200 protein-coding genes, 5 tRNA genes, 2 other RNA genes and 4 pseudogenes (1 of these 211 only partly in view) are annotated in these 229,949 nt (G+C 58.0%); 104 read left to right on the top strand and 107 right to left on the bottom strand.

Features of this window, described 5'->3' with window-relative positions:
* A protein-coding gene (locus AACX78_RS13860) for a siderophore amonabactin TonB-dependent receptor (RefSeq protein WP_059168040.1) crosses the window boundary here: on the bottom strand, positions 1–1,917 show its 5' portion. It extends 57 nt beyond the left edge of the window; 1,917 of the gene's 1,974 nt are visible here — the first part of the coding sequence; the start codon lies at positions 1,915–1,917; its stop codon lies beyond the left edge, outside the window.
* 57 nt (positions 1,918–1,974) lie between these two features.
* The gene (locus AACX78_RS13855; protein ID WP_159166555.1) at positions 1,975–3,213 is read right to left on the bottom strand and encodes a siderophore amonabactin export MFS transporter; all 1,239 of its coding nucleotides are present in this window, start codon (positions 3,211–3,213) and stop codon (positions 1,975–1,977) included.
* A gap of 256 nt (positions 3,214–3,469) precedes the next feature.
* Here AACX78_RS13855 and AACX78_RS13850 point away from each other — a divergent pair, with 256 nt between their 5' ends.
* Positions 3,470–4,222, top strand: a complete 753-nt coding sequence (locus AACX78_RS13850; protein ID WP_159166554.1) for a hypothetical protein — start codon at positions 3,470–3,472, stop codon at positions 4,220–4,222.
* A 15-nt stretch (positions 4,223–4,237) separates the two neighbouring features.
* On the opposite strand, the gene AACX78_RS13845 is transcribed toward AACX78_RS13850, so the two are convergent.
* From AACX78_RS13845 to AACX78_RS13835, 3 genes are all read right to left on the bottom strand, one after another.
* Positions 4,238–4,699, bottom strand: coding sequence for a DUF2919 domain-containing protein (locus AACX78_RS13845; RefSeq protein WP_159166553.1), 462 nt, complete (start codon positions 4,697–4,699; stop codon positions 4,238–4,240).
* A 163-nt stretch (positions 4,700–4,862) separates the two neighbouring features.
* Positions 4,863–5,810: a magnesium/cobalt transporter CorA gene (gene corA / locus AACX78_RS13840; protein ID WP_005315297.1), complete on the bottom strand. Its 948-nt coding sequence runs from the start codon at positions 5,808–5,810 to the stop codon at positions 4,863–4,865.
* 350 nt (positions 5,811–6,160) lie between these two features.
* Entirely contained in the window at positions 6,161–7,810 is a 1,650-nt protein-coding gene (locus AACX78_RS13835; protein WP_159166552.1) for an electron transfer flavoprotein-ubiquinone oxidoreductase, read from the bottom strand.
* 125 nt (positions 7,811–7,935) lie between these two features.
* Between AACX78_RS13835 and AACX78_RS13830 the strand changes: the two genes are divergently transcribed.
* From AACX78_RS13830 to aroG, 5 genes are all read left to right on the top strand, one after another.
* Positions 7,936–8,688: an electron transfer flavoprotein subunit beta/FixA family protein gene (locus AACX78_RS13830; protein ID WP_201302858.1), complete on the top strand. Its 753-nt coding sequence runs from the start codon at positions 7,936–7,938 to the stop codon at positions 8,686–8,688.
* A gap of 94 nt (positions 8,689–8,782) precedes the next feature.
* A complete protein-coding gene (locus tag AACX78_RS13825; RefSeq protein WP_159166550.1) occupies positions 8,783–9,712 on the top strand; it encodes an electron transfer flavoprotein subunit alpha/FixB family protein in 930 nt (309 codons plus the stop codon).
* A 224-nt stretch (positions 9,713–9,936) separates the two neighbouring features.
* A complete protein-coding gene (serC, locus tag AACX78_RS13820) occupies positions 9,937–11,025 on the top strand; it encodes a 3-phosphoserine/phosphohydroxythreonine transaminase (RefSeq protein WP_159166549.1) in 1,089 nt (362 codons plus the stop codon).
* Between the two features lie 171 nt (positions 11,026–11,196).
* On the top strand, positions 11,197–12,480 hold the full coding sequence (gene aroA / locus AACX78_RS13815) for a 3-phosphoshikimate 1-carboxyvinyltransferase (protein WP_159166548.1): 1,284 nt from the start codon (positions 11,197–11,199) through the stop codon (positions 12,478–12,480).
* A gap of 238 nt (positions 12,481–12,718) precedes the next feature.
* A complete protein-coding gene (gene aroG / locus AACX78_RS13810; protein WP_159166547.1) occupies positions 12,719–13,774 on the top strand; it encodes a 3-deoxy-7-phosphoheptulonate synthase AroG in 1,056 nt (351 codons plus the stop codon).
* A gap of 93 nt (positions 13,775–13,867) precedes the next feature.
* On the opposite strand, the gene AACX78_RS13805 is transcribed toward aroG, so the two are convergent.
* Positions 13,868–15,463, bottom strand: a complete 1,596-nt coding sequence (locus tag AACX78_RS13805) for a methyl-accepting chemotaxis protein (RefSeq protein WP_201302857.1) — start codon at positions 15,461–15,463, stop codon at positions 13,868–13,870.
* Between the two features lie 262 nt (positions 15,464–15,725).
* On the opposite strand from AACX78_RS13805, the gene hutW reads away from it, so the two are divergent.
* Positions 15,726–17,093 (top strand): heme anaerobic degradation radical SAM methyltransferase ChuW/HutW, encoded by a 1,368-nt coding sequence (gene hutW / locus AACX78_RS13800; RefSeq protein ID WP_159166545.1) that lies wholly within the window; start codon positions 15,726–15,728, stop codon positions 17,091–17,093.
* A 64-nt stretch (positions 17,094–17,157) separates the two neighbouring features.
* Here hutW and xseA read toward each other — a convergent pair whose 3' ends face one another.
* Positions 17,158–18,528: an exodeoxyribonuclease VII large subunit gene (gene xseA / locus AACX78_RS13795; RefSeq protein WP_159166544.1), complete on the bottom strand. Its 1,371-nt coding sequence runs from the start codon at positions 18,526–18,528 to the stop codon at positions 17,158–17,160.
* Positions 18,529–18,843: 315 nt separating this feature from the next.
* Here xseA and AACX78_RS13790 point away from each other — a divergent pair, with 315 nt between their 5' ends.
* Complete coding sequence (locus AACX78_RS13790) at positions 18,844–19,395, top strand: cytochrome b (protein WP_111587740.1); 552 nt, start codon at positions 18,844–18,846, stop codon at positions 19,393–19,395.
* Positions 19,396–19,682: 287 nt separating this feature from the next.
* Here AACX78_RS13790 and AACX78_RS13785 read toward each other — a convergent pair whose 3' ends face one another.
* From AACX78_RS13785 to AACX78_RS13775, 3 genes are read right to left on the bottom strand one after another with little or no spacing between them, the layout of a single operon-like run.
* Positions 19,683–20,105: an ExbD/TolR family protein gene (locus AACX78_RS13785; protein WP_159166543.1), complete on the bottom strand. Its 423-nt coding sequence runs from the start codon at positions 20,103–20,105 to the stop codon at positions 19,683–19,685.
* Positions 20,105–20,857 carry a MotA/TolQ/ExbB proton channel family protein gene (locus AACX78_RS13780; RefSeq protein ID WP_159166542.1) on the bottom strand — a complete coding sequence of 251 codons (753 nt, stop codon included), beginning with the start codon at positions 20,855–20,857 and terminating at the stop codon, positions 20,105–20,107. The genes AACX78_RS13785 and AACX78_RS13780 overlap by 1 nt, the downstream gene beginning before the upstream one ends.
* Positions 20,858–20,859: 2 nt before the next feature.
* On the bottom strand, positions 20,860–21,618 hold the full coding sequence (locus tag AACX78_RS13775) for an energy transducer TonB (RefSeq protein ID WP_201302952.1): 759 nt from the start codon (positions 21,616–21,618) through the stop codon (positions 20,860–20,862).
* A 778-nt stretch (positions 21,619–22,396) separates the two neighbouring features.
* Here AACX78_RS13775 and guaB point away from each other — a divergent pair.
* From guaB to AACX78_RS13745, 6 genes are all read left to right on the top strand, one after another.
* Positions 22,397–23,860, top strand: coding sequence for an IMP dehydrogenase (guaB, locus tag AACX78_RS13770; protein WP_017412971.1), 1,464 nt, complete (start codon positions 22,397–22,399; stop codon positions 23,858–23,860).
* Positions 23,861–23,943: 83 nt separating this feature from the next.
* Positions 23,944–25,524 (top strand): glutamine-hydrolyzing GMP synthase, encoded by a 1,581-nt coding sequence (guaA, locus tag AACX78_RS13765; RefSeq protein ID WP_159166540.1) that lies wholly within the window; start codon positions 23,944–23,946, stop codon positions 25,522–25,524.
* A 383-nt stretch (positions 25,525–25,907) separates the two neighbouring features.
* Positions 25,908–26,180 carry a hypothetical protein gene (locus AACX78_RS13760; RefSeq protein ID WP_005315337.1) on the top strand — a complete coding sequence of 91 codons (273 nt, stop codon included), beginning with the start codon at positions 25,908–25,910 and terminating at the stop codon, positions 26,178–26,180.
* 314 nt (positions 26,181–26,494) lie between these two features.
* Positions 26,495–27,229 carry a hypothetical protein gene (locus tag AACX78_RS13755; RefSeq protein WP_236556334.1) on the top strand — a complete coding sequence of 245 codons (735 nt, stop codon included), beginning with the start codon at positions 26,495–26,497 and terminating at the stop codon, positions 27,227–27,229.
* A gap of 140 nt (positions 27,230–27,369) precedes the next feature.
* On the top strand, positions 27,370–27,822 hold the full coding sequence (locus AACX78_RS13750; RefSeq protein ID WP_159166538.1) for a hypothetical protein: 453 nt from the start codon (positions 27,370–27,372) through the stop codon (positions 27,820–27,822).
* 109 nt (positions 27,823–27,931) lie between these two features.
* On the top strand, positions 27,932–28,267 hold the full coding sequence (locus AACX78_RS13745; protein ID WP_234928222.1) for a hypothetical protein: 336 nt from the start codon (positions 27,932–27,934) through the stop codon (positions 28,265–28,267).
* A gap of 296 nt (positions 28,268–28,563) precedes the next feature.
* Here the strand turns inward: AACX78_RS13745 and AACX78_RS13740 are convergent, their stop codons facing one another.
* Together AACX78_RS13740 and AACX78_RS13735 are read right to left on the bottom strand one after the other, a co-directional pair.
* Positions 28,564–29,391, bottom strand: a complete 828-nt coding sequence (locus AACX78_RS13740) for a bifunctional transcriptional activator/DNA repair enzyme AdaA (RefSeq protein WP_159166537.1) — start codon at positions 29,389–29,391, stop codon at positions 28,564–28,566.
* Positions 29,392–29,442: 51 nt separating this feature from the next.
* Positions 29,443–30,207: an SDR family oxidoreductase gene (locus AACX78_RS13735; RefSeq protein WP_159166536.1), complete on the bottom strand. Its 765-nt coding sequence runs from the start codon at positions 30,205–30,207 to the stop codon at positions 29,443–29,445.
* Positions 30,208–30,528: 321 nt separating this feature from the next.
* Between AACX78_RS13735 and AACX78_RS13730 the strand changes: the two genes are divergently transcribed.
* Both AACX78_RS13730 and AACX78_RS13725 read left to right on the top strand, forming a co-directional pair.
* Entirely contained in the window at positions 30,529–31,902 is a 1,374-nt protein-coding gene (locus AACX78_RS13730; protein ID WP_159166535.1) for a leucine-rich repeat-containing protein kinase family protein, read from the top strand.
* 223 nt (positions 31,903–32,125) lie between these two features.
* Complete coding sequence (locus AACX78_RS13725; protein ID WP_159166534.1) at positions 32,126–32,773, top strand: thiopurine S-methyltransferase; 648 nt, start codon at positions 32,126–32,128, stop codon at positions 32,771–32,773.
* Between the two features lie 303 nt (positions 32,774–33,076).
* Here AACX78_RS13725 and AACX78_RS13720 read toward each other — a convergent pair whose 3' ends face one another.
* On the bottom strand, positions 33,077–35,851 hold the full coding sequence (locus tag AACX78_RS13720; RefSeq protein WP_159166533.1) for an insulinase family protein: 2,775 nt from the start codon (positions 35,849–35,851) through the stop codon (positions 33,077–33,079).
* A 162-nt stretch (positions 35,852–36,013) separates the two neighbouring features.
* Here AACX78_RS13720 and sixA point away from each other — a divergent pair, with 162 nt between their 5' ends.
* From sixA to AACX78_RS13700, 4 genes and pseudogenes are all read left to right on the top strand, one after another.
* Positions 36,014–36,481, top strand: a complete 468-nt coding sequence (gene sixA / locus AACX78_RS13715; protein WP_021140381.1) for a phosphohistidine phosphatase SixA — start codon at positions 36,014–36,016, stop codon at positions 36,479–36,481.
* Between the two features lie 133 nt (positions 36,482–36,614).
* Entirely contained in the window at positions 36,615–36,821 is a 207-nt protein-coding gene (locus AACX78_RS13710) for a DUF1107 domain-containing protein (protein WP_159166532.1), read from the top strand.
* A gap of 200 nt (positions 36,822–37,021) precedes the next feature.
* A complete protein-coding gene (locus tag AACX78_RS13705; RefSeq protein ID WP_159166531.1) occupies positions 37,022–37,942 on the top strand; it encodes a DMT family transporter in 921 nt (306 codons plus the stop codon).
* Between the two features lie 104 nt (positions 37,943–38,046).
* Positions 38,047–38,406: pseudogene (locus AACX78_RS13700) on the top strand (transposase domain-containing protein); the annotation flags it as partial.
* A gap of 123 nt (positions 38,407–38,529) precedes the next feature.
* On the opposite strand, the gene AACX78_RS13695 reads toward AACX78_RS13700, so the two are convergent.
* Positions 38,530–40,146 carry a peptide ABC transporter substrate-binding protein gene (locus AACX78_RS13695; protein ID WP_159166530.1) on the bottom strand — a complete coding sequence of 539 codons (1,617 nt, stop codon included), beginning with the start codon at positions 40,144–40,146 and terminating at the stop codon, positions 38,530–38,532.
* Between the two features lie 384 nt (positions 40,147–40,530).
* On the opposite strand from AACX78_RS13695, the gene fbp reads away from it, so the two are divergent.
* Positions 40,531–41,565: a class 1 fructose-bisphosphatase gene (gene fbp, locus AACX78_RS13690; protein ID WP_159166529.1), complete on the top strand. Its 1,035-nt coding sequence runs from the start codon at positions 40,531–40,533 to the stop codon at positions 41,563–41,565.
* A gap of 87 nt (positions 41,566–41,652) precedes the next feature.
* Here the strand turns inward: fbp and mfd are convergent, their stop codons facing one another.
* Both mfd and AACX78_RS13680 read right to left on the bottom strand, forming a co-directional pair.
* On the bottom strand, positions 41,653–45,129 hold the full coding sequence (gene mfd / locus AACX78_RS13685; RefSeq protein ID WP_159166528.1) for a transcription-repair coupling factor: 3,477 nt from the start codon (positions 45,127–45,129) through the stop codon (positions 41,653–41,655).
* A gap of 9 nt (positions 45,130–45,138) precedes the next feature.
* The gene (locus tag AACX78_RS13680; protein WP_059113286.1) at positions 45,139–45,714 is read right to left on the bottom strand and encodes a PilZ domain-containing protein; all 576 of its coding nucleotides are present in this window, start codon (positions 45,712–45,714) and stop codon (positions 45,139–45,141) included.
* A 76-nt stretch (positions 45,715–45,790) separates the two neighbouring features.
* Here AACX78_RS13680 and AACX78_RS13675 point away from each other — a divergent pair, with 76 nt between their 5' ends.
* From AACX78_RS13675 to lolE, 3 genes are all read left to right on the top strand, one after another.
* Positions 45,791–47,026 carry a lipoprotein-releasing ABC transporter permease subunit gene (locus AACX78_RS13675; RefSeq protein ID WP_159166527.1) on the top strand — a complete coding sequence of 412 codons (1,236 nt, stop codon included), beginning with the start codon at positions 45,791–45,793 and terminating at the stop codon, positions 47,024–47,026.
* A 67-nt stretch (positions 47,027–47,093) separates the two neighbouring features.
* Positions 47,094–47,792 (top strand): lipoprotein-releasing ABC transporter ATP-binding protein LolD, encoded by a 699-nt coding sequence (lolD, locus tag AACX78_RS13670; protein ID WP_017411862.1) that lies wholly within the window; start codon positions 47,094–47,096, stop codon positions 47,790–47,792.
* Positions 47,792–49,033 carry a lipoprotein-releasing ABC transporter permease subunit LolE gene (gene lolE / locus AACX78_RS13665; RefSeq protein WP_159166525.1) on the top strand — a complete coding sequence of 414 codons (1,242 nt, stop codon included), beginning with the start codon at positions 47,792–47,794 and terminating at the stop codon, positions 49,031–49,033. The genes lolD and lolE overlap by 1 nt, the downstream gene beginning before the upstream one ends.
* A gap of 86 nt (positions 49,034–49,119) precedes the next feature.
* Here the strand turns inward: lolE and yfbR are convergent, their stop codons facing one another.
* Positions 49,120–49,710 (bottom strand): 5'-deoxynucleotidase, encoded by a 591-nt coding sequence (yfbR, locus tag AACX78_RS13660; RefSeq protein ID WP_005315363.1) that lies wholly within the window; start codon positions 49,708–49,710, stop codon positions 49,120–49,122.
* 95 nt (positions 49,711–49,805) lie between these two features.
* The gene (locus AACX78_RS13655) at positions 49,806–50,240 is read right to left on the bottom strand and encodes a YccF domain-containing protein (RefSeq protein ID WP_159166524.1); all 435 of its coding nucleotides are present in this window, start codon (positions 50,238–50,240) and stop codon (positions 49,806–49,808) included.
* Between the two features lie 428 nt (positions 50,241–50,668).
* Here AACX78_RS13655 and tig point away from each other — a divergent pair, with 428 nt between their 5' ends.
* The 6 genes from tig (at position 50,669) to ppiD (ending at position 59,166) form a co-directional block, all read left to right on the top strand.
* Positions 50,669–51,979, top strand: a complete 1,311-nt coding sequence (gene tig, locus AACX78_RS13650) for a trigger factor (protein ID WP_159166523.1) — start codon at positions 50,669–50,671, stop codon at positions 51,977–51,979.
* Between the two features lie 86 nt (positions 51,980–52,065).
* Entirely contained in the window at positions 52,066–52,689 is a 624-nt protein-coding gene (clpP, locus tag AACX78_RS13645; RefSeq protein WP_005315368.1) for an ATP-dependent Clp endopeptidase proteolytic subunit ClpP, read from the top strand.
* Positions 52,690–52,817: 128 nt separating this feature from the next.
* A complete protein-coding gene (gene clpX / locus AACX78_RS13640; protein ID WP_159166522.1) occupies positions 52,818–54,092 on the top strand; it encodes an ATP-dependent protease ATP-binding subunit ClpX in 1,275 nt (424 codons plus the stop codon).
* 141 nt (positions 54,093–54,233) lie between these two features.
* Complete coding sequence (gene lon, locus AACX78_RS13635) at positions 54,234–56,588, top strand: endopeptidase La (RefSeq protein ID WP_021140372.1); 2,355 nt, start codon at positions 54,234–54,236, stop codon at positions 56,586–56,588.
* Between the two features lie 240 nt (positions 56,589–56,828).
* Positions 56,829–57,101, top strand: a complete 273-nt coding sequence (gene hupB / locus AACX78_RS13630) for a nucleoid-associated protein HU-beta (protein ID WP_005315375.1) — start codon at positions 56,829–56,831, stop codon at positions 57,099–57,101.
* Positions 57,102–57,252: 151 nt separating this feature from the next.
* A complete protein-coding gene (gene ppiD / locus AACX78_RS13625) occupies positions 57,253–59,166 on the top strand; it encodes a peptidylprolyl isomerase (RefSeq protein ID WP_201302856.1) in 1,914 nt (637 codons plus the stop codon).
* Between the two features lie 329 nt (positions 59,167–59,495).
* Here ppiD and AACX78_RS13620 read toward each other — a convergent pair.
* From AACX78_RS13620 to AACX78_RS13610, 3 genes and pseudogenes are all read right to left on the bottom strand, one after another.
* Positions 59,496–59,645 (bottom strand): annotated as a pseudogene (locus AACX78_RS13620) (IS110 family transposase); the annotation flags it as partial.
* A 131-nt stretch (positions 59,646–59,776) separates the two neighbouring features.
* Positions 59,777–61,369, bottom strand: coding sequence for an ABC-F family ATPase (locus AACX78_RS13615; protein ID WP_111587757.1), 1,593 nt, complete (start codon positions 61,367–61,369; stop codon positions 59,777–59,779).
* A gap of 62 nt (positions 61,370–61,431) precedes the next feature.
* On the bottom strand, positions 61,432–62,190 hold the full coding sequence (locus AACX78_RS13610) for a site-specific integrase (protein ID WP_236556333.1): 759 nt from the start codon (positions 62,188–62,190) through the stop codon (positions 61,432–61,434).
* Between the two features lie 116 nt (positions 62,191–62,306).
* On the opposite strand from AACX78_RS13610, the gene AACX78_RS13605 reads away from it, so the two are divergent.
* A complete protein-coding gene (locus AACX78_RS13605) occupies positions 62,307–62,999 on the top strand; it encodes a helix-turn-helix domain-containing protein (protein WP_159166520.1) in 693 nt (230 codons plus the stop codon).
* Between the two features lie 52 nt (positions 63,000–63,051).
* Positions 63,052–63,459, top strand: coding sequence for a hypothetical protein (locus AACX78_RS13600; protein ID WP_236556332.1), 408 nt, complete (start codon positions 63,052–63,054; stop codon positions 63,457–63,459).
* Between the two features lie 170 nt (positions 63,460–63,629).
* Here the strand turns inward: AACX78_RS13600 and AACX78_RS13595 are convergent, their stop codons facing one another.
* The 7 genes from AACX78_RS13595 to AACX78_RS13565 form a co-directional block, all read right to left on the bottom strand.
* Positions 63,630–65,174, bottom strand: a complete 1,545-nt coding sequence (locus AACX78_RS13595; protein WP_159166518.1) for a P-loop ATPase, Sll1717 family — start codon at positions 65,172–65,174, stop codon at positions 63,630–63,632.
* A gap of 494 nt (positions 65,175–65,668) precedes the next feature.
* Complete coding sequence (locus AACX78_RS13590; RefSeq protein ID WP_159166517.1) at positions 65,669–65,950, bottom strand: hypothetical protein; 282 nt, start codon at positions 65,948–65,950, stop codon at positions 65,669–65,671.
* Positions 65,951–66,411: 461 nt separating this feature from the next.
* A complete protein-coding gene (locus AACX78_RS13585; RefSeq protein WP_159166516.1) occupies positions 66,412–66,852 on the bottom strand; it encodes a hypothetical protein in 441 nt (146 codons plus the stop codon).
* A 269-nt stretch (positions 66,853–67,121) separates the two neighbouring features.
* Positions 67,122–67,616, bottom strand: a complete 495-nt coding sequence (locus AACX78_RS13580) for a hypothetical protein (RefSeq protein WP_159166514.1) — start codon at positions 67,614–67,616, stop codon at positions 67,122–67,124.
* Between the two features lie 155 nt (positions 67,617–67,771).
* On the bottom strand, positions 67,772–68,428 hold the full coding sequence (locus tag AACX78_RS13575) for a hypothetical protein (RefSeq protein WP_159166513.1): 657 nt from the start codon (positions 68,426–68,428) through the stop codon (positions 67,772–67,774).
* Positions 68,429–69,555: 1,127 nt separating this feature from the next.
* On the bottom strand, positions 69,556–70,617 hold the full coding sequence (locus AACX78_RS13570) for an alpha-xenorhabdolysin family binary toxin subunit B (RefSeq protein WP_159166512.1): 1,062 nt from the start codon (positions 70,615–70,617) through the stop codon (positions 69,556–69,558).
* Between the two features lie 82 nt (positions 70,618–70,699).
* Positions 70,700–71,848 (bottom strand): alpha-xenorhabdolysin family binary toxin subunit A, encoded by a 1,149-nt coding sequence (locus AACX78_RS13565; protein WP_159166511.1) that lies wholly within the window; start codon positions 71,846–71,848, stop codon positions 70,700–70,702.
* A gap of 617 nt (positions 71,849–72,465) precedes the next feature.
* Between AACX78_RS13565 and AACX78_RS13560 the strand changes: the two are divergent.
* From AACX78_RS13560 to AACX78_RS13535, 6 genes and pseudogenes are all read left to right on the top strand, one after another.
* Positions 72,466–73,664: pseudogene (locus tag AACX78_RS13560) on the top strand (IS3 family transposase).
* Positions 73,665–74,149: 485 nt separating this feature from the next.
* Positions 74,150–74,416, top strand: a complete 267-nt coding sequence (locus AACX78_RS13555; RefSeq protein WP_021140227.1) for a DUF4212 domain-containing protein — start codon at positions 74,150–74,152, stop codon at positions 74,414–74,416.
* 8 nt (positions 74,417–74,424) lie between these two features.
* A complete protein-coding gene (locus AACX78_RS13550) occupies positions 74,425–76,140 on the top strand; it encodes a sodium:solute symporter family protein (RefSeq protein WP_159166510.1) in 1,716 nt (571 codons plus the stop codon).
* A 44-nt stretch (positions 76,141–76,184) separates the two neighbouring features.
* A complete protein-coding gene (locus AACX78_RS13545) occupies positions 76,185–78,011 on the top strand; it encodes a DUF294 nucleotidyltransferase-like domain-containing protein (protein WP_159166509.1) in 1,827 nt (608 codons plus the stop codon).
* 2 nt (positions 78,012–78,013) lie between these two features.
* Entirely contained in the window at positions 78,014–78,655 is a 642-nt protein-coding gene (locus AACX78_RS13540) for a 3'-5' exonuclease (protein ID WP_159166508.1), read from the top strand.
* 103 nt (positions 78,656–78,758) lie between these two features.
* Positions 78,759–79,565, top strand: a complete 807-nt coding sequence (locus AACX78_RS13535) for a crotonase/enoyl-CoA hydratase family protein (protein WP_159166507.1) — start codon at positions 78,759–78,761, stop codon at positions 79,563–79,565.
* A gap of 79 nt (positions 79,566–79,644) precedes the next feature.
* Here the strand turns inward: AACX78_RS13535 and AACX78_RS13530 are convergent, their stop codons facing one another.
* Complete coding sequence (locus AACX78_RS13530; RefSeq protein ID WP_021140232.1) at positions 79,645–81,144, bottom strand: alanine/glycine:cation symporter family protein; 1,500 nt, start codon at positions 81,142–81,144, stop codon at positions 79,645–79,647.
* Between the two features lie 300 nt (positions 81,145–81,444).
* Between AACX78_RS13530 and AACX78_RS13525 the strand changes: the two genes are divergently transcribed.
* Together AACX78_RS13525 and AACX78_RS13520 are read left to right on the top strand one after the other, a co-directional pair.
* The gene (locus tag AACX78_RS13525; protein ID WP_159166506.1) at positions 81,445–81,882 is read left to right on the top strand and encodes a GNAT family N-acetyltransferase; all 438 of its coding nucleotides are present in this window, start codon (positions 81,445–81,447) and stop codon (positions 81,880–81,882) included.
* 18 nt (positions 81,883–81,900) lie between these two features.
* The gene (locus AACX78_RS13520; protein WP_159166505.1) at positions 81,901–82,716 is read left to right on the top strand and encodes a M90 family metallopeptidase; all 816 of its coding nucleotides are present in this window, start codon (positions 81,901–81,903) and stop codon (positions 82,714–82,716) included.
* A gap of 81 nt (positions 82,717–82,797) precedes the next feature.
* Here the strand turns inward: AACX78_RS13520 and AACX78_RS13515 are convergent, their stop codons facing one another.
* The 9 genes from AACX78_RS13515 to AACX78_RS13475 form a co-directional block, all read right to left on the bottom strand.
* Entirely contained in the window at positions 82,798–83,394 is a 597-nt protein-coding gene (locus AACX78_RS13515; RefSeq protein WP_159166504.1) for an acetate uptake transporter, read from the bottom strand.
* Positions 83,395–84,050: 656 nt separating this feature from the next.
* Positions 84,051–86,942: a DUF748 domain-containing protein gene (locus AACX78_RS13510; RefSeq protein WP_159166503.1), complete on the bottom strand. Its 2,892-nt coding sequence runs from the start codon at positions 86,940–86,942 to the stop codon at positions 84,051–84,053.
* A gap of 48 nt (positions 86,943–86,990) precedes the next feature.
* Complete coding sequence (locus tag AACX78_RS13505) at positions 86,991–87,752, bottom strand: substrate-binding periplasmic protein (RefSeq protein ID WP_159166502.1); 762 nt, start codon at positions 87,750–87,752, stop codon at positions 86,991–86,993.
* A gap of 37 nt (positions 87,753–87,789) precedes the next feature.
* The gene (locus AACX78_RS13500) at positions 87,790–88,200 is read right to left on the bottom strand and encodes a MerR family transcriptional regulator (RefSeq protein ID WP_159166501.1); all 411 of its coding nucleotides are present in this window, start codon (positions 88,198–88,200) and stop codon (positions 87,790–87,792) included.
* A gap of 20 nt (positions 88,201–88,220) precedes the next feature.
* A complete protein-coding gene (locus AACX78_RS13495) occupies positions 88,221–89,159 on the bottom strand; it encodes a hydroxymethylglutaryl-CoA lyase (protein WP_159167527.1) in 939 nt (312 codons plus the stop codon).
* A gap of 14 nt (positions 89,160–89,173) precedes the next feature.
* A complete protein-coding gene (locus AACX78_RS13490) occupies positions 89,174–91,159 on the bottom strand; it encodes an acetyl/propionyl/methylcrotonyl-CoA carboxylase subunit alpha (protein WP_159166500.1) in 1,986 nt (661 codons plus the stop codon).
* A 103-nt stretch (positions 91,160–91,262) separates the two neighbouring features.
* Positions 91,263–92,102, bottom strand: coding sequence for an enoyl-CoA hydratase-related protein (locus AACX78_RS13485; RefSeq protein WP_159166499.1), 840 nt, complete (start codon positions 92,100–92,102; stop codon positions 91,263–91,265).
* A gap of 10 nt (positions 92,103–92,112) precedes the next feature.
* Complete coding sequence (locus tag AACX78_RS13480) at positions 92,113–93,732, bottom strand: carboxyl transferase domain-containing protein (protein ID WP_159166498.1); 1,620 nt, start codon at positions 93,730–93,732, stop codon at positions 92,113–92,115.
* On the bottom strand, positions 93,729–94,877 hold the full coding sequence (locus AACX78_RS13475; RefSeq protein WP_159166497.1) for an isovaleryl-CoA dehydrogenase: 1,149 nt from the start codon (positions 94,875–94,877) through the stop codon (positions 93,729–93,731). Before AACX78_RS13475 ends, AACX78_RS13480 begins: the two co-directional genes overlap by 4 nt.
* A gap of 252 nt (positions 94,878–95,129) precedes the next feature.
* Here AACX78_RS13475 and AACX78_RS13470 point away from each other — a divergent pair, with 252 nt between their 5' ends.
* The 10 genes from AACX78_RS13470 (at position 95,130) to AACX78_RS13425 (ending at position 105,966) form a co-directional block, all read left to right on the top strand.
* A complete protein-coding gene (locus tag AACX78_RS13470; protein ID WP_021140241.1) occupies positions 95,130–96,641 on the top strand; it encodes a CoA-acylating methylmalonate-semialdehyde dehydrogenase in 1,512 nt (503 codons plus the stop codon).
* Positions 96,642–96,755: 114 nt separating this feature from the next.
* Positions 96,756–97,910: an acyl-CoA dehydrogenase family protein gene (locus AACX78_RS13465; protein WP_159166496.1), complete on the top strand. Its 1,155-nt coding sequence runs from the start codon at positions 96,756–96,758 to the stop codon at positions 97,908–97,910.
* Positions 97,911–98,114: 204 nt separating this feature from the next.
* Positions 98,115–98,912 (top strand): enoyl-CoA hydratase, encoded by a 798-nt coding sequence (locus AACX78_RS13460; protein ID WP_021140243.1) that lies wholly within the window; start codon positions 98,115–98,117, stop codon positions 98,910–98,912.
* Positions 98,905–100,017 carry an enoyl-CoA hydratase/isomerase family protein gene (locus AACX78_RS13455; protein WP_159166495.1) on the top strand — a complete coding sequence of 371 codons (1,113 nt, stop codon included), beginning with the start codon at positions 98,905–98,907 and terminating at the stop codon, positions 100,015–100,017. The genes AACX78_RS13460 and AACX78_RS13455 overlap by 8 nt, the downstream gene beginning before the upstream one ends.
* A gap of 77 nt (positions 100,018–100,094) precedes the next feature.
* Entirely contained in the window at positions 100,095–101,027 is a 933-nt protein-coding gene (gene mmsB / locus AACX78_RS13450) for a 3-hydroxyisobutyrate dehydrogenase (RefSeq protein ID WP_159166494.1), read from the top strand.
* A 69-nt stretch (positions 101,028–101,096) separates the two neighbouring features.
* Entirely contained in the window at positions 101,097–101,858 is a 762-nt protein-coding gene (locus AACX78_RS13445) for an SDR family oxidoreductase (protein ID WP_159166493.1), read from the top strand.
* A gap of 389 nt (positions 101,859–102,247) precedes the next feature.
* Entirely contained in the window at positions 102,248–103,684 is a 1,437-nt protein-coding gene (gene arcD / locus AACX78_RS13440) for an arginine-ornithine antiporter (protein WP_155603641.1), read from the top strand.
* Positions 103,685–103,776: 92 nt separating this feature from the next.
* On the top strand, positions 103,777–104,565 hold the full coding sequence (locus tag AACX78_RS13435; RefSeq protein WP_159166492.1) for a sulfite exporter TauE/SafE family protein: 789 nt from the start codon (positions 103,777–103,779) through the stop codon (positions 104,563–104,565).
* A gap of 101 nt (positions 104,566–104,666) precedes the next feature.
* Positions 104,667–104,763: signal recognition particle sRNA small type (gene ffs / locus AACX78_RS13430), an RNA gene on the top strand.
* A gap of 84 nt (positions 104,764–104,847) precedes the next feature.
* On the top strand, positions 104,848–105,966 hold the full coding sequence (locus AACX78_RS13425) for a site-specific integrase (RefSeq protein ID WP_159166491.1): 1,119 nt from the start codon (positions 104,848–104,850) through the stop codon (positions 105,964–105,966).
* Positions 105,967–106,187: 221 nt separating this feature from the next.
* On the opposite strand, the gene AACX78_RS13420 is transcribed toward AACX78_RS13425, so the two are convergent.
* The gene (locus AACX78_RS13420) at positions 106,188–108,812 is read right to left on the bottom strand and encodes a phage/plasmid primase, P4 family (RefSeq protein WP_159166490.1); all 2,625 of its coding nucleotides are present in this window, start codon (positions 108,810–108,812) and stop codon (positions 106,188–106,190) included.
* A 472-nt stretch (positions 108,813–109,284) separates the two neighbouring features.
* On the opposite strand from AACX78_RS13420, the gene AACX78_RS13415 reads away from it, so the two are divergent.
* The 9 genes from AACX78_RS13415 to AACX78_RS13375 all read left to right on the top strand — a co-directional run bounded on the left by AACX78_RS13415 (position 109,285) and on the right by AACX78_RS13375 (position 122,973).
* Positions 109,285–111,321 carry a type VI secretion system Vgr family protein gene (locus AACX78_RS13415; protein WP_159166489.1) on the top strand — a complete coding sequence of 679 codons (2,037 nt, stop codon included), beginning with the start codon at positions 109,285–109,287 and terminating at the stop codon, positions 111,319–111,321.
* Position 111,322: 1 nt separating this feature from the next.
* Positions 111,323–112,048, top strand: a complete 726-nt coding sequence (locus AACX78_RS13410) for a DUF4123 domain-containing protein (protein WP_159166488.1) — start codon at positions 111,323–111,325, stop codon at positions 112,046–112,048.
* Complete coding sequence (locus tag AACX78_RS13405; protein ID WP_159166487.1) at positions 112,045–112,563, top strand: hypothetical protein; 519 nt, start codon at positions 112,045–112,047, stop codon at positions 112,561–112,563. The genes AACX78_RS13410 and AACX78_RS13405 overlap by 4 nt, the downstream gene beginning before the upstream one ends.
* 2 nt (positions 112,564–112,565) lie before the next feature.
* Positions 112,566–114,269, top strand: coding sequence for a DUF2235 domain-containing protein (locus AACX78_RS13400; protein WP_159166486.1), 1,704 nt, complete (start codon positions 112,566–112,568; stop codon positions 114,267–114,269).
* The gene (locus AACX78_RS13395; RefSeq protein ID WP_201302855.1) at positions 114,266–114,442 is read left to right on the top strand and encodes a hypothetical protein; all 177 of its coding nucleotides are present in this window, start codon (positions 114,266–114,268) and stop codon (positions 114,440–114,442) included. The genes AACX78_RS13400 and AACX78_RS13395 overlap by 4 nt, the downstream gene beginning before the upstream one ends.
* 472 nt (positions 114,443–114,914) lie before the next feature.
* Positions 114,915–117,590, top strand: a complete 2,676-nt coding sequence (locus AACX78_RS13390) for a type I restriction-modification system subunit M (RefSeq protein WP_159166485.1) — start codon at positions 114,915–114,917, stop codon at positions 117,588–117,590.
* Positions 117,583–118,884 carry a restriction endonuclease subunit S gene (locus AACX78_RS13385; RefSeq protein WP_159166484.1) on the top strand — a complete coding sequence of 434 codons (1,302 nt, stop codon included), beginning with the start codon at positions 117,583–117,585 and terminating at the stop codon, positions 118,882–118,884. The genes AACX78_RS13390 and AACX78_RS13385 overlap by 8 nt, the downstream gene beginning before the upstream one ends.
* Positions 118,885–118,945: 61 nt before the next feature.
* A complete protein-coding gene (locus AACX78_RS13380) occupies positions 118,946–122,290 on the top strand; it encodes a type I restriction endonuclease subunit R (RefSeq protein WP_159166483.1) in 3,345 nt (1,114 codons plus the stop codon).
* Positions 122,290–122,973, top strand: a complete 684-nt coding sequence (locus tag AACX78_RS13375; RefSeq protein WP_159166482.1) for a M48 family metallopeptidase — start codon at positions 122,290–122,292, stop codon at positions 122,971–122,973. The genes AACX78_RS13380 and AACX78_RS13375 overlap by 1 nt, the downstream gene beginning before the upstream one ends.
* 248 nt (positions 122,974–123,221) lie before the next feature.
* Here AACX78_RS13375 and AACX78_RS13370 read toward each other — a convergent pair whose 3' ends face one another.
* On the bottom strand, positions 123,222–123,599 hold the full coding sequence (locus AACX78_RS13370; RefSeq protein ID WP_151909613.1) for a hypothetical protein: 378 nt from the start codon (positions 123,597–123,599) through the stop codon (positions 123,222–123,224).
* Positions 123,600–123,977: 378 nt separating this feature from the next.
* Here AACX78_RS13370 and radC point away from each other — a divergent pair, with 378 nt between their 5' ends.
* From radC to AACX78_RS13340, 6 genes are all read left to right on the top strand, one after another.
* Entirely contained in the window at positions 123,978–124,445 is a 468-nt protein-coding gene (gene radC, locus AACX78_RS13365) for a RadC family protein (protein ID WP_159166481.1), read from the top strand.
* Complete coding sequence (locus AACX78_RS13360; RefSeq protein WP_159166480.1) at positions 124,442–124,810, top strand: DUF2787 family protein; 369 nt, start codon at positions 124,442–124,444, stop codon at positions 124,808–124,810. The genes radC and AACX78_RS13360 overlap by 4 nt, the downstream gene beginning before the upstream one ends.
* Positions 124,811–124,827: 17 nt before the next feature.
* Positions 124,828–124,956 (top strand): hypothetical protein, encoded by a 129-nt coding sequence (locus AACX78_RS13355; RefSeq protein ID WP_265342328.1) that lies wholly within the window; start codon positions 124,828–124,830, stop codon positions 124,954–124,956.
* The gene (locus AACX78_RS13350) at positions 124,953–125,090 is read left to right on the top strand and encodes a hypothetical protein (protein WP_201302854.1); all 138 of its coding nucleotides are present in this window, start codon (positions 124,953–124,955) and stop codon (positions 125,088–125,090) included. Before AACX78_RS13355 ends, AACX78_RS13350 begins: the two co-directional genes overlap by 4 nt.
* Positions 125,091–125,331: 241 nt before the next feature.
* Positions 125,332–125,883 carry a recombinase family protein gene (locus AACX78_RS13345; RefSeq protein WP_159166479.1) on the top strand — a complete coding sequence of 184 codons (552 nt, stop codon included), beginning with the start codon at positions 125,332–125,334 and terminating at the stop codon, positions 125,881–125,883.
* A gap of 26 nt (positions 125,884–125,909) precedes the next feature.
* Positions 125,910–126,659, top strand: coding sequence for a hypothetical protein (locus AACX78_RS13340; protein WP_159166478.1), 750 nt, complete (start codon positions 125,910–125,912; stop codon positions 126,657–126,659).
* Positions 126,660–126,941: 282 nt separating this feature from the next.
* Here the strand turns inward: AACX78_RS13340 and AACX78_RS13335 are convergent, their stop codons facing one another.
* Entirely contained in the window at positions 126,942–127,124 is a 183-nt protein-coding gene (locus AACX78_RS13335; RefSeq protein ID WP_159166476.1) for a hypothetical protein, read from the bottom strand.
* 266 nt (positions 127,125–127,390) lie between these two features.
* On the opposite strand from AACX78_RS13335, the gene ffs (AACX78_RS13330) reads away from it, so the two are divergent.
* Both ffs (AACX78_RS13330) and AACX78_RS13325 read left to right on the top strand, forming a co-directional pair.
* An RNA gene (ffs, locus tag AACX78_RS13330) (signal recognition particle sRNA small type) lies at positions 127,391–127,475 on the top strand.
* A gap of 120 nt (positions 127,476–127,595) precedes the next feature.
* Positions 127,596–128,180: a hypothetical protein gene (locus AACX78_RS13325; RefSeq protein ID WP_201302853.1), complete on the top strand. Its 585-nt coding sequence runs from the start codon at positions 127,596–127,598 to the stop codon at positions 128,178–128,180.
* A 15-nt stretch (positions 128,181–128,195) separates the two neighbouring features.
* Here the strand turns inward: AACX78_RS13325 and AACX78_RS13320 are convergent.
* Both AACX78_RS13320 and AACX78_RS13315 read right to left on the bottom strand, forming a co-directional pair.
* Positions 128,196–129,350 (bottom strand): annotated as a pseudogene (locus AACX78_RS13320) (IS3 family transposase).
* 133 nt (positions 129,351–129,483) lie between these two features.
* Positions 129,484–130,362, bottom strand: a complete 879-nt coding sequence (locus AACX78_RS13315) for a LysR family transcriptional regulator (RefSeq protein ID WP_099993374.1) — start codon at positions 130,360–130,362, stop codon at positions 129,484–129,486.
* Positions 130,363–130,527: 165 nt separating this feature from the next.
* Here AACX78_RS13315 and AACX78_RS13310 point away from each other — a divergent pair, with 165 nt between their 5' ends.
* Entirely contained in the window at positions 130,528–131,964 is a 1,437-nt protein-coding gene (locus AACX78_RS13310; protein ID WP_159166475.1) for a glycoside hydrolase family 1 protein, read from the top strand.
* Positions 131,965–132,055: 91 nt separating this feature from the next.
* On the opposite strand, the gene AACX78_RS13305 is transcribed toward AACX78_RS13310, so the two are convergent.
* The gene (locus AACX78_RS13305; protein ID WP_159166474.1) at positions 132,056–132,814 is read right to left on the bottom strand and encodes an SDR family NAD(P)-dependent oxidoreductase; all 759 of its coding nucleotides are present in this window, start codon (positions 132,812–132,814) and stop codon (positions 132,056–132,058) included.
* A 130-nt stretch (positions 132,815–132,944) separates the two neighbouring features.
* On the opposite strand from AACX78_RS13305, the gene AACX78_RS13300 reads away from it, so the two are divergent.
* The 3 genes from AACX78_RS13300 to AACX78_RS13290 all read left to right on the top strand — a co-directional run bounded on the left by AACX78_RS13300 (position 132,945) and on the right by AACX78_RS13290 (position 135,893).
* The gene (locus AACX78_RS13300) at positions 132,945–133,877 is read left to right on the top strand and encodes a LysR family transcriptional regulator (protein ID WP_159166473.1); all 933 of its coding nucleotides are present in this window, start codon (positions 132,945–132,947) and stop codon (positions 133,875–133,877) included.
* A gap of 141 nt (positions 133,878–134,018) precedes the next feature.
* Positions 134,019–134,864: a deoxyribonuclease IV gene (gene nfo, locus AACX78_RS13295; RefSeq protein ID WP_159166472.1), complete on the top strand. Its 846-nt coding sequence runs from the start codon at positions 134,019–134,021 to the stop codon at positions 134,862–134,864.
* 27 nt (positions 134,865–134,891) lie between these two features.
* Positions 134,892–135,893 carry a Gfo/Idh/MocA family protein gene (locus AACX78_RS13290; protein ID WP_159166471.1) on the top strand — a complete coding sequence of 334 codons (1,002 nt, stop codon included), beginning with the start codon at positions 134,892–134,894 and terminating at the stop codon, positions 135,891–135,893.
* 87 nt (positions 135,894–135,980) lie between these two features.
* Here AACX78_RS13290 and AACX78_RS13285 read toward each other — a convergent pair whose 3' ends face one another.
* Positions 135,981–136,910 (bottom strand): LysR substrate-binding domain-containing protein, encoded by a 930-nt coding sequence (locus AACX78_RS13285; protein WP_159166470.1) that lies wholly within the window; start codon positions 136,908–136,910, stop codon positions 135,981–135,983.
* 99 nt (positions 136,911–137,009) lie between these two features.
* Between AACX78_RS13285 and AACX78_RS13280 the strand changes: the two genes are divergently transcribed.
* The 4 genes from AACX78_RS13280 (at position 137,010) to AACX78_RS13265 (ending at position 141,435) form a co-directional block, all read left to right on the top strand.
* Positions 137,010–138,002 carry a TDT family transporter gene (locus AACX78_RS13280; protein WP_017412087.1) on the top strand — a complete coding sequence of 331 codons (993 nt, stop codon included), beginning with the start codon at positions 137,010–137,012 and terminating at the stop codon, positions 138,000–138,002.
* A gap of 275 nt (positions 138,003–138,277) precedes the next feature.
* Complete coding sequence (gene lpxM / locus AACX78_RS13275; protein WP_159166469.1) at positions 138,278–139,267, top strand: lauroyl-Kdo(2)-lipid IV(A) myristoyltransferase; 990 nt, start codon at positions 138,278–138,280, stop codon at positions 139,265–139,267.
* 133 nt (positions 139,268–139,400) lie between these two features.
* Complete coding sequence (locus tag AACX78_RS13270; RefSeq protein WP_201302852.1) at positions 139,401–140,396, top strand: LpxL/LpxP family acyltransferase; 996 nt, start codon at positions 139,401–139,403, stop codon at positions 140,394–140,396.
* 178 nt (positions 140,397–140,574) lie between these two features.
* Complete coding sequence (locus tag AACX78_RS13265) at positions 140,575–141,435, top strand: PA4780 family RIO1-like protein kinase (RefSeq protein ID WP_021139282.1); 861 nt, start codon at positions 140,575–140,577, stop codon at positions 141,433–141,435.
* Between the two features lie 96 nt (positions 141,436–141,531).
* On the opposite strand, the gene AACX78_RS13260 is transcribed toward AACX78_RS13265, so the two are convergent.
* From AACX78_RS13260 to AACX78_RS13250, 3 genes are all read right to left on the bottom strand, one after another.
* Positions 141,532–142,047 carry a GNAT family N-acetyltransferase gene (locus AACX78_RS13260; RefSeq protein WP_159166467.1) on the bottom strand — a complete coding sequence of 172 codons (516 nt, stop codon included), beginning with the start codon at positions 142,045–142,047 and terminating at the stop codon, positions 141,532–141,534.
* Positions 142,044–143,282 (bottom strand): GGDEF domain-containing protein, encoded by a 1,239-nt coding sequence (locus AACX78_RS13255; protein WP_159166466.1) that lies wholly within the window; start codon positions 143,280–143,282, stop codon positions 142,044–142,046. The genes AACX78_RS13260 and AACX78_RS13255 overlap by 4 nt, the downstream gene beginning before the upstream one ends.
* Before the next feature lie 196 nt (positions 143,283–143,478).
* Positions 143,479–143,970: a prolyl-tRNA synthetase associated domain-containing protein gene (locus tag AACX78_RS13250; RefSeq protein ID WP_159166465.1), complete on the bottom strand. Its 492-nt coding sequence runs from the start codon at positions 143,968–143,970 to the stop codon at positions 143,479–143,481.
* Positions 143,971–144,155: 185 nt separating this feature from the next.
* Here AACX78_RS13250 and AACX78_RS13245 point away from each other — a divergent pair, with 185 nt between their 5' ends.
* Positions 144,156–146,576, top strand: a complete 2,421-nt coding sequence (locus AACX78_RS13245; RefSeq protein ID WP_201302851.1) for a DNA polymerase II — start codon at positions 144,156–144,158, stop codon at positions 146,574–146,576.
* Between the two features lie 188 nt (positions 146,577–146,764).
* On the opposite strand, the gene AACX78_RS13240 is transcribed toward AACX78_RS13245, so the two are convergent.
* The 8 genes from AACX78_RS13240 to AACX78_RS13205 all read right to left on the bottom strand — a co-directional run bounded on the left by AACX78_RS13240 (position 146,765) and on the right by AACX78_RS13205 (position 150,204).
* Positions 146,765–146,841: transfer RNA gene (locus tag AACX78_RS13240), tRNA-Val, on the bottom strand.
* A gap of 34 nt (positions 146,842–146,875) precedes the next feature.
* A tRNA-Val gene (locus tag AACX78_RS13235) sits at positions 146,876–146,952 on the bottom strand.
* Positions 146,953–147,055: 103 nt separating this feature from the next.
* Positions 147,056–147,132: transfer RNA gene (locus AACX78_RS13230), tRNA-Val, on the bottom strand.
* Between the two features lie 18 nt (positions 147,133–147,150).
* A tRNA-Val gene (locus AACX78_RS13225) sits at positions 147,151–147,227 on the bottom strand.
* Between the two features lie 13 nt (positions 147,228–147,240).
* Positions 147,241–147,317: transfer RNA gene (locus AACX78_RS13220), tRNA-Val, on the bottom strand.
* A gap of 25 nt (positions 147,318–147,342) precedes the next feature.
* Positions 147,343–148,518, bottom strand: a complete 1,176-nt coding sequence (locus tag AACX78_RS13215) for a DUF3080 family protein (RefSeq protein ID WP_236556331.1) — start codon at positions 148,516–148,518, stop codon at positions 147,343–147,345.
* Positions 148,493–149,845, bottom strand: a complete 1,353-nt coding sequence (locus AACX78_RS13210) for an MATE family efflux transporter (protein ID WP_159166464.1) — start codon at positions 149,843–149,845, stop codon at positions 148,493–148,495. Before AACX78_RS13210 ends, AACX78_RS13215 begins: the two co-directional genes overlap by 26 nt.
* Before the next feature lie 152 nt (positions 149,846–149,997).
* Positions 149,998–150,204, bottom strand: a complete 207-nt coding sequence (locus tag AACX78_RS13205; protein ID WP_005311233.1) for a YaeP family protein — start codon at positions 150,202–150,204, stop codon at positions 149,998–150,000.
* A gap of 130 nt (positions 150,205–150,334) precedes the next feature.
* Between AACX78_RS13205 and AACX78_RS13200 the strand changes: the two genes are divergently transcribed.
* On the top strand, positions 150,335–150,952 hold the full coding sequence (locus tag AACX78_RS13200; RefSeq protein ID WP_005311235.1) for a riboflavin synthase: 618 nt from the start codon (positions 150,335–150,337) through the stop codon (positions 150,950–150,952).
* 83 nt (positions 150,953–151,035) lie between these two features.
* On the opposite strand, the gene AACX78_RS13195 is transcribed toward AACX78_RS13200, so the two are convergent.
* The 4 genes from AACX78_RS13195 to AACX78_RS13180 form a co-directional block, all read right to left on the bottom strand.
* Positions 151,036–151,239 carry a CPXCG motif-containing cysteine-rich protein gene (locus tag AACX78_RS13195; protein ID WP_017412080.1) on the bottom strand — a complete coding sequence of 68 codons (204 nt, stop codon included), beginning with the start codon at positions 151,237–151,239 and terminating at the stop codon, positions 151,036–151,038.
* Positions 151,240–151,387: 148 nt separating this feature from the next.
* Positions 151,388–152,047, bottom strand: coding sequence for a hexitol phosphatase HxpB (gene hxpB, locus AACX78_RS13190; RefSeq protein WP_159166463.1), 660 nt, complete (start codon positions 152,045–152,047; stop codon positions 151,388–151,390).
* A 106-nt stretch (positions 152,048–152,153) separates the two neighbouring features.
* Positions 152,154–153,332 carry a formate-dependent phosphoribosylglycinamide formyltransferase gene (gene purT, locus AACX78_RS13185; protein ID WP_159166462.1) on the bottom strand — a complete coding sequence of 393 codons (1,179 nt, stop codon included), beginning with the start codon at positions 153,330–153,332 and terminating at the stop codon, positions 152,154–152,156.
* An 87-nt stretch (positions 153,333–153,419) separates the two neighbouring features.
* A complete protein-coding gene (locus AACX78_RS13180) occupies positions 153,420–154,310 on the bottom strand; it encodes a DMT family transporter (RefSeq protein ID WP_042871757.1) in 891 nt (296 codons plus the stop codon).
* A 226-nt stretch (positions 154,311–154,536) separates the two neighbouring features.
* Between AACX78_RS13180 and AACX78_RS13175 the strand changes: the two genes are divergently transcribed.
* Positions 154,537–155,124, top strand: a complete 588-nt coding sequence (locus AACX78_RS13175; protein WP_201302850.1) for an FMN-dependent NADH-azoreductase — start codon at positions 154,537–154,539, stop codon at positions 155,122–155,124.
* Between the two features lie 99 nt (positions 155,125–155,223).
* Here the strand turns inward: AACX78_RS13175 and AACX78_RS13170 are convergent, their stop codons facing one another.
* From AACX78_RS13170 to AACX78_RS13155, 4 genes are all read right to left on the bottom strand, one after another.
* Positions 155,224–155,403, bottom strand: coding sequence for a hypothetical protein (locus AACX78_RS13170; protein WP_005311246.1), 180 nt, complete (start codon positions 155,401–155,403; stop codon positions 155,224–155,226).
* 163 nt (positions 155,404–155,566) lie between these two features.
* Positions 155,567–155,755: a DUF4250 domain-containing protein gene (locus AACX78_RS13165; protein ID WP_058393964.1), complete on the bottom strand. Its 189-nt coding sequence runs from the start codon at positions 155,753–155,755 to the stop codon at positions 155,567–155,569.
* On the bottom strand, positions 155,752–156,222 hold the full coding sequence (locus AACX78_RS13160; RefSeq protein ID WP_005311250.1) for a MarR family winged helix-turn-helix transcriptional regulator: 471 nt from the start codon (positions 156,220–156,222) through the stop codon (positions 155,752–155,754). The genes AACX78_RS13165 and AACX78_RS13160 overlap by 4 nt, the downstream gene beginning before the upstream one ends.
* Before the next feature lie 170 nt (positions 156,223–156,392).
* Entirely contained in the window at positions 156,393–157,607 is a 1,215-nt protein-coding gene (locus AACX78_RS13155) for a UPF0149 family protein (protein ID WP_159166460.1), read from the bottom strand.
* 212 nt (positions 157,608–157,819) lie between these two features.
* Here AACX78_RS13155 and AACX78_RS13150 point away from each other — a divergent pair, with 212 nt between their 5' ends.
* Complete coding sequence (locus AACX78_RS13150) at positions 157,820–158,698, top strand: CvfB family protein (protein WP_005311254.1); 879 nt, start codon at positions 157,820–157,822, stop codon at positions 158,696–158,698.
* Entirely contained in the window at positions 158,699–159,010 is a 312-nt protein-coding gene (locus AACX78_RS13145; RefSeq protein ID WP_159166458.1) for a DUF1289 domain-containing protein, read from the top strand.
* A gap of 44 nt (positions 159,011–159,054) precedes the next feature.
* Here the strand turns inward: AACX78_RS13145 and AACX78_RS13140 are convergent, their stop codons facing one another.
* Entirely contained in the window at positions 159,055–159,378 is a 324-nt protein-coding gene (locus tag AACX78_RS13140; RefSeq protein WP_005311259.1) for an HI1450 family dsDNA-mimic protein, read from the bottom strand.
* Positions 159,379–159,520: 142 nt separating this feature from the next.
* On the opposite strand from AACX78_RS13140, the gene AACX78_RS13135 reads away from it, so the two are divergent.
* Positions 159,521–159,661 carry a hypothetical protein gene (locus AACX78_RS13135; RefSeq protein ID WP_162829730.1) on the top strand — a complete coding sequence of 47 codons (141 nt, stop codon included), beginning with the start codon at positions 159,521–159,523 and terminating at the stop codon, positions 159,659–159,661.
* Positions 159,662–159,724: 63 nt separating this feature from the next.
* Here AACX78_RS13135 and mtgA read toward each other — a convergent pair whose 3' ends face one another.
* The 5 genes from mtgA to minC form a co-directional block, all read right to left on the bottom strand.
* Positions 159,725–160,495 (bottom strand): monofunctional biosynthetic peptidoglycan transglycosylase, encoded by a 771-nt coding sequence (gene mtgA, locus AACX78_RS13130; RefSeq protein WP_192896124.1) that lies wholly within the window; start codon positions 160,493–160,495, stop codon positions 159,725–159,727.
* Positions 160,480–160,806 (bottom strand): HI1450 family dsDNA-mimic protein, encoded by a 327-nt coding sequence (locus AACX78_RS13125; protein WP_005311263.1) that lies wholly within the window; start codon positions 160,804–160,806, stop codon positions 160,480–160,482. Before AACX78_RS13125 ends, mtgA begins: the two co-directional genes overlap by 16 nt.
* 194 nt (positions 160,807–161,000) lie before the next feature.
* Positions 161,001–161,267, bottom strand: a complete 267-nt coding sequence (minE, locus tag AACX78_RS13120; protein ID WP_005311265.1) for a cell division topological specificity factor MinE — start codon at positions 161,265–161,267, stop codon at positions 161,001–161,003.
* Positions 161,268–161,269: 2 nt separating this feature from the next.
* Positions 161,270–162,082 (bottom strand): septum site-determining protein MinD, encoded by an 813-nt coding sequence (gene minD / locus AACX78_RS13115; protein ID WP_005311266.1) that lies wholly within the window; start codon positions 162,080–162,082, stop codon positions 161,270–161,272.
* Between the two features lie 18 nt (positions 162,083–162,100).
* Positions 162,101–162,817 carry a septum site-determining protein MinC gene (minC, locus tag AACX78_RS13110; protein ID WP_159166456.1) on the bottom strand — a complete coding sequence of 239 codons (717 nt, stop codon included), beginning with the start codon at positions 162,815–162,817 and terminating at the stop codon, positions 162,101–162,103.
* A gap of 106 nt (positions 162,818–162,923) precedes the next feature.
* On the opposite strand from minC, the gene AACX78_RS13105 reads away from it, so the two are divergent.
* Together AACX78_RS13105 and AACX78_RS13100 are read left to right on the top strand one after the other, a co-directional pair.
* A complete protein-coding gene (locus tag AACX78_RS13105; RefSeq protein WP_059167725.1) occupies positions 162,924–163,202 on the top strand; it encodes a YcgL domain-containing protein in 279 nt (92 codons plus the stop codon).
* On the top strand, positions 163,202–164,161 hold the full coding sequence (locus tag AACX78_RS13100; RefSeq protein WP_159166455.1) for a lytic murein transglycosylase: 960 nt from the start codon (positions 163,202–163,204) through the stop codon (positions 164,159–164,161). Before AACX78_RS13105 ends, AACX78_RS13100 begins: the two co-directional genes overlap by 1 nt.
* Positions 164,162–164,330: 169 nt before the next feature.
* On the opposite strand, the gene AACX78_RS13095 is transcribed toward AACX78_RS13100, so the two are convergent.
* The 3 genes from AACX78_RS13095 to ppnP all read right to left on the bottom strand — a co-directional run bounded on the left by AACX78_RS13095 (position 164,331) and on the right by ppnP (position 167,867).
* The gene (locus AACX78_RS13095) at positions 164,331–165,701 is read right to left on the bottom strand and encodes an L-serine ammonia-lyase (protein ID WP_159166454.1); all 1,371 of its coding nucleotides are present in this window, start codon (positions 165,699–165,701) and stop codon (positions 164,331–164,333) included.
* Between the two features lie 286 nt (positions 165,702–165,987).
* A complete protein-coding gene (locus AACX78_RS13090) occupies positions 165,988–167,370 on the bottom strand; it encodes an L-serine ammonia-lyase (RefSeq protein ID WP_159166453.1) in 1,383 nt (460 codons plus the stop codon).
* A 212-nt stretch (positions 167,371–167,582) separates the two neighbouring features.
* Positions 167,583–167,867 (bottom strand): pyrimidine/purine nucleoside phosphorylase, encoded by a 285-nt coding sequence (gene ppnP, locus AACX78_RS13085; protein ID WP_201302849.1) that lies wholly within the window; start codon positions 167,865–167,867, stop codon positions 167,583–167,585.
* 269 nt (positions 167,868–168,136) lie between these two features.
* On the opposite strand from ppnP, the gene AACX78_RS13080 reads away from it, so the two are divergent.
* Positions 168,137–169,375, top strand: coding sequence for a dicarboxylate/amino acid:cation symporter (locus AACX78_RS13080; RefSeq protein WP_099993332.1), 1,239 nt, complete (start codon positions 168,137–168,139; stop codon positions 169,373–169,375).
* 48 nt (positions 169,376–169,423) lie between these two features.
* On the opposite strand, the gene AACX78_RS13075 is transcribed toward AACX78_RS13080, so the two are convergent.
* Entirely contained in the window at positions 169,424–169,840 is a 417-nt protein-coding gene (locus AACX78_RS13075; RefSeq protein WP_005311283.1) for a MerR family transcriptional regulator, read from the bottom strand.
* Positions 169,841–169,972: 132 nt separating this feature from the next.
* On the opposite strand from AACX78_RS13075, the gene AACX78_RS13070 reads away from it, so the two are divergent.
* A complete protein-coding gene (locus AACX78_RS13070; RefSeq protein ID WP_159166451.1) occupies positions 169,973–171,136 on the top strand; it encodes an acetyl-CoA C-acyltransferase in 1,164 nt (387 codons plus the stop codon).
* Here AACX78_RS13070 and AACX78_RS13065 read toward each other — a convergent pair.
* The 11 genes from AACX78_RS13065 to AACX78_RS13015 form a co-directional block, all read right to left on the bottom strand.
* A complete protein-coding gene (locus AACX78_RS13065) occupies positions 171,133–172,356 on the bottom strand; it encodes an EAL and HDOD domain-containing protein (protein WP_034524016.1) in 1,224 nt (407 codons plus the stop codon). The two genes, AACX78_RS13070 and AACX78_RS13065, sit on opposite strands and share 4 nt — an antisense overlap.
* 158 nt (positions 172,357–172,514) lie before the next feature.
* Complete coding sequence (locus AACX78_RS13060) at positions 172,515–173,771, bottom strand: outer membrane protein transport protein (protein ID WP_159166450.1); 1,257 nt, start codon at positions 173,769–173,771, stop codon at positions 172,515–172,517.
* A gap of 253 nt (positions 173,772–174,024) precedes the next feature.
* On the bottom strand, positions 174,025–175,311 hold the full coding sequence (locus tag AACX78_RS13055) for an outer membrane protein transport protein (protein WP_159166449.1): 1,287 nt from the start codon (positions 175,309–175,311) through the stop codon (positions 174,025–174,027).
* 408 nt (positions 175,312–175,719) lie between these two features.
* On the bottom strand, positions 175,720–176,463 hold the full coding sequence (locus AACX78_RS13050) for a DUF3379 domain-containing protein (RefSeq protein ID WP_159166448.1): 744 nt from the start codon (positions 176,461–176,463) through the stop codon (positions 175,720–175,722).
* On the bottom strand, positions 176,456–177,046 hold the full coding sequence (locus AACX78_RS13045; RefSeq protein WP_011898743.1) for a sigma-70 family RNA polymerase sigma factor: 591 nt from the start codon (positions 177,044–177,046) through the stop codon (positions 176,456–176,458). Before AACX78_RS13045 ends, AACX78_RS13050 begins: the two co-directional genes overlap by 8 nt.
* A 36-nt stretch (positions 177,047–177,082) precedes the next feature.
* Complete coding sequence (locus AACX78_RS13040) at positions 177,083–178,621, bottom strand: hypothetical protein (protein ID WP_407704470.1); 1,539 nt, start codon at positions 178,619–178,621, stop codon at positions 177,083–177,085.
* Complete coding sequence (locus AACX78_RS13035) at positions 178,615–180,120, bottom strand: tetratricopeptide repeat protein (RefSeq protein ID WP_159166446.1); 1,506 nt, start codon at positions 180,118–180,120, stop codon at positions 178,615–178,617. Before AACX78_RS13035 ends, AACX78_RS13040 begins: the two co-directional genes overlap by 7 nt.
* A gap of 24 nt (positions 180,121–180,144) precedes the next feature.
* Positions 180,145–181,140 carry a VWA domain-containing protein gene (locus AACX78_RS13030; protein WP_159166445.1) on the bottom strand — a complete coding sequence of 332 codons (996 nt, stop codon included), beginning with the start codon at positions 181,138–181,140 and terminating at the stop codon, positions 180,145–180,147.
* Positions 181,137–181,703 (bottom strand): DUF4381 domain-containing protein, encoded by a 567-nt coding sequence (locus AACX78_RS13025; RefSeq protein WP_236556330.1) that lies wholly within the window; start codon positions 181,701–181,703, stop codon positions 181,137–181,139. Before AACX78_RS13025 ends, AACX78_RS13030 begins: the two co-directional genes overlap by 4 nt.
* Entirely contained in the window at positions 181,688–182,587 is a 900-nt protein-coding gene (locus AACX78_RS13020; protein WP_159166444.1) for a DUF58 domain-containing protein, read from the bottom strand. The genes AACX78_RS13025 and AACX78_RS13020 overlap by 16 nt, the downstream gene beginning before the upstream one ends.
* Positions 182,588–182,594: 7 nt before the next feature.
* Positions 182,595–183,545, bottom strand: a complete 951-nt coding sequence (locus tag AACX78_RS13015; RefSeq protein ID WP_021140047.1) for an AAA family ATPase — start codon at positions 183,543–183,545, stop codon at positions 182,595–182,597.
* A 195-nt stretch (positions 183,546–183,740) separates the two neighbouring features.
* Here AACX78_RS13015 and fadI point away from each other — a divergent pair, with 195 nt between their 5' ends.
* Together fadI and fadJ are read left to right on the top strand one after the other, a co-directional pair.
* Complete coding sequence (gene fadI, locus AACX78_RS13010; RefSeq protein WP_159166443.1) at positions 183,741–185,051, top strand: acetyl-CoA C-acyltransferase FadI; 1,311 nt, start codon at positions 183,741–183,743, stop codon at positions 185,049–185,051.
* Positions 185,051–187,201: a fatty acid oxidation complex subunit alpha FadJ gene (fadJ, locus tag AACX78_RS13005; protein ID WP_159167524.1), complete on the top strand. Its 2,151-nt coding sequence runs from the start codon at positions 185,051–185,053 to the stop codon at positions 187,199–187,201. The genes fadI and fadJ overlap by 1 nt, the downstream gene beginning before the upstream one ends.
* 185 nt (positions 187,202–187,386) lie before the next feature.
* On the opposite strand, the gene AACX78_RS13000 is transcribed toward fadJ, so the two are convergent.
* Complete coding sequence (locus AACX78_RS13000; RefSeq protein WP_201302848.1) at positions 187,387–187,965, bottom strand: PhnA domain-containing protein; 579 nt, start codon at positions 187,963–187,965, stop codon at positions 187,387–187,389.
* Between the two features lie 254 nt (positions 187,966–188,219).
* Here AACX78_RS13000 and AACX78_RS12995 point away from each other — a divergent pair, with 254 nt between their 5' ends.
* Both AACX78_RS12995 and AACX78_RS12990 read left to right on the top strand, forming a co-directional pair.
* Positions 188,220–189,449, top strand: coding sequence for a methyltransferase (locus AACX78_RS12995; protein ID WP_159166441.1), 1,230 nt, complete (start codon positions 188,220–188,222; stop codon positions 189,447–189,449).
* 335 nt (positions 189,450–189,784) lie between these two features.
* Positions 189,785–191,236 (top strand): chitinase, encoded by a 1,452-nt coding sequence (locus AACX78_RS12990; RefSeq protein WP_159166440.1) that lies wholly within the window; start codon positions 189,785–189,787, stop codon positions 191,234–191,236.
* 143 nt (positions 191,237–191,379) lie between these two features.
* On the opposite strand, the gene AACX78_RS12985 is transcribed toward AACX78_RS12990, so the two are convergent.
* Positions 191,380–191,910: a hypothetical protein gene (locus tag AACX78_RS12985; RefSeq protein ID WP_159166439.1), complete on the bottom strand. Its 531-nt coding sequence runs from the start codon at positions 191,908–191,910 to the stop codon at positions 191,380–191,382.
* Positions 191,911–192,017: 107 nt separating this feature from the next.
* Between AACX78_RS12985 and AACX78_RS12980 the strand changes: the two genes are divergently transcribed.
* Positions 192,018–192,416 carry a GFA family protein gene (locus AACX78_RS12980; RefSeq protein WP_159166438.1) on the top strand — a complete coding sequence of 133 codons (399 nt, stop codon included), beginning with the start codon at positions 192,018–192,020 and terminating at the stop codon, positions 192,414–192,416.
* 365 nt (positions 192,417–192,781) lie between these two features.
* Here AACX78_RS12980 and AACX78_RS12975 read toward each other — a convergent pair whose 3' ends face one another.
* Positions 192,782–194,080, bottom strand: a complete 1,299-nt coding sequence (locus AACX78_RS12975; protein WP_159166437.1) for a sensor domain-containing diguanylate cyclase — start codon at positions 194,078–194,080, stop codon at positions 192,782–192,784.
* A gap of 153 nt (positions 194,081–194,233) precedes the next feature.
* A complete protein-coding gene (gene smrB, locus AACX78_RS12970) occupies positions 194,234–194,758 on the bottom strand; it encodes an endonuclease SmrB (RefSeq protein WP_159166436.1) in 525 nt (174 codons plus the stop codon).
* Positions 194,759–194,840: 82 nt separating this feature from the next.
* Here smrB and prmB point away from each other — a divergent pair, with 82 nt between their 5' ends.
* Complete coding sequence (gene prmB, locus AACX78_RS12965; RefSeq protein WP_021140550.1) at positions 194,841–195,776, top strand: 50S ribosomal protein L3 N(5)-glutamine methyltransferase; 936 nt, start codon at positions 194,841–194,843, stop codon at positions 195,774–195,776.
* A gap of 12 nt (positions 195,777–195,788) precedes the next feature.
* The gene (gene aroC / locus AACX78_RS12960; RefSeq protein WP_021140549.1) at positions 195,789–196,877 is read left to right on the top strand and encodes a chorismate synthase; all 1,089 of its coding nucleotides are present in this window, start codon (positions 195,789–195,791) and stop codon (positions 196,875–196,877) included.
* A 121-nt stretch (positions 196,878–196,998) separates the two neighbouring features.
* On the opposite strand, the gene AACX78_RS12955 is transcribed toward aroC, so the two are convergent.
* Positions 196,999–197,841 (bottom strand): substrate-binding periplasmic protein, encoded by an 843-nt coding sequence (locus tag AACX78_RS12955; RefSeq protein WP_099993300.1) that lies wholly within the window; start codon positions 197,839–197,841, stop codon positions 196,999–197,001.
* 323 nt (positions 197,842–198,164) lie between these two features.
* Between AACX78_RS12955 and AACX78_RS12950 the strand changes: the two genes are divergently transcribed.
* Positions 198,165–199,568, top strand: coding sequence for a DEAD/DEAH box helicase (locus AACX78_RS12950; protein ID WP_058393941.1), 1,404 nt, complete (start codon positions 198,165–198,167; stop codon positions 199,566–199,568).
* Between the two features lie 112 nt (positions 199,569–199,680).
* On the opposite strand, the gene AACX78_RS12945 is transcribed toward AACX78_RS12950, so the two are convergent.
* From AACX78_RS12945 to cra, 4 genes are all read right to left on the bottom strand, one after another.
* Complete coding sequence (locus AACX78_RS12945) at positions 199,681–200,370, bottom strand: RES family NAD+ phosphorylase (protein WP_159166435.1); 690 nt, start codon at positions 200,368–200,370, stop codon at positions 199,681–199,683.
* Positions 200,370–200,774 (bottom strand): MbcA/ParS/Xre antitoxin family protein, encoded by a 405-nt coding sequence (locus AACX78_RS12940; protein ID WP_125606624.1) that lies wholly within the window; start codon positions 200,772–200,774, stop codon positions 200,370–200,372. Before AACX78_RS12940 ends, AACX78_RS12945 begins: the two co-directional genes overlap by 1 nt.
* Before the next feature lie 266 nt (positions 200,775–201,040).
* Positions 201,041–202,234 (bottom strand): aromatic amino acid transport family protein, encoded by a 1,194-nt coding sequence (locus AACX78_RS12935; protein ID WP_099993298.1) that lies wholly within the window; start codon positions 202,232–202,234, stop codon positions 201,041–201,043.
* Positions 202,235–202,567: 333 nt separating this feature from the next.
* A complete protein-coding gene (cra, locus tag AACX78_RS12930; RefSeq protein ID WP_201302847.1) occupies positions 202,568–203,554 on the bottom strand; it encodes a catabolite repressor/activator in 987 nt (328 codons plus the stop codon).
* A gap of 307 nt (positions 203,555–203,861) precedes the next feature.
* Between cra and fruB the strand changes: the two genes are divergently transcribed.
* Genes fruB through fruA form a run of 3 tightly spaced genes read left to right on the top strand, consistent with a single transcriptional unit; the run spans position 203,862 to position 207,678 of the window.
* Positions 203,862–204,962 (top strand): fused PTS fructose transporter subunit IIA/HPr protein, encoded by a 1,101-nt coding sequence (gene fruB / locus AACX78_RS12925; protein ID WP_159166434.1) that lies wholly within the window; start codon positions 203,862–203,864, stop codon positions 204,960–204,962.
* Entirely contained in the window at positions 204,962–205,957 is a 996-nt protein-coding gene (gene pfkB, locus AACX78_RS12920) for a 1-phosphofructokinase (RefSeq protein WP_159166433.1), read from the top strand. Before fruB ends, pfkB begins: the two co-directional genes overlap by 1 nt.
* Positions 205,954–207,678: a PTS fructose transporter subunit IIBC gene (gene fruA / locus AACX78_RS12915; RefSeq protein WP_159166432.1), complete on the top strand. Its 1,725-nt coding sequence runs from the start codon at positions 205,954–205,956 to the stop codon at positions 207,676–207,678. Before pfkB ends, fruA begins: the two co-directional genes overlap by 4 nt.
* Before the next feature lie 99 nt (positions 207,679–207,777).
* Here fruA and AACX78_RS12910 read toward each other — a convergent pair whose 3' ends face one another.
* On the bottom strand, positions 207,778–208,029 hold the full coding sequence (locus AACX78_RS12910) for a DUF1289 domain-containing protein (RefSeq protein ID WP_005315494.1): 252 nt from the start codon (positions 208,027–208,029) through the stop codon (positions 207,778–207,780).
* 150 nt (positions 208,030–208,179) lie between these two features.
* Here AACX78_RS12910 and mltA point away from each other — a divergent pair, with 150 nt between their 5' ends.
* Positions 208,180–209,331 carry a murein transglycosylase A gene (gene mltA, locus AACX78_RS12905; RefSeq protein WP_159166431.1) on the top strand — a complete coding sequence of 384 codons (1,152 nt, stop codon included), beginning with the start codon at positions 208,180–208,182 and terminating at the stop codon, positions 209,329–209,331.
* Between the two features lie 186 nt (positions 209,332–209,517).
* Here mltA and yfaE read toward each other — a convergent pair whose 3' ends face one another.
* The 5 genes from yfaE to ubiG all read right to left on the bottom strand — a co-directional run bounded on the left by yfaE (position 209,518) and on the right by ubiG (position 215,354).
* Complete coding sequence (gene yfaE, locus AACX78_RS12900; protein ID WP_059112689.1) at positions 209,518–209,838, bottom strand: class I ribonucleotide reductase maintenance protein YfaE; 321 nt, start codon at positions 209,836–209,838, stop codon at positions 209,518–209,520.
* Between the two features lie 76 nt (positions 209,839–209,914).
* Positions 209,915–211,048, bottom strand: a complete 1,134-nt coding sequence (gene nrdB / locus AACX78_RS12895) for a class Ia ribonucleoside-diphosphate reductase subunit beta (protein ID WP_021140537.1) — start codon at positions 211,046–211,048, stop codon at positions 209,915–209,917.
* A gap of 80 nt (positions 211,049–211,128) precedes the next feature.
* Positions 211,129–213,396 carry a class 1a ribonucleoside-diphosphate reductase subunit alpha gene (nrdA, locus tag AACX78_RS12890; protein ID WP_017411669.1) on the bottom strand — a complete coding sequence of 756 codons (2,268 nt, stop codon included), beginning with the start codon at positions 213,394–213,396 and terminating at the stop codon, positions 211,129–211,131.
* A gap of 555 nt (positions 213,397–213,951) precedes the next feature.
* Complete coding sequence (locus AACX78_RS12885; protein ID WP_159166430.1) at positions 213,952–214,638, bottom strand: HAD family hydrolase; 687 nt, start codon at positions 214,636–214,638, stop codon at positions 213,952–213,954.
* Positions 214,638–215,354, bottom strand: coding sequence for a bifunctional 2-polyprenyl-6-hydroxyphenol methylase/3-demethylubiquinol 3-O-methyltransferase UbiG (ubiG, locus tag AACX78_RS12880; protein WP_159166429.1), 717 nt, complete (start codon positions 215,352–215,354; stop codon positions 214,638–214,640). The genes AACX78_RS12885 and ubiG overlap by 1 nt, the downstream gene beginning before the upstream one ends.
* Positions 215,355–215,555: 201 nt before the next feature.
* Between ubiG and gyrA the strand changes: the two genes are divergently transcribed.
* Both gyrA and AACX78_RS12870 read left to right on the top strand, forming a co-directional pair.
* Positions 215,556–218,357: a DNA topoisomerase (ATP-hydrolyzing) subunit A gene (gene gyrA, locus AACX78_RS12875; RefSeq protein WP_236556329.1), complete on the top strand. Its 2,802-nt coding sequence runs from the start codon at positions 215,556–215,558 to the stop codon at positions 218,355–218,357.
* A 261-nt stretch (positions 218,358–218,618) separates the two neighbouring features.
* Entirely contained in the window at positions 218,619–218,789 is a 171-nt protein-coding gene (locus AACX78_RS12870) for a hypothetical protein (RefSeq protein WP_201302846.1), read from the top strand.
* 83 nt (positions 218,790–218,872) lie between these two features.
* Here the strand turns inward: AACX78_RS12870 and AACX78_RS12865 are convergent, their stop codons facing one another.
* Positions 218,873–219,928, bottom strand: coding sequence for a PA0069 family radical SAM protein (locus AACX78_RS12865; RefSeq protein WP_159166428.1), 1,056 nt, complete (start codon positions 219,926–219,928; stop codon positions 218,873–218,875).
* Positions 219,929–220,104: 176 nt separating this feature from the next.
* Here AACX78_RS12865 and AACX78_RS12860 point away from each other — a divergent pair, with 176 nt between their 5' ends.
* From AACX78_RS12860 to rplT, 5 genes are all read left to right on the top strand, one after another.
* Entirely contained in the window at positions 220,105–220,692 is a 588-nt protein-coding gene (locus tag AACX78_RS12860; protein ID WP_201302845.1) for a tetratricopeptide repeat protein, read from the top strand.
* A 235-nt stretch (positions 220,693–220,927) separates the two neighbouring features.
* The gene (thrS, locus tag AACX78_RS12855; protein ID WP_021138702.1) at positions 220,928–222,856 is read left to right on the top strand and encodes a threonine--tRNA ligase; all 1,929 of its coding nucleotides are present in this window, start codon (positions 220,928–220,930) and stop codon (positions 222,854–222,856) included.
* Between the two features lie 3 nt (positions 222,857–222,859).
* Positions 222,860–223,408, top strand: coding sequence for a translation initiation factor IF-3 (gene infC, locus AACX78_RS12850; protein WP_011898682.1), 549 nt, complete (start codon positions 222,860–222,862; stop codon positions 223,406–223,408).
* Between the two features lie 86 nt (positions 223,409–223,494).
* Positions 223,495–223,692: a 50S ribosomal protein L35 gene (rpmI, locus tag AACX78_RS12845; RefSeq protein WP_005315535.1), complete on the top strand. Its 198-nt coding sequence runs from the start codon at positions 223,495–223,497 to the stop codon at positions 223,690–223,692.
* Between the two features lie 15 nt (positions 223,693–223,707).
* Positions 223,708–224,064: a 50S ribosomal protein L20 gene (rplT, locus tag AACX78_RS12840; protein ID WP_005300683.1), complete on the top strand. Its 357-nt coding sequence runs from the start codon at positions 223,708–223,710 to the stop codon at positions 224,062–224,064.
* A 193-nt stretch (positions 224,065–224,257) separates the two neighbouring features.
* On the opposite strand, the gene AACX78_RS12835 is transcribed toward rplT, so the two are convergent.
* The 6 genes from AACX78_RS12835 to AACX78_RS12810 all read right to left on the bottom strand — a co-directional run.
* The gene (locus tag AACX78_RS12835) at positions 224,258–224,569 is read right to left on the bottom strand and encodes a hypothetical protein (protein WP_159166427.1); all 312 of its coding nucleotides are present in this window, start codon (positions 224,567–224,569) and stop codon (positions 224,258–224,260) included.
* Positions 224,569–225,957, bottom strand: coding sequence for a hypothetical protein (locus tag AACX78_RS12830; RefSeq protein ID WP_159166426.1), 1,389 nt, complete (start codon positions 225,955–225,957; stop codon positions 224,569–224,571). Before AACX78_RS12830 ends, AACX78_RS12835 begins: the two co-directional genes overlap by 1 nt.
* 674 nt (positions 225,958–226,631) lie before the next feature.
* Entirely contained in the window at positions 226,632–228,245 is a 1,614-nt protein-coding gene (locus tag AACX78_RS12825; RefSeq protein ID WP_159166425.1) for a hypothetical protein, read from the bottom strand.
* The gene (locus AACX78_RS12820; protein WP_159166424.1) at positions 228,242–228,787 is read right to left on the bottom strand and encodes a baseplate complex protein; all 546 of its coding nucleotides are present in this window, start codon (positions 228,785–228,787) and stop codon (positions 228,242–228,244) included. The genes AACX78_RS12825 and AACX78_RS12820 overlap by 4 nt, the downstream gene beginning before the upstream one ends.
* Entirely contained in the window at positions 228,784–229,665 is an 882-nt protein-coding gene (locus tag AACX78_RS12815) for a hypothetical protein (protein WP_159166423.1), read from the bottom strand. Before AACX78_RS12815 ends, AACX78_RS12820 begins: the two co-directional genes overlap by 4 nt.
* The coding region (locus tag AACX78_RS12810) for a tail fiber assembly protein (RefSeq protein ID WP_159166422.1) at positions 229,662–229,949 on the bottom strand (288 nt) is incomplete at its 5' end. The genes AACX78_RS12810 and AACX78_RS12815, both read right to left, overlap by 4 nt.

The raw sequence follows: 229,949 nt of genomic DNA, 5'->3' as shown, positions 1-229,949 counted from the left end.
GTCGGTGGCGACCTGGTCACGCTGGGTGTTGGTCAGGTTGGTGATGCCGAGTTTGAAGTCGAGCGCCGGCGTGACTTTCCAGTTGGTGTTGAGGTCCAGGGTCTGATAGTGCTTGGACTTGAGCGCCTGGGAGTTGTGCATCGGCACCTTGATGAACTGGCTGCCCACGTATTGCCAGGCCAGGTTGGTACTGACGATCTCGGTGGCTTGCCAATCCAGGCTGAGGTTGCCGGTGTGATCCGGGGTCTTGGCCAGATCGTCGCCCGTGCTCTTGTCTTGGGAATCCAGCAGGCTCCAGTTACCGGTCAGCTTGACGTTGTCCAGTACATCGACCCAGCCGGTCAGCTCCAGCCCTTTCACCCGTGCCTTCTTGACGTTGAGGTAGGTCATGACGGTCGGACGGTAGCCCGGACCCCACTGATCGCTCTGGATCAGATCTTCGATGTCGTTGTGGAAGCCGGTCACACCTGCGCCGAAACGCTCACTCTCGTAGGCGGTGCCCAGCTCATAGCTGACGGCGGTTTCCGGTTTCAGGTTCGGGTTGCCGACTACCTTGCAGGCACCACGGCAGGCGGTGGTGGCGAAGCCTTCGCTGGACTGGGCCAGGGTAGGTGCCTTGAACGCCTTGCCGGCGCCACCCTTGATCACCCACTCGTCGCTCAGCTTGTAGAGCGCATAGGCGCGCGGGCTGAACTCGTTGCCATAGGTTTCGTGGTGGTCGAGGCGGCCGGAGAGGGTCAGCGCCAGATCCCCCAGGCTGAATTCGTCCTGCAGATAGAGGGCGCTCTGGCTCGCATCCACGCTGCCGTTGGTGATGCTGCGGCTGTGCTCCAGCTCGGTCTTGCGCATCTCGGCACCCGAGGTCAGCAGGTGATCCCCCAGATAGCCGCTCAGCTGGCCATCGACAGTGTGGTTGGTCTGGGTGACATCGGCGGCGCCGCCATTGAGCTGGGAGTCATCCATCAGATCCGTCTGCTCGAAGTAGTAGCGGGCGCGGCTGTCGAAGTGTTCCCAACGGCCGTTGTGGGTCAGCCCCAGGCTCAGGCGATCGAGTTTTTGCACGTTGTGCGGGGTGGCCGGTGCGGTCGGGGCACGGGGCACGTTGTTGAAGTAGCTGTCCATGTCGTTCTGGTTGTAGCCCAGATCGAAATCGATGTCCTGGTTGTCACTGACCAGCCATTTCAGGCTGGAGAGCACATTGACCACTTCCCGTTTTTCCAGCGCATCGGCATCCAGGTTGTTGGACTGATCGCTGTGCCAGCGGTCACGCTGGTAGCCTTCCACCACCACGCTGCCCAGCAGCTTGTTGTCGATGAGGGCACCGGAGACAAAGGCGCTGCCCTGGTTGGCATCGCCACCGTCGCCCTTGGTGGGCATGGAGTGGGTGTAGCCGAAGGCCGCTTCCGTCTTCTCCTTGGCCTGGCGCAGGATCACGTTGACCACGCCGCCCAAGGCATCGGCACCGTACAGGGAGGAGACGGGGCCACGGATCACTTCGATGCGCTCTATGGCCGCCATGGGGATGGAGCTCAAGTCGAAGTCATTGCCAAAGGAGCTGCCCAGGGTCTCGCGGGCGTTGACCCGTTTGCCGTTGATCAGCAGCAGTGTGTAGTCGCCGCCCATGCCGCGGATCTTAATCTCGCTGCGACCTGTGGGGTTGGTGCCTATGATGTTGACACCCGGGACATGCTTGAGGGCATCGCCTATGTTGTTGGCGTTCATCTTGTCCAGATCGGCGCGGGTCACAACAGAGACGCTGGCCGGGGCGGACAGTTCCGTGTGCTTGGTCTGGGTGGCGGTGACCACCATGGTCTCGTTGGCTTTGGGCAACTCGGCCTGGGCCAGGCCCGGCAGGGCAAACAGACCGAGGGAGAGCAAAATCGGGTTCAAGCGAAATACGCCAGGCTGCAACTGCATAGTCAAAACTCCATGAATAAAACAGAGGTTATGGGGTCCGGCTCTGGGGCCGGTGGCTCACTGACTTCCCTGTCTGGCCGTACCAGACGCGGGGTTATTGTTATTCCTTGTCTGCGCCAGTCCCTTGAGCAGGAGCCAGACGCCACCACAGGCCAGCAGGCTGCAGGCAATATTGATCCAGGCAAGCCCTGCAAAGCCGTGCAGGGCACCAGTGCTGTCCGAGAAGAGATACCTGGCCGAGATCAGGCTGCCGAGACCCGCCGCCACATTGGTCACTGTGCCCTGAAAAGACATGAAGGCGGCGCGCTGATGGGGGGCCGGAATGGCTGCCGTGATGGCGAGTGTGGTGCTGGATCGTGCCGAGCTCAGCGCCATGAAGAGGGTAAACAACAGATAGACGGGCACGCCAACGGGGGCGGCGAAGCCGAGCAGGGTGATCAGGGCCAACAACAGGCTGGTGATCAGGATGGCGGCCAGCGCCCGGCCCTGATCGATCCAGCCACCGCACAGCCGCATGGTCGCCATGCTGGCGAGGCCGCCACACAGGTAGAGGGCGGCGATCTGCTCGCGGGGGAAGGCGAGGTTGAACTGGAAGTAGTTGGCAAAATGCGGGATCAGCAGGAAATGACCGAACATCTGCAAAGAGAGAATGAGCAGGGCGCCCTGGCAGAGCGGCGATCCCAGCAGCTGGCGCAGCCCGCTACCCTGGGGAGAACGGGTGACCGGCAGGGAGGGCAGCAGCAGGGCGCACAGCAGGGCCAGCAGCAGGCCGCCAGCACCGAACAGCAGGAAGGGGCTCTGCCAGCCGAGCCACTGGGCCAGGATGAGGGCAATAGGCACTATCAGGATGGCGGCCAGCGAGAACGCCATCCCCACATAGGCGAGGCGGCGGCCCCGCTCGGCCGGGGGGACCAGGTCCAGCACGGCGGCCATCAGGATGGCAGAAAGAGGCCCGGCCACGCAGCCCGACAGTATGAACAGCATCAGCAGCTGCTGGCTGTTCTGGACCAGGGCGCAAGCCATCAGCAGCAAGAAGCGCAGGGTCAGCAGCACCAGCAGGGCGGGTTTGCGGTTGACGCTATCGAGCCAGGGAGCGGCGATGAGGCCCATCAGGGCCGCGCCCAGGGTGGCGCCACCGCTGAAATAACCGGTTTGCTCCGGTTGCATGCCGAGGCTGATGACCAGATCCGGCCCAAGGGGCATCACCATCATCATGCTGCCCATGGAGAGCATGTTGATCAGCATTGCCAGATGGATGGCAGCAGGGGTAGTGGTGACGGCATTTGCTGGCTTCATCAGAAGTGGGCTCGAAAAAATGAGTCCGAATTGTATCCGAGCGATTTTTACGTGACAACAAATGGTAATCATTTTTATTTGTGTTATTTGATCTATCTCCGTCCTTTTCGCTCGCAGGCCGTCAAGGGGGTCGCTCCGGCCCATGCCGCCATTGCTCCTGGGGTGCAAAGTCATTGAAAAGCGAGGCAGATGGATCATGATGGTGATAGCCAGACTGGCAGAGACGGTGAGCCGGGCTCCCGGACAGGAGAGAGAGATGAAAAGGTGGCGTTGGAGCGGGATCTTGTGGTTGTGCGGGCTCTGGTGCCTGCCGCTGCGGGCCGAGGTCAAGGTGATCCCGGTATTCGAGGCCGAGGCCATGGTGCAAACCCTCAAGGAGATCTACCCGGACCTCGGGGTGAGTGCCATGGGCAACCAGCTGGTGCTGAGCGGCAGTGCGGCCAAGTTGCAGGAGGCCGAAGCGACCCTGGCCAAACTCAACCAGCCGCCCCAGAGCCTGCTTGTCGAATGGCGGGTGGATGGTGCTTCAAGCGGTCAGCAGATAGAGGCGGGTATCGGTGGTGATGGGGCCAAACGGCAATGGCTGCTTGAGGGCAATGCCCGGCAATACCAACGCAGCCAGAACGACAGCTGGCAGGTGCGCGGCCTGTCGGGGCGGCCCGTGTTGCTGCAGATGGGCTCCTACCAGCCGGTCACTTTCTATCAGTGGCGCGGTGGTCAGGTGGTGGGCTTGATGCCGCTCATCAACGGTCTCTACGCCACCGCCACCCTGATAGGGGACAGGGTGCAGATAGCGCTCAGCAGCGAGCAGGCCAGGCTGGAGCAGGGCACCGTCACCACGGGGCAGAATGCCACCGAGGTGAGCGGCGCCCCGGGTCAGTGGCTGACTGTAGGGGAGTTATCCACCAATTCGGCCGGGCAAGGGAGCAGCCTGGGTACCCAGTTGCAGGGAGGCCGCAGTTCTCAGAGCGATCGCCAGACCCTGCAGATCCGGGTCACTCGTCAATGAGTGACCCCTGCATGCTCAGTGAGGTTGATCGGCGGCGTATTCGCGGATCTGGCGGCTGCGCAGCAGATACCAGAGTGCCCAGAGGCTGCCGATCAGCACCAGGGCGGTGGGCCAGCTGAACGACCATTTCTGCAGGTTGAGGCTGTGCAGCTGCATCAGCAGGCCGCTGACGGTGGAGCAGAGCAAGAGACCGCGGCTGTGGCGTCTGAGCCAGGCGCGCACGCTGTCAGTCTGCTGATAGGTGCCGCCAAAGGCGAGCAGCGCCAGCATGGCGGGCACATCGGTCAGCAGGCTGATGTAGAGGCTGATCTTGTCCGGATAGAAGAGGGTCAGGATCTCGCTGCCGCTCTCGCGGGTGACCCCGGCCATCAGAAACAGCCAGACCGAGCGGGTCAGCAAGAGGGCGATGGGCCAAAACCAGAGGGGAGGGCGCAACTGGCCGTGATTGTCATATCTGTGTTCGGGGTAGAGGGTCATGGTCGCCCGTTATCGCCTGGGTTGTGCAAATGATGAAGAGGATATGGGGCAGAGTGGCGCCCTTTGCAAGGCGTGCCGGGTGACACGAATTAATCGGGGGGCCAGTGCCCCCCAATCCATCGTCTCTTTTTATCGCACTTTCTTATCGCACTTTCTGGCGGCGTTACAGCCAGCCCTTGCGCTTGAAGAAGAGGCCGGTGCCGAGGGACGACATCACCATCAGCACCAGCGACATGGGATAGCCATACTCCCAGGCCAGCTCCGGCATGCGCCCGAAGTTCATGCCGTAGATGCTGGCGATCAGGGTGGGCGGCAGGAAGATCACGGCGGCCACCGAGAAGATCTTGATCACCTTGTTCTGCTCCAGATTGGTGACCCCCATGGAGGCCTCCAGCTGGAAGTTGATCTTGTCGAACAGGAACTGGGTGTGGGGCAAGAGGGACTCCACGTCGTGCAGCATCTCGTCGATCCATTTGTTCTGCTCGCCCGTCATGCGCTGGCGCAGGCTGCGTTTGAGAAACCGCAGGGCGCGGCGGGTATCGTGCAGGGAGAGACGGATCTGGCCGTTGGCCTCTTCCTGTGCCATCAGCTCCTTGAGCATGGGATTGATCTGGTCCGGCTCGAAGATTTGATCGGCGGTGTTTTCCAGGGTCTTGTAACCGTCTTCGATGAGATCCGAGAGGTACTCCACCTTGAGGTTCTGCACCTCCAGCAGTATGTCGAGGGCATCCTCCACCTCCAGCCTGTCCTGACGCATGTAGTGGCGCAGCAGGCGCACCAGGCCGATGTCATCCTCGCGGATGCTGATCAGCAGGTTGTTGCGCAGGGTAAAGGAGACGTGGACACCCTTGGTGTCACGGCCGATCCGCTGGGGAAACAGGGAGTGAATGTGCAGACCATCGGTATCCCAGTAAAAGCGGGCGGATGCTTCGATGTCGTCCAGCTCTTCCTTGTCGGGGACCTCTTCCAGAAACAGGCCGGTCAACCATTCTCGCTCCGCCGTGTCCGGCTTGTAGGCATCCAGCCAGACAGTGTTGTCAGGCAGTATGTCGTCAGGCCCGAGCGTGACTATGTCCAGTACCTTGTTATTGAGAATGTAGGCGGTGATCATCTGTCCCCCCTTAAAAAGTCGTGGGTCATCAGGGATGGTTGCACAGGTCATGCGGCCTTAGATCGCGTAGAAAGCGATCCCGTGGATAAGCGAAACGGGCCGATGGAAAACCTGAATGCGGCGAACTATACAGGGGCGGGGAGCGCTTGTCAGGGCCTATTCATCCTAGGTTCAGCCTGTTCGCTCAAAAAAACAGCGAGGTCGGATCAGCGGATCCGGCCGTAAAAGTGACTGCCTGTTGACTGCCGCATTGTGCCAGGTGCCCCTCAGGGGGGACAGGCCTCACCGATTGGGATAGTTGGGTCCTGACCCTCCTTGCGGTGGTGTCCAGACGGTCTGGTAGCTACCTGTCACATATTGGGATAGTTGGGCCCGGATCCTCCCTGCGGTGGTGTCCAGATGATGTTTTGGCTCGGATCCTTGATGTCGCAGGTCTTGCAGTGAATGCAGTTGGCCGCGTTGATCTGCAAGTAAGGCTGGCTCTCGCTCTCCGCTATCTCGAACACCCCGGCCGGGCAGTAGCGCTGGGCGGGCTCGGCCCAGGTGGGCAGGTTGACCGCCACAGGGATACTCGCGTCCTGCAACTTGAGGTGGCAGGGCTGATCCTCATCATGACTGGTGTTGGCGAGATAAACAGACGAGAGCTTGTCAAAGCTGAGTTTGCCGTCCGGTTTGGGATAGCTGATGGGCTGACAACGGCTGGCCATGCGCAGCTGACGGTAGTCAGGCTCCTTGTCCAACAGGGTGATAGAGCCCAGCAGAGGGAAGGCGGAAACCCGCTGCTCCAGCCAGTTGAAGGCGCCGCCGAGCCAGGGGCCCCAACGATGCAGGGCCGCCCCAAAGTTGCGGGCGGTTTTGAGCTCCTGCCCCAGCCAGCTCTGTTGCAGCGCATCCTGATACTCGGCCAGATCCCGGCCCCCCTCATCACCGCCGCGCAGCGTCATGGCGACGGTTTTCGCCGCCAGCATCCCTGATTTCATGGCGGTGTGGATGCCCTTGATGCGGGAAAAATCCAGGGTACCGGCGTCGCAGCCGATCAAGAGACCACCGGGGAAGTGCATGCGGGGCAGGGAGTGCCAGCCGCCCTTGGTGATGGCGCGTGCACCGTAGCTGATGCGCTCGCCCCCCAGCAGAGTCTGTGCGATGAGGGGATGGTGCTTGAGGCGCTGGAACTCGTCGAACGGGCTGAGCCAGGGGTTGCTGTAGTTGAGATCGACAATCAGCCCGACCGCCACCTGATTGCCATCCATATGATAGAGGTAGAAGCCGCCCTGGCTCTTGCCGGTGCGCAGCCCGGCCAGTGGCCAGCCGCTGCCGTGCAGCACCTGGCCCGGTTTGGCCTGGCCAGGGGGGACTTGCCACAGCTCCTTGAAACCGATGGCGTAATGCTGCGGCTGGGCGCTGTTTTCGAGATTGAACTCGGCGATCAACTGCTTGCCCAGATGGCCGCGGGCACCTTCGGCAAACAGGGTGTAGCGACCATGGAGAGCCATGCCGGGCACGTGATCCGATTTGGGATTGCCCGCTCTGTCCAGCCCGAGATCGCCGGTGATCACACCCCGCACCCGTCCCGCTTCCATGATGAGCTCGCTTGCGGTAAAACCCGGGTATATTTCGACTCCCAGCTGCTCGGCCTGTTTACCGAGCCAGCGACAGAGGTTGCCCAGGCTCAGAATATGGCTGCCATCGTTGTGCATGCGCGGCGGCACTGCCCAGTGGGGCAGTTGCAGGGCGCGACGATCATTTTGCAACAGATGAACCTGATCATCGTTGACGGGGATGCCAAGGGGCGCCTGCTGCCAGCTGTCCGGCAACAGCTCCTTGAGGGTGACGGGATCGAACAGGGCGCCAGAGAGCAGATGGGCGCCGATTTCCGCTCCTTTTTCCAGCACGCAGACCGAGAGATCGGCATTGTGCTGCTTCAGGGCGATGGCTGCACTGAGTCCTGCGGGGCCGCCACCGACGATGACGACATCAAATTCCATTGCTTCGCGTTCCATCTTGCCTCTGCGCTCGACTTGGCCTAGGGTAGTGCTGGTAGTTTACGTAAACGTAAAGCAATTGTAAGCAAAAAATGCGAGGGTTCGTCAATGGATTCACTCAAGAAAAGCGAGGGATGCGCGTCATGAAGCTGCTGGTCGCGATCAAACGGGTAGTCGACTACAACGTCAAGATCCGGGTGAAGGGAGACGGCTCCAACGTGGAGCTTGCCAATGTGAAGATGGGTATCAACCCGTTCTGTGAAATCGCGGTGGAAGAAGGTGTTCGGCTGCGGGAAGCCGGTATCGCAAGCGAGCTGGTGGTGGTGACCTTCGGACCTGAGGCGGCCGCCGAGCAGTTGCGCCATGCCCTGGCACTGGGGGCGGATCGGGCCCTTCACTATTTGACCGATGAGACGCTCACTCCGCTGACGGTTGCTCGCGCCCTGCAAAAGGTGTGTGAGCAGGAGCCGCCATCACTGGTGCTGCTCGGCAAGCAGTCCATCGATTCTGACAACAACCAGGTGGGCCAGATGCTCTCGGCCCTCACCGACTGGCCGCTGGCCACCTTCGCCTCCGCCATCAAGCTGGTGGAGGGGGAGTTGCATGTGACCCGCGAAATCGACGGCGGCCTGGAGACCCTCGGCTTGCCCTTGCCTGCCGTGGTGACGGTGGACCTGCGCCTGAACGAGCCCCGCTTTGCATCGCTTCCCAACATCATGAAAGCCAAGCGCAAGCCACTCGAGAGTGCCCCCTTCGCGACCCTTGGCGTCGAACCTGCCGGCTACACCCGGCTGCTCGGTGTGATGGCGCCAGCCGTGCGCAGTGCCGGCATCAAGGTCGGCTCTGTGGACGAGTTGCTGGATAAACTCAGGAACGAAGCCAAGGTGCTGCCATGAGCATTCTGGTCATGATGGAACATATTGGGTGTCGCCCCCTGGCTGGGATAAGGGCTGGCGCGGTGGAAAGAGTCGCTAACGATAAGGTGCAGCCATGAGCGTACTGGTTATTGCTGAACATCATCAGGGCAAGCTTGCCGACAACGTGGCCCAACTGGTCACGGCAGCGGGCCAGCTCGGCGGCGAGGTGCATCTGTTGCTGCTGGGCCAGGGACTGACCGAGGCGGGCGAACAGGCCGCCAGCCTGCAAGGAGTGGACAGGGTGCTGCTGGCCGAGCATCCCATGTTGGCGGAAGGGTTGAACGACGGCGTCGATCCCCTGCTGTCTGATATTGCACGGGACTATCAGCACTGCCTGATGGCGGCGAGCACCCAGGGCAAGGATATGTTGCCCAGGGTGGCTGCACGGCTCGGGATGGAGATGCTCTCCGAGGTGATCGGCATAGAGAGTGGCGATACCTTCCTGCGCCCCATCTATGCGGGCAACGCCATTGCCAGGGTAGCGAGCTCGGCGCCCATCAAGGTGCTTACCATCAGGCCGACCGCCTTTGCCAAAGCCAAGTTCGGGACTGGGCAGGCTGCGGTTGAGCGCCTGCCGGTGGCCGATGTGGCATGTCGTATCCGTCTGGTCGAGCGCCGCGCCGTGTTGTCCGTCAGGCCGGAACTCGCGGCAGCGCGGGTCGTGGTCTCCGGCGGACGGGCCCTTGGCTCCAAGGCGCAGTTTGCCCTCATTGAAGCGCTGGCCGACAAGCTGGGCGGGGCGGTGGGCGCCTCGCGCGCCGCCGTTGATGCCGGTTTTGTGGCCAACGATCTGCAGGTGGGTCAGACCGGCAAGGTGGTTGCTCCCGAGCTCTATATCGCAGTCGGCATCTCGGGGGCCATCCAGCATCTGGCGGGCATGAAGGAGTCGAAGGTGATAGTGGCCATCAACAAGGACAGCGAGGCCCCCATTTTCCAGGTGGCTGACTACGGTCTGGTGGGGGATCTGTTCACCCTGCTGCCCGAGCTCACCGCCAAACTCTGATCTTGTCTGCAATGGGGGCTTGCTGCTTTGGATGTGTGCAAAGCCCCATTTCCATGCACATTCCCCGCAAGCCCTGACCCGTTCAGGGCTTTTTCGATGGCAGCCCGACTTGGCCCGGGTGACAAAAGCTTGAGCCAGCTCCCAAAAAGCCTTTGATCCCGGGGCGGCTCTTGTGTAAAACCAGACAAGTCATCGATTACTCTCATCCACTCACGGAAAGCGTCATGAGCAAACAGATTTACAACTTCTGCGCCGGCCCAGCCATGTTGCCGGTTGAAGTCATGGAGCGCGCCCAGCGCGAATTTTGTAATTTTCAGGGGCTGGGAGCCTCGGTCATGGAGCTGTCCCATCGCGGCAAGCCTTATATGGCGGTCGCCGAGAAGGCCGAAGCCGATCTGCGCGACTTGCTGGCGGTGCCGGACAACTACAAGGTGCTCTTCATGCACGGTGGTGGTCGCGGCCAGTTTTCCGCCGTGCCCATGAATCTGCTGGGAGGCGCGAACAAGAAGGCTGACTTCCTGCTGACCGGTGTCTGGTCCCAGAGTGCCGTTGATGAAGCCCGCAAGTATGGTGATATCCAGACGGTGCAAGGGGCTGCCAAGAACGCCCAGGGGATCTCCCATTTGCTGCAGAGCCCGGCGTTTCGCGCCGATGCAGCCTATGTGCACTACTGCCCGAACGAAACCATTGATGGCATAGAGATGTTCGACATCCCGGCCACCGGCGATGTGCCCCTGGTCGCCGATCTCTCCTCCACCATCCTCTCCCGTCCCATGGATGTGAGCCGTTTTGGGGTCATCTACGCCGGAGCCCAGAAGAACATAGGCCCGTCAGGGCTGGCCATCGCCATCGTACGTGACGATCTGCTGAACCAGGCGAGAGCCGACGTGCCCTCGATTTTTGACTACCAGCTCACTGCCAAGAACGACTCCATGTTCAATACCCCGCCCACCTATGCCTGGTATCTGGCCGGTCTGGTGTTCGAGTGGTTGAAAGAACAAGGCGGGCTCGAGGCGATGGCCGCGCGCAACAAGGCGAAGGCCGATTTCCTCTACGGCTACCTCGACGACTCCAGCTTCTACGGCAACAAGGTGGATGTCAGCTGTCGTTCCCGCATGAACATACCTTTCCAGCTGAAAAATGACGCCCTGGACAAGCAGTTCCTGGCCGAGTCGGAAGCCGCCGGTCTGTTGGCCCTGAAAGGGCACCGCATCGTCGGTGGCATGCGCGCCAGCCTCTATAACGCCATGCCGCTGGAAGGGGTCAAGGCCCTGGTGAGCTTTATGGATGGCTTTGCCAAGCGCCACAGCTGAGGCGTTTTTCCCCAATTGCAGGCGCCGGGGACTCCCCGGCGTCTGTTTTTTCAGTGGATCCTGATCGGCCGCGAGTCTGGCCCGCTTTTGTGCCACGCGCGGTCTTGCCGAGCAAGGCGCGGGCTGCTAACGTCCGGTCAGGTGATTTAATTGAGATAGTACAGGAAGTCTATGAATTCGTTGCGTTTGGAACCCATTTCTCGTGTGGCCGGTGAGGTCAATCTGCCCGGCTCCAAGAGCGTATCCAATCGGGCTTTGTTGCTGGCGGCCCTTGCCCGTGGCACCACCCGGCTGACCAATCTGCTCGACAGCGATGATATTCGTCATATGCTGGCGGCGCTGACCCAGCTCGGGGTCAAGTACAAGCTTTCCGCCGACAAGACAGAGTGCACAGTGCACGGTCTGGGTCGCAGCTTTGCGGTATCGGCACCGGTCAATCTGTTCCTCGGCAATGCCGGTACTGCCATGCGTCCCCTCTGTGCGGCTCTGTGTCTGGGATCCGGTGAATACATGCTGGGCGGTGAACCCAGGATGGAGGAGCGTCCCATCGGCCATCTGGTGGATGCCTTGCGTGAAGCGGGCGCCCATATCCAGTACCTGAAAAAAGATGGCTACCCGCCGCTGGTGGTGGATGCCAAGGGTCTCTGGGGCGGTGACGTACACGTCGATGGGTCCGTCTCCAGCCAGTTCCTGACGGCGTTTTTGATGGCGGCGCCCATGGCGGCCGGCGATACCCGTATCCACATCAAGGGTGAGCTGGTCTCCAAGCCCTACATCGACATCACGTTGCACATCATGAAACAGTTCGGTGTGGTCATCGAGCACGACAACTACAAGCTGTTCTACATCAAGGGCAACCAGAGCTATGTCAGCCCGGGTGACTTCCTGGTGGAAGGGGACGCCTCCAGCGCCTCTTACTTCCTCGCGGCAGGTGCCATCAAGGGCAAGGTGCGGGTGACCGGCATCGGCAAGCACAGCATTCAGGGCGATATCCACTTCGCCGACGTGCTGGAGAAGATGGGCGCCCGCATCACCTGGGGTGACGACTTCATCGAGGCGGAGCAAGGCCCGCTGCACGGCGTCGACATGGACATGAACCATATTCCGGATGCGGCCATGACCATAGCGGTCGCGGCACTGTTTGCCGAGGGGCCCACCTCCATTCGCAACATCTACAACTGGCGGGTGAAGGAGACGGATCGTCTGCACGCCATGGCCACCGAGCTGCGCAAACTGGGTGTGGAGGTGGAGGAGGGGCACGACTTCATTACCGTGACGCCGCCGGCCAGCCTCAAGCACGCGGCCATCGACACCTACAACGATCACCGCATCGCCATGTGCTTCTCCCTGGTGGCGCTGTCCGATACCGCCGTCACCATCAATGATCCGGGTTGTACTTCCAAAACCTTCCCGGACTACTTCGACAAGCTTGCCGACATCAGTCAGGCTATTTGATCCCTTGAGGCCCGCCTTTGCGCGGGCTTTTTTTCAGGCCTGTTTTCAGGGATCTCTTCACACAAGGCATTTGGCCTTTTCGTCCGGCTTTGAGACAGTGCGCTAGCAGCATTATCCAAACTTGCAAGACACATTCAGAAAATTCCTTGATGGATGATGTAATTTTCTATTTACACCGTCTCTGCTGCGGGCTAGATTGAAGTTTCTTTATCGCAGTCATCTAGCAGGAAGCCTTGTCATGCAGCATCAAACCGACGACGTTCGTATCAGTGAAATCAAAGAGTTATTACCCCCGGTTGCGGTGCTCGAGAAGTTTCCGGCCACCGAGACAGCCTCGTCTACCGTATTCGAATCCCGCCAGGCCATTCATCAGATCCTGGCCGGTGAAGATCCGCGTCTGCTGGTGGTGATAGGTCCCTGCTCCATCCACGACCCCGTGGCCGCGCTGGAATATGGCAAGCGTCTCAAGACCTTGCGTGACGAGCTCAAGGGCCAGCTGGAAATCGTGATGCGAGTCTACTTCGAGAAGCCCCGCACCACAGTGGGCTGGAAGGGGCTAATCAACGACCCTTACCTCGACAACACCTGCCAGATCAATGACGGCCTGCGCATCGGTCGCAAGCTGCTGCTGGATCTCAACGACATGGGGCTGCCGACCGCCTCCGAGTTCCTCGACATGATCACCCCGCAATACGTGGCGGATCTGATGAGCTGGGGCGCCATCGGTGCCCGTACTACCGAATCCCAGGTGCACCGTGAGCTGGCCTCCGGTCTCTCCTGCCCGGTGGGTTTCAAGAATGGCACCGACGGCACCATCAAGGTCGCTATCGATGCCATCGGTGCCGCCAGCGCGCCGCACCACTTCCTGTCGGTCACCAAGTATGGCCACTCCGCCATCGTCGCCACCCGGGGCAACCCGGATTGCCACATCATTCTGCGCGGTGGCCGCGAGCCGAACTACAGCGCCGCCCATGTTGACGAGGTAGTGAAGGGGCTGGACAAGGCCGGTCTGCCGCAAAAGGTGATGATCGACTTCAGCCACGCCAACAGCAGCAAGCAGTTCAAGAACCAGATGCTGGTGGCCGAAGATGTGGCCGGTCAGCTGCGTGCCGGCAGCAAGGCTGTGTTTGGCGTCATGGTGGAGAGCCATCTGGTGGAAGGCCGCCAGGATCTGGTGGAAGGGTGCGAGCTCACCGTCGGCCAGAGCATCACGGATGCCTGCATCGGTTGGGCCGATACCGAAGTCCTGCTGCGCAATCTGGCGGATGCGGTGGCTACCCGCAACGCAGGCTGATCTGTGCCCGCCCGCGGCTGGCCCCGCAGGCAAACAGCAAGAAACTAAAAAGCGCGACCTCATGGTCGCGCTTTTGCTGAGTACAGCTGTGTCTTACCAGCGGTACGTCTTGAGCAACTGATCCAGCTTCTTGCACTGTTCTACCAGCTGGATACTGGCGAGATTGGCGGCGTGGGCCTGACTCAGGGTGTCGTTGGAGGTGTTGCGAATGTCGCTCACCGAGCTGTCCACTTCGCTGCAAACCCTGTCCTGCTCCTCGGCAGATTGCGCCATCTGGGCATTGAGGTCGTTGATGCTGGCGATGCGGCCAATGATGTTCTGCATGGCGGCCAGGGTGGCTTCCGTCTTGTGAATGCTTTCATCTGCCTTGGATTTTGCATCCCCGATCACCTCAACGGCGCTCTGTGCCTCTTTTTGCAGCGCGGCAATCATCTGGGAGATCTCTTCGCTGGCGGCGCGACTGCGGTTGGAGAGGGCCCGCACTTCGTCGGCGACCACCGCAAAACCGCGACCCTGTTCACCGGCGCGAGCAGCCTCGATGGCGGCATTCAGCGCCAGCAAGTTGGTCTGATCCGCTATGCCCTTGATCACCTCCAGCACACCGTCGACGGCCAGGCAGCGGCTGTCGAGCTGCTGGATCACCCGGTCGACCCGCTCAATTTCGGCCGACATCTCCCCCATGTCGGTGATGGAGTGCTGGGCGAGGCGGCTGGTGTTGGCAGCATCCTGGTTGGTGAGGGCGGAGAGCTCGGCACTGTGGCGGGCATGCTCGCGTACCTCGTGGGAGCTGGCGGCCAATTCGCTGACGGCGGCGGCGACCTGGGTCGTCATGCCCTCCTGCTGGCGGGCCGAGCCTTCGGTCTGGGTGGCGACCTGGCGGATCTGGTTTGACTCCTGATAGAGCTGCTGAGTTGCGTGCTCCACCTCCTGCAGGCTGTGGCGAAAACCTTGCACCATGTCACTGACGGCGCGGGTCATCTGGCCCAGCTCATCCTGGCTCGGATTGAGCAGGGGGAGGGAGAGATCCCGCTCCTTGGCCATGCGGGTCATGGTCAGTTGCAGGCGGCGCACAGGTCGCTTGATGTAGTGTTGCAGCACCCAGGCCAGCAGCCCGAAACCGAGCCCGAACACCACCACCAGGCTGCCGCTCAGGATCAGGTTGTTATGGCGGATCTCGCCAAAGGTGTGGCTGAGATCGTAACTGATCCGCACGGCCCCCATGACGGTGCCTTCCGGTACCTGATGGCAGGTGGTGCATTGGGTGCCGCGATACTCTTTGAAAGCCTTGAAGGGTTTGATCAGGGTGAGCTGGTTGCCCTGCTGCTCGAGGATGGTCTCTCCCTGGACTATGGCTCTTTCATCCAGGTTGTCCTGCACCTTCTGATCCGGGTGGCCGGGTCCGAACAGGTCGCTCACGGCGGGGGCGCGTATCAGACGAGCCTCGACTATTCCGGCCTCGCTCTTGAGCTTGGTCTGCACGATTTGTCGATTGGCCATGCCGCCAGTCATCATGAGAACGTTGAGTTGATCCATGTAGGTGTTGGCAGCACTGTCGACTTTTTCACCGGCCAGCCTGATGGCGAGATCTCGCTGCAACCAGGCGGAGAGTTCGAAACTGAGGGCGAAGGTACAGCCGATGACCAGGGTGAGAGGGAGAAAAATTTTCCAGTTCAGTGACAGGTTTTGCATAGTTAGCTGGTCCATGCGCAGGTGGGCGATCGTCAATGGTGGGCGACTCTCCCCATGCTCGCTCGTCAGGGAGGGGGAGATGGTTCTCTATCGGCACACCCTACCTCATCTTGAGTAAATTATCTGTTAACTGGATCCATGATAGAGGTTAATAGTGAGTAGCAAAGGTGAGTTGGATGAGATTGGTTTGATCCAGCACAAACTTGGCATTAATTGATAGTGGTTATCATTTGCATTATTTCCATGCGGTAACCAGCCAGCGATGACATTACACCTGACCCCGACCATGACCGGACTCTCTACGCCGGATCCTCTCAAGTTTGCCTTCAGCGCCAAAACCTCAGCCCACGCCAGCAGGGGTGGCATTCGCCCCTTTTCCCTCGACGATGCAGGCTGGCAAGCCTGGTGGCAGCAAGGGAGCCAGGCCGATGAGCGTGCGCTTTACATCCATGTTCCGTTTTGCCGAAAGCGCTGCAGCTTCTGCAATTTCTTCGAAAATGGCGCCAATCCGGCGCGCATGAGCCGCTATATGGCCGCCTTGTGCGACAGCCTGAACCGGGCGGCGGATACTCCCTTGGCCCAAAGCAAACCCTTTTCTGCTGTCTATGTGGGAGGCGGCACGCCGACCGACATGGCACTCGAGGATCTGGCGCAATTGGCTAGGGCGATTCAACGCTTTCCACTGACCCTGGATGCCGAGGTGACCCTGGAAGGGCGCCTCAACGGTTTTGATGATGCCAAGTGGCAGACAGCGCTGGCGGGGGGCTTCAACCGCTTCTCGTTCGGGGTACAGAGTTTTGACACCCGGGTGCGCCAGCAGGCGGCCCGCTTCGATGACAGACAGACCCTGCTGGCCCGTCTCGGCGAGCTGACCCAAGATGATGCGACCGTAATAGTGGCGGATCTCATCTTTGGCCTACCGGGTCAGGATGACGAGGTATGGCGCCAGGATATTGCGGATGTGATGGCAAGCGGGGTACACGGCGTGGATCTCTATCAGCTTATCCCCATGGCGGGTACCAACCTCGAGCGGGCCGAGGCGAGTGGCAAGCCGGGCTGGGCGGCCGATGGTCAGCAAAGGGCCGCCATGTATGCCTACGGCGCCCAGACGCTGGAGCAGGGCGGCTGGCAGCGGCTCTCCTGCAGCCACTGGCGGCGCGGCGATGCCGAGCAGAGCCGCTACAACCAGATGGCCAAGCGCGGCGCCGAAATCCTTCCCTTCGGGGCGGGGGCCGGAGGTAGCATGCATGGCCATGGCCTCATGTATGGCCGGGATCTTGCCCTCTGGCACGAGGCGCTGGCTGGCGGTGTGCGAGCGCCTGGCATGGTGATGGGGCAGAACCCCAATGCTCCCATGGACGGCCTGCTGCGCGGTGCCCTCGACAGCGGCAGGTTGACGCTGGATCGCCTGCCCGCGCCGCTGAGGGCCCATCTGCTGCCGCTCTTTCAGGCTTGGCAGTTGCACGGGCTGGTAGCGCTGACGGAGGACACGCTTGTGTTGACCCTGGCGGGGCGTTTCTGGAACGTCAATCTGCAGGCGGGCTTGTTCGAGTTCTTGCAGCTCAACCCGCTGGGCGGTGTGCAGAGCGCCGTTCATTCGACTGAAGCCGTGCGTCACGCGCTGGTGTAACAGGCTGGCGTCAAAAAGAGGGGGGAGATAAAACAGGGGCACTTTTCAGTGCCCCTGTTTTTAGTCATCGGTTGTGCACTTCTTCTACCCGTATCTGCAAGTGCCCTTCCGCCAGCGTGGTGACCAGAGTTTGCCCGGCGTTCACCTGAGCCGCGCGGTTGATCACGTCGCCGCTTTGGGTGCGGGTGATGGAGTAACCGCGCCCCAGGGTGGCGAGCGGGCTTACGCCGTCGAGGCGGGCAGTCAGCATGGCAAGGCGATGGCTGGCCTGATCCTGGCGCTTGGCGATAAGTGCATGCAGCCGCTCTTGCGCCAGTTGGTGGCGGCGCTTGCCAGCGGCCAGCAGCCGCTCCGGGCTTTTGGCCTGCAGACGAAGTTCGAGGTTGGCGAGGCGCCGCTCCCCCTGATGCAGCCGCTGGTTCAGCAGTTGCTGCAAGCGGGCGGAGAGCTCGTCGAGACGTTGGGATTGCTGCTCCAGTCGCCGTTTCGGATCCTGATGGTCGAGCCGCTTTTGCAGCAGCACAAAGCCGTGGCGGGCGGCGGTTTGGTGGCGATTCATCGCCTGCACCAGTCGCTGCCACAGATGGGCGAGACGCTGGGCGCGAGCGCTTTGATCCGGTGCTACCAGTTCGGCGGCAGCCGATGGTGTGGGGGCGCGAAGATCAGCGGCAAAGTCGCTGATGGTCACGTCCACCTCATGGCCCACAGCGCTGATCACCGGAATGGCAGATTTGGCGATGGCGCGCGCTACCCCCTCTTCGTTGAAGCACCAGAGATCTTCAAGGGAGCCGCCGCCGCGACCGACTATCAGCACATCCACCTCGGCGCGGCTGTTGGCAAGGGCAATGGCCGCGACTATCTGGCCGATGGCGGCGCTGCCCTGCACCTGGGTCGGGTAGATAAAGACGGGCAGATCCGGGGCGCGGCGTTTGAGTACTGTCAGCATGTCGTGCAGGGCGGCGCCAGTGGCGGAGGTAACCAGCCCCACGGCACGCGGTTCGCGGGGCAGCGGCCGTTTGCGTCCCTCGTCAAACAATCCTTCTGCCCCTAGCCGGCGCTTGAGCTCTTCAAAGCGCAGGGCCAGCACGCCATCGCCGGCGGGCTGCATCGATTCGATGATCAGCTGATAGTCGCCGCGGGGCTCATAGAGGGAGACTCTGGCCTGCACCAACACCTGCATGCCATCCTGCGGGCGAAATGCCACCCGGCGGTTGTTGCCCTTGAACATGGCGCAGCGCACCTGGGCGCCCAGATCTTTTAGCGAGAAGTACCAGTGGCCCGAGCTTGGCATCGCCAGATTGGAGAGCTCCCCTGTCAGCCACACCAGCCCCAGATCCTGCTCCAGGATCATGCGCACGGCGCTGTTGAGGCGGGTGACGGTAAAGACCTGCTGCTCGCGGCCGTTCGCCGCACTGGATGGGGTATATCGGTTCAATGGCGCACCTCTGGTCTGCTCCGGCTGCGCCGGGATAAAACGATGGCCGCTATCTTAACCCGAAACGGGGGGCGGGAGCGAAGGATGGCAATGGTGACATGCCTTTGCAAAGAGAGGGGTCATCTGCCAAGAGCAAGCGGCAGAAGAGCAAGATTGGAAACGCGCTTGGCCATGGGGGCGAGTAGCATGTTTTCCGGCAAGATTGCCAGAGACCGCAGCAGCTGTACATCTTGCGGTATCATCTCGATGCCACTGATATCTGCGACACCACCGGCTGTGGCTGCGTGTGATCAACAACCCTGTTTGGAGTAGCTCATGAATTGCTCGACCCCGTTAAGTTTGACGACCCGCTTGCTGCACTGGTCGGTCGCCTTGCTGATGATTGGCTTGACCCTGCTGGGTTATCTGATGGTGAAATTTGAAATATGGGATCTCTACGCCCTGCATAAATCTCTGGGGGTCATTGCACTGGTACTGATCCTGCCACGCGCCATTATCCGCCTTGGCAAAGGGTGGCCGACGCCAGTTCGCCAATATCCTGCTTACGAGGCATTGGCTGCCAAGGCGATCCATTGGGGATTGCTTGTCTCGACCCTGCTTATTCCGGTTTCAGGTCTCTGCTATTCCGGCGCGGCCGGGCGTGGCGTTGCCCTGTTTGGCTGGTTTATTATCCCGATGAATCCAGATATCAATGATCCTGCCAATGTTATTCCATACAGTGAATCCATTCGGGATATTGCCCATGCCGTCCATGTTTACTTGCCCTATATCATGCTGGCCCTGTTGCTGGTGCATATTGTCGGGGCGTTAAAACATCACCTGCTGGATAAAGACCTTACCTTGCTGCGAATGCTTGGCCGGAAATAACCGGTTCTATGGGGGTTGGCTCACGAAAAATATCAAGTGGTCGGTTGTACAGCGGCAAAGGGGGGCAAGGGCAGTTATTACTGGCTTGGTGTTGTTGAGATGGGGGATGGTAAAGACCCGCGGCTCACGGCCTGTCGCCGTACTGGATAGGGTATATGGGTTCAATGGCATATCTGTTGTCTGCCCTGGCTGCACCGGGATAAGACGATGGCCGCTGCCTTAACCCGGCGCGGAGCAGAAGCCGCTATCTGGCCCCTGCTTCTGACATATGACCCTCCTCTGTCCCCTTACTTGCCGTCAGGCTGACTGACAAAGGCAATCTTGTGCAATCCATGCTGGGACGCCTGCGCCATCACCCTGGCTATGATGCCGTACTCGACCCGCTTGTCGATGCGCAGCTGGATCTCGGGCAGCTCCCCCTCGGCCTTGCCGGCAGTCTCCATCTGGGCGAGCAGGGCGGCCTCATCGACCTCCTTGTCGTTCCAGTAGAGTTTGCCGGCCCCATCGATGGCGAGGGTGATGTCCTCCTTCTCCGGCTGATTGATCTGACTGCTGGCTTCGGGCAGCTCGAGCTTGACCGCATTGGTGAGCAGGGGGGCCGTGATCATGAAGACGATGAGCAGCACCAGCATGACGTCGATCATGGGGATCATGTTGATCTCGGAGAGGGGCTGATCGTCCCCGTCGTCCGACAATTTGCCAAATGCCATTATCTGCGCCCCTTTTTGGCTTCCCGCTCGGTCAGCTGGGTTACGTTGGTGGTGCTCTGCTCAAACCCCGTCACCAGCAGGGCAAACAGGTCGTAGGCAAAGGCCTCAAGCGCTGCCAATTTCAGGCGATTGCACCGCACAAAGAAGTTGTAGATCAGCACAGCCGGCAGGGCGACGGCGAGGCCAAAGCCGGTCATGATCAGCGCCTCGCCCACGGGGCCTGCCACTTTATCCAGGCTGCTCTGGCCTGCCGCACCTATGGCCAGCAGCGCATGATAGATGCCCCAGACGGTACCGAACAGCCCGATAAAGGGGGCCGCCGAGCCCACGGAGGCGAGGAAGGCAAGGCCCCGTTCCAGTCGTACCCGCTCATGGGTAATGGCCTGGCGCAGAGCCCGCAACAGATACTCGTCCGGTGAGCCCAGCTTGAGCGACACTGTCCGCTCCCCGGCCCGGTTCAGTTGCGCCACCGTCGCCAGCGCCGTGCTGGTCACACGCCCGTAGGCCTCCTGCGGCGGGAGATGGGCCAGCTGGCGCTCCATATCCTGCACGCTTTCGTGCTGCCAGAAGCGGGTCACGAATTGTGCGTTGAGGCGCCGCTCGCGCTGCCCAAGCACTATTTTCAGCAGGGTGTAATAACAGGTGCCGAGGGACATCAATACCAGCAAAATGAATGGCAGCAGTCCCACGCCGGTATTTTGACTGAGTAGATGGTAAACCCCCATACCGTTACTTGTTATTTCCGGATCCATAGTTAAGCCCTTAATTGAAAGAGAATGGTGACCTTTGTCCAGGCCTCGACGGCCGTATTGTTCTGTTTGGCGGGAATAAACGTCCAGCGGCTGACTGTCCGGCGTGCCGTCATATCCAGCCGACGATAACCGCTGCTTTTATCTACTTCTACCGAGGCGGCGGTGCCATCAGTTGCCACCAGTACATTCAGAATGACGCGTCCCTCCTCGCCACGTCTTCTGGATTCATAGGGATAGGGTGGCTCAGGGTTGTTCAGCCGCGGATCGCGGGCGATGGGGGCGCTGCTGCCAGCCCCGCTGCCGCTCTGCCGGGACTTGACCGGGGTGGCGGCACTGTCGCCCTGTCGGGTATCGGCCGCCATCGGCGTGACAGGGGCTACTCTCTCCGTGACCGGTTCTGCCTTGGCAATTGGGGTGGCCTTGGGGGTTGGCGGCCTGGGTACTCTGGGTGCTGGTTTGGGAATGAGCTTGCTGGCCGGCTTTTGAACTGCCCGCTTTTGGGCGGGCACCGGTTTTTTAACGACAGCTTGAGCTGGGATTGTCGCCGCTGCCGCTTTGGCCGGTGCGTCGTTGGCGCTGGCATCGCCGACCCAGCGGGCAGACAGGGTCAGCGGCAGGGGGGGCGTGATGGCTGCGGGGCGGTTTTCATATATCAGCCACAAAACAGCCAGGTGCAAGACGACAGTGATGGCAAGGCAACACAGGCGGACCGAACCAGGGTTGTCAGTGGTCAGCGCTGGCCTCGGATTACATGCCTCCATCACTTCTCTATCCTCCGGATATTGATACTCAAAAGTGTGCGTTAAGCCATGAAAGCAGGCCCCAATGGTGGCAGCATGCCCCATACTCAGCACCTCAAACAATAACTATTATCAATCGCGTTTTAATCATCTGGTGCACGTTTCAGCGTCGATCAGGGGGCCTGTTCAGAGCGAATGCTGGAATGAAAAGACGCGAGAGGGATCAGGTGAAATTATAAAATAAATTAAAACCCTCTATTTTTAGTTCGATTCTTCATGAGCAAGTCAAGGCGCTTAAATATTCTGGTGAGGATTTTTAGATTTGTTTATTTGATGGCTTTTTGAACATTAAAAATAGCGTTTATTTTATCTTATCAAAGGCAAGCAGTGAGGGGCCGGCAATATATAGCGACAGCTGATGGTCATTATTTTAAGTGGATATTGAGCAATATATTCACATCCGTATTCAGGTATGGACGATGAGGATCTTGTGTTGTCGGCTCATGCTCCGGTTTGCGAGGGGAGGGATGCCGTTGAGGGACTGGAGTGGGGAAGGGGGCGCAGCCGTTGGCAAGAAAAAGTCGTCGGGCGCTTTTTGCATAAAACAGCAGTCTGGCAACTCTTCTGCCCCCAAAGTGCCCTTTTAGGACTGATAATCTTGGTTTTTTGGCCCCTTGGCACGTCAAACACGGGCTACGCCATAAAAAATTCAAAAAACTTCTTTACCAGTGACCAATCGGTGAGTAAACTTCGTCGGCAATATTTTACACCCCCACTTCCTCAACGGTGAGATATTGCCATGCTCAGGATTGCCAAAGAAGCGTTAACCTTCGACGATGTACTGTTGGTTCCCGCCCACTCCGATGTTCTTCCCAATACTGCCGATCTGCGTACCCAGCTGACATCCTCTATCAGCTTGAATATCCCCATGATTTCCGCTGCCATGGACACAGTGACCGAAGCCCGTCTGGCTATCGCACTGGCCCAGGAAGGGGGCATTGGCTTTATCCACAAGAACATGTCCATCGAGCAGCAGGCTGCAGAAGTGCGCAAGGTCAAGAAGTACGAGAGTGGCGTGGTCACTGACCCCGTCACAGTACGCCCTGACATGACCATTGCCCAGGTCAAGGAGCTGAGCCACAAGAACGGCTTCGCCGGTTACCCGGTCGTGACCGAGGGCAACCTGCTGGTCGGTATTATCACCGGCCGCGACGTGCGCTTCGTGATCGATCTCTCCCAGACAGTCGAACAGATCATGACCCAGAAAGATCGTCTGGTGACAGTGCGTGAAGGGGCTCCTCGTGAAGAGGTGGTTGCCCTGATGCAAAAGCACCGTATCGAGAAGGTGCTGGTGGTCAACGCCGATTTCAAACTCAAGGGCATGATCACCGTCAAAGACTTCCAGAAAGCCGAACGCAAGCCGAACGCCTGTAAAGACGAGCGCGGTCGCCTGCGCGTCGGTGCTGCCGTCGGTGCCGGTGCCGGCAACGAAGAGCGCGTTGCCGCCCTGGTGGAAGCCGGTGTGGATGTGCTGCTGATTGACTCCTCCCATGGCCACTCCCAGGGTGTGCTGGATCGCATCAAGGCGACCCGCGATGCCTATCCTGAGCTGCAAATCATAGGTGGCAACGTGGCCACTGCCGCTGGTGCCCTGGCGCTGGTCGCCGCTGGCGTCAATGCCGTCAAGGTTGGTATCGGCCCTGGCTCCATCTGTACTACCCGCATCGTGACCGGTGTCGGTGTCCCCCAAATTACCGCCATCTCCGACGCCGTTGACGCGCTGGAAGGCACTGGCGTGCCCGTGATTGCCGATGGTGGCATCCGCTTCTCCGGCGACGTGGCCAAGGCCATCGCCGCTGGCGCCAGCTGCGTCATGGTGGGCTCCATGTTTGCCGGTACTGAAGAAGCGCCGGGCGAAATCGAGCTCTATCAGGGCCGCTCCTTCAAGTCCTACCGTGGCATGGGTTCTCTGGGCGCCATGTCCAAGGGCTCCAGCGACCGTTACTTCCAGACCGACAACGCCGCTGACAAACTGGTGCCGGAAGGGATCGAAGGGCGCGTGCCGTACAAGGGCCGCCTCAAAGAGATCATTCACCAGCAGATGGGCGGCCTGCGCTCCTCCATGGGCTTGACCGGCTGCGCCACCATCGATGACATGCGCACCAAGGCCGAGTTCGTGCGCATCTCCGGCGCCGGGATGAAAGAGTCCCACGTCCACGATGTGACCATTACCAAAGAAGCCCCCAACTATCGGATGGGCTGATAAAACGGGGCTGCGGCCCCGTTTCTCCACCAGTTTTTATCCCCGAGCCTTTTGTTACAACATCAGCCTGATGCAGGAATAAAATGACTAAAGACATTCACCAGCACCGTATCCTGATCCTGGATTTCGGTTCCCAGTACACCCAGCTTATCGCCCGCCGTGTCCGTGAAATCGGCGTCTACTGCGAACTGTGGGCCTGGGACGTGACCGAAGAGCAGATCCGCGAATTCAATCCGAGCGGCATCATCCTCTCCGGCGGCCCCGAGTCCGTGACCGAGGCTGGCAGCCCCCGTGCCCCCGAGTATGTGTTCAACGCCGGTGTGCCTGTGTTCGGCATCTGCTACGGCATGCAGACCATGGCCGAGCAGCTGGGTGGCAAGGTGCAATCCTCCACCGAACGTGAATTCGGTTATGCCCAGGTGGAAGTGCTGGGCCAGACCAATGCCCTGCTGCGCAGCATCGAAGATGCCATCGCCCCCAACGGCAATGCGCTGCTGGACGTCTGGATGAGCCACGGCGACAAGGTCACCGCCATCCCGGCCGACTTCACCACCATAGCCCAGACTGCCACCTGCCCCCATGCCGCCATGGCGTGCGAGGCCAAGCACTTCTACGGCGTGCAGTTCCACCCGGAAGTGACCCACACCCGTCAGGGTGCCCGCATGCTGGAGCACTTCGTCAAGGACATCTGCGGCTGCGAATGCCTGTGGACCCCGGCCACCATCATCGACGACGCCGTTGCCCGCATCCGCGAGCAGGTGGGTGATGATGAAGTGATCCTGGGTCTATCCGGCGGCGTGGACTCCTCCGTGGTTGCCATGCTGGTACACCGTGCCATCGGCGATCGCCTGACCTGCGTCTTCGTCGACAATGGTCTGCTGCGTCTGAACGAGGGTGAGCAGGTGATGGAGATGTTTGGCGATCATTTCGGTCTGAACATCATCAAGGTCGAAGCCGAAGAACGCTTCCTCTCGGCCCTGGCAGGTGAAGCTGAGCCGGAAGCCAAGCGCAAGATCATAGGCCGCGTCTTCGTCGAAGTGTTCGACGACGAAGCCAAGAAGCTGAAAAATGCCCGCTGGCTGGCACAAGGCACCATCTATCCGGATGTGATCGAATCGGCTGCCAGCACGACCGGCAAGGCCCACGTCATCAAGTCCCACCACAACGTCGGCGGCCTGCCGGCCGAGATGAAGATGGGTCTGGTGGAGCCGCTGCGCGAGCTGTTCAAGGACGAAGTGCGCCGTGTCGGTCTGGAGCTGGGTCTGCCCTACGACATGCTCTACCGTCACCCCTTCCCGGGCCCGGGTCTGGGCGTGCGCGTCCTTGGCGAAGTGAAGAAAGAGTACTGCGATATCTTGCGCCGCGCCGACGCCGTCTTTATCGAAGAGCTGCGCAAGGCCGACCTCTACAACCAGGTCAGCCAGGCGTTCGCCGTCTTCTTGCCGGTGCGCTCCGTTGGCGTCATGGGCGATGGCCGCAAGTACGACTGGGTGATTGCCCTGCGCGCCGTCGAAACCATCGACTTCATGACCGCCCACTGGGCCCACCTGCCGTACGACTTCTTAGGGAATGTGTCGAATCGCATCATCAACGAGATCAATGGCATCTCCCGCGTGGTGTACGACGTCTCCGGTAAGCCGCCCGCAACTATCGAATGGGAATAAGCGGCTCGCGCCCTTCTGCCCTTCGAGCATAAAAATGCAAAAAAGACGCCCTTGCGGCGTCTTTTCTTTTTCCAATCGTTTGCGCCGCAATTTTCTGCTCATTAGCCGCTTTTTGGCCTCTTCGCCCCTGTCAGATATGACAGAGGCGCTTTGCGGATCCGGTACTAGGCTCTGCCATGCCAATTGAGACCGTTGCTGTGAGGTGGCGGTCGTGGCAAGAGGGGAGGGCCAACAGGCACGTTAACCAGCGCAAGATGGCCCATCGTCATACCATTGAACTTTCTCGGTATGTCACCCCGGTGGAGACCAGCAACCACTTGAATCAACGGGGCGGAACCCGAACAGCCATACGAGTAGGGACAAGAGATCACGGAGGCTTTGTTATGTCAGAACAAGCAGTGTTGGTGGGTGGATGGACCGCATATCACAAGCTGACCGCCGAGGATCAGGCGGTATTTGACCAGGCGCTGAAAGGATTTGTCGGGGTGCAGTACGTACCCTTTGAAGTCTGCACCCAGGTGGTGGCCGGCACCAACTACCGCTTCAAGTGCAAGAGCACAGTGCCGCTTGCCAAACCGATCCATGGCGAAGCCGTGGTGCAGATCTTCCAATCCCTGGATGGCTCGGCCCATATCACCTCCATCACCCCGATCTGATTGGGTGGTGGGGCATGGCGGGGAGGGAGAATAACCTCCAAGCTTTTTGCTCCAAGTCCTGAAAATAAGAAAGACGCCTTAGGGCGTCTTTTCTTTATCTATGATCTGGCACCGCAGATATATGTCCAGCATTGATACTTCTTATTTAATTTCTTGATCTTGCTCAGGAAACTGCCATCTCACTCTTTTTCTTCTCTGACTTGCTCGTTAGTATATCCGTCTGGATATGGCCTCCTTGTAGTCACCAATGAATCAGACCAGAGATATCGCATTGATCAAAAGCACTAAACTGGTTGGTAATGTTATGAATTAACATGATTTATTATGGCGATCATGATGATGAGGCGGAGTTGTATGGATGGTTTTTATACCGACTTTCATCTAATCACTGTTATAACTATAGAGATAATTCAGTGGACCAATTTTTACAAGCAAATGTACTAAAAGCAGATTTAGTAACTATTGATGCTCAGTTTACGGAAAAGGGCATAGGTGATATGTCTACTATGATTTTGTTGAAACAAAGTCTGATATCAGTAGCGAATTTCGTCGATTTTGAAGTTACAGTTCGTCAAGTGTATAAAAAACACCCGGAGTTGAGTGAGTACTATAAATCATTCTCCAAAGAGTGTGACTTTGCGAAGTACTTAAGAAACAAATTTGTAGGTCACTTAAAGCAAGAATTAGTTAACAAGGCTCTTGAGTGGAACCCCGAGATTCGGATGCTTATTACTAACATGGATGACCCTATCTCTGCATATTTAGTAAACCTACTTATTTTGGAAACTGCGATTAACACATACGTTGATGGTGAGGAAAAGCATAAGATATTTGAGACTGAAACAAGTTTGAGTTACCCGCCTGATAACACGAGGTTTCAAAAGTTTTTGACTAAAATTATTCGATTTTCTATAGAATACCTCGGAAAATACTTAGAGATAAGACAGCAAGAGATGCAACTTAAAATTAATGAAGATAGCAGTTTCGATAGTATGCTGAAATTAGGCAGTGCAGCTGGAAAAACCAAATTTAGCTTTATAAAAAAATAATTATAAAAAGCATTTAAGAGTGGTTCCCAACGCTTGTCATTTTTCATTCCAGAGTTGTGTTTCGTATTTTTTAGGTGATTGAGGTTTGGTGGTAGTGTAGCTAAATATTTAACGTGGCGTTAGAGCTTACATGGGGTGTTATGAAAATAGCCATTAAAGAAATAATATTGGTAGCTTTGACAGGTTGCTTTCCTGCATTATTAATTCAATATAACGATGGTGTCGGCAAACTTAAGGATTTTGTGTCTGGCGCTATAGTGCCTAATTATATTTTTTATTATTTCTTATCGTTTTTTGTTCTGCATTTATTGTTGACAATCTTTTGTTGGTTATATGGATATAGGTTTAGTCCTGAAAAGCAGAAAGAGGCAAAGCAAAAAATTATTTATATAGGAGAGGTCGGTGATAGTACATTGGGTATCTATCGTCTTACTTCAGGGCTCTTATTTGCGATTCCAATTATATGGAAGTTCACTGAGCCGCATACAATAAAAAGCCTTGAGTTTGTAGGGTTGACCTCTTACGCATTACTGTTTTTAGTCGGTGTTACAGTAATATCAAACATAAATTTTTGGGCGAAAAGTAAGCTCTAGCAAAGCCATCATGAAAGGTACGAAAACTTGGTTGTGTGTATTCGATCTCCAATTTTAGTCGAGCTTTTTTCGCCCCATATAGCGGAGCTAGGCACCAGAGGAAAATATCGTGACTGTAAAAAGGATTCAAGCAGGACAATATTCTGTTTCAGATGGAAGAACTATCGTTAAAGATGGTTCTAGTTGGTATGTGTTAAACAACGACGGTAAGCATGATTTCGGTCCATTGCCAACACTGGCGGCAGCAAAGCAATATGTATCTGATGGAACAACGCCTACCGGTGAACATAATTACGCTACAAAATACGGAAAAAGGCAGAGTAAGAAAGAATTTAATGCTTACTTAGCGTCAGAGGCAAAAAATGGTAATCTTGGTCCATTAATTTTCTATCTTCTAGTTATGTTGGTTATTTGCATTTTCTTTTTCGTTGTGCGTGGCTATTAGTACCATAGGGAGCAATGAAATTGAACCGCTAATTTGGTTTCTGCGGTTTTGCTCAAAAGCCGGTTTGCAAACGGTGCAATGCGCTGCGCTTATTGCACCCTACGTCTCTTCGTCAATTCGCTGGGGGGGCTGAGCGCCATGTCTTGCCAAGGCAACCAAAGGGGCGATCTGCGCCCCGATTCTTCTGATCTCCTCGCTTTATATCGCCATACGCTGTCGGGTGCTGCCTGATAGTCTGCTGACTCACTACCAAGATTCCTGTTTTCCTCATCAGGCCGAGCAGAATAAGGCCACGCTCACTCATACCTCGCCGCTTCCCAGGCGTGTATCGCCTGTTTGCGGGTTTCGCCCCAGTGATAGCCGCCGAGTTTGCCGTTTTGCTGGATGACCCTGTGACAGGGGATCATCAAGGCGACGGGGTTGGCCCCCACCGCCAGCCCCACGGCGCGGGCGGCCTTGGGGTTGCCGACGGCGCTCGCCACCTGGGCGTAGCTCACCACCTTGGCTGGCGGGATCTGCAGCAGCGCCCGCCAGACGCTGATCTGAAAGTTGGTGCCGCTCACGTGCAGCGAGATGGGGCGATCCGCCTTCTTGCTGCCATCGAACATGGTGTTGATGACCCCCTGGGTGCGTGATGGCGATTCTCGCAGCTCCGCCTCGGGCCAGTGTTGGGTGAGGGCGGCCAGCGGTGCCTGTGGGGCCTTGTCATCGAGAAACGAGAAGTTGCATACCCCTCGCGGGGTCAGGGCGACGAACGCCTGGCCGAAGGGGGTGTCGTGCACCCCGTGATCGATGACCAGCCCGGACCCGCGCTGTTTGTACTCCCCCGGCGTCACGGCTTCGAGCTGCACGAAGTGATCGTAGAGCCGCGAGCCGCTGCTAAGGCCCAGGGTATCGGCCACCTCCAACAGCGGGCGCGACTCCTGCAGCAGCGCCTTGGCCCGATCCAGGGTCAGCACCTGCAAGTAGCGCTTGGGCGTCACTCCGGCCCAGCGGCTGAACAGCCGCTGGAAGTGAAAGGGACTTAAGTGAACGTGCGCCGCTATCTCGTCCAGGGTGGGTTGGCGCTCCACCTGGCTTGCGATAAAACGGATGGCATCGGCGATGCGGGCGTAATCAGACATAAGGCGCTCTCACGATGGGTGTGTAGCCACAGGATCTTGGGTGCGACAAGGTCATGTGCGACAAATAGATACCCCACCATCGGCCAGCAGGGCAATGCCGGTGGTAAAGCTCGATGCATCGGACGCCAGATAGAGTGCCGAGCGGGCGATCTCCTCCGGTTGGGCCAGCCGTTTGAGGGCATGCATATTCTGCACAAAGGCGAGACTCTCCGGTGTATTGGTAAAGGCCTGCCCCATGGGGGTGTCGGTGCCCCCCGGCAGCAGGGCGTTGACCCGCACCCCTTGCGCCCCATACTCGGCGGCCAGCACCTGGGTCAGGCCGATGAGGCCCGCCTTGCTCGCGGCATAGGCCGCCATGCCGGGCAGCCCCAGGGTATGGCCGACGAAGGTGGAGGTAAAGATAAGGGAGCCGCCCCCGCGCGCCAACATGGCGGGGATCTGGTACTTGGCCCCCACAAAGGCGCTGGTGAGGTTGGTATTCAGAGTCTCCTGCCACTGCGCCAGTTCAAGTTCCTGCACGCTGCCCGGCGTTCCCGTGCTACCGGCGTTGTTGAAGGCGATATCGAGCCCGCCGAAACGGGTTAGCGCGAGATCCACCAGATCGCGGGCGTAAGCCTCGCTTCTGACGTCCCCCGCCAGACTTACCGCCTGGCCACCCTCATGGCGGATCTCCTCCACCAGCAGATCCAGCGCTGGCTGGCGGCGAGCACCAACGACGACGCTGGCCCCTTCCCGGGCAAACAGGATGGCACTGGCGCGGCCGATGCCGGAGCTGGCTCCCGTGATGATGGCGACCTTGTTGGACAGTAATGACATGGCAGTTCCCTCGCTGAGTGTGTTGTGCGCCAAATGAGTGGTGCACAGGGTTGGCTGTGGGTTGGAACCTCAATAGGTTCGAACCCACTCGGGTTTGACCCCACTATGGCAACCAGCCCTCGCTGGGACGACCCGGATCTTGCTCTCTTTGTTCCCATGTCGCTTTGCTACACGTCGATGCAGGCCTTAGTGGCAACAAAAGGGGCGATCTGCGCCCCGAATTCTTTATAATGCCCCCCTTTAAAACCGCCGGACGCAGGTTCAGCGCGCGCTGATGGCTGGCTACGCCATCAGGCAGATGATCAGGATTGAGAAACGGTTATGCATACTCTGGAACAGCTGCGCGCGGGTGAACTATGCGGCGCCCGCCATTTGAAGCTTTGTGAAAATCTAACGGAGTTCCCACCCGAGATCCTGAGCCTTAAAGAGACGCTGGAGGTGCTGGATCTCACCGGCAACCAGTTAAGTGAGCTTCCTGACGAGCTGTCCGGTTTCAGCAAACTGCGCATCATTTTCTGCTCCGAGAACCGCTTTACCGAGCTGCCCGAGGTGCTGGGGCGCTGCCCGGCACTCACCATGGTGGGCTTCAAGGCCAACCGGATCGCCACGGTTCCTGCTGCGTCGCTGCCGGCGGGCTTGCGCTGGCTGATCCTGACCGATAACGCGATTGAGGTGCTGCCGGACGAATTGGGTCAGTGCGACGCCCTGCAAAAGTTGATGCTGGCGGGCAACCGCTTGACCGCCTTGCCAGAGACATTGGCCAATTGCCATCGACTCGAACTGCTGCGCATCGCCGCCAACCGGATCGAACGCTTCCCCGGCTGGTTGCTCACGCTGCCGCGCCTTGCCTGGCTTGCCTATTCCGGCAACCCCTTTAGTGAGGGGGAGGAGGCGCGGGCCATCGATGTGGATCATGTGGCTCATATCGCCACAGTGCCTTGGCGGGCGCTTGAGTTGGGTGAGTTGCTGGGGCAGGGGGCCTCTGGCGTGATCCATAGTGCCACCCGCATCACTTGCGACGGATTACAGGGGGATGGGCCGCAGGCGGTGGCGGTCAAGCTATTCAAGGGGGCTGTGACCAGCGATGGCTTGCCCCACTGCGAGATGGCGGCGTCGCTGGCGGCCGGCACTCATCCCAACCTGATCAGGGTGCTGGGGAAGGTGGCGGATCACCCCTCCGGCATGCCGGCGCTGGTGATGGAGCTGATAGATCCCAAGTTTGCCAATCTGGCGGGGCCGCCGAGTCTGGACTCCTGCCCCCGCGACGTCTATCCGGCAGGGTTGTTGTTCACTCCGACTGCCGTGCTCGCCATGGCGCAGGGCATAGCGGCTGCCGCAGGGCATCTGCATGAGCGAGGCATCATGCACGGCGATCTCTATGGCCATAACATACTGCACTCCTTACAAGGGAAGGGCCGGGTGCTGCTCGGCGATTTTGGCGCTGCCTCTTGCTACGACCGCACGGAATGCGTGCTGGCCGAGGGGCTGGAGCGGATAGAGGTAAGGGCCTTTGGGTGTCTGCTCGACGAGCTGTTGGCGCGCTGCCAGCCGCAGAGCGAGGCGCTGCAGGATCTCGCTCTGCTGGCCCGGGCATGCCTCTGCGAACAGGTGTCGCAGCGTCCCTCGTTTGCACAGATCTCGGCCAGGATAGCGGCAGTGGCTGCCATGATGGTCGCCGAGTCCGTCTGTGCCTGAGTCCGCGCGACCAGTTTGCATGTCAGCGCACGTTATGTTGGTGAGGCTGCCGATCACCCATCACATATCCATGACATAAAGATGTCAGAAAAGGGGCCTGGCGGTCCTTTTTGGTTTTGCAATCGTTTGCCTGGCAAAAATCACCCATCGGCCCGGCGCAAGGCTTGCGTGCGCCGGGTTAAGTTGTGATATTGAGGCATCTTTAGGTAACAGGGGTATTAGGATGGAAGCTGCGTTTTGGCATCAGCGTTGGGAAGAGAACCGGATTGGCTTTCATCAGGCAGACTTCAATCGCTGGCTGCAATCCTGGTGGTCTGCCCAGCAACAGGATGAACCCGTGCTGGTGCCCCTGTGCGGCAAGTCCCGCGACATGCTCTGGCTCAATGGCCTGGGGCACCCCATCGATGGTTTCGAGCTTTCTGCGCTCGCCATCGAACAGTTTTTCAGTGAAAACCAGCTCACCGAGACCCTCAGCGAGCTGGGCCCTTATCAGTGCCATCAGCACAGCTCCTTGCGCATCCATCAGGGGGATTTCTTTGCCGCCCCCGAACTGGGGCGGCGCTACCGGCTGGCCTATGACAGGGCGGCGCTGATCGCCTTGCCGACGGAGATGCGCCGCCAGTATGCGGAGCTGATGAGTCGCCTGATGGAAACCGGTGGCCAGATCCTGCTGGTGACTCTGGAGTATCAGCCGGAGCAGCAGAAACAGCCGCCCTTCTCGGTGGGGGAGATGGAAGTGCGCACCCTGTTCGAGCGCGATTTTCGGGTGGAGGTGCTTGGCCGTGCCGCAGAAGTGGATCACCCCAGGGTACTCTCCGGTCAGCTTTCCTATTTTGATGAAGTGGCCTATCGCCTGATCCGCCGGGGCTAAAAAGTGAAAGCGTGATCCAGGCCGACAAACCGGCAGGTCACCGACTCTTTGCTACCTCCTTTGACATAGATCAACGTGACAAGGGAGGGGAGTGCCTAAGATGAGCCTGTTTCTCAATCACTGTTGATATTGGCAGGTGCGCTCTGGTTTGAACCATCCGGCCGACCATCAACGCAGTGTCTGATTTTCACGCTCATGTTCACTTTTGGCGGCTTTGGTCGCAATTGTTATGGTTTTTCCAGCCGACCCCAAGGGGTCGGCTTTTTATTGGGCGGGATTGGCTGATGGGCGGGAATGCCTGCTTCAGGCCTCGAAGGTGTTGGCGGCGAGCCTGAACGCCTTGGGGTCGTCGATAAACTGGCCCGTGATGCGCTCGTCATGTTCGTGGCCCTGGCCATAACTGCAGAGGATCAGCCTGTCCGAGGTGCGTGAGCGCAGCTGTATGATGAAGCGCACCAGATCGGCACGGCTCAGCTTGCCCACCTCCTCGCAGACCCTTTCCCGCTGATCAAACCCCAGATCCTTGTTGCCTATGCTGACCCAGAGCCGCTGGCCGCGACTGCGCAGGTTGGCGTCCCGTTCGCTCAGCTGGGCTTGCAGGCCCACCTTGCTGTCTTGCCACTGTTGCTCGGTCAGCTCCAGCATGGCCAGCGGGAAGAGGTCGATGAACTCCTCCACTGCATCCAGCAAGTGCTGGGGCCCTGCCACTGGCGACTGGATATAGAAGATGAGGCCGGGGTGACGGTTGAGGGGCAGGTTGCCGGCACCGACCACGTACCCCAGCTGCTGGCGCGTGCGCAGCTCGTGGAAGAAGGTGGACGACATTATGTGGTTTGCCAGGGTGAAGCAGGCGAGATCCCGCGCCCGGGTGGTGCGGGACTGGTAGTAGAGCAGCAGCGCCGAGTCTTCGTGCTCACAGCCCTGCTCACGAATGAGGGTACCCCTGTTTTGAATGGAGATGAGCGGGCGGCGGGTCTCGGCACTGGGCTGGCTGTGGGTGCCGAGGTGGCGCTCCAGCAGGGCGGCCAGTTCGAGCGCCTCGGCGGCATTCCAGTCACCGTGAACCAGCGTTTCTATGTGTACCTCCCCGAACAGCTGGGCGACAAACGCCGGCATCTCGCCAAGTTCCACGGTGCGCAGATGGCGCAGCAACTGCTCGAACGGCGGGTTGTTTGGTTGCAGCAAACTGGTGAGCTGGTTGAACAGCTGGGAGATGGGCCGCGCCTTGGACTGGTTGTCCCAGTTGCGGATGAGCTGCTCTTTTATCTCGGCGAAGCGTCCCGGATCCGGATAGCCCAGGGTGCGGTTGCCGAGGATCATGTCGAGCAGTAGTGGCTGCTTGTCGGCAAAGCCGCTCAGGTTGATGGTAAAGCCGCCTTGGTGGGCATAGATCTGGTAGCCCAGCCCCGCCAGCTCCGCCGGGTAAGTGAGGGCGTTGAGGTGATCCGTGAGCAGCTCCACCGCGAGCCGTGCCATGGCGATGTGGCGCGGGCTTTTGACCGCGTGCTCGCTGTCGATCGAGATATAGAGGTTGCCCTTGGGCACGCTGAACTGATGCTCGTGCAGATGCCAGAGCCGAAACCCAGGCCTGTCTATGATGCAGGCGGGCATGTCGGCTTGCAGTGCTGGCTGGCGCGGATCGAGCCTGTTGCTGATAAAGGGGTTCGGCAAGGGCAGGGTGAGGGCCGGATCAGGTTCGCTCTGCTGCCAGTGGATCTTTTCCGCCTCCGTGATGATGTCGACGCCATAGGGGGTCTGATACCAGCGGGCCAGGCGATCCGTGGCCAGCTCAGGCGCCGTGATGGTCATGCGCAGGTTGTGTGGCGTGAGCTTGGCGAGCAGGCGGCGGATCAGCGCCTCGTCGTATTCGCGCATCATGTAATCGCCGTAGAGCAGATCCTCGGGCGTGTAGCTGAACAGGTTCAACACCAGGCCGGAAACGGTGTCGAGGGCCCGGCCCCTCTCCTGAAAGCGGAACGCCGACTCGAGCACGGTACGCTTCTCTTCGTAGCGCCAGCTTTCTACCCCGCCACGCTCGATGAGTTTCAGATAGCCGAACAGGGCGGCCACTATCTCGTTGACGTGTTCGAGCCCGAGCGGCGTGAGGCCAAAGCTCACCCCGAAATCCTTGAAGTTGGCACCGCTGATGCCGCCTCCGGCGGAGAGCTGGTTGACCCAGCCTTTTGCTTTCAGCAAGGAGAGCAGGCTGCCATCCCCTTCATAGCCAATGAGGTGGCTCAGGAAGGTGAGGGGTTTTTTGTCATAAAACTCATCCACATTGGGCAGCGGAAAGGTCAGCGCCAGCTTGCGGGTCTCCTTGACCGGATTGATCCGGATGCGGATGCCGAGGTCATCGATGCGATAGAGTGGAACAGTCAGGGCCGGTATTCCCAAATTGCGATTCAAAATGGGAGCGAAAAAGCGATCGCACCACTCAATCTGGGTCTCGATGGATTCAGGCGAGATCATCACCAGCGCCATGCGATCCGCGCTGTAGTGAGATTCGTAGAACCGGATGAGATCGGCGCGCAGATCCCGGCCGGGCAGATCCGCCAGGGTATCCAGGTTGCCGACCGAGAACTTGGAGAAGGGGTGGGCCGGGTTGACCGTCTCTTTATGTACCTGGTAGCTGCGGCGCACATCGTCCTGCAGCTTGAGGCGGTACTCGGAGTCGACCGCGTTGCGCTCTTTATCTACCCACTCGGGGGTGAAAGTGGGGCAGATGAAGAACTGGGAAAAACGGTCGAGACCGGCCTCGAAGAAGCCGGTGTCTATCTCGAAAAAGAAGTTGGTGAACTCGGTACCGGTCCAGGCATTGTTGCTGCCGCCATGACGGCTCATAAATTGCTGGTACTCACCAGGCTTGGGATAAGTACGGGTACCAAGGAACAGCATATGCTCAAGGAAATGAGCCATCCCCTGCCGATCAGCCGGATCGTCGAAATGACCGGTGTTGACGGCCAGGGAAGCGGCAGACTTGTCGGTGTCGGGATCGCAGATCAACAAGACCCTGAGCCGGTTTGCCAGCTCCAGATAGTGGTATTGCCGATGGTCATTAGGGCTGGCATATGGGCTCATTGGCGCGTGACTCGTGTTGGATTTATTTGAATTTAAACATGATTATCGACCCCGCTATCCAGTGAGGCAAACCCTTTTCTGAGAGGTAGCGCAATTGTTTCCCCCAGCATGGCGGGGTAAGATCCCCCCGCTATCAAAACAGGCCCGTTGGGCGAGGTTGTAATGAAAATCTACATCATGCGTCATGGCCAGGCTGGCATGAATGCGAAAACAGATGAACAGCGTCCACTGACCGAGCAGGGAATTGAAGAGTCCATTCACATGGCCAGTTGGCTGGCGCCCCAACTGGACGGGGTGCTGGATTTGGTTGTCCACAGCAATTATCTGCGCGCCAGACAAACTTGGCAGAGCATATGCAGTGAATTGCCCAAGGCCACCAGGGTCGAAGAGAGCAAGGAGATCACTCCCTATGGGGATCCTGCTTTTGTCGCAAGCTATCTCACTGCGTTGGCGGCAACACATGACCATATTTTGATGGTCAGCCACCTGCCACTGGTAGGTTATCTGGTGCAGAGCCTCTGCCCAGCGGCAGGTGCCCCCATGTTTGCCACGTCAGGCATGGCCTGTATCGAATGGCAAGATGGCAAGGGGGTATTGCTCTGGCTGGAAGGACCACATACAATACGTTAAAAGTTAATAAAAAGTTATAGATTGGTTTTTTGGGGAAGAGAGTTGCGATTTTTCCGGATTTTTATAAAGAGTTTACGGAATTATTTCGCAGAAGCTGCTGTCATACGGATACAACTGCAAGAGGTTGCAAACGATGAGAGTGTTCAAGAAGTACCTGCCACTGATGGTGGCAAAACATGTCAAAACCTTCTTCAAGGGGCGGATTTATATCCACGGCAGGGGGCGTTTTGATTTCCAGTCAGGCTTGCTGATGATGCCAACACCAGCTGACATACCCCACCGCCAGACCGTGGTCGAGGTCAATGAGATGATCTCCAGACTGCACATGGATACGGCATAAGTTCTGTGCCATCCCATCCAGCCGCTTCATGCCCGCCACTGTGCGGGCATGATTGTTTTCAGCCCTGACATGGCCGAATTGGCTCAGCTCGATCTCGGTTCAACGTCACCCGCATTCTCAAGGCCGGCCTGTGCTTGCGAATCTTGTTTGCCCCCTTATACTCCCGCCTGAAATACCGGATCGTTTCTGTGGACAGCGCTATGCCTCTTGCCTTTTTGTTTCCCTTCTCCTGCATGGCCATCTGGTCTGGCAATGCCATTGTCAGCAAGCTGGCGGTTGGATTGCTTTCACCCGCGGCACTGGCCTGGTCGCGCTGGATGGTGGCCGCCATCATCTTGACGCCTTTCCTCGCACACAGGGCCTGGCGGGATCGCGCCAAACTGCGGGCCGGCTTCTATCAGCTGGCGACGCTGGCCCTGCTCGGCATGGTGCTGAACCAGACCCTGGGGCACTACGCAGCGCAAACCCTGGGAGCCACTGAGATAGGTCTGATGATGGGGCTGACACCGCTGATGACGGTACTGCTCAGTATCTGGCTGCTGCGTGAGCGCCCCACCTGGGGAGCTCTACTCGGTGGGCTTATCTCCATTCTGGGGCTGACCATCTTGCTGGGACAGGGGGATCCGTCCCGTCTGTTTACCCAGGGCATTCATATCGGCTCTGTCTACATGCTGCTCTCGGCAGGCACCTATGCCCTCTATAGCGTCCTGCTCAAAAAGTGGGATCTGGGGCTGGACAACTGGTCCATGCTCTACGGCCAGGTGCTGTGCAGCCTGCTGTTTCTCACCCCGTTCTACCTGCTGGTGGACGGGCAGTGGCCAGATGGCCGCGCGCTCTGGCTCATCCTGTATGCGGGGATCCCCACTTCGGCACTGTCGCCTTGGCTCTGGATGCAGGGCATAGCCCTGCTGGGGGCAAGCCGCACCACCATCTTCATGAATCTGCTGCCAGTGATGACGGCGGCACTGGCCATCAGTTGGCTGGGGGAAACGCTGACCAGCTATCACCTGATAGGGGGTGGCATGACCCTGCTTGGGGTATTGCTGGCGCAACTGCTGGTGCAGCCTGTGGTGCTGCGTAGTCGGGCCAGGGTGGCACTGGCGAGCTGTCGGGAAGATTGAAAAAAGACCGCCTTCGAGGCTAATGCCGATCAGTTAAGGATCCATTGACCGATCCTGCTGATGTGTAAAAATCCGAAACCTGTTGATTTGGTTTCGGATTTTTTATGCGTATTGAACAGGCCCTCGACTTCCTTCACGCCAGCAATGCTGCCCAGTTTGAGTCACTCTCCGACCTCATTCCCAACGAGCTCATCACCACTCTGCTCGCCGAAGAGGGCGTCGCTACCCTGCGCCGTCGCCGCATGCCCATGGAGCGTTTGGTCTGGGCCATCATCGGCATGGCCATCTTCCGCCATGTCCCCATGACCCAGCTGGTCAATCAGCTCGATATCCTCTTGCCCGGTGACCGCCCCTTTGTCGCCCCCAGCGCCTTCCTGCAAGCTCGCCAAAAGCTTGGCCACAAGAGCATTGAGCGGCTATTTCGGCAGTTTGTGCTGCCGGCACGAAGGGAACGAAGCTACCCCCGCTGCGTGAAGCCAAGGCCACAGAAATACAGTGTAAAAAAAGCCAATAAAAACAATGCCAGTCAGGCTTAACTGACTGGCATTAGCCTTCGAGGCGGTCTTTCTGTTTAGGAGGTCAGGGCGTTACTGCGCGGTGAGATAGAGGTCTTTCGAATAAACTACGTCTTGCGGGTTCTGATAGGGATAGCCCTTGATATTGGGCTTGAGCAGCCGTGACTTGACATAGAAGTAGACGGGGGCGATGGGGGCCTCTTGGTCGATCAGCGCCTCGGCCTCTTGATAGAGGCGGTTGCGCTCGGCTGGATCCTTGGAGTCATGAGCCTTCGCCAGCAGGGCATCATACTGCTTGTTGAACCACTTGCCGCTGTTGGCGCTGCTGCTGGAGGTCATGATGTCGAGGAAGGTCGAGGCATCGTTGTAATCCCCGTTCCACGAGTAGCGACTGACGGTAAAATCCCCCTCATTGAGCGCGGACACCATGGTCTTCCACTCCATGTTGTTGAGCTTGGCGGTAACCCCCAAGTTGCGCTTCCACATGGAGGAGATGGCCAGGGCTATCTTCTTGTGGCTCTCGTTGGTGTTGTAGAGGATGTCCACATCCAGCGGCTTGCCCGGGCCGTATCCTGCCTCGCTCAGCAATGCTTTCGCCTGTTTGATCCTCTCCTCCTTGCTCAGCAACTGGCTGGCAGGGCGCTTGAGCTCGAAGCCGTCTACGCTCGGCGGGGTCAGGCTGAAGGCGGAGAGCTGACCTTGTCCCAGGATCTTCTCGGTGATGGTGTCTCTGTCGATGGCAAGCGAGAGCGCCTTGCGCACTTTGGGGTTGTCGAACGGTTTGCGCTGGGTGTTGAACACATAGTAATAGGTGGCGAGCATGGGGGCGTTGACAAGCTCCTCCGGGCTTTGGGTCTTGAGCTGCTTGTACTGCTCCAGCGGATAGGGCGTGTAGTGCAGTTCCCCTGCGCGATAGCGGTTGTAGGCGGCGGTGTCAGAGACTATCTCCAGATAGAGCACCTTGTTGAGCACTGTGTTCTCGTTATCCCAGTAGAGGGGATTGCGCTCTGCGATGAGGCGCTCGTTGGGGGTCCACTCCTTGAGCATAAAAGCGCCGTTGGAGACGATGTTGCCCGGCTTTACCCACTCATGACCGAACTTCTCTATGGTCGCCTTGGGCGCGGGGAAGGTGGTGTAGTGGGAGAGCGTCTTCAGAAAGAAGGGCACAGGGTTGTTCAGGGTGATCTGCAGGGTGTGCGTATCGAGGGCCTTGATGCCGAGGGCATCCGGGCTTTTTTTACCCTGTACCACGTCGCTGGCGTTGGTGACGCCGGTCAGCTCGATGAACCAGGCATAGTTGGAGGCGTTTCTGGGATCCGCCGCCCGTTGCCAGCCATAGACATAATCTGCCGCAGTCACCGGCTCGCCGTTGGACCATTTGGCCTCGGGTCTCAGCTTGAAGGTGTAGACGGTGCCTGTGGTGTCGAGTTCATAGCCAAGCGCCCCGGCGGCTTGCAGCTTGCCGTCGCCATCCAGGGTATAGAGCCCCTCGAACAGGTCGTTGACGATGTCGCTGCCCGAGCTCTCTTCCACCATCTGGGGATCGATGGAGGCGGGCTCTGAACCTATGTTGCGCACGAAGATTTGTTGATCGCCGGGTAGCAGCTGGGTGCCGACAGGTACGTTAGCCGCCAGAGTCGGTAACGCGAACAGGGCGGCAACCGTGCCGGCAATGAGTGTCCTTTTCATTGAATATCCTTATGTTTTTTTGCTTCCAAAGCCTGGTCAGTGTGCTGGATTGATCTGGAGATCTCAAGAGGTGGGCACCGGCCTTGCCATCAGCTACCCAGATAGGGGGGCCAAGTGGGCCGTTGCACCCATCATGGCTGCCTGTTCGTGATTTTTTGCTGCGAATTAACATGATGAAAGTCACCAATTGGCACTGGTTTTATGCCCTTTTGATGGGGTGGCGAGGTGTAAATCGCACGTTTATCCAGCGGCTTAATTCGCTGCAAAAACAAAAAACAGGCGTTACATTAGGTTACAAAACAAGGCTGCCGAGGATCGGCACTTTTTTTGTCGATGTGTGCAAACGTTTTCAAAGCCAACGGAAACGCTCTTAAAGGAACAATAATGCGAAACATGATCACCATGGGCGAGTTCATCGTCAAAAAGCAGGCGGATTATCCCACCGCGACCGGCGAGCTGACCTCACTGCTCAGTTCCATCCGTCTGGCCGCCAAGGTGGTGAACCGGGAGATCAACAAGGCGGGGCTGGCAGATATCATCGGCTCCATGGGTGCTGAAAACGTGCAGGGCGAGGTGCAGCAGAAGCTGGATGTGTATGCCAATGAGCGGTTTAAAGCCGCGCTGGAAGCCCGTGGTGAAGTGTGCGGTATTGCATCCGAAGAAGAAGAGGACTTCGTCTCCTTTGATTCCGAGCTCTCCCGTCACTCCAAATACGTGGTGCTGATCGATCCCCTCGACGGCTCTTCCAACATTGATGTCAACGTCTCGGTCGGGACCATCTTCTCCATTTACCGCCGTCTCAGCGCCCCGGGGACGGGCGTCACCCTGGAAGACTTCCTGCAACCTGGCAACCGTCAGGTCGCTGCCGGTTACGTGGTCTACGGCTCTTCCACCATGCTGGTATACACCACCGGCTTTGGCGTCAACGGCTTCACCTACGATCCTTCCATCGGTTGCTTCTGCCTCTCCCACGAGAACATCCGCATCCCGGAGGAGGGCAAGATCTACTCCATCAACGAGGGCAACTACATCAAGTTCCCGGACGGGGTGAAGAAGTACCTCAAATATTGCCAGGAGCGGGACGAGGCGACTCACAGACCCTACACCTCCCGCTATATCGGCTCCCTGGTCTCCGATTTCCATCGCAACCTGCTCAAGGGCGGCATCTATATCTATCCGTCAGGCACCAACTCTCCGAACGGCAAGCTGCGCCTGCTCTATGAGTGCAACCCCATGGCATTTCTGGTAGAGCAGGCCGGTGGCAAGGCGTCCGACGGCTTTGGCCGCATCATGGACATCCAGCCCACTGCCTTGCACCAGCGCTCCCCTTACTTCGTCGGTTCCACCAAGATGGTGGAGCGGGCCGAGGCCTTCATGCGGGAGTTCTCCGCCCACGAAGATCCGGCCAATCAGGGTTGATGCACTGATCCAGCGTCTGCGATGAGCGCATAAAAAACGGGAGCCGATATGGCTCCCGTTTTTTATGGGCGAGTTGCGTTGCTCGCATCAGTGGCTGGCGTGGTTGGCGAGATCCGCCAGCAGGCCGTCCACCAGTTTCAGACGCATGGCGCGGTCCGGGGTCGGTACCTGGAAGCGCAATCGGGTGGGCCCATCCATCTTGTAGATGCGTGGCTGCTCGGAGAGCAGCTTGACCAGATAGCCAGGGTTGACGCGAGTCTCCTGAGTGAAGTCCAGGTAACCGCCGCGCTCGCTCATCTCCACCCGGCGAATGCCAAGGGCGGTGGCACGCTGGCGGAAGGCGGCAATCTCCATGAGTGTCTTGGTTGCCTCCGGCAGCAGGCCGAAGCGGTCGATCAGCTCAACCTTCAATTCGCGCAGCTCCTGCTCGTCGGCCGCGCTGGCGATGCGCTTGTACATGGACAGACGCATGTTGACGTCCGGTATGTACTCCTCCGGTAACAGGGCGGGCAGGCGAAGCTCGACCTCGGTGTGCTGGCTCATCAGCTGCTCCAGTGATGGCTCCTTGCCATTTTTCAGCGCCTCGACCGCCTGCTCCAGCATCTCCATGTAGAGGGTGAAGCCGACCGATTCGATCTGGCCGCTCTGATCGTCGCCCAAGAGCTCGCCTGCACCCCGGATCTCCAGATCGTGGGTCGCCAGCGCAAAACCGGCGCCGAGATCTTCGAGCGATGCGATGGCCTCGAGCCGCTTGAGCGCATCCTTGCTCATCAACTTGGGATGAGGGGTGAGCAGGTAGGCATAGGCCTGGTGGTGGGAGCGGCCAACCCGGCCTCGCAGCTGGTGCAACTGGGCCAGCCCCAGATGATCGGCGCGGTCCATGATGATGGTGTTGGCGCTGGGGACGTCTATGCCGGTTTCTATGATGGTGGTGCAGACCAGCAGGTTGAAGCGCTGGTGGTAGAAGTCCGACATGACTCGCTCAAGATCGCGTTCGCGCATCTGGCCGTGGGCGATGCCGATACGGGCCTCCGGCACCAGCTCGGCGAGATCGCTGGCGCATTTTTCTATGCTCTCCACGTCATTGTGCAGGTAGTAGACCTGACCGCCCCGCTTGAGCTCTCGCAGTACCGCCTCGCGGGTGACCGCAGGATCCTGCTGGCGCACAAAGGTCTTGATGGCGAGCCGCTTGGCGGGTGGGGTGGCGATGATGGAGAGATCCCGCATGCCGGCCATCGCCATGTTGAGGGTGCGCGGGATAGGCGTCGCCGTGAGGGTAAGGATATCCACGTCGGCCCGCAGCGCCTTGATCTTCTCCTTCTGGCGCACCCCGAATCTGTGCTCCTCATCGACGATGAGCAGCCCCAAATCCTTGAAGGTCAGATCTGAGCCCAAGAGTTTGTGGGTACCTATGATGATGTCGACCTTGCCATCGGCCAGCTCCTTCATCACGCTGGTCTGCTCCCTGGCGGTACGAAAGCGGCTCAGCACCTCTACCCGCACCGGCCAGTTGGCGAAGCGATCGCGGAAGTTGTCGTAGTGCTGCTGTGCCAGCAAGGTGGTGGGCACCAGCACGGCGACCTGCTTGCCGTCATGGACGGCCACGAAGGCGGCCCGCATCGCGACCTCAGTCTTGCCAAAGCCCACGTCGCCGCACACCAGCCGGTCCATGCTCTTGGCCTGGCACATGTCCCCCAGTACCGCATTGATGGCGTTAAGCTGATCCTCCGTCTCCTCGAACGGGAAACCGGCGGCGAACTGGCGATAGGCCTCCCTGTCGTGCTGGAAGGCAAAACCGTGGCGCGCCGCGCGCAGGGCATAGACATCCAGCAGCTCGGCTGCCACGTCGCGCACCTTCTCTGCCGCCTTGCGCCGCGCCTTGACCCAGGCCTCGCCACCGAGTTTGTGGCTGGGCGGGTTGTCGGAGCCTGTGTAGCGGCTGATGAGGTGCAGGTTGGTGACCGGCACGAACAGCTTGTCGCCACCGGCATACTCGAGGGTCAGGAACTCGGTGGGCAGGCCACCGGCATCGATGGTTTCGAGCCCCAGATAACGGCCGACGCCGTGATCCAGGTGAACCACAGGCTGGCCCTGGGTCAACTCGCCGAGGTTTCGGATCACCGCATCCGAGCTTAAGTTCTTGCTCTTTTCCCGGGCTCGTTTGCTGCGGACTTTACCGCCCAGCAGCTCTGTCTCCGTGATAAGGGCGAGTTCATCATGCCCGGCCTCTTGCAGCAGCTCTCGTAGCAAAAAGCCCCGCTCCAGCGGTGCAACCAGCAGACCGTGGCGCGCCTTGCCCGCCATGAAGGCCTCGAGGGAGGGGAACTCCTTGGGTTGCAAGGATATGCGCGCCAGCAGATCGCCGAGCACTTCCCGCCGCCCTTCGGATTCCACCACGAACAAGGTGCGGCCCGTGAAGCTGTCCAGAAACTGGTTCAGCGCCAGCATGGGCTGCTCTTTGCTGTGATCCAGTTGCAGCTCCGGCAGTGCGGCTATGGGGAGATCATGCTGGCCGGCTCCGCCGTCGGTGGCGGCTTCCTGCAGCCGCACGGCGCCATAGTGACCGAGTGCGGCGAACAATTGCTCCACCGGCAGGTAGATCTGCTGGGGTGGCAACAAGGGGCGGGTGTTGTCCCAGCGTCTGCCCTCATAGCGCTGGCCTATGTCGTTCCAGAAGCGTTGGGCCGCGGGATAGATATCCCCCACTGTGAGCAGCAGGGTGTTATCCGGCAGGTAGTCGAACAGGCTGGCGGTCTGATGGAAGAAGAGCGGCAGATAGTATTCGATGCCGGCGGGCCAGCGCCCCTTGCTCACTTCCTGATAGACGGAGCCTTCCGCGCGCGACAGCTCGAACTGTTCGCGAAATTGCCCGCGAAACAGCTCGATGGCGGCCTCGTCGGTGGGAAACTCCCGGGCGGGCAACAGGCTGACCGTCTTGACCGGTTCGCTGGAACGCTGGGTCTCGGGATCGAACGGACGGATGGAGTCCACTTCGTCATCGAAAAAGTCGATGCGATAGGGGCTGTTGCTGCCCATGGGGAACAGGTCGAGCAGTGAGCCGCGGGCGGCAAACTCGCCGTGCTCCAGCACCTGATCCACCGCCACATAACCGGCTTCGGCTAGACGCCCTCGCAGTTGTTGCAGGTTGAGGCGCTGACCGGCCTTCACCATCAGGCTGTACTTGTCGAGGTAGACCTGGGGAGCGCAGCGCAGCATCAAGGTCGAGATGGGCACGATCAGCACGCCGGCGCTCATCTGCGGCAGTTTGTAGAGGGACTCCAGTCGTTGGGAGATGATGTCCTGATGGGGGGAAAAGGTGTCGTAGGGCAGAGTTTCCCAATCCGGGAACATCAGCACAGGGCAACCTTGACCGGCCAGCAGGAACTGCAATTCCTGCTCGAGGCGCAGGGCACTCGGGGTATCGGCGGTCACCAGCAGGACCGGGCGGTTCGCCTGGGTGGTAAGGCGGGCGGCAACCAGTGAAAGGCTGCTGCCGGTCAACTGGCCGAGCGTTAACTTTTGGCCCGCCTTGGCGGGCAAGGCGGGAAGCTTCATTGGCATCATTTGATTCTTTTAACGTTGACGGTCTTGAGCACGCAATTTGAGTTGCTTGGATTGGACATGCAGGCTGGCACGGACCAGCAGTTCGCGGTCATCCTCACGGATTCGGGCATAATCGAGTCCTACCTGAGTGCCATGCTCGCCCGGTTCCAGTCTCTTGACCTCGGCATAGCAGTAGATGGCGGAGGCCTCTTCCCGCAGGAAGATCTTGAGCCGCACTATCTGGTGCAGGAGCGGCGGCTCGCCATGACCCTGGCGCGGATGCAGATAGGTGAGCTGGCCTGCGCTGAAACGCAGGGTCTGGAAGCGATGCTCGGGCCTATCCTGCACCGACAGCACATAGCCCATGATCATGTCGATCTTGCGTGACTGCTGGTTGATGATCTCCACCAGATCGTGCATAGGCTCGTTCTGGTTGCGGATCAGACGACTGGTCACCAGATCGATGGAGGTGATGGCCGAGGCGATGCGAAAGGGTTCGGGCAGTTCGGCCTCCAGTGCCTCCAGCGTCGGCAGAGGAAAGTCATCGGGCATGGGGATCACATTGACCGGGGTGGCATGGGTGACGCTGAAGAACTGTTCCTGCATGGAGGCTATCCCTTGTTGTCATAGACGGTTTCCCTTTATTATCCGGTATCTTATTTTGTTGGCAACGTAGAACTCCTTGAAGACTGGACTTTTTCAGCCGCTGTCGCTGGCCATTGGCCTTCGCTACGCAGGCTCACGACGCAGTAATCGCTTCGTTTCATTCATCTCACTGTTCTCCACCTTTGGTATCGCCATCGGGGTCGCGGCCCTGATGGTGGTCATATCCGTGATGAACGGCTTCGAAGGGCAGCTCAAGGGGCGGATCCTGGGCGTGATCCCCCATGTGGTGGTGACCAACCAGACTGGCCGCATCGATGCCCATCCCGACGGTTTGCCCGACCTTGCCAAGCTGCCCCATGTGATTGCCAGCGCCCCCATGCTTGATAGCGAAGGGATGTTGCAGAGTCCGGGGCAGCTCATCGGGGTCAGCGTACAGGGGATAGACCCGGCCCAGTGGCCAAAGGACGACATACTGCACGCCCAGATGCAGATGGGTCGCCTCGACAGCCTGCAGCAGGGTGAATACCACATAGTGCTGGGGCAGGGGGTGGCAAGCCGTCTCAAGGTCTCCATGGGAGATCAGGTTCGTCTGCTTCTGACCGAGGGCACCCGTTTCACGCCCTTTGGTCGGGTCCCTGCCCAGCGCCTGTTTACCGTTTCCGGTATCTTCGGGGTCGGCGCCGACGTGGATAGCCAGGTTGCCCTGGTTGCGTTGGGGGATGCCCAGCGCCTGCTGCGCCTGCCGACAGAAACCGTCGGTGGCATAAGGCTCTGGCTGGACGATCCCTTCGCCGCCGATCAGGTGATAAAGACGGCATTGCCGGATGGGTTGGAATGGCAGGACTGGCGCCGCGAGCGCGGTGAGCTGTTCCAGGCGGTCGCCATGGAGAAACGCATGATGGGGCTGATGCTGGTGCTGATCATCGCGGTCGCCACCTTCAATATTCTCTCCGCCCTGGTGATGGTAGTCACCGACAAGGAGGGGGAGGTGGCCATACTGCGCACCATGGGCATGAACGAGGCAGGGATAGTCAAGATATTCATGGTGCTCGGCGCTTCCAGCGGTGTGATTGGTGCCCTGCTTGGCGGCCTGACCGGGCTCGCACTCTCGCTCGGACTCAATCCCATGCTCGATGCGGTGGGGCTCAACCTCTATATGACGGCGGGCGGCAGTGGCTTGCCCGTGATAGTGGAGCCAACCCAGGTCATTACCATCTTGCTGGGCGCCGTGCTGCTCAGCTTCAGTGCCACCCTCTACCCTGCGGCCCGTGCGGCCCGGGTGAAACCGGCCGAGGCATTACGTTATGAATAGCACTGTGAATAACTCATCTTCTGTTGTTACCTCCGGTGCGATTGCCGGCGTAAGTGGAGCTCCCTTTATGAATGAACCCTTGTCCAGTGAACCTCTGCTGCGTTGTCAGGCCCTGAATCATGTTTATCAAGAGGGTGAGCTGGAGACCCAGGTCCTCAAGGGGATTGATCTGAGTGTCGCCCCCGGCGAGATGCTGGCGGTGGTGGGCAGCTCGGGATCGGGCAAGACCACCTTGCTGCATCTGATGGGGGCGCTCGACAACCCGTCAAGCGGTGCCGTGCTGTTCAAGGGGCAGGATATCCACCACTGGGATAGCCGTACCCAGGCGAGATTCCGCAACCAGGAGCTGGGATTTGTCTATCAGTTTCACCACCTGCTCGCCGAGTTTACCGCGCTGGAGAACACCGCCATGCCGCTGCTTATTGCCGGTGAGTCGGTAGCCGTCGCCACCGACAAGGCGACTCGCATGCTGGGTCGGGTGGGGCTTTCCCATCGCCTCAACCACAGGCCATCCGAGCTGTCCGGTGGCGAACGCCAGCGGGTGGCCATTGCCCGCGCCCTGGTCAACGAGCCCAGCCTGGTACTGGCGGACGAGCCCACCGGCAACCTGGATCATGCCAGTGCAACCGCTGTTTACGAGCTGCTCTGTGAGCTCAATCGTGAGCTGGGCACTGCCTTCGTGGTGGTCACCCATGACCTGAGTCTGGCCGCCAAGCTCCATCGGCGGGTCACCCTGGTGAGCGGCATCATGGCGGAGGTCGCCTGATGTTCAAACCGCTGCCCCTTTTTCTGGGCCTGCGTTACAGCCGCTCCCGTCGTCGCAACGGCTTCATCGCGTTTATTTCCGCCTCGTCCCTCATCGGCATCGCCCTCGGTGTGATGGCCCTCATTCTGGGTCTCTCTGCCATGAACGGGTTCGAGCGGGAGCTCAAAGACAGGGTGCTCTCAGTGGTGCCTCACGGTGAGCTGATGGGGATGGAGGCGCCATTGTCTGACTGGCCCAAGTTGCGGGATTACCTGCTGGCCCAGCCAGGAGTGGAAGCTGCCGCGCCTGTGATCACTCTCAATGGGTTGCTTGAGCACGGCAATGCCCTCAAGGGCTTGCAGGTGCGTGCAGTGTTGCCGGAGCTCGAAGCGAATCTGTCGGATGCGGGCAAGTACATGACTGGCCGTGGTCTGCGTGAACTGCAGGCGGGCGAACATGGGCTTATTCTCGGCAAGACCATTGCCGACAAGCTGGGGGTCAAGATAGGTGACTCGGTTGCCCTCTTGCTGCCGCAAGGGGGGGATGCCGCCGGCATCAAGAACCCGAAGCGGGAATCCCTCAAGGTAGTGGGCCTGCTTGAGATTGGCGGTCAGCTCGATGGCATGCTCGGCTTCATGCACCTGGCCGATGCCCAGATCATGACCGGCATGGGCAATACGGTGGAAGGATTCAGCCTCAAGGTCAGCGATGTGCTCAAGGCGCAATCCATCACGGTCGCTGCTGCCCAGAAATTTCCGCATTACGTCTACATCAGCAGCTGGATGAGCCGGCAGGGCTACCTCTATCAGGACATACAGATGGTGCGTACCGTCATGTATGTGGTGATGCTGATGGTGGTGGCAGTGGCCTGCTTCAACATCGTCTCCACCTTGGTGATGGCGGTGAACGAGAAGCGCAGCGAGATTGCCATCTTGAAGACCATGGGGGCGAGCCCCGGTCAGATCCGTCTTACCTTCGTCATTCAGGGCATGGTTAACGGGGTGGCGGGGGCGCTGCTTGGTGCCCTGCTCGGCGGCCTGCTCTCCAGCAAGCTGACCCAGATCCTGGGCTTTATCGAAGGGGTGATAGGCCATCGCTTCCTCAACCCTGACATCTACTTTATCGACTTCCTGCCGACCGAATTGCACATGCAGGATCTGGCTATCGTGACTGGTGCAGCCATACTGATGAGCCTGTTGGCGACCCTCTATCCTGCCTGGCGGGCGAGCGGTCTGGTGCCATCGCGGGAGTTGGGGCACTGATGCACTGTATCTGACCTGCCGATAAGTAGCGAAGGGCCCGCCGGAGCAAACAGGCGGGCTCTTCTGTTTTCAGGTGGTTTGGGCTGCTAGTGGGCGTTCAGCTCATCGAGCGGCAGGGAGAAGCTGGCCACGAAGACATCGATGAAGTAATGCATCTGCGGGCTCATGCGCGCTTCCAGCATGGCTTCGAGGCGTTTCCTGGCCGGTTCGAACTCCCGGTTGCCGGCGTTTATCTCCTCCAGACACTTGGTGTAGGCGCAGAGGGTATCGGCGTCTTTCACCAGACGAACCAGCCCGGCGTCCTGGGCACCCGAGTCCAGCAGAGGGCGAAAATCCTCCACCAGTTCGGCGGGTAGCATCCCCAGCAGGCGCTGCTCGGCGGCCAGCTCTATCTTCTTGTACTCCCTCGCAATTTCGGGATTGAAATACTTGACCGGTGTGGGCAGATCGCCGGTCAGCACTTCGCTGCTGTCGTGGTAGAGCGCCATCACGGCGGCGCGATCCGCATCGACCTGGCCACCAAAAAGACGATTCTGGATAAGCCCCAGTGCGTGGGCCACCATGGCCACTTGCAGACTGTGCTCGGCGATGTTTTCAGGTTGTATGTTGCGCATCAGCGGCCAGCGGTAAATGAGTTTCATGCGGGCGAGATTGGCAAAAAAATGGCTGGGAAGCATGGAGGGCCTCGGGCAGTGGCAATGAAAAAGGGCAGACCCTAGTCTGCCCTTTTTTTGCTGCGCAGGCAGCTTGCCCGTGCAATTTTGCGTGGTGATCAGCGAATGTAGCGACCGGATTCGGCTTCGTGGTTGGTCACCACCATCTGCCCTATGGGGGCCAAGGCAATTAGCGCCAGCTTGAGGTGCTGGATGCCAAACGGAATGCCTATGATGGTCACGAAGCAGGCCAGCGCCGAGGCAATGTGACCGATTGCCAGCCAGATCCCGATCACCAGGAACCAGAGGATGTTGCCAATCAGCCCCAGAGTACCGGTGCCGATGTCGCTTTGCCCAGTCATGCTCTTGCGGCTCACCGCCTGCTTGCCAAACGGGAAGAAGGTAAAGGTGCCGATGACGAAGCAGGCGCGACCCCAGGGGATCCCGATCAGCGAGACAAAGCAGAGCAGCCCGGCCAGCCACCAGGCCAGCCCCATGAAGACGCCCCCCAGAACAAACCAGAGCAGGTTAAACAAGAAGTGGAAAAAGGCCATGTTGGTCACTCCAGACTCATAAATTTGGCTGTCACCATAGCGAGCAGCTGCCATAGACGCAATGGTTGATGTGACAGGGTGGACAATTTGGGTCGCAACCCCTGAACAGGCTGGCTTTTTGGCAGAAAATGAGGTGAAAAAGTAGGCCTTTGCGCGAAAAAAGGTGAGCAAGTGCAAATTCTTGCGTGTTGTGCGCTTGAAGTCTGCTCGGGAGTTCCCCATATAAGGGTCAGTTTTGCGCGAATTGTGCTATCGCCACCCCCGTTGGGGGATGTGTGGCTCGACTCGACCAAAGTGCGCCGCTATAATGTCGCGTCATATTTTCTCATCACAAAGACAGTCGTTGTCTTTATAAACAGGAAGACTCCGGGCTTTGCCCAGGGGCAATAAGGGTCAGCACACAGTGCTGAGTTGAACGAGGTAAAAGAATGCAAGTTTCTGTAGAGACAACCCAGGGTCTGGAACGCCGTCTTACCATCACTGTACCGGCTGCTACCGTTGACGCTGCCGTGCGTAAAGAATTGAACGGCCTGGCCAAAACCCGTCGTATCGACGGTTTCCGTCCTGGCAAGGCCCCGGTTGCCATCATCAAGAAGATGTTCGGCGCCATGGCTCACGCTCGTGTTGCTGATGAAATGATGCAGAACAACTTCATCAAGGCCATCATCGAAAACAAACTGAGCCCGGCCGGTGCCCCGACCATGGATCCGAAAGAGATCCAGGAAGGTCAGGATTTCGAATTCACCGCGACCTTTGAAGTTTATCCCGAGTTTGAAGTGGCTGGCCTGGAGACCATCAAGGTCGAGAAGCCGGTTGCGACCGTCAAGGATGAAGATCTGGCCAACATGATCGACACCCTGCGCAAGCAGCACGCCACCTGGGCTGATGTCGATGCCGCCGCTGCCGATGGCATGCGTGTGACCATGGACTTCATCGGTTCCATCGACGGTGAAGAGTTCGACGGCGGCAAAGCCGAAGGCTTCAACCTGGTACTGGGTGCCGGTCGTATGATCCCTGGCTTCGAAGACGCCATCATGGGCAAGAAAGCGGGCGAAGAGTTCACTATCGAAGTGACTTTCCCGGCTGACTACCACGCTGAAAACCTGAAAGGCAAAGCGGCCAAGTTCGCCTCCAAGTTGATCAAGGTTGAAGAGCAGATCCTGCCTGAGCTGACTGAAGAGTTCGTCAAGCGTTTCGGTATCGAGAGCGGCAACGTTGAAGAGCTGAAAGCTGAAGTGCGCAAGAACATGGAGCGCGAACTGGCTCAAGCCCTGAAAAACAGCGTGAAAGAGCAGGTTCTGAACGGTCTGGTTGAAGCCAACCAGATCGATCTGCCGAAGGCTGCCGTTGCTCAGGAGATCGATACCCTGCGTCAACAGGCTCTGCAGCGTTTTGGCGGTTTCCAGGGCGGCAACGCACCTGAGCTGCCAGCTGAGCTGTTCCAGGCTCAGGCAGAGCGTCGCGTCCGTGTAGGTCTGCTGCTGGGCGACGTGATCCGTACCAACGAGATCAAGGCTGACGATGCCCGCGTGACCAGCATCATCGAGTCCATGGCTACTGCCTACGAAGATCCGAAGGAAGTGATCGAGTACTACCAGAAGAATGAGCAAATGCTGAATGGCGTGCGCAATCTGGCGGTTGAAGATCAAGCCATCGACCTGATCCTGTCCAAAGCGCAAGTGACCGAGAAAGAAGTTGCCTTTGACGAAGTGATCAACAAGTCCGGTGCCGCTGCCTAAGAACATTTGACTTAAGGTCAAGACTGTTAAGTATAATGGCTCGTGTGATCTCCACTCGGGCCATTTTATTTTAGGGACAATGCCTTATGTACAAGAACTATAACGATGTGACTGAATCCCCACGCAATGCGCTCATCCCCATGGTGGTAGAGCAGACTGCAAAAGGGGAGCGTTCCTACGACATTTATTCTCGTCTGTTGAAGGAGCGGGTGATCTTCCTGACTGGTCAGGTTGAAGATCATATGGCGAATCTGGTTGTAGCCCAGCTGCTGTTTCTGGAGTCCGAAAATCCGGATCAGGACATCAGCATCTACATCAACTCCCCGGGTGGTGCCGTCACGGCCGGCATGTCCATTTATGACACCATGCAGTTCATCAAGCCGGATGTGAGTACCGTCTGTATGGGGCAGGCCTGCTCCATGGGTGCCTTCCTGCTGGCCGGTGGTGCCAAGGGCAAGCGTTTCTGCCTGCCCAGTGCCCGCGTGATGATCCATCAGCCGTTGGGCGGTTTCCAGGGACAGGCATCTGACATTCAGATCCATGCCCAGGAGATCCTGAAAATCAAGAATACCCTGAACGAGCGTCTGGCCTTCCATACCGGTCAGGAGATGGCCACCATAGAGCGTGATACCGACCGTGACAACTTCATGTCGGCCGATCAAGCCGTGGCTTATGGCCTGGTTGACGGTATCCTGAGCCAGCGCGGCTGAGCTCCGGTATCGTTCTGGACATGGCCTGAGTGACTGTGTCCTGAACTAGCATGCTTGAGCAGGGTGTCGCGGACTGTTGTAAACTCAACGGGACGACCCATCCTCTATTGATAAAACGAGGTTGCTGAATGACAGAAAAACGCAAGGGTGAGGGTGATAAGCTGCTCTACTGCTCTTTTTGCGGCAAAAGCCAGCATGAAGTGCGCAAGCTGATCGCTGGCCCTTCCGTCTACATATGTGATGAGTGTGTCGAGCTGTGCAACGACATCATCCGCGAAGAGATCCGCGAGATCTCTCCCAAGCGCGATGGTAGCGAGCTGCCGACCCCTCATGAAATCCGTGCTCACCTGGATGACTATGTGATCGGGCAGGAATATGCCAAGAAGGTGTTGGCCGTGGCCGTCTACAACCACTACAAGCGTCTGCGTAACAGCAGCGAAGCCGGTGGTGTGGAGCTGGGCAAGTCCAACATTCTGTTGATTGGCCCGACCGGTAGCGGCAAGACGCTGCTGGCCGAAACACTTGCTCGTCTGCTGGATGTGCCGTTCACCATGGCCGACGCCACCACACTGACCGAAGCCGGTTATGTGGGTGAAGACGTGGAGAACATCATCCAGAAGCTGTTGCAAAAGTGTGACTACGACGTAGAGAAGGCCCAGCGTGGCATCGTCTATATCGACGAGATCGACAAGATCTCCCGCAAGTCAGACAATCCCTCCATTACCCGCGACGTGTCCGGGGAAGGGGTGCAGCAGGCCCTGCTCAAGCTGATCGAAGGCACCATTGCTTCCGTGCCGCCGCAAGGTGGTCGCAAGCATCCGCAGCAGGAGTTCTTGCAGGTCGATACCTCCAAGATCCTCTTCATCTGTGGTGGCGCCTTTGCTGGTCTGGACAAGGTGATCGAGCAGCGTTCCGTCAAGGGCACAGGCATCGGTTTTGGCGCTGAGGTCAAATCCAAGAATGCCAGAGCGACCTTGAGCGAGAACTTTGCCAAGGTGGAGCCGGAAGATCTGATCAAATATGGTCTCATCCCCGAGTTCATCGGCCGTTTGCCTGTGGTCGCGACCTTGACCGAGCTGGACGAGGCTGCCCTCATCCAGATCCTGAAAGAGCCGAAAAATGCGCTGACCAAGCAATATGCCGCCTTGTTCGATCTCGAAGGGGTTGAGCTGGAGTTCCGTGACGACGCCTTGAACGCCATTGCACACAAGGCGATGGAGCGGAAAACCGGTGCCCGTGGTCTGAGATCCATCGTGGAAGCCGTGTTGCTCGATACCATGTATGACCTGCCATCCCTGGAGGGTGTCAGCAAGGTGGTGATCGATGAGACGGTGATCAAAGGGGACTCCGCGCCCTTGATGATCTACGAAAATCCCGAGACCCAGGCTGCTGTATCAGAGTAACAGTCTGATTTTTAATCAAATGAAAGGGGCTTTTTGCCCCTTTCATGCTTTTTACCGATTCGGCGATTGAATCTCATCTCTGCGCCCCCATATACTCAGCCAAGCGCTTTGCCAACGGTATAACAAGCCGAGAGGACATATATGAACCTAGAGCGTTCAGAACGCATCGAGATTCCCGTCCTGCCTCTTCGTGACGTGGTGGTTTACCCCCACATGGTCATTCCACTCTTTGTGGGGCGGGAAAAATCCATTCGCTGTCTGGAAGCGGCCATGGAGCAGGACAAAAAAGTTCTGCTGGTGGCCCAGAAGGATGCGTCAACCGATGAGCCGACGGTGGAGGAGATTTTCTCCGTCGGGACAGTGGCCAATATTCTACAGATGCTCAAGCTGCCGGATGGCACCGTCAAGGTGCTGGTGGAAGGGGGCCAGCGTGCCCGTCTTGAGCGGATAATCGATGACAAGGACTTCTTCGTCGGTGAGGCGCAGTACATCGCGTCTACCGCCATCGAGGAGAAGGACCAGGACGTGCTGGTGCGCTCCGCCATCGGTCAGTTTGAAGGCTATATCAAGCTCAACAAGAAGATCCCGCCCGAGGTATTGACCTCGATTTCGGCGATCGATGATGCTGCTCGCCTGGCCGATACCATGGCCGCGCACATGCCGCTCAAGCTCGAAGACAAGCAGAAGGTGCTGGAAATCGCCTCTGTGTCCGAGCGCATCGAGTTTCTGATGGCCATGATGGAGTCGGAGATTGACCTGCTGCAGGTCGAGAAACGCATCCGTACCCGGGTCAAGAAGCAGATGGAGAAGAGCCAGCGGGAGTACTATCTCAACGAGCAGATGAAGGCCATCCAGAAAGAGCTGGGTGAGCTGGAAGACAGCCCTGATGAATTTGAAGCCCTCAATCGCAAGATTGAAGAGGCAGGCATGCCGGAAGATGCCCGTGAAAAGGCCCATGCCGAGCTCGCCAAGCTGAAGATGATGTCTCCCATGTCTGCCGAAGCCACAGTCGTGCGCAGCTATGTGGACTGGATGGTGCAGGTGCCTTGGAAGGCGCGCTCCAAGGTCAAGAAAGACCTTGGCAAGGCGCAGGAGGTGCTGGATTCGGATCACTTTGGTCTGGAGAAGGTCAAGGAGCGCATCCTCGAGTATCTGGCGGTACAGGCGCGGGTGAACAAGCTTAAAGGTCCGATCCTCTGTCTGGTTGGTCCTCCCGGTGTCGGCAAGACCTCGCTGGGCCAGTCCATCGCCAAGGCAACAGGTCGCAAGTATGTGCGCATGGCCCTGGGTGGGGTGCGTGACGAAGCGGAAATCCGCGGTCACCGTCGAACCTATATCGGTTCCATGCCCGGCAAGCTCATCCAGAAGATGGCGAAGGTGGGGGTGAAGAACCCGCTGTTCCTGCTCGATGAAATCGACAAGATGAGCTCGGACATGCGTGGCGATCCCGCTTCTGCCTTGCTGGAAGTGCTGGATCCCGAGCAGAACAACAGCTTCAACGATCACTATCTGGAAGTGGATTATGACCTGTCGGACGTCATGTTCGTGGCCACCTCCAACTCCATGAACATCCCGGGTCCGCTGCTGGACCGGATGGAAGTGATCCGCCTCTCCGGTTATACCGAAGATGAGAAGCTCAATATTGCCAAACAGCATCTGGTCTCCAAGCAGATCCAGCGCAACGGCCTGAAAGAATCCGAGATCACCATCGAAGATTCTGCCCTGGTCGGTGTGATCCGCTACTACACCCGCGAGGCGGGGGTGCGGAATCTGGAGCGGGAGATCTCCAAGATTTGTCGCAAGGCGGTCAAACGCATCCTGCTGGACAAGAGCATCAAGCATGTTCAGGTCAATCAGGCCAACCTCAAGGAGTTTCTCGGGGTACAGCGTTTCGACTACGGCAAGGCCACCGACCAGAACCAGGTTGGTCAGGTCTGTGGTTTGGCGTGGACCGAAGTGGGCGGCGATCTGCTCACCATCGAAACCACCAACATGCCGGGCAAGGGCAAGCTCACCTACACCGGTTCACTCGGTGATGTGATGCAAGAGTCCATTCAGGCTGCCATGACGGTAGTACGGGCCCGAGCCGACAAGCTGCGCATCAATGCCGACTTCTACGAGAAGCGCGATATCCATGTGCACGTGCCGGAAGGGGCGACCCCGAAAGACGGTCCGAGTGCCGGTATCGCCATGTGTACCGCCCTGGTCTCCAGCTTGACCGGTAATCCGGTTCGTGCTGATGTGGCCATGACGGGGGAAATCACCTTGCGCGGCGAAGTGCTGCCCATCGGCGGTCTCAAAGAGAAGCTGCTGGCGGCTCATCGTGGTGGCATCAAGCGTGTGCTTATCCCGAAAGAGAACGAACGAGACCTCGAAGAGATCCCGGACAACGTCAAACAAGACCTTGAAATCTATCCGGTTCGCTGGATTGATGAAGTGCTGGAACTGGCGTTGCAGGACAATCCGCAAGGGTTTGAGCGCGTTTCTGTCGTGTAAATGTTGATGCGCCGCAAATTTGGCGCATTCGGGGGGTGGTTAAGGCTTGCATGCGCCGGGTAACGGAAGTAGCCTTGACCACCGATCGGGAACTCATGATGAGTCGCAAGGCGTGATGTGGCGCGGGTTTGCGCCAGATTGTCACTTGCAACTGATCAGGAGGCTTGCTATAAAACCTCCACTTGTTGTGGCCAGGGAAATCGGCGCCGCAGCGATGTTCGATAAAAGGGGAATATAAGAGTGAATAAATCTCAACTGATTGACAAGATTGCAGACGGTGCTGATATCTCCAAAGCCGCTGCTGGCCGTGCGCTGGATGCTTTCATTGACGCCGTCGGTGAAGCTCTGAAAGAGGGTGACCAGGTTGCTCTGGTGGGTTTCGGTACTTTCGCCGTGCGCGAGCGTGCTGCCCGTTCTGGTCGTAACCCGCAAACTGGCGCGACCATCGAAATCGCAGCTGGTAAAGTTCCTGCTTTCAAAGCCGGCAAGGCCCTGAAAGACGCTGTCAACTAAGCCGGGCGCTGATATTACATCGGCCACCGTCCTTGGTCACAGACCAGACAAGTGAGAGGGCTCTCCCTCATACTGATTGACCAAGGCGCATCGCAATCGGTGCGCCTTTTCATTATTTACGCCCATCGAGTTCGGGAGCATAAGTACAAACATGATGTTGGATAAACTACGCGAAGGGGCGCAGGGCAAGGTAGCCAAGGTTATCTTGGGCCTGATCATCCTCTCCTTTGCCTTGGCCGGTGTAGGCAGTTACCTCAATGGCCCGGCACGTACCGCCCCCGCTACCGTCAACGGCAATGACATCAGCTCCGCTGCGCTGGAAAATGCCTATCGCAACGAGCGGGCCCGCATGGAATCCCAAATGGGGGAATCTTTCAGCCAGTTAGCCGCCAACCCTGATTACATGAAGCAGTTCCGCCGCGGTGTGCTGGACAGGCTGATCGATCAGGCCCTGTTCGACAGCAAGGCCCGTGAACTGGGTCTGCGGGTCAGTGACGAGCAGATCAAACAGACCATCATCGCCATGCCGGAGTTTGCCGAAGATGGCAAATTCAACAATGACCGCTACCTGCAGCTCATTCGTCGTGCCGGTATGACACCGGAGATGTTCCGTGACTCACTGCGCCAGGACATGGTGCGTCAGCAGCTGATGGGCGCCCTGCTCGGTACCGAGTTCGCGCTCAAGGGTGAAGCGGAGCAACTCGACAAGCTCTACAACCAGACCCGGGATCTGCGTCTGGTGCGTCTTGCTGCCGCCGCTTATCTGGGCGATGTCCAGGTTTCCGATCAGGAAGTGGAGCAGTACTACAAGACCAACAGCGCGCGTTTCATGAACGACGAGAAGGTGAAGGTCGACTATCTGCTGCTGGATGCGGCCAACCTCGGCAAAGATATCAAGGTCACCGAGCAGGATGCCAAGGATTACTACGATCAGCACCAGGACCTGTTCCAGCGTGCCGAGCGTCGTCATGTAGCGCATATCCTGATCCCGTTTGGCAAGGATGAGAAGGCGGCCGAGAAGCTGGCTGGCGAACTCCTGACCAAGGCCAAGGGCGGCGATGATTTTGCTGCGCTGGCCAAGGCCAACTCCTCTGATACTTTCTCTGCCAAGAAGGGCGGCGAACTGGACTGGTTCGAGAAAGGGGTGATGGATCCGGCCTTCGAGCAGGCCGCCTTTGCCCTGAACAAGGTAGGGGATCTCTCCAACCTGGTGAAGAGCCCGTTCGGTTTCCACGTCATCAAGTTGCTGGGTGTTGAAGCGGCTCAGACTAAACCGTTTGTGGATGTCATGGGTGAAACCATCCGACGTCTGCAGGCTGACAAGGCCAAGGAGCTGTTCTTTGCCGAGCAGCAGAAAATGGCTGACAGCAGCTTCGAGAACCCGGACTCGCTGGATCTGACCGCCGATACCATGGGCCTCAAGGTGCAGTCCGTGGACTTCTTCAGTCAGGCGGATGCACCGGCACCCCTCAATGATCCCAAGGTACTCTCGGTGGCGTTCTCCGAACAGCTGCGCGATGACAACACCAACTCGGATGTGATCGAACTGGCTGATGGCAAGGCGCTGGTCCTGCACATCACAGGTTATCAACCGAAAGCGGCCAAACCGCTGGCGGAGATCAAGGAGCAGGTGATCGCGGCCATCAAGCATGACAAGGCCAGTGAAGTGGCTCGTGGCAAGGCGCAGGGCCTGCTGGACAAGCTGAAGGCCGGTGAGAACATCCAGGCCGATCTGACTGTGCTGGGCTTGAAGATGGAGACCCACAAAGGGGTTGCCCGTTTCGCTCAGGACATGGATCAGAACCTGGTTGCCCAGGTGTTCCGCATGCCTCATCCGAAGGATGGCAAGCCGAGTGTCGAGCTGGTCGCCGAAGCCAATGGTGATCGCGTGGTGGTCGCACTGGACAAGGTGGTAGTAGCCAAAGAGCCGTCCCAGATGGTCAGCCTGCTGCAAGGCCAGCTTGGCCAGGGCAAGGCCCAGGTGAGCTACAAGTCCCTGATTGACGAGCTGCGCAAAGCCGCCAAGATCGAGTACTTCACCGATGTGGAAGCCACAGTCGAATAAACCCGACCGGTTGCAACCCATTGAAAACGGCCCCGTAATGGGGCCGTTTTTTATCTGCGAAGTGGGGTTGAGGTCGCTATGCTGGCTGCGTGACCTGCGTGACCTGCGTGACCTGCGTGACCTGCGTGACCTGCGTGATACGTTATGCGCAGCGTAGAAATGCGGATATGTGTTGGTTGCCCGCAGGGGACGGACCAGAGCGCGGCGGCAATAAAAATCTATGGTCAGCCTGAACTTTGCAAGGCCAGATTGATGATGAGTACTGACAGGGCAGGCTTGCTCTAATCTATCCGGATTCTTGGTGGGCTATCATGCCCGATCCATGATGTGAGCCGCGNAGCGGGGTGCTGAGCGAGGTAATGAATGAGGCTAGAACGAGTGAACTGGCGTTTGAAGACGGGTTTGCCGTTGGCATCCTGTCCGACGAGATGAAAGGAGTGCTTGCCGATGTCGAGTCCAAAGAGTGCGATAGTTGCCATGATGCTCTCCTGAAGTAGAAAAGAAACAGCCCAGCAAGCGTAGCCTGCTGGGCTGTGGGTCAGGCTGACCATCACATTAAACCGGCCAAGTGGCCGGTTTTTTCTATTCAAGCGCCCTGGCAGGCGAGGGGTTACACCACGCCCTGAGTGCGCAGGTACTCCTCGTAGGTGCCACCGAAGTCACGGATGCCGTTCTCGCTCAGTTCCAGGATGCGGGTCGCCAATGAGGAGACGAACTCGCGGTCGTGGGAGACGAAGATCAGGGTGCCCTGATACATTTCCAGCGCCATGTTCAAGGATTCGATAGATTCCATGTCCAGGTGGTTGGTCGGTTCATCCATGATGAGGATGTTGGGGCGTTGCATCATCAGCTTGCCGAACAGCATGCGACCCTGTTCACCACCGGAGAGCACCTTGACTGGCTTCTTGATGTCATCCTGGGTGAACAACAGACGACCGAGAATGGAGCGTACCGCCTGCTCATCTTCATTCTCCTGTTTCCACTGTGCCATCCAGTCGAACACATTGAGGTCGGTGTCGAAATCTTCGGCATGATCCTGAGCGTAGTAACCGATCTGGGCATTCTCGGACCATTTGATGGTACCGGTGTCCGGGGTCAGATCGCCAACGAGGGTCTTGATCAGGGTGGATTTACCGATGCCGTTGGTACCCAGAATGGCGACCTTCTCGCCCACTTCCAGCATCATGCCCAGATCCTTGAACAGGGGCGCATCGCCATAGCCTTTGGCAACGTTTTCCATTTCCAGGATGTTGCGGTAGAGCTTCTTCTCCTGCTCGAAGCGGATGAAGGGGTTCTGACGGCTAGACACCTTCACTTCCTCAATCTTGATCTTGTCGATCTGCTTGAGTCGAGAGGTGGCCTGGCTGGATTTGGAGGCGTTGGCGCTGAAACGGGAGACGAAGGATTGCAGATCGGCGATCTGGGCCTTCTTCTTGGCGTTGTCGGAGAGCAGACGCTCGCGGGCCTGGGTGGCCGCCGTCATGTACTCGTCGTAGTTGCCCGGGTAGACGCGCAGCTCGCCGTAGTCCAGATCCGCCATGTGGGTGCAGACGGAGTTCAGGAAGTGACGATCGTGAGAGATGATGATCATGGTGCTTTCACGTTCGTTCAGCACCTGCTCCAGCCAGCGGATGGTATTGATATCCAGGTTGTTGGTCGGTTCGTCCAGCAACAGGATGTCGGGGTTGGAGAAGAGGGCCTGGGCCAGCAGCACCCGCAGTTTCCAGCCTGGAGCCACTTCGCTCATGGGACCATTGTGCTGTTCGATGGGGATACCTGCACCCAGCAGCAGTTCGCCTGCACGGGATTCAGCGGTATAGCCATCGTACTCGGCAACCATGCCTTCCAGCTCGGCGGCCTTCATGTAGTCGTCGTCGGTGGCGTCCAGGTTGGCGTAGATGGCATCGCGTTCGGCGATGGCGGCCCACAACTCGCCGTGACCCATCATGACCACGTCCAGCACGCGCATCTCTTCATAGGCGAACTGGTCCTGGCGCAGCTTACCGATCCGCTCGTTGACGTCCAGGCTCACATTACCGCCGCTCGGCTCAAGGTCGCCGCCGAGGATCTTCATAAAGGTGGACTTGCCACAGCCGTTGGCGCCAATGAGGCCATAGCGGTTGCCGCCGCCAAACTTGACGTTGATGTTCTCAAACAGCGGCTTGGCGCCGAATTGCATGGTGATGTTATTGCTGCTTAACATAGTTTTTTAAATAATTCCTTAATTATCAATGCGTTAGTGCATTGGTTAAAAATCAGGGGGCGCTATTGGGGCAAATGCCCATTCTTTTGCATAGCACCCCAGATCAAGTCGGCCTCACTGCGGCTGGCGGATTCGATCCATTTTCCATAGACCTCTTGCAACATCCTTGTGGAGTTGTGGCCCATCTGTTCAGCTATGAACGCAAGATTTCCGTGAGCAGTAATGTTCCAACTGGCAAAGGTATGCCTGAGTTGGTAGGCACGGCGATATCGAACCCCAGACTTTTTGATTGCTGCTTGCCATGGTGCAACCAGGAACACACCTGAGTAAAAAGGCGGTCTGTCCGGCACAACTTTGGTTGGTCGGAAGACTGGGCGCAATGTTTGGCGCACGATCATGCCACCTGGTAGGTGCATGTCAATCTTTGCGTCTGAAAGTGATCCAGTTATCTTAAATTGTTCCTGCAATGCGGCCAGCGCCGGTGGCATCAGATGCACAATCCGAGTGCGATTCGTCTTTGGCAGTTTGAACTGCATCTTCTGTTGTGTGATGCTGCGCCGAATGTGCAGTTCCCGTCTCTCCATATCGACATCCTCCCAACTGAGGGCACGTAACTCGCCAGGGCGGATCCCGGTGTAGGCCAATACCAACAATATGTTCTTGAATTGCTTGTTGGAGGTTACTTCCCGCAGCTTTTGAAACTCCCAGTGTTCAAAAGGGTCTGCGCTCTTTCCTGTACTTAACTTTGCTGCATTGACACGTACATCAAACTTTCTCTCGATAAGTTCATTCCTAGCAGCCCAGTGTAGTAAGTTCCCCACATGTGCTAGGTAAGTCTTTACGGATCTTGGTTTGCAGTCGCTGAGCTGCAATCTGGTATCGACGACAGCATATTTGAGTGCCCCGCTTGTGAGTACACCGAGCAGGAGATGGCAGCATGAGCATGCTACTGATGGCAAAGGCCATGAGCATCAAGGTGGGGAACCCATTGCGGAAGTTGGTGCTGATCAAGCTGGCGGACAACGCCAGCGATACCGGTGAGTGCTGGCCGTCATACCAACATATTGCAGATCAGTGCGAGATCTCCCGGCGCTCCGTGATCAATCATATCGACGCAATGTGTGAAGTGGGGCTTTTGACAAAGGAGTCCCGAGTCGGCCCCAAAGGAAAGCGATCCAATGTCTATGTACTCACGTTAGATGGTGCAGGAGATGCACATAGAATCAGTCACTCTTTAGAACCAGTCATTGATCCAAAGATCCCCCCTGTATCCCCCCTGGGGGAAAAACGCCCCGCAAGCGAAACTCCGCGACGAGGTACCCGTTTGCCGAACGACTGGGTGCTTCCTGGCGAGTGGGGGAGGTGGGCTATCCAGGAGACAGGGCTCCCCAGGGAGCGGATCTTGATGGAGGCAGCAACGTTCGCCGATTACTGGCAGGCTCTGCCCGGCGCCAAAGCCGTCAAGCTGGACTGGGAGAAGACCTGGCGCAACTGGATACGCCGGGCAGCCAGCTCGTTCCGAACCGCTGCACAGCGCAAGCCATTGGCCAACATCCAGGCGGCCCAGCAGGCCGCACAAGCTTTGAGAGAGTCGGGGAGGGGTGACTATGACGACAGCACTCCGCTCTAACCAGACAACCGCTCTGAGCGCGCCAGGGGACGCGCTGCAGGTCAGCGCCCGCATGTCGGTATTCTTGGCCGAGGAGCTGCTGCCACTGATGGCCGGGCTCTGGCCAGCCAGTTCAAACCAGCTGGACGGCAATGCCCGCGGCGTAGCGCTGGCCTGGGGAAGTTTACTCAAGGGGTTCAATGCGCAGCAGATCCGCGAGGCGGTGCTGCTGCTCGGAGAGGATGTAGATCGGCAGTATGCGCCGCGGCCGGCTGAGGTGAGGGGCGTCATTCTGCGGAATAATCCTTTCCCCCGTAGAGCGCCAGTTGGCCGCCAGGTGTCTCTACGGGTATGTGAGATGGAGGCGGAGGTGCGGGTCTATCTTCGCGACCCTAGCGTGCCGGCAGAGGTCGTTGCTGCCGAGTTGCAGAGGGTGCTGGCTGAGAAAGCCCGACAGGGTGTAAGTGTGATGGGAACGTAACTTGAGGGACCTGGTACGAAGCGGCACAGCCCTGAGTTCTACCAAGAGGTTGGGCAGCGGGGGGTTGCGAGCCTCAAGGTGCTGTTCAGAAGGGGAGGTAAGGGGACACCGGCCTGAGGCCGGTGTCAGGTGATAACTAGATCTGTACACTTAGATAGAGCCATATATGGTCAGTTGTATCGATAAAAAAGAGGATGAATCTGAAACTGTTTATTATAGTCCGTTATATCAAGTTTCGGCTTGTCAAATGACGAATAAATAGTAAGGGTATTGGATTTTTTAATACCAATAATCCCAATGACGAACCAAACGTTTAAAAGTAATTTGAAGTCTAATGCTATACTGTCATGTCTATCATCATCTGAACTATTAGATTTTGATATTATGTGATTTAGAGTTATCTCTCTCTCATCACCGAGTTCATCTATCTTGAAACAACAGCTCGTTAATAGTGCTATACTGTCAATATAGTCAGCTATATGTGGATATAAACTTACCCATTCTTTACATATTGCTTGTTTTCTTGAATGATAGAACTTTTCTTCTGCAGCGATAATTAAGTCTTCAGAAAGTGCTGTTGAACCATCGCTCTCAGCTAGACAATAATTGACAAAGTCAATGGCGTCACGGGGTCTTAACATAGTCCTATTGATGATGTATTCATCAACAGGCTGGCCATTTACACTGAAGTTAAATATGTCTGAGAATAAAACCTTTTCCTTACCTGAATATTGGTTTTGAATTAGGTAGTCAATCCTGTAATCTAAAATGCTTCGGATCTCATTCTGATTCCAGCTTATCGGAATGATAAGTGAGCGATCTTTTTCTTCTTGGCGAAGATTGTTTTGATAAATGCCCATTATAATATCAGTTCTAATGGAAATTAATATTTTAACTGACTTTATATCAATAAGCTCTTTGAATGCATCAAGTAGAGCATTGATAAAGTCATATCTTATTGCACTGGAACTAAGCCAAGATTTATCTAGGTCATCTATGCTAATGATTATTCGGATTTGCTTGTCACTAATTGATTCTTCCTTAATTAATTTGATTAGTTCTTTTTGCTTTCTAAGTAATTCATTGCTGACATATTTTGCTGTGGCACGTTGAATCTTTTCTGTTAATTCATTTGTTGTCGAGCCATTTACTTTTGCCGGACCTATTTTAATTTCCCCTGACAATACATCTTGCATTTTATCAGTGATCTCGGTAACTATATTTTCATTAAAAAAGCAATCGCCATAGCTATCTATATACTGCCTTGCTAATTCTAGATTATATCTTTTTTTATTCGAAACGGTAAAGTTTGCAATGCTGTCTAAAAATGAAGTGCTACTTGGATATAATAACTCGATAACCTTTACCAGCAGCACATGCTGCCACAGAGATTTATAGAAAACACGTAAATCAATTTTGTTATCCATAAGGTTGGAGATGAAAACATTGTTTTTTATATGTTCAAAAACAGTAGACTCTGCCTCTATTGTATCATGCTTTTTTATTTTTGAATCTTTGGACATTTGTTTTATTAAGGCAGTTTTACCTGAACCGGTTCTACCAATTATTATCCTCTTGGAAAAATCATTGTCATCATCAAACTTCATTAGGGTGTTATATATCTCAGATGTAAAGAAACACTCAGATAGTAATGAGTCCGTCTCAGCATCTAGATTTCCTATGTTTGCGTTCTTTCGAAATTTGTAAATGCTCATAGCATTCCTTTTATTTTATTATTCGCTCATCTATCTTGGATTAGCGCGCATTGATTTGTAGGGGCTCGGTCGGAGCTTTGAAAGAGTTCGAGCTCCCGGATTGCTGCTTTTGACCTGTGTTCTGATGACAGTTCCTTGTCATGGGTTGGCCTTGCATGGAGCTTGGGTACCGTGCGGGAATCGTACCTCAAATGGTTCTGTTTGTTGAGTATAATGAGCACTGAATCAGGAGGGGATCACAGATTTTGTGGGGGCGTAGCATTGGAGGAAGGAGAGCGGCATAACGCTACGAGGCCGGCGGAGGTGCAGTGCGTAATAATCCTGTCTCCCGTGCTGCGCCAGTTGGCCACCAAGTGTCTCTACGGGTATGTGAGATGGAAGCGGAGGTGCGGGTGTTTATGCGGGATCGATCTGTGCCTGTGAGCGCAGTGGCCAAGGAACTGCAGCAGGTAATTGCAGAGAGGTGTCATCAAAGTATAGAAGTGATGGGGACTTCAATCAGGTTTAGATGATAATGCCATTATGGGTTGTATAGCCCCAGGAGTTGTACTCTCAGGTTCATTACCCCAGCCAGAGGTAGTCACTTCTATAAGACTCTGTTCGAGCATTTTACTATTCAAGTCGAAGGTGCGTCTGACTTGATTAGCATACTCTATGAGGACTTTTTTTCTCTCGGCTGTGAGTGAATTAGAGTCCCCCTTATTGACGGCCTGTACAATATCTTGGTAGCCGCTAGCATTGAGTTTTTCAATTAAAACCTCTCGAGGTGACAACATATACTTCATCCTTGATGATTAAATATAATCATTGATGTTAAAATTATTTCAGCATGCACAGTATAACCCGTGCTTAAGGGATTACCGGCTCGGGAACGGGGCAAGCATTGTCCGGATCTCTACTAGGAGACGGGTAGCTGCTAGCCTCGATGCGTTGTTCCGGAGGAGTAGAGGAGAGGCACCGGCCTGAGGCCGGTGTCTGGGGGATAATTAAAAGGACACAGATTGAATGTCAAAATATGACTCTCTGATCTCGATTTAAATAGATGGCTCTTTTATTGAAAGATATCATCATAGAATGATGGGAGAATAAACCATTCCTTACCAAGGAAGGCGCCGATAAGCAATAATGGTTTTATTATCACCTAATCCGAATAGAAACGATAATTTATATTCATCGTCATTAATTTTCTTTATATGGGCAATTGTGCTTGTTGATATGACTGGTTCCTCGCCGAGACTCACGGAGTCTTTTTTAATAAAAAGATTGATTGTTTTCTGTTCATGCTCACATTCAATGCATAAATGATGTTTATCACGATTATGTATATGTGATATGAGTAAAGGGTGCCAGCCATTTTTTTGCCATGAATATTTTTTTGACTAGGTTTTTGACTAGGTGCAATTTGTTTAGGTATGCTTGTATTATTAGTGCAGCCATGTTTTGGCCAAGGTGGTCCTAGATTATCAAAAAAAACTCTCCCTCCTAATGGACTTTGATAGAAATAAACATTTTCTCCACAAACAGGGCATGATGCGTTTGGATTCACAAAACTTTCATACCTAGCTACGATTTTTGGTACTCCAGCATAAATTTGAAAGCTTGAAGAGAGAACTCCGCCAGAATAACCTCCTCCCCATCCACATTGGCAGCCAGGGCGGTGATTTGATGCATTACACATAACTATCCTTCAAAGTATATAAAGCTCGGTGGTTTTGGCTGATGCCGCGAAGCTCAACATATGAGTTACAGCACACGATACAAGTTGGGCTTCATAAATTCAGCCCAACCTACGGCCCTTCATTGAATGCTCCTTGCATATAACGCCCTGTTAAGGTGTGAGCAACGCAATACCGATGCCGCCGAATGCAGCCTTAAACACTAAACGCAACGCATAGTAAAAATGCCACGCGTTGCGAATCACTCTTAAACAGTTTGTTAGGTTTGTACTTAACTTTTTGCACTTCTCCGTTTAAGCATTGACTTCGCCAAAGTTGTAACAGCTACAACCCTAGCCAGCATTTGCTTACTTTGAGCCTCACTTCTTTTTTCGATCTGTACATATTTAATTAGCTCATTTGAATGCAACTTCAACGTACTAACAGCAGAGTAAAATGAGAAGTAATGATCTATTTCATTATCTTTCATTTTCGACAAGTCAGAAATATGCGTATCAAAAACATTGAGCATCATGGACTCAGAAGTTCGAGCAATTACCTTTGCCATATTAAATAAATGAATTTCCTCAGCTTCTTCTTGAGGCATTTTCTCTAATGTCATAGCCAACATTTCAAGGTTTCTGTTAACTTCATAGTCTAAAACCTTTTTGATTTTTCGCAGGTTCCCCCTACTTTTTACAGCCCCGATGACTTCATTCAATACGTAGCCTAATGCAAACGTTACTACAGGAAAAACCTCTTTATACTCTGTCCAGATACTACTCAATTAATTTATTTCCTCGAAAAACCTAACGCCCAGTTAAGGGGTGAGCAACGCAATACCGAAGCCGCCGCATACCAGCTTAAACACTAAACGCAACGCATAGTGGAAATGCCACGCGTTGCGAATCCATCTTGAACAGTTTTTTATGTCTTTAAGCGCTAATCATGCTTTGAGAAGAAATCCAATACATCTTTATCTTTTACTCGGCTAGAGAATGAACTCAAATCAACCCCATACTCAGAATATTCCTTATTTCTAATGATCACTTTACCTTCAGGATGCAAGCAAAATAGCTCAATTTCACTTGGGATGTTATTTCCATGAGTCAATAGAAAATCAAAAATAACACCATCGAGAACTACTGATTCCATTTTAATGCTATTACCATAAGAACCTTGTGAAAATGGCATCAGCAGTCCTGTTTGAAACTTCCCTGAAATATAACCTTTAGAAACCAAAATAGGAAAATCCTGAACGCTGAAGGATAAATCTTGATCTAACCAATCGCGAATTTTATCTGCATAAGATTCAATGTTGTAATCAGAAAAGAATGGTAACTTTGAAATACTCATACGCCATAAAATGGACATTAACGCTTTTTTTACTAGATCATAATTAACACCATTAACTAGAGCATTATCCCCAAAGTAAGTTAATGACATGACTTTACTTTCTTCGACAGACAAAAAGCGTATAAACAGGCTTAATTCTCGTTCCCACAATGAAAGCTTTGTTTCACACTTTTGGCATAACAAATTCTCTCGGAAACCTTTTTGGTGAATTTTACCACCAATTTCATTTGCTTCAATTGGCATGAACTTATGCTTACTTGTATATACGTTTTTATATAAAAACTCTGGAATAATATGAGAGCCTAATAGTTCAACGTTTGTGTCACCACATAGTTTACAATTTGAGATGCAAGTCAAAATTTCACCTTTAATTGAATTGAGACATAACAGTGATTAGATGGAAGGTGGTACTAACACGTTACTAGTGCCTTCCATCTAACTCCGCTCAGCCCTGATAACTGCCACGAAAAAAAGATCCTGTATATGTGGGCTACATAGATATCCGATTATGTTTAGGGTCGGCAAACGCATTAGCTACCGCCCCTAGGTTACAGCCCCCAGATGCTGCTTTTGACCTGTGGTCTCGTGGCTGAATGTGCCGCCATCGGTAGGCCCTGCGTGAGACATAGGAACCAGCTGGAGATGATACTCATCCAAGCAGGGATTGGTGAGGACTTTGTTAGTTAACTAACTAGAATCGTGTGGTTTTTTGAGGTTGGTCAGGTTTCTGGAGGGAGGGTCGGGGCTAGAACTCGATCAAGCGGGCAAGGAGACACTCTCTTGCCCAGGGGGAGGGTTGTACTGGCGGGGTGACGTAACTAGCTGAGCAGGCCCTTAGGAGGCTTCTGCCGCCAGCTCGGCAGCCTGTGGTCATCCAGGTTAACCCCTCGGTGAGCTTGGAGGGCGGCGGAATGATAGTGCCAAGGTTCATAACGATGAGCATCGTTGGCGCGAACCTAATGGTACTGATATTGGCGGTCACTTTGCAGATGAATAGCTAAAAAAAAGCCCCACGGGCGGGGCAAGAGGTCTACTCAGGTTGAAGCTGACGGAATGACTTGTTCCCGAGAGACAATACCACCCAGTGCAACATTACGTACCTGTCAGAAAACCCAGTGAGGTTTCAGACTTATCTGATTGATTTTATTGATATGGCGCCGATTCTTCAGAGATGGGGAGCCGGGTCATATTCGGAATGCTGTGTGGGTTAGGAGCACCCCTGAGGTGGGGCTGGGTAGTTCAAGCGGGGGTAGGGGGTAAGACACCGGCCTGATGCCGGTGTCGGGTGATAACTAGATCTGTACACATTGAAGAATGCACCTTACGGCGATCGCATTTATACAATGAGCGATCGTGTTCGGAACAACCATTTAAGAGAGGATTACTTTGTTACGAGCATCGCGAGCTTGTTTCAAATAAAACTCCATGTCGTTAATGATTTCCATTAAGGTATCCGCCGTGACGGCTTGATTGTGTAAATCCCGAAGCGTTGCCGCGAAACTAAAGAATTCTGTGGACAGCTTAGTAGTTTCCGTAGCAAGCGCTGTCATGGACGTTCCCGCCGTTCCAATAGTGTCTAGCAGTGCTAGTGTCGCGTTCTCCGCCCGCAGACTTTCTTGAAAGGCCTCTACCACACTGGCCTGCTTCGTTGCCGCCTTGGAGACTTCATCGCGCATTTGGGTGAGTTGCTCGAACTTAATGGTCTTGTCAACAACCGCCAGTATTTTCTTAATTTGCTTTACGGCTAGCTCGATTGCCTTCTTCGCGGCTCCAACCTCCGGAGCAGCGGCATCCTCCGGGCCAGCATCAAGAAGGCTCGACAGCTCCTTTTCATCTGGCAAGAGTCCAACAAGGTCTTCAGTAGGCCCACCCCGCGCTTCATCAACAGCGGCAGCTAAGGTATCGTAGCGCTCTTTGAGGGTTTTGAGACGAGCAGACTCACGATCAACGTCCTGCTTTAGGCGTTCATGGTTTGCTGTCTCGGTGGCTATGGCATCCTTAAGTCGCACCTCGGTTTCTTTTCCAAATGTTGAGAGGCGATCGGCAGACTCAGAAAGCTTTGTCGCAGCATTGTCAAAGTCTGTGAGGGTGGATGAGACTGCATTACTCAGCTTGCCTTGCAACTGTGCCCGTGCGGTGTTGGCCTGCTCAGTAGGAATTTTGCCCGTGCGTTGGGCTTCGTCAATCTCACCAATTTTATGTTGCAGTGGTTGGACTGCTTTCATGCTGTTCAACGAGGTTGGCAGCAAGGTAAGAGCGTTGCTGATCTCTTGATTAAGGTTGTCTGCCACAGTAGCAGCGAGCTTAAGACGATCTATAAAGTAGGAATATGCTCCATCGCTTGTCGCAGGAACGCTTCGCTTAATAGTTGTGACAGACTGTGCCACAGACTCAAAGTTCGGGATAATAGCTTTAGAATTGGAAAGCTGCATAGTACTGATGACCTTATCCTATGTTTGAAAAGTGCTTGGAAAGCGTGGCTTGTGCTCGTAAATTTATCGAGGCGAGCTTTCACTAGGAGCCGTAGGTTTTTCTGAACTCTTCATAAGCCTTGTCAAAGACGTTCACAAGCCCGGTACTCATGTCGCCCACTTCACTCCACGGTTTGACGATGCCTTCGAGGTCAGTAATAAAGGACAGCAACATATCGCTGTCCTTGACTTGCTTCCATTTATCAACCGATTGATCAATTCTTACGATGATGTCGGTCCACAAGAAGTCGAGGTGTTCTAGGGACTGCTGAGCATCCAATAGACGCATTCCAATATCTGTAAATTGGGTTGCAAACTGATTGAGTATTCCCTGTACCTGCTGTTTCCGCTTGAGATCTGTGGACTTGTTATCCTTTTCCTGGATTTTTGAGTTCCTCTCTTTCCGAGCCTTCTCAGCCTTGTCGCCAAAAATGCCGCCTGTAATGGCGAGACCAATAATTCCACCTGCGGCACCAGTGAATGCAAGCCCGACATACTTGTCGTAGTCTTTCTTCAGTTGATCGATATCCTTTTGAAGGGCATCAATACTGTCTTGGAGTTCTTTGATCTGACCATCCAAATTGGCTTTCTTTGCCCGCTCTTTCTTGTCTGCGATCGCTGGCTCAAGACCCGTCACTGTTTTGTTGTCTGACAGAGTGCCACCAGATATCTCGGTCTTGTAGTCACGCACTGCCCTAAGCACCTTGAGCGTCTTTTCCTGCTGTTTGATGCAGGTTTCCTTTAACCTTTCGATGACTTCTGGCAGCGCCTTTTGAATTTTAGTGTCCTTGTCACTAGAAATTGGGATTGTTACAGTCGAGTCTTTGATGGTTTTCAGCTGCTCCAAGATATCCATCTGGTTGATGGTCTTGATGACTTGGCCACCAATTCTAACGATGTCATCCGATGCGACTTTGAGGCTGGCGGCTTGCTCCTTCACCAGACTTTCGACTGGTGTCCAGCGGTTAGCATGGCCAGTGATCTTTTGATACAAATCAATGATTTCTTTAGGCTCAAGCCCAGGAATACCTGTGCTGTCGCTGCCAATTTCTTTCGTGAACTCAGCGAGGTTCTGCGGTAGCTTCCTGGCAGAACGGACATACAGCAAGATTTTGATTAGATCGTCGGCAGTAAAGATGCCAGCTGCGCGACCGCCCTCAGTTTCGCTGCCTGTAAGCAGCTTCAGCGTCACAGATGGAACCTGTCCAGCCTTAATAGGTTTAGACTCAATGGGTACGGAACTTTCAACAACCATTTTGAATATTTCTCCCAAATTATAAGGACTAGTACAAGTTCTGTGTGTGCAGCCAGAAAGCCGACGTAATTACTACGCCGAATCAACCTATGTAAATTGACTCAAAAAAACAAACTGACAAATGTGCCAATTGCGTGGTGGCGAATGTTCCGCTACACAATAAAATTGATGTGAAATCAATGTGCTATGCACTTACGCTTGATTCATCGAACAGGGGGGTAAGCCGGAACCGTCGAAATAGCCTGCTTGGGGCTGAAGATGCCGACATTACTTGGTAGGGCAATACCCCACTGCAGCAGAGCCTGCTCGATGCTGTGCTCGGCATACAGCAGGTCGCCAGCGTCATGAAGGTAATCCAGCCGCCGTCGAACAGCTTGTCGATGTGGGGGATAGCAGTAGGCCGTTGTTCCCATCTAGGCGTTCGGCGTTATCACACTCACACCAGGGTTTGATGTGGCTGGCAATCAGCAGGACCTTGTTGGTTACTGTAGTGGTCTAATCATCCCGGACACCATTTTAGGTGGTACAGTCGCCACCATGACCTGAGGTGTTCAATGACAAGATTACGTCGCTCATTTACTGCCGAATTCAAACTCGAAGCTGCATCCCTGGTGCTTGACCAGGGGTATTCTGTTCCCGAAGCAAGCCGTTCACTGGCTGTCGGTGAAACCGTGCTCCGTCGCTGAGTTCAGCAACTGCAATCCGAACGCAGTGGCACAACCCCAATCAGCAAAGCGCTGACTCCGGAGCAGCAGAAAATTCAGGAGCTGGAAGCCCGTATCAACCAGCTCGAACGTGAGAAAGACATTCTAAAAAAGGCTACTGCTCTCTTGATGGCGGACGAGTTCACACGTACGCGCTGATAGACCGATTAAGGGAGCAAGCCCCCATTACTCTGGTCTGCTGCGCTTTCGATGTTCCCACCTCCTGTTTTTACGATTATCTGGCTCGCAGGTGGACGATTAACCGTGAGCGGATACAGCAACGCAGCGAGTTGCGCCGGTTGTTCAAAGAGAGCAGGTGCTCGGCAGGCAGCCGCGCCTTGATGTCGATGATGCGGGAGTTGGGGTATCAGATTAGCCGATTCAAAGTCCGTGACCTGATGAAGGAAGCCGGGTTGGCATCCAAACAGCCGGGCACACATCGTTATAAGGTTGCACGGTCTGAACGACCGGATATTCCGAATCTGCTGGCCCGCGAATTTGATGTTCCGCAACCCAATCAAGTGTGGTGTGGCGATATCACCTACGTCTGGGCAGGTACTCGTTGGCATTACCTGGCTGTGGTTCTTGACCTCCATACTCGCCGAGTCGTGGGCTGGGCAATGTCTGACAAGCCTGATGCAGAGCTGGCAATCAAAGCACTGGAGATGGCCTATCAGCAGCGGGGTTGCCCATCTGGTGTGTTGTTTCACTCCGACCAGGGCAGCCAATATGGCAGCAGGGCATTTCGGCAACGACTGTGGCGCTATCGCATGACCCAGAGTATGAGTCGGCGTGGTAACCGCTGGGATAACGCCCCGATGGAGCGGTTGTTCAGAAGTCTTAAAACGGAGTGGGTTCCGGCAACGGAATACATGAGCCTGCGGGAAGCAACGCGGGATATCAGTTATTAACTGATGGATTACTACAACTGGCGGCGTCCACATCAACACAATGACGGGATGCCGCCAGCAAAAGCCGAGACTCGGCCTAACCAAGTGTCCGGATTTAGTTGGCCACTACAGGGAGACAGTAGATGGAATCGCCACTAGGTGAACTAGAAGAATTTATCGAGATATTGGATCTAACACCCCAGGAGGAGGAAAGATTCGAGCGTATTCTTGAAAGACTTCGCGATGGAGTCGCTGCGTTAAAACGCTGAAGGATCCGGATTGGCCCGCCACTGAGCGGGCTTTTCTATGCCTGTAAACTGGGGGGGGCTTGGGGCAATTTGGGCAAAACGAGAGGGAAAATACGGGAAAATGGGGGAATATAGACCCTAAGACACGTTGTGAAAAATCAGAGGAATCACAGGCTTGGCGGGCCTTACAGGCGGTTTCAGCTCATACGATGATGTTATTAAAGTAAGTGTCCCGGTTGGTCTGTCAAATGGCGCAGCTCGCTCTGGGCGTTCACGGCTTTCACTCGTTTCCGAATGGGCCTTTTTCGTCAGTTTAAGACTAAAGTCGTGATTTCGTGGAAGAAAAGTACTGCTAGATTGATTGCGAAACATTTCATTAACAAAGGGAGTTGGGAAATGGCATTCGAAAGCGACGAGAAGGCAAAAGCCTACTGGAGGGAGAATGTTTCCCTGATGCTGAAATTGCTGGTGGTCTGGTTCTCTGTCTCTTATGGCGCGGGGATCATTTTTGCCGACTGGCTCAACCAGTTCCAGTTTTTTGGTTTCAAGCTGGGGTTCTGGTTCGCCCAGCAAGGGGCCATCTATGTGTTTGTCCTGTTGATCTTTGTTTACGTTCACCAGATGAACAAACTGGATCGCAAATACGATGTGCATGAAGGGTGAGGTCTGATATGGATTTGCAAACACTGACGTATGTAGTCGTTGGCCTGACCTTTGCCCTTTACATCGGCATCGCGATCTGGGCCCGGGCAGGGTCAACCAAGGAGTTTTACGTGGCTGGGGGCGGGGTACACCCAGTCGCCAACGGCATGGCCACCGCGGCCGACTGGATGTCTGCCGCCTCTTTTATTTCCATGGCGGGTCTTATCTCCTTTATGGGATATGACGGCGCCGTCTATCTGTTGGGCTGGACGGGTGGCTATGTGCTGTTGGCACTGTGCCTGGCCCCCTACCTGCGCAAGTTTGGCAAATTTACCGTGCCCGACTTTATCGGGGATCGTTACTACTCCCAGATGGCGCGTACGGTTGCCGTCATCTGTGCCATCCTGGTTTCGTTCACCTATGTGGCGGGCCAGATGCGCGGGGTCGGGGTGGTCTTCTCCCGTTTTCTCGAGGTGGATATCACCACAGGGGTCGTTATCGGCATGGCGGTGGTGTTCTTCTATGCGGTGCTAGGCGGTATGAAAGGGATCACCTACACCCAGGTTGCCCAGTACTGCGTGCTGATCTTTGCCTACATGGTGCCCGCCTTTTTTGTCTCCATCATGATGACGGGTCATGTCCTGCCCCAGACCGGGTTTGGTGCCACCCTGCTTAGCGAGCCCAATGTCTATCTGCTGGACAAGCTGGATCAAATTTCGGTGGATCTGGGTTTTGCAGCCTACACAGAGGGGGTGAAATCCAAAATTGACGTGATTGCCATCACGTGCGCCCTGATGGTGGGGACTGCGGGTCTGCCCCATGTGATAGTGCGCTTCTTCACAGTGCCGAAAGTGCGTGATGCGCGCATCTCTGCCGGTTGGGCATTGCTGTTCATCTCCTTCCTCTATACCACGGCGCCTGCGGTTGCCAGCTTTGCGCGGGTCAACATGGTGGATACCATCAATGGCAGCGATGGCAAGGGCACCGAATACGCCCAGGCTCCCCAGTGGATAAAGAACTGGGAGAAGACAGGCCTTATCGCTCACGATGACAAGAACGGCGACGGTCGCATGTTCTACTCAAATGATGATCGCAATGAGATGAAAGTTGACCGGGACATCATAGTGCTGGCCAACCCCGAAATCGCCAACTTGCCCAACTGGGTGATCGCCCTGGTGGCCGCCGGTGGTATTGCTGCGGCGCTCTCTACGGCGGCGGGTCTGCTGCTGGTGATCTCGACGTCTATTTCCCACGACTTGCTCAAGCGCAACCTGATGCCCAACATCAGTGACAAGATGGAGCTGCGTTATGCTCGCGGTGCGGCGGCAGTGGCGATTCTGGTGGCAGGCTATCTTGGCATCAACCCACCCGGCTTCGTGGCGGAGGTGGTCGCCTTTGCCTTCGGATTGGCGGCGGCCAGCTTCTTCCCGGCCATCATAATGGGGATCTTCTACAAGAAGATGAACAAGGAGGGCGCCATTTCCGGCATGCTGGCGGGTATGGTGTTCACTGTGGGTTATATCATCTACTTCAAAGGGATCTTCATCACGCCGATGGCGGCCAACGTGCCGGAAAACTGGCTGTTTGGCATCTCGCCGGAAGGGATTGGCAGCGTGGGTATGGTGATCAACTTCGTGGTGGCCTTTGTGGTGAGCCGTTTTACGGCGACGGTTCCCCTGGAAGTACAGGAGATAGTAGAGAGCATCCGCTTCCCGAAAGGGGCGGGCGAGGCTCACGACCATTAATCCAGTGAAGAAGGGAGGGGCTTGCCCCTCCCGAGGAGCAACTGATGGATGTGGCTGATGTAACCCGATTTCTGGCACAGACCACCCCGTTTAGCCAACAGGGCACTGCCCTGCAAACCGAGCTGGCTCGCGCCATCTCGGTTTATTATTTTCGTGCCGGTGAACAGGTCAATGCAGGGGATGGACGCTTGCTCATCGTCCGCACAGGCCTGTTCACCCGCATGGGTGCCCAGCAGCAGTTGCTGGAAAAATTACAGGAGGGGGACTTTTATGGTTACCAGCCCTTGCCGTCTGGCGAGCGGTTGACCTGTGAAGAGGACGGCCTGGTCTACTGGCTGGCGGCAGAGCCTTTTGCCAGAGCGCGCCAGCATTACTCCGAGCTGGACCATTTCTTCAGACATCTTGCCGCCCGCACCTTGCACCAGCACTCCCTGCCCGATGAAGGATATTTCACCCTCAAGGTGGGTGATTTGGTGCGTCCTAACAAGATAGTCATCGCCCCCGATCAGACGGTGCAACAGGCAGCGCAGTTGATGAGCGAACGGCGGGTCTCCTCCCTGCTGGTGGAGCGAGACGGTATCCTGCTTGGCATCATTACCGACAGGGACTTGCGCAGCCGGATCCTGGCCCATGGCTTGCCTGCCTCCACGCTCATCGCGGAGGCGATGACCCAACAGCCGAAAACCATAGAGCGTGATGCCTATCTGTTCGAGGCGCTCCAGCAGATGGGGCAGTGGCGGGTCCACCATCTGCCGGTGCTGAGCCAGGGGCGGGTGGATGGCATGATCACTGTCACTGATCTGGTGCGAGCCCAGCAGGAACACCCTGTCTATCTGATGACCGATATCCACCGTCAGCCGGATCTGGCTCACCTCATCGAGGCCAGTGAACAGACGCTGAAACTGGCCCATATACTGGGACGTCAGGGCGTACCGGCCCACGAAGCCAGCCACATACTGGCCACAGTGGCCGATGGTTTGACCCAGCGCTTGATTGAGCTGGCGCTGGCCGAGCTTGGTCCTGCCCCTTGTTCGTTCAGCTGGCTGGTGTTTGGCTCCTTTGCCCGCCGGGATCAAGGGCTCAATGCAGATCAAGACAACGGTCTGCTGCTGGCAGCCCCTCCGGTGGGAGAGGTAGGGCGGTATTTTGCCGTCTTGGCTCGCTATGTCTGCGATGGTCTGGCCCGCTGTGGTTTGCCTTACTGCAGCGGCAATATCATGGCGACCAATCCGGATCTCTGTCTTGATCAGGCCGGTTGGCTGGCCCGTTTCCACGGCTGGATCCACACCCCGACGCCACAGGCGCTGCTCAATGCCACCGTCTTTTTTGACCTGAGGATGGTGGCGGGCAGCGGCGAGTTGTTCGAGGGGCTGCATCGACAGATGCTGGCCGAGGCCCGTGCGCAGCCGCTGTTTTTGCTGCACCTGGCCCAGAGCGCGCTGGAGAGAACTGCGCCCCTTGGGCTGTTTCGCCACTTTATCCTCGAGCGGGATGGCCAGCAGCAAAAGGGGCTGGATCTCAAAGTGCGCGGAATAAGCGTTATCACCGACCTGGTGCGTGTCTATGCCCTGGCCAGCGGGGTCGCTGAGGTCAATACGCGCCAGCGTTTGCAGCGACTGGTGCAGGAAGGGGGAATGGATAGTACCCAAAGCCGCAATTTGTGCGACGCCTTCGACTTGCTGGCCCAATTGCGCTGGGAGCATCACCTTGCCTGTCAGGATAAAATGGCAACAGAGGGGGAGGGGCAGGTTTCCAATCACCTGGACCCTGCCACCCTTTCGGGGCTTCAGCGTCATCAGCTCAAGGATTGCTTCATGGTGATCAACGAAGGGCAATCCTTGCTCAAATACCGTTTCTGCCGGGGGCTCTGAAAATGGGGGGCTGGTTTGATACCTCCCTTGCCCTGGCAAGGCGCTGGCTGAATCTTGAGCAGGGAAACAGAGGGTTAGCGCTGGCAGCCCAGCCTTGTCTTGCCATCGATTTGGAGTTGACCGGGCTCGATCCCCGTCGAGATCACATCGTCAGCATGGGGTGGGTGCCCATTGTGGGGCGCGAGATCCTTTTGGCTGACGCTCGCTATCTGTTGGTGCGTCCGCCGATCAGCATCGGCCAGAGTGCCATTTACCACGGGGTGCACGATAGGGATCTGGCCGAGGCCAGCACGCTGGAAGAGGCATTGCTGGCACTGCAGCAGGCTGCCGAAGGCGCCGTGCTGGTGGCCCATCACAGCGCGATCGAGCGCGCCTTTCTCGACCGTGCATGTCATCAGGTGCTGGGCAAGCGGGCGCCCTGGCGATTTATCGATACCTTGCGCCTGGAACTGCATCAAATAAGGCAAAGGGGTGGGGAGCCCAATGATGATGGCCTCACCCTGGCACGTTGTCTGGCTCGTCACCGCTTGCCCCCTTGCCCCCAGCATCATGCGCTGGAAGATGCGTATGGCTGTGCCTTGCTGCTGCTGGCTCAAACTCGCCCCGATACCCCTCTGGCTCATCTGCTCTCCCTTTCGCGCTAATGCGGCGCCTAACAGTTCTGTAACCTGCCTCTTGTCTCGGGATCGGGGGATGGTTATGCTCGGTGGTATGACCAGTAAAGGCGCCAGGAGAGGGTAAGGGGAAATGGAAAAACCAAGGGTCAAGTGCGAGATCCGGGACGGTATCGCCGAGGTGATGCTGGCGCGGGGGGACAAGCTCAATGCGTTGGATAGAAGCATGTTTGGCGCCATCGATCAGACGCTCGCCGAGTTGGAGCAACACAAGGGACTGCGGGCCGTGATCTTGTATGGGGAAGGGCGTGCCTTCTGCGCCGGGCTGGATGTGAAATCCATGCTCAAGCAGCCGGTGGCGGCCCTGGACATCCTCAAGCGCGAGGCGGATGAGGCGACCAATCTGGCTCAGCGGGTCGCCTATGGCTGGCACCAGCTACCGGTGCCTGTGATTGCCGTGACCCAGGGGGTTTGCTTTGGCGGTGGCTTGCAGATTGCCCTCGGCGCCGACTTTCGGTTCAGCACCCCGGATTGTCGCTTCTCCGTGATGGAGATCAAGTGGGGCATCATTCCCGACATGAGTGGCAGTGTTATCCTGCGTAACCTGATGGGGGTGGATACCGCCATGGAGCTCGCCATGAGCGGGCGCGAGTGCGATGCGCTGGAGGCCAAGTCCCTCGGGTTGGTGAGCCGGGTATGTGAGGATCCGCTGACAGAGGCGCGGGAGTTTGCCCGTACCCTCATCACCAAGTCGCCGGATGCGCTGGCGGGGATCAAGCAGCTCTACCAGCAGGCCTGGGCTCGCAGTGATGAGGTGATGCTCAAGGAAGAGACCCGTTTGCAAAAGCAGATCCTGGGCCGGCCCAATCAGTGGCGCGCCACCTTCAACAGCCTGTTTCGCTGGCGCTTGCCGTTCGGGCCGAGGCGCAACGCCCTCTGAAGTGGTAAAGGGAAGCGGTAAAAGATACAGCAGAAGAAAATGGCAGCCGAGGCTGCCATTTTTCGTTGTGTCGTTGCACTTATTTGATGACGGTATCCGGATCTGCCTCGAAGGCATGACCGGTTTTTTCGCGCATCAGGTTGACCTCGGCGCGGTTGTCGATCCAGTAGTCGGCGTTCTTGATACCGAGTTTTTCCGGGTGGAATACTGGGTCGACCCCTTGTGCCAGCTGTGCTTCATAGTCCTTCAGGCAGACGAAGGCGGTTTTTTGCAGCAGCAGGATGGCGACTATGTTGAGCCAGGCCATCAGACCGACCCCTATGTCCCCCAGACCCCAGGCGAGATCCGCCGTCTTGACGGTGCCGTAGACAGTCGCCGCCATCAGGGCAATCTTCAGCAAGAAGGTGAGCCAGGGGCGGTTGATCTTGCGGTTGATGAAGGCGATGTTGGTTTCGGCGATGTAGTAGTAGGCCACTATGGTGGTAAACGCGAAGAAGAACAGCGCGATAGCAACAAAGTAGTTACCAAAGCCGGGCATCATGCTCTCCATGGCGGTCTGCACATAGCCAGGACCTGCAGCAATGCCGGCGATACCTGTGTAAATGGCTGCGCCATCCGGTCCTTGCACGTTGTAAAGGCCGGTGATCAGCAGCATGAAGCCGGTGGCGGAGCAGACAAACAGGGTGTCGATGTAGACGGAGAACGCCTGCACCAGACCCTGTTTGGCCGGGTGGCTCACAGCGGCGGCAGAGGAGGCGTGGGGGCCGGTTCCCTGGGCTGCTTCGTTGGAGTAAACCCCGCGTTTCACGCCCCACATGATGGCCAGGCCCAGAATGGCACCAAAGCCTGCGTCCAGACCAAAGGCGCTCTTCCAGATCAGCAAGATGATGCCTGGCAACTGGCCAATATTGAGGGCGATGATGACGCAGGCCACTATGATGTAGCCGAGCGCCATGAAGGGCACTACGGTACTGGCAAAGCTGGCGATCCGCTTCACGCCACCGAAGATGATAAAGCCCAGCAGCAGAGCCAGCACGGCCGCGGTCACGTTGGGACTAAGACCGAAGGCGGTGTTGAGGCTGGAGCCGATGGAGTTGGCTTGTACCCCCGGCAGCAGCACGCCGCAGGCGAAGATGGTGGCGATGGCAAAGATCCAGGCGTACCAAGTCATGCCTAGTCCTTTCTCGATATAAAAGGCCGGGCCACCGCGGTACTCACCGTTGATCTTCTCCTTGTAGACCTGACCCAGGGTAGACTCCACGAAGGCAGAGCTGGCACCGAGGAAGGCCACCATCCACATCCAGAACAGGGCGCCCGGGCCACCGAAGGTGATGGCAGTGGCGACGCCGGCAATGTTACCGGTACCGACCCGGCCCGCCAATGTCATGGAAAGTGCCTGGAAGGAAGAGACCCCCGCTTCGTTGGCTTTGCCTTTGAACATCAGGCGTACCATGCCTTTCAGGTGACGCAGTTGTAAAAAACGGCTGCGCAGGGAGAAGTAGAGGCCTACCCCCAGGCACAGATAGATGAGCGCAGGGCTCCAAATCACACCATTGATAGCATTGACGATTTCATTCATGTACAACAACTCCTTTGTTGTGCTGTCTTGGCGAGGTCTTTGCCTCGCTCCCTTAAAATGGTGAGTGACCAAGGGGGTCACTCAATCTTGAGCGGGACTTTCAACTACCAAGTCCGTGGGTTTTAACATATCGGTTTGTTCAAGGGCTTCCCAGCGAAATATGTTGTCATGTTGTTAATTTGTGAGTTGGCGTTAACAAATGGTCCTTTTAGTCGGGATGTGCTGGCATCCCCGCCATGACCTCCTCTCTCGTCTACTTGGATTGGTGGTAACAGAGACACAGCAAATTTGAGGCCAAGGATGAAAATAGAAAACCATCTCAATGTGATCCGCCTCGCCGGGCAGGGGGATGCGGTCGCCATGGCCCGCCTGTTCGGGCAGCTTGGCTATCCCGCCAGCCCGGTCGAGGTGGCTGAACGCTGGTTGCAGCCAGCTCCTGATCGTGAGGTGCTGCTCGCCTGTCACGAGGTCGAGGCAGTGGGAGTACTGGTGTGGCATCGCCTACGGCCCTTGCATGTTGCACCAGACTGGGGCCTGATCTCGGCACTGGTCGTCGATGAAGGTGCAAGAGGCGCTGGTGTAGGAGCTGCCTTGCTGGCGACGGCAGAAGATCGCGCTCTGACGCAAGGCTGCAGCCAGCTGGAGTTGTCCAGCAGTCTCAAACGGCAAGATGCCCATCGTTTCTACCTGTCTCAGGGTTACCTCGAGCGTCCGAAGCGGTTCGTAAAAGTATTTTGATTGGCAAGAGGAGTCTGCGTGTTCTGGTCCCGGTTATGGAGTCTGTTTGGTGGTATGTCCCGACAGGAAGAGAGCGCCCCACGAGTGCTGGAGTGGCAGCAGGCCCTGGCTGTGGTGCCCATCTTGCAGGGATTTTCCAAAGACGAACAGCTGCGGCTGATTGCTCTGGCGCAGCAATTTCTGGCCCGCAAGACCCTGACCCAACTCGGGGTTGAGCTGACTTCCCGCCAGCAGGCGGTATTGGCCTTGCAGGCGGTGCTGCCCATTTTGCATCTTGGTCTCGACTGGTATCGTGGCTTTCACGAAATCATATTGATCCCGGAACCCGTTGTCCGTCGTCAGGAGGTGCAGGATGAATTCGGTCTGGTGAGCGAGTGGGAAGAAGAGAACGCTGGTGAGTCCTGGCCTCAGGGGCCGCTGGTGCTGGCCTGGAGCGAGTTGCAGCAGGACGGGGATTGGGATGGCTTCAACCTGGTGATCCACGAACTGGCTCATAAACTCGACATGCTGGGGGGGGATGCCGACGGTGCGCCGCCGCTGCCAAGTGGCATGGATACACGCCAGTGGACCCTGGCCCTGCAGGAGGCGTTCGATGCCATGAATGCCCAGCTGGCCCGCGACGAGGTCACCGCTATCGATCCCTATGCCGCCGAGCATCCGGCCGAGTTTTTTGCTGTGTGCTGCGAGAGCTTCTTTACCGATCCGTTGCGCTTGCGGCAGGTCTATCCCGCTGTATACCGGCAACTGAGCCAGTTCTTCAGCCAGGATCCTGCCCTGCGTTTTCCGGCGACCCGCTTGCTGGCGGGAGAGGCGCAAACGGGGTCACTTGTCTGATAACCGATCTGCAGATTGCTCATTCGAAATAGCAAAAAGGCACCCGGAGGTGCCTTTTTCACAATCTGAATTGTTTACCTATCAGGCAGCAGCTTTCAGCTGTACTGCAGCGGCTTTCTTGTGATCGCCAATCGGCAGCACAGTGCGGCCAAACTGTTCGTTGATCACGGTAGCCATGGCCAGGTAGATGGCGCTGGCGCCACAGATGATGCCTTCGAAACCGGCGATGGTGCCGATCAGGGGGCTGCCGGTGAAATCACGGGCGGCCAGCAGGAAGAACAGCACTGTCAGGGAGGCAAATACGAACTGCTTCACACGGGGGAAGTTGACGGTGCCGACCAGCATGAAGAGAGTGAACATGCCCCACATCAGCAGATACCAGCCCATGTAAGCGTGGGGAGTGGCTTCGGCCAGACCCATGGTTGGCATCACCAGCAGGAACACCAGGCTCCACCAGAAGGTGCCGTAGGAGATGAAGGCGGTGACACCGAAGGTGTTGCCACGCTTGAACTCCATGATACCGGCGATGATCTGGGCCAGACCGCCATAGCACAGGCCCATGGCCAGGATCATGGCGCTGATGGGGAAGAAACCTGCGTTATGGATGTTCAGCAGAATGGTGGTCATACCGAAACCCATCAGACCCAGAGGGGCAGGGTTGGCCAATTTTTCGCTCACGTGGTGTTCTCCAAAAATAGAGGTGGGGGTTGATAAAAGACGCGCGATTTTAGGCAGGCAACGGGTCCCTCGCAAGAGGGGAGTACAAAAAATGGTAAAAAAACTACACGAAATTTTATCCACGTCATTATTCGTGCCATTCAGGTAGATAACAGGTGAATGAATAGCGGTGGCAAGGTTGATTTTTTGTGTGAGCCACGCCGGATATGAAAGTGAATAACAGATAGCAGCAGTGCTTTCGTCCTCTGGTTTTCGAGCCTGTTTCGTGCCACTGGGCTCTTGTCTGTTGCAGCCAGATGCCTGGCATTTGTCAGAGGCAAAAATCACCATATATGCCATCAAACAAAAAGAGGGAGTCACCGTTTGAAGCGCAGGAGACACTTGCCCAAATTCAGAGGAAAACCGGTCGAGCAGGGGCGCTCACATTGGACGCATTATGTGGATAACGCGATAACGGGTCGCCAGAGGAGGGCAGAGCACAGTCTTAAAGGGCGCTGGGAATGAGGGGGGTATACCCTCTATGCTCTGCGCACTCAATGATGAGCCGTTAGCGGCTATGGCCTCAAGGAAGACGTGGACGCAAGGCGGCAGGCACGAACAATCAAGGAGAGCTGAGGTGAAAACGCCGGAGAGCCGTTTCTGCTCCCCGGCAGCGGTCAGTTATCCAGTGTCAGAACGACCTTGGCTTCCTTGTCCGCCTCCTTTACCTGGCTGTCGAGTACGAACAGCCGTTCCGGCGCTATCCCCTGGGTATCCACCAGATACTCCTTGGTGTTCTGGGCACGGCGCATGGCCAGATTGCGCAGGGACTTGGCGGTGATCAGCTGTTGATCCCGCAGCAGGATCACCGCCTGGCTTCGCAGGGCTGGGCTCTCTTCATCCAGTTTCAACCTGTCGGCCAAGTCCCCCAGCTCTTCGTTGAAGCGCGCCTCATAGGCTTCGGCCAGCGCGGCTTGAAGTATGGGATCCTGCTCCAGCAGATCGAGGTCAACCGGCATGCCCGTGATCTTGGTCAATGCTCGCTCCAGCTTCTGGCGCTGCAAAATGGGGCGCTCTTCGTTGAAGTTGACCTTGCCGCGAATGTTCATGCTGATCTTGGGTCTCTCCTTGAGCGCTTGCGCCAGCTTGGTCAGCCTGATCTGCAGGGTTGGAGTGAGGGCAGGCTCACCCAGCAGGAAGGGCAGCTCATCCAGATCCTCAGTGCCTCCGGTCAACGAGGCCAGCAGAGAGAAGGGGGACGTAATGGCCTTTCTGAGGGTATTGCCCAGTACATCCCAGAAGATATTGCCGAGGCTGAAATCTGGCTGATCCAGATTGCCTTTTACCTTCAGGTTCATCTGGATGACGCCGTTGGCATCGCTGAGCAGGGCGATAGCCAGCCCCAGCGGCATGTCCTTGGCCTGCTCGCTCTTGATCTTCTCTCCCAGTTGCAGCTTCTTGATGGTGATGTCGTTATCCCCCTCCAGTCGATTGCCCTGCAGCTTGTAGTTCAGCTTCATGGAGAGCTGTCCCTTGTCGATGGCATACCCGGCGTAGGTACCGGAGTAGGGGGTAAAAGTGGTGAGTTCCAGGTTGCTGAAGGTGACTGCCACATCGAGCACGGGCTGCTCGATCAGCAGATTGGTGTTGCCGCGAATGGTCACGGGGGCATAGCGGTCAACCTTGCCGTTGAAGGCGAGATCCGAACGTTGGCCGGGAATATTGCTGATATGGCGGCTCTGGCCGCTGAGGGAGGCAATGTCCACCACGAATTCCGGGCTCAGGCTGCGATCGGCAAAGCGCAGGTTGCCCTGTTCGGTGCGGACCTGATCGATGGTAATGCGGGGGACGGGCCCGTTGGCGGGCTCTGTGCTGGCGGCTTGTGGCAGCACCAGTTGCTGGAGGTTGGTGATCCCGTCTTCGTTGATCTCGATGCGGGCGAAGGGTTTGCGCAGCAGTATGTCGCCAATCTTCACCTGCTGGCTGATGCCGTCATAGTGCAACCCGCTCAGCTCCAGACGATCTATCTGCAGCAGGCGTTGATTGTCGGCCCGATCCAGCACGAACAACTGGTCTATGTCGAGCCCCCCTGTGACCTCGAGTGTGCTCAGCGCCCCCTCGGCGTTGGTGGTCAAGGCCAGTCTGGTACGGCTGGCAAGCTGTCCGTCGCGCACCGTGATGCGCAGCAGATCCTGCAGGTAGGGTTGGGCCCATTTGAGGGGCAGCCCCTGCTGCTTGAACTCGCCCTTGAGGGTGAAAGGGGCCAGGGTGAGGTCGCCGTCAAACCCCAGCGTACTCTGGGTGTTGAGGGTGGCATTGAGGTTGAGCGGGCTGGGCTGATCAGACTGACTGCCAAGGGGACCCAGCGAGAGGTTCAGTCCGGAGATCTCGCGCAGCAGCGGCTTGCCGCTGCTCGACTCGGTCAGCTTGAACTCCCCCTGGCTGATGCGCGTCTCTTTGAGCGACCAGCGCCAGGGGTTGCCCGGGGCCGGCTTTTTGCCCGAGGGTTTATCCGCAGGCTGGGGGACAAGCAGTGCTGTCAGGTCCAGCTGCTGTGCGGCGTCGAGGGTTGCCGTGACCGCCGGGGCCTTGAGTGCGATCTTGTCGATCCTGACCGACTGCTTGTTGCCATCCAGGGCTATGCCTGCCAATGCCAGCTGTTTGAAGCGGGCAAACTCGGCGCCCTTGTTCTGCTTGAGTTGCCAGTCGCTCAAAGTCAGCTTGCCCTTTGACAACTGCCAATCCAGCCCATGCTTGCCCTGACTGAGCTGGTAGTTCAGTTCGGCGCTGGCCTCGCCCTTGACCAGATGGACCTTAAGGTAGGGGGCCCAGAGCGGCGCGAAGGGCGAGAGCGCAAGCTTGCCGAGACTGAGCTGGCCCTTGCCAGCCCCCGTCATGATATCGAGCTGGCCGCTAGCCTTGAGCGAGCTCTGCTTGTTGATCCGGGCGGTCAACTGGAAGTGGTTGGTATTTTTCGCCGCAGTGGAGAAATCCGGCAGTTGCAGATCGAGCCCGCTCAGGGTGAGCGGGGGTATCCAACCCGCACTGTTTTTCTTGCGACTGTCCTGATAGCTGACGTGACCCTGTACGGCGGCCAGTTTGGCTATCTGTACCAGAAGGGGCTCGCTGCTGGTCGTGACGGGCGTCTGCGAGGGCGTCAGCACGCTGGCCAGGGCATCGGTCAGATTGAAACGTACCTCACCTTTGCTGTCGGCCCGACGGATGATATTCACCATCGGCTTGGTGAGGGTGGTGTTACTCAGAATAATGGCCTTCTGCCGCCAGCTCTGGCCAAGCTCGGGGACAAGCTGCAACTGCTCGAAGGCGATGATGGGTTGCTGTTTTTCATCGAGCAGCGCCGAGGGACCGATGGCAAGGGAGGGATGGCGCAGGTTGACATGGATCTCCCCCAGCGTCAGGTTCATACCATAGTGTTTGGCCAGCCAGGCGGGCAGGTGGCGCTGGGTGAGAGTCGGCGCTTGCCATAACAGGACCAACAGGGAGATGAGCAGTGCGGCGAAGAGATAAAGGGTATAGCGCAGCAGGCGGACACGCAGGGGTTTGGGCATGAAGGTCTCCAATTGATGCGCACAGGGTAGCAAGTTTTCAGGACATAATCATGGTGCCGCTTGATGCTGTACGCCGTACTTTGTCCACAGGCGTGTCAGGGCTCCGCTTTTCTTCAACTCGGCCAGCCAGGTTTCCAACTGGCGGGTCGAGATGTCTGCCGTCGGGCTGAGCAGTGCTCTCAGCTCATACTGCTGATCCCACTTGTCTGACCGCAGCAACTGGGCTGCTAGCTCGGGATACTGTTGGCTGAACTGGTTGAGGTAAGCGAGGTTGAGGATGGCCACCTCGCCGCGCCCCTTGAACAATCCCTGTATGGCGGTGGCATTGTCTTTCACCAGCGTGATGCGAAAGCGCTGCTTGAGCGCGTCCGCATTGGCATTGAAGTCGGCAAATCCATAGTGATAACCGGTGACGCCGATAAGCTTGCGCTGATCAATGTGTTCGAAGAAGGTTTGATCACGCCCTGGCACCTTGAGGGCAACATATATTTCGCCCCCCAGCAGTAAAGGTGGGGTCATGTGAACTTGTTCCGCATCCCAATTCCAGCGGATATCCTCGAACAGCATGAGGGAGAAGCGGCCGACAGCCAGCGCCTGATAGCGATAGGTGGCCGAGGTGGGGACAAAGACGAAACGCACTTCTTGCTGAACTTCGTTGAGCGCCGAGATGAGATCCAGCGTCAGTCCCCGATAGCGGTTGTCACTCTCCTTGACCACGAAGGGGGCATAGGGGTAACCCCCGACCCGGATCAGGGGGTGGCTCCAGGCGGTGGAGCAGAACAAGAGTAACAACCAGCACCAGCATTTCATCGGGAGCACCAAGATGGTGAGATGATCCCAGATTCGGTTAATCTGCGCTGGTTTTCAAGCTGTTAAGGGAATTTGCACAGCGCTGCTCGGCGGCTTCCAGCTCTGCCATCACCATCTGGATATCCTCCAGTTGCTGGTGCAGGGATTGGCGCTTGGCATTGATGAGCTGGATCATGGAGTGGAGCTGAGTCTTGCTCGAGCGATCCGTGTCATACATGTCGAACAGCTCGCGGATTTCCGCCAAGCTGAAGCCGAGCCGTTTGCCGCGGAGTGTCAGCTTGAGGCGGATCTTGTCCTTGTGGCTGTAGATGCGGGTCTGTCCCTCCCGGGTCGGGGTGATCAGTCCCTCATCCTCGTAGTAGCGGATGGTCCTTGGCGTGATATCAAATTCATGGGCCAGTTCCGAGATGCTGTAGGTGATCTCCTTGCCGGGCAGGGGCGGTGGCATGGTAGTGACTCCTGTTAGCGCTAGTGTGAGGATGACTGGCAAAGGCGCATCCGCAGCCGCTCTGCATTGGCGTGGAGGGCCTGGCCTACCCGGGAGCCGTTGGGACGGCCGAGCCGTTCGCTTACCCATTGGCCGGTGGCCGCCAGCTTGTCCAGATCCACCCCTGTGCTCATGCCAAGGCCGTGCAGCAGATAGATCACCTCCTCCGAGGCGATGTTGCCGGAGGCACCCGGTGCGTAGGGGCAACCGCCGAGTCCGGCTACCGAGCAGTCTATGGTGCGGATGCCGCGCTCCAGCGCCGGCAGCAAATTGGCCAAGCCCTGGCCGTAGGTGTCGTGAAAATGGACCGCGAGCCGTCCTGCCGGGATCTCGTGCAGCACAGCATCCAGCATGGGGGCGACCGTGCCAGGGGTACCGACTCCTATGGTGTCCCCCAGCGAGATCTCATGACAACCGAGATCAAGGAGTCGCTCGGCCATGGCCGCTACCCGTTTCGGGCGGGTCGGGCCATCGAAGGGGCAGGCGATGACGGTGGAGAGATAACCGCGCACCTTGATGCCGAGGCGGCGTGCCTCCTGCACCAGAGGGGCGAAGCGCACCAGCGACTCCTCCACACCGATGCCGATATTGGCGCGGGTAAAACCGTCAGAACAGGCGGTGAACAGACCAATCTCGTCAGCCCGGGCGGCAATGGCAGCCTGCAGGCCTTGCAAGTTGGGCACCAAGGCACCGTAGCGGGTAGGCCCCTTGCGCGGCAGGGCCTTGAACAGTTCGGCAGAGTCGGCCATCTGCGGCACTCGCCTGGGGGAGACGAAGGCCCCCACCTCGATGCGCTGTAAGCCGCTCTCGACGAGACGGGCTATCAGCTCAAGCCGCTGGATAAGGGGCAGGGCATTTGCTTCGTTTTGCAGGCCATCGCGCGGGCCCATCTCCACCAGGCTGACCTTGTCGTCCTGCATGCCAGATTCTCTTTTCATGTACTGCTCTCTTGCGTCTTCAGCGTGCTTTCATCGGCCAGGCCGGCATCGGTAAAACGTACCAGCACGGCGCCCTGACTTACCTGTTCCCCTGCTTTGCATTGCAGGGTATCGATCACACCGTCTTGTTCGGCTTTCAAGACGTGCTCCATCTTCATTGCCTCCAGTACCAGCAGGGGTTGCCCTTTGCTGACGCGTTGCCCGACCTCGACCAGCAGTGCCACTACGATGCCATGCATGGGGGCTATGGCGCCCTGCATGGTGGTACTGGTGTGATCATGATGGGTCTGGTGCGCGTGATCATGGGGGCAAAAGCGAATGCGTTGCCCATCCAGTTGCACCATGAAATCCCTCGCCCCAACAGCCTGTATGGGGTAGCGCTGCCAGCGCCCTGCATGTTGCAGGCGGATATGATCAGCGCCCAGCGCATAGGGAATTTGCTCTCCCTGCCACTCAAGCTTGCCTGCACATTCGGTGAGGCTCAGTACCCGTGCCTCCTCGCCGATCTGCACCGCCGCCGTCCAGCTTTTGCGTTGACCCAGACGAAAGCCGGATGCCTGTTGCCAAGGGGCGCTGCCTGCACTGCGGCTGGCGAGCCAGAGGGTGGCCAGCGGCCAGGCAAGCTCGGGCACTGTCAATGGTTCTGTGGGGATGGGCCATTGGGTGTGATGGCGCATGGCCAGCACGTCCGGCTCCTGACACAGGCGCAGCAACAAGGGGCCGTTGTGCACCAGGGGGCCGAGTTCCAGCGCACCCAGCGCATCGGCCAGTCTGGCAAAGGCTTCTGCTCGGCTCTGGCCGTGGGCAATCAGCTTGGCAATCATGGGATCGTAATAGGGGCTGACGTCATCTCCGGCAGTCACACCTGTGTCGATGCGCACCCCGTCCGGCCAGTGCAGCCACTCTATGGGGCCGCTGGCGGGCAGAAAACCGGCTGCCACATCCTCGGCATAAAGGCGCGCTTCTACCGCATGGCCGTGCAGGACTACCTCCTCCTGGGTCAGGGGCAGGGGCTTGCCTTCGGCGACTGCCAACTGCCAGGCCACCAGATCCTGGCCGGTGACAAACTCGGTGACAGGGTGTTCCACCTGCAGGCGAGTGTTCATCTCCATAAAGAAGAATTCGTCCCCGCACAGCAAAAATTCGATGGTACCAGCCCCTCGATAATCGATGGCTTTGGCAGCGGCGACGGCGGCTTGCCCCATGGCTTGGCGCAGTGACGGGGGGATGTCGGGGGCAGGGGCCTCTTCAATCACCTTCTGGTGGCGTCGCTGCAAGGAGCAATCCCTGTCCCCCAGATAGATGGCGTTGCCGAGGCTGTCGGCAAACACCTGCACCTCCACATGACGGGCCTTGGGCAAGTAGCGCTCCAGCAAGACGCTGTCATCGCCAAAGGCGCCCAGCGCTTCGCGTTTCACGGCCGCCAGCGCCTCGTCAAATTCGTCGATCTGTTCGACCAGACGCATCCCCTTGCCACCGCCCCCGCTGGCCGCCTTGATCAGCAGCGGCAAGCCTGTCAGCAATGCCTGCTCGCGCAGCAGCTCGAGGCGCTGATCCGTGCCGTGATAGCCGGGCAGGACGGGAACGCCTGCTGCCTGCATCAGCGACTTGGCGCCGGACTTGTCCCCCATGGCGAGGATAGCCGCGCCACTGGGGCCGATAAAACGCACACCACGCTGCTCGCAGGCGGTGGCAAAGTCGCTGTTTTCCGATAAAAAGCCGTAACCGGGATGGATGGCATCGGCGCTTGCCTGCTGGGCGATACGCAGTACCTTGGCCGCATCGAGATAGCTCTCCCGCGCGGGGGCAGGTCCCAGATGCCAGGCTTCGTCCGCTTCCCGCACATGCATGGCATTTTGGTCTGCATCCGAGTAGAGGGCTATGGTGTGGATGCCGAGCCGACGGGCTGTCTTGATGATGCGCACGGCGATTTCGCCGCGGTTGGCAATCAACAGTCGTCTAATCGGCGTCTGGTTGGTCATGACGGCTCCTCACATTGCGCTGAAAAGGCAGAATGGGATGATGCGCGGCGGGTTTCCTCGCCGTGGCTGGCGATCTGCAGTCGCTTGACGGTGTTGCTGTGAGTCATGCTTCATCCTTGAAACGGGGGCGCCAGCTGGGGGGGCGTTTATCAAAAAAGGCCTGCATCCCCTCCTGAGCCTCGAGCCCGACCCGCACCCGGGCTATGGTCTCGACGGTTTTCTCTTCATGGAGACGGGCGCCATGGCTCTCGATGGCGGCCAGTAGTCGCTTGGTCTCCTTCATCGCCTCCGGGCCGTTGCGACACAGGCGCATGGCCAGCGCGCGCCCTTCGGCCAGCAGCTGCTCCGGCTTGGCCAGCTGGTGCGCCACATTGAGCCGGCAGGCGGTGATGGCATCAAAGGGTTCGGCGCTCAGCATGTAACGACGTGCCTGGCGCATGCCCATGGTGCGCACCACATAGGGGCTGATCACCGCCGGTACCAGCCCCAGGCTCACCTCGGAGAGGCAGAAGCGTGCATCTTCGCTGGCCAGCACCAGATCGCAGGCACAGACAAGGCCCAATGCGCCGCCATAGGCGGCTCCCTGCACCAGCGCCAGGGTGGGGAAAGGGAGCTCATCCAGGGTTTGCATCAGCCTCGCCAGTACCCGGGCGTCTTCCCTGTTGTGTTCAAAGTCGGCGTGAGCGAGATTGCGCATCCAGTTGAGATCGGCGCCGGCACAAAAGTGCCTGCCCTCGGCGCGCAGCAGCAAGGCATGGGGGCGTTCGGCGAGCGATTGACCATGAAGATGGGCCAGTTCGTCGAGGCAATCGAGCAGCCCCAGCATGAGGTCGGCATCAAAAGCGTTGTGACGAGCGGGGCGTGACAGCACCAGTTCGGCCAGTGGCCCATGGCGCTCCAGGCGAAATCCCGCCGGAGGATCATTGAAAAGTGGATCGGACATGACGAACTCCTTACATCCGGAAGATGCCGTATTGCTCGGGTCCCGGCTCAGCACCCCGGCAGGCGGCCAGCGCCAGCGCCAGCACTGTGCGGCTTTGCGCCGGGTCTATGACGCCGTCATCCCATAACCGCGCGCTGGCGTAATAGGGGTGACCCTGCTGTTCATACTGCTCGATCACGGGCGCGCGGATGGCGGCGGCTTCCTGCTCGCTCAATACCTTGCCCTCAACGGCCAGCTTGTCCCGGCGCACCTGTACCAGCACACCGGCAGCCTGCTCGCCGCCCATGACAGAGATGCGACTGTTGGGCCAGCTGAACAGAAAGTCGGGCTCATAGGCGCGGCCACACATGCCGTAGTTGCCCGCGCCGAAGCTGCCGCCGACGATCAGGGTTATCTTGGGTACCCGGCTGCAGGCCACGGCAGTGACCAGTTTGGCCCCATGTTTGGCGATGCCTTCCCGCTCTGCGGTACTGCCCACCATAAAGCCGGTGATATTTTGCAGGAACAGCAGGGGAATGGAGCGCTTGTTGCAGAGCTGGATAAAGTGGGCGCCTTTCTGGGCGCTGTCGCTGTGCAACACGCCGTTGTTGGCAAGGATCCCCACCTGCATGCCACAGATGCGGGCAAACCCCGTCACCAGGGTAGTGCCGAACAGTGCCTTGAATTCGTCAAATTCGGAGCCATCCACCAGACGGGCGATGAGCTCTCGGGCATCGTAAGGGCGCTTGAGGCTGGTGCCCACCAGACCGTAGAGCTCCTCAATGGGGTACCGGGGTTCGTCATAGCCCGGGTCGCGCGAAGCGAAACCCGACGCCGGAATGGTATTTTCCCCCAGATTTCCAACCAAGGTGCGGGCTATGGCCAGGGCATGGGCATCGTCTCGCGCCATGTGATCCGCCACGCCTGAGTGAGCGCAGTGCACCTCGGCGCCGCCCAGGGCCTCGGCGCTGATCTCCTCGCCGGTGGCCGCTTTGACCAGTGGGGGCCCCGCCAGAAAGATGGTGGCTTGTTCCTTGACCATGATGGATTCATCCGCCATGGCGGGCACATAGGCGCCCCCGGCGGTACAGAGCCCCATCACCACCGCCAGCTGGGGAATGTTTTGGGCGGACATGCGGGCCTGGTTGTAGAAGATGCGACCGAAGTGCTCCCGGTCGGGGAACACCTCGTCCTGCATGGGCAAGAAGGCGCCGCCGGAATCCACCAGATAGAGGCAGGGCAGGCGCAGCCGCTCGGCGATGGCCTGGGCCCGCAGGTGCTTTTTCACCGTCAGCGGGTAGTAGGTGCCTCCCTTGACGGTGGCATCGTTCACCACCAGCAGGCAGAGCCTGCCCGCAATCTGGCCTAGCCCTGTTATGATGCCGGCGGCGGGCACAGGCTCGTCATAGACCTGCCAGGCAGCCAACGCTGAGAGTTCGAGAAAAGGCGAACCCGGGTCAAGCAGCTGGTTGATGCGCTCTCGGGGCAGCAGTTTGCCACGGGCCTGATGGCGGGCGTTGTTGGCTGCGCCCCCGCCCTGGGCTATCTCGGCGAGCCGAGCATTGAGATCCTCGACCAGCGCCTGCATCGCCGCTTTGTTGGCGGCAAATTCCGGGCTGGCCGTGTCGAGACGGGAGTGTATCTGACTCATGCGTTCTCTCCCATCAGCTCCCGACCGATGAGCCAGCGGCGGATCTCCGAGGTGCCGGCGCCTATCTCGTAGAGCTTGGCGTCCCGCAGCAGCCGACCGGTGGGATACTCATTGATGTAGCCATTGCCTCCCAACAGCTGAATGGCATCCAGCGCCATCTGGGTGGCATTCTCGGCGGCAAACAAAATGGCGGCGGCGCAATCCTTGCGACTGGTGCGGCCCTGATCGCAGGCGCTCGCCACCGAGTAGACCAGGGCCCGGCTGCTGGCCAGACGGGTATACATGTCCGCCAGCTTGCCCTGTACCAGCTGGAACTCACCTATGGCCTGGCCGAACTGCTTGCGCTCGCGCACATAGGGCAGCACAACGTCCATGCAGGCCTGCATGATGCCAAGGGGGCCGGCGGCCAGCACCACCCGTTCGTAATCGAGACCGCTCATCAGTACCCGGGCCCCGCCGTGCAAGGTGCCGAGCAGGTTCTCCCGGGGGATGCGGCAGTTGTCAAATACCAGCTCGCAGGTGCTGGAGCCACGCATGCCGAGCTTGTCGAGCTTCTGGGCCGTGGTGAAACCTTGTGTACCCGCCTCGACGATAAAGGCCGAAATCCCCTTGGGTCCGGCGCTGGTATCGGTTTTGGCATAGATGACAAAGGTGTCGGCATCCGGGCCATTGGTGATCCACATCTTGTTGCCGTTCAGCACGAAATGATCGCCATCGTGCTTGGCGGTAAGCCGCATGCTGACAACATCGGAGCCTGCTCCCGTCTCGCTCATGGCCAGTGCGCCCACGTGCTCGCCACTGACGAGGGAGGGCAGATAACGCGCCTTCTGATCAGGGGTGCCGTGGCGGTGGATCTGGTTGATGCAGAGGTTGGAGTGGGCGCCGTAGGAGAGGCCGACCGAGGCGCTGGCGCGGCTCACCTGCTCCATCACCAGCACGTGGGCCAGATAACCGAGGCTCACGCCGTCATACTCTTCCGCCACCGTGATGCCGTGCAGCCCGAGTTCACCCATTTGGGGCCAGAGATCCCGCGGAAAGACGTTGCTGTGATCGATCTCGCTGGCGCGCGGCGCTATCACTTTCTGGCAGAAGGCCTCGACCTGCTCGGTCAGGGCGCTGAGGGTCTCATCCATCACTGCGTGCATCCTTGCTCTCCTTTGAATGGTTGGTTCTCACCCATCTGACCGCCCCTATGGTCGTAAACAGGGTGTCAAACTGGTCAGTCCATTTGTGAGTTAAGTTTACGTTAGCGTAAACGTAAATTGATTGTTAGTCTAAGGTAAATTTGTCGGGCGGCGGCTGCAAGGTGGCTCGTCCCCCTCCATCAACCGACCTCAAGGAGTGAGCGGCATGACAAGCCAATATCCATTGCAGCCTGCCAGCAAGGAGAGCAGGGCATGAGCAACCATCAGACCCAGTACGGCGATGTGCCGCTTTATATCGGTGGCGAGGCCTGTGCTTCTACGAGCGAGGCGTGGATCGAGGTGACCAATCCGGCGGATCAGAGCCTGCTGGCACGCGTGCCCAAAGCGACCCCGGCCGAGGTGGAGCGTGCGGTGCGCAGCGCTCACGACGCCTATCTGCTGTGGCGGGATGTGCCCGCCCCCGAGCGGGCGCGGGTCATGTTCAACTACCAGCATCTGCTCAAAGCCCATCACGATGAGCTGGCCTCCCTGCTGGCCCAGGAGACCGGCAAGAATCTGGCGGACGCCAGGGGGGATGTGTGGCGCGGCATCGAGGTGGTGGAGCAGGCCTGTGGCATCGCCAGCCAGACCATGGGGGAGACAATGGGCAACGTGGCGCGCAGGGTCGATGGCCACTCCTGGGTGCAGCCGCTGGGGGTCTGTGTCGGCATCACGCCGTTCAACTTCCCTGCCATGATCCCCCTGTGGATGTTCCCGCTGGCGGTGGCTTGCGGAAACGGCTTCGTGCTCAAGCCTTCCGAGCAGGATCCGCTTACCCCCATGCGGCTGGCCGAGCTGTTCACCGAGGCGGGAGCCCCCAAAGGCATCCTCTCCGTTGTGCACGGCGGCGCCGAGCAGGTGGATGCGCTGCTGTGTCATCCCGATGTGAAGGCGGTCAGCTTCGTCGGCTCTGCCCGGGTCGGGGCTCACGTCTATCGCACCGCCACCGAACACCTCAAACGGGCCCAGTGCTTTGTCGGTGCCAAGAACCACATGGTGATCATGCCGGATGCCAACAAGGGACAGGTGCTGAGCAACCTGGTGGGGGCCGGCGTTGGCGCGGCCGGTCAACGCTGCATGGCCATCAGTGTGGCTGTGTTTGTCGGCAGTGCCCGCGACTGGATCCCCGAGCTTGCCGCCGAGTTTGCCAAGGTAAGGCCCGGGGTCTGGCACGATCCGGAGGCGGCCTATGGTCCCCTCATCAGCCCGGAGGCGAAAGTCAGGGTAGAGGGCCTCATCGAGGCGGGGATCAAGGAGGGGGCTGAGTGTCTGCTCGATGGCCGCTTCTGCGATGTGGCGGGCTATCCGGTGGGCAACTGGGTGGGGCCGACCCTGTTTCGCGGCGTGACGCCCGAGATGCGAATCTATAAAGAGGAGATCTTCGGCCCCGTACTCGCCTGCCTGGAAGTAGACAATCTGGACGAAGCGCTGACCCTCATCAACACCAACCCCTACGGTAACGGCACCGCCATCTTCACCGGCTGCGGCGCGGCGGCCCGCAAGTTTCGCCACGAGGTGGCCGTGGGTCAGGTGGGGATCAACGTGCCCATTCCGGTGCCGCTGCCATTTTTCTCCTTCACCGGCTGGCGTGGCTCTTTTTACGGAGATCTGCACGCCTACGGCAAGCAGGCGGTGCGCTTCTATACCGAGACCAAAACGGTGACTGAGCGCTGGTTCGACGAGGATATCCCCACAGGCCCCAATATGACCATTAGCCTGCGTTAAGGGGGGCGAAAAGACACAGGACTTGGCAATGCCGACCGGCGCGAACCTGACATCAGCCTGCGTTGAGCGCGGGCCACAGAGACAACAGACAAAGGATACAAGGAAGCGGACAAGATGGATTTTACCCTGACCGAGGATCAACAGGCTTATGTCGAGGCGGCCACCGCCTTTGCCAATGAGGCGTTCAAACCCCATGCCGCCCGCTGGGACAGAGATCACGAGTTTCCCATCCCCACCATCAAGCAGGCGGCGGCGCTCGGCTTTTGCGGCCTCTATACCCCGGAACAGTACGGCGGGCTCGGTCTGCCCCGGCTCGATGCCAGCCTGATTTTTGAGCGTCTCGCCATGGGCTGCACCTCCACCACGGCTTATCTGACCATCCACAACATGGTGAGCTGGATGCTGGGCAGCTGGCTGCCTGCCGCGGTTGCCGAGGAGTGGGTGCCCAGACTCGCCAGCGGCGAACTGCTGGGCTCTTATTGCCTGACCGAGCCCGGTGCTGGCTCAGATGCGGCGGCCCTCAAGACTTGTGCGGTGCGTGACGGCGAGGACTACCTCATCGACGGCAGCAAGGTGTTCATCTCGGGGGCGGGCAGCACGGATGTGCTGGTGGTGATGGCTCGCACCGGGGGCGACGGGGCCAAGGGGATCTCCGCCTTCATGGTGCCCGCCGATAGTGAGGGGATTGTCTACGGCAAGGCGGAGGAGAAGATGGGCTGGAACAGTCAGCCGACCCGGGAGGTGGCCTTCAACGGGGTGCGCATTCCCGCCAACTATCGGTTGGGGCAGGAGGGGGAAGGCTTCAAGTTCGCCATGCAGGCGCTGGATGGTGGGCGCATCAACATCGCTACCTGCTCTGTGGGTACCGCCCAGCAGGCGCTGGACGATGCACTGCGCTATGTGCAGCAGCGCCAGCAGTTTGGCCACCCCATCAGCGAATTCCAGAGCGTGCAGTTTCGCCTCGCCGACATGGCCACCGAGCTGGCGGCGGCTCGGTTGATGGTACGCCAGGCTGCCGACAAGCTGGACAGAGGCAGTCCGGACAAGAGCGCCTGGTGTGCCATGGCCAAGCGTTTTGCCACCGATGTGGGTTATCGCGTCTGTGACGAGGCTCTGCAACTCTTTGGCGGCTATGGTTATATCCGCGAGTATCCGCTTGAGCGCTACCTGCGCGATACCCGGGTACATCGCATTCTGGAAGGCACCAACGAGGTGATGAGGTTGATCATCGCCCGTCGCCTGCTGGCGGATCCTGGTCTGTCACTGTAGTAAGGGGGGCGCCGCTTTTCCTGGAGAGCGCCAAGGCAGGTGATGGGATTGTGCATCGTCTGCCGCTTGCTGGCGAAGCCCGGCCTGTGGCTGGCGTAACATATTATCTGCCTCCGAGACGTCATCAGGCTTTGTGAGCCAGCCGAAGGTTGGCTCCATTCAACCCTGTCATCATGGGGCAGTCTCATTCACAAGGACAATGCAATGACAAGGATCAGGCTCGAATACCACGGTCACGTGGCCTATATCACCCTCGACCATCCGCCCGCCAACACCTGGACCCTGGCCAGCTTGCAGGCCTTCTTGCAGATGATGGTGGAGCTCGACAGTCGCCCCGATGTGGTGGCCTTGGTGATCCGCGGGGCAGGGGACAAGTTCTTCTGCGCCGGCGCCGATCTCAAGATGTTTGCCGATGGCGATCTGGACCATGCTCGCGAGGTAGCCGAGGCCTTTGGTCATGCCTTCGAGGCGCTGGCCCGTTTTCATGGCGTCAGCATAGCCGCCATCAATGGTTACGCCATGGGCGGCGGGCTGGAAGTGGCGCTGGCCTGCGACATCCGCATCGCCGAGCTGCAAGCCAAGCTTGGGTTGCCGGAAGCGTCCGTGGGCTTGCTGCCCTGCGCCGGTGGCACCCAGCGGCTCACAGAGCTGGTGGGGCCTGGCTGGGCCAAGCGCATGATCTTGTGCGGCGAGAAAGTCAGTGCCACCCTGGCCTACGAGATGGGGCTGGTGGAGGAGGTGGTCAAAGAAGGTCACGCCTGGGACGCGGCGCACCAGATGGCCCAGCTGGTGGAGCGTCAGAGCCCGAGCGCCCTGCGCGCCTGCAAGACCCTTATCAATCAGGGGCGCAGCGGCCCTCGTGATGCCGCCTTGCCGCTGGAGCGCAGCCTGTTCCTCGAGCTGTTTGCAGACGCCAACCAGCGTGAAGGGGTGGCGGCCTTCCTGGAGAAGCGCCCGCCCCGCTGGCAGTATGAAAAATCCAATGGAGTGACGAATGAGTGAATCGGTACGCATAGAGACCCATCCCACGGCGGACGGCCATCATATCGGCGTCTTGACCCTGGACAGCCCTGCGTCTCTCAATGCCCTGAGCCTGCCGATGATCCAGGCTCTGCAGCGCGAGCTCACGCGTTGGGAGCAGGATCCCTGCGTGGTCTGCGTGATATTGCAAGGGGCCGGCGAGAAGGCATTTTGCGCCGGTGGTGACATCCGCTCCTTCTATTACCGCAGACAGGAGGAGAGCGAGCAGGCGCTGTTTGGCTATGCGCGGGATTTCTTTGAGCAGGAGTATCGGCTCGATCACCATATCCACCGCTACGGCAAGCCCCTCATCTGTGTGGCGGATGGCATCTGCATGGGGGGGGGCATAGGCCTGTTCGCCGGCGCCGATTTTCGGGTGGTGACCGAGAAGAGCCTGTTCGCCATGCCGGAGGTGACGATCGGTCTCTATCCGGATGTGGGGGCCAGCTGGTTTTTAAGCCGGATGCCGGGGCGACTCGGGCTCTGGCTCGGTCTGACCGGCGCCCGTTTCAACGGCGCGGATGCCATTGGCCTTGGGCTGGCGGATCACGCCATCGCCAGCAGTGAGCGTGCAGCCTTGTTGCCTCGCCTGGCCGGGTTGGACTGGTGCTGCAGCCAGGCGCCCCGCGAGCAGATCGATCAGCTGTTGAGGGGCTTGCAGGCAGAGGCAGACAAAGAGTTGCCGGCGCCTGTGCTTTTGCCCCACAGGACCACAATTGACGCCCTGCTGGTCGGGCGCACCCTGCAAGGGGTGCTGGACAGCGTGTTTGATGCCAGCTTCGATCCCGATCTGGGTGAAGGGAGCCTGGCGCAGGCCCGCGAAACATGTCGCGGTGGCAGTCCCATCAGCCGCGCCATTCTGTGGCGCCAGTATTGGCAGGCGCGTCGCCAGTCGCTGGCCGAGGTGTTTGCCGATGAGCTGGCGCTGTCGGTCAATTGCGTGTTGAAAGGGGATTTTGTGGAAGGGGCACGGGCACTGCTCATCGACAAGGACAAGTCCCCCCGCTGGCAGGCGCCGCAAGCCGGCACTGACTGGCTGGATGCCTTCTATCGCTGGCCCGAAGGGAATAATCCCCTGGCGCCTTGAGTCTTCGACGGGAAGGCGTAAGGGTGGATGAACGGACACAGGTTGCTGGAGAGCCAGCACGGCAAGGAGCAAACGAGATGACAAGGATTGGATTTATCGGGCTGGGCAACATGGGGGGGCCCATGGCCGCCAATTTGGCCAGGGCGGGGCACGGGGTCCGGGTATTTGACTTGATGCCGGAGAGTGTCGCCAAGGCGATTGCAGCTGGCTGTATCGCCGCCGGGGATGCCCGCGAGGCGGTGGCCGATTGCGAGGTGGTCATCAGCATGCTGCCCGCCGGTGAGCATGTACGCGCGCTCTGGCTCGGCGAGAGTGCTGGAGAGAGGGGCGGACAGGATCTGCTGGCGGCCTTGCCAACGGGAGCCCTGGTGATCGACTGCTCCACCATAGATGTGGCGTCGGCCCGCCAGGTGGGGGAAGCGGCGAAGGTGCGGGGCATTCGCTTTGTCGATGCCCCCGTCTCGGGTGGCGTGGCGGGGGCGAGCGCAGGGACCCTCACCTTTATCGTCGGGGGTGAACTGGCGGATTTCGAAGCGGCCAGCCCCATCCTGGCCCACATGGGGCAGAACCTGTTCCATGCCGGGGCGCTGGGGGCGGGACAGATCGCCAAGATGTGCAACAACATGCTGCTCGCCATCCACATGGCGGGCACGGCCGAGGCGCTGGCGCTCGGGGTGAAGGAGGGGCTGGATCCGAGTGTGCTCTCCACCATCATGGGCAAGAGCTCGGGCAACAACTGGAGCCTGGAGCGTTACAACCCCTGGCCTGGTGTGATGGAGAACGTGCCCGCCGCCCGCAACTATCAGGGGGGCTTTATGACCCGATTGATGGTCAAAGATTTGGGACTGGCCATGGCGCTGGCCGAACATGCCCACAGCGCCGTCCCCATGGGGGCGCTGGCTCGCAACCTGTTCAACCTGCACGCAAGTCAGGGCCAGGAGAGCAAGGATTTCTCCAGCATCGTCGAGCTCTATCTGGATAAAATGCGGGATCAGTCCAAAGCCGGTTGATCTCGGGTGCTCTGCTCTCAACTCATTCACTCAATCATGTATGGCCAGACAAACTGGCAAGGAGTACCCATGGATATCAAGCAGAAGATCATCGCCGTCACGGGCGCGGGGCGGGGGCTCGGCCGGGCCATTGCCCTCAGTCTGGCCAGTCAGGGCGCCGTACTGGCGTTGATCGATGTGAATCGTGCGGATTTGGAGGTGACCGAAGCCGAGGTGCGCAGTCGCGATGGTCAATGCACACTGTTCGTCTGCAACGTGGCGAGCGAAGCCGAGGTGGAGGCGACCTTTGCCGCGATTAAAGAGCAATGTGGCGCCCTGCATGGCCTCGTCAACTGCGCGGGGATCTTGCGGGACGGCATGCTGATCAAGGTGAAAGAGGGCGAACTGGTGGAGAAGATGAGTCTGGCCCAGTGGCAGGCCGTCATCGACGTCAACCTCACCGGCACCTTCCTCTGTGGTCGCGAAGGGGCGGCCCTGATGGCCAGGGGCGGGCAGGGGGGCGTCATCGTCAACATCTCCTCCATCGCCCGTGCGGGCAACATAGGCCAGAGCAACTATGCCGCCAGCAAGGCGGGGGTGGCCTCGCTGGTTGTGACCTGGGCGCGGGAGCTGGCTCGCCACGGCATTCGGGTCATGGGCATAGCCCCCGGCGTGTTTGCCACCGACATGACGGCGGCGATGAAACCGGAGGCGATGGCGCGCATGCAGCAGGCCATCCCGGTCGGCAGTCTGGGGCAGGTGCACCAGCTGGCCGAAACCGTGCATTTTATTCTCGCCAATGACTATCTGTCCGGGCGCATGATAGAGCTGGATGGCGGCTTGCGACTCTAAATTCCGGTTGCCTTTTGCAGATGCCCCTGGCCCCTGGTACAGGGGCATTTTTATTGAAACGTTTGTCAGCAGTCGATGCTGCCGACCCAGGCTGCAATCTGCATGCCCATGCAGGTCTGATCCGGAAAAACGGGGGCCAGGTCATGGAAAAATGTGAAATATCAACGGGTCTTTCTTAATTTGAACCAGCTCACAGGCACTCGGGGTCAGTACTGTAAAATTGCGCGCGGTCAAGACGGGGCATGATTGACGGTACGAGGGATTGCGGTCGGAATAGTCATGCAATATAGTTGCCGCCTTTTTCACGGGGTACGGATTTTTCGCCCCTCCCATATTGCGCGCAGTATGAATACGGACGCTCTGCCGCCGCCTAATCAAACAGGATTGAGATGGACAAGAAACTAGGGCTTGGCGCCCTCATCTCGCTGGTGATCGGCTCCATGGTCGGCGCCGGGGTCTTCAGTCTGCCACAAAATATTGCCGCTCATGCCAGTGCCGGGGCCGTTGCCCTGGGTTGGGCCATCACGGGTCTGGGCATGATCTGCCTCGCGCTGGTTTACCAGAATCTTTCCATGCGCCGCCCGGATCTCGATGGCGGTATCTTCAGTTACGCCAAGGCCGGTTTCGGCGATTTCATCGGTTTCAACGCCGCCTGGGGTTACTGGCTCTGTCAGCTGCTGGCCAACGTCTCCTATGCCATCGTCGTGTTCAGCGCCCTGAGCTACTTCTTTGACACGCCGGACAACGTCATCTTCGGTGACGGCAACACGCCGGTGGCCATCATACTGGCCTCCATCCTGATCTGGTCGGTGCATGCGCTGGTGCTGCGCGGGATCCAGGTCGCCGCTCTGGTGAACATCATCACCACCATCGCCAAGATGGTGCCGCTCATCGTGTTCTGCGTCGCCATACTGCTCGCCTTCAACATGCAGACTTTCACCTTGGATATCTGGGGCCACGACAACGTGGCGCTGGGATCCGTGATGGATCAGGTCAAGTCCACCATGAAGGTGACGCTCTGGGTCTTCATCGGTATCGAAGGGGCTGTGGTGGTCTCTGCCCGTGCCCGTCACCGCAAGGACGTGGGCCGAGCCACCGTGCTGGCGCTGCTCGGCGCCCTGACGCTCTATGTCATGGTGACCCTGTTCTCCCTGGGGGTCATGAGTCAGCCGGAACTGGCCCAGCTCAAGAATCCCTCCACCGCCATGATCCTTGAAAAAGTGCTGGGTCCCTGGGGCGCCTGGCTCATCAACATAGGTCTGGTGATCTCCGTGATGGGGGCCTTGCTTAGCTGGACAGTGCTGGCAGCGGAAGTACCTTACATAGCCGGCAAGACAGGTGTCTTCCCCAGCTGGTTTGCCAAGGAGAACAAGAACGGCTCGCCGCAGGTGTCGCTCTGGTGTTCCACCTGTCTGGTGCAGATCTTCCTGATCATCATCTACTTCCAGAGCAGCACCTATCTGGCGCTGGTCAACATCGCCACCTCGGCGGCGCTGGTGCCCTACGTCTTCTCCGGTGCCTATGGCCTCAAGCTGGCAATGAAGGGAGAGACCTACGAGGGTCAACCCCATCAGCGCAAGCGTGACCTGCTGCTGGCACTTGTGGCCACGACTTATGGCTGCTGGCTGGTCTATGCCGCCGGTGTGGAGTATCTGCTGCTGGTAGCGCTGCTCTACAGCCCGGGCATCTTCATCTACTGGAAGGCGCGTCAACACCACGGGCTGCGCGGCCTCAACCGACTGGAGCAGGGGATGACGGCGGCCCTGCTCGGGTGCGCTGTGCTGGCCTTCTACAAGGTGATGGACGGTACCATTCCCTTGAGTTAACCGGCACAATGAAGAGATGGCCCAAGGGCCATCTCTTTTTTTATGCGCGTGTTGGCCTTGGGGCCATGGCGCTGCCTCGGGAAGGAATGTTTATGCTGTTTATGGGTTATCTGTTGCTGGGCGCGTTTGCTGGCATGCTGGCGGGACTGTTCGGCATTGGCGGCGGTCTTGTCATAGTGCCCGTGCTGGTGGTGAGCTTCAGGGCCATGGGATTTGAGCCCGACATCATCACCCATCTGGCGCTTGGCACCTCGTTGCCCACCATGATTTTCACCGGTTTCAGCTCGCTGCGGGCTCACCAAGAGGCAGGTGCGGTTGACTGGGTGATGATACGGCGCCTCGGGGTCGGCATGCTGATTGGCGCCTGGCTCGGTGGCATGACCGCCAACCAGCTCAGTGCCAGCACCCTCAATGTCATCATCGGCTGTTTCGCCTGGGCTATGGCATTGCAGATGGGGCTCAACCTCAGGCCAAAGGCGGATCGCCATCTGCCCGGCCCAGTGGGAACCGGCATAGCGGGCACCCTCATCGGCTGGATGTCGGCACTGTTCGGCATAGGCGGTGGCTCGCTGACAGTGCCTTATCTCTGCTGGAACAGTGTACCGATGCGCAACGCGGTTGCGGCCTCTGCGGCCTGCAGCATGCCCATAGCGCTGGCGGGCAGCCTCAGCTATCTCTACGCCGGTTGGGGCCATGCGGACTTGCCCGAGTGGAGTGTCGGTTTCATCTATCTGCCCGCCCTGCTCGGCATAGTGCTCACCAGCACCCAGTTTGCTCGGGTGGGCGCCAGGCTGGCACATCGACTTTCTCCCAAGCGGCTCAAGCAGGCCTTCGCCCTGCTGATGTTGCTGGTCGGGGCGAAATTCATGCTGTTTAGCTGACTCATTCGGCAGATTGTTGAAAAATAAGGCAAACGGTACGCCTGCTGGCAGAAAGCCATTGCAATGAAATGGGACTTTGCTATTCTCCTCGCCGGTGGTCCCATTGGTCCTCTCGCATTGATAACCCGTCGACCTGGTCAGATCCGGAAGGAAGCAGCCAAGGTGGGGGACTCGAGTGCCGGGATGTGGCTGGTGGGGCCACCACCTGTTTCTGCAATTCAATAAGTTAGCCTCCAAGAGCCCTTGGTCATCCACTTTGTGTGGACGACAAGGAGCTTATCGATGAATCTCTGGCTCAGTCCCCACGGCATCTGGTACTACCGGAAAGTCACCACGCTCCCCTGTGGTCGTCGTAAAGAGATCAAACAATCCCTGCGTACCCGCGACAAACTATGTGCTCGCCACAAAGTTGCCCAGCTGCTTGCCTGTGTACGGTCCAGACCGACGTCTACCGTGCCGTCTGTTGGTGCCCCAGAGGCGCCAGTAAGCCAGTCGAGCACCAAGCCGGTGGCTCGGGCGGCTAAACCGCTTGCTCCACTCCTGTCAGTCTTGAGTGACCGCTACCAGAAGGAGAAGGCCCTATCCTGGGCACCCAAGGAGCGGAAGAATCAGAAGCACTATCTCGGCTCCTTCATCGAGGCACTAGGGGATCGCCCTGTGGCTGGCTACAGTAAGGCCGACGTGGTCAAGTTCAAGGATGGGCTACTGAACTCCGGCAAGAGCCCGACCACCATCAACAAGTACCTCCAGAAGCTCTCCCTGTTGTTTAGCTGGCTGGCTAATCATCAGGAGGGGGTTGTCAACCACTTCGCCGGGCTCAAGCTACAGCGGGTCAAGGAGGTGAACTCTCGAAGTGGATACACTGCTGAAGAACGACGCCAGTTTATCGGGTGGGCTGAGCAGCAGGAGCCCCACCGAAGGTGGATAGCCCTGCTGGGCCTGTTCACAGGGGCCAGAGCCAACGAGATCTGCCAGCTCTATGCTGACGATGTGCAGCAGGTTGACGGCCTATGGTGCCTGAATATTCGCAGCGGACGACCAGACCAGAAGCTCAAGACATGCAACAGTGCTCGTCTCATTCCCCTTCACCGACACCTGCTCCAGGCTGGTTTTATCGAGTTTGTGACGGGCAGGGCAGGTGGACGACTCTTCACCGAGTTACCTCATCGTCAGGACGGATACAGCCACCTATGGGGACAGTGGTTTAGCCGCCATCGTCCGGTCGCGAAGGACTTCCACAGTCTGAGGCATACCGTGGCGACAATCCTGAAAGACCACGGGGTGCCGCTGCAGTATGCCGCCGCCATCTTGGGGCATACCAACGGGGCGATCAGCTATGACCGTTATGGTGGCGGCATCTCGGTTGAAAAGCTCAAAGAGGTGATTGAAGCGGCTCTGTAGTTGTCTGCTTATGCCGGATAAAGGAAAGGATGGGATCTGCTGTTTCTGCCGATTTTTTGGCATATTAAGAAATTTTTCTAGGAAGAAATTCATATAGAAAAGTTCTTATTTATCCTTAAGTTTCAGCAGATTGGCTACTCGAAATGAGCCATTTCCTCTTGTTGGCGGGGCAAGCAGGGAAATCAAAAACAGCAGAGGGGCCCGCAGGCCCCCCCATTGGGTTACACGATGTAGTTAGCTTCCGGTTCTGATTGTGGTTCCTGGAGGGGTGAGACCGCCAGATTGTCCATCTCGTTGTCGGTCAGAACCAATCCTACAAGGGAGACCTTGTTGTTGTGACGAGTGGTGACAAAGCCCTTCTCCGTCAGCTTCTTCTTGAGGGCGAGCTGCTTCATGACCCACTCGCCATTCTGCTGGGCCCAGCGGCCGTAAGCCGCGTAGACCTCACTCATCGGCACTCGGGCTCCTTCTCTGGCATGAGTGCACTCTTCCAGGAAGCAACCCACCAGGTCAGACTCGGCACGGTAGCTTTCAACGTCAGCCTTGAGGCGAGCAGGCGTTGACGCCTTGAGTCTCTGCTCCTGCCACATCTGGCAGCCTTTGATGGCCCAATTCAGGATGCCAGGCATCTCGGCTCGCAGCTTCTCCATCAGCATCGGGTCCAATTGTGCCTTTGTGAAAGAGGCGTTGAAGGGCAACATCAGCATCCGACGCCACATGCCATTGCTGGTATCACGGATCTCTGGCTTGTGGTTACCCACCATCACCAGGGAGAAGCATGGACGGAACTCCATCTCCTTTTTGGCGTAGGGTGCACGAGCAACAATCACATCATCCCCCGTCATGGCTTTCACCAGGTTCTCATCCATACGAGACCCCTCTGGCAGCTCGTTGGCAACCACGAGGCGGGCATCCACCAGCTTGGTCAGAGACGGGTTCGGCCCATTGCTACCGTTGCGGTTGAACAGCAAGACGTTACTGCTGATCTGCCGACTGAACTCCCCCAGCAACTGCTGAATGACCGACATGAAGGTACTCTTACCGTTGCAGCCGCCTCCGTGGAGGAAGAACAGCAGCTGTTCGTCAGTTCGACCGGTGATCCAGTAGCCGACACAGCGTTGCAGGTAGGTGGCGTACTCGCTATCCCCGCAGGTGATTTCACTGATGAACTGCTCCCATCGCGGGCAGGTAGCCGCCGGATCATATGCTACCGGGCTATGGTGAGTCATCATGAATGCCCGCCTCGGTGCCAACAGGCGACCCGTCTTAAGGTCGATGACACCATTAGCCGTGCCCAATAGCATCGGATTGGCATTCAGCTCGTGCAGTCTTGCCGTCATCATCGGCTTGGCCAGCTCCAGCATGTTCTGAATGCCTGCCCGGTTAAGGCTGCTAGAACCGTGTCTGAGCACCGTATACGCCCAAGACAGCTCCTCTTTCTTGCACGCCTGCTTGATCAGCGCCTGCCCGATGTCCTGGATCTCTTTGCCCACGGTTTGAGCAAGGGTCATGGGCGTCAAGTCATTCTGGGTCCAGTGCGTACCATCAAAGTGGATAAAGCCACCTAACTCAGGGACGAACTTCAGGTTATGTCCGTGCATCTGTACAAACCGTTCGGCGTTGGCCGAATCGTTGAGCTCGTTTTCAAAGATGGCTGTACGAGGCATGACCTTGACGACTTCAGGCTGCTGATCGTCGTCCTGAACGGCTTCGGGCTCAGCCACAGGCTCAACCTGGGTGAATACCGCCACCAGTTCCGGCAGGGGCAACGGGTTATCGCCGTGCAGATACTCGTCAATGTCCTTCACGCTATCCGGCAGCTTGACCTGAGTCAGCTTGAGGCCGAGCCGAGCCACCTTGGAGCGGTACTTGTCGCCAGCTTCGTCGGTGTCGAAGAAGGTCACGACGTCTCGGTCAGCCAGCTCACGCTCCAGCCACTCCAACTGGGTTTGTGACAGCGTCCCGATGGTGGCCAGCACAGGGCCCAGCCACCCGGCATCCACCAGCGATAGGCGGTCATTCTCGCCCTCTACCAGGGCAACTGGGCCGGAAGCATTGAGGCTTTCCTCCCCATAGAACTGAACCCCGTTAAGCCAGCAGGCGCTCGGCAGTTGGTATTGGTGCTGCTTGCTCGGGTCTTTGAAGGTGAAGCGACTGACTTGTCCGTTGCGGTCGAAGTGCGGAAACACATAGACGCCACTCGGGAAGAAGTCGCGAAGCTGGTCAGGGGCATCCTTGCGGGGCTTGACCAGACCGGAGGCCAGCCGTTCCTCTTGGCTGAACCCGGCATCCCTCAGTGCCTTGTTCAGGCCACCTGAGAAGCCGATATCCAGCTCCACCAGTACCTCCTCAGAATGATCACGAAGTTCCATCAGTTCATCTACATCCAGACGAGACTGATAGTGGCGGGCTGCCAGATTGAAGAGCTCCTGCAGGCGAGCGGGTGGGGCCGTGTAGACGGGCAGCTCCAGCTTCACCACCTTGCGGATGGTTGGGGTGACTGACAGTTTGCCCAGCAGGAGTAAACGGGCGGCGTCAGACGCCTTGTCGGCTTGACCGTACTTGACGATCAGGTCGAACACATCTCCGTTCTCCTCACAACTGAAGCAGTGGAAGCTATCGTCGTCAGGATAGAGGGTGAAGCAGTCGTTATGGCCGCACAGTGGGCAACTGGCATCGTCCAGTCGATAGGTGTTGGAGCCGACTTTCTTGACATCTTGCCCGGTCAGGGCTGAGGCGACATTCACAATGGGGAACTGCTCTTTAATGGCAGCAAAGTCGATATTCAGGGAGTGGCCAGCATCGGCCAGGGCAAATTCAAGGTCAACTTGTTGGGTTTGAGACATGGTGTCTATCCTTCGATGACCGCTGTTGGAACTAAAATCAGGTGAGTGTGTTCCAAGCAGCGGTAATCAGGTCGGGTATTGGGGCCCCCGTAGGCTGTTGACGTTGAGCCAAGGTGCAGTGTGCGGGGGCTTCTGCCCGCCGACAACCCCGACTATACGGATCGGCAGAAGCAATACAACCCCTCTTTTTTCATCCCCAAGAGCCCATTTAGCGTTTTCGTTGTGAACAACGCAAAATCCATAAATATGAAATATATTCATAACTATGGCGCCATGAACCGTACAAAAAGAATATGCAGTTTAGCGTGCCAGATTATGCTGATTTCTTGACAGAAAATGTCGCATTTGGCCAAGAGAGATTGTTTTGGCCGCTTCCGCATAGGTACAATCGAGTCGTTTTTTGAGAGTATCCACTTTATGCTTTGCCATCCGGCTACTCGTGGCTTGATTGCAAAGCACAAAGGAGTTGCTGATGGCAAATCAAACCGGACTTCAATTTACCGCAACCGTGGGGGCTCTCCCTGACAACACGTTTGTGGTCGCGGCGTTTGAGCTCGACGAACAACTGAACGCCCCTTTCTCTCTCTCCCTTGAGCTGGCTAGCTACCAGCCAGACATCGATTTCGCTGATGTGCTGGACCAGCCGTGCGAGCTGCTGGTGTGGTACAACGGTGAGCTACAGCGTCGGATCTGTGGGGTTGTGAGCGAGTTTGCTCAAGGGGACAGCGGCTTTCGCCGTACTCGCTACAGTCTTGAGGTTAAACCGGCCCTATGGCGACTGGGCCTTCGTCAAAACTCCCGCATCTTCCAGGCACAGAAGCCAGATGAAATCCTCAGTATCTTGCTGCAAGAGCACGGCATCACCGACTATGCCTTTGCTCTCAAGAGCGAGCATGCCCAGCGGGAATACTGCGTCCAGTACCGCGAAACCGACCTCGACTTCATCAACCGGCTTGCCGCTGAAGAGGGGCTGTTCTACTTCCACGAGTTCGAGCAAGGTAAGCACAGGGTGGTGTTTGCGGACGACCCTGCCGCTCTGCTCAAGGGGCCTGAGCTGTTCTTCAATACGGCCAATCAGACCCTGTCTGAGGGGGCTTTTGTTCGCAGCTTCCGCTATCAGGAAGCGGTTCGCCCCAGTGATGTCATGCTCAAGGATTACAGCTTCAAAACCCCCGCATATGCCTTGGATCATCAGAAACAGGGCAATGACTTGACGCACCAGCGGGATACCTACCAACACTTCGATTATCCCGGTCGTTTCAAGCAGGATCCGGGTGGCAAGGCGTTTACCCAACATCGGTTGGATGCCCTTCGGGCTGATGCTGCCCGTGGGCAGGGTCGCTCCAATTCGGCGGCACTGATGCCCGGTCAGACATTTACCTTGAGCGAGCACCGAAATCCGGCGCTCAACACCGGTTGGCAGGTGGTGAAGATTACCCACACTGGCAAGCAGCCTCAGGCTCTTGAAGAAGAGGGGGGGAGTGAGCCGACGGTCTACTCCAACGATTTTCAGGTGGTCAAGGCTGACCGTCCCTGGCGAGCCCTGATGCCTCACAAACCCATGGTGGATGGTCCCCAAATTGCTCGCGTGGTAGGTCCCGACGGCGAGGAGATATACTGCGACGAACATGGCCGGGTGAAGCTGCAGTTCCCGTGGGACCGCTACAGTGATGGCAACGACCAAAGCTCCTGCTGGGTTCGGGTCAGTCAGGGGTGGGCCGGTGGTCAATACGGTATGATGGCTATCCCACGTATCGGCCATGAGGTGATTGTCGAGTTCCTGGAAGGAGACCCCGACCAGCCCATCGTCACGGGCCGTACTTATCACGCCACCAACCGGCCACCTTACGAGCTACCCGCCAACAAGACCCGTACCGTGCTGCGTACCGAGACCCATCAGGGCGAGGGCTTCAACGAGTTGCGTTTCGAAGACCAAGCGGGACAGGAAGAGATCTACATCCACGGTCAGAAAGACCTGAACGTACTCATCGAAAATGATGCCGCCTGGCACATCAAGCATGACGAGCATCGGGACATCGACAATGAGCGAGTCACCCGCATTAAGGCCAACGACCACCTGACAGTCGAGGGTGAGAAGCGGGACCACATCAAGGCGGACTATTCGCTGACCGTAGATGCTTCCCTGCATCAGAAACTGGGCCAATCCCTGCTGGTTGAGGCCGGGCAAGAGGTGCACCTGAAATCAGGTAACAAAATTGTGCTGGAGGCCGGTGCCGAGCTGACTCTCAAGGTTGGCAGCAGCTTTGTGAAGGTGGACCCCAGTGGGGTGACGCTGGTTGGTCCCAGCATCAAGATGAACTCTGGCGGCAGTCCGGGATCTGGCTCTGGTTGGGCGGGTCAAATGCCGAGCCTGCCCGGTGTGGTGGAGGTCGTAGCCCCACCCAAGCCACCGTTGTTTAAGGCCATGCCGCCCCTTGAAAAACCGGTCTGCATTCCTTGCATGCTCAGAGCCATGGCTCAGGGCGATGCCGTGGTGAAGGGAGAGTAAGATGCTACCTGGATCAATCTGGCGTGAAGGAAAGACGGTAGCACTTCTCGAAGCCGCCCACCTCAGTGCCGAGCAACGAGAGAGACTGAGTGTGGGGCGGTTTTTGCCGCTCTATCTGCACGATGACCTGTTTGAGCTGGTCAATCTTGGCCCTTGGCTCTGGCAGTGCTCACAACAGGATGAAGGCTTGCTTGCCGACCTCGCCGAGCAACGGCATGTGGTCGGGCTGATTGACAGCGATCGAACTGTGGAAGCCCTGCAAGAGCAGTTGGCGCTTGGGGCAAGAGTGATAGAACCAAGCGGCAAGTACAGTATGCTGCTGCGGTTCTATACCCCTGACGCCTTGCCGTTGTTGCTTGATCAGCAGGATGCCCCCTGGCTTGGTGGCCTATTTGGCGACATCAATCGCTGGTGGTTGCGAGAGTGCAATGGCGATTGGCGTGAGCTGGCCCTCTCTATCCCTCCGGCAGCGCCTGAGCTGGTACAACTGACCCCGGCACTCTATCAGGCGCTGGAGGGCTCACCGCAAGCCCATCGTCTGCTGGCCCTTTGGCTGTCAGGGGAGAACATCGCTCAGTTTCCTCCTTGTGAGCGGATGGCCATGGTGCGTAAAGCACTCGACAAGGCCAAGCAGGCAGGGGCAACCGACGCCCAGCTCGTGCACTGGGGATTGGCCTATCTGGAAGGTGGGCGTTCAGCCCTGGAAGAACAGAAGAGACAAGCATGACAGTAGAAAGAAGTCTGACACGATTCATCTCCACGATGGCCACAGCCGCGTGGGACTTGATGCCCCGCTGGGGACGCTGGCTGAGTGCCATTATGCTGGTGCTTTGGCTGGGATGGACGTTTCTGGTGCAGGAGCGACATGGCGGGGCCTCTATCGTGCTCATGTCGGTGATTGATCGCCCAATCAGTTACGTCTATGTCAATGGCAAGATGGGTAGCAACACATTTGCGTTTGATGGATTCGGTGCTGGCGGGGGTGGACGTGCAGGCCCCTATAAGATCGATGGTGATACTGTAAAAATTGACTGGTTGCTGAGCACCACGCGGGACCAATTGGACAAGGAAGGGCTGCGGCCAGAAAAACACTCGGTCACCCTGCCCATGCCCAAGCGGGAGAAGGGGCAAGATGATTTCTGTGTACTGATGCTGCCTGACAATACCCCGATGATTCGTTGGGCCCATAGCTGCCCGGTTGAGCTGGATAGCATTGTTGATACCTATCGGACGAGGAAATAGTGATGGTGGATAGGGATGACCAGAAGTGTCGTATTGATCGGGAAGAGAGCCTGCATCAGGCGGGGATCGGCACCTGCTCGCTGGCGTTGCAGATTGGTTTCTTCTTCGATGGAACCAAGCGGAATATCTACACAGATGAAGAGATCCGGCGGCTGACCAATGTGGGACGTCTGTTTCGAGCCCATCCGCTAGAGGTAAAGGCTCCACTCACATCGTCTTATTCATACGCCAAGGTTTACATTCCCGGCTTGGGCACAGAGCTCAACGATACGACCTCTGAGCGACTGGACAGCATTCTGGATGCAAGGCAGAAGGCGTTGGCAGGGGACTATGGTGACGCCTTGATTGAGCAGGGCAAAGAAACCGTGGTTGATGCCGTCAAGGGGGATTGGAGCAAGGTCTTGACCAATAAGCTCGGCGACATGCTGACCCTGAAAAGCAGTTTCGAGGCATCCGTCTCAACGGCCAAAAATGCGGCAAAGCGAGCACTGGTCGAAGCCGTAGCTCCCATCCGGGATAATCCGTTGGTCGCTGACCTGCTGATGACCGGGGTGGATGCCAGGGTCGATTATGCCAAGAACAATTTCAAACTGGCCGTTTCTGATGTGAAGAAGCTTAACCAGCTTCCCATCAAGTTGATCCAGGTGTCAGTTTTCGGGGCCGATCTGGGGGCGGCTCTGGCCCGCCGCTTTATTGAGGAGCTGCTGGAGTCAGTCTGTACCAAGGTGGGCAACGAGAACCGTTACGAGGAGAGCAAGGTCGAGGTGATCTTCGCGGGCTTCTTCGACAGTTCACGGCGTAGCCTGCTCGATATGGGGGACACCGTTGCGGAGGTATCTGACTGGGCAGGTCTGGTGACCAAAAACCCGGCTGCTGTGCCGTTGGGCGTGGTGGCGGGCGCCAAGGTAATTGACTATAACAAGCCCCTTCACCCAGCCGTCAAGCGAGCCCTGCATCTGGTGGCTGCCCACGAGCGGCGAGACTATCGCCCACTGCTGCCCCTTGGGCCGCTCAAATCTGGTTGGCGGGAGGAACTCTGTCCTGGCATCAGCGAAGATGTTACTGGGGGCTTGCTGCCCAACGAACAGCGGCCCAGTGCCGAGCTTTGTCGGGTGCCGCTTAGAAAGATGTTTGATACCGCTCGTCAAGCTCAGGTGCCGTTCCCCAACTTCCGAACTCTGAACAAGAAAGACCCATATGTGGCGAGCTACTTCGTTATGCTGGACAACTTGGCGGGACGCTCAGTGCAGGATTTCAGCGACTATTACCAAAAGTGGGCCGGTTGGGTCGACCCGACTCCGGCAGGTTTCGAACGGCATATGAACTGTTACTGCATCTGGCTGGGAGAAAAGCTGTTTGACTACGGGGTTCGTCTCGAGGTTGCTCGTGGTAGTGAACGCGATGAGCTCAAGGAGCGGTGGAGCTGGCTTGAGCAGGTGGGCAAGGATGCTGATGACATCGTGATGTGGCAGCGTTATAACAGCAAGACTGTTCAAGCCGCCAAGCGGGTCAAATATTTCGATGAGTCGATGCGGGTTCCACGAGTTGTTGACGCGTTCTTCAACTATTTCATGCATGATTTCAGCTCGAAGGAGCTCAAGCACGCCACGCTCCACGCTCAGGCCAACACCATGCTCCGCAGCAACAACTTCTTCGTCCCCCGTGGCATTGAGACGGTGGAAGCGGATGAGGAGGCCGCAGCGTGAAGCAGTATCAAAACTGGCTGGCCCACTATCTGGTGTGCCGCCGAGACGGTGATCACGCCGTGGCCGCCAACCTGGCTCACTCTATCAGCCAGTTCTGGCAGGCTCGCGACAATGCCCCCGAACAAAAGAAATGGGAGCCGGTATGGGAAAGCCATCTGGGACAGGTCGAGTAGGCATGCCGGAACTGCTGAAATATTGGTATTTATAAGAGCTTTTCTACAGAAAAATTTACATAGAAAAGTTCTTTAAAAAACAGAAGTTTTAGCAGATTAACCATACAAAACGAGCCCTTTCCTTTTGATGGCGGGAAAAAGGGCTCGTTCCAAAATTAGCAGAGCTATACAGCTAGCTCTGTTTCAGTCTGAATCAAAGTCCTCTTTCACAATGAGCCAACTCCAAGCCCATTGGCATAGCCTATAACGGCCACCTAAATCGCGATTTCAGCCCAATAAATTTTTCAGTATCCCCGCAAGGCAAAGGTGGAGAAAAGATCCATTCAGCGTCGATTTCCACGTCAAGCACCAATCGCGGCAGATTCGATTTTCCTCAATCTCATCATCGTGGTAGGTTAACGCCATTCTCTGCAGTTACCGCCAGTCAGGCCACTTTGGTGCCGTCTGATGCTGGCCTATGGACCCCTGTATCATGGCTAAACTTACCCTCTCAAAACTCTCCCGCGAGCTGTTCAAGGCTTGCGACATCCTGCGTGGCAAGATGGATGCCTCCGAGTACAAGGAGTACATCTTCGGCATCTTGTTCCTCAAGCGGATGTCAGACCAATTCGACAAGGATTACGCCGACAAAGTCAAGCAGCTCAAGGCTGAAGGGCTGGATGCTGACGATATCGAGGCGCTGCTTAGCGACCCCGACCAGTTTGACTTTTTTGTGCCCAAGGCGGCCCACTGGGATAGCCTAAAACACCTGAAGGAGAACGTCGGTTCGGGCCTCAACAAGGCGCTGGCAGCGTTGGAGGAGGAGAACACCAGCAAAGGCCTGCAGGGGGTACTCAAACACATCCACTTTGACCGTCCAGTTGGTAACAAGCCGATACCAGATGCCCGGCTGATCGATTTTATCCAGCACTTTGACCAGATCCCGCTCTCCAACGATGACTTCGAGTTCCCCGATCTGTTGGGGGCCGCTTACGAATACCTGATCAAGTACTTCGCTGACAGTGCAGGTAAGAAAGGGGGCGAGTTCTACACCCCGGCCGAAGTGGTTCGCCTGCTGGTCGAAATCCTGGAACCTCAGGAAGGGATGGAGATCTACGACCCCACCTGTGGCTCGGGCGGCATGCTGATCCAGAGCCGCAACTATGTGCAGGAGTCTGGCGGCAATGTCCGCAATCTTCACCTGTTCGGTCAGGAAGACAACGGTGGCACCTGGTCTATCTGCAAGATGAACATGATCTTGCACAGCTCGGGCGGGGCGGATATCGAGAATGGGGACACCCTGGCTAATCCACTGCATCTCACCGAGGCAGGCGAGGTACGAACGTTCGATCGGGTGATTGCCAACCCTCCCTTCTCCCAGAACTACAAAAAGACCGGCATGAAGCTCAAGAGTCGGTTTGATGTTTTTATGCCGGAAGGGGGCAAGAAGGCCGATCTGATGTTCGTTCAGCATATGGTGGCATCACTCAAGGCCAACGGCAAAATGGCGGTGGTCATGCCCCATGGGGTACTGTTCCGAGGCGCGGAGGAACGAGCATGCCGCAAGCACTTTGTCGAGAAAGGCATTCTGGAGGCGGTCATTGGTCTGCCTGCTGGGCTATTCTATGGCACCGGCATTCCGGCCTGTGTACTGGTGATCAACAAGGCAGGGGCAGCCGAACGAGATTCGGTGCTCTTTATTAACGCCGATCGGGAATATCGCGAGGGTAAAGCCCAGAATAGCCTGCGACCGGAAGATATCGAGAAGATCACCCGTGTCTATCGCTCTATGCTAGCAGACCCTGACGCGGCTGATATCAAGGGATATGCCCAGCGAGTCAGCGTGACTAAGCTGGCCGAAGAGGATTTCAACTTCAATATCCGCCGTTATGTGGACAATAGCCCGGCTCCTGAGCCGCAAGACGTGCGGGCTCATCTAAACGGCGGCATCCCGGCCGATGAAGTTGGCGGATTAGCAACCACTTGGTTGGATTATCCCGGTTTGCAAGAAAGCCTGTTTGTGCCTCGAACTAACTGTCAGCGTTATCTCGATTTTTCTGAGCAATTCGCGTCGCTGTCAGCCATCAAGCCCCATATTGAACAGTTCCCCACTGTATTGGCTAAGCACCAGCAGTTCCAACAGGCAGTGGACCGCTGGTGGCAGAACGAGTTGCCCGCCTTTGCCGCCCTGGGTGATCACAAGTTGGGGGAGAGTGGCGTCTTCTCACTGCGTCGCCATACCCTCAACGCCATTGAGCAGCATCTGTTACCGGTGAACCTGCTGGATACCTATAAGGTACGGGGGGCGCTGGCTGACTGGTTCAAGACGCTAGAAGCCGATCTCAAGTCAGTGGCAGCCAGCGGTTGGAATGCCGAATTGATCCCGGATGAAGTGCTGTTTGCCAGCCAGTGTAGCGACATAGTGGAAGAGTTGGCTGACAAGCAGGCACGGATCAACGAGTTACAAGGGTGGCTTGATGCCGCAGCAGAGGACGATTACGAGCCCTCTGAAGATAACCCAGTACTCCCTGCTGCCTATGCCAGCCAGCTGAAAGATGAGCTGAAAGAGCATAAGTCTGTTGTCACGACCTGCCTGCAGACCCTGAAGTACCAGATCAAGGATGCCTTTTCCGAGCTTGCCGCTGTAGTCTCCATTCCCAAGAGCAGCAAGGCCAGTGACTACCATCAAGGGCTGACTGCCAAGGAGCTGAACTTTGTCGTCTATTCAGAGATCCTGGCGTTGGCTGCCCAGCATGGTCTGACCCTGAGCAACCAGACGTTGATCACCAACCTTGCTACCCAAGGCCAGCAAGCAGTGCAACGATTGACCGAAATTGAGCAAGCTCTGGTTGCCGACAAGTCGGTGGAAGTTGAGCTCAAAACCCTTAAGGCAGAGATCAAAGAGACCGAACGGTTACGGGATCAGCTCTTGCAGGCAGCTCGCGAGTCCATTACTCCAGACGAGGCCAAGAGTCTTATCCTGGTTCGCTTTAAGAGCGAGTTGGATTCTAACTATCAGGGTTATGTGCGTTCCCTGCTGTTGGGGAGGATTGCCGCCATTGAAAATCTGCATCGTAAATATCAGATGACGGCCAAGACTATCACTGACCAGCGTAATGTAGCCGCTTTACAACTGGCTGAATATTTGCAGGAGCTAGGGTATGAGTAATCAGTGTGGTCAAACGTATCCATTAGGTCGACTAGGTGAGTTAGTCCGTGGTTTTCGTGGTGTTTCATACAAACCAGACGACTTACGAACCACAGTGGATGAATACTCTGTTGTACTTCTTCGTTCAAATAATATTCAAGGAAGTTACTTAAACTTTGAAGATATCCAGATTGTGCCTACATCTATTGTTTCGGAGCAACAAGTTCTAAATAAAGGTGACATCGCTGTATGTATGTCGAATGGTAGCCGTCAGCTTGTTGGCAAAAGTGGAGTATACGATGGTAGTTATCCAACAACGTTAACAGTTGGTGCTTTCTGCTCTATATTTCGTTGTTTTTGTGAAGATGATGTTGGTTATGTCAGGTATCTTTTTCAATCTCTGGAGTATCAGCATTCAATTGACATTCTGCTCGCTGGTAGCGCAATTAATAACCTTAAAAATAGTGATATTGAATCAATTATATTGCCAATTGCCCCCAAGGAAAAACGAGCTAAGATCGCAGAGATTTTAGGGGACTTAGATAGATATATTCAAATTGCCATTGCATCTATTGATAAGTTGAATGCAATCAAGCAGGGGATGATGGCAGATTTGTTTAGTCGCGGGATTGATACTGCCACTGGTCATCTTCGCCCAAGTTTTCAAGATGCCCCGGAATTTTACTATCACACTCCATTGGGGCCAGCCCCTAAGGGGTGGGTGCATGGTTTACTCAAAAGGTTTGTTCGGGCTGCAGAATATGGCATCTCGACAAGTTTGGACGAGGATATGACCGGTATTCCTGTGCTTCGTATGAATAACATACAAAGCAACCGCTTTGATGTAAGTGATTTAAAGTACACGAAAGATCCTGATGCGTATCGATTGAAGCTCAGGAAAGGCGATGTGCTCTACAATCGAACCAATTCAATGGAGCATGTTGGTAAAACCGCTTTATGGCGAGGAGAGCTGGGGGAGTGTTCATTTGCATCATATTTGGTTCGCCTCAACTTACATGAAGACCAGCTAAGGCCAGCATACTTTGCACATTGGATGAGCCAAGTGTCTTCTCAGAACGCGCTTCGAGCCTTCGCCACACCAGCAGTTCAACAAGTGAATATCAATCCGACAAATCTGCAACGGGTTGAAATCTGCTGTCCAGGTGATCCTCACGAACAAGATCTGATAGTTGAACGAATCGACGCTCTGGATGACAACATCGCTGCTGAATCGGCGAACCTAATGAAGCTTCAGGCTCAAAAAACTGGCTTGATGAGAGACCTGTTAACCGGTAAGGTGCCAGTCGTAGCTTAGCAATAACAATAAGATAGCGATCTGGGGCTCAGTGTCGGCCCCGTTTAAGGGGAGAGTGCGGATGTCGGAGTATCTGGAGGTTGAAAAACCGCTGCTGGTTCAGTTGGCGGCGATGGGTTGGGAGGTGCATGACCTGGGGCAAGGGGTACCTAAGGATCCGGCCACCAGCTTTCGCACCTCGTTTCGGCAGGTGATTCTCCCCGATATCTTTAAAAAAGCGGTGGATCGAATCAACGCCACCGAGGATGGCCAGCACTGGCTGACCGATAGACAGCTTGAGACCCTGCTCGGTGATGTCACCGATTTCGGCACTCATAAGCTTCTGGAAGCCAACGAAACCTTCTTGCAGCGTCTCTACAAATGGCAGCTCGATTGCAATGAAGTGACCAGCGAGGCCGACCCTGTGGTCAAGTTGATCGACTTCGACAATTGGCAGAACAACACCTTCACCGCCATCAATCAATTCCGTGTCGACACCCCAAGTCACAGCAAAGAGCATATCCGCCCTGATATCGTTCTGTTCGTCAACGGTATGCCCCTAGTAGTTATCGAGTGCAAGCTGCGGGCTGAATATTGTTCCGACCCGATGGCCGAGGGGATTAATCAGCTACGTCGATTCGCCGATCTGCGAGAGCCTGAGCACAGCAAGCTGCGGGAAGGCGAGCCAGCCCTCTTTTACACCAACCAGCTGATGATCAGTTCCTACGGTGACGACTGCCGTTTCGGCAGTATCACCTCGACCGAGGAGTACTACTTCAACTGGAAGAGCATCTATCCGGATGAAGAGCCCTATGTTGCTCTAGAGGTTGGCCGCCATCGCCCTCAAGAGCAGTTGGTGCAGGGGATGCTAAAGCCAGAGCGACTGCTCGACATTACCCGCAGCTTTACTCTGTTTATGGATGCGGGTGGTGCCCGAGTGAAGGTGATCTGCCGCTATCAGCAGTATCGGGCTGTGCTCAAGATCATCGAGCGGATGCGGCAAGGGGAAACTGGCCTGCGACGTTCCGGGGTGGTATGGCATACCCAGGGTAGTGGCAAGAGCCTCACCATGGTCTTCCTGGTGCGAAGGTTACGCCGTTGCTCCCAGTTGAAGCGTTACAAGGTGCTGATGGTCAACGACCGCACCGATCTTGAAGAGCAGTTGACGGAAACAGCAGCGCTGACCGATGAGACGGTAACCGAGATTGCTAGCACCGAGGCAGCCCAGAGCCAGTTGGCCAATGACAGCTCTAATCTCAACATGGTGATGATCCACAAGTTTCGGGAGCAAGACAGCCGCTTTTTGCCGGAGTCAGTGAAAAAGAAGCTCGACCTTGAGTATGCTGCCGCCCAGGCCAGTGGTGATGACAACAAGATCGAAGAGGTCAGTGCCGATTATCAGGCCGAGATTGTCCGCCATCAGCCCTTTGGCGTGATCAGCAATCGGGAAGAGGTGCTGATCCTGATTGATGAGGCCCACCGCACTCAACGCAGCGGGAAGGACAGGGCCAGCCTTTCAGATAATCTGTTCGACGCCTTCCCGAAGGCCACCCGAATCGCTTTTACCGGCACACCACTGATTGCCGATCATCACACAGCCCCGACCTGGAAGCGATTTGGCACCAGTGAAGGGCACGCCTATATCGACAAGTACAAGCTGCAAGATGCTGTCGATGATGGGGCGACCCTGCAGATCCTCTACGAGGGGAAAACTGCCGACAGTGCCATCAATGATAAATCGGGCTTCGACGCCAAGTTTGAAGACCTGTTCAAAGACCGCACTGAAGCTGAGCTCTTGGCCATTCGCCGCAAGTACGGGGCGGAAGGGGACGTTCTGGAGGCCGAGGCACGTATCGAGGCTATCGCTAGCGATTTGGTCAAGCACTACCTTCGCAACATATTGCCATCCGGCTTCAAGGCTCAGGTGGTCTGCTCTTCCAAGTTAGCTGCTATTCGCTATCAGGCGGCCATTGACAAGGCGCTTGCTGAAGAGATTGACGCCTACGAAAAGCAGCCGCCATCGTCGGTTAACCCAGAGTGGCTGGCTCGTCTCAAGTTCCTCAAGACGGCAGTGGTTATCTCTTCGGATGGCACCAACGAATCGGCTGCGTTCATTCAGGCTCGTAAGCAGGCCAACGAACTCAATGCGGTTGAGAGTTTCAAGAAAAAATTTGACGATGCCAATCCCAATACTGGCGTAGCCTTCCTGATAGTTTGTGACATGCTACTTACCGGCTTCGATGCCCCCATTGAGCAGGTGATGTACCTTGACAAGAAGCTGCGGGAGCACAACCTGTTGCAGACCATTGCCAGGGTAAACAGGACCGCCAAGGAGAAGACTCGAGGCTACATCGTCGACTATATCGGTTTGGCCCACCATCTGCACGAAGCCCTCTCCATGTATTCCCAGGATGATCAGGATGACATCCTGAACAGTTTACGGAGTATCGACAGTGAGCTACCGGTACTGGAGAGCCGCTGTCGTCGTCTGCTACAGCTATTCACAGATGCGGGCGTGCAGCAAATAGAAGCGCTGGTGATGCAAAAGCTCAATGCTGACGATCACTATCACGTACAGTTGCAGGCAATCGAGGCGCTGGAAGACCATCGGCGTCGGGATAGCTTCAATGTCTTTCTGAAAAAGTTTTTGCAGAGCATGGATATCGTCATGCCCAACGCTCTGGCCAATCCGTACAAGATCCCTATGTACCAGTTTGTCCACATCCAGGCAAAGGCGAAAGAGCGTTACAAAGACGACACCATGAGCTTTAACGGGGTGGGCGAGAAGATCCGCAAGCTGATCGATGAGCACTTGATCAGCTTGGGTATCAACCCCAAGATCAAGCCGATGGAGCTGTTTAGCGACAGCTTTATGAGCCATACCGCCAAGGAACCGGATCTGAAGGCTCAGGCCAGCGAGATGGAGCACGCCATCCGTAAACACTGCAAGGTGAATGCGGAAGATGACCCTGTCTTCTTCAAAAAAATGAGCGAGAAGCTCGAGGAGATCATCAAGAAACATGCTGGCAACTGGGAGCAGATGATGCTCGAGCTGGCTGTCTTGCGTAAAGAGGTGCTGGCTGGCCGTGGCCCTGATGCTGGAGTAGAAGATCCCTTCTTTGACCTGATCGTCAGCATTGCCTTTACGGGGGGCAATCTGGCTGCCCATGTGGAACAGGTGAAAGAGTGCGTCGACAAGGTGATGGAACTACTGAACGAGAACATCGGCAACCTGGATTTTTGGGAGCGGGCCGATCTGGTGTCAAATCTCAAGGGCCACATCAAGCGGCAGCTGGTGCTGAGTAAAGTGCCCCAGCTGAGAGACCTGCGTGAACAGCTAGCGGTTGAGATAGTTGCTTTGGCACGTCGCCGTAGTGCCGAGGTTCTGGGAATTAGCCGGATGGCAGACAGTAGCGAGCCAGCCTGATGCCCTGTTACAAAGACATCCAGTACACGCTCAAGCAAAGCAAACGCAAGACCACCAGTATCTTGATCGAGCGAGATGGCAGTGTGGCCGTGCTGGCTCCTGAGGGCTATGATGTCGAGAAAGTCGAGCAGATCCTGGAGCAGAAACGAAGCTGGATCTATCGCAATCTCGCCGAGTGGGAAGACCTTAACCGCACCCATGTCGAGCGTCAGTTTGTCAGTGGAGAGGGTTTTCCCTATCTGGGTAGTAACTACCGCCTCAAGCTGGTGGATGATCAGCAGGAAGACCTGACCCTCAAGAATGGTTACTTCTTGATGAGGCGTGACAGGGCCGAACGGGGGATGGAGCTATTCAAGCACTTCTACCGTAACAAGGGATTGGCCAGGATAACGAAGCGGGTTGCCTATTACGCTCCTAAGCTTGGTGTGGACTACCGGACCGTCAGGGTGATGGAGCTACAGCACCACTGGGCCTCCTGTTCGACTCAGGGGGATCTGAATTTCCACTGGCGTTGCCTGATGGCTCCGCTGTCTGTGCTGGATTACATCGTGGTGCATGAACTGGCCCATCGGCTGCACCGCCACCATAACGCTGCATTCTGGGATGTTGTGGATAAGGTGCTGCCGGATTACCAGAAGCAGGTCTCCTGGCTGAAGCACAATGGGGCAGGGATGACACTTTAAACCAGAGATGTTCCTGCTGCCTCTGTCGCCCGGACAAGGGGAGGTGCGGAGTCATGGGTGGAGTCGAGTTAGAACTCTCATTCTGCTGAAATTTTAGCGTTTTTAAGAACTTTCTTTTTCCAAATCTCACACAGAAAAAGTTCTATAAGTAGATGAAGTTTCGGCAGGATCACTCAACGAAAAAGGCCCTTTCCCATTGGTGGTGGGGAAAGGGCCGGGTTCAAAATCAGCAGATGTGATTCGCTCTGTTAATCCGCAGGATTACGCAGTGGGCGCCAGACATACAGAGACAGCTCTTTCGGATTGGTTGGAGGTAGAGCATCTGGATCATTCGGCTCGTAGCCATAATGATCCATCATCTCAACCAACGAATAGAACTGATGCTCTCCATTGACGTCTGTGAATGTTCCGTCATATCGCTGGATGAACACAGGATCGCGATTCTCCCCGACAGAACAGACAGGTAAGGTAAATACCATGACCTCTTCATTCTTAGTCTCAGAAAAATACGAACAGTATCCTATGATCGGGGACCGTGCGAGAGTGACTTCGTGGTTAGCATTGGCCTTTCCAATTATATAACCAAATTCTCCATGCTGAGCTGGGCTAAAATGAGTAATTTCCATGACAGTTCTCCGATGTGTTAAATAACAGGGGAGCAGTCAAATGAATTTTTATAAAGATGCTTTTTGTTACAAAAAGCCAGGATAAATATATGGGGTTCGTTTGTAGATTAAACACTTATATATTTATTAACTTATGGTTATTATAAAAAATTTCATGCATTCATTATATTCTGCTTGTTCTCTCACACAGTTGTTGAGAGAGACTTAAAACTATCACTTTGTATTGATGAATTCCGTGATTGAGATCTAAAAACTTAAAGGGGGCTCTAAATATATTCCCTTTACTGTCTGACTTATACCGGTTTCATTCGAGATCAATAACGGGGGAACATATTGGCATAAGTAACTCGTGTACCCAAACGACGCGAGGTTAATATTATGTCACACCACTACGACGATCACTCAGGACAGGGCGATCACATCATCAATCAGGCGTTGGCTATTCTGGAGAGCCGACAGCGGCACCTGGGACAAGCCTTCACCCAGCCCAAAGCGGCAGCAGACTTTCTTCGGCTCAAGATGGGGGAGTACGAGCGGGAAGTGTTCGCCGTCATGCTGCTCGACAACCAGCATCGGCTGCTCGATTACCAGGAGCTGTTCTTCGGCACCATCAATGCGGGCACAGTTCACCCCCGTGAGGTGGTCAAGGCCGCCCTCAACAGGAACGCCGCTGCGGTCATTCTGGCCCACAACCATCCCTCCGGTATGGTCGAGCCCTCTGACTCTGATAAAGCGATAACGACCCGTCTCAAGGAACTGCTGGAAGTGCTCGACGTGCGAGTGCTCGACCACTTTGTGGTGGGACAGCACGACATCGTCTCGTTTGCCGATAGGGGGCTGCTATGACCCCATCCAAACCGCTACAGGCTCTGTTCGACAATGTTATCGACAGCTACCCCGATGCTACCGACCTGACCCTCAACTTCCGCAGTCCCGATTACTCCGCTGACACTGGCGGTTACCGCCCGGTCGAAATCCGTTTGGAGAAACGGGCCGGGAACTGGGGGATGGCCTACGTCACCGAGTTCACTTACCTCGGGGGTGAACTGGTCAAGGATCTCGATTTCGACTTCAACGCCGGGCGGGCCTCCCAGCTCTGGTGTGGAGAACGGCCGCTGGCCACCACCATGGACCTCTACCGGCTCTGGGAGAGGAACTTTCTTGCCTATCACCGGATGGAGGTCTACCGACTCGACATCACCCCTGAGTAATCGCCATGAACGACTTCATGAAAACCCTGCTGCTGGATGCCCTGAAAGCAGCATTGACGGCGTTCGCGTCGGTCATCGTCAACGCGATGATGGCCCGCTACATGCCGCCACACTTCTACAACATGAACGGAGAAGAATATCCATGAACAAGATGATCCTGAGTTCCCTAGCCCTGGCCGTGTTGACCGGCGGCACCCTTCTGGTTCACCAGCAACGCAAGGCCAAACAAGCAGCTTTGGCAAAGGTATTGCGGATGCCGGGCGGTGCGACGCGTCATTGAGATCCCCCCAGGTCAGCATTGAGCTGGCCATCTGTAAACTCAGCTAGGTCAACTGGCTGACCCCTGTAACGGGCCCTCCATAACGGATCGGCCCGTTTTCATTTCTATCACTGGCACAGGTCAATAGACCAAGGCCATGTGACGCGAGCGAAAGCAGGACTTTTTGCCGGTCACATGGGTTCCTTTGGACCTTTTGACAGGTCGCGTCAGTGTACCTTGCCCTATTGACCAGGAGGAGACCATGGCACTGGTGGGATACGCACGTGTCAGCACTGTGGGGCAGAGCCTGGATGCCCAGCTTCAGGCTCTGGCTGAGTGCAGCAAGATATTCCAGGAGAAAGTGAGCGGGGCCAAGGATGACCGTCCTCAGCTCTCGTTGATGCTGGATTTTGTTCGTGAAGGAGACGTGGTGATGGTGACCAAGCTGGATCGTTTGGCTCGCAACACCCGCCACCTCTTGGAGATCTCGGAGTACCTGCACGCTAAGCGGGTTGCTCTGCGGATTTTGAATCTGGGTATCGATACCTCGACACCGACTGGAAAACTGATGCTGACCATGATCGGTGCTATCGCCACGTTTGAGCGGGAACTGATGTTGGAGCGTCAAGCAGAAGGGATTGCTATGGCAAAACAGCGAGGGGTCTACAAGGGCCGCAAGCCGACTGCTATGGCCAAAGGGGAAGAGGTGTTGGTTCTTGCCGAACGAGGGATAGCCAAGGCCGAGATTGCACGTCGAATGGGGATCAGCCTCTCTAGCGTGCAGCGGATCTTGCGTGGGCCATCGGGCGATTGAATGGATGTGACAACAAGGAAAACAACATGGAACTAGATAAAATAAAGCAAGAGCCATCACGGTTCTTCAAGCAGCGGGAAACAGCGTCCGCACAACTGGTGGGCAAGTGGGCGAGCTATCGGCACTGGCTAAAACAATCCCTAAAGGGAGAGTTGCAGTTCAGACCAGACGAGATCAACAACAGCCCCTATCTGCGAGGCGGTATCTGCAGCTATAACACGTATCTATCAGGTATGCTGAGGGCCCACCTCTGGGGACTGTGGTTGACTGCTATGGCTGTCATCCTGTTCTACTTCGGGTTGGGGATGCTGGGTCTGAGGTCGCACCTTATACCTGGTCTCCCGACTATGCTGCTAGTCGCAGCCTTCGGCTCCTTCCACTGGGCGTTGATCTGCTTTATCGGTCTTGAAAAACGACTGAGGGCAATGGGAATGGCTCAAAAGAAGTCATGGACCTTGGCTGTGGGAGGCGTTGGCATCACTACTGTTGGCCTTATGATAGGATGGTTTATCCGGTTCAAACGTGATGGTTTGGCGAGGCACCCACCTGAAATATTCGATTGGCTGATGTCTCGGTATGACTGGTTGAGCATACCTGGGTCGGTTATGATCTATGTCGGTTTGGCCCTGATTCTCCTGCTGCCCTGTTATCGCAACAGTGACACTCTACCAGTTGATGTAAAAGGGGATCTTAGCAAGGTGAAGGGCTACCCCACCCCAATACTGTTATTGTTCCATTTGCTCTTGCTGTTTCCTGCAGTGGCTATCCTAGCCTAATCGTTATCTTAAAGGAGCCCACAATCAGGCTCCTTTTTAGTCAGCAGGTTCGGACGGGATCTAGTCGGTATCGATGCTTGGCCCGGCAGCCACGGCACCATGATTGTATTCGGGTCACTCCTGCCATCCGCCTGAACCCGAACTCTCCTGCTCGATAGAACACATGGAAGCCAGCTTGTTCTGAGCAGTTAGGGCAGCTTTTTAGCTTCTGCCCGTTCTGATGAAGTACAACGGAATGATTGAGGGGCTGGCCACAAGAACACTGGTCGGTCATCTGCTAGCTCACTTGCGGCGGTCATCTACTTCTTTTGCCACGCCCTTGAAGGGCTCCCCACCTTGTTTCTGATCGATAAACTTGCCGGTATCTGTATCTCTCTTCGTCCAGTTTCCATTAACCGGGTTCTGCACTTGAGAGCGGTCGTTGACGGATCCTTGTCGATATCCTTTGCCAGTATTCGTAGCCATATGTCACCTCGGGTTTAAGTGAGACCCAAAGTTACCACTAGATTTCTTGTTGCTCAATATCCGGTCGCTTATTGATCGATTTCGATGTGGGGACCTGCAATGAGGAGCTTGCGGTTTATAGGGGAGGGCAGGTAGGATAACCGTGTTTGTTACCCATTTAAGCATATCCACTTGATGTGGATGACCGAGCTTCTGGCGTGTTGTCGCTTGTTGAGGTTTCAGAGTACGGTCGGGGTCAACCAGACTATCCTAAATGCCTGATTTATTTGGGCTCGCATTGATAACTCGTCAACCTGGTCAGGACCGGAAGGTAGCAGCCAAGGCGGGGGACTCGAGTGCCGGGATGTGGCTGGTGGGGCCACCACCTTCCATATAAATTCCCGTTTAAGATCAGTAACTTAGCTTGTTGAAGGCAAGCTGTTTGTGTATCACTGTCACACAAACTGGCACACAATCCTTATAGGAGGTGCCATGTACTTACTGAATAGAAACGGAATTTACTACTACCAACGAGTGACCATGTGTAATGGTCGTCGTCAGACCTTCCGTAAATCCCTCAAAACAAGAGACAAGGCACAAGCCCAGCTCTTGGCACTTCAAATTCACTTCAATCATTCCAGCCCTGATGTGCAGCAAGCTGTATGCATCTCCGATGCTGCTTGCCGTGATGTCATGTCTAAACCCGTTGGGTTTGAAGCTGAAGCATCAACGACACAACATCCCCCGCTAAACGGGCACGTTCACATCCCTGCTTGCACCGGCAGCCCCTCTGGGGTCGAGTCCCCCTGTACTGCTGTACCTTCCGAAAACACATCACCAGACCAAGAAGACAAGCTTTCCGGTCACGTAGAGTCATACATTGCTGAAAAGCAATTGTCATGGGCTCCCAAAGAGACCAAAAATCAACAAAACTACATCAGTACATTTATTGAACACGTTGGTGATAAGTGTCTGTCTGAGTACACAAAGGCCGATGCTGTATCGTTCAAAACTTGGCTGTTGGGTTCTGGCAAGTCTCCGACCACAATCAATAAGTACATTCAAAAACTGAGTTGAATCGCCCCGGGTTTTCTAGACACTCTGTTGTTGAACATTGAACTGCTTTTCAAACTCTACCGGCGACAGCCCATCATTGGAACCATGGCGCCTGATCGGGTTGTAAAACATTTCGATATAATCAAATACGTCGCTGCGGGCTTCGTCTCTTGTCGCGTAAATCCGGCGCTTGAGCCGCTCCCGTTTGAGCAACTGAAAGAAGCTCTCGGCGACAGCGTTGTCGTGACAGTTGCCACGTCGGCTCATACTGCAACTCAGGTTGTGGGCCTTCAGAAAGTCCTGCCATTCCCCACCGGTAAACTGGCTGCCCTGATCCGAATGCACCAGTACCACCTGCTTGGGCTTGCGCCGCCAGACGGCCATCAATAACGCATCCACCGCCAAGCCTGCCGTCATACGTGGCCGCATCGCCCAACCGATGATCTGGCGAGAGAACAGGTCGAGCACCACCGCCAGATACAGCCACCCTTCTTGAGTGCGGATGTAGGTAATGTCAGTCACCCAGGAGATGTTGGGGGCTGGCACCTTAAACTGACGTGCCAGCGTGTTTGGGGCCGCCTGTGGGCTCTTGCCTCCATAATGCCCCTTACGGCGTTGATAGCCCGTTTGTGAACGCAGCCCCTCCCGCTTCATTAATTTGGCCACACGGTGCTTGCCGCAGGCTTCCCCCAAGTCACGAAGATCGCGATGGATCTTGCGATAACCATAGACAGCACCACTTTCCAGCCAGGATTGCTTGACCAATCCGGTCAGTCGTTAGTCCTCCTGCTGCCGTGGCGACGCGGGCTGTTTCAACCACGCATAGAAAGAAGCCACTTCGGTGAACCCCCAGGGTCTGGCACAGGGTAACGACACTGTACCGGTCGAGTCGGGAGGTTATGAACGCGTACCTTTCCTTGACTCGCTGGCAAAGTACGCGGCGGCGGCCTTTAAAATGTTGCGCTCCTCGGTGACTTGGCGCAGTTCGGCTTTCAGACGGCGTATCTCGGCTTGCAAGGCAGACTCTTCGTGCTGCTGGTCAGCGGGCTTACCGTACTGCTTGAGCCAGGCATACAGACTGTGGTTGGATACCCCGAGGGCTCGTGCAATATCAGCCACAGGCCGCCCGCGCTCGGTGACTTGTTTAACCGCTTCGATTTTGAATGTTTCTGGATAACGCTGACGGGTCATAACACCTCCAATAGTTGCCTCATTTTAAGGCTGTGAGGTGTCTAGGTGTGTAAACCCACCAGGTTGTTCACAGATTGAAGACGGCGGATGAGGGGCCGTCAACAGCCGTGCTGTCAGTGCCGCAGGCGCAGGACTAGTACGGCTCTGACTTCAGCTCGCTCATGGGGGAGACAACCTGCCAGAAGGCGTCGATGAGCGGGCCCTTGCTGTGGGGCGGGCGGATAAGGCCTATGGTCCAGCTCGCTTCGCGCTCGGTGAGAGGCAGGGTGAGCACATCCGGGTGCTCTATGGTGGTGGAGGAGGGCACCAGGGTCCAGGCGATGCCGGCAGCGGCGGTGGCCACCCCGGCGGCGAAGTCGTTCACATACTGGATATCGCGAAACCGCAATCCGCTCTGGGCCAGGTAGTTCATCAGGTGATCGTAAAACGAGGGCGCCTTGTCCCGGCGCAGGATTGCCAGCGGTTTGTCCACCAGATCCGCCAGCTCGCTCACGCCGCTGTAACTGGCGGGCAGCACGGCGACAAAGTGGGCCTGCACCACGGGCAGGCAGTGCCACCCCTTGGGGGCGGGCAGGCGGCAGAAACCGAGATCCAGTCGCCCTTCGCTCAGGGCCAGCAGCTGGTGATGGGTGGAGAGATCATTGAGCTCTATGGTCACCTGGGGACGCTCGGCGCGAAAACGGGCGATGGCGGCGGGCACCAGTATCTTGGTGGCAACGCCAAAGCCGATGCGCAAGGTGCCGCTGTTGCCTGCCAGCACGTCACGGGCGGTGCGAGCCAGCTGCTCGCTGGAGGCCACCAGGGCGCTGGCATCTGCATAGAGCGCCCGCCCCAGCACTGTGAGCCGGGTGGTACTGGCATTGCGCTCGAACAGCTCGCCGCCAAGCTCCTCCTCCAGCCGCTTTATCTGCTTGCTCAGGGCAGACTGGGTGACGTGCTGGCGCACCGCTGCCTGACCGAAGTGCAGCACTTCCCCCAGGGTAACGAAGGCTTTCAGATCTCTGAGCTCCATCCTGACTCCTTTCATTCCTGTCAGGAATGTTGAGTGGTTAAATTTGTCATTGGACGGAATTTTAGAACTGTTCGATGCTTATGCCAATTTATTTGGGGCGCCTTGAATGGGGTGCCGACTTATCAGAGATGGCTGACACCATCCGCGCAGAAGGAGCAACACCAGATGCATCACCACAAGTTCAACGATTTCCCCAAGGATTTCCTGTGGGGCGCCGCCTCTGCCGCCTATCAGGTAGAAGGGGCCTGGAACACGGATGGCAAAGGACCCTCGGTGTGGGACCTCTTCACCAAGTTGCCGGGCAAGACCTTTGAGGGCAGCAACGGTGACGTGGCCGTCGATCACTACCATCGCATCGAAGAGGACGTGGCACTGATGGCCGAGATGGGGCTCAAGGCCTACCGCTTCTCGGTGAGCTGGCCGCGCATCTATCCGACCGGCCGGGGTGAGGTGAACGAGGCGGGTCTGGCATTTTACGAGAAGCTGATCGATACCCTGCTGGCCCACCAGATAGAGCCTGTGCTGACCCTCTATCACTGGGACTTGCCCCAGGCGCTGCAGGATGAATACGGCGGCTGGGAAGACAGGCGCGTCATCGAGGATTTCGAACGCTACTGCGTGACCCTGTATCAGCGCTTTGCGGGCAAGGTGAAGTACTGGGTGTCCCTCAATGAGCAGAACTACAACCTGACCAACGCCTACCAGCTCGGCACCCATCCGCCTGCAGTGCAGGACAGAAAGCGCTTCTTCGCCGCCAACCACATCGCTTTTCTGGCCAATGCCAGGGTGATCAAGGCGTTTCGTCAGCACGTGCCAAACGGCCTGATCGGCCCGAGCTTTGCCTACTCGCCCGCCTATCCGGCGTCGTGCGATCCCAAAGACATGCTGGCGTTTGAAAATGCCGAGGAGTTCACCAACTACTGGTGGCTGGATGCTTACTGCTTCGGCCGCTACCCCCAGGCGGCGCTCGCTTACTTGCGGGAAAACGGCGAGGCGCCCGAGATACTGCCAGGGGATCTGGAGCTGCTGCGGGAAGGCACACCGGATTACATCGGCGTCAACTACTACTACACCCTGACTTACACAGATAACCCCTTGGGCGGTCAGACCTTGCAGCGCATCAATACCACGGGGCAGAAGGGCACCACCCCCTCGAGCGGCATTCCCGGCCTCTACAAGACGGCGCCCAATCCGCATCTTGAGACCAGCAACTGGGATTGGGCCATAGACCCGACCGGGATGCGCATCGCCCTGCGCCGCCTCTCGTCCCGCTACGGGCTGCCGCTGATGATCACCGAGAACGGGCTGGGGGAGTTTGACCAGCTGGAAGCGGATGACAGCGTGCACGATGCCTATCGCATCGCCTACCTCAAGAGCCATCTTATTGCCTGTCAGCAGGCGCTGCAGGACGGGGTTGAGCTGATTGGTTACTGCGCCTGGTCGTTCACCGATATCCTGAGCTGGCTCAATGGCTACCAGAAGCGTTACGGCTTCGTCTATATCGACAGGGATGAGCAGCACGTCAACTCCTTGCGCCGCATCAAGAAAGACAGCTTCTACTGGTATCAGTCAGTCATCAGTTCGGGTGGCAAGGCGCTTTAACGCATCCCCTGGCCTTGTCATACGAAAAGGCCCTGCCGTGAGGCAGGGCCTTTTGCATGGCCGTTTTCCTGCCCAGTGATGGGATGGTTCGTTAGATGAACATGCCCCCCGAGGCTTCGATGCGCTGGGCATTGACCCAGCGATTGTCATCCGAGAGCAGGGCCGCTATTACGCCGCCTATGTCGTCGGGCTGGCCGACGCGCCCGAGCGCGGTCTGGCTGGCGATGAAGTCGTTGACCGCCTGGTTGTCCCGCACCACACCCCCGCCAAAATCAGTCTCGATGGCACCGGGCGCCACCACGTTGACGGCGATCCCGCGCGGGCCCAGCTCCTTGGCCAGATAGCGGGTCAGCACCTCGATTCCTCCCTTCATGGCGGCGTAGGCGGCGTAACCGGGCAGCGCGAAACGGGTGAGACCGGTCGAGAGGTTGATGATGCGCCCGCCATCTCGGATCAGGGGCAACAACTGCTGGGTCAGGAAGAAGGTCCCCTTGAGGTGAATGTTCATGAGGGTGTCGAACTGCTGTTCCGTCGTTTGCTCGAAGCTGGTGTGGATGCCGATGCCGGCATTATTGACCAGAAAGTCGAACCGTTCGCGTCGCCACTCCCGCTGCAGCAACTGGCGCACCTCAGCCGCGAAGGCGGCAAAGGAGGCGCTGTCGGCCACATCGAGCGGCAGGGCATGAGCCTTCACGCCGAGCGCATTGGCCTGCGCCACCACGGTGGCCGCCTCTTCGGCCTGACTGCGATAGGTGATGATGAGATCGACGCCTTTGGCGGCGAGGGCCAGGGCCGAGTGTTTGCCGAGGCCACGGCTGGCGCCTGTGATGAGAGCGATGGAACGGGTCATGGTACGACTCCTGTCAATGGGGTGGATACGGGCTCGAGACGAGCCGGTAGTGCCACTCTATTGGTACGTACATTATGGATAAAGAGGGTAATAATAGATGCACTGTTCCGTTTAAAGTGACAATGACGCCATGGATCAACTGGATGCGATGAGAATGTTTATGCGGGTGGCCGAGCTTGAGAGCTTCACCCGCAGCGCCGAGCAGATGAGCATGCCCAAGGCGACGCTCTCCGCGGCCATTCGACGGCTGGAGGAGCAGCTGGGAGCCCGCTTGCTTCATCGCACTACCAGGCGGGTGCAACTGACCACGGATGGCCAGCTCTGCTACGCCCGCTGTCAGGCGTTGCTGGCCGACATGGAGGAGTTCAATGGGCTGTTTCGGCCGCATGGGCAACTCAGCGGCCAGCTGCGGGTGGACATGCCAAGCCGGATGGCGCGTCATCTGGTCATACCGGCGCTGCCCGCCTTTCTGGCGGCTCACCCTGACTTGCAACTGATGTTGAGCAGCACGGATCGGCGGGTCGATCTGGTGCGCGAAGGCTTCGACTGTGTAGTGCGGGTGGGGGCGCTGGAGTCTTCCAGCCTGGTCGCTCGCCCCCTGGGCCACTACCGCCAGATCAACTGCGCCAGCGCCACCTATCTGGCCCGCCATGGCATTCCACAGACCTTGACCGACCTGGCGGGGCACCGACTGGTCCACTATGGCGCCGTGCCGGGGGATAAAGAAGCCGGGTTCGAGTACTTGCAGGCCGATGGCACCCGCGCCGTGCTGGCGATGGCCGGCGCCCTTACTGTGAGCGACAGCGAAACCTATCTGGCCGCGGCGCTGGCGGGGTTCGGGATCATCCAGATGCCGCGAGTCGGGATAGAGGCATTGCTCGCCAGTGGGGAACTGGTCATGGTGTTGCCCCAGTGGCAGGCGCCTCCCTTGCCCATTCATGCCCTCTATGCCCATCGTCGTCAGCTTTCGCCCAGGGTGCGGGCCTTCATCCACTGGCTGGGCGGCGTGCTGGAGACGGCGCTCGCCAGTGAACTTGCCCCGGCATTGTCGAGCGGCCAGTGACGGGGCGCCTCCCTCTGTCATGCACGACATCGGTGGTCAGATACTCTGGTCTGGCTCTCTATAGTGGTAATCGAAGATCCCGGTTTGGCGCGGGCGGGGCAGATAGGCATAATGGCGCTCTCACAGAGCAGAGGAGATCTCATGAAATATATCGGAGCCCACGTCAGTGCCGCCGGCGGGGTGGAGAACACCATAGCTCGCGCCCAGGCCATCGGTGCCAATGCCTTCGCCCTGTTTACCAAGAACCAGCGCCAGTGGCAGGCGGCGCCGCTGTCCGAGGCCAGTATCCGAGCCTTCAAACTGGCGTGCGAGAAAGCCGGTTTTCGCCCGGAGCAGATCCTGCCCCACGACAGTTACCTCATCAATCTGGGCCATCCCGATCCCGACGGCCTGGCCAAGTCTCGCGATGCGTTTCTCGATGAGATAAAGCGCTGCGAGCAGCTGGGACTTTGCTACCTCAACTTCCACCCCGGCAGCCACCTCAAACAGATCCCGGAAGCGGCCAGCCTTAGACTGGTGAGCGAATCCATCAACTGGGCGCTGGAGCGCAGCCAAGGGGTGACGGCCGTGATAGAGAACACAGCCGGGCAGGGCACCAACCTCGGCTGGTCGTTCGAACACCTGGCCACCCTCATCGACGGGGTGGAGGACAAGAGTCGGGTCGGTATCTGCTTCGATACTTGCCACGCCTTCGCCGCCGGTTATGACTTGCGCACCCCTGAGTCCTGCGCTCAGGTGTTTGCCGATTTCGATCGGATCGTCGGCTTCCAGTATCTCAAGGGTATGCACATCAACGGCGCCAAGTGCACCTTCGGCAGCCGGGTCGATCGCCACCACAGCTTGCGTGAAGGCAATCTGGGGGAGGCGGTATTCCACCACATCATGAATGACGACCGTTTCGATGGCATTCCGCTGATCCTGGAGACCATAGACGAGACGATCTGGGGCGACGAGATCAGTTGGCTACGCAGTCTGGCAAAGGCGTAAAGCGCCGCGGCCACCGCATAAGGAGCAATGATGATGCAAGAAGATCCACACGCGCGGCCACTGCGCTGGGGCATTGCCGGGGCGGGGGCCATTGCCCGTCGCTTTTGCAAGGATGTGAATGAGCACGCGAGCTTGGGGCAGGTGGTGGCGATCGCCGCCCGTGATCAGACGCGGGCCCGGGACTTTGCCGAGGAGCAGGGATTGCCCCTTGCCTATGGCAGCTACCAAGCGCTGGCGGCAAGCACCGAGGTGGAGGCCGTCTATGTGGCGGTGATCCACCCGGAGCACGCCGACCTGATCAAGCAGATGTTGCTGGCGGGCAAGCACGTGCTGGTGGAAAAGCCGGCGGTGACTCAAGTAGCAGATTGGGATGCGCTGGTGCAGCTCGCCCAGGCCCGTGGCCTGCTGCTGATGGAGGCCATGAAGGTGATGTGCTTCCCCGCCATGCGCGAATTGCTGCGGCGACTCGGCGCCTTGCCTGCCCCCAATCGGCTGCAGGCGGCCTTCGGCTCGGTGCAGGAGAGATCCGGCAAACTGTTTGATCCCGCCTTGGCCGGAGGCGCTGCCTGGGATGTGGGTGTCTATCCGCTCTGGCTCTACGCTGCCATCTGTCACCAGCTGGGGCTGGCTGCGGGTGAGCCGCAGGTCGCTCTTTCCCGCCAGACGGGTGAGGTGGACGTGGCCGCCAGCTTCCGCTTTGCCGGTCCCCTCGCGGCCGAGCTGGATGCCTCCATCGTCCAGGATCTCGACAAGGCGGCCTGTCTGGGCGGCGAGGGCTGGGCCCTGCAACTGGTCGGCAAGTGGTGGAACCCCCAGCAGGTACGCTGGGTTACGGGGGATCCCTTGCCTGCCTGGCCGGGAGACATAGAGGCGCAGGTAGCGGGCGGTGGCATGCAGCACGAGGCGGATCATTTCGCCGCCTGTGTCAGGCAGGGATTGAGGGATTCTCCCTGGGCGCCGCAGGCCCTGACCAGACAAGTGCTGGGGTGGGTAGAGCGCAGTTTGCAACCGCACCCTAATAACGGATAGAGAGAGAGGGCGCCTGGGCGCCCTCTCTTTTTTTGTCTGGGCAAGGGGAAGCCAGATGATCGGGCGCGATCATCGAGTCCGATCATCTTATTGCGCTTTTGTCCGAGTGGTTATGTCCGCCAGGGCTTGAGGCAGGGCCCCCTCTTGCGCGCGGCAAAACTGCAGAAAGCGGCGCAGGGTGGCGGAGTGGTATTTCTGCCGGTGCCAGATGAGGGAGAGTTGGCGGGGAAAACGCCGGGCAAGGGAGAAGGCCACCAGACGACCGGCCTGCAACCGATCCGATACCGCCAGGCGGGAAATGAAAGAGATCCCCAGCCCCTTTTCAACCGCCAGCATGACGGCCTCCAGGGTGTTGAGCTCCAGCCCTGCCTGCCAGCGAGGCAGCCCGGGCTGGATCTGTTGCTCGAATTGCTCGCGGCTGCCTGACTGTGGCTCGCGCAGTACCCAGGTTTCATCGCTCAGCTGGCTGAGCGACAGGCGACTGCGCCGGGCGAGGGGATGATCGGGATGAGCCACGATCAGCATCTCGTCATTGAGCCAGGGTTCACTCACCAGATCAGCATGGTGGTTCTGCCCCTCTATCAAGGCCAGATCCAGCTCGAAGTTGGCCAGCAAATGGCACAGCTGGTGGGTGTTGGTGATGGTGACTCTGGGTGGCAACCCCAGCTCCTGCTTGCTGCTGGCCAGCAGGGTTGGGAGCAGGTAGTTGCCTATGGTCTGGCTCGCTCCCAGGCGCAGCTGGCCGCTTGGCTCTGCATCCGGGCTGAACAGGGTTTCAATATCCTGCATCCGGGTCAGCAGCTCTTCGGCGGCCGGTTGCAGCAGGCGCCCCTCGTTGTTGAGCTGCAATCTGGGGTGAATGCGATCAAACAAGGGAGTGGCGAGCTGACGCTCCAGCTCCTGCAATGACTGGGACACGGCGCCCTTGCTCAGGCAGAGCTCGTTGGCGGCCAGCCCCAGATTGCCGTAGCGGGCTATGGTGGCGAAGACCTTGAGTTGTTGCAGGGTCAGTTTCATGTTTGGTTTACCTGAACAATTGATTCAATTCATTTAGATATCGTAAACGATAGCTGCGCTTTATCCTATGCTCATCGTCTCTCACAAGAGGTTTCAGCCATGATCGCAAGAACTCGTCAATCCCTAGCCGCGGCACCGACCCCCATGGCGGGCCTGGCACTCGGGATCGCCAGTCTCGGTTGGTGCTGGGAAAACGCCGGCCAGTTCGATGGTCGCCTGCAACTGCTGGGCGCCGCCGTTGCCGCCGTGCTGCTGGTGATCCTCACCTTCAAGTTTCTGCTTCATCCACGCCTGCTGTGGCAGGATCTGGCTCACCCTGTGGTGGGCAGCGTTGTGCCTACCTATGCCATGGCCACCATGGTGGTCTCCAAGGCGGTCGGCATGCTGGCCCCCGGTCTGGGCGAGGGGCTCTGGTTGTTTGCCGTTGTGCTGCATCTGCTGTTTCTGGCCACGTTTGTCTGGCACAGGGTCAAGCAGTTCGAGATCCATCACATGGTGCCGAGCTGGTTTGTGCCGCCGGTGGGCATCATAGTGGCTGACGTGGCCTTTCCGGGTGGCCAGTTTGCCGCGCTGGCCGACGGCCTGCTCTGGTTTGGCATGCTCTGCTACGGCCTGATGTTGCCGCTGATGCTCTATCGCCTCATCTTCAGTCATGAAGTACCGGATGCCGCCAAGCCGACCATCGCCATTCTGGCGGCCCCTGCCAGTCTGTCACTCGCCGGTTATCTGACCGTGACCGAGGATCCTTCCTTGTTGCTGGTGGCCGTGCTGCTGGGGATCGCCATTCTGATGACCTGCATCATCTATCTGGCGTTTATCAAGTTGTTGCGCCTGCCGTTTTCACCGGGGTATGCCGCCTTCACCTTCCCGCTGGTGATAGGTGCCACCGCCCTGTTCAAGGTAAGCCACCTGCTGGCGCAGTGGCCACAAGCAACCCACTATGTGGAGCAGGTCAATCTGCTGGCCCACTTCGAACTGGGTGCCGCCACCCTGATCGTCGGCTATGTGGCCTTGCGCTATCTGATGTTCTTCCTGCCATTAAGGGAAATCAACATGGATCACGGCATCGCCCGACACGGCGCCCGCCGCTAGGCACGACTCTCCAGGAGAGACTCGGGGTAAGGGGTCAGTCAACGAGAAGGGCATGCGTGCACGACATGCTCCACTGGCCAGAAGTAGTGAGAGCGCTCCGCCATGGGTGGAGCGCTTTTTTGTCTGCGGTTAAGTGTTGAAGGAGACTGTTTTTGCCGCTGGGAAATCCATTTTTTGAACCAGCGCTCACCCTGAGGTGCTCACGATGAATTTCACTGGTATTACCTGTCAGGACGAATACAATGCAACCCCATTTTCTTCGTTTGACCTCATTCATGTCTTCCCAAGATCCTGTGTTTGATTCCTCTTTTCAGACCCGTTTATTGCGACCGCGTTACTGGCCAAGCTGGTTGGCACTCGGCGCACTCTGTGTGCTCGCCTTCGTGCCGCCGCGCTGGCGTGACAAGCTGGCAGAATGGCTGGCGCCGTTGGTGGTCAGGGTCTCCAAGAAACAGATCTACATCGCCAAAACCAACCTCGATATCTGCTTTGCCAACAAGAGCCAAGCCGAGCGTGATGCCATCCTGATGACCTCCATCCGCATCGGTCTCAAGACCCTGCTTGGATTTGGTGAATTTACCGTGCGCAGTCCCGCCTACCTGATGAAACGTATCCAGGTGAGTGGCTGGGAGCATATCGAGGCGGAGCAGGCCGCCGGCCGCCCCATGATACTGGTGGTGCCCCATAGCTGGCCGGTCGATGCTGCCGGTTACTACTTCACCCAGCGTGGCGTGCCCATGTGCGCCATGATGAAGAGTGCCCGCAATCCGGTATTTGACTGGCACATCAATCGGGAACGAGCCAAGAATGGTTGCCTTGTCTATGAGCGCAGTGCCGGCATCAAGTCGGTGATCAGAACCGTCAAGCGTGGACACAGTTTCTTCTATCTGCCGGACCAGGATCATGGCCGTGAGGCGAGCATCTTTGCGCCCTTCTTCGGCTATCCCAAGGCAACCCTGCCGGCTCTGCCGCGGTTGGTGCAGGTCAGTGGTGCCAAGGCAGTGCCCATGCTGGCCTGCTACGATGAGGCCAAGTACTGCTACCGTCTGGAGATAGAGGCGCCGTTTGCTGATTACCCCAGCGGCGATCTGATGGCGGACACCTGCCGCATGAACAAGATGATTGAGCAGCAACTGACTCGCGATCCGGGCCAATACATGTGGTTCCTCAAGATTTTCGATACCCGTGAAGAGCAGGAAGGGTCGGACGGCCTCTATGAAGAAGGGATCAAGCGTATCCGTGGTGATCTTCCTCCCGGCGCCTGACCTGTCATCGTGATCATGGCCCTGCGGGGCCATTTTTATTGGGTACGAGTCTGTGTGTTGGTAAGACCACTGCACCCCAAAGTGGAAAAAATTGTCAGGATAATTAAAATAACCGTTTATTTTCTATGACTTGATGGCGGCGATGTCTTCACACGATCCGGTTTTTGATACCTCATTTCATGCCCGTCTGCTCCATCCGCGCTGGTGGGGCAGTTGGCTGGCGCTTGGCTTTTTGTGTCTGCTGGCATGGGTGCCTCACGGCGTGCGCGGGCGTTTTGCCAATGCCGTGGCCCCGGCTTTGCTGCGACTTTCCAAAAAGCAGGCCTACATTGCCGAGACCAATCTCAAGATCTGTTTTCCCAAGCTGGATGAAGCGGGCCGTAAGGCGCTGCTGCTCAAGGCGATCCGGACCGGTCTCAAGGCATTCATGGGCTTTGGCGAGCTGACCCTGCGCAGCTCCGCGCATCTCAAAAGCCGCATCAAGGTACGGGGCTGGGAGCATATAGAGGCGGAGCTGGCCGCCGGGCGCACCATGATACTGGTCGTGCCTCACACCTGGGCGGTGGACATGATTGGCCGCTACCTGACCGATGAGGGGCTTGCGCTCTGTACCATGATGAAGAGCCCGAAAGATCAGGTGTTTGACTGGTATATCAACCGCGAGCGATCCAAAGCCGGCAAGGTGTATGAGCGCAGTGTCGGCATCAAACCGGCCATCAAGGCCATCCGCAGCGGCTACAACTTCTTCTATCTGCCGGATCAGGATCATGGTCGTGAGAAGAGCATCTTCATCCCTTTCTTCGGTCACCCCAAGGCGACTCTGCCAGCCCTGCCCAAGCTGGTGAAGCTGACCGGTGCCCGTGCTGTGCCCATCCTCGCCTGCTATGACGAGGATGAAGAGTGCTACCGGCTTGAGATTGAACCCCCGTTTGATCCATATCCCACGGACGATTTGACCGCCGACGTCAATGCCATGAACCGCATGGTGGAGCAGCAGCTGAGCCAGTATCCAGAGCAGTACATGTGGTTTCTCAAGATCTTCGAAACCCAGGAACATCAAGAAGGGGAGGATGGTCTCTACGAAGAGGGGATTAAGCGGATCCGCAGCGGTCTGCCACCCGAACCATGAAGGGAAAGACACTGGTTGGCGACCTGAGATGACAGCGGTGACAAGCGCTTGTCCTTTAAGCAGTTTGGTGAGTAAAACAGCGGCAAATGGGGCATCGAAAGGTGTCAAGGAACAGGGATATGCAAGCTGGCCTCATAGGGGCTATCTTCTGAGGCGCAAATAGGGTAAAAGGGCGGCCATGAAAATTCCAAATCGAATCCAACCTCTGGTTGATGACGGCCTGGTCGATGACGTCATCAGCCGGCTGATGAGCGGCAAAGAGGCCGACGTCTATGTGGTGCGCTGCGGCGACGAGATACGCTGCGCCAAGGTCTATAAAGAGGCGTCCAAGCGCAGCTTCAAGCAGGCAGTGGTGTATCAGGAAGGGCGCAAGGTGCGTAACAGTCGCAGCGCCCGCGCCATGGAGAAAGGCTCCAAGTACGGTCGCAAACAGCACGAAGAGGTGTGGCAGAACACAGAAGTGGATGCCCTGTTCAAGCTGGCGGCAGCTGGCGTGCGGGTTCCGCAGCCCTATGTCTGTCTCGACGGTGTGCTCTTGATGGAGCTTATCACCGACGAGGATGGCAATGTGGCCCCCCGTCTCAATGACGTGGCACTCTCACCCGAGCAGGCTGTCATCGATCACGACAAGGTGATCCGCTATGTGGTGCGCATGCTCTGCGCAGGCCTTATCCACGGGGATCTTTCCGAGTTCAACGTGCTGGTGGATGCCCAGGGCCCCGTCATCATAGACCTGCCCCAGGTGGTGGATGCCGCCGCCAACAACCAGGCCAAGGCGATGCTGGAGCGGGACGTCAACAACATGCGCAACTATTACGGCATGTATGCCCCCGAGCTGCTCAATACCCGTTACGCCAAGGAGATGTGGGCCCTGTTCGAAGATGGCAAGCTGACCCCGGAGAGCGAGTTGACCGGCCTGTTCGAGGAGAGCACAGAGGCCATCGATATCGATTCCGTGCTGCACGAGATCGAGAGTGCCGAAGAGGAAGCCCATGCCCGTCTGGCCCGAATGAACGCCGAGCAGGAAGACAGCTACTGATCGCCACTCATCATCACGTCATCAGTCACAACATGAGCGCCTTCGGGCGCTCATGTTGTTTATGGCTGCCGTTTGACGCGGCATCTGGCTGGCGGCTCAACGCAGGGGCGGGAGGCGGTAAAACCGTACCCAGCAGTCATCCCCTGCATGGTAGCGACGATCCAGCCACTGTCCGTTGGCAGCTTCAATGATCTTGAGGGAGGTTGTATTCGTTTCGTCGCAGCTGATGAGGACGGGGCCGGTCAATACATGTTGTTGCAACCAGCGCAGCAGGGTGCGGGCAACGCCCTCACCGCGGCGGGAGGGGCGGGTATCATAACCTATGTGGCCAAGCCATTGCGCCGTGGCCGGGTTGTCACCGTGGCGTAGCCGCAGTGTACCGAGTATCTCCCCCTCCTCAAGTGCAAAGTAGGTAGTGGTGGGCAGATACCCCATGGGCAGATGACGGCCCTCTGCGTGATCGAGCAGGCTTTGCAGCCAGCCGTCAGGGTCAAATTGCGCCACCTGATAGAGCGGCAGACCGGCTTCGCCGCACTCGGTCACATAGCGGCGATAGGCGGGGACATCGTCAGGTTGCGCCGGGCGGCACTTTATGGTCGACAGCCTGCTCACGAGCCAGTGACCAGGGGTTGTAGCAGTTGCGGCTCGCTGTGGTGGGACTCCTGTACGCAGGTTCGTTGCCGACCCCCTTGCTTGGCCGCATAAAGCGCCCTGTCCGCTCTGGGGTATGCCTGCTCGAAGCGCTCTCCTGGCTGCAGCGACGTCAGGCCTATGCTCATGCTGATGGGACCGCCAGCGAGCTGCGAGGTGGCCTGGGCGATCCGTTGCTGCAGGGTGTGGCAGTAATGTGGCAGCGTTTGCGGATTTTCCATCAAGAAAATAACCAGCTCATCTCCCCCCAGTCGCCCCGCTATCCCCTGCCGTGGCAGGGTAGTGCGTATCACCTGACCTACCAGTCGCAACATGGCATCCCCGGCGGGATGACCGTGCTGGTCATTGATCTGCTTGAAGTCATCCAGGTCGATCAGCAACAGCTGACAGGGGTTGGCCCCTGCACTGACTTGCGCCTGCAACAGTTGCTGAAAATAGTGGCGGCTCAGCAGACCGGTCAGCTCATCCTGATTGGCCCGCCGCTCCAGCTCGCGCTGGGTCGCCAATAGTGCCTGTTGCTGGCGGGTATGAACAAGGCTGAGCAACAGATAGCTGCGGGCTATGGTAAAGAGCAGGCTGAGCAGGATCACGGGGCCGAGCAAGGGGTCGGTAAAGGTACTGGCGTTGAGTTCCGGCTGCCAGAGGTGCTTGGCTATCCGGAGCAGCTGCAGCAGCAACTGCAGACCGAGCAGCAGTATGGCAAAGCGCAATACCCGATAGAGGGGGGCCAGACGTTGATAACGCCAGAGCTGCCAGATCAGTACCGCGAATTGCAGGGAGAGCACGGCGGAGAGGACCATGATCCGGCTGTGTACGTCAGACAGGGGGCGCAGGCTGGCGGTCAGGGCAAACAGCACAAATCCGATGAGCGCTATGGCAGGGCAGAGCCAGCCAAGCTGGTCTGCCTCGCGTCGAAAGAAGTGGCGCAAGCCCCGCTCATACAGCAGGGGCGCGGCAAGCAGCAGCAGGTTGGTCAGCAGTATGTTGGCAAGGGAGATATCCCCCTCGAGCGGCCGGAGCAGCAGGCCGCAGAACGAAGCGGCGATGGCCAGTTCGCTGGCAGACCAGTAGAGCAGGCCCCTGATGCGGCGCTGGGTATGCCACACATAGGCAAAAATGACTGCGACCCCGACATGGGACAGCGTGACAAACAGTACCAGACTCAGCAATTGTGCGGAGGAAAACAGATTATGCATCAAGGGTCTCTCAGGGCTCTTCCACCTGTTAACCGCGTCCCGACCTATGAGGTCGATAGCTGGCAGTGCTGGATCACAGCATGAATCCAACCCATTATCAATGGCTTAAGCATCCAGCCATGCATCACTGCGACGCGGCCGCCCTGGCAGCCGCTGACGCGTATGTGGGGAAAAGCAGCCCCTGATCCGCTGCCCGTCACTCAGCCAGTACTGGCAGGATCATGACGGTGGCTTTTCGGCCCAGATGGGTCAGCAGGCGGCGTACATCGTCCAGCCTGATGAGCAGGGTGGCGGTATTGACCAGCGGATGGCACTGCACCTGCTCGGCCTGCCAGACTTGCTCATCCACCACCAGTTCCACCGCCTGCTCCGTATCACGCACCATGGCGAGCAGGGTGACGGCACCCGGGGTTAGACCGAGCGCGGCATGCAACCGCTCCGGGGAGCCAAAGCTCAGTCGCTTGACTCCAAGCTTGGCAGCCAGCGCCTTGAGATCGACTCGGCTTTCCTGTGGCGTGACCACCAGAAACAGCCGCTCGCTTTTGGAATCGCGTAAGAACAGGTTCTTGGTCCTGGCGGCGGGCAAGTCAGGCAACAGCCGACTCGCCTCCTCACAGGTAAAGACGGGAGGGTGATCGAATCGCTGGTAGGGAATGGCCAGCCGATCCAGCAGGGAATAGAGTGCCACTATGGATTCCTTGTATGGGGTGAACCGGTGCAAGCAGGTATGCCAGTGACAGCACGCTCGCCCACGCGTGCGCGTCTTCGAGCTTACCAGCATGAGCCTTGCGGTGCAGCCTGGCATGACGATTGCGGGCAAGCACTGTATGAACGTACAATACTCCCATCCCAAAACCGGCCCCTTTATCCTGAATGATTGCGACCCAGCCCACCGTGATGACGACCTCTCCTGCAACCGCGCCCCTGGACGGCTTCATCCTGACCCGCCATGGTCGGGACGTGCGCGGACGCACAGAGATAGTGATGTGGCTCTGGAGCGAGCAAGGGCCGGTACGGCTGGTGGTGCCCGGGCAGGAGCCTGTGTTCTTCCTGCCACAGAGCCACATGCAGGAGGCGGCCGAGCTGTTCAAGGGCTCAGGAGTGAGCGGGCGGTTTCGGCGCCTGCCCATGCACACCTTCGATGGGCGTGCCGTGGTGGCTTGCTATTTCTCCACCTTGAGCGCTTTTCACCGCGCCATCGAGTTGTTGCTGATCCGCGGGCTGGAGCACTTCGAGGCGGATATCCGGCTGCCGGAGCGGTTTCTGATGGAGCGCTTCATCACAGCCGGAGTCCGCTTTGGCGGCAAAACGGCGCGCAAGGGGGGCAAGCACGGTTACTGGGAGGTGAACGAGGCGCGCTGTGCGCCGCAGGCGGTGACGCCGACGCTCTCCTGGGTATCTCTGGATGTGGAGTGTGCCATGGACGGGGCCCTCTTCTCGGTGGGACTCTACAGCGAGCAGGATGCCCGCGTCATCATGATAGGCTCCCCCGAGGTCGGCGCGGATGAGTGGAGCACAACCCTGGAGTGGGTGGCGGACGAGAATGCCTTGCTCGGGGCGCTGGAGCAGTGGTTCAGCCAGCATGATCCAGACCTGGTGATCGGCTGGAACGTGGTGAATTTTGACTTTCGGCTGCTGCTGCGCCGCGCCGAGCTCAACAAGCGGCGGCTGCGGCTCGGGCGGGGGCGGGAGCTCTGTTTCTGGCGCTCATCACGCAACGATCCCCAGACCGGCAACGTCATCATACCGGGGCGCATGGTGCTCGACGGCATCGATACCCTGAAAAGCGCCACCTGGCAGTTTGCCAGTTACAGCCTGGATGCTGTAGCAAGCGAGCTGCTCGGCCGCGGCAAGGATATCGAGGATGTGGCCAATCGGGGGGAGAAGATCACCGAGCTGTTCCATTCCGACAAGGAGGCGCTGGCCCGCTACAACCTGGAAGATTGCAGGCTGGTATGGGAGATCTTCGATTACTGCCACCTCATTCCCTTTGCCATCGAGCGGGCCTCCCTCACTGGTCTTGAGCTCGACCGGGTCGGTGGCTCTGTGGCGGCGTTTACCAACCTCTATCTGCCGCGGCTTCATCGCGGCGGCTATGTGGCCCCCAATCTGCCTGCCGACGGCGGGCTGGCAAGCCCCGGCGGCTATGTGATGGACTCCAAACCCGGTCTCTATCGCCATGTGTTGGTACTCGATTTCAAGAGTCTCTATCCCAGCATCATCCGCACTTTCTGTATTGATCCCATGGGGCTGGTGGAGGGGTTGCAGCATCCGGATGAGGCGATCCCCGGCTTTCGCGGCGCCCTCTTCTCCCGCACTCGCCACTTTCTGCCGGATCTCATCGCCACCCTGTGGGCGGCGCGGGACAGGGCCAAGGCGGCCAGCAACAAGGCGCTTTCCCAGGCCATCAAGATCATCATGAACTCCTTCTACGGCGTGCTGGGCTCTGGGGGGTGCCGTTTCTACGACCCCAGGCTTGCTTCTTCCATCACCCTGCGCGGTCACAGCATTATGCAACAGACCCGGGAGTGGATTGAGGCGCAAGGTTTCGAGGTGATCTACGGCGACACTGACTCCACTTTCGTCCACCTGGCCAGGGAGACAAGCTCGCAGCAGGCCGATGAGATTGGTCATGGCTTGGCGCGGATGATCAACGACAACTGGACGGCACTGATCAAGCGCGAGTTCGACCTGCCCAGTCATCTGGAGATCCAGTACGAGACCCACTACCGCCGCTTTCTGATGCCGACCATTCGCGGGCTGGAGAAGGGCAGCAAGAAGCGGTATGCCGGTCTGGTTGGCAAGGCGAGCGAGGGGACGGAACAACTGGTGTTCAAGGGGCTCGAGTCGGTGCGCACCGACTGGACCATGCTGGCCAAACAGTTCCAGACCCGGCTCTATGAGCTGGTGTTTCACGATGAAGATCCCAGCGGCTATGTGCGCACCATGGTGGATGAGACCCGGGCCGGCTTGCACGATGATCTGCTCATCTACCGCAAACGGCTGCGCCAGAAGCTGGAGGAGTACCAGAAGAACGTCCCGCCCCATGTACGGGCGGCGCGACTGGCCGATGAAGAGAACCTGCGCCGCGGTCAGCCCCAGCGCTACCAGCACAGGGGCACGATTTCCTATCTGATGACCCTCAATGGGCCTGAGCCGCTGGAATACAGGCGTAGCGCCATCGACTACGAGCACTACATCGACAAGCAGATCAGACCTATAGCGGATGCCATACTGCCGTTTATCGGCGAGTCATTCGAGCGGATCTGCGGCCAGCAGCTGGATCTGTTCTAGTCCCATCAGACAGTGTGTTGTGACAGGGTAACGAAGGGGAAGCAGAGAGGCCAGCAAGCTGGGTAGTGAGGCGGCTTATTCAGTACAGCATCAAGGGGAGGGCGCACGGGCCCGGCCTTTTGATCCCGTAGCGATGCAGGTGGCCCTGACATGCAAAAAGCCCGCTCATGGAGCGGGCTTTTTTAATCTGGTGCGTCCTAGTGGATTCGAACCACCGACCCCCACCATGTCAAGGTGATGCTCTAACCAGCTGAGCTAAGGACGCAGGGTGCGCAATGCGACTTCTTTTTGCAGGGGAGTGGTGGGTTTAATTGGATTCGAACCAACGACCCCTACCATGTCAAGGTAGTGCTCTAACCAACTGAGCTATAAACCCACATCTGCACTCAAACTGGTTCGAACCAACGACATCGCCTGTGCCATGTCAATATAGTGTTCCAACCTGCCGAGTTATAAACCCATAAATCTGCAATCTATTATGGTGCGTCCTAGTGGATTCGAACCACCGACCCCCACCATGTCAAGGTGATGCTCTAACCAGCTGAGCTAAGGACGCATACTCGGTATTCTGTGATGGTGCGTCCTAGTGGATTCGAACCACCGACCCCCACCATGTCAAGGTGGTGCTCTAACCAGCTGAGCTAAGGACGCATCACAGAAAAAGTGGTGGGTTTAATTGGATTCGAACCAACGACCCCTACCATGTCAAGGTAGTGCTCTAACCAACTGAGCTATAAACCCACTGCAAGAATCGGTAATGACCGCTTCATGACACCAGCACTGCTGACGTGGTCGGCATACTACCCATGCCCCCAAAGGCTGTCAACAGGCGGTATGCACAAAGGAGACCGTTTGCCGAGTTCTTGCGCAGCCTGTTGATTTTACAGGCACACCCTATCCGGACTTGGGTAGCAGGGGGGGGCTTGCCGCCGGGTGCTTCACAGCGCAAAAAGACCCCTTGCCAGGCCTTGGCATGGCGCACTGTGGCGGCGCGAAAATCCAGCCAGACGCGGCTCTCCAGCCCGCTGGCGTAGCTTGTCTGCCATGCCTGCAGGGCTGGCGGGGATGCATTGTCAAACAGGGCGGCCAGGGAAGGGGAAATCTGGCGGAACTGACGATCAAGCTGAGCCAGCCAGGGTTGCAGCCCCCTGGCATAGTAGTGCGTCATTGCACCCCGCAGACGATCTTGTCGCTGTGGATCCGTGGCCGGGCAGAGTGTGGTGATGGGCAAGGGCTCCAGTTGTGCACTGATCTGATTGAGCCAGGCCGTGGCCAGCGGCAGTGAATAGAGCAGCCGGGGCAGGGCATCCGATCGGTAGAGGCTCTCCAGCGCATCCGTCAACGGAGGCAGGGATGCCGTCACATGGTCGGGACGGGCCACCGCCTCTTGCCAGCGCTGCAACTGACCCAGTGCCTGGCGGGTCTCCTGCAGAGTACTGGTCAGCGACAAGGGGGTTCGTCTGGGGGTCAGTACCCGGCGCAGCTCCGGGGTGCTGACCAGCGCATTCCAGAAGCGATCCGGCAACATGGCCGTTTTTTGTTGTCGAAGGCTGGTCAGCCACTGTGCTACCTCGGGGTCCTGTGTCTTGCAGCGCGCCAGCCCCTGCACCAGTTGCCACTCATAGGCCAGCTGGCTGAAGTTGTCCGTGCTGCGCCCGACAGGGCCGTTGCGTTCGGCCACCAGGGTGCCGAGGCCACACTGGTTGAGGGGCAATATATCGAGCAGGCCAATGCGCAGATCTGGCAGCGGACGCTGCAGTTCCCGCTGGGCGGGGAAGGGCACCAGCGTAATGACGGGAGAGGGAGTGGACGGGAGACTCAGTACATGGGCCACCCTGGTTTGATAGGTGGCAAATTGATCCTCTATGGTGGGGGTACAGCCTGCCAGCTGCATCCCCCACAGCCAGATCAGTCCGTTACGGATGGGCGCCGAAACGGCCATAGATCACCTTGAGACGGGCCCCCAGCATCAGGGCTGCGCCGGTCAGGCCGACGATAAAACCGACCCAGAAGCCCTGCGGCCCCATGCGAGGAACGACCCAGTCGGTCAGTCCCAGCAGCATGCCGGTGGGCAGGCCCAGACCCCAGTAGGCGACTATGGTGACGTAGAAAATCGCCTTGGTGTCCTTGTATCCACGCAGCGCCGCGGCCGCTACCACCTGTACCGAGTCGGAGACCTGATAGATGGCGGCGAAGAACAGCAAGGTAGCCGCCAGCGTGATCACCTGCATGTCATCTGTGTAGATGGTCGCTATCTGTTCACGCAGCAGTACTGTCAGGGCGGCGGTGCAGGCCGCGACCGCCATGCCCAGCATGAGGCCGGTACGGGCCGCGACCCGGGCGTGGTCCGGCAAGCCTTCCCCTATGCTGTGGCCGACCCGGATAGTCACCCCCACACCAATGGAGAGCGGCAGCATGAACACCAGGCTGGAGAAGTTCAGCGCTATCTGGTGGCTTGCTACCGTCTCTGCTCCGAACGGGGCCAGCATCAGGGCCACCACGGTAAACAGGGTCACCTCGCAGAAGATGGCCATGGCAATGGGAAAGCCGAGTCGGAACAGGCGCCAGATCCGGCTGCCATTGGGGCGTGCTAGCTGGGCAAACAGGTTGATCTTCGTGAAGTGAGGGGAGAGTTTCACATAGATGATCATCGCCAGCAGCATGGCCCACAGCACGATGGCGGTGGCCACCCCACAACCGACACCGCCGAGTTTTGGCATGCCCAAATGGCCGTGGATGAAGATGTAGTTGGCGGGAATATTGACCGCCAGCCCGACGAAACCTATCACCATGGTGGGCATGGTGTGGGAGAGTCCCTCACTGAAGTTGCGCAGCACCTGGAACAGCACGAAGGCGGGCAGCCCCCACAAGATGGCATGCAGATAGCCGGCAGTCTTGGTGGCCATGACGGCGTCCACGTCCATGAATTGCAGGGTCAGCGGGCTGAAATAGAGCGCTATCATGGCGATGGGAGTGACCATGAGCGCCAGCCAGAAGCCCTGATGCACGGCCGGGCGGATCTCGTCCCGTTTGCGAGCCCCGTTGAGCTGGGAGACGATGGGGGTGAGCGCCATTATGATGCCCTGCACCAGCAAGATGATCGGCAACCAGAAGCTGGTGGCGACCGACACGGCCGCCAGATCCACGGCGCTGACTTGCCCCGCCATCACGGTATCGACAAAGTTCATGGCGATCTGGGCCACTTGGGCGACCAGAATGGGGCTGGCTAAACTAACGAGCTGCCTCGCCTCGGACCAATAACGTTGCACTGACACCTCCGAGTGGATCAGATAAAAAGAGCAAGAACGGATAACAAGATGGACTTTTGCCCCCTCACCGGGAGGAGACAAAATGCGGGGGTGCCATTCTAGCCTGAAAGTCGCCCGCCGCGAAACGGTTGGCGGCAGGCTTTCTGCCCGGCTCAGGCGTCCTGATGATCGCTGATCAGCAGATTGGCGGCGGCATAGGCGGCTTCCTGGCGCAGTTCGGCCGGCACCCGCTCGTCGGAGGCCACAGCATTGAGGGCTCTGATGGTCGCCGCTATGGCCTGCGGCACATAACCCTGCTCACCTGAGCCAATCTGGTTATAGGCGATGCGAATGGCCTCACAACATTGATATACTTGCATTATTTCTTCCTCATTAACCCGAATGTGAACGCCGTCACTATAGCGATCGGGGGCAAGCTTGTCAGCAGGCGTGCTTGTCTGGGTGGCGGGCCGGGGTTAACCTGCCTTTTTTCGTAGCAGGAGAAGAGACATGTTCACCGGCATAGTGCAGGGGACCGCCGAACTGGTGGCCATCAAAGCGCTTCCCAACTTTCGCACCCACGTGATCCGCATGCCAAGTCTGGCCTGGGGCGAGGGATTGGCGTTGGGGGCCTCCGTGGCCCATAACGGCTGCTGCCTGACGGTCACCCGGGTGGAAGGCGATCTGGTCAGCTTCGATCTGATCCAGGAAACCCTGCGCCTGACCAACCTTGGCACGCTGCAGGCGGGGGACAAGGTCAACGTGGAGCGGGCTGCCCGCTTTGGTGACGAGATCGGCGGTCATACCATGTCTGGTCATATCATGGGCACGGCGGAAGTGATCTCGGTCATAGACACCCCCAACAATCGTCAGGTGTGGTATCGCCTTGCCCCCACGCTCATGAAGTACGTGTTGACCAAAGGCTACATCGGCATCGACGGCATCAGCCTGACAGTGGGTGAGGTGCGAGAGAGTGAATTTTGCGTCAATCTGATCCCGGAGACCCTGGCTCGTACCAACCTGGGTTGGGTCAAAGCCGGTTGGCACACCAATATCGAGATCGATCCCCAAACCCAGGCCATCGTCGATACGGTGGAGCGGGTACTGGCTGCGCGACAGTTGGGCTGATCTGGGCGAAAGTTTCCGACATGCCATGGAAAAGGGCCTGCATTGCAGGCCCTTTTGATTGCTCGAATTTTGATGACTAGCAATCAGAACATCTGCTCGTCGTCTGCATCCACAAACAGTTGCAGGCAGTCACGGGCTTCGTCCAGATGCAGCCGCAGGTGGATAGGGTTGCAACAGGCCATGCAATCTTCGTAGAACTCCTGATCCCCCTGGCTGGCATCCAGCTCGACCCGGGTATGGTGGCCACAGTGGGGGCAGACGATGCGCTTGCTGGTGTACTCGATCATGGTGACCTCCTCGGGCCCTCGGGGCGCCTATCTTCCCTGATTCTAGTTGGCCGGGAGGGAGTTAACCGCGAGCAAGCGCACGTTTATGACAGTGGTCAGGGGGATACGGCGTTCTGGCTCCTTTAGCACCATTGTTGTCTGCGGGAGTCTATGCCGCCCAGCTGGCCAGCGTGGCGGCATTCAACTCACCGAGGGATCTGAGCTGGTGATCGGCAATGGCCAGACGGGGATCGCCGACCAATGCCGGGTCCGGTACTATGAGCGCCTTCATGGAAGCCGCCTTGGCCGCCAGCAGGCCGGTGAAGCTGTCTTCAATGGCCAGACAGTGTACCGGTTCTACCCCGAGTTTTTCCGCCGCGTGTATGTAAACGTCCGGATGCGGTTTACCGAAGCGCTCCACCTCGGCGGAGTGCACCGCCAGAAAGCGATCGCGAATGCCGAGCTTGCCGAGCACCGCCTCGACCATGGTGAAGGGCGAGGAGGTCGCCAGCCCAATCTTGAGCCCTTGTGCCTCCATCAGTGCCAGCGCCTCCAGCACTCCCTCCTTGGGTTGGCCTTCACTCAGGATCAGGGCAATGACCTGATCCAGGATGCGTTGCATCACCTCTTCCTGGCTGGGGCCCACCCAGGGGCGCAGCCGATACCAGTGCGCCACCAGCTGGTCGATGCGCACGCCTATGGTGGAGTTGCAATCCTCCTCGCTGTGGGGATGACCCAGCCCGGAGAACACGGCCATCTGGGCCCGTTGCCAAAAGGGTTCCGAGTCGATCAGAACACCATCCATATCGAAGATCACGGCAGCTAACATCTTGTACTCCTGACAAATTTGAAGGGGGATTATAAGCCTGACGGGCAAATGCAAAAGGGGCATTGCCATGCCCCTTGCGCCTGATCACGTCAGCAACCGGTTTTGGTCAATAAATCACCTCGACCCGGGCGGCGACCGCCTTGGCTTTTTCCACCGCCTCTTCACACTGCTGCCCACGGGCCAGGGCGACCCCGAGCCGGCGGCGACCGGCGATCTCGGGCTTGCCAAACAACCGCAGCTGGGCGCCCGATACCAAGGCCAGCGCCTCCCCAATGCCCTGATAGCGGATGTCCTGACTGTGACCATCCCGCAGCACCACGGCCGAAGCGCTCGGCCCATACTGGGTGATGGTGCCGACCGGCAGCCCCAGGATGGCGCGCACATGGAGGGCAAATTCGGAGAGATCCTGAGAGATCAGGGTCACCATGCCGGTGTCGTGGGGGCGGGGAGAGACTTCGCTGAACCACACCTCGTCGCCCCTGATGAAGAGCTCGACCCCGAACAGGCCATAACCGCCAAGCGCCTCGACCACCTTGGCGGCGACCTCCTTGGAGCGGGCCAGCGCCAGGGTGCTCATCGCCTGTGGCTGCCAGGATTCGCGGTAGTCGCCATCTTCCTGGCGGTGGCCTATGGGGTCGCAAAAATGAATGCCATCGACGGCCCGCACCGTGAGCAGGGTGATCTCGTACTCGAAGGGGACGAAGCCTTCGACAATCACCTTGCCACGACCGGCGCGGCCACCCTCCTGGGCGTAGGTCCAGCTCTCGTCCACCTTGGCGAGGTCCCGCAGCACGCTCTGACCCTTGCCCGACGAACTCATCACGGGTTTTACCACGCAGGGCAGGCCGATGGCTTCGACGGCGGCGATGAACGCCTCTTTGCTCTGGGCAAAACGGTAGGGGGAGGTGGGCAGATCCAACTCTTCGGCGGCGAGGCGGCGGATCCCTTCCCGATTCATGGTGAGCTGGGTGGCGCGGGCGTTCGGCACTACCTTGACCCCCTCTTGTTCAAGCTGTGCCAGGGTATCGGTGGCGATGGCCTCGATTTCAGGAATGATGAGATCGGGTTTGACCAAGGTGACCAGGGCGCGCAGAGCATTGCCATCGAGCATGTCCAGCACGTGGGCTTTGTGCGCCACCTGCATGGCGGGGGCATTGGGGTAACGGTCGGCGGCGATCACCTCGATCCCGAACCGTTGCAACTCGATGGCGACTTCCTTGCCGAGTTCTCCCGAGCCAAGCAGCAGGGCGCGGGTGGCGCTGGGGCGGGTGGCGGTTCCAAACATACGATCTCTCCTGATGTCGATGGTCACAATGTCGCTGTCGCTATTGGCAGCAATAGCAGGCAAAAAAAGAGGCACGCATGGCGTACCTCAGGAAACAGATTGATGGGCGCGCTGCTCCAGATGGGTAAGCAGCGTGATGGCGCCAATGATGATGGCAGCGCCGAGCCACAATCGGCCGGGGGGCGCCCAGCCAAACACCAGCCAGCCTGCCAGCACGTTCATGGGCAGCTTGGCAAAATCAAAGGGTTGTACGAACGAAGCCTCGGCCACGCTGTAGGCGCGGGCGATGGACATCTGTGCCAGTGCCGACAGTACCCCTGACACCGCCACCAGCAGCCACTGGGTTTCGCTCGGCCACTGCCACTCCGGCAGGGCCAACATGGCGTTGAAGGGGGTACTGAAGATGAGCAGATAGACCACTATGGTGTGGGATGACTCGCTTGCCGCCTGATAGCGCACCAGCAGGGAGTAACCGGCCCAGAACAGGGCGGCCGCCACCGGCAGCAGCGAGGCCCAGCTGAAATCATCGGTCCAGGGGGCCAGGATCACCATGGCGCCGACAAAGCCCGCCAGGGTTGCCAGAATGCGGGCCCGGCTCACCTGCTCCTTGAGCAGCAGGGCAGAACCCAGGGTTGCGAACAAAGGGGAGGTCATCAAGAGCGCTATCCCCTGCCAGATGGGCACTGGCACCGCCAGCGCCCACAGCCAGAACTGGATGCCGACCACGGCCAGGGCGACTCGCAGCAGGTGCAGACGCAATTGGTTGGTCATCAGGGATTGACGCAGGCCGTGGCGCACCAGCCAGGGCAGCAGACATACCAGGGCGATCAGGTATTGATGAAAGGCAACCTGGGTCGAGGGGAGGCCGAGCTTGAAGCTGACATATTGGCTCAGACTGTTGACGGCGGCAAAGCAGAGGCCTGCCACCATCATCCAGACTGCACCGGCAAAAGGAGAGTGCCTGCGCGAGGGTGCCATGGGATCCGGGTCGCTGGAAAAAAGTGCGGCGGATCATAACGGCAATCGTTTGTTCTGCCAAGCATTGGGCGGTTGGCCATGGGGCCGTTGGCGATAGAATGAACTAAGGTCAAAATTTTTGAATAAGTTGAGCATCTATTTTCGCTATCCGCAGAGAAGCTCAATGTTTAGAGTGACCTCCATCGACAGCCAAGCTGTTCAACCGACAACCAAATGGAGTTTCACCATGGCCAATATCCTCGTACTAAAGTCCAGCATCCTGGGCCAATATTCCCAATCCAACGCTCTGATAGACGGCTTCCTGGCTGACCACCAGTCCGACACAGTCACGGTGCGTGATCTGGCGACCCTGAACCTGCCGGTGCTGGACGGCGAGCTGGCCTCGGGTCTGCGCGGTGGTGACAACCTGAACGAACGTCAGCTGGCCGTCATGGCACAATCCGACGAGCTGATCGCCGAACTCAAGGCGAGCGATCTGGTGGTGATTGCCGCCCCCATGTACAACTTCAATATTCCGACACAGCTGAAAAACTGGATTGACCTGATTGCCCGTGCCGGCGTGACCTTCCGTTACACAGAGACAGGTCCGGTCGGTCTGGTGGAAAACACCCGCGCCCTGGTGATCAGCCCCCGTGGCGGCATGCACGTCGGCAGCGCCACCGATCTGGTGACCCCCTACATGCGTACCGTGCTGGGTTTCATCGGCATCAAGGACGTGGACTTCATCTACGCCGAAGGCATGGGCATGGGTCCGGATGCGCAAGCCAAAGGCATTGAGCAGGCCAAAGGCCAGCTGGAAACCCTGGCACTCTGATCAAGAGACTGGCCATGCTGTACCAAACAAAACAACGCAGCCCTTGGGCTGCGTTGTTGTTTCTGTGCAGGTATAACGACAGTGGCCAGTCGGGGCGGGTCAATCCTGAATGAAGTGACGACAGCCGCTGCCCACCATCAGGCACACGGCAACCAGAGAGCCCAGCAACAGGGTGCTGAGCCACTGCTCGGCGCTGTCAGGCAGGCTGGGGGAAAACAAACTGATCATGAGAATGGCGCAGAGGGTGATCAGGGTGGTCTGTCGGGTCAGGATCATCATGGGTCGTCCTTGGCTGGCGTGTCACGGGTCAGAGGCTAACGGCCGTGTATGACAGCTTGATGTATCCATACATGTCGCTGGGTGTCATTCCACGGTGTCATCATCACCATATCAGCTTTTAGCGCCGGGGCCAGTGCCGTTGGCCGGGTTGTGATCCGGATCCCTATCTGAACTGTTTCTGATCCGGCAGGTAGTGGAAATCGCCGCTGGCAAGCCTGGCGACCAGGGCCTCCTGGTCGAGATCCTGTGCCTTGCAGAGATCGTCCAGATCATCAAAACGATCACGCAACTGCATATTGACCAGGCTCAGCAGCATGTTGACATCCATGGTGGCGAAATTGTTCAGGTTCATGACTTGTGCTCGCTATCCAGCAGGTGCAGTTGTTCGATGGCGTCGCTGACACTTTGCAGGTGCAGACGAATGGACTGGCGCGCCTCGGCAGGGAGGTAATCGGTGAGGGTATGCTGCCAGCTGCCCGCTTCGGTCTTGAGCTGCTGGAACAGGGTGAGCCCGGCATGGGTGAGAGAGACCAGGCTGACCCGCTTGTCCTGTTCGCTGCTCTCGGTAAACAGTATCCCCTTCTCCACCAGTCGGTGGATTTCGCGGGAGATCCGCACCTTGTCCATCCCGCTCGCCTCCACCAGCTCTTTCTGGCTGATGGGGTAGTTGGGGCCGAGCACCATCATGAGGCGCCATTGGGGCACCGTCAGCTGATAACGCTGCTGGTAAAACTGCTCAAAGGTATCGCGCACCATCTCGGCGGCGTGAACCAGCTGATAGGGGGGGTAGTGCGCAAGCAGCTCTATGATTTTTGACATATGACATCCTGCTGTGACGGCTGCATCGGGTGCAGTTTCTCTTGATACTTTGACCTTGATGATACGTAACACAAGGGCGTTTGTCTGAACATGCACCAGAGAAATGTGCGGTTGCGCACGTCATACGCCGCAACCGGGTCTGTTCGAAGCTGATTTATACGACTGGCTGCTCAGCCTTTACGCAACCAGATCAAGGCGTTGTGCTTGAGCCAAGCCTCGCGGCTCTGCAGTGTGTAGAGCGCTGCTTCATCGCGACTACCCGCCTGCCAGCTCTGGGGCTCCTGTTTGGGGAGTTTGCGCTGGCCCAGCAGACAGGCCGGAATATGGGCATTGGCCTTGATGGCGGCGTCCAGCTGCGGCTGAGCCGCTTCGGGGCCGTCACAGGCAAATACCATCAAGGCCCTGTTGTAAAGTAGCCAGCTGGAAGCCTCGTCGAAGCGCATCAGCAAGGCGCGCAGGGCGGCCCAATCCCCTTGCAGCGCATAGAGACTGGAAAGAGGATAACGGCAGCCCAGCTCGTCGGCGATGCACAGGTCGAGCAGCGCCAGATATTCCTGGCGAGCCTGCTCCAGCTGGCCGATACGCAGCAGGCAATCGGCGCGGCCAGCCCTGGCGGCGAGCAGCGGACGTGCCTCGTGGGCACTCCAGCCGTGGCCAGCCATCTGCTGCCAGAAAGCGGCATCGAACAGCGGCTCGGCATCGTCAATCACCTTGTCAAACCAGCCAAGACGAGCCAGGGGATCGCGGCAAGCATCGGCCAGCTCGAACCACTGCTGCCACTGTTCGGCCTGCTCGCTATCGAGGGCGGCCTGAGTGCCGGGCACTCCCTGATACTCATCCAGCTGCAGCAGCTGGTTGAGCGCAGTCTTCATGTTCTGACGTTGACGTTTGCAAAATTCCATAAAGGGCAGCTCACTGCCGGCGGCCGCGTGCAGCATCTGGGCCATGGGCTTGTCGCGAAACAGGCTGAGTTCGGCGGCCAGACTGAAACGGTACTGGGTGGTGGGATCGTTCAGATCCTTGGGCTTGGGCCAGCTGGCAAATCCCTGACTGAAACCGTAGCACCACTGACCGAGGGGGTGACTCTGCTCGAACACTTGCTCCGGGCTGTCGGTAGAGAGGCGGCACTGGCTTGGCAAGGCCAGCTGGGCCTCGTCGGCCTGAGCTTCCAGCTCGGCGATCAGATGGTGCAGCGCGTCGCTGCTCTTCTCATCCAGTTCGGTGTCATGTGGCAACAGACCGGCCAGCGGGGCCTGCCAGTCAGGGGCATCCGGCCGCACCAGACGGGCGCACAGAAAACCGTGCAGCGCCGGGTAGGTCATGTCCTGCCCACTGTGGGTCTGGATCCATTGATTGAGATGACGGGTACGAGTGGATGGATTCATCGACAGTTCCTCTGGATTTGAACAGCGGCGCAGTCTACCCAAAAGTGGGGGTATTTGCAGTAAAGCACCGGCCGAATGACGATTATATCGCCATAAACCGTGAAAACGGCCTCGAAAATCATGCGGGAGCAGGGCAAGGGGCTAGGCCCTGTTGCCGCTCTTGGGGTAACATGCGCGCCCATACGGGCAATGAAAAATTGACCATCCGGATAATGAAAGAAGAGATCAGCATGTTACAGATTGGCAAGATGAACACCCTCACCGTAATCGAGCTTGAAGACAGGGGCGCTTGGCTGGCGGCCGACGAATATGGCGAGCTGCTGCTGCCCAAGCGTCAGCTGCCTGAAGGGGTGGCTGAAGGTGACGGTGTGGAGGTCTTCCTCTATCTGGATGCCGACTGTGAGCCTGTGATCACCACCGACAAGCCGTTTGCCATGGTGGGCGACATAGTCGGGCTCAAGGTGGTCAATGCCAACAAGATCGGTGCCTTCCTCGACTGGGGCATGAAAAAAGATCTGTTTGTGCCGACCCGTGAGCAGAACAAGCCGATGCAGGTGGGCCACGTCTATCTGGTGCATCTGATGCTCGACAACGAAGGCCGCATGGTAGGCACCAGCCGGCTGGAGCGGTTCCTGCGCACCGATAACCCCCCCTTCAAGGCTGGTGACGAGGTAACAGCACTGCCGGGTGAGCATACGCCGCTTGGCATCAAGGCGATCGTCAACGGTGAATATTCCGGCATGCTGTTCAAGAACGAGGTATTTGGCCGGGTGATGACGGGTCGACCGCTGACCGCCTGGGTCAAGCAGGTACGTGACGACGGCAAACTGGACTTGACCCTGCAAAAGCCGGGCATGGATCGGATGGACGATGCCGGTGGCCGGATCCTGACCCGGCTGATGAAGCAGGGTGGCAGTCTGGCGGTGGGTGACAAGAGCGAACCCGAGCTGATCTACAAGCTGTTCAACATGAGCAAGGGCACCTTCAAGAAGGCCATCGGCGGCCTCTACAAGCAGGGCAAAATCGTCATCGAAGACAACTGCATCACCCTGGTTGCCACAGATACCGACTCGGCAGTGGACAGCGAGTAAGTGCCGAGTCCCTGTATCGGCCACTGTCAGGCCAAGGGCGGGCTCTGCCTCGGCTGTGGCCGTACCCTGACCGAGATTGGTCACTGGTCGGCCATGGAGAGCGACGCCCAGCTGGCGGTGATGGCAGAGCTGGACGGCTCGAAAAGCACCCATGCGTGCCCTGGTTGCGGCGAGCCGGCATTTTGCGCCGTGTCGGCCGGTGCAACAATCGCACAGTGCTGGTGCAGCCAGTTGCCTGCTCTGCCCATGAGCGAGGCCAGCGCCTGCTGGTGTCGCCGCTGTCTGGCCAAGGCCATTGCAGCGCAGCCCTGAGCGGGGGCATACCAGAAAAGAGAAAGGCGCCGAGGGCGCCTTTTTTATGCCTGTTGCTGGCGATGCCAGCGCACATGGACATCGTGCTCGTTGAGAAAGCGGGGCAGCAGGAAGGTGGCGTAGATCACCTCAAACTCATCCTGATGGTCCAGCAAGCCAACCCACACCTCGACCCAGGACTCCATGTCGACCGGTACACCGAGTTCGGTTGACCAGTCTCCATTGGGCAGGGTCGCCTCGACGGCGCCACGCTGTTCGAACTCCAGTGTGATGTCGACGATTTGTTCGGGGGCCAGCATGTCTGCGGCCTGCTCAAGAAACTGATCATAGGCCCATTCGACCAGCTGATCCGGGGTACGTTGTTCCATGAAATCACTCCAGATACATCGAGGTTCGCTACTGTAGCAAGTATTGGCGGTGGCGGCCAGACCGGTGCGGATACCGATCCGCCACCTGTCCAACGGCGCGGGTAGAAGGTATGGTTGAAGGGGGATCCACTGGAGGGGTGTCATGAAGCGACGAGTGCGGAGACAGCAGATCAAGCGACGACGGGAGGCCTGGTGGTGGCACTATCTGCCGCTGCACCAGAGCACGGTGGGCGGTCATCTGGGCCCGCCGGCAGAGACATTGCCTGCTGACCCCGATCCCTGATAGATGACGCTGATGTGCTCAGGGGCGATGTACGGCTATCCGGGCATGCTCTGTGCCCGATCCTCAATCGTCCTTGTATACCTTGTTGAGGGTAGCCTGGCCAAGTTGACCCATCTGGCGACGGATCCAGGCCGAGCGTTGCTGAACATAGGGGGAGGGAGGCTGGACCCGATAGCGCCAGGGATTGGGCAGGGCGGCAGCCAGCAGAGAAGCCTCGTAACGAGTCAAGCGGGCGGCCGATTTGCCAAAATAGTGCTTGGCGGCGGCCTCGGCGCCATAGATGCCGGGGCCGAACTCCACGATATTGAGATAGACCTCGAGGATGCGGGATTTGTCCCAGCCCAGCTCCATCAGCAGGGTAAACCAGGCCTCGATCCCCTTGCGCAGGAAGCTGCGATCGCTCCACATGAAGAGATTCTTGGCCGTCTGCTGGCTCAGCGTGCTGGCGCCACGTACCCGCTTGCTGCGCTGGTTGTGCTTGAGTGCCGAGCTGATGGCATCCATGTCAAAGCCGCTATGGTCGGCAAAGCGCTGATCCTCTGCGGCGATCACCGCCAGTTGCAGTTCCCGCGAAATACGATCTATGGGCACCCAGTCATGCTTGACCACGGCTATCTTGGCGGGCGGAAACAGGGCCCGTTCGATGCGCCAGGTCCACATGGGGGGATCGATGAAGCGCAGCAGCACCACCGAGACGATGGAGCCGAGCAGGACTGCCGCCAGCAGCTTGCCGAGCCAGCTCAGCATGCGCCGTCCCAGAGCCGGACGTGCCGGCTCGGGGGCATAATAGCGGGGACGCAGATCATCGGGATCCGGAATTATTGGGGCAACCATTCGATGTGGCAGAACTTCTCGTCAACACGGCGGGAGAGCAGCATGCGGGCAAACAGGTGCTCATATTCTTGTTCGGCATTACCAAGCCCGATCCAGATTTCGGCATACTCGGTATCGCTTACGGCAAATCCCACGTCCGCTTCCCAGTCATCGGCCGGATCGGTTTCCGCCAGCAGGCCGCGGCTGTTGAACTCCCGGTTGAAGACGGCAATCTCCTGCTCCGGCAAGTTGTCGGAGGCCAGCTCCATGAAAAGTTCGAGTGCGGTGTCGAGCAGTTCCTCGACGCTGTGCATTTCATCGTTCAAAGACATAGATCGTCCGTTCCAGATAATAAAAATGAGACGCCCCGTCGGCGAAGCCGAACAGTGGCGCGGTATTCTAGCTGGCCCCCTCTTCCTTGGCGAGATCAGGCGTGCGGCCCGCCCTGTTTGCGGCAATAAAAAACCGGATCCTGGTACAGGATCCGGTCTTCATTGGGGGAAGGGGTCACGCATGGGGCGTCAGCTCATCCCTTTTTGTCATCGGCGAAGGTGATGTTGAGCTCCAGCACAGACAGCTCATCACTCTTCTTGTCCAGCTGGACCGTGATCTTGTCAGGGTCGATCTGCACATACTTGCGGATCACATCCAGCAGGTCCTGCTTGAGCTGGGGCAGGTAATCCGGCCCTCCTCTGGATGAACGCTCGTGCGCGACTATGATCTGCAACCGCTCTTTGGCCAGTTGTGCGGTGTTTTGTTTCTTGTTGGAACGAAAATAATCCAATAATGACATGTTTAACTCCCGAACAGTCGGCTAAAGAAGCCCTTCTTTTCTTCTTCCAGAAAACGAAAATCCTTGGTGTCGCCCAACAGGCGGGCAACGGCATCCTCATAGGCCTGACCGGCATCGGACTCCTTGTCCAGAATGACCGGCTCCCCCGAGTTGGAGGCGCGCAGCACAGCCTGGGACTCCGGGATCACCCCGAGCAGCTTGATGGCCAGGATATCCTGTACATCCTGTACGCTCAGCATGTCGCCACGGTTGACGCGGGTCGGGCAGTAGCGGGTGAGCAGCAGGTGTTCCTTGATTGGGTCTTCGCCGCGCTCAGCACGACGGGACTTGGAGGCCAGGATGCCAAGGATGCGATCCGAGTCACGCACGGAAGAGACTTCCGGGTTGGTGGTGACGATGGCCTCGTCGGCGAAGTAGAGCGCCATCAGGGCACCCGCTTCGATCCCGGCTGGCGAGTCGCAGACGATGTAATCAAACTTCATTTCCGCCAGCTGATCCAGGATTTTCTCGACCCCTTCATGGGTCAGGGCGTCCTTGTCCCGGGTCTGGGACGCAGGCAGGATGAACAGATTTTCGCAGCGTTTGTCCTTGATGAGGGCCTGATTGAGGTTGGCCTCACCGTTGATCACATTGACGAAGTCATACACCACACGCCGCTCGCAGCCCATGATGAGATCCAGGTTTCTCAGACCGATGTCAAAATCGATGACCACAGTCTTGTGGCCACGCTGAGCCAAACCTGTACTCAGGGCCGCGCTGGTTGTGGTCTTGCCAACGCCACCTTTACCCGATGTAACGACTATGATTCGCGCCATTCTCGCTTCCTTGTAACTCTATTTGATATGGTCTATTCGGAGTTGTTCGTTATCCAGCCGGACATGCACCGGCTGTTGTATCAGGCCTGCCGGCAGTGCATCGCTCAGTTGGAACGTGCCTGCGATGGATAGCAGCTCGGCCTGCAATTGCTGGCAATAGATCCGCGCCTGGGTGTTGCCCTTGGCTCCGGCAATGGCCCTGCCACGCAGGGCGCCATAAATATGTATGCTGTCGTCGGCGATGACTTCGGCCCCCTGGCTCACCGAGCCCAGTATCACCAGCGAGGTGCCGGCGGCGTAGAGCTGTTGGCCGGAACGCACGGGGCCCACGTGCACCTTGCTCGGCACCAGAGGCGCCGGCGCGGCCTTCACCTCGGCCACCGGAGACGGGGTGGGTTCCGGTAGTGGCAGCGGCTCGACCTTGCGGCTCTTGCCAGAGGCCATTACCGCCAGCCCCGCGGCCTTGGCTGCCGTCTTCATCGCCTCATCCCTGGCGCCCGTGATCCCGACCAGCACGAAGTCCTCTGATTCGACCAGCCCTTTGAGCTGGCCAAAATCGGGGATATCCGCGAGTCGTTCCACATTGATGACGAGGGGGGCACAATTAAAAAACTGAGGCGCCTGGGCGACTTTTGCCGCCAGTAACTGACGGATCCGCTCAGGCTTGCCATCGCTGATATGCAACACAGAAATAGTGAAGGTAGTCCCTTTCAATTCGTTATCGCGCTCAACCATGATCTTCCCCGAGACAGAGACGGTAATCCGTTATTGTTATTCAATTCCTGATGTTATAGTTTGCCACCATCAGAGGCAATAAACCCGTCGGATTATATCAACTTCCATGTTATGTGCAGTCTATAAAAGTCGTAAAAAAGCCGAGACCTATCTTTTTGTTGAAAGAAGAGAGGATTTCTCCCGCGTACCCGAGGTGCTGATGAGTACATTTGGTCGTCCAGAGCTGGTATTGATGACCAAGCTGGATCCAGCCAAGCCCCTGGGGATTGCCTCGACCAGCCGGGTCATGGAGGCGCTCGGCAGTCAGGGCTTCTACCTGCAGGTGCCACCGCCGCCCGAAAATCTGCTGGAACAGCACAAGGCACAATTAAAGGTCAGCCGCTGATGAAGGGTCAGCTGGCACTGTTATTACTGGGGGGACTGTTAAGTTCTCAGTTGCAGGCCAGTCCCGATTTTGAGCGTTACGTGATTGGCCTCAAACAGGAAGCACTGGCGGCCGGTATCAAGGCCGAGACAGTGGCGGCTGCGTTTGCCGATATTCGGGTCATCGAACCTGCCATCAAGCACGATAAAAACCAGCCGGAATTTAAAGTGACGCTGGACACTTATATTCCCCGTGCGGTCCCGCAGTGGAAAGTCAATCAGGCCAGGGCCCTATATCGTCAGCATTTGCCGCTGCTCACAAAAATAGGGGCAGAATATGACGTACAACCGCGCTTTATTGTCGCCTTGTGGGGCGTCGAAACCAATTTCGGTAAATTGACCGGTAAATTCCCGCTCATTTCTTCACTGGCCACGCTGGCCTGGGATGGTCGACGTGAGGCCTTTTTCAAAGGGCAGCTGTTTGATGCCCTGCATATCATAGAGCAGGGACATGTGACCCCTGCGGCCTTCAAGGGCTCCTGGGCCGGCGCCATGGGGCAGGTGCAGTTCATGCCATCTTCCTTCCTCAAATACGCGGTGGATCAGGATGGTGACGGCAAGAAGGATTTGTGGGGCAATCTCGCGGATGTGTTTGGTTCGGCAGCCAATTATCTGCATCAGAATGGCTGGCACGGGGATGAAACCTGGGGCCGTCAGGTCAAGGTGCCCAAGACGCTGGATCCTGCCTTGCTCGGGCTGGAACAGTCCAGGCCGTTATCGGCGTGGCAGGCACTGGGTGTGAGGCAGCTCGATGGCACAGCCTTGCCCCGCGCCGAGATGCAGGCCTCCCTGGTTCGCCCCGATGATGTGGAAGGGCGTGCCTATCTGGCTTATCCCAACTATCTGGTGCTGCGCCACTGGAATCGCTCCCACTATTTCGTTGTGGCGGTGGGAACCCTGGCCGATCGCATCGTGGAGTAGCTGGCTCAGATCCTGGCACTTCCTCTGATTGGGCATTTCATACGATAAACAAGGGATGCGATTGCAGAGTGAATAAATCGCAGCGGTAATCCAGAGGGCGGGCGTCTCCAAATAGCAGGCAAAAAAAAGGCGGGAATTCCCGCCTTTTTGTGTTTTTGGCAAACACTGCTTATTCGCAGGCAACCTGCATCACCTTGATGGCCAGACCACCACGGGAGGTTTCACGGTACTTGGAGTCCATGTCCTTGCCGGTGATGTACATGGTCTCGATGACTTTGTCCAATGACACGCGCGGCTTGGAGGTGCGACGCAGGGCCATGCGGGAGGCGTTGACCGCCTTCATGGCGGCGATGGCGTTGCGCTCGATGCAGGGGACTTGCACCTGACCGGCCACAGGATCACAGGTCAGACCCAGGTTATGCTCCATGCCGATCTCGGCTGCTTCACACACCTGTTCCGGGCTGCCACCCATCAGTTCGGTCAGGCCGGCGGCGGCCATGGAGCAGGAGACACCCACTTCACCCTGGCAGCCCACTTCGGCGCCGGAGATGGAGGCGTTCATCTTGTAGAGCATGCCGACGGCGGCGGAGGCCAGATAGAAGCGGGTGTATTCGTCACGGCCGACCGGCTGGATGAACTTGTCGTAGTAGGCCAGCACGGCCGGTATGATGCCCGCGGCGCCGTTGGTCGGCGCGGTCACCACGCGGCCGCCGGCCGCGTTCTCTTCACTCACCGCCAGGGCAAACATGTTGACCCAGTCGACGATGCTCATCGGATCGTTGGAGAGATGTTCATTGGTGGTCAGCTGACGGTAGAGCGGGGCGGCACGACGGGGCACGCGCAGCGGACCGGCCAGGATCCCTTCGGTACGGCAGCCGCGTTCGATCCCCTCTCGCATAGTGGTCCAGATCTTGCCAAGTTTCTTGTAGATCTCTTCCGGGGTGTTGAAGCACTTCTCGTTTTCCAGCATCAGGGCGGAGATGGAGAGACCGGTCTGGCTGCAATGTGCAATCAGTTCAGCTGCGCTCTTGAACGGGTAGCTCACCGACATGTCGCCACTGTCGGCCTTGCCGAAGTTCTCTTCGTCAACGATGAAGCCACCACCGATGGAGTAGTAGGTCTTGCTGTAGATAGCCTCATCTTCGATAAAGGCGGTCAGCTTCATGCCGTTTTCGTGCAGCGGCAGCGCCTCGTCATGGAACACCATGGCGCCTTTGGGGAAGCTGACAGTGTGGCAGTGCAGGCCGATCGGCAGGCGGCCGGTCTGCTCGACACGGGAGATGAATTCGGGGATGCCGTCGATGTCGACATTTTCCGGCAGGTTGCCCGCCAGACCCATGATGATAGCGGTATCGGTGTGATGACCTTTGCCGGTCCAGGAGAGCGAGCCATAGACATCGACCTGGATCCGGGTGATGTCACGGATCTTGCCGCCAGCACGCAGTTCATCCACGAACTGTTTGGCAGCTTTCATCGGGCCGACAGTGTGGGAAGAGGAGGGGCCAACACCGATTTTGAAGATATCAAAAACGCTGATCATGTAACAATTACCTCAGGATAGAAGGGGGCGCCATGCCCACTCGCAGAAACGGGATGATCCATGGGACGAGGGCGTCGTCGCCGAGGTCAATGAACCAGATAACCCTAGTGTAACGATTCAAAGCCTAAAAAAAGTTGAAATAGATCTATTTTTGTTGAATCAGAGGCGCGAGTATAAAATTTATTTTGATGCTTATCCATTTTGTTAAGCACTTGGCAAACGTTTTGCAAAAAAATACCCGGCCAGGCCGGGTATTGCGGGAAAAAGTGGAGTCAATTGGCTGTTTTTAACATTCTGTAATGTTAACAGCCAGGCCGCCGCGGGCTGTCTCCTTGTACTTGGTCTTCATGTCGTTGCCGGTTTCCCACATGGTTTTGATCACTTTGTCCAGCGACACCTTGTGTTCACCTGTGCCACGCAGGGCGAGGCGGGCGGCATTGATGGCCTTGACTGCGCCCATGGCGTTGCGTTCTATACAGGGCACCTGCACCAGCCCTCCCACCGGATCGCAGGTGAGACCCAGGTTGTGTTCCATGCCGATCTCGGCGGCGTTTTCGACGATGGCGGGGCTGCCGCCCAGGATCTCGGTCAGGGCACCGGCGGCCATGGAGCAGGCGACGCCCACTTCTCCCTGACAGCCCACTTCGGCTCCCGACAGCGAGGCGTTTTTCTTGTACAGGATGCCGATGGCGGCGGCGGTGAGGAAGTAGCTCAGCAGCAGCTCGTCATCCACCTTGCGCACAAAGCGATCGTAGTAGTGCAACACGGCGGGAATGATGCCGGCGGCGCCGTTGGTAGGGGCTGTGACCACACGGCCACCGGCGGCGTTCTCCTCGTTGACTGCCAGCGCAAACAAGTCCACCCACTCGATCACCATCAGGGGATCCTTGTTGAAGTTGGTCTCGCAGTTGAGCTGGCGATGGAGGGCCGGGGCCCGGCGCTTCACTTTGAGGCCGCCCGGCAACACTCCTTCGCTGCGACAGCCGCGTTCGACACAGGCCTGCATCGCCTGCCAGATCTTGCGCAGACCGGCTTTGATTTCCTCTTCGCTCCGAAATACCTTCTCGTTGGCCAGCATCAGACCCGAGATGGAGAGACCGCTCTCCTGGCAATGGGCCAGCAGCTGGGCGCCGCTCTCGAACGGGTAGGGGACGGGGTGGGCTGCATCGAAGCGGGCTGCCTCTTCCTTGGCGTTGGCAAAATGGCTCTCCTCTATGATGAAGCCACCGCCGATGGAGTAGTAGGTCTGCTCAAGCAGCAGGGCATTGCCTGCGAATGCGCGCAGCGTCATGCCGTTGGAGTGAGCGGCCAGGGTCTTGCGGCGATTGAAGATGATGGCACCGACCCGGGCGAACTGGCTCGGCTGCTCACCCGCCAGCAGCAAGGACTGGCTGCGATCCACTTCGCTCAAGAAGGCGGGAATGGCTTCGATATCCACCGATTCCGGTTCAAAGCCAGCTAACCCCAGAATGATGGCCTTGCCTGTGCCGTGACCCTTGCCGGTCTGGCCAAGAGATCCGTAGCACTCGACTTCCACCCGTTCTGTGCCAGGCAGCAGACCTTGCTGCTTGAGCGCGTTAACAAAGGCGTAAGAGGCCCGCATCGGCCCCACCGTATGGGAAGAAGAAGGGCCGATCCCGATGGAAAACAGGTCGAAGACACTGATCATGACACCACTCCGATGATGGGTTTCGTCTAAACATTGTAAATTTTTTGTAGTCGATGGAAAGCGGGGAAGCTGAGGCGTGTGATGGCGGCATACAAATGAGTGGCTGGCAGCGGGCAAAGAAGGTTGGAATGAGCGCACTGGCATCAAAGAGAAGGAGCGAGACCCGGGCCCGCTCCTTTGCACTGTTCAGTCACTCATCTGCATTCGGTCACTCAGTCGAGGAATTCGCACAGATAGGCGGTGGGCGTTTTCACTTCCAGCTTGAAAGAAGAGTGGCCGGCCACCTCGAAGGATTGGCCCTGACTGTAGGTGTGCCATTCGTCCTCATCGGCCAGCTGTATGGTGAGAGCACCCTTGACCACCGTCATTCGCTCGGGGGCGGCAGTATTGAACTGGTAGTCACCGGCTTCCATCACACCAACGGTCGCTTTGTCACTTTTTTGCTCGAAACCGATGGATTTTACATTTCCGTCAAAATATTCGTTAACTTTCAGCATGTTTTCATCCCTGTATGCACGTTTGCCCAGCAAAAGTAGCACAATGTTTTGTCAGTTGTCATGAATAAAGCTGGGAAAATCGTCATGTTCCTTTTGAATCTTCACTTTGTCGCAAAGTTATCAATAAGTTCCGTTAACGATTTGTCGATTTAAAACAGCAGATAAATATGAGATAAAACGCGCGCTCAGGGGAATAAACAGGTGTTTTTCCCCTGTCTGGTTAATTGCACTGGGAAAGTGTGAATTTTTGCTAAATAAAGGAACATTCTGTGTTAACAAAAGGACTCATTAAGAACATTGGCTTCCAGGTTGTGGTTGCCATGGTGCTGGGCGCATTGGTGGGGGCGTTCATGGGTGAACAAGCCAGCATCTTTGCACCGCTTGGTACCCTCTTTATCCAGCTGATCAAGATGCTGGTGATCCCGCTGGTGGCAGTTGCCATTCTGTCGGGGGCCGCCAATCTGGGCGCCAGCCCGGCTGCGGGCAAGATAGGCGTCACCACCCTGGCTTTCTTCCTCGGCACGTCGGCACTGGCCGTGCTGCTGGCGCTGGTGATGGGGCAAGTCTTCAAACCCGGTGTCGGCGTCGAATTTGGCTCCATGGCCTCCATGTTCTCCGGCGACTACGCCGACAAGGGCGCCCTGCCGGATGCGGTATCTACCTTGCTTGGCATGATCCCGACCAACGTCTTCCAGTCATTGAACGAAGCCAACATACTGCAGATCCTGGTGTTCTGCATGTTCCTTGGCATCGCATTGGCCAAGCAGCCCCGTGAGCGAGCCAAACCGCTGATAGATGGGCTCAACACCCTGGTGGACGCTTTCGTCTGGATGATCAACAAGGTGATGCTGATTGCACCGCTCGGTGTGTTCGGCCTGATGGCCGAGGCCATTGGGACCTACGGCTTCGACGTGTTGACTCTGGTGCTCAAGTTGTTCGTGGTCTATGTGGCTGCCATCCTGATCTTCGGGTTCGTGGTCTACCCGCTGCTGGTTGTGCTCTTCTCCAACACACCGGTGCGCAAGTACTTCTCCGCCATGAAGAAGCCGCAGATCGTGGCTTTCTCCACCGCCTCTTCCATGGCGACCCTGCCGGTGACGCTGCAGACCTGCGAAAAAGATCTCAAGGTGAGCAATGCCACCGCCTCTTTCGTACTGCCACTTGGCGCCACCATCAACATGAGTGGCAACGCCATCTATTACGGTCTGGTTGCCATCTTCTTTGCCCAGGTGTTCAACGTTGACCTCGGCGTGGGGGCTTGGGTGGCCATCATCCTTACCTCTACTCTGGGGGCGATTGGTCAGGCCGGTGTACCGGGCCCGAGCTTCCTGGTGGTGGCCGTGTTGCTGGCTGCCGGTATCCCCATCGAGGGTCTGCCGCTGTTGTTCGCTCTGGATCGTCTGTTCGACATGATCCGTACCGCGCTGAACATCACAGGGGATGCGGCCTGCGCCGTCATCGTTGACCGTTACAGCCCGGATTACGACCCGGACCGCTGGTCAAAATAACAGCTACACAAACGAGTCAATGACAAAGGGGCCTGCCGGCCCCTTTCTTTATGGTGTCTCACCCGTGTTTCGCTGCAACTGGGCCAATGCCTGCTGGCAGCGCTGCTCGGCGGCGTCGAGCTCCAGCAACACCATCTTGATGTCTTCCAGCTGCTGTTGCAGCGTTTCCCGCTTGTCGGCTACCAGTCCCAGCATGGTTTGCAGCTGGGTACGGCTGCTCTTGTCTGCATCATAGAGATCAAACAGATCCCGGATATCCGCCAGGCTGAAGCCCAGCCGCTTGCCGCGCAAGGTCAGTTTGAGGCGCACCCTGTCCTGCTTGCTGTAAATCCGGGTCTGTCCCTGACGGGCAGGGTTCAACAGTCCCTGATCTTCATAAAAACGAATACTTCGGGTCGTAACATCAAATTCACGGGCCAGTTCGCTGATGCTGTAGGTCCGTGAGTCATCCTTGGTTCGGTTCATGGCGCTATCTTGACTGTCATTTTGTTGTCAATGCAGGCTGGCACCTTACCCAAACGTCAACTGCCCCGCAAGTCTTGTTCCAACAGCGGGAGCAGCATATGTTATGTCCATGTAACAAGGAGAGTGCAATTGATGGATATTGTGATTGTTGCGGCCAAGCGTACCCCCATGGGGGCCTTCCAGGGAGCCTTGGCCAACTTGACCGCTCCCGAGCTCGGCGCTTGTGCCATTGCTTCCGCCATGGCACAAGCCGGGCTCAAGGGAGAGCAGATCGATGAAGCCTACATGGGCAATGTGCTCAGTGCCGGGGTGGGGCAGGCACCCGCCCGTCAGGCTGTGTTGAAGGCAGGTTTGCCGGAGAGTGTGCCATGCACCACTGTCAACAAGGTGTGTGGTTCCGGCATGAAGGCGGTGATGCTGGCGGCAGACAGCTTGCGTCTGGGTGACACCGACATAGTGATCGCCGGCGGCATGGAGAGCATGAGCCGGGCGCCTTACCTGCTCGACAAGGCGCGCAGCGGTTTTCGCATGGGGCATCAGAGCGTGCTGGATCACATGTTCCTCGACGGCTTGCAGGATGCTTACGAAGGCCAGTTGATGGGGCATTATGCCCAGTTGAGTGCGGATCGCGCCGGTCTGGCCCGCTCCGACATGGACGCTTTTGCCATTGCTTCCCTGACGCGTGCGCTGGCGGCCCAGCAGAGCGGTGCTTTCAAGGCCGAGCTGGCCCAGGTTACTGTCGGTGACACCCTGCTGCTCGCCGAGGATGAGCAGCCTGCCAAGGCCAGGCCCGACAAGATCCCCCATCTGAAACCGGCATTCAGCAAGCAGGGCACCATAACGGCTGCCAATGCCAGCTCCATCTCGGACGGAGCGGCGGCGCTCATCCTGATGCGAGCCGAGACGGCGGCGCAGCTGGGCCTGCCTGTGCTGGCCCATCTGGTGGGTTATCAAAGTCATGCCGCTGCGCCTGCCGAGTTTACCAATGCGCCCATCGGCGCCATCAATGCCTTGCTATCCAAGATCGACTGGCGGGCGGATGAGGTCGATCTATTCGAAATCAATGAGGCGTTTGCCATGGTCAGCATGCTGGCCATGGCGGGTTGCAACCTGCCTCATGACAAGGTGAACGTGAACGGCGGGGCCTGCGCACTGGGGCATCCACTGGGGGCGAGTGGTGCCCGTATTCTGGTTACGCTCATTCATGCACTGCATGCGCGCAGTCTGAAACGGGGTGTGGCAAGCCTGTGTATCGGTGGAGGGGAGGCGACTGCCGTCGCCATCGAGTTGAGCTAATCTGTTTCCGCCATGGCCTGGAATTGCTGATTGACCCAGGCGGTGGCGGCCAGATAGAGCTGGCTGACCTTCTCTTCATTGAGCCCGAGTCGGGCCGTTCTGGCGGTAATGCGCTGCCAGTTCGCACTCTCATAATCTTCACAAAACGAGAGATAGAAACCCAGGTTGCCCTTGCGTTCCAGCAGGGCGACCCGGATCTCCTCGATCAGGGGGATAGTGCCGAGCAGCCTGTCCATCGGCTGCTCCATCAAGACATCCAGCAAAGAGAACAGACCCGTGATAAAGGCTTGCTGCGCCTCCTGGGTCGGGGCATGGGTGTGCGCCAGCAGCTCGCAAAAGCGGGCCCGGATCATGGACATCTGATAGAGCTCGGCACTCTTGCCATGGCCCGCGCTGGTGGCGGCGACCAGGGTCACGAAGCGCTTGAGCTGGGTGTGCCCCAGATAAACGGCCGCCTGGCGAAACGAGGAGATGGGGTTGGCGTGGCTCTTCAGGTGATTGACGTAACGCAACAACTTGAGGGATAGCGAGATATCCTGACTCAGCAGCTGTTCGATACGATTGAGATCCGGCTCCTCCTGGTTGACTACATTGAGCAGTTGCATCACCACCACCTGGGCGGGCTGCATTGTGGTCTGCCTCACCATCTCGGGACGGCTGAAGAAGAACCCCTGGAACAGATCGATACCGAGCCGCTTCACCCGTTCAAACTCCGCCTTGTCTTCGACTTTCTCCGCCAGATAAGTGAGCTTGAGATGCTGATGTTGCTGGATGAACACCTTGATCCGCAACAGCGAGGTGGCGCGCAGATCGAACTTGATGATGTGAATATAGGGCAGGAAGCGCTCCCATTCGTCCGACATGGTGAAGTCGTCCAGCGCCAGCTGATAACCAAGCTCATGCAACTGCTGCACTTTGGCCAGCAAAGCATCGTCAGGATCTGCATCTTCCAGGATTTCGATGACGACCTTCTCTTGTGGCAGACATTCCGCCAGCCCTTCGAGCAGAAGGGAGTGGGGAAAGTTGATAAAGCAGGGCCGCCCGCCAAGCAACTGATCGATGTTCTGTTGCAAAAACTGCTCGACCACCAGTCTGGCCGTGGCCTGCTGGGAGGAGATCACCGGAAACACATTATCCAGACTGTCGCGAAACAGCAGCTCATAGGCATAGGTGTTCAATTCCCGATCCAGAATGGGCTGCCTTGCTACGTATGAATACATGCATCTCTCCAGCGTGAGTACTGGATTGATTTTATTGTGAAGATGAGCACTATGCCAGCGCGGCGGGACCGGAAACAGTCAATAACTGGCATAGTGCTTGAATGGAAGGGCCGGGGTTGGAAGAGCCGGGTTGGAAGAGCCGGGTTAGAAGAGCGGGGTTAGAAGAGATAGTTCAGCTGCAGGCCAGCCAGCCAGGCATCCCCTTCCGAGGTGCCCTGGAAGGTAGAGGTGGTTTGCGGGATCCCGGGCTTGAGCTCCATGGTCTCGGATACATCCACTTTCTTGCCGTCGATCAGCGTCAGGCCCAGATCCAGCGAGAGGTTGCGATCAAACTGATAGCCTACACCGGCGCTGTACCAGACCCGGTCCGAGTCAGGGATGGAGATGGTGCGGCGATCGGCCGGGACCGGGCTGCGATCGTAGGCAATACCTGAGCGCAGTTGCCATTGTGGTGCCAGCTGATAGGTCAGGCCCAGCGCATAGCGCCAGCTGTCTTCCCAGTGCTCATCCTTGATGTGCATGATGCCGTGATTGTCGAGCTCGGATTCGAGCTGCACGAATTTGCTCCAGTTGGTCCAGTTGATGCTTGAGTGCAGCGCCAGGGTCGGGGTCAACTGATGGAACAGAGCCAGCTCGGCCGTGGCGGGCAGGGGCAGATCCAGGCTGCCGGTGTCGGTAAACGCCTGACCATTTTGCTCGATGCCGATGGCATCGCCGGAGAGCGTCAGGGTCACATCATGCCGGTAGGAGAGACCCAGGCGGGTTGTTTCTGACAGCGCCAGCAGAGTGCCAAGGTGCCAGCCCATGGCCCAGCCATCCCCTTTCAGGTGTTTGGCTATCTTGTTGTTGGAAGGGAAGGTGCCACCCACTTCTCCCTCACCCTGAATGGCGGAAAGGCCGCCGCCGACAGACCACATCTGATTGATGCGATAGGCCAGCGAAGCACTCAAATCCAGGGTCTTGATGTCCGAGATATTGCCGAAGTGACCGGCATTGTAATTATCCGGCATCTCGACGCCGAGGCCGTAGTAGGAGGTGGCTGCCAGCCCCAGTCGCCACTGCTCATTGAGCGGCACTATCAGATAAGCGTTCGGGACCCAGGCATCGCCAGCAATATCGTGGGCTGCTGCATCCAGATTGACCGGACCCATGGCGGTAGGCACCCGGGTGGTCCCCTCTATGTTGACGTCGGGGCGGACATAGATGAAACCACCAGAGAAAGCCACTGTATCGAAACGAGTCATGGCGGCCGCATTGCGGGAGAGCACGCTGGCGTTGTCAGCGATGGCTGCCTCGCCTGCGAAGGCGCGGCCCATGCCGGTAGCGGATTGTTCGGCCAGCTGGAAACCTGCTCCCTGGGCCTGGCTTGACAGTACCAGCAGGGCGACAAGAGATGGCTTCATAAAGGAGTGCATTGCGTTGTCCTTGAAAATGAACGCTGGGTTCAATCGGTCTTATGGTCGGGTGCAGGATTTTATATGGTATGACCAGTAAGGCAACGGGCTCAGCCCTGTAGGGTGTAAAACAAGATTAAATGCTGAGAAGTAGGGGGCTAATGGCTTGATAAAAAAGGAAATGTGAACAGGTGTTTGCTACAGCTGTACGCTGAAAACAGGATGTTTAATAAAAAAAGAGCGCCCGTAGGCGCTCTTTTGGTTCTGCAGATAATCAGAATTTCATGTTGAACTGAGCGGAGGCCAGCAAAGCAGTACCGCTAGAGGTACCCTTCCAGCGTACCGGATCGGAGTGGCTGGTAAGGCCTTCGTTCACGTCCACTTTCTTGCCATCCAGATAGGCCATGCCGAAATCGACACTCATGTCCTTGTCGATGTTGTAGGTGGCACCAGCGCTATACCAGACGCGGTCGGAGTCCGGAATGCTCAGGCTGCGATATTCAGCCTCGATCGCGGTCTTGTCATAGGCGAAACCGATGCGGGCTTCCCAGGACGGATTGATGTACCAGGTTCCGCCCAGAGCGTAACGGGTGGAGTCCTTGAACTTCTCGTCTTTTTGCAGACAGACGCCGCCGGCGCAGGAGTTGCTGGTGGCCTTGAGCTCCTGGAAGGCGCTCCAGTCAGTCCAGTTGACGGAGTAGTGCACGGCGAACTGCGGATTCAGACGGTGGTAACCGGCGAACTCGGCCTGGGCCGGCAGATCCAGTTTCAGATTGCCATCAACAGTGTTGTAGCCTGAGCTCAAACCCTTGAAGTCACCGTCAAAGCTCAAATCCACTTGGGAGCGATAGGTGAGAGCGAAACGATGATCCTCGTTTACCTCGTACATGGTGCCGACGTTCCAACCAAAGCCCCAAGTGTCGCCTTTCAGGTGCGCTATGGCGGTGTCGCTGTTATGGACTATACCTGTCTTGGCGGTCAGGGCCGGGGCGAGGGCACCGGCATAACGGTTTAGCTCGGCCTTGGCGTAGACTGCGTTGATGCCGGCACCGATGCTGAAGTTTGAGTTGATGCGATAGGCGATGTTCGGGTTGATGTTGAAGGTCAGCAGCTCGGTATCACCGGCACCTGCACCGGCAGCGAAGTTCTTGGAGTACTCGGTCGCCAGACCGTAGTTGGAGAACATGCCGATACCCCAGGCCCACTGATCGTTCAGTGGCTGGATAAAGTAGGTAGCAGGGACGAAGGCATCCGGTGCGATATCAGATTGGCTGGCGCTGGCCATTTTAGCGGGGCCTGCATAGATATCACCTTCAACATCCACATCCGGCTTGATGTAAGTACCGGAAACGGAGAGTGCCATCTTGTCAAAACGGGTCATGGCTGCCGGGTTGCGTGACAACACGGCTGCGTTGTCGGCAATGGCGGCTTCCCCTGCATACGCACGACCCAGACCGGAGGCCGAGTGTTCGTTCAGCTGGAACGCGGCAGCGAAGGTTTGGGTACTGGCCAGGGTAACGGCGGCCGCGATCAGGCTTTTTTTGAAAAAGGCAGTTGTCATAGTGTTCTCTCTTGTAGGCAGATTTTCTGTCAGCATCAGGGCTTTTTTGCCACCGTATACGACAAGATCTGTTGTTATTTCAGCTTCTTCCCATTCAATTCTGGCGTGATTCTATGGATCTGGTAGGAGGTAAGAAATCAGACCAGTGACAGCAGAATACATAAAAGTGTCTATTGTGTTAATCATTTGTTTTAACTTGGCGTTTAAACAGTCTCTTTTGCCAGTTATTGAGTGAAAATTGAACGTTGATGCTGATCTGCATCACAAAAATAATTTTGGCTATTTGTGGTGATTGGGCGCTAATGGGTGAGGATTGTGGCGTTAAAGGAGAAGAACGAGCAGACAACCGGATTGTCCGCTCGTATAACGGACACTATGCCGCCTGAGTCAGGATCACGTTAAATCCGGTTAAATCGACCAGTGCAAACGGGACTCCAGTTCCTGCGCCACCGGGTTCAATGTCTCCTGCATATCCCCGATCAACACCATGTTGGCTCCCTTGAGCTGCACTATCTCTCCCTTGAGTTGACCGTCATCGAAATTAGGCTCAAGAGTGAGTGGCACGTGTTTGGGTACCAGAAACAGGGTGACAGGCCCCATCTTGCCCTGGATCACCATGTGCAGCGCCGGCCCCTGGTAGAAAGCACAGTGATTGACATAGGTTACTTTCATGCCGTCCATGCCCATCAGGGTGGCGCCATATTTTTCCATCTTGGCGTTGATGGTACGCAGGCTCACCTTCTCATCCACATCCTTGATGAAGGGCTCCTCCCCATAGACGTGAGCCATGGCGACCTGACCGAGTGAAAGCTCTCCCGGTGTTGTCAGTGGCCAGCTTAACCAGCGGGTACTCATGCCAAGCAGGAAGGCGACCGACGCGGCCATGGCCAGCATACGCCAGCTGCTGCGTGGGCGAGATGGCAGCGGAACAACCGTTTCTGGCTCTGCCTCCAGCGCCTGCCTGAGCAAAATACGCTCGGCCAACCCTGCCGGCACCTCGACTTCCATGGCCTGGTGCAGGTGGCGATCCAGCTGTTTCATCTCGTCCATGTGCTTGCGATTGGCAGGGGAAGCCTGCGCCGCCTCGAGAAACTCGGGAGTCTGTTCCAGTGGATGGGTGATGGCCCGACGGCGAAATTCCAGCTCATCCATGGGTATGTCCTCTTTGTTGTGTCTTTGACTCCATGGCCTCTTTGATCTGGTTGCGGGCCCGAAACAGGCGAGTCATGACGGTATTTTTGTTCAATCCCAGCTGCGTCGCTATCTCGTCGCCGCTGAATCCCCCCAGCACCTGCAGCAGCAAGGGTTCCTGATATTCGGCGGGCAAACGGGCGATATGGCGTCTAAGCCATTCGTGCTCCATCTCCTGCTCGCTGTGCAAGGCATCCGGATCGCTCTGGGGATGCTCGTCGAGATCGATGAGATCAAATTGCCTGCGCTCGAAACGGCGGGCGTTCTCCCGCCGCAATATGGTGATGAGCCAGGCCTTGGCGGCTTTGTCATCGACCAGCGTATCAATGGCCTTCCAGGCGCGCAGGAAGGTCTCTTGCACCAGATCTTCCGCCACCTGGGGATCTCTGCACAGCCAGTAGGCGTAGCGGTAGATGTCCCCGTGCAGGGCATGCACCAGAGCCTCGTATTTGGTTTGTTTGTCTGCCATGCCTTCATAGACCGGAGAAGCCGTTGGATCCTTTCCGACCGTGGCACCTTTTTTTCTGAAAAAACCTAACGCCATCGCTGGGCTTCCTTTTAAATGGGGGATCCTGAGGGATCAGTGGCCTCGTCGGGCCAGCTGCCGGAGGCCATAGGTTATCGCAAATGTCTCGTACGCGCACAGCGGGCCGGCGAGCCCTTGCCAACAAGCCAGGTTGTCAAGTGATGTCCCATAGGCGGTGAAACAGGCCCGTTCCAGCGCGGCAAGTCTGGCTGCCAGGTGGGGATCCTGGCGACAGGGCAGGGTGGTGAGGTGGGCATGACGCCGGTGCCAGCGCAGACCGGCCCACTTTAGCAGAGCCTGTCTGGCATGGTTTGCATCTGCGCGCTGCAGCGTTTGTTGCAAGCGGTAGAAGGCGTGCCAACGTGGCCACCCTTGCCAGAGTGCGCGCAGCAGCAGGGCCCAGATAACCCAGTAGAGGCTCTCATCACTGGGGCCAACAGGTCCGCGTTCTGCGGGCGTGGTCGCATCCATGTGCACCGATATGGCAGGTAGACGAGCATGTTCGATGCGCCCGTTTTGGGTGTTGAACCAGGGCACTTCTATGACTGGCAGCAGATAGTCGCCAGGCTCGGTGGCAGTGAGGGCCTGACGCCACTGGCGCTCGAAACGCAGCGCCCCTTTGGCCAGAAAGCGCTCCTGTTGTTGCTCTCCGTCCGGCCTTGCCTGCATGCCAGCAGGCATATTCGCAGAGATCCCCGCCAGTTGGGATAAGGCTCGCGTGCCATCACCCCCTTCCATTATCAGCGTCAGCGTGCGGATCACCGGCTCGCCGGCCCTGGCGCCCGAAGCCGGACTCAGCTGCTGGCTCAGGGTCAGCTGGCTTGCCACGGGTTGCACCGGCGCCTTGTCAATCTTCACAAACAGGGTAGCGGCTCTGGCCGAGAGGGGGTCGCTGGTGCCGTTATCCTGCGGCAAACGGCCCTGAAAACGCGGCGAGGCCAGTGGGTGAAGTCCGGGGGCTCGGGCTTGCAACAGCCAGCTGCGGGTCAGCCGACCCGGTAATCCCGGTCCTGCCGGGGCTTGCCATTGATCATCCCCGAGTCGACGTATGGTAAAAGCGTCACTGTCGGGTTCGGTGAGATTGGGGGCTTCCATGTTGGCTGGCAGCCAGAGGCTGAGCTCATAGATGAAGGGCTGACCGGGATAGAGGGGCCCCTGATGCAGCACCCTGGCCTGCAATTCGATGGGAGAGAGGGCTGCTTGGCTGGGTGCGGATACAAGAGTCCCGGTCTGGCTGCGTTTTGGCAACGGCACCTCAGGGGTCTGTTCCGATCCCAGTGACAGTGCGGGAACAATATGGGGACCGGCATCCAGGGTATGCAGCGGGATCTGCCAGCGGGTCAGGCTGTGGACTGGCGTTGTGACCCGGCGGATGGTCACCTTGCCCACAGCGAACTGGCGCAGCAGGGGGGTGATGATGAGCTCGTTGCTCTGACGCTCACCGTCCGCTTCTACGATAAGCAACCAGTCGCGGCTGTCGGCACCCGGCAGCAGCTCGGCCCGTGGCGGCGCTGCCAGCACTGGGTGTGCAAACAGCCAGAGCAGCAGCCAGCAAGGGAGTAAGAAGCGAAGAAGAGGCGCGCTCTTTACCAAGGCTCTTCTCCTTTGTACTCCTGGCCCCATTCTGTCTTGAGCAACTGACGGCGCTGAGCCTCTTTGCGCAGCCGCTGCTCCAGCAGCAACACTGGTGGAGAGGGGGGGAGCTGGCTGTCCGGCGAGGCTGCTTGCTCGGGAGCGTCTATGGGGTCGGGATCCTGCGCCTGTGGGGTCGCTTGCGGTGGCTGAGCCCGCAGCAGAGCAAGGTTGTAGCGTGCATCCTCGTGATTGGGCTCCTTCGCCAACGCAGCCAGATAGGCTTGCTCGGCAGCGACAAGGTTACCGAGTTGCACCAGTGCGTTGCCCCGGTTGTAGTGAGCAGTGGCACTGGTTGCACTCGCATAGGCGGCGGCGGCCTGGGCATAGTCGCCGGCTCTGTACCAGGCATTGCCACGCCAGATCGGATCCTTGAAGTCGCGTGCTGCAGCCAGATAGCGTCCCTGTTGATAGGCGTGCCAGGCCTGGCTCTCCTGCACGGATAAAGAGGCAGTGGGAGCTGCCTGCAAGGGCTGAGGGTTGAGGATCCCAAATCCGGTCCCCAGCAACAGCAGCCAGAGTGTGCCGACGCGGGCCAGCAGAGCCAATGGCAGCAGGGGCAGCAACAACCAGAGGCCGAGATCCTGCGACTGATTGGCCGTAAATGTCTGGGTCATGGGGAGCGGTGCAAAGCGTGGAAGCCCCGCCTGCAACCACTGCAACTGGCCACCCAGCTCGCGGGCAAGCTGTTGCATGATCGTCACATCGGGGGCTGGCAGCTCGCGGGCGAGCGCAGCACCAAAGCCCTGCACTTCGCCGGAGACGGGGGGCAACCGGCTGGCCTTGCCGCCGCTGGCGAGCAATATATCCAGGCGTGGCGCTATACCTTCATGGCAAAACAGCTCGTCCTGGCAGGGCCAGAGTGCGCGGATCCGGTCAGCCTGTCTTGCCGAGAGGCCGTCGCTGATCAGCAGCAGTCGTGCACGCTGGCCTGGGGCTATCTGGCTGAGGGCCAGCGCCACGGCGCGCTCAGGGGCACTCCCCTGTTTGGGCATGATGGCCGGACGCAGGTCGGGCAACAGCAGCGCTATGGCCTGATGATCCCGGGTGGCAGGCATGGCGAGGTAGGCATCACCGGCAAACAGAATAAGGGCGATGGGGCGTCCCTCTTTGTTCGGGAGGGCCTCGGCCAGCATATCTTGCAGCAGCAGGCGCACCCGGGTTGCCCGGTCCGGCAGCAGATCGGTGGACAGCATGGAGCGGGAGAGATCCAGCAACCAGATGTCGAGGGCGGGGGATGCAATGGACTGGCTCTGCTGGCGCAGGGCGGGGCCACTCAAAGCCAGTATGACGGGCAGACAGGCCAGCCAGAGCCAGGGACGGGGGCGGTGGCGTCCCGGCAGCAGGTAGGCTTGCATGGCGGGGGCGAGCAGAGGGGCCTGTTTGCGATGACGCCAGCCGTGCCACAACCAGGGCAACAGGGCCAGCAGCCAGAGCGGGCGTAGCAGTATCAGCTCCATGACAGCCATCCGGGGCCATGGCGATCAATCATGGGCGTCTCCCCGTTGCAGTTGGGGGCGCAAGCGCAGCAGGCGTGGCCAGTGCAGACGGTCAGGCCACATCAGCAACAGCCAGGCGAGTGCCAAGGGCCAGGGATAGAGCTCCCGGTTCGGCAGATAGCGGGTCCGGGCCGTGGCGGCAGGCTCCAGGGTATCCAGTGTCTGGTTGATGGCATCGAGATCGCCCTGGGTCCTGGCGCGGAAATAGCGGCCCTGACCCACCTTGGCCAGCTGTTGCAGCAGGGCCTCGTCCAGCTCTGCACTGGGGTCGCTTTGTGCCGGTTGCAGCGCGTCGACGAAGGTATCGGGGTCGGCACCCACCCCCAGGGTGTAGAGGGTCATGCCGCTGGCGGCAGCCCGCCGGGCCTCACTCAGGGGATCGGCGCTGCCCGCCGTGTTGCGGCCATCTGTGACCAGCAGCAGGGCGGTGGGGCGTTTGGGATCTGCATGCTGGCGAGCCAGCAGTATGGCTTCTCCCAGCGCAGTGGTGCGGCCAACCAGATCAAAATCGAGCTCACGGGTCAAGGTCAGCAGGGCCTTGGTCTCCTGGGTCAGGGGGGAGAGCAGGTAAGCGTGATCGGCGAACACAACAAGGGCGATGCGATCGCCGGGGCGCGTCTCGATCAGTCGGCTTATCTGCTGGCGTACCGCGCTGAGCCTGTCCCGCTGCTCCCCCTCATCCAGCATGTCCTGGGTGCGCATGCTGTCGGAAAGGTCTACCGCCAAAATGAGATCCCGGCTGCTCTGGTAAGTGACCAGGGGGGGCTCCTGCCATTGAGGACGGCACAGGGCCAGCACCAGGGCGCACCAGCACAGCGTCATCCGCCAGAGTGGCTGGCCGGCATGGGGCCGCAGCAGGGGAAAGCCGTCGTGCAGCAGCACTGTTCGGTTTTGCTTGTCAGCAGAGAGTGGCGGCAGGCCGAAGCGCACCAGCAATGGCAGCACCAACGCCAGCGCAAACCAGGGCCAGGCGAGGATCATGATGGCCTCCGGTCACGCAGGTGTCTGCGGCCCTGTTGCCAGCGGCTGACCAATGCGGCCATCCCGGATGGCAGCCAGATGCAGGCTCGCCCCCAACTCAGGTAGGCGCGGCGCAGTGCCTCGAGTTGCCTAGCGTTTGGCGCCCCCTGACCATAGAGCCATTGGGGCCACTGGAGGGCAAATTCCCTGAAGCGGCAGCTCCCTTTGCTGTCCAGAAACGCGAGCCAGGCATCCCCTTGCAAGGTGCGCACCTCGGGCCAGCGGCGCAGGGCTGCCTCGCGCAGCACGGTTTGCAATCGGGGCACCAGATCCGGCGCCTCCCAGTCAATTTGTCGCTGCCAGCGGCGATAGCGTCCAAGGTTTTTCAGCGTCATGCCGATCAGCACGGCAATCAGAAGAGTGATCAGCAACTCCCACCAGCCCTGAATACGGGGATCTGATGCTGCGACCAGCATGGGGCCCGGGTGTATGTCACGTAGTTGCGCCGCCAGAGGTGAGAGGGGCGAGATTGTGGCCACGGCAGTGGATGCGCTGGCGAGCAGCATGCTTAAAACAGACGACATGCGCCCTCCTGCCACTGCTGTTGCAGCGACTGGCCGTTGTCGAGCCGGTAGAGGCGTTGTACCAGCGGCAGTAATTGTTGGTGGCTCTGGCGGGCCAGACGTTCGGCAGCCAGTTGGTAGCGATGAGCAAAGCCAGGCTCAGTGGCATCGAGCCAGCCGTTCTGTCTGCCTGCTTGCACGGCCAGCCGTCCCTGGCTTGGCAGGCTCGCCTCCAGCGGATCCCGGATCTGCCAGCAGTGGATGTCGTGGCGCCGCCCGAGCAGTTGCAACTGCTGGCTGAGCGACTCATCGCAGGGTTGGTGGTCGGTGACCAGTGTCAATCTGGCGCCGTGAGGCAGGCTGAGTCGCGCCAGCGTCCGGGCCAGGGATTGCGATTGCAACGGCGTGCGATCCAGCCCCTCGTCATAGTGATGGCAAAGGGCTTCCAGCAAGGGCACCAGAGAGCCGCGCTGGGGATGGATATGAAGCTCGGCGCCGTGGCAGATCAGGGTGTTGGCCTGTTTCTCTCCCTGCCACAGCAGGGCCGCGGCCAGCTCACAGCCCAGCCGGGCCTTGAGTTGCATCCTTGAGCCAAAGTACATGGCAGGGGAGAGATCAATCAGCAGCCAGTGAGCCTGATCTTGCTCCTCGCTGTAGAGTCGGGTGTAGGGGCGCCCCAGCCGGGCAGTGACCCGCCAGTCGATGTGGCGCACCTCATCCCCCGCCTGATAGGCGCGCAGCTCGCGAAAGGTGAGCCCCGGCATGCGGCCAAGCCTGCCCTGCTGGGCCGGTTGGACGCGAGCCCTCGGCCCCTGTCTCGCCCACAGCCTGATGGCCAGCAACTGGGCCAGGGTGAGGGCAATATCTGGGTGTGCGCGGGGCTCGTCCGGTCTGGTCATGGGCATGGGGTTGCTAGGGGCATGGTATCGCGTCCAGTAGCCGGGCTATCAGGGTGTCGTTATCAAGATTGTCGGCCAGTGCCTGATAACTGGGAATGAGGCGGTGGCGCAGTATGGCGGGGGCCAGTTGCTGTATGTCCTCCGGCAGCACGAAATCCCGTCCGGCGAGCCAGGCCTGGGCGCGGGCGGCGCGGGCCAGGCCTATGCTGGCCCTGGGGCTGGCACCGACCGCAATGAAGGGTTCAAGCTCGGGGCACAGGCCGCTACCCGGGCGGGTGGCGCACACCAGTTGCACCAGATAGTGCTCGAGCCGCCCCTGCATCTGTACCTCTTGAACGCCGGTGCGGGCCGCCAGCAGATCGGCCTGGCTCAGGGTCACTGGCGGGGGGGCTAGCTGCTCGCCCCGGGCGTTGAGCTGCAAGATGGCGAGCTCCATGGCGGGGCTCGGGTAATCCACCATCAATTTAAGCAAGAAGCGGTCGAGCTGGGCCTCCGGCAACGGATAGGTCCCCTCCTGTTCGATGGGGTTCTGGGTCGCTGCGACCATGAACAGCGGCGGCAGGCGCCAGCTCTTCTTGCCTACCGTTATCTGGTGCTCGGCCATCGCCTCCAGCAACGCGGATTGCACCTTGGCGGGAGCCCGGTTGATTTCATCGGCCAGCACCAGGTGATTGAACAGGGGGCCGGGCTGGAACACGAAGCTGGCATCTTGCGGGTGAAACACCTCGCTGCCGGTGAGATCGGCAGGCAGCAGATCGGGGGTAAACTGGATACGGGCGAAGCGCCCCTCCACCGCACTGGCCAGTGCCTTGACGGCGCGGGTTTTAGCAAGACCGGGCGCCCCCTCGATTAACACATGTCCTTCACATAGCAGGGCGATCAGCAGCCCCTCGATGAGGGCGCCCTGTCCCAGGATCTGGCTTGCCAGATAGTCTCTCAGTTGTCTGAACTCGGCCGCTGCCATGGGATGAACCCGTTGTTTTTATGGACGTTGTTCTTTTTATACTCCAGTTGTTCCAAGAGGGCGAGGGAGGGGGCCAAGATGACGGCAATTTAGTTTCAATCAGCCGTATGAAATTTGTGAGTGGATTGTTAAGATGTGGCCCAATGGAGGTCAGACCTCTTCCTTTTAATCTTCTCGTTTAACCAAGGAGCCAGGATGAAACAGCCATTGAAACTGACGACTCGCCAGGGCGAACGGATTGCCGTCGTGGCGGGTCTGCGTACCCCTTTTGCCAAACAGGCCACCGCCTTTCACGGCGTGCCTGCGGTGGATCTTGGCAAGCTGGTGGTGAGTGAACTGCTCGCCCGTACCAGCCTCGATCCCAAGCTTATCGACCAGCTGGTGTTCGGCCAGGTGGTGCAGATGCCGGAAGCGCCCAACATAGCCCGCGAAATCGTGCTTGGTACCGGCATGAGCGTCACCACGGATGCCTATAGCGTGTCCCGTGCCTGCGCCACCAGTTTCCAGGCAGTGGCCAACGTCACTGAATCCATCATGGCCGGCACGGTCGACATCGCCATTGCCGGTGGTGCCGACTCCTCTTCCGTGCTGCCCATCGGGGTCAGCAAGAAGCTGGCCCGCACCCTGGTGGATCTCAACAAGGCGCGCAATCTGCAGCAGCGCTTCAATATTCTGCGTGCACTGCGACTCAAGGACCTGATGCCGGTTCCCCCTGCCGTGGCTGAATACTCCACCGGCCTCTCCATGGGACAGACCGCCGAGCAGATGGCCAAGAGCCACCAGATCAGCCGCGAGGCGCAAGATGCGCTGGCCCATCGCTCCCACACACTGGCGGCGCAAGCCTGGGCCGATGGCAAGCTGAGCGGCGAGGTGTTCACCGCCCACGTGCCCCCCTACAAGTCGCCGCTGGAGCGGGACAACAACATTCGCGAGAGCTCGGATTTGGCGAGCTACGCCAAGCTCAAACCCGTGTTTGACCGGGTGCATGGCACAGTCACTGCCGCCAACGCCACCCCGCTGACCGACGGTGCCGCCGCCGTGCTGTTGATGCGGGAAGGGCGAGCAAAAGAGCTGGGGCTGGAGCCGCTTGGTTATATTCGCAGCTTCGCGTTTTCCGCCATCGACGTATGGCAAGACATGCTGATGGGTCCCTCCTATGCAACGCCGCTGGCGCTGGAGCGCGCCGGTATCACACTCGCGGATCTGACCCTGATCGACATGCACGAAGCCTTTGCCGCCCAGACCCTGGCCAACCTCAAGATGTTTGCGAGCGCCGAGTTTGCCCGTGACAAGTTGGGGCGCAGCCACGCCATAGGTGAAGTGGACATGGACAAGTTCAACGTCCTCGGTGGCTCCCTGGCCTATGGTCATCCTTTTGCCGCGACCGGTGCGCGCATGATCACCCAGACGCTTCATGAGTTGCGTCGTCGGGGTGGGGGATTGGGGCTCAATACCGCCTGTGCGGCGGGCGGGCTCGGTGTGGCCATGGTGTTGGAGGTGGAATGATGAGTGCGAAGACTTTTTCCCTGACGGTACGTCAGGATGGCATCGGTATCCTCACCATGGACGTACCGGGCGAGAGCATGAATACCCTGAAGGCCGCCTTCGTGGACGAGATCCGTGCCGTGCTGGCCGAGGTGAAGGCCAACAAGGAGCTGATCGGGTTGGTGGTGGTCTCCGGCAAGAAGGACTCCTTCATCGCCGGTGCCGACATCAGCATGCTGGCGGCCTGTACCAGTGCCGAGGATGCCCAGACCCTCTCTCGCGAAGGGCAGATCATCTTCGCCGAGATCGAGTCGCTGGCCATTCCGGTGATCGCAGCCATTCACGGCCCCTGCCTCGGTGGCGGGCTGGAGCTGGCACTGGCCTGCCATGGCCGTGTGGTGACCGACCACGGCAAAACCGTGCTGGGATTGCCGGAAGTACAGCTCGGCCTGCTGCCGGGCTCTGGCGGGACCCAGCGTTTGCCGCGCCTCATCGGCGTGGCCAAGGCACTGGATCTGATGCTGACCGGCAAGCAGGTGCGGGCCAAACAAGCCAAGAAATTGGGGCTGGTGGACGATGTGGTGCCACCCTCTATCCTGCTGGATGCTGCCATCAAGTTGGCCAAGCAGGGCAAGCCCCGCCATCAGTTGAAACGGGATCTGCAAGGCAAGGTGCTGGAGACCAATGCGCTGGGTCGCAAGGTGCTGTTCGATCAGGCACGCAAAGGCGTCATGAGCAAAACCCGCGGCAACTATCCGGCGCCGGAGCGGATCCTGGAGGTGGTGCGCATCGGCGTGGAAGAGGGGATGCAGGCCGGTCTTGCCGCTGAATCCCGCCACTTTGGCGAGCTGGTGATGACGGCAGAATCCGCCGCCCTGCGCTCCCTCTTCTTTGCCACTACCGAGATGAAGAAAGAGGTCACCTATCAGGGTGCCGAGCCACGCAAGGTTACCCATGCCGCCGTGCTGGGCGGGGGCCTGATGGGGGGCGGTATCGCCTTCGTCACCGCCACCAAGGCGGGGGTGCCGGTGCGGATCAAGGATGTGGCGAGCGCCGGCATTGGCAATGCCATGCGCTATAGCTACGACATTCTGGCCAAGAAGCTCAAGCGTCGTCACATTCTGCGCAGCGAGCTGGAAAAACAGATGAGCCTGCTCTCAGGCACCCTGGATTACTCCGGGTTCCATCGGGTAGACATGGTGGTGGAGGCAGTGTTTGAAGATCTCGCCCTCAAACACCAGATGGTGAAAGAGGTGGAGCGCGAATGCGGTGAACACACTGTGTTTGCCTCCAACACCTCCTCCCTGCCCATCCATCAGATAGCGGCAGAAGCGGTGCACCCGGAGCGGATCGTGGGGCTGCACTATTTCAGTCCGGTGGACAAAATGCCGCTGGCCGAGATCATTCCCCACGCCGGCACCAGCGCCGAGACGGTGGCCACCACGCTGGCGTTTGCCCGTGCCCAGGGCAAGACCCCGATAGTGGTGAAAGACGAGGCCGGTTTCTACGTCAACCGCATCCTGGCGCCCTACATGAACGAGGCGGCCCGCCTTGTGCTGGAAGGGGAGCCGGTGGAGGTGCTCGACAGTGCCCTGCTGGACTTCGGCTTCCCGGTCGGCCCCATTACCCTGCTCGATGAGGTGGGGATCGATGTGGGGGCCAAGATCTCCCCCATCCTCGAGAAAGAGCTGGGTGGCGAGCAGTTCCAGGCACCCAAGGCGTTCGACAAGCTGCTGCAAGACGATCGCAAGGGCCGCAAGAACGGCAAGGGTTTCTACCTCTATGGCAAGGCTGCACCACGTAATCGGCTTACCGGCAAAGAGGGCAAGAAAAAGGTCGATGAGAGCGTTTACGCCGTGCTCGGGGTCAAGCCTGCGCCCAAGCAATCCAGGATGGAAATTGCCGAGCGCTGCGTGCTGATGATGCTCAATGAAGCAGCCATGGCGCTGGACAGCGGTGTGGTAGCATCGGCGCGAGATGGCGACATAGGCGCCATCTTTGGCATCGGCTTCCCACCCTTCCTCGGTGGCCCGTTCCGTTACATGGACACCCTCGGCATCGACCATCTGGTGGAGCGTCTCGAGCACTACCAGAAACGCTATGGCGACCGATTTGCCCCCTGCGTTCGCCTCAAGGCAATGGCTGCGGAGCAGCAGCGTTTCTACGGGTAACGCTTGTCGGAAACCTGAATCATGCTCTGCCTAATGGCCCGAGCAGGATGAAAGTGCTGGCCTGTTGCCCCGGATAACAAAAGACCCCCCTCAATGACATGAGGGGGGTCTTTTTGTATTGCTATCCCATTAGGGGGGCTTGCACGGGATGTGACTGCGATCGGCTAGATCATCAAGCCGAGGAGTCAGGCCTTTTTCAGGTAGGCGGCCACCAGCACTATCTGCACGCCGTTGACCTTGCCTTCGATATGCAGCGGGTTGTTGGTCAGGCGGATGCCCTTGACCAGAGTGCCGCGTTTGGCGGTGAAGCCGCCGCCCTTGACGTCAAGATCCTTGATCAAGGTAACAGAGTCCCCTTCGACCAGCACTGCGCCGTTGGAATCCAGGGTCGGTACGCTGTCGTCATCGTCGCCAGCCTGGCCAGCTTCGGCCCAGGCCTTGGTCTCGTCTTCCATGTACATCATGTCCAGCATGTCCTGAGCCCACACTTCGCCCTGGCCGGACAGGGCTTTCAGCTGACGCCACGCCATGACCTGCACGGCGGGAACCTGGCTCCACATGCTGTCGCCCAGGCAACGCCAGTGATTGACCACTGTGGTGTCCGGCTGATCCAGCTGACCACGGCAGGTGTCACACAGGGCAAGGCTGTGATCATCATCGCTGGCCGGTGAGTGGGGCACAGCGAAGGCAGTCAGTGCCTGTTCGGCGCCGCACAGTTCACACTTGGCGCCTGCGCGCGCTTGCAGGATGGCATTGATGGTCATGTTTTGGTTCCATTCATGTTGGTAAAATGGCCCGCCTTGAGCGAACCAGGGTAAAGAGGGGGCGGAATATAGCATAAAACCCCTCTCTTTGTCAGGCCAAGGCCCGGGCTCCGGGTTGTTTGCCTGGTTGACGCCTGTGCTTACAGTTGCCTGCCGGGGCAAGGCCAGGGTTAATGACCGCCGGTCAGGCCCAAGCCCGGCCTCATGGCGGTCGACCCGCATTGGCGAGTGCTTTTTGGGAAGGGATCGCTAAAATGAGCCTCTTTTTTGACTGCAAGGCAGGGGCAAGCGTGCTGGCTCAACGTTTTCAACAACTGGATAGATTGCTGACCGAGACCCGGCGCTGGTGGCAATATCAACCCTATCATCACCTGAATCTGGCTTTTGCCGACGAGGCTCCTGCGCTGGCCGCACAGCTCAACGCCATGCCTCTCGAACAGATCAATCGGCTCGATGGTGACATGGGGGCTCTGTGCGACCTGCTCACCCCCTGGATCCCGGCGGGGAAGACGCTGCACGCCTTGAGTGAACTTGCGCTATTTACCCCGGAGCCCATCCAGTGCGCCAAGGAGATGGCGCTGCACATGCCGGGTCGCAAGCAGGCGCAGATAGAAGCCTTTACCGGCTGCCTGCCACCCCATCAAGGCCCCTATCTGGAGTGGTGCGCAGGCAAGGGCCATCTGGGGCGGCTGGTCTCCCTGCATCGGCAGGCAGAGATCCTGAGCCTGGAGCTGCAAGGTCCGCTTTGTGAAGAGGGACGTCGACTGGCGGCCCGCGACGGAGCTCGCATGCATTTCGTGCAGGCAGATGCCTTTGCGGCCGATGCCAGCCAGTTGCTCGTCACGGATCATCACGCCATGGCGCTGCACGCCTGTGGCGAGCTGCACACCCATCTGTTGTCGCTGGTGGCAGAACGTGGTGCCCAGGGAGTGACCATCTCCCCTTGTTGCTATCACCTGATCCGCGGCACCCACTATCGCCCCTTGTCTGCTGCTGCCAAGGCCAGCGCGCTTGCGCTTGCCAAGGCGGATCTGCGGCTGCCACTGCAGGAAACGGTCACGGCCGGCGCGCGCATCTCCCGCTTGCGCGAGCAGGAGGTGGTATGGCGGCTCGGGTTTGACTGCCTGCAACGCCAGGTGCGTGGGGTGAACGAATACCTGCCGGTACCCAATATGCAAAAAAGCCTGCTCACCGGCAGCTTCGAGGCGTTTTGTGAATGGGCGGCCGAGCGCAAGGGGATAGCCCTGCCTGTGGGGATGGATCTTGCCGCTTTTCTGGCGAAGGGGGAGGCGCGTTATGGCGATGTCGCCCGCATGGAGCTGGTGCGTCATCTGTTTCGTCGTCCGCTCGAGATCTGGTTGGTGCTCGATCGGGCGCTCTTCCTGCAAGAGCATGGCTACCGGGTGGAAGTGGGCGAGTTTTGCGACAAGCCCATGACGCCGCGCAATGTTTTGATCCGAGCCGTGCGATCCTCGCTCGCATGAACCTGTGAGTAGCCTGCCCCGGATTACCCTGCTGCCAGCGGGGCAATCCGGGGATCATCAGACAAGTCATTGTCATGGCCAGGGGCCAGGATAAGAGGGTGAGGCAGGGCGATTATCATGCCGCTCTTGTCTTTCTCTATCCTGTTTCGACATCCCTGTGGTATGCCCACGTATCAGGCCGACATTCAGTCTCTCTTTTTATATGCTTTTCATGGCCCACGGCCACTAAGTGAAATGGCTCACAGAATCGTTGTATTTCTTAATTTTTGATGAGAATTTAGTTATAAAAAGGCCTATTCTCGGGATGAACTTCTCCGAGACAAGGACTGTACCCCATGTTCAAACCCAAGCACTCTGCCTGGTTAGTTGCTGCTGCCTGTGCATTGCCAAGTTATGCCGTCATGAATATTCAGCCCGATCCAAAAAATGCCGGTGGATATGTGATTGCTGCACCAGAGTTGGCCGTCGTTGAAAAAAGCAAAACTGCCAATCCCATGTATGGCGTCTGGTCAAAAGCATTGGCGACTCGGCCCAATAATATTGTCGATGCCATCATGCCAAGAGCGGCCAGCAACCCGGATAACGTCAAGCGGGTCGAGCGGGTGTTCACGGAGTCTGACTGGGAATATTTAACCCAGATGGCAGCGCCGGAATATACCTATGAACGCTTCTTGCGGGCCATAGGTAAATTCCCGGCTTTTTGTGGTGAATATACCGATGGTCGGGATTCGGATGCCATCTGCAAAAAATCCATAGTGACCGCCTTTGCCCATTTTTCCCAGGAGACGGGGGGTCACATCAGCAAAGACAATATTTCTGATAATCCGCTGGCGCTGGAGGAGTGGCAACAGGCACTGGTGCATGTGCGTGAAATGGGCTGGTCAGAGGGGCAGGCGGGTTACACCACTGGGTGTGGGCAAAATGACTGGCAGAACAAGAAGTGGCCCTGCAGTACGGGGCAGGGCTATTTCGGTCGCGGCGCCAAGCAGCTCTCTTATCACTTCAATTACGGCGCCTTCTCCGAGGCGATGTTTGACGGCGATGCCTCTGTGCTGCTCAACAACCCGGGGCTGGTGGCCGACTCCTGGTTGAACCTGGCGTCCGCCATCTGGTTTTTCCTCACCCCCCAGGCACCCAAACCCGCCATGTTGCATGTGATTGACCGCACCTGGGTGCCCTCCCAGCGCGAGATAGCGGCCGGCATCGGCTATGGCTTTGGCACCACCATCAACGTCATCAATGGCGGCATAGAGTGTGGTGAACAGAACAAAGACAAGGGCCAGCCGGTCAACCGGATCCGTTATTGGGAGGGGTTGGCCGAGCATTACCAGATCCCCGTCAAGGCCGACGAGAAGAACACCTGCTGGCAGCAGACCCCCTACGGCAGCCTGAATCTGAACGGTGCCACCGATGTGCTTTATACCAACTGGGATGGCAACTGGAAGTACTACCCGGACAGACCCGGCGGTTACTCCTTCGAATGTGAGCTGGTGGGTTTTCAGACTGCCTATTCGGCCCTGGTGCCGGGAGACTACGAAAAGTGTGTGACCAACTTTTACGGCTCCCATGCCAACTGGCCGAAAGTGCGTATTGTCGCCAAGCTCGATCCCGCACCGATCGATCCGGTTGATCCGCCCGTTGACGGGCATGCTGCCTGGGATATCACCAAGGTTTATACGGCGGGGGCCAAGGTCAGTCATAAGGGGGCTGTTTATCAGGCCAAATGGTGGACTCAGGGTAATGAACCCGGCAAGGGCGATCCCTGGGCGCTGGTGCCGGCCAAGTGAGATACGTGTATTTTTCACTGTACTGACGTCATCAGTCTTGCATGTGACGAAATAATGAGAAGGGAGGCATCTTGCCTCCCTTCTATTGTGGTTTTTAGTATCAACCCATTTAATGGATTGGCGGTTTTTATATACACCTGCGGCTAAGGTACATCGATGCAAGTAAACGAAGATGCATCAATCTCTTCTTGGCTAAGCAGCCCGAACTTCAATATTCTGGAACTGCATTCAGATGACTGCCACGGCTTGCAATTGCTGACGGATAACATGCACTCATTACCTGAGCAAAGGTAACTGGTTTGATTAAGGCGATTCAGCGCATTACGTTCATAGATAGACGCAATCACTGCGCCAACATTGGCTGCCGTATCTCCCTCACAAGAAAAACGCTCAACCATGATGTCTGTATTGGCGTGTCGAAACACCTGCTCAAGGCTGATTGGCAAGGTATCCCGTATTGGATTTGACATATGATCATATCGCCACACTATACCTGCCCCCATCACGGCACCGATCAGAAGCAAGGCCGCTGACTCAAACTTTTTCAATAGTGATCCCCTGTTGCTTGGATATTTGTCGTGCGATATCTGCGCCCCATTTATGGCCATGATGGCAGATGGCAATACGCTATTTATTATCATGTCGCCGAGGTCGTTGGTATAACCATGTTTCATTGGTGTTTTGTGAGGCAGTTAATGGCGAGGACGTGACAGGCATGGTACTCATCTGATGCGAAATCTGGCCGAAGAACGGCTTGGACCCATCTTGTTAGGGAGGCGTTATGCAAGGACATTGTTTGTGCGGCGGCATCGTTGTGTCGACCGGAGATCATCAGGAGGTCAATCTCTGCCACTGCACCACCTGCCGGCGCTGGTCGGGTGGGCCGCTGTTTGCGGTGCATTGCGGTGCGGACGTGCGCTTCACCGGGATCGCCCCTGTCGCCTATCGATCATCGGAGTGGGCGGAGCGCGGATTTTGCCCCACCTGCGGCACTCACCTCTTCTATCATCTGCTGCCGACGGATGAGTACATAGTGCCGGCCGGCCTCTTCCAGCGGAACGATTTTCAGCTGGCGAGCCAGATCTTTATCGATGAGAAGCCTGACTTCTACGAGTTGAAGAACGAGACGCCCACCCTGACCGGCCAGCAGGTGTTCGAGCAGTTTGCGCCCAAGCCATGATGTCGCCTTCTTGATCAGCTCATGTGCTATGACGTGCCGGGTGCGGATCACTCAGCCACCTCATTGGTGCAGGCTCGGCAGGACTTCCCTGAGCAGGTCTAGAGCGAGGCAGCTATTGAAAATGATCAACCCGCAGGGCCTTTCGATGGGGTGGTTATCTGGAATTCACTGTTTCATCTGCCAAGAGCTGCGCATCAACCCTTGTTGCAAAAAGCGTGTGAGGTGCTGGCAGGTGCAGGTGGGCGTATCCTCTCCAGTGGTGGGCGGGACAAGGTCCGGTTAGCTGTGGTGCTGCGTCAGACCTGAATTCAACATCATTCAGGTCTGACGCATGCGGGGAGTCTTTGGTGTGGTCACATTCCGGCTTACGGCTGTTCAGTTGCCTCTTTGATGCAGCAGTTTCGCCCCTGTTTTTTGGCCAGATAGAGCGCTGTATCGGCCCGGCGCACCATGTTGTCGACGTTATCTTGTGGGCCTTGACTGGCGCTGATGCCGATACTGACGGTAAGCGGGATCTCGATGTCGGCGCCCAATGGGTGGCTCTCTGACGCTATGGCTAGCCGGATCCGCTCTGCGCTGGCCCAGGCCAGATCCAGCGAGGTTTCCGGCAGCAAGATGATGAACTCCTCGCCGCCCCAGCGGCCCAGTATGTCCACCTCCCGCAGTTGCTTGGCAATACGCCTCACCAGACTGAGGATCGCCTGATCCCCTTGCTGATGGCCGTGCGTGTCGTTGACCTGCTTGAAGTGATCGATGTCGAGCAGCAGCAGACTCATGGTATGGCCGAAACGCTGGCAGCGCTGCACTTCCTGCTTGACCAGCTCGTCGAAGCGGCGCCGGTTGGCGATCCCGGTCAGGGGATCCGTGGTGGCCGCTACTTTCAGCTCTTCCACCAGACGGGCCCGCTCCGAAATGTCCCGCAGTATGGCGGTCATCTCAGTGGTTTGGCCCAGATTGATCTTGGCGATGGTCACTTCCAGCGGAAATTCGCTGCCATCGCTGCGCAGACCCATGACGGAGGCGCGGGCGTGCATGGGGCGCGAGTTGATGGGGGAGTTGCTGAAGGCTCTGAAATAGCTCTCGTGGTTGGAGCGAAAGCGCAGGGGCAACAGGGTTTCCAGCCGTTTGCCCACATAGCTCTCATCAACCCCGAACATCTCGCAGGCGGCGGTATTGATGAGCTCGATACGGGATTCGCTGCTGACGCTGATGATGCCGTCATAGGCCGAGTTCACCACGGCTTCAAAACGCTTTCGACTCATTTTGAGTGCATCTTCCAACTGCTTTTTGGCCGTGATGTCGATGGCGGTGACTATGATGCGGGTGATCCGGGACTGTTCGGGAATGATGATGGGGGAGAGGATGAAACGCCACCAGCTGGTACGCGACAGAGTATCGATGGGAAGCTCGCTCTCCAGCCCGGTTTGCTGGCTGACACAGTCATGCATCGGCTGCTCTATGCTGCCGGTGATGTAGCGGGGAAACATCTCGTTGAGTCGTTTGCCTATGGTGCTCGGCACATCCAGCTCGAATGCCTGGGCAAAGGTATCGTTGGCCGAGACCAGGATGAAGCGATCATCCGCATCCAGGGAAAATACCGCCACCGCCGCACCGATGGCATCGAGAGATGATTTGATCTCGGCATGAGAACCCTTTGTAAACATGCAACCTCCATGACGAATAACACATTGATATTCAGTATAGTGCTGCCGATTTACTCGTTGCGGGAGGCATATGGAGCTTTGATGTGAAGGTGGAGGCCGGGTGCCTTGCTGACGTCACCAAGACGGCAACGGCAGCTCGTCGAGAAGCGAGCGCTATTCCTCTATGTCCAGCAGCACCAGGATGGCGCTGTCGCCGCCCCATTCACGGGGGGCCTGATGGAAGGCGCGCACATTGGGGTGCTGGGCCAGCCAGCTCGGGATCCGCTGCTTGAGGATGTGTTTGCCGATGCCGTGCATCACGGAGGCGACATGGATGTTCTCTTTCTGGCAGAGGGTGAGCAGGGCGGCCAGCTCCTGTTTTGCCTGATTCTGGTTCATGCCGTGCAGATCCAGATAAATCTCCGGCGGATAGATGCCGCGTTTGAGCTTTTTCAGCTCGAATTTTGACACATCGTCACGCACGTAACGGGTCGGGCCATCCTCGTCGAGATGGGGCTGGTACTCGTCGCTGAAAAAGTGGCCAATCCCAAGCTTTTCGCGGCTTTCCCGCAGTTCGCGTTTCTGCTTGACCGGGCGCAGGTCGGCCCTTATGGTATCTTGCTTAATTTTCCGGGTACCTTTGACAGCATCGCGAAACAGCAGGCTTTCCTCGATCGTCGGTGAGGGCGTTTTTTTCATCAGAGGCTCATTTGTCAGGTATGCGTCTTGCCCGCTATACAGTGGGTGCTCGGGCCGGATATTACTCGACTTGGAGGTGGATTTGGACAAGATATTTATCGATGAGGTGGTTGCCGAGATGCACACCATCCAGGACATGTTGCGCTGGGCCATGAGTCGTTTCAACGACGCCGGGATCTTCTACGGACATGGTACGGACAACGCCTGGGATGAGGCCGTGCAGCTGGTACTGCCCGCGCTACATCTGCCGCCTGACGTGGATCCGGGCATGCGCCACTCCCGTCTGACCACCAGCGAGCGCCATCGCATCGCCGAACTCATCATTCGCCGCGTGCAAGAACGCGTGCCAGCCGCCTACCTGACCAACAAGGCCTGGTATGCCGGTTGGGAGTTCTACGTGGACGAGCGGGTACTCATTCCCCGTTCGCCGATTGCCGAGATGGTGGCCAACCGCTTCGCCCCCTTCCTCAAGCATGAACCGACCCGGATCATGGATCTCTGTACCGGTTCAGGTTGCATCGCCATCATCATGGCCCACGAATTTCCGGATGCGGAAGTGGACGCCATCGACATCAGCGTGGATGCGCTGAACGTGGCCGAGCGCAACATCACCGATCACGGTCTGGAGCAGCAGGTCATTCCGATCCGCTCCGATTTGATGCGCGATCTGCCGGCGGGTGACAAATACGATCTCATCGTCTCCAACCCGCCCTATGTGGACTCCGAAGACATGTCGGACTTGCCACAGGAGTTTCGTCACGAGCCGGAACTGGCGCTGGCTTCAGGTTCCGACGGCCTCAAGCTCACCAAGCGTCTGCTGGCCAATGCCGCCGACTTCCTCAAGGATGACGGTGTGCTGGTGGTCGAGGTGGGCAACAGCATGATCCACCTGGAAGCCCAGTTCCCGGAAGTACCCTTTACCTGGGTCGAGTTCGAGAACGGCGGTCACGGCGTGTTCGTGATGACCAAGGCGGAACTGGAGCAGTACCAGGATCATTTCGCGATTTACAAGAGCTAAGCAGGAGCACTCATGGCAGGGAACAGTTTTGGCCAACTCTTTCGGGTCACTACCTTTGGCGAGAGCCATGGCCTGGCGCTGGGCGCCGTGGTCGATGGTTGCCCGCCCGGACTCGAGATAAGCGAAGCGGATCTGCAGATAGACCTGGATCGGCGCAAGCCGGGTACTTCCCGCTACACCACGCCGCGGCGCGAGCCGGATGAGGTGAAGATCCTCTCCGGTGTGTTCGAGGGAAGGACCACGGGAACCTCCATCGGGCTGCTTATCGAGAATACCGATCAGCGTTCCAAGGATTACTCCGACATCAAGGACGTATTTCGTCCGGGCCATGCGGATTACACCTATCACCAGAAATATGGCCAGCGGGATTATCGGGGGGGCGGTCGCTCCTCCGCCCGTGAAACCGCCATGCGGGTGGCGGCGGGTGCCATTGCCAAGAAGTACCTCAAGCAGATGCATGGCATCGAGATCACCGGCTTTCTCTCCCAGCTCGGTCCCATCAAGGCGGAAGGCTTTGACGCGGCGCAAATTGAGCAGAACCCCTTCTTCTTCCCCGATGCGGGCAAGCTGGAGGCGCTCGATCAGTACATGCGCGATCTGAAAAAAGAGGGCAACAGTGTCGGTGCCAAGGTCCAGGTCATTGCGACCAAGGTGCCTGTGGGCCTCGGCGAGCCAGTCTTCGATCGCCTTGACGCCGACATCGCCCACGCCATGATGGGCATCAATGCGGTGAAAGGGGTGGAGATAGGCGACGGTTTCGCGGTGGTGGAGCAAAAAGGCTCCGAACATCGCGACGAGATGACCCCGGCCGGCTTTGCCAGCAACCATGCGGGTGGCATTCTGGGCGGTATCTCGTCGGGTCAGGATATCGTGGTGAGCATGGCGCTCAAGCCTACCTCCAGCATTACAGTGCCGGGCAAGACCATCAATACCGAAGGTGAAGCCATCGAGATGATCACCAAGGGGCGCCACGATCCCTGTGTTGGCATTCGCGCCGTGCCCATCGCCGAAGCCATGCTGGCGCTGGTGTTGATGGATCACCTGCTGCGCCATCGTGCCCAGAATCAGGGTGTGCTGACCCAGACGCCGCAACTGCGCTGATCGATTTTTCGAATGCCCGGCTGATCCCGGTGCACGATCAAGAAGCACTGTCAATAACAGAGCAAGAAGGCGACCTCAAGGTCGCCTTCTTTATTGGTTTGCGTTTAATGCTTCGGGACTGTCAGCCTGGCTGGGGTTGTGCAGATGCTGGTCGAGACATTACCTCACCCTCTGGATTGCCAAAGCGACAGGGAGGCGGGGCAAAGCGAATGTTTGGCGGGGGCAGGGTGGCGATGGCCTCATTGACTCGAGCTATCTCGGCCTCGCTTACTGCCTCTTTGGCAAACATCAGGCTGACTGGCTGGTGGTGCAGCAACAACTGACAGCTGATAACCTTTTCGGCCCCCAGCTGTGTCAGGCGATAGCGTGCGTATTGCCACTCCATGATGACCCCGTCCAGACGGCGGGCCAGCAACAGATCGATCAACCTGTCGTCGGCGTTGTATTCGGTGGCGCTCTTGAGGGCTGGGCAGTCCTCCATCTGCTGGGTTGGGCGTGTGCCGCGCAGCTTGCCCAGGCGTAGTGCTGTCTGCTGGCACAAGTCGGGGAGGCTTTGGATACGCAGCCAGGGATTGGCATGGCCCGGTATGGGGTTGTTGCTCAAGAGCACGAAGGTGCTGCGCCGGTAGGGGACAGAGAAACGCGCGAACTGGCGTCGCTCCGGCGTATCGAGTGCTCCCATGGCCAAGTCCAGCTGTTGCAGCTCGATGAGATGCAGGGCGCGGGCCCAGGGCAGATTGCGAAAACGCGTCTCCAGCCCCGCTTGCCTGAGGATCTGGCGGGTCAGGGTGACGTCCAGCCCATCCAGAGTGCCTTGTGGATTGATGTAACTAAAAGGGGGCCAATGATTCCAGGCGACCGTCAAAGTGGGCTTGGCGCCAAGGGGCAGACTTGCCCCCAGCGCGATGATCAGCAGGGCAGCGGGTCGCCATGTCCTGTGGATGCGTGTGATATGAACTGCCATGAGCCTGAACCTCCTTGTTCCGGGACTGAGATGATGGTCGCATCTTATCTGGCATCCAGCATAGCTTGATTCGAATGAGTTCTGAGGTGGGCGGGCTGAATAGGACGCTGACCCACTTTTTGGGTTTGTGCTGGGATGAATATCACATTTTTCTCGTTTATCCACAGCAACTCCGTTAGACTGCGCCTCTATTTTTTCCCCTTTGCTCTGCTCCCCGGGGAAATCGTTGTTTTCTCAATAGGCCCAGTTCTTGTGAGATGGCATCGGCTCAGCAGAGGAGCCCCACCACAAATCCCCGGCGCCACTATCCCTAGCAGGTAATTATGAGTTTTTCTTCCCTCGGTCTGGCCGAACCCTTGTTGCGTGCCGTTGCCGAGCAAGGCTACGACACCCCGTCTCCCATTCAGCTGCAAGCGATCCCCGCCGTTCTGGCTGGCCGCGACCTGATGGCGGCGGCCCAAACAGGGACTGGCAAGACCGCAGGCTTTACCCTGCCGATGCTGCAGCGTCTGATGGAGAGCAAGCGCAAGGTTTCTCCGAACCGTATTCGCGCTCTGGTACTGACCCCGACCCGTGAGCTGGCTGCCCAGGTGGGCGAGAGCGTGCGCAATTACGGCAAGCATTTGCCGATGCGCAGCCATGTGGTGTTTGGCGGCGTCAGCATCAATCCGCAGATGATGGCGACTCGCCGTGGTCTGGACGTGCTGGTGGCCTGCCCGGGCCGCCTGATGGACCTCTACAACCAGAATGCCGTCAAGTTCGACGAAGTCGAAATACTGGTGCTGGACGAAGCGGATCGCATGCTCGACATGGGCTTTATCCGCGATATCCGCAAGATCTTGGCCCTGATGCCCAAGCAGCGTCAGAACCTGCTCTTCTCCGCCACCTTCGCTGAAGAGATCCGCGAGCTGGCCACCGGCCTGCTCAACAATCCGGCCGTGATCGAAGTGGCGCCGCGCAACAGCACGGCCGAGCGTATCGAGCAGCTGGTACATCCGTGTGACAAGGCCAACAAGATAGGTCTGCTGAGCCATCTGGTCACCAGCAATGACTGGCAGCAGGTACTGGTCTTCACCCGTACCAAGCACATGGCCAACCGTGTTGCCGAGACCCTCGACAAGAACGGCGTCAGCGCCGCCGCCATCCACGGCAACAAGAGCCAGGGTGCCCGTACCCGTGCCCTGGCCGGTTTCAAGGATGGCAACGTCAAGGTGCTGGTGGCGACCGACATCGCTGCCCGCGGTCTGGACATCGACAAGTTGCCGCAAGTGGTCAACTTCGAGCTGCCCAACGTGGCGGAAGACTATGTTCACCGTATCGGCCGTACCGGTCGTGCCGGTGCTGCCGGTCATGCCATCTCCCTGGTTGCTGCCGATGAAGGCAAGCTTATCAAGGCGATCGAGCGTCTGACCAAGCAGAACATACCGTGCGAGCAGGTGGCCGGTTTTGAAGCCTCCCGCGAAACCCTGGACAACATTGCCCGTGGTATCGGCGCGCCCCTGCGCAAAGAGCCTCGTGACCCGAGCGAGCCGCGCCGTGCTGCGCCACGTCCGCAAGGTCAAGGCCAGCGTCAGGGCGCAGGTCGCTCTGCCAATGGTGGCAACGCTGGTGGTGCTCGCACCGGCAACAGTGGCAAGCCCAAACCGCAAGGTGCGCAGCGTCCGGTTGATGCTGCTGGCAAACCGGCCCAGGCTCGTCGCCCCCGTCGCGCTACCCACAACCAGTAAGCAGGTGAGGGGATACCCTCACGCTGCATCGGTTGATGTAAAAAGCCCTGCCAATCCGGCAGGGCTTTTGTCATTTCTGGCGGGCAGTTTATTGCCGCGTTTCGTCTCGATATCACTCCCCATACAGCTTGATCTCCAGCACATTGGCGATGGCACTGCCATTCCAGTGGTACTCCAGATGCTGGGCCTGATGGATCCGGGTAATGAGACAGGGGCGGTAGAGTACATGGCAATTGTGGCCGCTGTGACGCACCGAGCGGTAGTGGATGCCATCCACCCCCCGGGTTTTCTGCTCCAGGGCAAAGACTTGAGACTGGCTATAGCTGGTGGCGTGATAGAGAGGGGTGGAGAGAAATGCGTCCCCTGTGATATCGACCAGGTTGGCACTGAACTCGGCACAGAGCACCCGCATCTGCACTTTCTGGGCAGGTTCTCCGGTGTAGCCGAAGATCCGCTCCTGATGGTAGACAGTCTCCTTGACGGCGGTATCGAGCAGAGGTGCACAGTAATAGCCACCGAAATCGCCCGTGGTAAAACGGGCCCCTTCCGGATTGACATGGGTAAAGGCGGCCATCACATAGCTGCCCCCGTGCAAGCCCACCAGCCAATCGGCCCTGGGGACGCGAGACAAGTCTCCCGCCTCCTCCCGCAACCTGTCGTTGGTCAGTGCCTCCATGGCCCATACCGCCTCCAGTTCGTCCGCATTGGCCACATCTTCATAGACACAGATAGTGGGGTAGCGGCTCGGAATGATCCGGTAGGCCCGCTCTCCCTTGAATGAGATCAGTGGCGGCTCCTGCATCAGGCCATACCCCCGCGCCAGGCGTGCAATCGGGTCGCCACTTCATAGAGATCGGCCACCCGGCCACCCTTCATGATTTCCATCGCGCTGCGACCGGCAAAGAAGGGGTGGCTGTTGGGCTTGCGTACCCAGCCATAGATGCTGTCATCGGCGCTGAACAGTACCCTCAGGCTCTTGTGGATGTTGAGGAGGTAGCTCATTCGCTCCTGCATATCCACGCTGAGGCGGATCCCGCCGTTTGACTCCTTGTATTTGTTCAATGTTGAACGAGATGAAATGCCGAGCAGTGTCAGTTGTTCATCTGTGTTGCACTGCCACTTGTCCAGGATGCGGAATACCACAGGCAGCGCCTTGCTGGGGTCTATGGCGCCGTCTTTCATTGCTTTTTGTGCTGTTGCGGCCATATCTCCTCCTTGTATTGTTCACGCCGGATAAGAGGGCGTGGAGGGTTAATCTGCACTCAGTGTAGAAGACTTGTACATATATGTACACGCTTGCGTGACTAGTGATGAATATGTACATCGATGTCTGTGCTGAAGAGAGCGGCATGACGGGGCTAAGTGATACCGACCACGATAAGGAGTCATCATTGGGTTTTACTGTACTCCTGCTGGCAAAAAGCCCCGCCAACGGGGTTGGCAGGGCTTTCGTTATCCATCATGGGTGAGGGTTACAGAGCTGGCAGTAATCCCAGGCTGACACTCACCTGTACACCGACGATCAGCACCCCCATGGCACCGGCAAGGCCCAGGGCCAGTACGCCACCCGGGGCGCGGTAGTGGTGCGCCTCTGCCTGCTTGCGGCTCTGCCACACCAGGGTGACCGGCAGCAGTACCGCGAGGATCGCCAGTGCAATGGCGGCGTAGCCCAGCGCCATTATGAAGCCTTGCGGGAAGTAGAGGGCAAACAACAGGGGCGGCACGAAGGTGATAAGTCCGGTCTGGCTGCGGCCCTGCCAGTTGTCCTTGCGACGAGTCACTTTGGCCATGAAATCAAACAGCCCAAGGGTCACGCCGAGGAAAGAGGTCGCCAACGCCAGATCGGCAAACAGGTGCATTGCCTGATTGAACGCAGGCCAGCTCACCAGATTGCCGACGCTGGCCAGGAGGCTATCCAGCGCCCCGCCGCTCTGGATCAGGGTCTGCTGACCGAGCAGCCCCAAAATGGCCACTTGCCACAGCACATAGAGGATGAGCGGCAGGGCGGAGCCCCACACAAAGACCCGGCGCAGCTGCTTGGGGCAATCCCCCAGATAGAGCATGACGCTCGGGATGGAGCCGTGAAAGCCGAACGAGGTGAAGATGACGGGCAAGCCTGCCAGCAGCAACCCCTGGCCGAGCGGCAGGGAGAGCAGGTGCTGCCCTTCTGCGCGGGGCAGCAGCAGCCCCAGTACCGCCACCATGATCACCAGTTTGACGGCGAACATCAGTCGATTGAGGTAATCCACCGAGCGGGTACCGACGCAGACCATGCCACCGAACAGCAAGGTAAAGGCCCAGGCAGCCTGCTCCTGGCTAATGGTCATGCCCGCATCGGCCAGCGCCTGGGCCAGCAGGCTGCTGCCGCCACTGATGTAGGCGGAGGCCAGGGAGTAAAACAGCATCAGGATACAAAAAGAGGCGATGCCCTTGCCCCAGGGGCCGAGCAGGTGATCCGCCAGCTGGTGCAGGTACCATTTGCCGGTGTTGAGGCTGGCTTCGACCTGCAACATGGCGGTGAAGGCCATCAGGGCCCAGAGCCCTATCATCAGCAGCAAAGTGGCAGGGCCGCCCAGAGATGAGGAGGCCAGCGGCAGGGCCAGCATGCCGGCGCCTATGGTGGTGCCGGCAATCAACAGGGTACAACCCAGGGTTTTGGTGTTCATTGTGTCCATCCGGATCGAGAAACTGCGTGTTCAAAAAGAGTGAAAGTGGCGGTGTCATCAAGACGCCTCCGGGGTTGAAACCGGAGGCTAGCAATATCGGAGTGGACGCATCGTTACGAAAAACCCGTTGGTTGTAAAAGTTGGTTGCCAAGTTAACGGATCAAAATAGTGGAAACAAGCCTGTAAAGTCGGATTTTGTACTGAAAGGGCGCAATAGGTGGAAATAAAAGATGACAGCACTATGTGCCGGGGAGTGAAAAGGGCTGGCAAGCCAATGGATGTAAAACGCGCTGGCGAAGATGGCGGTCGCCGCCAGCGCGTGAGGGGGGCTGCTTAGCGACGACGCTTGAGGGTCCGGCTTATGTAGTGCAGCCCGCATTGGTACTCGCCATTGATGGCCTTGAGGGCGAGCTCCAGCGCCTGGCTGGCCAGTGCATCGTGTTGCTGGGGCAGGGAGTTGATGCCAAAGGGGAGGAAATCGAGCAGGCGATCGTCGCCGAAGGTGGCCATGGCGAGCTGGCTCATGTCGGTCTCTTGTTCCAGCAAATAATCCAGTACCCCCTCCATCAATATGTAGGAGGTGGCAACCAGCGCTTCGGGCAGCTGGCCGAGTTGATGATGAAGTTCCTTGAGCAGGCGATAGCCCTCGATGCGGGAGAAATGTGCTCCTTCGCACAGGTGGCGGGCCGTGGTGTGGCTGGCGACAGCCTGCTCGAAGCCCGCTTTTCGTTCCTGACTGATCGTGAGTTCTGGCAGCGCGGTGATCAAGGCGATGTGCTTGAGCGCCGGGGTGAGCAGGGAGGCGGTGAGATCAAAGCTCGCCTTCTGGTTTTCACTGGCGACGGTCACGAACTTGTCGGCGGCCATGGCCCGGTCGATGGCCAGCACATGGATGCCGCGCGCCTGCTGGCGTGGATAGAAGGGATCGTCCGGCGGCAGGCAACTGGCCACCAGCAGGGCATCCACATGGCGACTGGCCAGCATCTCGGCCAGTTCTTTCTCGGTGGCGGGTTCATCTTCCGAGCAGACGATCAGCAGCTGATAACCCTGGGCTCGGGCCCCCTGTTCGAGGCGCTTGGCGAGTTTGGCATAACTGGCGTTCTCGAGGTCGGGCAGAATAAAGCCGAGGGTCTTGGTCTGGCCGCCGCGCAGGGAGGCGGCGCGGCTGTCAGGTTGGTAGTTGTGGGCGGTCACCACCGCCATCACTTTGTCACGTGTTGCCTGACTGATGCGGTATTGATCGGCCTTGCCATTGATCACATAGCTGGCCGTGGTGCGCGAGACACCGGCGAGGGCGGCGATTTCATCCAGTTTCATCATATCGGCTCTGTTTGAGTTGCAAGGCCCACGGTCACTGCCAGGTGAGGGCACCGAAAAGTGTGCGCGGGATCATATCATTGAAAAGCACTCTTTGCGGGTACTTGATCAATTGGCTGAAACGATTCAGTCTGAGTGTAAGTGAAAGGATTCAGCTTGTCAGCAGGCAATCGATGTCCGGGTATAAAAATGCGATATCGCTCCGGCGGGATGCAATCCGGTCTATTGTCAGCAGGCAAATTACCCGAGTTTTCAATTGTATTGATCCGGTGAGCCGCACGGCCAGCCCGGAACCTGATGGAGAATATCTATGTTGAAGTTGGCACAGCAGCAGATTTTGCTGGGGCAGTCGGTGGCGACCAAGGCGGATGCCATCGCTCTGCTGGCAAGCAAACTGACCGAGGCCGGTCTGGTGGAAGCGGGTTATGTGGACGGCATGCTGGCGCGGGAAGCGCAGCACGCCACCTACCTTGGCAGCGGCATCGCCATTCCCCACGGCACCACGGATACCCGCCATCTGGTCAAGAGCACGGGTGTCATGGTGGCTCAGTTCCCCAAGGGAATCGAATGGGACGAGGGGCAGATCACCTATGTGGCCATCGGCATCGCCGCCAAATCCGACGAGCATCTGGGCATTTTGCGCCAGCTTACCCATGTGCTGGGTGACGAGCAGGCGGCAGCTGCGCTGAAAAATGCCACAGATGCCGACACCATCATCGCTATTCTGACCGGGGCCAGCGCGGCGAAAGAAGTGCAGTTCCTGACCCTGGCCGACTTCCCTGCAGACGATCGCGACCAGCTGCTGCTGGGCGCCGCCGCCCGCGCCAAATCCGCCGGTTGGGGGGAGGCCGCCATGGTCAGCTCCCTGCTGGCAAGTGACCCTGCCTATCTGGGGGAGGGCGTCTGGCTGGCCCGTACGCAAGCGGCCCAGACCGGCTGGGTGCTGGCAACCCCGAGTAGCGCACTCACCATGGGTGAACTGCCGGTCAGCACCTTGCTGCTGCTGTGCGCCAGCGATGCGAGCCATCTGCCACAGCTGGACAATCTGGCCAAGCTGGCCGCCGCAGGCCAACTTGCGACGCTGGCTGGCGCCGAGGGTCTTGCCATGTTGCAAGCAGGGCCGGCGAGCGGCCTGTCTGATACCTTCACCATCATCAACCCCCATGGCTTGCACGCCCGTCCGGGCGCCATGCTGGTCAAGGTGGCCAAGGAGTTCGAATCCGACATTCGTGTTGCCAACCTCGATGGCAGCGGTGAAGCCGTCTCCGCCAAGAGCCTGATGAAGGTGATCGGCCTTGGGGTCAAGTGCGGTCATCGCCTGGCATTTCGCGCAGAAGGGGCGGATGCCGAAGCGGCCCTCAAGGGCATTGGCGCCGCCATCGCCGCAGGCCTGGGTGAGGGGGCGCACTGATGGATATCGTCACCATCACCCTCAACCCGGCGCTGGATCTCACCACCCGCCTGGCCGCCATGGCCCTTGGCGAGGTGAACCTGGTGAGCGAAGCCAATTTGCGCGCCGCAGGCAAGGGGATCAACGTTGCCATGGTGCTCAAAGACTTGGGCCGCGACGTCGGGCTGACCGGTTGGCTCGGCGCTGACAATCAGCAGAGCTTTGTCTCGCTGTTTGCCGAGCGGGCCCTGGGTGATCACTTCGTGCGCGTGGCGGGCAATACCCGCATCAACGTCAAGATCTCCGAGCAATCTGGCAGGGTCACCGATCTCAACTTGCCGGGGCTCATCATTGACGAGCGTGAGGTTAAGGCCCTTGAGGCCGCGATTGACGAGTTGGCACCACAGGCAAACTGGTTTGTGCTGGCGGGCAGTCTGCCCAAAGGGGTGGCGCCTGATTATTGCGCCCGCCTCATTACCTTGCTCAAGGCCAAAGGCAAGCAGGTGATCTTCGATTGCAGCGGCGTGGCTCTGAAAGAGGGCATCAAGGCTGCACCGACCCTGATCAAGCCCAATCTGGAAGAGCTGAGCCAGTGGGCCGGTCGTCCCATCAAGACCTTGAATGAGCAGGCCGACTGTGCCCGCGCCCTGCAGGCCGCCGGGATCCCCCATGTGGTTATCTCCAACGGTGCCGATGGCCTCGTCTGGTTTGGTCCGGATGCCACCTGGCAGGCCATACCACCCCGTATGCAGGTCGTCAGTACCGTCGGTGCTGGCGACTCCCTGGTGGCGGGGCTGGCCCATGGCCTCAGTCTCGGCTGGGCGCCGGAGCAGACCTTGCGTCTGGCCACCGCCGTTTCGGCGCTGGCAGTCAGTCAGGTGGCAGTCGGTTTTAGCGATATGAACGTGTTGACACCCTTACTCGAGCAAGTGCGCGTGCAACGTCTGGATGACCTTGCCCCCGCTCAACTCAATACCCATTCCCCTTCAATGGAAAACTCAGGAGATGCCCAATGAAAGCAATCTTGGTCACGGCTTGCCCGGCGGGCATTGCCACCAGCTTTCTCGTTGCTAAACGGATAGAACAACAGGCCAAACTGGCGGGTTGGGAGCTCACACTCGATGTTGGCTCCAGCGTACAACCGCGCCAGATCCCCTCAAAAGAGCAGATTGCCGCCGCCGATCTGATCCTGGTGGTGGCAAGTGCCCCCGTGGATCTCGCCGCCTACGATGGCAAGCGTCTCTATCAGGGGAGCATGGATCTTGCCTTGCAGGATCCGGCTGCCGTGCTCGACGCTGCCGCCAGTGGTGCCAGTGTCTATCATCATCAGGCTGCGCCGGTCGCCACCGTCCAGCCGGCCTCGGCCAAACGCATAGTCGCAGTCACCGCCTGTCCGACCGGGGTGGCCCACACCTTCATGTCCGCCGAAGCGCTCGAGACCATGGCCAAGCAGCTGGGTTACCAGATCCGTGTCGAGACTCAAGGCTCGGTCGGTGCCCAGAATGCCCTGACCGCCGATGAAATCGCCGCTGCCGATCTGGTGTTCCTAGCCACCGACATCGAAGTGGACATGACCCGCTTTGATGGCAAGCAGGTGTATCGCACCAGTACCGGTGCTGCGCTGAAGAAGACCCGCGCCGAGCTCGACAAGGCGTGGCTGGAAGCCAAAGTCTATCGCCACAGCGGCGCCAGTCAGCCCAAGAAGGAGGAGAAGGCGGGCCCCTACAAGCACCTGCTGACCGGTGTCTCCTTCATGTTGCCCATGGTGGTGGCCGGTGGTCTCATCATTGCCATCTCCTTCATCTTTGGTATCGAAGCGTTCAAGGTGGAAGGCAGCCTGGCCGCCGCCTTGATGACGATCGGTGGTGCCTCAGCCTTCGCCCTGATGATCCCTGTGCTGGCCGGTTACATTGCCTACTCCATCGCCGATCGTCCGGGTCTGGCACCAGGCATGATTGGCGGTATGCTGGCAAGCTCCCTGGGCGCCGGTTTCCTCGGCGGTATCGTTGCCGGTTTCCTGGCCGGTTACAGTGCCAAGTACCTGAGCGACAAGGTGCGCCTGCCAGTGACTCTGGAAGCGCTCAAACCCATCCTCATCATCCCGTTGTTTGCCAGCCTGTTTACCGGTCTGGTGATGATCTACGTGGTGGGTGGTCCGGTTGCAGGCATCATGAGTGCCATGACAGAGTTCCTCAACAACATGGGCTCTGCCAACGCCGTGCTGCTGGGTGTCATCATAGGTGCCATGATGTGCTTCGACATGGGTGGTCCGGTCAACAAGGCGGCCTACGCCTTCGGTGTCGGCTTGCTCGCCTCCAAAACCTATGCCCCCATGGCTGCCGTGATGGCCGCCGGTATGGTACCGGCACTGGGGATGGGGATCGCCACCTTCCTGGCGCGCGCCAAGTTCATCAAGACGGAGCAGGAAGCAGGCAAGGCTTCCTTCGTACTGGGTCTGTGCTTCATCTCCGAGGGGGCCATTCCGTTTGCCGCCAAGGATCCGATGCGCGTCATCCCGGCCTGCATGGCGGGTGGTGCCCTGACTGGCGCGCTCTCCATGCTGTTCGGCTGCGAGCTGGTTGCACCTCACGGTGGTCTGTTCGTGCTCTTCATTCCTAACGCCATCAGCCATGTGTTCATGTACATACTGGCAATCGCCGCCGGTTCCCTGGTGACAGGGGTTGGCTACGCCATGCTCAAGCGCGGCGAAGAGCAGGCCAAACTGGCGACGACCTGACAACGTCAATGGTGTAAATGACAAGGCGACCTGCGGGTCGCCTTGTCTGTTTCTGATGGGGGTAAACAAGCGGAAGAAGAGGGCTAGCCCGTGGGCAAGTTAAAAATCCCAGCCGGACTGCGCTGGCTGGTTGGCTTGCTCAGCCTCTTGTGCCTTGCGGCGCGCGGCCTCAACCCGCGCCTTGCGGCCACGGCAAAGACGCATCACCTCCTGCTGCTGGGTCTGTGTCATGGTGAGCCAGTTGAAACGCTCCTCCCGATTGCGCAGGCAGCCCTTGCAGTAGCCCTTGTTGTTCACTTCGCATACCCCGATACAGGGGCTCTGTAGCGGGAAGATCTCGAGCTGTTCCATCCATGGCCTCTCACACCTTGTTACCTTGTTATAACCCAGAAGATCCCCTTTGGAGAAATCCGTCGCCAAGGGGGTGAAGGCGTTTGCTTTCCCCCAGCAAATTTGGCATCTTCCCCGCCAAGCATGAGGCTTGGTGTTATATGAGGACATATGAACAAACACGCGTACTGGCTGACCGCTGCCGTGCTGGGGCTGGCCGGTTGTGCAGGCAATCCAGAGCAGGCGCAGGTGCCCAAAAAGAAACCCGATGCCGGATGTTTTCTCAACTGCGAGGTGCCGGAAAACCTGGGCAAGCAGTATCTGGACGGTGCCCTGCCGGGCGATCTGGTGCGGGTAGAGCGCATCAACAGCCGCCAGCGTTCTGATTTCAGCAAGTTCGGCCCCCAGAGCCGGCTGGTGCTGGAGCGTTCCGGCAAGATGACCCGCCGTTATGGCGAGCTCTATCATCAGCTCTCCCGCTGGGTTGCCAATGGTGGCAATCCGGCCCATATCACCCAGTACGGCATCAGTCTGGCCCAGCTTGGCGGCGCCGATCGCATGGGCAACGTGCTGTTCACCGGTTATTACTCGCCTGTGCTGGAGGTGCGCCATCGCCCGGATGCCAAGTACAAGTACCCCATCTATGCCATGCCAAAATGTGGGGGCCGCTGCCCAAGCCGGGCCGATATCCATCGGGGGGCGTTGGCCAACCGTGGGCTGGAGCTGGGCTACAGCAAGTCTCTTATCGACAACTTCCTGATGGATGTGCAGGGCTCGGGCTTTGTGCATTATGGGGATGACGATCGGTTGCAATACCTGGGTTACAGCGGCAAGAACGGTCACGGCTATGTGAGCATAGGCCGGGTGCTGATCGACCGGGGCGAGGTACCCAAAGAGAAGATGTCGATGAAGGCCATCAAGGATTGGGCCAACGCCCAACCGGAGGAGCGCGTCAAGGAGCTGGTTGAGCAGAATCCCTCTTATGTCTTCTTCGAGCGTCGCCCCACCAATGACGTGATTGGTGCCGCCGGTATTCCGCTGTTGCCGCTGGCGGCCGTTGCGGCCGACAAGAGTTTGCTGCCGATGGGCACCCCCATCCTGGCGGAAGTGCCTTTGCTCGACAAGGCCGGCAACTGGACCGGCAAGCACCAGTTGCGGCTCTTGATCGCGCTGGATGTGGGTGGCGCCGTGAAGAAGGGGCACCTGGATCTTTACCACGGCATGGGTGAGAAGGCGGGTGTGGCGGCCGGTCACTACAAGCACTTTGGCCGGGTCTGGAAGCTGGGTCTGCACCATGGGCCGACCGCTGCGCCTTGGTTATAAGCGAAACAGGGCTTGTAATGGAATAAGGCGATTGTGGTGGGGGATGCCACTTTGCAGCTAACCCACACAAGACGCTGATGACCCTTTCCCTGCTCCTCCTTCGAGGGGCGGCGCCAAAGAAAAAAGCCGCCGGAGGCAATCCGGCGGCTTTTTTGTATGTGCTTATGCCCAGTCTGCCGAGGAGGCTCAACCCTTCGTCAGGTCCAGCCGGATGGCACCGACCGGTTTGCAGCAACAGGGCAGACATTCACCCGGGGAGACAAACGCCAGCGGCACATTGGGGTAGTGCACCGAGCCTGCCAGCAAGGGCGTGCGGCAGGCGCCGCAATAACCGCTGCGGCACTGGAATTCCAGCTGATGGCCGTGGCGCTCCAGGGTCTCCAACACGCTCTCGCCGGGATGGGCGAGCAGGGTGCCGTCACAGGTATGTACCAGCGGCGCCTGTGGTGCCTCCTGCTGCGTTGCAGGCTGCAGGGCAGGGGCCAAGGTGTTGGTTGCGTCACTCACAGTTCAACGTCACCTGATAAATTGTCTGCATCTAGGTTTCTGCCGGTCTGACCGAGCAGCATATCGGGTCGCTGACTTACAGCTCGAAATCGCCCAAGTCGTCTGCGTGTACTTCGCTGTCGATCTGGCCGACCAGATAAGAGCTCACTTCCACTTCCTGCGGGGCGACCTGCACGTTGTCAGACGACAGCCAGGTGTTGATCCAGGGGATCGGGTTTTGCTTTGCGCCGGCAAAGGCTGGCTGCAGACCGACCGCGTTCATGCGCAGGTTGGTGATGTACTCCACGTACTGACAGAGGATGTCTTTGTTCAGGCCGATCATGGAGCCGTCCTGGAACAGGTACTCGGCCCACTCTTTCTCCTGAATGGCGGCTTCCTTGAAGATCTCGAAGCAGGCCTGCTCGCACTCGGCGGCAATCTCGGCCATCTCGGGGTCATCCTGGCCGGTGCGCATCAGATTCAGCATGTGCTGGGTGCCGGTCAGGTGCAGCGCTTCGTCACGGGCGATCATCTTGATGATCTTGGCGTTGCCTTCCATCAATTCGCGCTCGGCGAAGGCAAAGGAGCAGGCGAAGCTGACGTAGAAGCGAATTGCCTCCAGGGCATTGACGCTCATCAGGCACAGATAGAGCTTCTTCTTCAGCTCGCGCAGTGTGATGGTGCGCATCTGTCCGGCGACGCTGTGGGTCCCTTCACCGTGCAGGTTGTAGAGCGCGGTCGCTTCAATCAGGTCATCGTAGAAGCAGCTGATGGAGCCTGCGCGTTTGAGGATCTGCTCGTTGGTCACTATGTCGTCAAACACCTGCCCCGGGTTGTTGACGATATTGCGAATGATGTGGGTGTAGGAGCGAGAGTGGATGGTCTCCGAGAAGGCCCAGGTCTCGATCCAGGTTTCCAGCTCCGGAATGGAGACCAGCGGCAGCAGCGCCACGTTCGGGCTGCGACCCTGGATGGAATCCAGCAGGGTCTGGTACTTCAGGTTGGAGATGAAGATGTGCTGCTCGTGGGGCGGCAGCGCCTGATAGTCGATGCGGTCGTGGGAGACATCCACCTCTTCCGGGCGCCAGAAGAAGGAGAGCTGCTTCTCGATCAGCCGTTCAAAGACTTCGTGTTTTTGTTGATCATAACGGGCCACATTGACCGATTGGCCAAAAAACATCGGCTCTTTGAGCTGGTCGTTTTGGGTTTGGCAGAAAGTTGAATAGGCCATGATTACCAGAATGTATTGAATGGATAAACAGGAGAGCGGGAGCTTGTCGCTCCCGCCCGGTTGTCAGATCTTGCAATGGCTTATATTTTACAAGCCCCACCGGCACAACCGTCATCTTGCATATCGGCTTGTGCGTCATCTGCCCCATCACGGGTGTTGTGATAGTAGAGGGTCTTGAGGCCGTATTTGTAAGCGGTCAGCAGATCCTTGAGCAACTGCTTCATCGGTACCTTGTTGCCTTCGAAACGGGCGGGGTCGTAGTTGGTGTTGGCGGAGATCGCCTGATCCACAAACTTCTGCATGATACCGACCAGCTGCAGATAGCCATCGACGCTCGGTTGCTTCCAGAGCAATTCGTATTGATCTTTCAGGCGATGATACTCGGGCACCACCTGTTTGAGAATGCCATCCTTGGAGGCCTTGACCGAGACCAGGCCGCGCGGCGGCTCTATGCCGTTGGTGGCGTTGGAGATCTGGCTGGAAGTCTCGCTCGGCATCAGGGCGGTCAGGGTGGAGTTGCGCAGACCCACTGTCTTTATCTCTTCACGCAAGGTTTCCCAGTCCAGGTGCAGCGGCTCGTTGCACAGGTTGTCGAGATCCTTTTTATAGGTATCGATGGGCAAAATGCCCTGGGCATAGGTGGTCTCGTTGAACGCCGGGCAGGGGCCGAATTCGCGGGCCAGCTGCACGGAGGCTTTCAGCAGGTAGAACTGGATCGCCTCGAAGGTGCGGTGGGTCAGCGCCAGACCGGAGCCGTCGGAGTAGCGGGCGCCGTTCTTGGCCAGGTAGTAGGCGTAGTTGATGACGCCAATGCCCAGGGTGCGACGGTTCATGCTGCCTTTCTGGGCGGCCTTGAGCGGGTAGTCCTGATAGTCGAGCAGGGCATCCAGGGCGCGCACGGCCAGATCCGCCATCTCTTCCAGATCTTCCAGCTTCTCGATGGCGCCGAGGTTGAAGGCAGACAGGGTGCACAGGGCAATTTCGCCCTCTTCGTCATCCACGTTGTTGAGCGGCTTGGTGGGCAGTGCAATCTCGAGGCAGAGGTTGGACTGGCGTACCGGCGCCACGCTTGGATCGAACGGGCTGTGGGTGTTGCAGTGATCCACGTTCTGGATGTAGATGCGACCGGTGCCTGCGCGCTCCTGCATCATCAGCGAGAAGAGGTCGACCGCCTTGATGGTCTTCTTGCGAATGGCCGGATCCTGCTCGTATTTGACGTACAGCGCCTCGAACTTGTCCTGATCCGCAAAGAAAGCATCGTACAGGCCAGGGGCATCGGACGGGGAGAACAGGGTGATGTCGCCGCCCTTGATCAGGCGCTGGTACATCAGCTTGTTGATCTGCACGCCGTAGTCCATGTGACGGACCCGGTTCTCTTCCACGCCGCGGTTGTTTTTCAGGACCAGCAGGCTTTCCACTTCGGTGTGCCACAGCGGGTAGAAGAGGGTGGCCGCACCACCGCGTACGCCGCCTTGGGAGCAGCATTTGACCGCAGTCTGGAAGTACTTGTAGAAGGGGATGCAGCCGGTGTGGAAGGCTTCGCCGCCACGGATGGGGCTGCCCAGACCACGGATGCGACCGGCGTTGATGCCGATGCCGGCGCGCTGGGAGACATAACGGACGATGGCGCTGGCGGTGGCATTGATGGAATCCAGGCTGTCATCGCATTCGATCAGCACGCAGGAGCTGAACTGACGGGTCGGGGTACGCACACCGCTCATGATGGGGGTCGGCAGCGAAATTTTGAAGGTCGAAACCGCATCATAGAAACGCTTGATGTAGCTCAGACGGGTATCTTTCGGATACTTGGAGAAGAGGCAGGCCGCTACCAGTATGTAGAGAAACTGCGGGCTCTCGTAGATCTCGCCGGTGACGCGGTTCTGCACCAGGTACTTGCCTTCCAGCTGCTTGACGGCGGCGTAGGAGAAGTTCATGTCACGCCAGTGATCCAGGTGCTCGTTGAGCTCCTCGAATTCGGCCTGGGTGTAGTCGGTCAGCAGGTGCTTGTCATATTTGCCCATGTCTACCAGACGGGCGACGTGCTGGTAGAGGTGGGGCGGCTCGAACTGGCCGTAGGCTTTCTTGCGCAGGTGGAAGATGGCCAGACGGGCAGCCATGTACTGGTAATCCGGACTTTGCTCGGAGATCAGGTCAGCAGTGGCCTTGATGACGGTTTCGTGGATATCGGCGGTACGGATACCGTCATAGAACTGGATGTGGGACTTGAGTTCCACCTGGGAGACCGACACGTTGTCGAGCCCTTCGGCGGCCCAATCCAGCACGCGGTGAATTTTATCCAGATCGATGGGTTCTTTGTGGCCGTTACGCTTCGTCACAAACAAGTTCATTGGCTGATGACCTTCAGTTGATTCCCGAAAAACCATCGCACTGCGCTGGCCTCGGCGCCGTGAATGGCTGCGGGAGGTGGGGGCGTATTGTACGATGAATCACAAGATATAGTGTTATTTTGAGTTCGAGCTACAAGATAGTGAGGTCGCCCCCGCTTTGCAATCTGTGGATAAGGCATTAGCTGTGGATAAATTGTGGGTGTCGAGACCCATGTTAGTGGACGCTCACAGTGAGTGGGTTTTCATGCGTCCGATCCGGTAAATGCAAGTCTGATGATCGAACATGGAAAATTTAAATAACTTTTTTTGCTTGCGAAAACGGGGTGTTTTTACTAGCAAATTCAGTCTGGTTATCCCTTGTGCAGCAAGGGTCAAAAGGTGTCCTGTCCCAGTCTGTTGGCGGTTGCCAAACCGTAAAAAAGGGAGATCAATCCGGACCTCCCCTGGTCTCATCCTTGTGCCTGCAACGGTCGCCAATCGTGCTCATCTGGCCACCGATTGGCGATAAAGCTGCCTTTATTATCCATCAATCTGGCTGTCTGGCGGCAAACAGGATTAGCTCAGCTCGTAACGCAGCCAGTGGTGCAGAGCCTGCACGGTATCGAAGTGCAGATCCGCGCCCCAGTCGGCGGGATCCTCGTCATCACTCAGATAACCCCAGCCCGCGACGGCGGTGCGCATGCCCGCATTGCGGCCCGCCTCTATGTCACGCACATGATCCCCCACATAGAGGCAGTGGGCGGCGTCGACCCCCAACTGTTCACAGGCAAAGTACATGGGGGCAGGGTCGGGCTTGCGCACCGGCAGGGTGTCGGCACTCACAGTCACGCCGCAACTGGCAAGCTCGGGCAAGGCGGCCAGCAGCGGTTCGGTGAGAAAGCCCGGCTTGTTGGTGACTATGCCCCAGGGCAGTTTTTTCTCGTCCAGCCACTCGATGAGATTCACCATCCCCTCATAGGGTCGAGTGCCGACACAGAGGTTCGCCGCGTAGTAGTCGAGCAGGGCGGTGCGCAGGCGAGTGGCCCCCAGCTCCTCGAGCAGCTCGTCGCCAAGCCCGGCTTTGAGCAAGCCGAGCGCTCCGTGGGAGGTGGTCTGGCGGATAATGACGTCAGAGAGCGGCGCAAAGCCTTCGCTCACCAGCACATGGTTGACGGCGGCGCCCAAGTCCGGCGCCGTATCGAGCAAGGTGCCATCCAGGTCAAACAGCACACAGCGCAGCGGTACCGGCTTGTTATCGATCATCAGCCATGCTCCGGGCGGATGAACTCCACCATGTAGTTGACGTCGACATTTTTGCCAAGCTTGAACTGGTTGGAGAGCGGCGCGTAGTGCACCCCGCTCATGTCCCGTACCAAGAGGCCCGCTGCTTCACCCATGCGACACAGCTCGGCGGGGGTAATGAACTTCTTGTGATCGTGGGTCCCTTTGGGAACCATCTTCATCAGGTATTCGGCGCCGATGATCATCATCAGATAGGCTTTCGGATTGCGGTTGATGGTGGAGACGAACACCCGTCCGCCTGGGCGCACCAGGGTGGCGATGGCGCGCAGCACCGAAGCCGGATCCGGCACATGCTCCAGCATCTCCATGCAAGTAACCACGTCATACTGGCCAGGGGCCTGGTCTGCGTGCTCCTCCGCCGTCATCTGCTGGTATTGGAGTTCCACCCCTTGTTCCAGGGCGTGCAGGCGGGCGACCCCGAGCGGTTCCTTGCCCATGTCGATGCCGGTGACGTGAGCCCCCCGACGGGCCATGCTCTCGGAGAGAATGCCGCCACCGCAGCCGATGTCGAGGATGCGTTTGCCAAACAGGCCGCCGCTCTTGTCGGTGATCCAGTCAAGGCGCACCGGATTGATTTGATGCAGTGGCTTGAATTCGCCCTCCATGTCCCACCAGCGGGAGGCAATAGCTTCAAATTTGGCGATTTCTGTCAGATCGACATTGGCATCACTATTCATATTTTGTGGATCCTGTGGCAGGGCGCGCAGGTAGCAAGACTCGGGCGCAATCTATTGTCCTGGCGGGCATTATAACGGAGACACTTTGTCACACCAGCCCGACTTGTTAGCCGGATTTGTGGCTTAAGGTATTTGGCTCAGTGTGTTACCATGGCGCGCTGTTTAAGCCAAAGAACAACTAATTAGGGATTAAGGCTTTCTATGAGCGATCTGGCCAGAGAGATCACGCCGATCAACATCGAAGAAGAGCTCAAGAGTTCCTATCTTGATTACGCCATGAGCGTGATCGTAGGACGAGCTCTGCCGGATGTGCGTGATGGCTTGAAACCGGTTCACCGCCGCGTTCTGTTTGCTATGAACGAGTTGGGGAACGACTGGAACAAGCCCTATAAAAAATCGGCCCGTGTGGTCGGTGACGTAATTGGTAAATACCACCCGCACGGCGACAGTGCCGTGTATGACACCATTGTCCGCTTGGCGCAGGATTTCTCCATGCGTTACATGCTGGTCGATGGTCAGGGCAACTTCGGTTCGGTCGACGGCGACAGCGCCGCCGCCATGCGTTACACCGAAGTGCGGATGGCCCGCATCTCCCACGAGCTGCTGGCCGATCTGGACAAAGAAACCGTGGATTGGGTGCCCAACTATGATGGCACCGAGATGATCCCGGCTGTCATGCCCACCAAGGTGCCCAACCTGCTGGTCAACGGTTCATCCGGTATCGCGGTGGGCATGGCGACCAACATTCCTCCTCACAACCTCACCGAGATAGTGAACGGTTGTCTGGCGCTTATCGAGAATGGCAATCTCACCATCGATGAGTTGATGACCTACATCACAGGGCCTGATTTCCCCACCGGCGCTATCATCAACGGTCGTGCTGGCATAGTGCAGGCCTACCGTACCGGTCGTGGCTCCGTCTATGTGCGTGCCAAAGCCGAAGTGGAAGTGGACGACAAGACCAGTCGCGAGACCATCATCGTTCACGAGCTGCCTTATCAGGTGAACAAGGCGCGGTTGATCGAGAAGATCGCCGAGCTGGTCAAAGAGAAGAAGGTCGAGGGCATCAGTGCCCTGCGCGATGAGTCTGATAAAGACGGCATGCGCATCGTTATCGAGATCAAACGTGGCGAGTCTGGCGAGATTGTGCTGAACAATCTCTACAAGCACACCCAGCTGCAGACCACGTTCGGCATCAACATGGTGGCGCTCGATAACAACCAGCCCAAGGTGATGAACCTTAAAGACATTCTGGATGCGTTCCTGCTGCACCGCCGTGAGGTCGTGACCCGCCGGACCGTGTTCGAGCTGCGCAAGGCGCGGGATCGGGCTCACATCCTTGAAGGTCTGGCCGTCGCGCTGGCCAACATCGACCCCATCATAGAGCTGATCCGTCACTCCGATACGCCCGCAGACGCCAAAGCCAAACTGGTTGCCCGCGGTTGGGAGCTCGGCAACGTGGCCGCCATGCTGGAAAAAGCAGGCGACGACGCGGCCCGCCCCGAGTGGCTGGAGCCGGAATTCGGCATCCGTGAAGGTCAATATTTCCTGACCGAGCAGCAAGCCCAGGCCATCCTTGACCTGCGTCTGCACAAGTTGACCGGCCTCGAGCACGGCAAGATCCTGGAAGAGTATCAATCTCTGCTGGATCTGATTGCCGAGCTGCTGTTCATCCTGGCAAGCCCGGAACGGTTGATGGAAGTGATCCGCGATGAACTGCTGGCCGTGCGCGAGCAGTATGGCGACGAACGTCGCACCGAGATCAGCGCCTCCAGCGCCGAGATCAACATCGAAGATTTGATCACGCCGGAAGACGTGGTGGTTACCCTGTCTCACCAGGGTTACGTGAAATACCAGCCGATCACCGACTACGAGGCCCAGCGCCGCGGTGGTCGTGGCAAGTCGGCCACCCGGATCAAGGAAGAGGACTTTGTGGAACGTCTGCTGGTGGCCAACACCCATGACACCATTCTGTGCTTCTCCACCCGTGGCAAGGTCTACTGGCTGAAGGTGTATCAGCTGCCGGAGGCGTCCCGTGGCGCCCGTGGTCGTCCGATCATCAACTTGCTGCCGCTGGAAGAGGGTGAACGTATCACCGCCATCCTGCCGGTCAAAGAGTATGCCGACGACAAGTACGTCTTCTTCGCTACCGCTGATGGTACCGTGAAGAAAACCAGCCTGTCTGCGTTCAGCCGTCCGCTTTCCTCCGGTATTCGTGCCATCAACCTCAAAGAGGGTGATGAGTTGATCGGGGTGGACATCACAGATGGCAGCAACGAGATCATGCTGTTCTCCGATGCGGGCAAGGTGGTTCGCTTCAATGAAGGTAGCGGCCGCGCCGATGCAGCCGATGCTGATGTCAGCGATGATGTCGACGGGTATGACGAGAGTGTCATTGACGCTGGCAACGACGATGATGGCAGCGAGAGTACCGAAAGCAAGGGTACCTTCAAGGGTGTGCGTCCCATGGGCCGTACCGCCGGTGGGGTACGCGGTATCCGTCTGCTCAACGGCGACAAGGTGGTTTCCCTGATCGTCCCCCGTGGCGAGGGCGCCATCCTGACAGCGACCGAGAACGGTTACGGCAAGCGTACCGCGCTGACCGAGTACCCGACCAAGAGCCGTGGTACTCAGGGCGTTCGCTCCATCAAGGTGGACGAGCGTAACGGCAAGGTGATCGATGCGATCCAGGTCGACGATACCGACCAGATCATGCTTATCACCAATGGCGGCACCCTGGTACGTACTCGTGTCTCCGAAGTGAGCATCATAGGCCGCAACACAGGTGGTGTTCGTCTGATCCGTACCGGTGAAGATGAAACCGTGGTTGGCCTGCAGCGCATTGCCGAGAGCGATGAGGAAGAGAACGACGTCATGGCCATTGACGGTGAGGTGTCTGAAGGCACTGAAACTGCTATTGATGGGAAAAAGGAAAGGCGATATCGCCATTGCGAGTGCTCAGGTTACAATCAACCTTTGCCACCCCCCCCTGATTATTCCTGATAACTGAAGTGTTAAAAGAGCGACCCTTGGGTCGCTCTTTTTATTGCTGTTTTGTGCCTTGCTGCTGCTTTTACATCCGCCTCTGGGAGCCAGCTGATTGGGCCCGCTTTGATTCCTCTGCATTACCGCACTCCCTCAATTTACCCCAAATCCTTCATGCTGGTGTCATCTCGCTGTCATTGGGCGGGGCCAAGCTGCCCCTTGTACTCAACAAGCATGCCAAGCGGGCCTGGCGCCTGCATCCATCAACAGGAGCATCTTATGACTAGCTGGGTAATGTGGGAGATCTGGTGGAGCCGGGTATGGGGCGAACATCAGCAAGGATCGCTGACAGAGGCGCATGAGGATGAAGTGGCCCATGAGCCTGCACGACTGCCCGCCGAATTGACTGCACAGGGTAAGGGCACGTACGCGCCTCGGCCAAGGGGTTGATGCCCTGCTTGTCGGCATGGTTCACCTTGTGGTGCGCCGATTAAGGGGAGGCGTTGTGATCCTTGCTGATGCTGTCGGGGTGATCAGAAGAGCCGCAGTTGTTCACCCGGGCGGATAAAGCCGTCCCGCTGCAGCTGAAGATGGCGCTTGCCCAAGCCCAAACGCTTGTTGATGAGCCGAAAGCGCTGGGCGAGCAAGTCCGCAAACTGGCCCTCACCGCGCATGCGGGCGCCAAAGGCGGGGCTGTTGAGCCTGCCATCCCGACTGGCTCGCAGCTGGTTCAGGATGGCCTCCTTCTGGCCGGGGTAGTGCTCTTCCAGCCAGTCGCTGAACAGTGTGGTTAGCTCGTGGGGCAATCGCAGCAGTATGTAGTCGGCGCTCTGGGCACCGGCTTCGGCTGCCGCCTTGATGATCTGCTCGAGCTCAGGTTCGTTGAGGCGCGGGATCATGGGCGCCGCCAGCACGCCGACCGGTACTCCTGCCTGTGCCAGCTTTTCAATCACCTTGAGCCGACCCGTGCCTGTGCTGGCCCTGGGTTCCAGCTGACGGCGCAAGGTTTCATTTAATGTCGTCACCGACACCATCACCTGACAGAGTCCCTCCCGAGCCAGTTCGGCCAGCAGATCGAGGTCGCGCAATATCATGGCGCTCTTGGTGATGATACCGACCGGATGGCGATGGGCCTGCATCACTTCCAGCAATTTGCGGGTGAGGCGATAGTGATGCTCGATGGGCTGGTAAGGATCGGTATTTGCCCCCAGCACGATAGTGTCCGGCTGGTAGCCGGGTTTGGCAAACTCCCGGCGCAACAGCTCGGCGGCATTGAGCTTGGCAAACAGCCTGGTCTCGAAGTCGAGACCGGGGGATAGCTCCAGATAGGCGTGACTCGGTCTGGCATAGCAGTAGATGCAGCCATGTTCGCAGCCCTGATAGGGGTTGATGGAGCGACCAAAGGGCACATCCGGCGAGCGGTTGTAACTGATGATGCTGCGGGCGGTTATCTCCTTCACCTCGGTGCGGGGATCACTGGCGGCAAATGCCGCTTCCCACTCGGGTTGAGCCCAGCCGTCATCGACTGCGTCGACCCGCTGGCCGCTGAAGCGGTGATCAACATTGTGGAAACTGCCTCGTCCTGCCATAGCGTCACACTAACACTGTTCATATATACAGTTATCTTGCAAGCCTCAGTGCCAAAATACAAGCTCTCGCCATCGCTTCCTTGCTTAAAACAGCATGACAAATGGATCTCTTGCTTGATCCCCCTGATACATTTCGTTTACATAGACAAAATGCGAACTGGATCACGGAAATCATCATGAAACCCATTGTCTCCCGCTGGCTGTTTATCGGTGTACTTGGCCTGGTCATCTGGCGGCTGATCCCGCTCTCCACCGATCAGGAGCTGGCATCGGCCAATCGAGCCTGGCGTAGCGGCCAGTTCGAGACGGCGATAAAGATCTGGCAACCGCTGGCCGAGGAGGGGATCCCCCGGGCTCAGGCGATGATGGGTTGGAGCCACGAGGTGGGGCAGGGCACAGCGCAGGACATGGAGCAAGCCATCAGCCTTTATCGCCAGTCGGCGCAGGCCGGAGACGCTTTTGGCCAATACCGGCTGGCGGAGGTCTATCTGCGCGGCGCCGGGGTGAAGCGGGACCTGCGGGAGGCATTTCACTGGATGGAGCTGGCGGCCCGCAACGGTGACGTGCCCGCCATGCTCAAAGTCGGTGTGCTGCACCTGATGGGGGTGAGTGGTCGGGTCGATCTGCCCCAGGCCAAGCAGTGGCTCTATCAGGCTTCGCAGAAGGGCAACAAGCTTGCATTGAAGGTGTTGGAGGAGCTCGCCCTGGCCGAGGAGGGGAGCAGTACCTTCGATTTCAACTGGCAACCCCTGCTGGGTGAGTGACTGGCAAGCGATTCATTTGGTTGTAGAAAATCTCACCAAACTCGATACAGCCCCGCCTACTTCTGGTAGCATGGTCCGGTTTTTGGTTTGCCTTGTGCCGTTAAGCAAGCTGTTTGCGTCGCAGTGCACCTCTGCAAAGTGCTGTAGAGAGCCAGAACATCACCCTTTTTGAATGATTTTTTCCATCCCGCATGTGCCCTTTGGTAGGGGGCACCACTGTATAAGGAAACACACAATGCCAATCATTACTCTGCCTGACGGCAGCCAACGTCAATTTGCCCACTCCGTTTCCGTCATGGACGTGGCCGCGGACATAGGTCCGGGTCTCGCCAAGGCGTGCATTGCCGGTCGGGTAAACGGTGAACTGGTGGATGCCTGCGAGCTCATTGAAGCCGATGCCTCCCTGGCCATCATCACCGCCAAAGACGAAGAAGGTCTGGACATACTGCGCCACTCCTGTGCTCACCTGCTGGGTCATGCCATCAAGCAACTCTGGCCCCAGACCAAGATGGCCATCGGTCCTGTCATCGATAACGGTTTCTACTACGACATCGATCTGGATCGCACCCTGACCGACGACGATCTGGCTGCCCTGGAAGAGCGCATGCTGGCGCTGGCCGCCAAGGATTACGACGTCATCAAGAAAAAAGTCTCCTGGCAGGAAGCGCGCGACGTGTTCGAAGCCCGTGGCGAGACTTACAAGGTCGAGATCCTGGATCAGAATATTGCCCGTGATGACCAGCCAGGTCTGTATCATCACGAAGAGTACGTCGATATGTGTCGTGGCCCGCACGTGCCCAACATGCGTCACTGCCACCACTTCAAATTGCAGAAAATGTCTGGCGCCTACTGGCGTGGCGATTCCAACAACAAGATGCTGCAGCGCATTTACGGCACTGCCTGGGCTGACAAGAAGCAGCTCAAAGGCTACCTGCAGCGTCTGGAAGAGGCGTCCAAGCGCGACCACCGCAAGATAGGCAAGCAGCTCGACCTGTATCACATGCAGGAAGAAGCGCCTGGCATGGTGTTCTGGCACAACGATGGCTGGACCATCTTCCGTGAGCTGGAAACCTTCATCCGTGGCAAGCTCAAAGAGTACGACTATCAGGAAGTGAAGGGTCCCTTCATGATGGACAGGGTGCTGTGGGAGCGTTCAGGCCACTGGGAGAAGTATGCCCAGGCCATGTTCACCACCCAGTCCGAAAACCGCGAATACGCCATCAAGCCGATGAACTGCCCGGGTCACGTGCAGATCTTCAACCAAGGTCTGAAGTCCTACCGCGATCTGCCGCTGCGCATGGCCGAGTTCGGCTCCTGCCACCGCAACGAGCCGTCCGGTTCCCTGCATGGTCTGATGCGGGTGCGTGGTTTTACTCAGGATGACGCCCACATCTTCTGTACCGAAGAGCAGATCATGGAAGAGGTGTCTGCCTGTATCCGTATGGTCTATGACGTCTACGGTACCTTTGGTTTTGAAAATATCGTGGTCAAGCTCTCAACCCGTCCTGAGCAACGTATCGGTTCCGATGAAGCCTGGGATCGCGCCGAGGCCGCCTTGGCCGAAGCCCTGGTGCTGAACGGTCTGAAATACGATCTGCAGCCGGGCGAGGGGGCTTTCTACGGTCCCAAAATCGAATTTACCCTGCATGATTGCCTTGATCGTGCTTGGCAGTGTGGTACCGTGCAGCTCGACTTTGCCCTGCCTGGACGTCTGGGTGCCACGTATGTGGGTGAAGACAACGAACGCCACGTACCGGTGATGATCCACCGGGCCATTCTGGGTTCACTCGAGCGTTTCATCGGTATTCTGACCGAAGAGTACGCCGGACTGTTCCCGACTTGGTTGGCTCCGACTCAGGCTGTGGTCATGAATATCACAGATAATCAGGCCGATTATGCGGTAAAAGTAGCCAAAGCATTGAATGATGCGGGTCTTCGCGCAAAAGCGGACTTGAGAAATGAGAAGATTGGCTTTAAAATCCGCGAGCATACTTTGAAGCGAGTACCTTTCATGCTGGTCTGCGGCGATAAAGAAGTTGAAGCCGGTAAGATTGCAGTACGGACTCGTAAAGGGGCTGACCTGGGCACTTATCCTGTTGAAGAGCTAGTTGCTCTGTTGACCCAGGAAGTTCAGACCCGCGGACAAAAGAAAGTGGAGGAATAAGCTATAAAAGGCGGAAAAAAACTGGGCAAGCAACCGCAAGCCCGCGCTCACCGGATCAATACCGAGATTCGTCTGAAAGAAGTTCGTCTCACTGGTATTGACGGAGAGCCTTTGGGTGTCGTCGAGATCCATGATGCACTGAACTTGGCCCTTGAGGCTGGAGTAGATCTGGTCGAGATCAGTCCTAACGCTGAACCGCCCGTTTGCCGCATCATGGATTACGGCAAATTCCTCTACGAAAAGAGCAAAACAACCAAAGAACAGAAGAAAAAGCAGAAAGTCGTCCAGGTCAAGGAAATCAAATTCCGTCCTGGTACTGACGAAGGCGACTATCAGGTAAAACTACGCAACCTGGTTCGCTTTCTAGAAGACGGGGACAAGGCTAAGGTCACCCTGCGCTTCCGTGGTCGTGAAATGGCTCACCAGGATCTTGGTATCAAGGTGCTGGAGCGCGTCAAGAACGATCTGGAAGAGTTGGCCGTAGTGGAGTCGTTCCCGAAAGTCGAAGGCCGTCAAGCTGTGATGGTCCTCGCACCCAAGAAGAAATCTTAAGGCCCACAAGAAATTGACTCATGGGTTCGCGCCCATGATTCGGTTCGCCTTGCGATTTTGTTGTCACTCACAATGCGGAGTATGAAATGCCGAAGATGAAAACCAACCGGGGTGCTGCAAAGCGCTTCAAAAAGACTGGCTCGGGTCGCTTCAAGTGCAAGCATAACCACCTGCGTCACATCCTGACCAAGAAGAGCAGCAAGCGTAAGCGCAAGCTGGGACCGAAGTTCATGGTTTCCGCTGCCGACCACAAACGTGTTGTCGCTTGTCTGCCGTACGCATAAGGGGGGATGTAAAAAATGCCAAGAGTTAAACGTGGTGTGACTGCTCGAGCTCGTCACAAGAAAGTAATGAAAGCCGCCAAAGGTTACTACGGCGCCCGTTCCCGTGTTTACCGCGTAGCGGTACAAGCGGTAACCAAAGCTGGTCAGTATGCCTACCGTGACCGTCGCCAGAAAAAGCGTCAGTTCCGTCAGCTGTGGATTGCGCGTATCAACGCTGCAGCCCGTCAGAACGGTCTGTCCTACAGCCGTCTGATCAACGGTCTGAAGAAGGCTTCTATCGAGATCGATCGCAAGATCCTGTCCGATATCGCTGTTCACGACAAGTTGGCTTTCACCGCCCTGGTTGAAAAGGCTAAAGCAGCACTGGTTTAATCCGGTTCTGTTATGAAAGATAAAAGGAGGCTCAGGCCTCCTTTTTTGTATTCGTAAGTCACTGTTTTTAATGGGCTTTAAATTGATAGTGTCCACATTCTGTCCCTGTTCAAACGGGTTTCACGCAAATGACCACATTGAGAAACTAAAAAGCCCCGACATTGCTGGGGCTGCGTTCTGGACCACGACTGACTCAAAGAAGGAGTGTTGCGAGGCAGGCCGCCAAGAAAACAAAACTCATCAGGGTTGATAGGACAACAAGCCAGCGCAGTCCGGTAGGGCACTTGTAACGTTTTGAATCGAACATCAGTGCGACCCCATACCGATGAAATCTTGTAAAGCGATTAACGAACCACTGACTTTCAAACTTTGGGTTATCAGACATAAACTGGTCTAGCTTTGGGGTCATAAAAATCATCAGTAACAGTGTGAATGGTAAAGTAAAAAAAACGCCTAACAAAATTAGGCTGCTTATCGCCCCGATTAACTCCAGTGTTTCAGTCATCAAAAGCTACCTTTCATTTTGTAAAAGACATCCACAACTTTTTCCGCGCCTTTATCTGCGGTATCAGAAAGCACTTCGCCAACCTGAGCTCCCATTTCACTGAATTTATCGCCAGCATAAAATCCGCCAGCTACTGCACCACCGATACCAATTACTGCGATAACAGGGGCAGATAGAACAACGCCAAAGGCGATGGCAACACCGCTAGCAACGCCGATTGCGATCGTCCCTCCTACCTCTGCTCCCCAGATACCCCCCCCAATAGCACCACTGAAACGGCCAATTTCACGAGCTGTTGTCTTTTGGCACTGAATGCCTTCAGTACATGCGTGATGAATTTTGGTTAATCCTGTCGCTGCATCAAGCCCGATACTGACATATCCAATCCGGTTTGCACCTGCAACAAACTTACTCATATGGGCAATTCGATCACCAAGAGCGGGGACCTCTCCATTGCGTGATACGGTGCGCCAGTTATGAAGCACCGATTTTGTGGACAGTCCTAAGCGCCCTTTTAGTGTGCTGTAATCTGAAATACTGACCCCAGATATGGCTAGTTTCGAAAGGTAGCCATCTAGCTTACTGAATAGTATTTGTCTTTGTAGGAAAAACTCAGGTGGGAATGGCTTCCCTTTGCTACTACCGGCATGAACGACATACAGGGTGTTGAGTTCTTTGAGAACATTTTGTACTTGCTCCAACTTTTTGGATGCCGCAGTGCTAATGGCTCCAAATGTTGCTGATGTGGTGCTCAGGTCATGAGCTGCAATCCAGTCAAATATGTCAAAGTGTCGCTTGAGAGTTGCCGCTTCTTCTGGGGTTAATTTCTGCAGGGCTTTGCTTGCTGCTTTAGCTTGTGTCTTAAGTAGGATCAGCCTGTCTTTCTCTGCCAATGTTTTAGGGTTATTAGCCAGAATTACAATTTCTCCTGGCAGTACCATGTCTTGCAGGTGTTCGTTGTGTCGCTTAAACAGCGACTGTTGCTGAAAGTTCATACCTGAGCCATACAGCATCTTATAGATAGCATCTTTGCTTTGGTGGAATTCATTCCAGTAGTACCCGACATCAAAGACTTCGAGTGGCGGTTCCTGAGTCTTGGGCATCAGCTTACTCACTGTTGGCTCAGGTTCTGGTTTAGGTGACGGTGTAGGGGAGTGGCCAAACCCGCTCGATGGGGTTTGCTTGGCTTTGTAGGCTTCCTCAATGGTGCGACGAAATTCGTCAGAACCTGTTACCTGTAGTTTGCCGTCTACCAGTTTCACGCAGCTGTCGCGATCGCCAGCTCTTCCTACCGTGACACGACTGCCGTCTCTGGTGCTTCCTTTATCTGGGCCCTGTATCCTGACAAACTCGTCTAGATTCAGCTCATTGATGTTCTTGGCCGCCATGGCTCCCCCGATTTTTAGTCAGTTCTTTTTGTGAGCCGGCAGTCTGCCACAGGTTCGGATGAGAACAAAACTCAAGCTGGTTGACAGAAAAAGCTTATTTCCCGCAGGGTAAGCCAACTAGTGCATCAAGGTAGTGTTGCATTTTCAAAATTTCAGTTATCAGATTAGCTCTTGCAACACGTAACTATCTGAAATAAAACGCCTTATCGCTATTTTCAGCAGCAAACGAGATCCTTCCCGATCATTCAAATTCCCACGGAAAGTACGATCATCCCAATATATTCAATAGGTTACGTTTTCAGCACGGCTATCCAGAGCCCCTCCAGACTGTAAAAAACCGCAAAAAGGATCCTTCTTTGCAGATCCTAACCTTGCCTCAGATCCTTTATCTGGCGCGGTCTGGGCGTATGGTTTTGCGGTAATCCACTTTTGCAAAAAATTTTATTGATGCGGCGCGCAGGCGGGAGCGGAAGAGCGCGGTTTCCGTGACGCAGACGCGGCGGTGGGCGTCGTCGCGATGCGCTGGCAGGCTGTGAGCTCGTGCAGGATTCACGTATGATGCAGCGCTGCCAGATGGTTGCCTCTTCATGCGGCGCCATTCCCTGGCCATGCTCAGGCGCTGTCAGGCAGATAGAAGAAGGCCCCACATTGTGGGGCCTTCTTCGCTTGGTGACTTACTCGATGATGGGGGATAGCTGGCTGGACAGCTGCTTGGCCTGCTGGCCATGCCCTGTCATGGCCCCGCTGTTACCAGGGACCGGCCCACTGCCGTGGGTGTGGCTGGCAGTGGCAGCGGCGAGCTGCTCCACCACGTTCATCAGCTGCAGCAGCAGCCGGAAGATGTTCACACCATCTGTGCCCATCCACGAACGGGGCGCCTCCAGGTGTTGCAGTTCGCCGGCAACGCTTCGGCGCAGCTGGCCGACCACCTCGACCAGATCCCCCGCTGTGGTCAGGCTCATGTTGCCGAGACTCGCCAGGGTGAGATCATCACCGGTCAGCAGCTCGATGGCCCCCAGCGCCTCAATGAGCTTTAACCCGCCCACCTCCTCAATGCTGTGTTGGTCCACCTGCAGCCGATGCTGGCCATGTTCCCCCAGGTAGTCGTCACTCTGGTGGTGCATCAGCAGGGCGCGGTCATGCAGGCGCCGGTCAGTGTGGCGGCTCTGGTTGCCCACGGTATCGGTGCGGCTGAATACCTCGGCCCGCTGTTGCTGCAGTTGCTCCCCCGGGGTGATGTCCGGCAGGGCCCAGCCACTGCCAAGCACTGTGCGGATAAAGGGGCGGTCAGCCCGTCCAAAGGCAAAGCCCAGCTCAACCAAGGTCCCTTCGAGGGGGAACTGCAGCAGGCCCTGTTCCTGCCCGCCGAACTGTACCGGCAGCGGCACCGCTCGATAAAGGGGCGCGGCCTTGTCCGGCTGGCCATCCTCGCCCAGCAGTTGCACGTCCACCGCATAGCGGGGACGAAACGGGTCATTGAGCTGGCCAGCGCTTGCTTGGTCGCTGATGGCCTCGACCCGCCCGAACTTGGGCAGGTGCATCTTGTCCGCCAGCTCCGGGAACTCTCCCTCTATCTTGCGCCGCTCTGGCGACTTACTGGTCTTGCCCTGGGTGGCGGTGGTCAGGGTCATCTCGTCACCCTTGAGCCGCACCCGCATCACCCGCTTGCCGTTGATGATGGTGCCGGGGCGGATGGCTGGCACCGGCGACAGGGTCAGGGTGTCGCCTGCCTGGCGGCCTGACCAGGCCGGATCGAGTGTCACCTCCTTGCCCGCCCAGCGGCTGTGGGCGTGGCTCCCCACAAAGATGGCGCCATCGGGTTGCTGGTACCAGACAAAGTCCGGCACCTCAAAGGCGCGGCCGGCGTTGTCGAGCAGCTGATAGCCGGTGCCGGCGCTGGTGAAATTGGGGATCGGCCGGTCGGTGTAGTCGCAGCCCTGGGGCAGCAGAAAGGTCAGCCCGGTCTGGTCGGTCAGCCAGGCCAACAGGCCGCGCAGGGTGGCGTGTTGTTGGCTGACCGGCAGCCGAGTGCCCAAGGCGCCGGCCAGCTCGCGGCACAGCAGCTTGCTGGCGCCATTGGCTGCGGGCTGTACGTCGTACACATAACCGGTGAACCAGCGGCGCAGGTCGCCGTTGTAGCCAGTGTCCAGGGTAAAGATCTGTCCCTTGCTGGCCGTCCCCTCAATGGTCAGGGCAGCGCGGCCGCCGGCGTTGAGGTCCAGCACCAGATCGTGATCGACCAGGTGCACCGGCTGGCCGGCGAGGGTCAGGGAAGTCGATAGCTTCATGCCAGTACATCATCCATCGGTTTGAGCACATAGCGCTCGAAGCTGCTGAGATCCGGCTCGCCATCCCCCTTGCCACCACCGCCCTTGGCGGCGCTGGTGTTGTCGGTGCCCTGGCCCACGGTCGGGGCTGCCTTTGGCAGGCGCTGTTCGCGCTTCTCCGGTACCGAGTTGAACTCCTTCAAGGTGAACTGCACCTGCCAGGCCAGCAGCCCCTCTTGTTCGCTCGCGGTGATGCGCCCGGCAAACTTGGCCTGGCGCACCTTCACCGATTTGGCCAAGAGCGACCCGACCCGGTAGACGTGGCGCTTGCCGCCGTTCCCCTTGGCATCGGCCAGCTCAAACAGCCGGCTCAGCATGCGCTCTTCCTTGAACGGGATCAGGCCGGAGACGTCGATCTCTTTGCCCTTGGCACCTTGTTCGGCGCTGCTGGTCGAGCTGGTCTGGCCGCTTTGGTCCTTGTCCTGAAACTGCATCGATGCAGACACCCGCATCGACTTCATGATGATGGGCTCGCCATCGAGGGTCAGCATGGCTTGGCTCATGGGGTTAACTCCTGCCAGAAAGTGAGCGGGGAAGGGGAGAGCAGCAGGGCGCCAACCGTCATGCTCTGGCTGTGGTCAGGGGGCGCACTTTGGCCGAGCTGGGTGGCCAGGTTGGCCGCATCCCCCCGGCCCTGCCAGTGCCAGAGCATGCCGGACAGTGCGGACAGCTGGGCCAGTGCCTCGGCGAGCGTTTCCAGGCGGGCAGTGCGGCGGGTGGCCAGGGCCTGCAATCTGGCAATCGGGGTCTTGCTGTCGCGGGCGAGGCTTTCCAGCTGGACCAGCTCGGCCCCCAGCGCCATGCGGGCCGTGCGCAGCGGTGACCAGGTCAGCGGCTCATCGGCGCGCCAGCGTGGCACCTTGGCCGCCGTGGGCTGGCTCATGGTGTCGTTGTTGGCGGTGAGGCGGCGCAAAGCCGCGCACCACTCGGGCAGTGGCAGCAAGGCACAAAGGATTGCCAGCTGCTGGGCCAGGCCATCGGCGCTGTTACCAGTCACCAGCCAGGCGAGGGCGTGCAGCTGGCCGCTGGGCAGGCGCGGGTCGGCCCCGTCTTGCAGCTTGGCGGTCAGGGTGGCCACCGCCTTGGGGGCAGAGAGGTGGTACTGGTTGCCCTGCTGCTCGCCCACCCCGTGTTGGTAAGGGGTGACGGTGAGGCAGCGGCCGGTCACCAGCAGCCGGTCGAGATCACTGCGCAGGCCCGCCAGTGCGGCTGCTGCCTCGCTTAACGGGTGGCGCCGGTACTGGGCGCGTGCCGCAAGCCCCTGCAGTCGACCCATGGCGCTGGATTGGGTGGTGGGCAGTTGGCCGAGTACGCCCAGGGCGCGGCGGTGCAGGCTGGCGGCACTGGCCGGCCACTGTAGCGGCCCTTGCGTCCAACTCATTGCGGCGCCTCTGGCCAGCTGACCTCGGTGGGCCAGTCATCGCTTTGTGGCAGACGGTAGAGGGTGACCCGGTAGCGCTGCCAGGCGGTGAGCCGTTCGCGCTCAGCGTCGCTGATGATGCCAAGGGCGTCTGCATCCTCCAGCGGCGCCATGGCGCGGGCCGCCTGTTGCAGCTTATCCGTCAGGATGGCCTGTTGCTGGGCCTCGGTCGGCGGTGGCGGGGTGATCACCTCAATGGGACCAAACTCGCCAAACATGGCCCGGCTGTAGAGTTCGCGGCCATG

The sequence above is a fragment of the Aeromonas sp. 9A genome (assembly GCF_963900955.1).
Lineage (GTDB): Bacteria > Pseudomonadota > Gammaproteobacteria > Enterobacterales > Aeromonadaceae > Aeromonas > Aeromonas salmonicida.
Note: the sequence above shows the minus strand (reverse complement) of the source record. Positions and strands in the feature narration are given on the sequence as shown.

Bases quoted from the DNA above. Each gene is read 5' to 3' on its own strand.
- minD (WP_005311266.1), bottom strand. From the start codon at position 162,082: ATGGCGCGAATCATAGTCGTTACATCGGGTAAAGGTGGCGTTGGCAAG.
- AACX78_RS13180 (WP_042871757.1), bottom strand. From the start codon at position 154,310: ATGGCACCCTCGCGCAGGCACTCTCCTTTTGCCGGTGCAGTCTGGATG.
- AACX78_RS13170 (WP_005311246.1), bottom strand. From the start codon at position 155,403: ATGATGATCCTGACCCGACAGACCACCCTGATCACCCTCTGCGCCATT.
- lolE (WP_159166525.1), top strand. From the start codon at position 47,792: ATGTTCAAACCGCTGCCCCTTTTTCTGGGCCTGCGTTACAGCCGCTCC.
- rpmI (WP_005315535.1), top strand. From the start codon at position 223,495: ATGCCGAAGATGAAAACCAACCGGGGTGCTGCAAAGCGCTTCAAAAAG.
- AACX78_RS13025 (WP_236556330.1), bottom strand. From the start codon at position 181,703: ATGTCGTCTGTTTTAAGCATGCTGCTCGCCAGCGCATCCACTGCCGTG.
- AACX78_RS13340 (WP_159166478.1), top strand. From the start codon at position 125,910: ATGGAACTAGATAAAATAAAGCAAGAGCCATCACGGTTCTTCAAGCAG.
- AACX78_RS13215 (WP_236556331.1), bottom strand. From the start codon at position 148,518: ATGGCCGTTTCGGCGCCCATCCGTAACGGACTGATCTGGCTGTGGGGG.
- mfd (WP_159166528.1), bottom strand. From the start codon at position 45,129: ATGATGCCAATGAAGCTTCCCGCCTTGCCCGCCAAGGCGGGCCAAAAG.
- AACX78_RS13255 (WP_159166466.1), bottom strand. From the start codon at position 143,282: ATGCATAATCTGTTTTCCTCCGCACAATTGCTGAGTCTGGTACTGTTT.
- AACX78_RS13790 (WP_111587740.1), top strand. From the start codon at position 18,844: ATGAATTGCTCGACCCCGTTAAGTTTGACGACCCGCTTGCTGCACTGG.
- AACX78_RS13000 (WP_201302848.1), bottom strand. From the start codon at position 187,965: ATGACCATCAATGCCATCCTGCAAGCGCGCGCAGGCGCCAAGTGTGAA.
- AACX78_RS13850 (WP_159166554.1), top strand. From the start codon at position 3,470: ATGAAAAGGTGGCGTTGGAGCGGGATCTTGTGGTTGTGCGGGCTCTGG.
- AACX78_RS13355 (WP_265342328.1), top strand. From the start codon at position 124,828: ATGAAAACCCTGCTGCTGGATGCCCTGAAAGCAGCATTGACGGCGTTC.
- AACX78_RS13825 (WP_159166550.1), top strand. From the start codon at position 8,783: ATGAGCGTACTGGTTATTGCTGAACATCATCAGGGCAAGCTTGCCGAC.
- AACX78_RS13060 (WP_159166450.1), bottom strand. From the start codon at position 173,771: ATGCACTCCTTTATGAAGCCATCTCTTGTCGCCCTGCTGGTACTGTCA.
- AACX78_RS13720 (WP_159166533.1), bottom strand. From the start codon at position 35,851: ATGAGCCCATATGCCAGCCCTAATGACCATCGGCAATACCACTATCTG.
- AACX78_RS13680 (WP_059113286.1), bottom strand. From the start codon at position 45,714: ATGCAGGAACAGTTCTTCAGCGTCACCCATGCCACCCCGGTCAATGTG.
- AACX78_RS13735 (WP_159166536.1), bottom strand. From the start codon at position 30,207: ATGTCATTACTGTCCAACAAGGTCGCCATCATCACGGGAGCCAGCTCC.
- rplT (WP_005300683.1), top strand. From the start codon at position 223,708: ATGCCAAGAGTTAAACGTGGTGTGACTGCTCGAGCTCGTCACAAGAAA.
- AACX78_RS13505 (WP_159166502.1), bottom strand. From the start codon at position 87,752: ATGAAATGCTGGTGCTGGTTGTTACTCTTGTTCTGCTCCACCGCCTGG.
- AACX78_RS13165 (WP_058393964.1), bottom strand. From the start codon at position 155,755: ATGAACCTGAACAATTTCGCCACCATGGATGTCAACATGCTGCTGAGC.
- AACX78_RS13725 (WP_159166534.1), top strand. From the start codon at position 32,126: ATGGAAGCTGCGTTTTGGCATCAGCGTTGGGAAGAGAACCGGATTGGC.
- AACX78_RS12815 (WP_159166423.1), bottom strand. From the start codon at position 229,665: ATGAGTTGGACGCAAGGGCCGCTACAGTGGCCGGCCAGTGCCGCCAGC.
- lpxM (WP_159166469.1), top strand. From the start codon at position 138,278: ATGTCTTCCCAAGATCCTGTGTTTGATTCCTCTTTTCAGACCCGTTTA.
- lon (WP_021140372.1), top strand. From the start codon at position 54,234: ATGAACCTAGAGCGTTCAGAACGCATCGAGATTCCCGTCCTGCCTCTT.
- AACX78_RS12860 (WP_201302845.1), top strand. From the start codon at position 220,105: ATGAAACCCATTGTCTCCCGCTGGCTGTTTATCGGTGTACTTGGCCTG.
- AACX78_RS13570 (WP_159166512.1), bottom strand. From the start codon at position 70,617: ATGCAGCTTTCCAATTCTAAAGCTATTATCCCGAACTTTGAGTCTGTG.
- AACX78_RS13855 (WP_159166555.1), bottom strand. From the start codon at position 3,213: ATGAAGCCAGCAAATGCCGTCACCACTACCCCTGCTGCCATCCATCTG.
- AACX78_RS13540 (WP_159166508.1), top strand. From the start codon at position 78,014: ATGGGGGGCTGGTTTGATACCTCCCTTGCCCTGGCAAGGCGCTGGCTG.
- fruA (WP_159166432.1), top strand. From the start codon at position 205,954: ATGAAAGCAATCTTGGTCACGGCTTGCCCGGCGGGCATTGCCACCAGC.
- yfbR (WP_005315363.1), bottom strand. From the start codon at position 49,710: ATGCTTCCCAGCCATTTTTTTGCCAATCTCGCCCGCATGAAACTCATT.
- AACX78_RS13035 (WP_159166446.1), bottom strand. From the start codon at position 180,120: ATGGAGCTGATACTGCTACGCCCGCTCTGGCTGCTGGCCCTGTTGCCC.
- lolD (WP_017411862.1), top strand. From the start codon at position 47,094: ATGAATGAACCCTTGTCCAGTGAACCTCTGCTGCGTTGTCAGGCCCTG.
- ubiG (WP_159166429.1), bottom strand. From the start codon at position 215,354: ATGAATAGTGATGCCAATGTCGATCTGACAGAAATCGCCAAATTTGAA.
- AACX78_RS13490 (WP_159166500.1), bottom strand. From the start codon at position 91,159: ATGACCAACCAGACGCCGATTAGACGACTGTTGATTGCCAACCGCGGC.
- AACX78_RS13785 (WP_159166543.1), bottom strand. From the start codon at position 20,105: ATGGCATTTGGCAAATTGTCGGACGACGGGGACGATCAGCCCCTCTCC.
- AACX78_RS12990 (WP_159166440.1), top strand. From the start codon at position 189,785: ATGTTCAAACCCAAGCACTCTGCCTGGTTAGTTGCTGCTGCCTGTGCA.
- AACX78_RS13195 (WP_017412080.1), bottom strand. From the start codon at position 151,239: ATGATCGAGTACACCAGCAAGCGCATCGTCTGCCCCCACTGTGGCCAC.
- AACX78_RS13155 (WP_159166460.1), bottom strand. From the start codon at position 157,607: ATGAATCCATCCACTCGTACCCGTCATCTCAATCAATGGATCCAGACC.
- minC (WP_159166456.1), bottom strand. From the start codon at position 162,817: ATGGTTGAGCGCGATAACGAATTGAAAGGGACTACCTTCACTATTTCT.
- AACX78_RS13585 (WP_159166516.1), bottom strand. From the start codon at position 66,852: ATGTGTAATGCATCAAATCACCGCCCTGGCTGCCAATGTGGATGGGGA.
- AACX78_RS13370 (WP_151909613.1), bottom strand. From the start codon at position 123,599: ATGGAAATTACTCATTTTAGCCCAGCTCAGCATGGAGAATTTGGTTAT.
- mltA (WP_159166431.1), top strand. From the start codon at position 208,180: ATGAACAAACACGCGTACTGGCTGACCGCTGCCGTGCTGGGGCTGGCC.
- AACX78_RS13375 (WP_159166482.1), top strand. From the start codon at position 122,290: ATGCCCTGTTACAAAGACATCCAGTACACGCTCAAGCAAAGCAAACGC.
- AACX78_RS13535 (WP_159166507.1), top strand. From the start codon at position 78,759: ATGGAAAAACCAAGGGTCAAGTGCGAGATCCGGGACGGTATCGCCGAG.
- guaA (WP_159166540.1), top strand. From the start codon at position 23,944: ATGACTAAAGACATTCACCAGCACCGTATCCTGATCCTGGATTTCGGT.
- AACX78_RS13525 (WP_159166506.1), top strand. From the start codon at position 81,445: ATGAAAATAGAAAACCATCTCAATGTGATCCGCCTCGCCGGGCAGGGG.
- sixA (WP_021140381.1), top strand. From the start codon at position 36,014: ATGAAAATCTACATCATGCGTCATGGCCAGGCTGGCATGAATGCGAAA.
- nrdB (WP_021140537.1), bottom strand. From the start codon at position 211,048: ATGGCCTATTCAACTTTCTGCCAAACCCAAAACGACCAGCTCAAAGAG.
- fruB (WP_159166434.1), top strand. From the start codon at position 203,862: ATGTTGAAGTTGGCACAGCAGCAGATTTTGCTGGGGCAGTCGGTGGCG.
- AACX78_RS13300 (WP_159166473.1), top strand. From the start codon at position 132,945: ATGGATCAACTGGATGCGATGAGAATGTTTATGCGGGTGGCCGAGCTT.
- corA (WP_005315297.1), bottom strand. From the start codon at position 5,810: ATGATCACCGCCTACATTCTCAATAACAAGGTACTGGACATAGTCACG.
- clpX (WP_159166522.1), top strand. From the start codon at position 52,818: ATGACAGAAAAACGCAAGGGTGAGGGTGATAAGCTGCTCTACTGCTCT.
- AACX78_RS13510 (WP_159166503.1), bottom strand. From the start codon at position 86,942: ATGCCCAAACCCCTGCGTGTCCGCCTGCTGCGCTATACCCTTTATCTC.
- AACX78_RS13480 (WP_159166498.1), bottom strand. From the start codon at position 93,732: ATGAGTCAGATACACTCCCGTCTCGACACGGCCAGCCCGGAATTTGCC.
- AACX78_RS12820 (WP_159166424.1), bottom strand. From the start codon at position 228,787: ATGAGCCAAGCCATGCTGACCCTCGATGGCGAGCCCATCATCATGAAG.
- AACX78_RS13755 (WP_236556334.1), top strand. From the start codon at position 26,495: ATGATTTATTATGGCGATCATGATGATGAGGCGGAGTTGTATGGATGG.
- AACX78_RS13550 (WP_159166510.1), top strand. From the start codon at position 74,425: ATGGATTTGCAAACACTGACGTATGTAGTCGTTGGCCTGACCTTTGCC.
- thrS (WP_021138702.1), top strand. From the start codon at position 220,928: ATGCCAATCATTACTCTGCCTGACGGCAGCCAACGTCAATTTGCCCAC.
- AACX78_RS13205 (WP_005311233.1), bottom strand. From the start codon at position 150,204: ATGCAAGTATATCAATGTTGTGAGGCCATTCGCATCGCCTATAACCAG.
- AACX78_RS13600 (WP_236556332.1), top strand. From the start codon at position 63,052: ATGTCGGTATTCTTGGCCGAGGAGCTGCTGCCACTGATGGCCGGGCTC.
- AACX78_RS13460 (WP_021140243.1), top strand. From the start codon at position 98,115: ATGACAAGGATCAGGCTCGAATACCACGGTCACGTGGCCTATATCACC.
- nfo (WP_159166472.1), top strand. From the start codon at position 134,019: ATGAAATATATCGGAGCCCACGTCAGTGCCGCCGGCGGGGTGGAGAAC.
- aroA (WP_159166548.1), top strand. From the start codon at position 11,197: ATGAATTCGTTGCGTTTGGAACCCATTTCTCGTGTGGCCGGTGAGGTC.
- AACX78_RS13335 (WP_159166476.1), bottom strand. From the start codon at position 127,124: ATGGCTACGAATACTGGCAAAGGATATCGACAAGGATCCGTCAACGAC.
- hutW (WP_159166545.1), top strand. From the start codon at position 15,726: ATGACATTACACCTGACCCCGACCATGACCGGACTCTCTACGCCGGAT.
- AACX78_RS13775 (WP_201302952.1), bottom strand. From the start codon at position 21,618: ATGGAGGCATGTAATCCGAGGCCAGCGCTGACCACTGACAACCCTGGT.
- AACX78_RS13385 (WP_159166484.1), top strand. From the start codon at position 117,583: ATGAGTAATCAGTGTGGTCAAACGTATCCATTAGGTCGACTAGGTGAG.
- minE (WP_005311265.1), bottom strand. From the start codon at position 161,267: ATGTCATTATTGGATTATTTTCGTTCCAACAAGAAACAAAACACCGCA.
- AACX78_RS13425 (WP_159166491.1), top strand. From the start codon at position 104,848: ATGAATCTCTGGCTCAGTCCCCACGGCATCTGGTACTACCGGAAAGTC.
- AACX78_RS13695 (WP_159166530.1), bottom strand. From the start codon at position 40,146: ATGAAAAGGACACTCATTGCCGGCACGGTTGCCGCCCTGTTCGCGTTA.
- pfkB (WP_159166433.1), top strand. From the start codon at position 204,962: ATGGATATCGTCACCATCACCCTCAACCCGGCGCTGGATCTCACCACC.
- AACX78_RS12830 (WP_159166426.1), bottom strand. From the start codon at position 225,957: ATGGCGGCCAAGAACATCAATGAGCTGAATCTAGACGAGTTTGTCAGG.
- AACX78_RS13830 (WP_201302858.1), top strand. From the start codon at position 7,936: ATGAAGCTGCTGGTCGCGATCAAACGGGTAGTCGACTACAACGTCAAG.
- AACX78_RS13245 (WP_201302851.1), top strand. From the start codon at position 144,156: ATGATTGCGACCCAGCCCACCGTGATGACGACCTCTCCTGCAACCGCG.
- AACX78_RS13415 (WP_159166489.1), top strand. From the start codon at position 109,285: ATGGCAAATCAAACCGGACTTCAATTTACCGCAACCGTGGGGGCTCTC.
- fbp (WP_159166529.1), top strand. From the start codon at position 40,531: ATGCGAAACATGATCACCATGGGCGAGTTCATCGTCAAAAAGCAGGCG.
- AACX78_RS13470 (WP_021140241.1), top strand. From the start codon at position 95,130: ATGAGCAACCATCAGACCCAGTACGGCGATGTGCCGCTTTATATCGGT.
- mtgA (WP_192896124.1), bottom strand. From the start codon at position 160,495: ATGGTTGCCCCAATAATTCCGGATCCCGATGATCTGCGTCCCCGCTAT.
- guaB (WP_017412971.1), top strand. From the start codon at position 22,397: ATGCTCAGGATTGCCAAAGAAGCGTTAACCTTCGACGATGTACTGTTG.
- AACX78_RS12835 (WP_159166427.1), bottom strand. From the start codon at position 224,569: ATGACTGAAACACTGGAGTTAATCGGGGCGATAAGCAGCCTAATTTTG.
- AACX78_RS13530 (WP_021140232.1), bottom strand. From the start codon at position 81,144: ATGAATGAAATCGTCAATGCTATCAATGGTGTGATTTGGAGCCCTGCG.
- AACX78_RS12955 (WP_099993300.1), bottom strand. From the start codon at position 197,841: ATGGCAGTTCATATCACACGCATCCACAGGACATGGCGACCCGCTGCC.
- AACX78_RS13575 (WP_159166513.1), bottom strand. From the start codon at position 68,428: ATGCCAATTGAAGCAAATGAAATTGGTGGTAAAATTCACCAAAAAGGT.
- AACX78_RS13400 (WP_159166486.1), top strand. From the start codon at position 112,566: ATGGTGGATAGGGATGACCAGAAGTGTCGTATTGATCGGGAAGAGAGC.
- AACX78_RS13030 (WP_159166445.1), bottom strand. From the start codon at position 181,140: ATGATCCTCGCCTGGCCCTGGTTTGCGCTGGCGTTGGTGCTGCCATTG.
- AACX78_RS13805 (WP_201302857.1), bottom strand. From the start codon at position 15,463: ATGCAAAACCTGTCACTGAACTGGAAAATTTTTCTCCCTCTCACCCTG.
- AACX78_RS13445 (WP_159166493.1), top strand. From the start codon at position 101,097: ATGGATATCAAGCAGAAGATCATCGCCGTCACGGGCGCGGGGCGGGGG.
- AACX78_RS13100 (WP_159166455.1), top strand. From the start codon at position 163,202: ATGAAGGGTCAGCTGGCACTGTTATTACTGGGGGGACTGTTAAGTTCT.
- AACX78_RS13105 (WP_059167725.1), top strand. From the start codon at position 162,924: ATGTTATGTGCAGTCTATAAAAGTCGTAAAAAAGCCGAGACCTATCTT.
- AACX78_RS13055 (WP_159166449.1), bottom strand. From the start codon at position 175,311: ATGACAACTGCCTTTTTCAAAAAAAGCCTGATCGCGGCCGCCGTTACC.
- AACX78_RS13435 (WP_159166492.1), top strand. From the start codon at position 103,777: ATGCTGTTTATGGGTTATCTGTTGCTGGGCGCGTTTGCTGGCATGCTG.
- clpP (WP_005315368.1), top strand. From the start codon at position 52,066: ATGTACAAGAACTATAACGATGTGACTGAATCCCCACGCAATGCGCTC.
- AACX78_RS13455 (WP_159166495.1), top strand. From the start codon at position 98,905: ATGAGTGAATCGGTACGCATAGAGACCCATCCCACGGCGGACGGCCAT.
- AACX78_RS13555 (WP_021140227.1), top strand. From the start codon at position 74,150: ATGGCATTCGAAAGCGACGAGAAGGCAAAAGCCTACTGGAGGGAGAAT.
- AACX78_RS13265 (WP_021139282.1), top strand. From the start codon at position 140,575: ATGAAAATTCCAAATCGAATCCAACCTCTGGTTGATGACGGCCTGGTC.
- AACX78_RS13500 (WP_159166501.1), bottom strand. From the start codon at position 88,200: ATGCCACCGCCCCTGCCCGGCAAGGAGATCACCTACAGCATCTCGGAA.
- AACX78_RS13280 (WP_017412087.1), top strand. From the start codon at position 137,010: ATGATCGCAAGAACTCGTCAATCCCTAGCCGCGGCACCGACCCCCATG.
- AACX78_RS13545 (WP_159166509.1), top strand. From the start codon at position 76,185: ATGGATGTGGCTGATGTAACCCGATTTCTGGCACAGACCACCCCGTTT.
- ppnP (WP_201302849.1), bottom strand. From the start codon at position 167,867: ATGCTGAAAGTTAACGAATATTTTGACGGAAATGTAAAATCCATCGGT.
- ppiD (WP_201302856.1), top strand. From the start codon at position 57,253: ATGATGTTGGATAAACTACGCGAAGGGGCGCAGGGCAAGGTAGCCAAG.
- AACX78_RS13020 (WP_159166444.1), bottom strand. From the start codon at position 182,587: ATGCCCATGACCAGACCGGACGAGCCCCGCGCACACCCAGATATTGCC.
- smrB (WP_159166436.1), bottom strand. From the start codon at position 194,758: ATGAAAAAAACGCCCTCACCGACGATCGAGGAAAGCCTGCTGTTTCGC.
- AACX78_RS13760 (WP_005315337.1), top strand. From the start codon at position 25,908: ATGTCAGAACAAGCAGTGTTGGTGGGTGGATGGACCGCATATCACAAG.
- AACX78_RS13315 (WP_099993374.1), bottom strand. From the start codon at position 130,362: ATGGAGCTCAGAGATCTGAAAGCCTTCGTTACCCTGGGGGAAGTGCTG.
- hxpB (WP_159166463.1), bottom strand. From the start codon at position 152,047: ATGTTAGCTGCCGTGATCTTCGATATGGATGGTGTTCTGATCGACTCG.
- AACX78_RS13090 (WP_159166453.1), bottom strand. From the start codon at position 167,370: ATGATCAGTGTCTTCGACCTGTTTTCCATCGGGATCGGCCCTTCTTCT.
- arcD (WP_155603641.1), top strand. From the start codon at position 102,248: ATGGACAAGAAACTAGGGCTTGGCGCCCTCATCTCGCTGGTGATCGGC.
- fadJ (WP_159167524.1), top strand. From the start codon at position 185,051: ATGAGTGCGAAGACTTTTTCCCTGACGGTACGTCAGGATGGCATCGGT.
- AACX78_RS12940 (WP_125606624.1), bottom strand. From the start codon at position 200,774: ATGGCCGCAACAGCACAAAAAGCAATGAAAGACGGCGCCATAGACCCC.
- AACX78_RS13140 (WP_005311259.1), bottom strand. From the start codon at position 159,378: ATGGAACAACGTACCCCGGATCAGCTGGTCGAATGGGCCTATGATCAG.
- AACX78_RS13475 (WP_159166497.1), bottom strand. From the start codon at position 94,877: ATGCACGCAGTGATGGATGAGACCCTCAGCGCCCTGACCGAGCAGGTC.
- AACX78_RS13495 (WP_159167527.1), bottom strand. From the start codon at position 89,159: ATGCAGGACGACAAGGTCAGCCTGGTGGAGATGGGCCCGCGCGATGGC.
- AACX78_RS13095 (WP_159166454.1), bottom strand. From the start codon at position 165,701: ATGATCAGCGTTTTTGATATCTTCAAAATCGGTGTTGGCCCCTCCTCT.
- AACX78_RS13135 (WP_162829730.1), top strand. From the start codon at position 159,521: ATGAAGCGACGAGTGCGGAGACAGCAGATCAAGCGACGACGGGAGGCC.
- AACX78_RS13290 (WP_159166471.1), top strand. From the start codon at position 134,892: ATGATGATGCAAGAAGATCCACACGCGCGGCCACTGCGCTGGGGCATT.
- AACX78_RS13740 (WP_159166537.1), bottom strand. From the start codon at position 29,391: ATGTCTGATTACGCCCGCATCGCCGATGCCATCCGTTTTATCGCAAGC.
- aroG (WP_159166547.1), top strand. From the start codon at position 12,719: ATGCAGCATCAAACCGACGACGTTCGTATCAGTGAAATCAAAGAGTTA.
- purT (WP_159166462.1), bottom strand. From the start codon at position 153,332: ATGTTTGGAACCGCCACCCGCCCCAGCGCCACCCGCGCCCTGCTGCTT.
- AACX78_RS13485 (WP_159166499.1), bottom strand. From the start codon at position 92,102: ATGTCCGATCCACTTTTCAATGATCCTCCGGCGGGATTTCGCCTGGAG.
- mmsB (WP_159166494.1), top strand. From the start codon at position 100,095: ATGACAAGGATTGGATTTATCGGGCTGGGCAACATGGGGGGGCCCATG.
- AACX78_RS13070 (WP_159166451.1), top strand. From the start codon at position 169,973: ATGGATATTGTGATTGTTGCGGCCAAGCGTACCCCCATGGGGGCCTTC.
- AACX78_RS13150 (WP_005311254.1), top strand. From the start codon at position 157,820: ATGAAAGAAGAGATCAGCATGTTACAGATTGGCAAGATGAACACCCTC.
- AACX78_RS13175 (WP_201302850.1), top strand. From the start codon at position 154,537: ATGGCCAATATCCTCGTACTAAAGTCCAGCATCCTGGGCCAATATTCC.
- AACX78_RS12935 (WP_099993298.1), bottom strand. From the start codon at position 202,234: ATGAACACCAAAACCCTGGGTTGTACCCTGTTGATTGCCGGCACCACC.
- AACX78_RS13310 (WP_159166475.1), top strand. From the start codon at position 130,528: ATGCATCACCACAAGTTCAACGATTTCCCCAAGGATTTCCTGTGGGGC.
- fadI (WP_159166443.1), top strand. From the start codon at position 183,741: ATGAAACAGCCATTGAAACTGACGACTCGCCAGGGCGAACGGATTGCC.
- AACX78_RS13075 (WP_005311283.1), bottom strand. From the start codon at position 169,840: ATGAACCGAACCAAGGATGACTCACGGACCTACAGCATCAGCGAACTG.
- AACX78_RS13605 (WP_159166520.1), top strand. From the start codon at position 62,307: ATGAGCATGCTACTGATGGCAAAGGCCATGAGCATCAAGGTGGGGAAC.
- AACX78_RS13410 (WP_159166488.1), top strand. From the start codon at position 111,323: ATGCTACCTGGATCAATCTGGCGTGAAGGAAAGACGGTAGCACTTCTC.
- AACX78_RS13270 (WP_201302852.1), top strand. From the start codon at position 139,401: ATGGCGGCGATGTCTTCACACGATCCGGTTTTTGATACCTCATTTCAT.
- AACX78_RS13420 (WP_159166490.1), bottom strand. From the start codon at position 108,812: ATGTCTCAAACCCAACAAGTTGACCTTGAATTTGCCCTGGCCGATGCT.
- AACX78_RS13465 (WP_159166496.1), top strand. From the start codon at position 96,756: ATGGATTTTACCCTGACCGAGGATCAACAGGCTTATGTCGAGGCGGCC.
- AACX78_RS12995 (WP_159166441.1), top strand. From the start codon at position 188,220: ATGAGCCTCTTTTTTGACTGCAAGGCAGGGGCAAGCGTGCTGGCTCAA.
- tig (WP_159166523.1), top strand. From the start codon at position 50,669: ATGCAAGTTTCTGTAGAGACAACCCAGGGTCTGGAACGCCGTCTTACC.
- AACX78_RS13065 (WP_034524016.1), bottom strand. From the start codon at position 172,356: ATGTATTCATACGTAGCAAGGCAGCCCATTCTGGATCGGGAATTGAAC.
- AACX78_RS13285 (WP_159166470.1), bottom strand. From the start codon at position 136,910: ATGAAACTGACCCTGCAACAACTCAAGGTCTTCGCCACCATAGCCCGC.
- AACX78_RS13125 (WP_005311263.1), bottom strand. From the start codon at position 160,806: ATGTCTTTGAACGATGAAATGCACAGCGTCGAGGAACTGCTCGACACC.
- AACX78_RS13750 (WP_159166538.1), top strand. From the start codon at position 27,370: ATGAAAATAGCCATTAAAGAAATAATATTGGTAGCTTTGACAGGTTGC.
- AACX78_RS13360 (WP_159166480.1), top strand. From the start codon at position 124,442: ATGACCCCATCCAAACCGCTACAGGCTCTGTTCGACAATGTTATCGAC.
- nrdA (WP_017411669.1), bottom strand. From the start codon at position 213,396: ATGAACTTGTTTGTGACGAAGCGTAACGGCCACAAAGAACCCATCGAT.
- AACX78_RS12910 (WP_005315494.1), bottom strand. From the start codon at position 208,029: ATGGAACAGCTCGAGATCTTCCCGCTACAGAGCCCCTGTATCGGGGTA.
- AACX78_RS13325 (WP_201302853.1), top strand. From the start codon at position 127,596: ATGTACTTACTGAATAGAAACGGAATTTACTACTACCAACGAGTGACC.
- serC (WP_159166549.1), top strand. From the start codon at position 9,937: ATGAGCAAACAGATTTACAACTTCTGCGCCGGCCCAGCCATGTTGCCG.
- AACX78_RS12865 (WP_159166428.1), bottom strand. From the start codon at position 219,928: ATGGCAGGACGAGGCAGTTTCCACAATGTTGATCACCGCTTCAGCGGC.
- AACX78_RS13615 (WP_111587757.1), bottom strand. From the start codon at position 61,369: ATGTTAAGCAGCAATAACATCACCATGCAATTCGGCGCCAAGCCGCTG.
- AACX78_RS12950 (WP_058393941.1), top strand. From the start codon at position 198,165: ATGAGTTTTTCTTCCCTCGGTCTGGCCGAACCCTTGTTGCGTGCCGTT.
- gyrA (WP_236556329.1), top strand. From the start codon at position 215,556: ATGAGCGATCTGGCCAGAGAGATCACGCCGATCAACATCGAAGAAGAG.
- AACX78_RS12975 (WP_159166437.1), bottom strand. From the start codon at position 194,080: ATGTTTACAAAGGGTTCTCATGCCGAGATCAAATCATCTCTCGATGCC.
- AACX78_RS13780 (WP_159166542.1), bottom strand. From the start codon at position 20,857: ATGGATCCGGAAATAACAAGTAACGGTATGGGGGTTTACCATCTACTC.
- AACX78_RS13305 (WP_159166474.1), bottom strand. From the start codon at position 132,814: ATGACCCGTTCCATCGCTCTCATCACAGGCGCCAGCCGTGGCCTCGGC.
- AACX78_RS13350 (WP_201302854.1), top strand. From the start codon at position 124,953: ATGAACAAGATGATCCTGAGTTCCCTAGCCCTGGCCGTGTTGACCGGC.
- AACX78_RS13200 (WP_005311235.1), top strand. From the start codon at position 150,335: ATGTTCACCGGCATAGTGCAGGGGACCGCCGAACTGGTGGCCATCAAA.
- AACX78_RS13390 (WP_159166485.1), top strand. From the start codon at position 114,915: ATGGCTAAACTTACCCTCTCAAAACTCTCCCGCGAGCTGTTCAAGGCT.
- AACX78_RS13595 (WP_159166518.1), bottom strand. From the start codon at position 65,174: ATGAGCATTTACAAATTTCGAAAGAACGCAAACATAGGAAATCTAGAT.
- AACX78_RS13380 (WP_159166483.1), top strand. From the start codon at position 118,946: ATGTCGGAGTATCTGGAGGTTGAAAAACCGCTGCTGGTTCAGTTGGCG.
- AACX78_RS12885 (WP_159166430.1), bottom strand. From the start codon at position 214,638: ATGATCGATAACAAGCCGGTACCGCTGCGCTGTGTGCTGTTTGACCTG.
- AACX78_RS13730 (WP_159166535.1), top strand. From the start codon at position 30,529: ATGCATACTCTGGAACAGCTGCGCGCGGGTGAACTATGCGGCGCCCGC.
- AACX78_RS13655 (WP_159166524.1), bottom strand. From the start codon at position 50,240: ATGGCCTTTTTCCACTTCTTGTTTAACCTGCTCTGGTTTGTTCTGGGG.
- AACX78_RS13835 (WP_159166552.1), bottom strand. From the start codon at position 7,810: ATGGAACGCGAAGCAATGGAATTTGATGTCGTCATCGTCGGTGGCGGC.
- AACX78_RS13160 (WP_005311250.1), bottom strand. From the start codon at position 156,222: ATGTCAAAAATCATAGAGCTGCTTGCGCACTACCCCCCCTATCAGCTG.
- radC (WP_159166481.1), top strand. From the start codon at position 123,978: ATGTCACACCACTACGACGATCACTCAGGACAGGGCGATCACATCATC.
- AACX78_RS12825 (WP_159166425.1), bottom strand. From the start codon at position 228,245: ATGAAGCTATCGACTTCCCTGACCCTCGCCGGCCAGCCGGTGCACCTG.
- AACX78_RS12945 (WP_159166435.1), bottom strand. From the start codon at position 200,370: ATGCAGGAGCCGCCACTGATCTCATTCAAGGGAGAGCGGGCCTACCGG.
- AACX78_RS12870 (WP_201302846.1), top strand. From the start codon at position 218,619: ATGACTAGCTGGGTAATGTGGGAGATCTGGTGGAGCCGGGTATGGGGC.
- AACX78_RS13045 (WP_011898743.1), bottom strand. From the start codon at position 177,046: ATGGCGTTAGGTTTTTTCAGAAAAAAAGGTGCCACGGTCGGAAAGGAT.
- AACX78_RS13845 (WP_159166553.1), bottom strand. From the start codon at position 4,699: ATGACCCTCTACCCCGAACACAGATATGACAATCACGGCCAGTTGCGC.
- AACX78_RS13590 (WP_159166517.1), bottom strand. From the start codon at position 65,950: ATGTTGTCACCTCGAGAGGTTTTAATTGAAAAACTCAATGCTAGCGGC.
- cra (WP_201302847.1), bottom strand. From the start codon at position 203,554: ATGATGAAACTGGATGAAATCGCCGCCCTCGCCGGTGTCTCGCGCACC.
- AACX78_RS12985 (WP_159166439.1), bottom strand. From the start codon at position 191,910: ATGAAACATGGTTATACCAACGACCTCGGCGACATGATAATAAATAGC.
- AACX78_RS13705 (WP_159166531.1), top strand. From the start codon at position 37,022: ATGCCTCTTGCCTTTTTGTTTCCCTTCTCCTGCATGGCCATCTGGTCT.
- AACX78_RS12980 (WP_159166438.1), top strand. From the start codon at position 192,018: ATGCAAGGACATTGTTTGTGCGGCGGCATCGTTGTGTCGACCGGAGAT.
- AACX78_RS13050 (WP_159166448.1), bottom strand. From the start codon at position 176,463: ATGGATGAGCTGGAATTTCGCCGTCGGGCCATCACCCATCCACTGGAA.
- AACX78_RS13405 (WP_159166487.1), top strand. From the start codon at position 112,045: ATGACAGTAGAAAGAAGTCTGACACGATTCATCTCCACGATGGCCACA.
- aroC (WP_021140549.1), top strand. From the start codon at position 195,789: ATGGCAGGGAACAGTTTTGGCCAACTCTTTCGGGTCACTACCTTTGGC.
- AACX78_RS13345 (WP_159166479.1), top strand. From the start codon at position 125,332: ATGGCACTGGTGGGATACGCACGTGTCAGCACTGTGGGGCAGAGCCTG.
- AACX78_RS13015 (WP_021140047.1), bottom strand. From the start codon at position 183,545: ATGGCAGCGGCCGAGTTCAGACAACTGAGAGACTATCTGGCAAGCCAG.
- AACX78_RS13710 (WP_159166532.1), top strand. From the start codon at position 36,615: ATGAGAGTGTTCAAGAAGTACCTGCCACTGATGGTGGCAAAACATGTC.